Origin of the sequence: Streptomyces sp. R41 (genome assembly GCF_041053055.1) — a bacterium.
Taxonomy (GTDB): domain Bacteria; phylum Actinomycetota; class Actinomycetes; order Streptomycetales; family Streptomycetaceae; genus Streptomyces.
Map to the genome: position 1 here is coordinate 9006976 of NZ_CP163443.1, position 230686 is coordinate 9237661.

At 70.3% G+C, this 230686-nt stretch carries 199 protein-coding genes, 3 tRNA genes, 10 pseudogenes and 1 riboswitch (1 of these 213 cut by a window edge); of the genes and pseudogenes, 137 read left to right on the forward strand and 75 right to left on the reverse strand.

Annotated features, from left to right (window positions below; translation table 11 throughout):
- The first annotated feature begins 387 nt into the window (after positions 1 to 387).
- Both AB5J53_RS40895 and AB5J53_RS40900 read left to right on the forward strand, forming a co-directional pair.
- Positions 388 to 2439 carry a phosphocholine-specific phospholipase C gene (locus AB5J53_RS40895; protein WP_369250644.1) on the forward strand — a complete coding sequence of 684 codons (2052 nt, stop codon included), beginning with the start codon at positions 388 to 390 and terminating at the stop codon, positions 2437 to 2439.
- A 52-nt stretch (positions 2440 to 2491) separates the two neighbouring features.
- Entirely contained in the window at positions 2492 to 3346 is an 855-nt protein-coding gene (locus tag AB5J53_RS40900) for a phospholipid scramblase-related protein (protein WP_369250645.1), read from the forward strand.
- Between the two features lie 91 nt (positions 3347 to 3437).
- On the opposite strand, the gene AB5J53_RS40905 is transcribed toward AB5J53_RS40900, so the two are convergent.
- Together AB5J53_RS40905 and AB5J53_RS40910 are read right to left on the reverse strand one after the other, a co-directional pair.
- On the reverse strand, positions 3438 to 4406 hold the full coding sequence (locus AB5J53_RS40905; RefSeq protein ID WP_369250646.1) for a hypothetical protein: 969 nt from the start codon (positions 4404 to 4406) through the stop codon (positions 3438 to 3440).
- Positions 4403 to 5287 carry a phosphatase PAP2 family protein gene (locus AB5J53_RS40910; RefSeq protein WP_369250647.1) on the reverse strand — a complete coding sequence of 295 codons (885 nt, stop codon included), beginning with the start codon at positions 5285 to 5287 and terminating at the stop codon, positions 4403 to 4405. The genes AB5J53_RS40905 and AB5J53_RS40910 overlap by 4 nt, the downstream gene beginning before the upstream one ends.
- Positions 5288 to 5518: 231 nt before the next feature.
- On the opposite strand from AB5J53_RS40910, the gene AB5J53_RS40915 reads away from it, so the two are divergent.
- Positions 5519 to 6133, forward strand: coding sequence for a TetR/AcrR family transcriptional regulator C-terminal ligand-binding domain-containing protein (locus AB5J53_RS40915; RefSeq protein WP_369250648.1), 615 nt, complete (start codon positions 5519 to 5521; stop codon positions 6131 to 6133).
- 181 nt (positions 6134 to 6314) lie between these two features.
- Here the strand turns inward: AB5J53_RS40915 and AB5J53_RS40920 are convergent, their stop codons facing one another.
- From AB5J53_RS40920 to AB5J53_RS40930, 3 genes are all read right to left on the reverse strand, one after another.
- On the reverse strand, positions 6315 to 7325 hold the full coding sequence (locus AB5J53_RS40920) for a DUF2510 domain-containing protein (RefSeq protein WP_369250649.1): 1011 nt from the start codon (positions 7323 to 7325) through the stop codon (positions 6315 to 6317).
- An 81-nt stretch (positions 7326 to 7406) separates the two neighbouring features.
- Positions 7407 to 8561 carry an anhydro-N-acetylmuramic acid kinase gene (locus AB5J53_RS40925; protein ID WP_369250650.1) on the reverse strand — a complete coding sequence of 385 codons (1155 nt, stop codon included), beginning with the start codon at positions 8559 to 8561 and terminating at the stop codon, positions 7407 to 7409.
- A gap of 4 nt (positions 8562 to 8565) precedes the next feature.
- Positions 8566 to 9858 carry an MFS transporter gene (locus tag AB5J53_RS40930; RefSeq protein ID WP_369250651.1) on the reverse strand — a complete coding sequence of 431 codons (1293 nt, stop codon included), beginning with the start codon at positions 9856 to 9858 and terminating at the stop codon, positions 8566 to 8568.
- Positions 9859 to 10116: 258 nt separating this feature from the next.
- On the opposite strand from AB5J53_RS40930, the gene AB5J53_RS40935 reads away from it, so the two are divergent.
- Positions 10117 to 12786: an AAA family ATPase gene (locus AB5J53_RS40935; protein ID WP_369250652.1), complete on the forward strand. Its 2670-nt coding sequence runs from the start codon at positions 10117 to 10119 to the stop codon at positions 12784 to 12786.
- 55 nt (positions 12787 to 12841) lie between these two features.
- On the opposite strand, the gene AB5J53_RS40940 is transcribed toward AB5J53_RS40935, so the two are convergent.
- The 8 genes from AB5J53_RS40940 to AB5J53_RS40975 all read right to left on the reverse strand — a co-directional run bounded on the left by AB5J53_RS40940 (position 12842) and on the right by AB5J53_RS40975 (position 20125).
- Complete coding sequence (locus tag AB5J53_RS40940; protein ID WP_369250653.1) at positions 12842 to 13636, reverse strand: SDR family NAD(P)-dependent oxidoreductase; 795 nt, start codon at positions 13634 to 13636, stop codon at positions 12842 to 12844.
- A 64-nt stretch (positions 13637 to 13700) separates the two neighbouring features.
- Positions 13701 to 14828, reverse strand: coding sequence for a 3-oxoadipate enol-lactonase (pcaD, locus tag AB5J53_RS40945; protein WP_369250654.1), 1128 nt, complete (start codon positions 14826 to 14828; stop codon positions 13701 to 13703).
- On the reverse strand, positions 14825 to 16156 hold the full coding sequence (gene pcaB, locus AB5J53_RS40950) for a 3-carboxy-cis,cis-muconate cycloisomerase (RefSeq protein WP_369250655.1): 1332 nt from the start codon (positions 16154 to 16156) through the stop codon (positions 14825 to 14827). Before pcaB ends, pcaD begins: the two co-directional genes overlap by 4 nt.
- On the reverse strand, positions 16153 to 16716 hold the full coding sequence (pcaG, locus tag AB5J53_RS40955) for a protocatechuate 3,4-dioxygenase subunit alpha (protein WP_369250656.1): 564 nt from the start codon (positions 16714 to 16716) through the stop codon (positions 16153 to 16155). The genes pcaB and pcaG overlap by 4 nt, the downstream gene beginning before the upstream one ends.
- A 2-nt stretch (positions 16717 to 16718) precedes the next feature.
- Positions 16719 to 17489: a protocatechuate 3,4-dioxygenase subunit beta gene (pcaH, locus tag AB5J53_RS40960; RefSeq protein WP_369250657.1), complete on the reverse strand. Its 771-nt coding sequence runs from the start codon at positions 17487 to 17489 to the stop codon at positions 16719 to 16721.
- 10 nt (positions 17490 to 17499) lie between these two features.
- Entirely contained in the window at positions 17500 to 18702 is a 1203-nt protein-coding gene (locus AB5J53_RS40965; protein ID WP_369250658.1) for an acetyl-CoA C-acyltransferase, read from the reverse strand.
- A complete protein-coding gene (locus tag AB5J53_RS40970) occupies positions 18699 to 19343 on the reverse strand; it encodes a CoA transferase subunit B (protein ID WP_369250659.1) in 645 nt (214 codons plus the stop codon). The genes AB5J53_RS40965 and AB5J53_RS40970 overlap by 4 nt, the downstream gene beginning before the upstream one ends.
- Positions 19343 to 20125, reverse strand: coding sequence for a CoA transferase subunit A (locus AB5J53_RS40975; RefSeq protein ID WP_369250660.1), 783 nt, complete (start codon positions 20123 to 20125; stop codon positions 19343 to 19345). Before AB5J53_RS40975 ends, AB5J53_RS40970 begins: the two co-directional genes overlap by 1 nt.
- A gap of 214 nt (positions 20126 to 20339) precedes the next feature.
- Here AB5J53_RS40975 and AB5J53_RS40980 point away from each other — a divergent pair, with 214 nt between their 5' ends.
- On the forward strand, positions 20340 to 20807 hold the full coding sequence (locus AB5J53_RS40980; RefSeq protein ID WP_369250661.1) for a MarR family winged helix-turn-helix transcriptional regulator: 468 nt from the start codon (positions 20340 to 20342) through the stop codon (positions 20805 to 20807).
- On the opposite strand, the gene AB5J53_RS40985 is transcribed toward AB5J53_RS40980, so the two are convergent.
- The gene (locus tag AB5J53_RS40985) at positions 20804 to 22129 is read right to left on the reverse strand and encodes an MFS transporter (protein WP_369250662.1); all 1326 of its coding nucleotides are present in this window, start codon (positions 22127 to 22129) and stop codon (positions 20804 to 20806) included. The two genes, AB5J53_RS40980 and AB5J53_RS40985, sit on opposite strands and share 4 nt — an antisense overlap.
- 237 nt (positions 22130 to 22366) lie before the next feature.
- On the opposite strand from AB5J53_RS40985, the gene AB5J53_RS40990 reads away from it, so the two are divergent.
- Both AB5J53_RS40990 and AB5J53_RS40995 read left to right on the forward strand, forming a co-directional pair.
- On the forward strand, positions 22367 to 23125 hold the full coding sequence (locus AB5J53_RS40990) for an IclR family transcriptional regulator (RefSeq protein ID WP_369250663.1): 759 nt from the start codon (positions 22367 to 22369) through the stop codon (positions 23123 to 23125).
- Between the two features lie 336 nt (positions 23126 to 23461).
- Positions 23462 to 23794: a hypothetical protein gene (locus AB5J53_RS40995; RefSeq protein WP_369250664.1), complete on the forward strand. Its 333-nt coding sequence runs from the start codon at positions 23462 to 23464 to the stop codon at positions 23792 to 23794.
- Positions 23795 to 24020: 226 nt separating this feature from the next.
- Here the strand turns inward: AB5J53_RS40995 and AB5J53_RS41000 are convergent, their stop codons facing one another.
- Together AB5J53_RS41000 and AB5J53_RS41005 are read right to left on the reverse strand one after the other, a co-directional pair.
- Positions 24021 to 25010: a DUF3048 domain-containing protein gene (locus AB5J53_RS41000; protein WP_369250665.1), complete on the reverse strand. Its 990-nt coding sequence runs from the start codon at positions 25008 to 25010 to the stop codon at positions 24021 to 24023.
- A 179-nt stretch (positions 25011 to 25189) separates the two neighbouring features.
- The gene (locus tag AB5J53_RS41005; protein WP_369250666.1) at positions 25190 to 26260 is read right to left on the reverse strand and encodes an ATP-dependent DNA ligase; all 1071 of its coding nucleotides are present in this window, start codon (positions 26258 to 26260) and stop codon (positions 25190 to 25192) included.
- A 74-nt stretch (positions 26261 to 26334) separates the two neighbouring features.
- Between AB5J53_RS41005 and ligD the strand changes: the two genes are divergently transcribed.
- The gene (gene ligD, locus AB5J53_RS41010; RefSeq protein ID WP_369250667.1) at positions 26335 to 27351 is read left to right on the forward strand and encodes a non-homologous end-joining DNA ligase; all 1017 of its coding nucleotides are present in this window, start codon (positions 26335 to 26337) and stop codon (positions 27349 to 27351) included.
- A 150-nt stretch (positions 27352 to 27501) separates the two neighbouring features.
- Here the strand turns inward: ligD and AB5J53_RS41015 are convergent, their stop codons facing one another.
- Both AB5J53_RS41015 and AB5J53_RS41020 read right to left on the reverse strand, forming a co-directional pair.
- Positions 27502 to 29712, reverse strand: coding sequence for a family 16 glycoside hydrolase (locus AB5J53_RS41015; protein ID WP_369250668.1), 2211 nt, complete (start codon positions 29710 to 29712; stop codon positions 27502 to 27504).
- Positions 29712 to 32231: a ThuA domain-containing protein gene (locus tag AB5J53_RS41020; RefSeq protein ID WP_369250669.1), complete on the reverse strand. Its 2520-nt coding sequence runs from the start codon at positions 32229 to 32231 to the stop codon at positions 29712 to 29714. Before AB5J53_RS41020 ends, AB5J53_RS41015 begins: the two co-directional genes overlap by 1 nt.
- Positions 32232 to 32417: 186 nt before the next feature.
- Here AB5J53_RS41020 and AB5J53_RS41025 point away from each other — a divergent pair, with 186 nt between their 5' ends.
- Positions 32418 to 33371 carry a multicopper oxidase domain-containing protein gene (locus AB5J53_RS41025; RefSeq protein ID WP_369250670.1) on the forward strand — a complete coding sequence of 318 codons (954 nt, stop codon included), beginning with the start codon at positions 32418 to 32420 and terminating at the stop codon, positions 33369 to 33371.
- Here AB5J53_RS41025 and AB5J53_RS41030 read toward each other — a convergent pair.
- Positions 33368 to 34090 (reverse strand): hypothetical protein, encoded by a 723-nt coding sequence (locus AB5J53_RS41030; protein WP_369250671.1) that lies wholly within the window; start codon positions 34088 to 34090, stop codon positions 33368 to 33370. The two genes, AB5J53_RS41025 and AB5J53_RS41030, sit on opposite strands and share 4 nt — an antisense overlap.
- A gap of 308 nt (positions 34091 to 34398) precedes the next feature.
- On the opposite strand from AB5J53_RS41030, the gene AB5J53_RS41035 reads away from it, so the two are divergent.
- Positions 34399 to 35445 (forward strand): LacI family DNA-binding transcriptional regulator, encoded by a 1047-nt coding sequence (locus AB5J53_RS41035; protein WP_369250672.1) that lies wholly within the window; start codon positions 34399 to 34401, stop codon positions 35443 to 35445.
- Between the two features lie 164 nt (positions 35446 to 35609).
- Here the strand turns inward: AB5J53_RS41035 and AB5J53_RS41040 are convergent, their stop codons facing one another.
- Positions 35610 to 36401: a VOC family protein gene (locus AB5J53_RS41040; RefSeq protein WP_369250673.1), complete on the reverse strand. Its 792-nt coding sequence runs from the start codon at positions 36399 to 36401 to the stop codon at positions 35610 to 35612.
- 232 nt (positions 36402 to 36633) lie between these two features.
- On the opposite strand from AB5J53_RS41040, the gene AB5J53_RS41045 reads away from it, so the two are divergent.
- The 6 genes from AB5J53_RS41045 to AB5J53_RS41070 all read left to right on the forward strand — a co-directional run bounded on the left by AB5J53_RS41045 (position 36634) and on the right by AB5J53_RS41070 (position 39899).
- The gene (locus tag AB5J53_RS41045; RefSeq protein ID WP_369252779.1) at positions 36634 to 36921 is read left to right on the forward strand and encodes a WhiB family transcriptional regulator; all 288 of its coding nucleotides are present in this window, start codon (positions 36634 to 36636) and stop codon (positions 36919 to 36921) included.
- Between the two features lie 108 nt (positions 36922 to 37029).
- Positions 37030 to 37569, forward strand: a complete 540-nt coding sequence (locus AB5J53_RS41050; protein ID WP_369250674.1) for a hypothetical protein — start codon at positions 37030 to 37032, stop codon at positions 37567 to 37569.
- Between the two features lie 79 nt (positions 37570 to 37648).
- A tRNA-Ala gene (locus tag AB5J53_RS41055) sits at positions 37649 to 37720 on the forward strand.
- 10 nt (positions 37721 to 37730) lie between these two features.
- Positions 37731 to 37802, forward strand: a tRNA-Glu gene (locus AB5J53_RS41060).
- Between the two features lie 28 nt (positions 37803 to 37830).
- A complete protein-coding gene (locus AB5J53_RS41065; protein WP_369250675.1) occupies positions 37831 to 39174 on the forward strand; it encodes an SDR family NAD(P)-dependent oxidoreductase in 1344 nt (447 codons plus the stop codon).
- Positions 39175 to 39254: 80 nt separating this feature from the next.
- A complete protein-coding gene (locus tag AB5J53_RS41070) occupies positions 39255 to 39899 on the forward strand; it encodes a hypothetical protein (RefSeq protein WP_369250676.1) in 645 nt (214 codons plus the stop codon).
- Here the strand turns inward: AB5J53_RS41070 and AB5J53_RS41075 are convergent.
- Positions 39896 to 40273, reverse strand: a complete 378-nt coding sequence (locus AB5J53_RS41075; protein WP_369250677.1) for a hypothetical protein — start codon at positions 40271 to 40273, stop codon at positions 39896 to 39898. The genes AB5J53_RS41070 and AB5J53_RS41075 overlap by 4 nt on opposite strands.
- A 302-nt stretch (positions 40274 to 40575) precedes the next feature.
- Here AB5J53_RS41075 and AB5J53_RS41080 point away from each other — a divergent pair, with 302 nt between their 5' ends.
- Positions 40576 to 43941, forward strand: a complete 3366-nt coding sequence (locus AB5J53_RS41080; RefSeq protein WP_369250678.1) for a hypothetical protein — start codon at positions 40576 to 40578, stop codon at positions 43939 to 43941.
- Between the two features lie 99 nt (positions 43942 to 44040).
- On the opposite strand, the gene AB5J53_RS41085 is transcribed toward AB5J53_RS41080, so the two are convergent.
- The 3 genes from AB5J53_RS41085 to AB5J53_RS41095 form a co-directional block, all read right to left on the reverse strand.
- On the reverse strand, positions 44041 to 45018 hold the full coding sequence (locus tag AB5J53_RS41085; protein ID WP_369250679.1) for an acyl-ACP desaturase: 978 nt from the start codon (positions 45016 to 45018) through the stop codon (positions 44041 to 44043).
- 218 nt (positions 45019 to 45236) lie between these two features.
- Positions 45237 to 46013, reverse strand: a complete 777-nt coding sequence (gene ddaH, locus AB5J53_RS41090; protein WP_369250680.1) for a dimethylargininase — start codon at positions 46011 to 46013, stop codon at positions 45237 to 45239.
- A gap of 128 nt (positions 46014 to 46141) precedes the next feature.
- Positions 46142 to 47776 (reverse strand): ABC-F family ATP-binding cassette domain-containing protein, encoded by a 1635-nt coding sequence (locus tag AB5J53_RS41095; protein ID WP_369250681.1) that lies wholly within the window; start codon positions 47774 to 47776, stop codon positions 46142 to 46144.
- Positions 47777 to 48107: 331 nt separating this feature from the next.
- On the opposite strand from AB5J53_RS41095, the gene AB5J53_RS41100 reads away from it, so the two are divergent.
- Both AB5J53_RS41100 and AB5J53_RS41105 read left to right on the forward strand, forming a co-directional pair.
- Positions 48108 to 48788 carry a GPP34 family phosphoprotein gene (locus tag AB5J53_RS41100; protein WP_369250682.1) on the forward strand — a complete coding sequence of 227 codons (681 nt, stop codon included), beginning with the start codon at positions 48108 to 48110 and terminating at the stop codon, positions 48786 to 48788.
- Between the two features lie 353 nt (positions 48789 to 49141).
- Positions 49142 to 50002 (forward strand): isocitrate lyase/phosphoenolpyruvate mutase family protein, encoded by an 861-nt coding sequence (locus AB5J53_RS41105; protein ID WP_369250683.1) that lies wholly within the window; start codon positions 49142 to 49144, stop codon positions 50000 to 50002.
- Positions 50003 to 50017: 15 nt separating this feature from the next.
- On the opposite strand, the gene AB5J53_RS41110 is transcribed toward AB5J53_RS41105, so the two are convergent.
- Positions 50018 to 50434, reverse strand: coding sequence for an SsgA family sporulation/cell division regulator (locus AB5J53_RS41110; RefSeq protein WP_369252781.1), 417 nt, complete (start codon positions 50432 to 50434; stop codon positions 50018 to 50020).
- A 316-nt stretch (positions 50435 to 50750) separates the two neighbouring features.
- On the opposite strand from AB5J53_RS41110, the gene AB5J53_RS41115 reads away from it, so the two are divergent.
- Positions 50751 to 51800, forward strand: a complete 1050-nt coding sequence (locus tag AB5J53_RS41115; RefSeq protein WP_369252783.1) for a WD40/YVTN/BNR-like repeat-containing protein — start codon at positions 50751 to 50753, stop codon at positions 51798 to 51800.
- Between the two features lie 75 nt (positions 51801 to 51875).
- Positions 51876 to 52202: a plasmid stabilization protein gene (locus AB5J53_RS41120; protein WP_369250684.1), complete on the forward strand. Its 327-nt coding sequence runs from the start codon at positions 51876 to 51878 to the stop codon at positions 52200 to 52202.
- A 16-nt stretch (positions 52203 to 52218) separates the two neighbouring features.
- Here the strand turns inward: AB5J53_RS41120 and AB5J53_RS41125 are convergent, their stop codons facing one another.
- Positions 52219 to 52515: a YciI family protein gene (locus tag AB5J53_RS41125; protein ID WP_369250685.1), complete on the reverse strand. Its 297-nt coding sequence runs from the start codon at positions 52513 to 52515 to the stop codon at positions 52219 to 52221.
- Positions 52516 to 52575: 60 nt separating this feature from the next.
- Here AB5J53_RS41125 and AB5J53_RS41130 point away from each other — a divergent pair, with 60 nt between their 5' ends.
- Together AB5J53_RS41130 and mmpA are read left to right on the forward strand one after the other, a co-directional pair.
- Positions 52576 to 53277 carry an endonuclease V gene (locus AB5J53_RS41130; RefSeq protein WP_369250686.1) on the forward strand — a complete coding sequence of 234 codons (702 nt, stop codon included), beginning with the start codon at positions 52576 to 52578 and terminating at the stop codon, positions 53275 to 53277.
- A 96-nt stretch (positions 53278 to 53373) separates the two neighbouring features.
- Positions 53374 to 53520: a morphogenic membrane protein MmpA gene (mmpA, locus tag AB5J53_RS41135; protein ID WP_369250687.1), complete on the forward strand. Its 147-nt coding sequence runs from the start codon at positions 53374 to 53376 to the stop codon at positions 53518 to 53520.
- A 52-nt stretch (positions 53521 to 53572) separates the two neighbouring features.
- Here mmpA and AB5J53_RS41140 read toward each other — a convergent pair whose 3' ends face one another.
- Complete coding sequence (locus AB5J53_RS41140) at positions 53573 to 54745, reverse strand: trans-acting enoyl reductase family protein (RefSeq protein ID WP_369250688.1); 1173 nt, start codon at positions 54743 to 54745, stop codon at positions 53573 to 53575.
- Positions 54746 to 54848: 103 nt separating this feature from the next.
- On the opposite strand from AB5J53_RS41140, the gene AB5J53_RS41145 reads away from it, so the two are divergent.
- The 8 genes from AB5J53_RS41145 (at position 54849) to AB5J53_RS41180 (ending at position 64772) form a co-directional block, all read left to right on the forward strand.
- Positions 54849 to 55229 carry an MmcQ/YjbR family DNA-binding protein gene (locus tag AB5J53_RS41145; RefSeq protein WP_369250689.1) on the forward strand — a complete coding sequence of 127 codons (381 nt, stop codon included), beginning with the start codon at positions 54849 to 54851 and terminating at the stop codon, positions 55227 to 55229.
- 142 nt (positions 55230 to 55371) lie between these two features.
- Positions 55372 to 56526 (forward strand): CaiB/BaiF CoA transferase family protein, encoded by a 1155-nt coding sequence (locus AB5J53_RS41150; RefSeq protein WP_369250690.1) that lies wholly within the window; start codon positions 55372 to 55374, stop codon positions 56524 to 56526.
- Entirely contained in the window at positions 56526 to 57539 is a 1014-nt protein-coding gene (locus AB5J53_RS41155; RefSeq protein ID WP_369250691.1) for an LLM class F420-dependent oxidoreductase, read from the forward strand. Before AB5J53_RS41150 ends, AB5J53_RS41155 begins: the two co-directional genes overlap by 1 nt.
- 41 nt (positions 57540 to 57580) lie before the next feature.
- Positions 57581 to 58723: an acyl-CoA dehydrogenase family protein gene (locus AB5J53_RS41160; RefSeq protein ID WP_369250692.1), complete on the forward strand. Its 1143-nt coding sequence runs from the start codon at positions 57581 to 57583 to the stop codon at positions 58721 to 58723.
- A 48-nt stretch (positions 58724 to 58771) separates the two neighbouring features.
- Positions 58772 to 59986 (forward strand): acetyl-CoA C-acetyltransferase, encoded by a 1215-nt coding sequence (locus AB5J53_RS41165; protein ID WP_369250693.1) that lies wholly within the window; start codon positions 58772 to 58774, stop codon positions 59984 to 59986.
- A 39-nt stretch (positions 59987 to 60025) separates the two neighbouring features.
- Entirely contained in the window at positions 60026 to 62224 is a 2199-nt protein-coding gene (locus AB5J53_RS41170) for a 3-hydroxyacyl-CoA dehydrogenase NAD-binding domain-containing protein (RefSeq protein ID WP_369250694.1), read from the forward strand.
- 117 nt (positions 62225 to 62341) lie between these two features.
- Positions 62342 to 63973 carry a thiamine pyrophosphate-binding protein gene (locus AB5J53_RS41175; RefSeq protein ID WP_369250695.1) on the forward strand — a complete coding sequence of 544 codons (1632 nt, stop codon included), beginning with the start codon at positions 62342 to 62344 and terminating at the stop codon, positions 63971 to 63973.
- Between the two features lie 58 nt (positions 63974 to 64031).
- Positions 64032 to 64772, forward strand: a complete 741-nt coding sequence (locus AB5J53_RS41180) for an IclR family transcriptional regulator (protein ID WP_369250696.1) — start codon at positions 64032 to 64034, stop codon at positions 64770 to 64772.
- Between the two features lie 211 nt (positions 64773 to 64983).
- Here AB5J53_RS41180 and AB5J53_RS41185 read toward each other — a convergent pair whose 3' ends face one another.
- The 6 genes and pseudogenes from AB5J53_RS41185 to AB5J53_RS41210 all read right to left on the reverse strand — a co-directional run bounded on the left by AB5J53_RS41185 (position 64984) and on the right by AB5J53_RS41210 (position 68655).
- On the reverse strand, positions 64984 to 65874 hold the full coding sequence (locus AB5J53_RS41185) for an ATP-binding cassette domain-containing protein (protein WP_369252785.1): 891 nt from the start codon (positions 65872 to 65874) through the stop codon (positions 64984 to 64986).
- Positions 65875 to 65988: 114 nt separating this feature from the next.
- A pseudogene (locus tag AB5J53_RS41190) lies at positions 65989 to 66501 on the reverse strand (ATP-binding cassette domain-containing protein); the annotation flags it as partial.
- A gap of 1 nt (position 66502) precedes the next feature.
- The gene (locus AB5J53_RS41195) at positions 66503 to 67324 is read right to left on the reverse strand and encodes a sugar ABC transporter substrate-binding protein (RefSeq protein WP_369250697.1); all 822 of its coding nucleotides are present in this window, start codon (positions 67322 to 67324) and stop codon (positions 66503 to 66505) included.
- Positions 67325 to 67570, reverse strand: a complete 246-nt coding sequence (locus tag AB5J53_RS41200; RefSeq protein WP_369250698.1) for a hypothetical protein — start codon at positions 67568 to 67570, stop codon at positions 67325 to 67327.
- Between the two features lie 57 nt (positions 67571 to 67627).
- Entirely contained in the window at positions 67628 to 67768 is a 141-nt protein-coding gene (locus AB5J53_RS41205; protein ID WP_369250699.1) for a hypothetical protein, read from the reverse strand.
- Positions 67765 to 68655, reverse strand: coding sequence for an ABC transporter permease (locus tag AB5J53_RS41210; protein ID WP_369250700.1), 891 nt, complete (start codon positions 68653 to 68655; stop codon positions 67765 to 67767). The genes AB5J53_RS41205 and AB5J53_RS41210 overlap by 4 nt, the downstream gene beginning before the upstream one ends.
- A 135-nt stretch (positions 68656 to 68790) precedes the next feature.
- Here AB5J53_RS41210 and AB5J53_RS41215 point away from each other — a divergent pair, with 135 nt between their 5' ends.
- The gene (locus AB5J53_RS41215; RefSeq protein WP_369250701.1) at positions 68791 to 69516 is read left to right on the forward strand and encodes an SDR family NAD(P)-dependent oxidoreductase; all 726 of its coding nucleotides are present in this window, start codon (positions 68791 to 68793) and stop codon (positions 69514 to 69516) included.
- A gap of 69 nt (positions 69517 to 69585) precedes the next feature.
- The gene (locus AB5J53_RS41220) at positions 69586 to 70326 is read left to right on the forward strand and encodes a hypothetical protein (RefSeq protein WP_369250702.1); all 741 of its coding nucleotides are present in this window, start codon (positions 69586 to 69588) and stop codon (positions 70324 to 70326) included.
- 15 nt (positions 70327 to 70341) lie between these two features.
- Here the strand turns inward: AB5J53_RS41220 and AB5J53_RS41225 are convergent, their stop codons facing one another.
- Complete coding sequence (locus AB5J53_RS41225; RefSeq protein ID WP_369250703.1) at positions 70342 to 71040, reverse strand: MerR family transcriptional regulator; 699 nt, start codon at positions 71038 to 71040, stop codon at positions 70342 to 70344.
- Positions 71041 to 71176: 136 nt separating this feature from the next.
- Between AB5J53_RS41225 and AB5J53_RS41230 the strand changes: the two genes are divergently transcribed.
- From AB5J53_RS41230 to AB5J53_RS41245, 4 genes are all read left to right on the forward strand, one after another.
- Positions 71177 to 72943 carry a long-chain fatty acid--CoA ligase gene (locus tag AB5J53_RS41230; protein ID WP_369250704.1) on the forward strand — a complete coding sequence of 589 codons (1767 nt, stop codon included), beginning with the start codon at positions 71177 to 71179 and terminating at the stop codon, positions 72941 to 72943.
- Between the two features lie 235 nt (positions 72944 to 73178).
- Positions 73179 to 74645, forward strand: coding sequence for an amino acid permease (locus tag AB5J53_RS41235; RefSeq protein ID WP_369250705.1), 1467 nt, complete (start codon positions 73179 to 73181; stop codon positions 74643 to 74645).
- 43 nt (positions 74646 to 74688) lie between these two features.
- Positions 74689 to 75177 (forward strand): macro domain-containing protein, encoded by a 489-nt coding sequence (locus AB5J53_RS41240; protein ID WP_369250706.1) that lies wholly within the window; start codon positions 74689 to 74691, stop codon positions 75175 to 75177.
- Positions 75174 to 76094 (forward strand): PfkB family carbohydrate kinase, encoded by a 921-nt coding sequence (locus tag AB5J53_RS41245; RefSeq protein ID WP_369250707.1) that lies wholly within the window; start codon positions 75174 to 75176, stop codon positions 76092 to 76094. Before AB5J53_RS41240 ends, AB5J53_RS41245 begins: the two co-directional genes overlap by 4 nt.
- A gap of 214 nt (positions 76095 to 76308) precedes the next feature.
- On the opposite strand, the gene AB5J53_RS41250 is transcribed toward AB5J53_RS41245, so the two are convergent.
- The gene (locus AB5J53_RS41250; RefSeq protein ID WP_369250708.1) at positions 76309 to 77799 is read right to left on the reverse strand and encodes a M1 family metallopeptidase; all 1491 of its coding nucleotides are present in this window, start codon (positions 77797 to 77799) and stop codon (positions 76309 to 76311) included.
- A gap of 227 nt (positions 77800 to 78026) precedes the next feature.
- Between AB5J53_RS41250 and AB5J53_RS41255 the strand changes: the two genes are divergently transcribed.
- The gene (locus AB5J53_RS41255) at positions 78027 to 79988 is read left to right on the forward strand and encodes a Xaa-Pro dipeptidyl-peptidase (RefSeq protein WP_369250709.1); all 1962 of its coding nucleotides are present in this window, start codon (positions 78027 to 78029) and stop codon (positions 79986 to 79988) included.
- Positions 79988 to 81268 carry a M14 family metallocarboxypeptidase gene (locus tag AB5J53_RS41260; RefSeq protein WP_369252787.1) on the forward strand — a complete coding sequence of 427 codons (1281 nt, stop codon included), beginning with the start codon at positions 79988 to 79990 and terminating at the stop codon, positions 81266 to 81268. The genes AB5J53_RS41255 and AB5J53_RS41260 overlap by 1 nt, the downstream gene beginning before the upstream one ends.
- A 49-nt stretch (positions 81269 to 81317) precedes the next feature.
- Here the strand turns inward: AB5J53_RS41260 and AB5J53_RS41265 are convergent, their stop codons facing one another.
- A complete protein-coding gene (locus AB5J53_RS41265; RefSeq protein WP_369250710.1) occupies positions 81318 to 82283 on the reverse strand; it encodes an FAD-dependent oxidoreductase in 966 nt (321 codons plus the stop codon).
- A gap of 66 nt (positions 82284 to 82349) precedes the next feature.
- On the opposite strand from AB5J53_RS41265, the gene AB5J53_RS41270 reads away from it, so the two are divergent.
- Together AB5J53_RS41270 and AB5J53_RS41275 are read left to right on the forward strand one after the other, a co-directional pair.
- A complete protein-coding gene (locus AB5J53_RS41270; protein WP_369250711.1) occupies positions 82350 to 83372 on the forward strand; it encodes an oxidoreductase in 1023 nt (340 codons plus the stop codon).
- Positions 83373 to 83475: 103 nt separating this feature from the next.
- A complete protein-coding gene (locus AB5J53_RS41275) occupies positions 83476 to 85122 on the forward strand; it encodes an ABC-F family ATP-binding cassette domain-containing protein (RefSeq protein ID WP_369250712.1) in 1647 nt (548 codons plus the stop codon).
- A gap of 226 nt (positions 85123 to 85348) precedes the next feature.
- Here AB5J53_RS41275 and AB5J53_RS41280 read toward each other — a convergent pair whose 3' ends face one another.
- Both AB5J53_RS41280 and AB5J53_RS41285 read right to left on the reverse strand, forming a co-directional pair.
- Positions 85349 to 87736: a Tex family protein gene (locus AB5J53_RS41280; protein ID WP_369250713.1), complete on the reverse strand. Its 2388-nt coding sequence runs from the start codon at positions 87734 to 87736 to the stop codon at positions 85349 to 85351.
- 88 nt (positions 87737 to 87824) lie between these two features.
- A complete protein-coding gene (locus AB5J53_RS41285) occupies positions 87825 to 88691 on the reverse strand; it encodes a hypothetical protein (protein ID WP_369250714.1) in 867 nt (288 codons plus the stop codon).
- Between the two features lie 112 nt (positions 88692 to 88803).
- Here AB5J53_RS41285 and AB5J53_RS41290 point away from each other — a divergent pair, with 112 nt between their 5' ends.
- Both AB5J53_RS41290 and AB5J53_RS41295 read left to right on the forward strand, forming a co-directional pair.
- Entirely contained in the window at positions 88804 to 89757 is a 954-nt protein-coding gene (locus tag AB5J53_RS41290; protein ID WP_369250715.1) for a GlxA family transcriptional regulator, read from the forward strand.
- A gap of 21 nt (positions 89758 to 89778) precedes the next feature.
- The gene (locus AB5J53_RS41295; protein ID WP_369250716.1) at positions 89779 to 90414 is read left to right on the forward strand and encodes a DJ-1/PfpI family protein; all 636 of its coding nucleotides are present in this window, start codon (positions 89779 to 89781) and stop codon (positions 90412 to 90414) included.
- Here AB5J53_RS41295 and AB5J53_RS41300 read toward each other — a convergent pair.
- Entirely contained in the window at positions 90407 to 91150 is a 744-nt protein-coding gene (locus tag AB5J53_RS41300; protein WP_369250717.1) for an enoyl-CoA hydratase/isomerase family protein, read from the reverse strand. The two genes, AB5J53_RS41295 and AB5J53_RS41300, sit on opposite strands and share 8 nt — an antisense overlap.
- 64 nt (positions 91151 to 91214) lie before the next feature.
- Between AB5J53_RS41300 and AB5J53_RS41305 the strand changes: the two are divergent.
- Together AB5J53_RS41305 and AB5J53_RS41310 are read left to right on the forward strand one after the other, a co-directional pair.
- Positions 91215 to 91822: pseudogene (locus tag AB5J53_RS41305) on the forward strand (HdeD family acid-resistance protein).
- 209 nt (positions 91823 to 92031) lie between these two features.
- Positions 92032 to 92538, forward strand: a complete 507-nt coding sequence (locus AB5J53_RS41310) for an ATP-binding protein (RefSeq protein ID WP_369252789.1) — start codon at positions 92032 to 92034, stop codon at positions 92536 to 92538.
- Positions 92539 to 92549: 11 nt separating this feature from the next.
- Here the strand turns inward: AB5J53_RS41310 and idi are convergent, their stop codons facing one another.
- From idi to galE, 4 genes are all read right to left on the reverse strand, one after another.
- Complete coding sequence (idi, locus tag AB5J53_RS41315; protein WP_369250718.1) at positions 92550 to 93143, reverse strand: isopentenyl-diphosphate Delta-isomerase; 594 nt, start codon at positions 93141 to 93143, stop codon at positions 92550 to 92552.
- 123 nt (positions 93144 to 93266) lie between these two features.
- On the reverse strand, positions 93267 to 93797 hold the full coding sequence (locus tag AB5J53_RS41320) for a GNAT family N-acetyltransferase (RefSeq protein WP_369250719.1): 531 nt from the start codon (positions 93795 to 93797) through the stop codon (positions 93267 to 93269).
- A 205-nt stretch (positions 93798 to 94002) separates the two neighbouring features.
- The gene (locus AB5J53_RS41325; RefSeq protein ID WP_369250720.1) at positions 94003 to 94941 is read right to left on the reverse strand and encodes a cation diffusion facilitator family transporter; all 939 of its coding nucleotides are present in this window, start codon (positions 94939 to 94941) and stop codon (positions 94003 to 94005) included.
- 134 nt (positions 94942 to 95075) lie between these two features.
- The gene (gene galE / locus AB5J53_RS41330) at positions 95076 to 96056 is read right to left on the reverse strand and encodes a UDP-glucose 4-epimerase GalE (protein WP_369250721.1); all 981 of its coding nucleotides are present in this window, start codon (positions 96054 to 96056) and stop codon (positions 95076 to 95078) included.
- Positions 96057 to 96405: 349 nt separating this feature from the next.
- Here galE and AB5J53_RS41335 point away from each other — a divergent pair, with 349 nt between their 5' ends.
- From AB5J53_RS41335 to AB5J53_RS41430, 20 genes are all read left to right on the forward strand, one after another.
- Entirely contained in the window at positions 96406 to 98202 is a 1797-nt protein-coding gene (locus AB5J53_RS41335; RefSeq protein WP_369252791.1) for a DUF5941 domain-containing protein, read from the forward strand.
- Positions 98199 to 98951, forward strand: coding sequence for a sugar phosphate nucleotidyltransferase (locus AB5J53_RS41340; RefSeq protein WP_369250722.1), 753 nt, complete (start codon positions 98199 to 98201; stop codon positions 98949 to 98951). Before AB5J53_RS41335 ends, AB5J53_RS41340 begins: the two co-directional genes overlap by 4 nt.
- Positions 98939 to 100000 (forward strand): iron-containing alcohol dehydrogenase family protein, encoded by a 1062-nt coding sequence (locus AB5J53_RS41345; RefSeq protein WP_369250723.1) that lies wholly within the window; start codon positions 98939 to 98941, stop codon positions 99998 to 100000. Before AB5J53_RS41340 ends, AB5J53_RS41345 begins: the two co-directional genes overlap by 13 nt.
- On the forward strand, positions 99978 to 100757 hold the full coding sequence (locus AB5J53_RS41350) for a CDP-alcohol phosphatidyltransferase family protein (RefSeq protein WP_369250724.1): 780 nt from the start codon (positions 99978 to 99980) through the stop codon (positions 100755 to 100757). The genes AB5J53_RS41345 and AB5J53_RS41350 overlap by 23 nt, the downstream gene beginning before the upstream one ends.
- A complete protein-coding gene (locus AB5J53_RS41355) occupies positions 100754 to 101638 on the forward strand; it encodes a glycosyltransferase family 2 protein (protein WP_369250725.1) in 885 nt (294 codons plus the stop codon). The genes AB5J53_RS41350 and AB5J53_RS41355 overlap by 4 nt, the downstream gene beginning before the upstream one ends.
- A gap of 100 nt (positions 101639 to 101738) precedes the next feature.
- The gene (locus AB5J53_RS41360; RefSeq protein ID WP_369250726.1) at positions 101739 to 102668 is read left to right on the forward strand and encodes an ABC transporter permease; all 930 of its coding nucleotides are present in this window, start codon (positions 101739 to 101741) and stop codon (positions 102666 to 102668) included.
- Positions 102661 to 103437, forward strand: coding sequence for an ABC transporter ATP-binding protein (locus tag AB5J53_RS41365; protein WP_369250727.1), 777 nt, complete (start codon positions 102661 to 102663; stop codon positions 103435 to 103437). Before AB5J53_RS41360 ends, AB5J53_RS41365 begins: the two co-directional genes overlap by 8 nt.
- 358 nt (positions 103438 to 103795) lie before the next feature.
- Positions 103796 to 104698, forward strand: a complete 903-nt coding sequence (hpnC, locus tag AB5J53_RS41370) for a squalene synthase HpnC (RefSeq protein WP_369250728.1) — start codon at positions 103796 to 103798, stop codon at positions 104696 to 104698.
- A complete protein-coding gene (gene hpnD / locus AB5J53_RS41375) occupies positions 104695 to 105645 on the forward strand; it encodes a presqualene diphosphate synthase HpnD (protein ID WP_369250729.1) in 951 nt (316 codons plus the stop codon). Before hpnC ends, hpnD begins: the two co-directional genes overlap by 4 nt.
- Positions 105645 to 105785 (forward strand): DUF6380 family protein, encoded by a 141-nt coding sequence (locus tag AB5J53_RS41380; RefSeq protein ID WP_369250730.1) that lies wholly within the window; start codon positions 105645 to 105647, stop codon positions 105783 to 105785. The genes hpnD and AB5J53_RS41380 overlap by 1 nt, the downstream gene beginning before the upstream one ends.
- The gene (gene hpnE / locus AB5J53_RS41385) at positions 105782 to 107188 is read left to right on the forward strand and encodes a hydroxysqualene dehydroxylase HpnE (RefSeq protein ID WP_369250731.1); all 1407 of its coding nucleotides are present in this window, start codon (positions 105782 to 105784) and stop codon (positions 107186 to 107188) included. Before AB5J53_RS41380 ends, hpnE begins: the two co-directional genes overlap by 4 nt.
- Positions 107185 to 108315: a polyprenyl synthetase family protein gene (locus tag AB5J53_RS41390; protein WP_369250732.1), complete on the forward strand. Its 1131-nt coding sequence runs from the start codon at positions 107185 to 107187 to the stop codon at positions 108313 to 108315. The genes hpnE and AB5J53_RS41390 overlap by 4 nt, the downstream gene beginning before the upstream one ends.
- Before the next feature lie 111 nt (positions 108316 to 108426).
- Positions 108427 to 110430: a squalene--hopene cyclase gene (gene shc / locus AB5J53_RS41395; protein ID WP_369250733.1), complete on the forward strand. Its 2004-nt coding sequence runs from the start codon at positions 108427 to 108429 to the stop codon at positions 110428 to 110430.
- Positions 110430 to 111071, forward strand: a complete 642-nt coding sequence (locus AB5J53_RS41400; RefSeq protein ID WP_369250734.1) for a 1-hydroxy-2-methyl-2-butenyl 4-diphosphate reductase — start codon at positions 110430 to 110432, stop codon at positions 111069 to 111071. Before shc ends, AB5J53_RS41400 begins: the two co-directional genes overlap by 1 nt.
- A 5-nt stretch (positions 111072 to 111076) precedes the next feature.
- A complete protein-coding gene (hpnH, locus tag AB5J53_RS41405) occupies positions 111077 to 112099 on the forward strand; it encodes an adenosyl-hopene transferase HpnH (protein WP_369250735.1) in 1023 nt (340 codons plus the stop codon).
- A 4-nt stretch (positions 112100 to 112103) separates the two neighbouring features.
- Positions 112104 to 113261: a flavodoxin-dependent (E)-4-hydroxy-3-methylbut-2-enyl-diphosphate synthase gene (gene ispG / locus AB5J53_RS41410; protein ID WP_369250736.1), complete on the forward strand. Its 1158-nt coding sequence runs from the start codon at positions 112104 to 112106 to the stop codon at positions 113259 to 113261.
- Positions 113262 to 113289: 28 nt separating this feature from the next.
- Positions 113290 to 115224: a 1-deoxy-D-xylulose-5-phosphate synthase gene (gene dxs / locus AB5J53_RS41415; protein ID WP_369250737.1), complete on the forward strand. Its 1935-nt coding sequence runs from the start codon at positions 113290 to 113292 to the stop codon at positions 115222 to 115224.
- A complete protein-coding gene (locus AB5J53_RS41420; protein WP_369250738.1) occupies positions 115221 to 116621 on the forward strand; it encodes an aspartate aminotransferase family protein in 1401 nt (466 codons plus the stop codon). The genes dxs and AB5J53_RS41420 overlap by 4 nt, the downstream gene beginning before the upstream one ends.
- A gap of 206 nt (positions 116622 to 116827) precedes the next feature.
- Positions 116828 to 117472: a helix-turn-helix domain-containing protein gene (locus AB5J53_RS41425; protein WP_369250739.1), complete on the forward strand. Its 645-nt coding sequence runs from the start codon at positions 116828 to 116830 to the stop codon at positions 117470 to 117472.
- A 32-nt stretch (positions 117473 to 117504) separates the two neighbouring features.
- Positions 117505 to 117621 (forward strand): DUF6126 family protein, encoded by a 117-nt coding sequence (locus AB5J53_RS41430; protein WP_369252793.1) that lies wholly within the window; start codon positions 117505 to 117507, stop codon positions 117619 to 117621.
- 14 nt (positions 117622 to 117635) lie between these two features.
- Here the strand turns inward: AB5J53_RS41430 and AB5J53_RS41435 are convergent, their stop codons facing one another.
- A complete protein-coding gene (locus AB5J53_RS41435; RefSeq protein WP_369250740.1) occupies positions 117636 to 118433 on the reverse strand; it encodes a tyrosine-protein phosphatase in 798 nt (265 codons plus the stop codon).
- Positions 118434 to 118628: 195 nt separating this feature from the next.
- On the opposite strand from AB5J53_RS41435, the gene AB5J53_RS41440 reads away from it, so the two are divergent.
- The 6 genes from AB5J53_RS41440 (at position 118629) to AB5J53_RS41465 (ending at position 126819) form a co-directional block, all read left to right on the forward strand.
- Positions 118629 to 120698, forward strand: coding sequence for an alpha-galactosidase (locus AB5J53_RS41440; protein ID WP_369250741.1), 2070 nt, complete (start codon positions 118629 to 118631; stop codon positions 120696 to 120698).
- 283 nt (positions 120699 to 120981) lie between these two features.
- Positions 120982 to 121157: riboswitch (cyclic di-AMP (ydaO/yuaA leader) on the forward strand.
- Between the two features lie 4 nt (positions 121158 to 121161).
- Positions 121162 to 122064: a peptidoglycan DD-metalloendopeptidase family protein gene (locus AB5J53_RS41445; RefSeq protein ID WP_369250742.1), complete on the forward strand. Its 903-nt coding sequence runs from the start codon at positions 121162 to 121164 to the stop codon at positions 122062 to 122064.
- A gap of 317 nt (positions 122065 to 122381) precedes the next feature.
- A complete protein-coding gene (locus AB5J53_RS41450) occupies positions 122382 to 124265 on the forward strand; it encodes a hypothetical protein (RefSeq protein WP_369250743.1) in 1884 nt (627 codons plus the stop codon).
- Positions 124262 to 124978: a DUF6250 domain-containing protein gene (locus AB5J53_RS41455; RefSeq protein ID WP_369250744.1), complete on the forward strand. Its 717-nt coding sequence runs from the start codon at positions 124262 to 124264 to the stop codon at positions 124976 to 124978. Before AB5J53_RS41450 ends, AB5J53_RS41455 begins: the two co-directional genes overlap by 4 nt.
- A gap of 145 nt (positions 124979 to 125123) precedes the next feature.
- Complete coding sequence (locus AB5J53_RS41460; RefSeq protein ID WP_369252795.1) at positions 125124 to 125909, forward strand: SGNH/GDSL hydrolase family protein; 786 nt, start codon at positions 125124 to 125126, stop codon at positions 125907 to 125909.
- Positions 125910 to 126072: 163 nt separating this feature from the next.
- Positions 126073 to 126819 (forward strand): SIMPL domain-containing protein, encoded by a 747-nt coding sequence (locus tag AB5J53_RS41465; protein WP_369250745.1) that lies wholly within the window; start codon positions 126073 to 126075, stop codon positions 126817 to 126819.
- Positions 126820 to 126905: 86 nt separating this feature from the next.
- Here AB5J53_RS41465 and AB5J53_RS41470 read toward each other — a convergent pair whose 3' ends face one another.
- Positions 126906 to 127526: a TetR/AcrR family transcriptional regulator gene (locus AB5J53_RS41470; protein ID WP_369250746.1), complete on the reverse strand. Its 621-nt coding sequence runs from the start codon at positions 127524 to 127526 to the stop codon at positions 126906 to 126908.
- A 203-nt stretch (positions 127527 to 127729) separates the two neighbouring features.
- Here AB5J53_RS41470 and AB5J53_RS41475 point away from each other — a divergent pair, with 203 nt between their 5' ends.
- Positions 127730 to 129283: an APC family permease gene (locus tag AB5J53_RS41475; RefSeq protein ID WP_369250747.1), complete on the forward strand. Its 1554-nt coding sequence runs from the start codon at positions 127730 to 127732 to the stop codon at positions 129281 to 129283.
- A 19-nt stretch (positions 129284 to 129302) separates the two neighbouring features.
- On the opposite strand, the gene AB5J53_RS41480 is transcribed toward AB5J53_RS41475, so the two are convergent.
- The 5 genes from AB5J53_RS41480 to AB5J53_RS41500 all read right to left on the reverse strand — a co-directional run bounded on the left by AB5J53_RS41480 (position 129303) and on the right by AB5J53_RS41500 (position 135861).
- Positions 129303 to 129722: a hypothetical protein gene (locus tag AB5J53_RS41480; protein ID WP_369250748.1), complete on the reverse strand. Its 420-nt coding sequence runs from the start codon at positions 129720 to 129722 to the stop codon at positions 129303 to 129305.
- A 121-nt stretch (positions 129723 to 129843) separates the two neighbouring features.
- Positions 129844 to 131937: an acetate--CoA ligase family protein gene (locus AB5J53_RS41485; RefSeq protein WP_369250749.1), complete on the reverse strand. Its 2094-nt coding sequence runs from the start codon at positions 131935 to 131937 to the stop codon at positions 129844 to 129846.
- Positions 131934 to 133112 carry a Glu/Leu/Phe/Val dehydrogenase dimerization domain-containing protein gene (locus AB5J53_RS41490; RefSeq protein ID WP_369250750.1) on the reverse strand — a complete coding sequence of 393 codons (1179 nt, stop codon included), beginning with the start codon at positions 133110 to 133112 and terminating at the stop codon, positions 131934 to 131936. Before AB5J53_RS41490 ends, AB5J53_RS41485 begins: the two co-directional genes overlap by 4 nt.
- On the reverse strand, positions 133109 to 134704 hold the full coding sequence (locus tag AB5J53_RS41495) for a 5-guanidino-2-oxopentanoate decarboxylase (protein WP_369250751.1): 1596 nt from the start codon (positions 134702 to 134704) through the stop codon (positions 133109 to 133111). The genes AB5J53_RS41490 and AB5J53_RS41495 overlap by 4 nt, the downstream gene beginning before the upstream one ends.
- Positions 134704 to 135861 carry an acyl-CoA dehydrogenase family protein gene (locus AB5J53_RS41500; protein WP_369250752.1) on the reverse strand — a complete coding sequence of 386 codons (1158 nt, stop codon included), beginning with the start codon at positions 135859 to 135861 and terminating at the stop codon, positions 134704 to 134706. The genes AB5J53_RS41495 and AB5J53_RS41500 overlap by 1 nt, the downstream gene beginning before the upstream one ends.
- Positions 135862 to 136057: 196 nt before the next feature.
- On the opposite strand from AB5J53_RS41500, the gene AB5J53_RS41505 reads away from it, so the two are divergent.
- The 9 genes and pseudogenes from AB5J53_RS41505 to AB5J53_RS41545 all read left to right on the forward strand — a co-directional run.
- Positions 136058 to 136450 carry a hypothetical protein gene (locus tag AB5J53_RS41505; RefSeq protein ID WP_369250753.1) on the forward strand — a complete coding sequence of 131 codons (393 nt, stop codon included), beginning with the start codon at positions 136058 to 136060 and terminating at the stop codon, positions 136448 to 136450.
- Positions 136451 to 136521: 71 nt separating this feature from the next.
- On the forward strand, positions 136522 to 137739 hold the full coding sequence (locus AB5J53_RS41510; RefSeq protein WP_369250754.1) for an MBL fold metallo-hydrolase: 1218 nt from the start codon (positions 136522 to 136524) through the stop codon (positions 137737 to 137739).
- Positions 137740 to 138086: 347 nt separating this feature from the next.
- A pseudogene (locus AB5J53_RS41515) lies at positions 138087 to 139811 on the forward strand (ATP-binding protein); the annotation flags it as partial.
- A 590-nt stretch (positions 139812 to 140401) separates the two neighbouring features.
- A complete protein-coding gene (locus AB5J53_RS41520; RefSeq protein ID WP_369250755.1) occupies positions 140402 to 140836 on the forward strand; it encodes a roadblock/LC7 domain-containing protein in 435 nt (144 codons plus the stop codon).
- A gap of 2 nt (positions 140837 to 140838) precedes the next feature.
- Positions 140839 to 141210 carry a DUF742 domain-containing protein gene (locus AB5J53_RS41525; RefSeq protein WP_369250756.1) on the forward strand — a complete coding sequence of 124 codons (372 nt, stop codon included), beginning with the start codon at positions 140839 to 140841 and terminating at the stop codon, positions 141208 to 141210.
- Positions 141188 to 141787: an ATP/GTP-binding protein gene (locus tag AB5J53_RS41530; RefSeq protein ID WP_369250757.1), complete on the forward strand. Its 600-nt coding sequence runs from the start codon at positions 141188 to 141190 to the stop codon at positions 141785 to 141787. Before AB5J53_RS41525 ends, AB5J53_RS41530 begins: the two co-directional genes overlap by 23 nt.
- A 61-nt stretch (positions 141788 to 141848) precedes the next feature.
- A complete protein-coding gene (locus AB5J53_RS41535; protein ID WP_369250758.1) occupies positions 141849 to 142442 on the forward strand; it encodes a GAF domain-containing protein in 594 nt (197 codons plus the stop codon).
- 97 nt (positions 142443 to 142539) lie between these two features.
- Positions 142540 to 143139 (forward strand): annotated as a pseudogene (locus AB5J53_RS41540) (Gfo/Idh/MocA family protein); the annotation flags it as partial.
- An 81-nt stretch (positions 143140 to 143220) separates the two neighbouring features.
- Positions 143221 to 143451 (forward strand): annotated as a pseudogene (locus tag AB5J53_RS41545) (gfo/Idh/MocA family oxidoreductase); the annotation flags it as partial.
- Positions 143452 to 143455: 4 nt separating this feature from the next.
- Here AB5J53_RS41545 and AB5J53_RS41550 read toward each other — a convergent pair.
- Both AB5J53_RS41550 and AB5J53_RS41555 read right to left on the reverse strand, forming a co-directional pair.
- Positions 143456 to 144652, reverse strand: coding sequence for an IS200/IS605 family accessory protein TnpB-related protein (locus AB5J53_RS41550; protein ID WP_369250759.1), 1197 nt, complete (start codon positions 144650 to 144652; stop codon positions 143456 to 143458).
- Complete coding sequence (locus AB5J53_RS41555; protein WP_369250760.1) at positions 144640 to 145074, reverse strand: hypothetical protein; 435 nt, start codon at positions 145072 to 145074, stop codon at positions 144640 to 144642. The genes AB5J53_RS41550 and AB5J53_RS41555 overlap by 13 nt, the downstream gene beginning before the upstream one ends.
- Before the next feature lie 196 nt (positions 145075 to 145270).
- Between AB5J53_RS41555 and AB5J53_RS41560 the strand changes: the two are divergent.
- The 8 genes and pseudogenes from AB5J53_RS41560 to AB5J53_RS41595 all read left to right on the forward strand — a co-directional run.
- A pseudogene (locus AB5J53_RS41560) lies at positions 145271 to 145647 on the forward strand (gfo/Idh/MocA family oxidoreductase); the annotation flags it as partial.
- Positions 145648 to 145818: 171 nt separating this feature from the next.
- Positions 145819 to 146847 (forward strand): L-threonine 3-dehydrogenase, encoded by a 1029-nt coding sequence (gene tdh, locus AB5J53_RS41565; RefSeq protein WP_369250761.1) that lies wholly within the window; start codon positions 145819 to 145821, stop codon positions 146845 to 146847.
- A 90-nt stretch (positions 146848 to 146937) separates the two neighbouring features.
- The gene (locus AB5J53_RS41570) at positions 146938 to 148131 is read left to right on the forward strand and encodes a glycine C-acetyltransferase (protein ID WP_369250762.1); all 1194 of its coding nucleotides are present in this window, start codon (positions 146938 to 146940) and stop codon (positions 148129 to 148131) included.
- A 57-nt stretch (positions 148132 to 148188) separates the two neighbouring features.
- Positions 148189 to 149094: a LysR family transcriptional regulator gene (locus AB5J53_RS41575; RefSeq protein ID WP_369250763.1), complete on the forward strand. Its 906-nt coding sequence runs from the start codon at positions 148189 to 148191 to the stop codon at positions 149092 to 149094.
- A gap of 51 nt (positions 149095 to 149145) precedes the next feature.
- The gene (locus tag AB5J53_RS41580; protein WP_369250764.1) at positions 149146 to 149718 is read left to right on the forward strand and encodes a helix-turn-helix domain-containing protein; all 573 of its coding nucleotides are present in this window, start codon (positions 149146 to 149148) and stop codon (positions 149716 to 149718) included.
- Positions 149715 to 150257, forward strand: coding sequence for an N-acetyltransferase family protein (locus AB5J53_RS41585; protein ID WP_369250765.1), 543 nt, complete (start codon positions 149715 to 149717; stop codon positions 150255 to 150257). The genes AB5J53_RS41580 and AB5J53_RS41585 overlap by 4 nt, the downstream gene beginning before the upstream one ends.
- Positions 150258 to 150359: 102 nt before the next feature.
- The gene (locus AB5J53_RS41590; RefSeq protein ID WP_369250766.1) at positions 150360 to 150719 is read left to right on the forward strand and encodes an MmcQ/YjbR family DNA-binding protein; all 360 of its coding nucleotides are present in this window, start codon (positions 150360 to 150362) and stop codon (positions 150717 to 150719) included.
- A gap of 305 nt (positions 150720 to 151024) precedes the next feature.
- Positions 151025 to 152305 (forward strand): MFS transporter, encoded by a 1281-nt coding sequence (locus tag AB5J53_RS41595; protein ID WP_369252797.1) that lies wholly within the window; start codon positions 151025 to 151027, stop codon positions 152303 to 152305.
- A 39-nt stretch (positions 152306 to 152344) separates the two neighbouring features.
- Here AB5J53_RS41595 and AB5J53_RS41600 read toward each other — a convergent pair whose 3' ends face one another.
- Positions 152345 to 153256: a transketolase family protein gene (locus tag AB5J53_RS41600; RefSeq protein WP_369250767.1), complete on the reverse strand. Its 912-nt coding sequence runs from the start codon at positions 153254 to 153256 to the stop codon at positions 152345 to 152347.
- A 115-nt stretch (positions 153257 to 153371) separates the two neighbouring features.
- A complete protein-coding gene (locus AB5J53_RS41605; protein WP_369250768.1) occupies positions 153372 to 154073 on the reverse strand; it encodes a transketolase in 702 nt (233 codons plus the stop codon).
- Positions 154074 to 154225: 152 nt separating this feature from the next.
- On the opposite strand from AB5J53_RS41605, the gene AB5J53_RS41610 reads away from it, so the two are divergent.
- The 3 genes from AB5J53_RS41610 (at position 154226) to AB5J53_RS41620 (ending at position 156271) form a co-directional block, all read left to right on the forward strand.
- Positions 154226 to 154299 (forward strand) — tRNA-Pro (locus AB5J53_RS41610).
- Positions 154300 to 155181: 882 nt separating this feature from the next.
- A complete protein-coding gene (locus AB5J53_RS41615; protein ID WP_369250769.1) occupies positions 155182 to 155652 on the forward strand; it encodes a hypothetical protein in 471 nt (156 codons plus the stop codon).
- Positions 155653 to 156136: 484 nt separating this feature from the next.
- Positions 156137 to 156271 (forward strand): hypothetical protein, encoded by a 135-nt coding sequence (locus AB5J53_RS41620; RefSeq protein ID WP_369250770.1) that lies wholly within the window; start codon positions 156137 to 156139, stop codon positions 156269 to 156271.
- Positions 156272 to 156344: 73 nt separating this feature from the next.
- Here AB5J53_RS41620 and cutA read toward each other — a convergent pair whose 3' ends face one another.
- Entirely contained in the window at positions 156345 to 156650 is a 306-nt protein-coding gene (gene cutA, locus AB5J53_RS41625) for a divalent-cation tolerance protein CutA (RefSeq protein WP_369250771.1), read from the reverse strand.
- A 556-nt stretch (positions 156651 to 157206) separates the two neighbouring features.
- Here cutA and AB5J53_RS41630 point away from each other — a divergent pair.
- From AB5J53_RS41630 to AB5J53_RS41640, 3 genes are read left to right on the forward strand one after another with little or no spacing between them, the layout of a single operon-like run.
- Complete coding sequence (locus AB5J53_RS41630) at positions 157207 to 157548, forward strand: ArsR/SmtB family transcription factor (RefSeq protein ID WP_369250772.1); 342 nt, start codon at positions 157207 to 157209, stop codon at positions 157546 to 157548.
- A 3-nt stretch (positions 157549 to 157551) separates the two neighbouring features.
- The gene (locus AB5J53_RS41635) at positions 157552 to 158058 is read left to right on the forward strand and encodes an SRPBCC family protein (RefSeq protein WP_369250773.1); all 507 of its coding nucleotides are present in this window, start codon (positions 157552 to 157554) and stop codon (positions 158056 to 158058) included.
- On the forward strand, positions 158058 to 158726 hold the full coding sequence (locus AB5J53_RS41640; protein ID WP_369250774.1) for a dihydrofolate reductase family protein: 669 nt from the start codon (positions 158058 to 158060) through the stop codon (positions 158724 to 158726). The genes AB5J53_RS41635 and AB5J53_RS41640 overlap by 1 nt, the downstream gene beginning before the upstream one ends.
- Before the next feature lie 92 nt (positions 158727 to 158818).
- Here AB5J53_RS41640 and AB5J53_RS41645 read toward each other — a convergent pair.
- Positions 158819 to 158926 (reverse strand): annotated as a pseudogene (locus AB5J53_RS41645) (DUF4440 domain-containing protein); the annotation flags it as partial.
- A gap of 979 nt (positions 158927 to 159905) precedes the next feature.
- Here AB5J53_RS41645 and lat point away from each other — a divergent pair.
- The 3 genes from lat to AB5J53_RS41660 are packed head-to-tail and all read left to right on the forward strand — an operon-like array spanning position 159906 to position 165082.
- On the forward strand, positions 159906 to 161246 hold the full coding sequence (lat, locus tag AB5J53_RS41650) for an L-lysine 6-transaminase (protein ID WP_369250775.1): 1341 nt from the start codon (positions 159906 to 159908) through the stop codon (positions 161244 to 161246).
- 30 nt (positions 161247 to 161276) lie between these two features.
- A complete protein-coding gene (locus AB5J53_RS41655) occupies positions 161277 to 162830 on the forward strand; it encodes an aldehyde dehydrogenase family protein (protein WP_369250776.1) in 1554 nt (517 codons plus the stop codon).
- Positions 162827 to 165082 carry a transketolase C-terminal domain-containing protein gene (locus tag AB5J53_RS41660; protein ID WP_369250777.1) on the forward strand — a complete coding sequence of 752 codons (2256 nt, stop codon included), beginning with the start codon at positions 162827 to 162829 and terminating at the stop codon, positions 165080 to 165082. The genes AB5J53_RS41655 and AB5J53_RS41660 overlap by 4 nt, the downstream gene beginning before the upstream one ends.
- 166 nt (positions 165083 to 165248) lie before the next feature.
- On the opposite strand, the pseudogene AB5J53_RS41665 reads toward AB5J53_RS41660, so the two are convergent.
- A pseudogene (locus AB5J53_RS41665) lies at positions 165249 to 165340 on the reverse strand (DUF4916 domain-containing protein); the annotation flags it as partial.
- Positions 165341 to 165626: 286 nt separating this feature from the next.
- The gene (locus AB5J53_RS41670) at positions 165627 to 167450 is read right to left on the reverse strand and encodes an RICIN domain-containing protein (RefSeq protein WP_369250778.1); all 1824 of its coding nucleotides are present in this window, start codon (positions 167448 to 167450) and stop codon (positions 165627 to 165629) included.
- A 318-nt stretch (positions 167451 to 167768) separates the two neighbouring features.
- Between AB5J53_RS41670 and AB5J53_RS41675 the strand changes: the two genes are divergently transcribed.
- From AB5J53_RS41675 to AB5J53_RS41695, 5 genes are all read left to right on the forward strand, one after another.
- Complete coding sequence (locus AB5J53_RS41675) at positions 167769 to 168809, forward strand: LacI family DNA-binding transcriptional regulator (protein ID WP_369250779.1); 1041 nt, start codon at positions 167769 to 167771, stop codon at positions 168807 to 168809.
- 132 nt (positions 168810 to 168941) lie between these two features.
- Positions 168942 to 170183, forward strand: coding sequence for an extracellular solute-binding protein (locus AB5J53_RS41680; RefSeq protein WP_369250780.1), 1242 nt, complete (start codon positions 168942 to 168944; stop codon positions 170181 to 170183).
- Positions 170184 to 170193: 10 nt separating this feature from the next.
- A complete protein-coding gene (locus AB5J53_RS41685) occupies positions 170194 to 171156 on the forward strand; it encodes a carbohydrate ABC transporter permease (RefSeq protein ID WP_369250781.1) in 963 nt (320 codons plus the stop codon).
- Positions 171157 to 171173: 17 nt separating this feature from the next.
- The gene (locus AB5J53_RS41690) at positions 171174 to 172025 is read left to right on the forward strand and encodes a carbohydrate ABC transporter permease (protein ID WP_369250782.1); all 852 of its coding nucleotides are present in this window, start codon (positions 171174 to 171176) and stop codon (positions 172023 to 172025) included.
- 66 nt (positions 172026 to 172091) lie between these two features.
- Positions 172092 to 173861, forward strand: coding sequence for an amylo-alpha-1,6-glucosidase (locus tag AB5J53_RS41695; RefSeq protein ID WP_369250783.1), 1770 nt, complete (start codon positions 172092 to 172094; stop codon positions 173859 to 173861).
- A gap of 96 nt (positions 173862 to 173957) precedes the next feature.
- Here the strand turns inward: AB5J53_RS41695 and AB5J53_RS41700 are convergent, their stop codons facing one another.
- The gene (locus AB5J53_RS41700) at positions 173958 to 174527 is read right to left on the reverse strand and encodes a DinB family protein (protein ID WP_369250784.1); all 570 of its coding nucleotides are present in this window, start codon (positions 174525 to 174527) and stop codon (positions 173958 to 173960) included.
- A gap of 165 nt (positions 174528 to 174692) precedes the next feature.
- Here AB5J53_RS41700 and AB5J53_RS41705 point away from each other — a divergent pair, with 165 nt between their 5' ends.
- The 3 genes from AB5J53_RS41705 (at position 174693) to AB5J53_RS41715 (ending at position 177452) form a co-directional block, all read left to right on the forward strand.
- Complete coding sequence (locus AB5J53_RS41705; RefSeq protein ID WP_369250785.1) at positions 174693 to 175526, forward strand: alpha/beta fold hydrolase; 834 nt, start codon at positions 174693 to 174695, stop codon at positions 175524 to 175526.
- A gap of 199 nt (positions 175527 to 175725) precedes the next feature.
- Positions 175726 to 176811: an S-(hydroxymethyl)mycothiol dehydrogenase gene (locus tag AB5J53_RS41710; protein WP_369250786.1), complete on the forward strand. Its 1086-nt coding sequence runs from the start codon at positions 175726 to 175728 to the stop codon at positions 176809 to 176811.
- Between the two features lie 8 nt (positions 176812 to 176819).
- Positions 176820 to 177452 (forward strand): MBL fold metallo-hydrolase, encoded by a 633-nt coding sequence (locus tag AB5J53_RS41715; protein WP_369252799.1) that lies wholly within the window; start codon positions 176820 to 176822, stop codon positions 177450 to 177452.
- Positions 177453 to 177489: 37 nt separating this feature from the next.
- Here the strand turns inward: AB5J53_RS41715 and AB5J53_RS41720 are convergent, their stop codons facing one another.
- Positions 177490 to 178866, reverse strand: coding sequence for an L-serine ammonia-lyase (locus AB5J53_RS41720; RefSeq protein WP_369250787.1), 1377 nt, complete (start codon positions 178864 to 178866; stop codon positions 177490 to 177492).
- A gap of 169 nt (positions 178867 to 179035) precedes the next feature.
- Here AB5J53_RS41720 and AB5J53_RS41725 point away from each other — a divergent pair, with 169 nt between their 5' ends.
- The 3 genes from AB5J53_RS41725 (at position 179036) to AB5J53_RS41735 (ending at position 181825) form a co-directional block, all read left to right on the forward strand.
- A complete protein-coding gene (locus AB5J53_RS41725; RefSeq protein ID WP_369250788.1) occupies positions 179036 to 179398 on the forward strand; it encodes a bifunctional 3-phenylpropionate/cinnamic acid dioxygenase ferredoxin subunit in 363 nt (120 codons plus the stop codon).
- Positions 179395 to 180564, forward strand: a complete 1170-nt coding sequence (locus AB5J53_RS41730) for an NAD(P)/FAD-dependent oxidoreductase (RefSeq protein ID WP_369250789.1) — start codon at positions 179395 to 179397, stop codon at positions 180562 to 180564. The genes AB5J53_RS41725 and AB5J53_RS41730 overlap by 4 nt, the downstream gene beginning before the upstream one ends.
- 130 nt (positions 180565 to 180694) lie before the next feature.
- Positions 180695 to 181825 carry an aromatic ring-hydroxylating dioxygenase subunit alpha gene (locus AB5J53_RS41735; protein WP_369250790.1) on the forward strand — a complete coding sequence of 377 codons (1131 nt, stop codon included), beginning with the start codon at positions 180695 to 180697 and terminating at the stop codon, positions 181823 to 181825.
- A 63-nt stretch (positions 181826 to 181888) separates the two neighbouring features.
- Here the strand turns inward: AB5J53_RS41735 and AB5J53_RS41740 are convergent, their stop codons facing one another.
- Complete coding sequence (locus AB5J53_RS41740) at positions 181889 to 182635, reverse strand: IclR family transcriptional regulator (RefSeq protein ID WP_369252801.1); 747 nt, start codon at positions 182633 to 182635, stop codon at positions 181889 to 181891.
- Positions 182636 to 182837: 202 nt separating this feature from the next.
- Between AB5J53_RS41740 and betA the strand changes: the two genes are divergently transcribed.
- On the forward strand, positions 182838 to 184505 hold the full coding sequence (betA, locus tag AB5J53_RS41745) for a choline dehydrogenase (RefSeq protein ID WP_369250791.1): 1668 nt from the start codon (positions 182838 to 182840) through the stop codon (positions 184503 to 184505).
- A 3-nt stretch (positions 184506 to 184508) separates the two neighbouring features.
- Positions 184509 to 185345, forward strand: coding sequence for a 5,10-methylenetetrahydrofolate reductase (locus AB5J53_RS41750; protein WP_369250792.1), 837 nt, complete (start codon positions 184509 to 184511; stop codon positions 185343 to 185345).
- A gap of 223 nt (positions 185346 to 185568) precedes the next feature.
- Here the strand turns inward: AB5J53_RS41750 and purU are convergent, their stop codons facing one another.
- The gene (purU, locus tag AB5J53_RS41755; RefSeq protein ID WP_369250793.1) at positions 185569 to 186441 is read right to left on the reverse strand and encodes a formyltetrahydrofolate deformylase; all 873 of its coding nucleotides are present in this window, start codon (positions 186439 to 186441) and stop codon (positions 185569 to 185571) included.
- A gap of 219 nt (positions 186442 to 186660) precedes the next feature.
- Between purU and AB5J53_RS41760 the strand changes: the two genes are divergently transcribed.
- The 11 genes from AB5J53_RS41760 to AB5J53_RS41810 all read left to right on the forward strand — a co-directional run bounded on the left by AB5J53_RS41760 (position 186661) and on the right by AB5J53_RS41810 (position 204618).
- The gene (locus AB5J53_RS41760) at positions 186661 to 188130 is read left to right on the forward strand and encodes an aldehyde dehydrogenase family protein (protein ID WP_369250794.1); all 1470 of its coding nucleotides are present in this window, start codon (positions 186661 to 186663) and stop codon (positions 188128 to 188130) included.
- A 20-nt stretch (positions 188131 to 188150) separates the two neighbouring features.
- A complete protein-coding gene (locus tag AB5J53_RS41765) occupies positions 188151 to 189239 on the forward strand; it encodes a glycine betaine/L-proline ABC transporter ATP-binding protein (protein ID WP_369250795.1) in 1089 nt (362 codons plus the stop codon).
- Positions 189239 to 191248, forward strand: a complete 2010-nt coding sequence (locus AB5J53_RS41770; protein ID WP_369250796.1) for an ABC transporter permease — start codon at positions 189239 to 189241, stop codon at positions 191246 to 191248. The genes AB5J53_RS41765 and AB5J53_RS41770 overlap by 1 nt, the downstream gene beginning before the upstream one ends.
- Positions 191249 to 191260: 12 nt before the next feature.
- On the forward strand, positions 191261 to 192229 hold the full coding sequence (locus AB5J53_RS41775; RefSeq protein WP_369250797.1) for an ABC transporter substrate-binding protein: 969 nt from the start codon (positions 191261 to 191263) through the stop codon (positions 192227 to 192229).
- 249 nt (positions 192230 to 192478) lie between these two features.
- Positions 192479 to 194917 (forward strand): FAD-dependent oxidoreductase, encoded by a 2439-nt coding sequence (locus AB5J53_RS41780; protein WP_369250798.1) that lies wholly within the window; start codon positions 192479 to 192481, stop codon positions 194915 to 194917.
- A 22-nt stretch (positions 194918 to 194939) separates the two neighbouring features.
- Entirely contained in the window at positions 194940 to 195800 is an 861-nt protein-coding gene (locus AB5J53_RS41785; protein WP_369250799.1) for a bifunctional methylenetetrahydrofolate dehydrogenase/methenyltetrahydrofolate cyclohydrolase, read from the forward strand.
- Complete coding sequence (gene glyA, locus AB5J53_RS41790) at positions 195797 to 197089, forward strand: serine hydroxymethyltransferase (RefSeq protein WP_369250800.1); 1293 nt, start codon at positions 195797 to 195799, stop codon at positions 197087 to 197089. Before AB5J53_RS41785 ends, glyA begins: the two co-directional genes overlap by 4 nt.
- On the forward strand, positions 197086 to 198318 hold the full coding sequence (locus AB5J53_RS41795; protein WP_369250801.1) for a sarcosine oxidase subunit beta family protein: 1233 nt from the start codon (positions 197086 to 197088) through the stop codon (positions 198316 to 198318). Before glyA ends, AB5J53_RS41795 begins: the two co-directional genes overlap by 4 nt.
- Before the next feature lie 12 nt (positions 198319 to 198330).
- Positions 198331 to 201555 carry a sarcosine oxidase subunit alpha family protein gene (locus tag AB5J53_RS41800; protein WP_369250802.1) on the forward strand — a complete coding sequence of 1075 codons (3225 nt, stop codon included), beginning with the start codon at positions 198331 to 198333 and terminating at the stop codon, positions 201553 to 201555.
- Positions 201548 to 202150, forward strand: coding sequence for a sarcosine oxidase subunit gamma (locus tag AB5J53_RS41805; protein ID WP_369250803.1), 603 nt, complete (start codon positions 201548 to 201550; stop codon positions 202148 to 202150). Before AB5J53_RS41800 ends, AB5J53_RS41805 begins: the two co-directional genes overlap by 8 nt.
- A 653-nt stretch (positions 202151 to 202803) precedes the next feature.
- Entirely contained in the window at positions 202804 to 204618 is a 1815-nt protein-coding gene (locus AB5J53_RS41810) for an ABC transporter ATP-binding protein (RefSeq protein WP_369250804.1), read from the forward strand.
- Positions 204619 to 204811: 193 nt separating this feature from the next.
- Here the strand turns inward: AB5J53_RS41810 and AB5J53_RS41815 are convergent, their stop codons facing one another.
- Positions 204812 to 205714, reverse strand: a complete 903-nt coding sequence (locus AB5J53_RS41815; protein WP_369250805.1) for a LysR family transcriptional regulator — start codon at positions 205712 to 205714, stop codon at positions 204812 to 204814.
- Positions 205715 to 205850: 136 nt separating this feature from the next.
- Between AB5J53_RS41815 and AB5J53_RS41820 the strand changes: the two genes are divergently transcribed.
- Complete coding sequence (locus tag AB5J53_RS41820) at positions 205851 to 207308, forward strand: MFS transporter (RefSeq protein ID WP_369250806.1); 1458 nt, start codon at positions 205851 to 205853, stop codon at positions 207306 to 207308.
- 84 nt (positions 207309 to 207392) lie between these two features.
- Here the strand turns inward: AB5J53_RS41820 and AB5J53_RS41825 are convergent, their stop codons facing one another.
- Positions 207393 to 208268 carry a LysR family transcriptional regulator gene (locus tag AB5J53_RS41825; RefSeq protein WP_369250807.1) on the reverse strand — a complete coding sequence of 292 codons (876 nt, stop codon included), beginning with the start codon at positions 208266 to 208268 and terminating at the stop codon, positions 207393 to 207395.
- A gap of 158 nt (positions 208269 to 208426) precedes the next feature.
- Here AB5J53_RS41825 and AB5J53_RS41830 point away from each other — a divergent pair, with 158 nt between their 5' ends.
- Positions 208427 to 209689 carry an MFS transporter gene (locus tag AB5J53_RS41830; RefSeq protein WP_369250808.1) on the forward strand — a complete coding sequence of 421 codons (1263 nt, stop codon included), beginning with the start codon at positions 208427 to 208429 and terminating at the stop codon, positions 209687 to 209689.
- A gap of 33 nt (positions 209690 to 209722) precedes the next feature.
- On the opposite strand, the pseudogene AB5J53_RS41835 reads toward AB5J53_RS41830, so the two are convergent.
- The 3 genes and pseudogenes from AB5J53_RS41835 to AB5J53_RS41845 form a co-directional block, all read right to left on the reverse strand.
- Positions 209723 to 209839 (reverse strand): annotated as a pseudogene (locus tag AB5J53_RS41835) (aldo/keto reductase); the annotation flags it as partial.
- A 79-nt stretch (positions 209840 to 209918) separates the two neighbouring features.
- Positions 209919 to 211196 (reverse strand): hypothetical protein, encoded by a 1278-nt coding sequence (locus tag AB5J53_RS41840; RefSeq protein ID WP_369250809.1) that lies wholly within the window; start codon positions 211194 to 211196, stop codon positions 209919 to 209921.
- A gap of 185 nt (positions 211197 to 211381) precedes the next feature.
- Positions 211382 to 212536, reverse strand: coding sequence for an ABC transporter substrate-binding protein (locus tag AB5J53_RS41845; protein ID WP_369250810.1), 1155 nt, complete (start codon positions 212534 to 212536; stop codon positions 211382 to 211384).
- Positions 212537 to 212643: 107 nt separating this feature from the next.
- Here AB5J53_RS41845 and AB5J53_RS41850 point away from each other — a divergent pair, with 107 nt between their 5' ends.
- The 11 genes and pseudogenes from AB5J53_RS41850 to AB5J53_RS41900 all read left to right on the forward strand — a co-directional run bounded on the left by AB5J53_RS41850 (position 212644) and on the right by AB5J53_RS41900 (position 221977).
- On the forward strand, positions 212644 to 213150 hold the full coding sequence (locus AB5J53_RS41850; RefSeq protein WP_369250811.1) for a MarR family winged helix-turn-helix transcriptional regulator: 507 nt from the start codon (positions 212644 to 212646) through the stop codon (positions 213148 to 213150).
- Between the two features lie 151 nt (positions 213151 to 213301).
- A pseudogene (locus tag AB5J53_RS41855) lies at positions 213302 to 213400 on the forward strand (LysR family transcriptional regulator); the annotation flags it as partial.
- Positions 213401 to 213821: 421 nt separating this feature from the next.
- Positions 213822 to 214400 (forward strand): RNA polymerase sigma factor, encoded by a 579-nt coding sequence (locus AB5J53_RS41860; protein ID WP_369250812.1) that lies wholly within the window; start codon positions 213822 to 213824, stop codon positions 214398 to 214400.
- Between the two features lie 171 nt (positions 214401 to 214571).
- Positions 214572 to 215189: a hypothetical protein gene (locus AB5J53_RS41865; protein WP_369250813.1), complete on the forward strand. Its 618-nt coding sequence runs from the start codon at positions 214572 to 214574 to the stop codon at positions 215187 to 215189.
- Between the two features lie 103 nt (positions 215190 to 215292).
- Complete coding sequence (locus AB5J53_RS41870; protein ID WP_369250814.1) at positions 215293 to 216864, forward strand: ABC1 kinase family protein; 1572 nt, start codon at positions 215293 to 215295, stop codon at positions 216862 to 216864.
- A gap of 50 nt (positions 216865 to 216914) precedes the next feature.
- Positions 216915 to 217796 carry an SAM-dependent methyltransferase gene (locus tag AB5J53_RS41875; RefSeq protein ID WP_369250815.1) on the forward strand — a complete coding sequence of 294 codons (882 nt, stop codon included), beginning with the start codon at positions 216915 to 216917 and terminating at the stop codon, positions 217794 to 217796.
- Positions 217797 to 217798: 2 nt separating this feature from the next.
- A complete protein-coding gene (locus tag AB5J53_RS41880) occupies positions 217799 to 218266 on the forward strand; it encodes a hypothetical protein (RefSeq protein ID WP_369250816.1) in 468 nt (155 codons plus the stop codon).
- The gene (locus AB5J53_RS41885) at positions 218263 to 219267 is read left to right on the forward strand and encodes a bifunctional lysylphosphatidylglycerol flippase/synthetase MprF (RefSeq protein ID WP_369250817.1); all 1005 of its coding nucleotides are present in this window, start codon (positions 218263 to 218265) and stop codon (positions 219265 to 219267) included. Before AB5J53_RS41880 ends, AB5J53_RS41885 begins: the two co-directional genes overlap by 4 nt.
- 45 nt (positions 219268 to 219312) lie before the next feature.
- Positions 219313 to 220272 (forward strand): VlmB-like protein, encoded by a 960-nt coding sequence (locus AB5J53_RS41890; RefSeq protein ID WP_369250818.1) that lies wholly within the window; start codon positions 219313 to 219315, stop codon positions 220270 to 220272.
- Positions 220273 to 220313: 41 nt separating this feature from the next.
- A complete protein-coding gene (locus AB5J53_RS41895; RefSeq protein WP_369250819.1) occupies positions 220314 to 221366 on the forward strand; it encodes an acyl-CoA desaturase in 1053 nt (350 codons plus the stop codon).
- An 83-nt stretch (positions 221367 to 221449) separates the two neighbouring features.
- Complete coding sequence (locus tag AB5J53_RS41900) at positions 221450 to 221977, forward strand: hypothetical protein (RefSeq protein ID WP_369250820.1); 528 nt, start codon at positions 221450 to 221452, stop codon at positions 221975 to 221977.
- A 141-nt stretch (positions 221978 to 222118) separates the two neighbouring features.
- Here AB5J53_RS41900 and AB5J53_RS41905 read toward each other — a convergent pair whose 3' ends face one another.
- The 8 genes from AB5J53_RS41905 to AB5J53_RS41940 form a co-directional block, all read right to left on the reverse strand.
- A complete protein-coding gene (locus AB5J53_RS41905) occupies positions 222119 to 222985 on the reverse strand; it encodes an esterase/lipase family protein (protein WP_369250821.1) in 867 nt (288 codons plus the stop codon).
- Between the two features lie 104 nt (positions 222986 to 223089).
- Positions 223090 to 223647, reverse strand: coding sequence for a flavin reductase family protein (locus AB5J53_RS41910; protein WP_369250822.1), 558 nt, complete (start codon positions 223645 to 223647; stop codon positions 223090 to 223092).
- Positions 223640 to 224122, reverse strand: coding sequence for a type II toxin-antitoxin system RatA family toxin (locus tag AB5J53_RS41915; protein ID WP_369250823.1), 483 nt, complete (start codon positions 224120 to 224122; stop codon positions 223640 to 223642). Before AB5J53_RS41915 ends, AB5J53_RS41910 begins: the two co-directional genes overlap by 8 nt.
- 71 nt (positions 224123 to 224193) lie before the next feature.
- A complete protein-coding gene (locus AB5J53_RS41920) occupies positions 224194 to 225474 on the reverse strand; it encodes an aspartate aminotransferase family protein (protein ID WP_369250824.1) in 1281 nt (426 codons plus the stop codon).
- The gene (locus tag AB5J53_RS41925) at positions 225471 to 226610 is read right to left on the reverse strand and encodes an SDR family oxidoreductase (RefSeq protein WP_369250825.1); all 1140 of its coding nucleotides are present in this window, start codon (positions 226608 to 226610) and stop codon (positions 225471 to 225473) included. Before AB5J53_RS41925 ends, AB5J53_RS41920 begins: the two co-directional genes overlap by 4 nt.
- 431 nt (positions 226611 to 227041) lie before the next feature.
- Positions 227042 to 228175 (reverse strand): acyl-CoA dehydrogenase, encoded by a 1134-nt coding sequence (locus tag AB5J53_RS41930; RefSeq protein WP_369250826.1) that lies wholly within the window; start codon positions 228173 to 228175, stop codon positions 227042 to 227044.
- Between the two features lie 137 nt (positions 228176 to 228312).
- Positions 228313 to 228444 carry a hypothetical protein gene (locus AB5J53_RS41935; RefSeq protein ID WP_369250827.1) on the reverse strand — a complete coding sequence of 44 codons (132 nt, stop codon included), beginning with the start codon at positions 228442 to 228444 and terminating at the stop codon, positions 228313 to 228315.
- Positions 228445 to 228560: 116 nt separating this feature from the next.
- Positions 228561 to 229112: a YceI family protein gene (locus tag AB5J53_RS41940; protein ID WP_369250828.1), complete on the reverse strand. Its 552-nt coding sequence runs from the start codon at positions 229110 to 229112 to the stop codon at positions 228561 to 228563.
- Positions 229113 to 229336: 224 nt separating this feature from the next.
- On the opposite strand from AB5J53_RS41940, the gene AB5J53_RS41945 reads away from it, so the two are divergent.
- Positions 229337 to 229870, forward strand: coding sequence for a MarR family winged helix-turn-helix transcriptional regulator (locus AB5J53_RS41945; RefSeq protein ID WP_369250829.1), 534 nt, complete (start codon positions 229337 to 229339; stop codon positions 229868 to 229870).
- Positions 229871 to 230334: 464 nt separating this feature from the next.
- Positions 230335 to 230686 carry the 5' end (the start) of a helix-turn-helix domain-containing protein gene (locus AB5J53_RS41950; RefSeq protein WP_369250830.1) on the forward strand. 353 nt of this gene lie beyond the right edge of the window, so 352 of the gene's 705 nt are visible here — the first part of the coding sequence; it begins with the start codon at positions 230335 to 230337; the stop codon falls past the right edge of the window.

Consider the following 230686-nt stretch of genomic DNA (forward strand, 5'->3'; position numbering starts at 1 on the left):
CGCCAGAGTCGACACCCGTGATCCACACCGTCCGACTCTGGCCCCACGAAGGCCAGTTGCTGCTGCCTCTGACTGCCTCTGAGCGATCCGGGTCGAACGGGGTCGAATCAGAGTGTTTTCCTCTGACTGCCTCCGATCGCCTCCGCAATGGGCCCGGCAAGGCGGCTTCCGTCAGGCGGAAGTGTGCGTCGGTGCGGGATCCGCGTTCCTCGAAGCGGCCCTCGGCTGACGATCCGTCCAAAACCGTTCGCCTCACGTACCGCCGACTTTCACATGGGGGCCACAGGACCCTTCCCTGACGTTTGGTGCTCTTGGAACACTCCAACCGCGCACGTTCCATCACCAATCCGGCCGACCGGGCCCGTCAGGACAAGAGGTCACTCACCCATGCCTCAAGTGAATCGGCGCCGTTTCCTCCAACTCGCCGGCGGCACCGCGGCGTTCACCGCGCTGTCCAGCAGCATTCAGCGGGCCGCGGCGCTGCCCGCGCACCATCGTTCCGGCACGATCGACGACGTAGAGCACATCGTCGTCCTGATGCAGGAAAACCGTTCCTTCGACCACTACTTCGGCTCGCTGAGAGGTGTCAGGGGCTTCGGCGACCCGCGTCCGGCCACGACGTCGGGCAGCAAGTCGGTCTGGTACCAGTCGGACGGCACCAAGGACGTGCTTCCGTTCCGGCCCGAGGCGGACAATCTGGGCCTGCAGTTCATCCAGGACCTCCCGCACGGGTGGAGCGACGGACACACCGCCTTCAACAAGGGCAAGTACGACAAATGGGTGCCCGCCAAGTCGTCGACGACGATGGCGTACCTGACGCGCGAGGACATCCCGTTCCACTACGCGCTCGCCGACGCGTTCACCATCTGCGACGCGTACCACTGCTCGTTCATCGGCTCCACCGACCCGAACCGCTACTACATGTGGACGGGTTACACGGGGAACGACGGCAAGGGCGGCGGCCCGGTTCTCGGCAACGACGAGGCCGGGTACGACTGGACCACGTACCCCGAGCGCCTCGAAGCGGCCGGGGTCTCCTGGAAGATCTACCAGGACGTCGGCGACGGCCTGGACGCGAACGGCTCCTGGGGCTGGATCTCGGACGCCTACCGCGGCAACTACGGCGACAACTCGCTGCTGTACTTCAACCAGTACCGCAACGCCAAGCCCGGCGACCCGCTCTACGACAAGGCCCGCACCGGCACCGACGCCCGTAAGGGCGAGGGCTTCTTCGACCAGTTGAAGGCCGACGTCCAGGGCAAGAAGCTGCCCAAGATCTCCTGGGTCGTCGCGCCCGAGGCGTTCACCGAGCACCCCAACTGGCCCGCCAACTACGGTGCTTGGTACATCTCCCAGGTCCTCGACGCGCTCACCTCCGACCCTGAGGTCTGGAGCAAGACTGCCCTGTTCATCACGTACGACGAGAACGACGGCTTCTTCGACCACCTCGTGCCGCCGTTCCCGCCGCAGTCCGCCGCGCAGGGCAAGTCCACGGTCGACGTCGGCCCGGACCTCTACCAGGGCGACGCGAGCCGCACCGCCGGACCCTACGGACTCGGCCAGCGCGTACCGATGCTCGTCGTCTCGCCGTGGAGCAAGGGCGGGTTCGTCTGCTCCGAGACGCTCGACCACACCTCGATCATCCGGTTCATGGAGCGCCGCTTCGGCGTGCACGAGCCCAACATCTCGCCCTGGCGGCGCGCGATCAGCGGCGACCTCACCGCCGCGTTCGACTTCGCCCGCAAGGACGTGAAGCCGGTCGCGCTGCCGGACACCGACGGCTACCAGCCGCCGGACCACGACCGCCACCCCGACTACGTGCCCACCCCGCCCGCGAACCCCGTCCTGCCCAAGCAGGAGCGCGGCTCGCGCCCGGCCCGCCCGCTGAAGTACGCGCCCCTCGTGGACGGTTCGGCGGACCCGGCGGCCGGCAAGTTCACGCTCACCTTCGGCTCGGGCGCCAAGGCGGGCGCCGCCTTCCTCGTCACCTCCGGGAACCGCACCGACGGCCCCTGGACGTACACCACCGAGGCGGGCAAGACCGTCTCGGACACCTGGAACTCGGCGTACTCCAGCGGCTCGTACGACCTCACCGTGCACGGACCGAACGGCTTCCTGCGCACCTTCAAGGGCCCCGGCAAGACGGCGGGACCCGAGGTCACCGCGCGCCACGTCGGCGGCAACGTGGAGCTGACCTTCACCAACAAGGGCTCGGGCACGGCCACTCTCAAGCTCACCAACGGCTATGGCGGAGGGTCGCAGTCGTTCAAGGTGCGGGCGGGCGCGACCGTGAAGCACACGGTGGATCTGCGGGCGAGCAAGCGCTGGTACGACCTGACCGTCGTCTCCGACGCGGACGCGGGCTTCTTGCGCCGGTTCGCCGGACATGTCGAGAACGGTCTGCCGGGTGTGAGCGATCCGGCGATCGTCACCGGCTGATGGTTACCCAAGCGCCGGTTGCCTTCCGGCCATCTCGCGGTAGTGTGCCCCGGTGACCACGCATTCGAACACTCCTGCAGGTTGGTACCCGGATCCGCACGGGGCGCCCCAGACATTGCGTTACTGGGACGGCTCGCAATGGACCGAGCACACGAATGCGGACCAGCAGGCCCAGGCGGCGCAGCAGGTACCGCAGCAGGCCCAGCAGCCCCAACAGGCGTACGCCCAGCCCGCTCCGGGTCCTGACCCGCGTGTGCAGAAGCAGGTGCAGCAGCAGGCCGGAGTCGCGCCCAGCGGCGCCGGCGGCGGCAGCCTGTTCACCGAGCCGGTCCTGGTGGTGAACCAGAAGGCCAAGCTGATCGAGGTGACCAACGAGTACAAGGTCATGGATCAGAACGGCAACCAGATCGGCGCGGTCACCGAGGTCGGGCAGAACGCGTTCAAGAAGGTCCTGCGCTTCGTCTCCAGCCTCGACCAGTTCATGACCCACAAGCTGGAGATCCGTGACGCGTACGGCCAGCCGCAGCTGCTGCTGACCCGCCCCGCGAAGTTCCTCAAGTCGCGGGTGATCGTGTCGCGTCCGGACGGCTCGCCGGTCGGCGAGATCGTGCAGCAGAACATGATCGGCAAGATCAACTTCGCGATGAACGTCAACGGCCAGCAGGTCGGCGCGATCAAGGCGGAGAACTGGCGCGCGTGGAACTTCGCGATCGTCGACCACGCGGACAACGAGGTCGCCCGGATCACCAAGACCTGGGAAGGCCTCGCCAAGACGATGTTCACCACTGCGGACAACTACGTCCTGCAGATCCACTTCCAGCTCCCCGAGCCCCTGTTGAGCCTCGTCGTGGCCACGGCTCTGACCGTCGACACGGCGCTCAAGCAGGACTCCCGAGGACTGGGCTGACATCGCCTTCGCCACTGGGCATTCGGCATGAGGAAGGGTGGTTGCGGATCTCCGCAACCGCCCTTCTGTCGTTGGCGCCGGAGAGTCGACGCTAGAGCGCGGTCAGATGGCCCGAGTTGGGCTGCTTGGGCACCAACGAGGGTTCGTACGCGGCCGAACCGGGCTCCAGTGCCAGCACCGCGGCGACGGGGTGGTCGTCGTCCACCAAGTCCTCCACCGAGTCGGCCGCCAGGGGCACGGGCTCCGGGGCCGACCGCGACAGCGTCACCACGCCCCACGCCGCCACACCCGCTCCCGCGAGCGCCAGCAGTACGCCCGCCGCGCCGCCCTGAAGGCGTTCGCCGAGCAGGCAGAGGCCGATCACCGCGGCGGCCACCGGGTTGGCGAGCGTCACGACGGCGAGCGGGGCGCCGAGACCGCCCTGGTAGGCGGTCTGCGACAGGAGGAGCCCGCCCGCCGCGAAGGCCGCCACGAGCAGCGCCACCACGACCACTTGGGCGCTCAGCAGCGAGTCCGAGCGGTCCGTCGCGGCCACCGTCACGGTCTGTGTGAGTGCCGAGGCGACACCCGAGGCGAACCCGGAGGCGGTCGCGTGCCGCAGCCCCGGCCGGGCTCCGGGTCGGGACAGGCCGCCGATCAGCACGGCGGTCGTACCGGCGACGGCCAGCGCCTGAGGCACGCTCAGCACGTCGTCGGGCGCCGGCCCGGACGCCGTGACCAGCAGCGCGGCGAGGCCGAGCAGCGTGAGCGCCGTACCGCGCCACTCGACCGCGCTGACCCGCCGTCCGGCCACCCGCGCCCCCAGCGGCACCGCGGCCACCAGGGTGAGCGCGCCGAGCGGCTGCACCAGCGTGAGCGTGCCGTACTTGAGCGCGGCGACATGCAGCAGCGCGGCGGACGCGTTGAGCACGACCGACCACCACCAGGCCCCGCTGGCCAGCAGCCGCAGCGTGCCCGCGCCGGCGGACCGGGACGCGAGCCGCTCCTGGGCGACGGCCGCCGCGGCGTATGCGACGGCCGAGAACAGTGACAGGACGACGGCGGCGAGAGTCGCGCTCATCGTCCCGCCCCCACGAGCTCCGGCACTTGCTGTCCGGGGCCGTCCGCGCGTTCCTGGATCCGTCCGGCGGTCGTCGCCGTCCGCTGCGGCAGGTGGATCACGGCGAGCGCGATGCCGAGCAGCGCGGCCGCGACGATCGCGTCGAACCAGTAGTGGTTCGCCGTGCCGACGATGACCAGCAAGGTGAGCAGCGGATGCAGCAGCCACAGCCAGCGCCAGCGGGACCGAGTGGCCGCGATCAGGCCGATCGCCACCATCAGTGCCCAGCCGAAGTGCAGTGACGGCATCGCCGCGAACTGGTTCGCCATCGAGTCGGTCGCAGGGTGCGCCCCGTACACCGTGGGCCCGTACACCTGCCCGGTGTCCACGAGCCCCGTCTCGCCGAGCAGCCGCGGCGGCGCGAGCGGGAAGGTGAGGTGTCCCACCAGGGCGGCGGCGGTGACCATGGCGAGCACTCGGCGGGCCCAGACGTAGTGGGCCGGGTGCCGCAGGTACAGCCAGACCAGGAAGGCCGCGGTGGCCGGGAAGTGCACGGTCGCGTAGTAGGTGTTCGCGAGGTGCACGAGGGTGTCGCTGTGCAGCAGTGCGGACTGCACGGCGCCCTCGCCTGGCAAGTGCACGGCCCGCTCCAGGTCCCAGACGCGGTGCGCGTTGCCGAACGCCTCGCCGGTGTGGCCGGTGGCCAGCTGCCGGCCGACCTTGTAGACGACGAAGAGCCCCACGACGAGCAGCAGCTCGCGAAGGAGCGGCGGGCGCGCCGCGGTGTCGTACGCGTGCGACGTGGAGGCGGCGCCATGGGGCGACGCCCGGCGTATGCCCGCGTCGGGCGGCTCCGGCTCTGAGGCGGACTCGGATTCTGCAGGCTCGGTTCGGGAATCCATCCCCCGGCCCCCTTGCTGACGGTCTTGCGTGGGGTGGTTCGCGGTGAGCCCAGGACAGGATCCACTCGACAGAAGAGTGGATCCTGTCCAAGGCTCATCGATACGGCAGTGTACCGATACGCCAGTGTACCGATACGGATGCGTACCGGTACACTGGCGTATCGATTAGACTGTGTGAAGCGGAACACCGTGGATCACCGAAGCGAGCCGGATTCAGCGAGGAGAAGAGCCATGACGTCGCAGGCTGCGGACGGACCGGAGACGGTCGTCGCCTCGCGCCGCTCCAAGATCACGCCCGAGCGTGAGCAGGAGTTCTACGACGCCGTGCTCGACCAGATCCGCGAATGCGGCTACGAGGCGCTCACCATGGAGGGCGTGGCCACCAGCACCCGCTGCAGCAAGTCCACGCTCTACCGGCAATGGAAGACGAAGCCCCAGTTCGTGGCCGCCGCGCTGCGCGCCAACCGCTGTCCGCGATTCACGGGGATCGACACCGGCTCGCTCGCCGGGGACCTGCGCGAGGCCGCGCGGGCCGCGGGCGACTGGTCGGGCCGCGACACCCAGCTGCTCCAGGCGCTCGGCCATGCCGTGATGCAGGACAGGGAGCTGCAGGAGGCGTTGCGCGACGCGCTCGTCGAGCCCGAGATCGCCGCGGTCAAGGAGATGATCGCCCGCGCGGTCGACCGGGGGGAGATCGCCGCCGACCACCCGGCGCTGGAGTTCATCCCGGCACAGCTGTTCGGCGTCGTGCGCGTACGCCCCGTTCTGGAAGGCAAGTACGCGGATTCGGACTATCTCTCACAGTTCGTGGAGGCGGTCGTGCTGCCGGCCCTTGGCCTGACCTGAGACTCAGGTCGCCGTCCGCGGGATGACCGGACGTCGGCCTGTATCGCGCCGCACCGTGGGGACGGGGGCGGCGCACCCCCCGGCCGGGTGGGGTTCCCCTTGAGCGGAGGGGCGCCCCACCCGGCCGAACACTTTCCAGCCGGAGCGGGGCGGGGGCGCGCCCGCACTTCCCCGGGGTCTCCTAGACGTTCTGCCCGTTGCCGCCGGCTCCGGACGCCACCTTGATGCCCTTGGTGATCGTGTCGATCACCGACTGCTCGGGCGCCTTGGAACTGACGTCGACACCGAAGCGGACGACGACGAGCGACTTCGAGTCGGCGGGGGACGGGAAGACGAGCGACTCGACATAGCCGTCGTCACCCTTGCTCGTCACGACCTTCCAGCGGACCAGATAGCCCTTCTCGCCGGCCACCGTGACCGCCTTGGAGGCGAGCTCCGTGTGCGAGGTGATCGTGCCGTAGCCCTTGCCGTACGACTCCTGGGCGTTCTTGGAGATGTCCTCCTTGGCCGCCGCCTCCGCGGTGGTGGCCTTGAGCCCCTGTGCCAGCGCGGGGGCCGAGTACGCCCCGCCCCGCTGGCAGTCCTGCGAGGTGGCGCCGGGGCACTTGTAGGTGTCCTTGGTGGCGATCGCGGCCCCGGCCGCGTTGGCCTGGGCGGTCCAGTCGTCGGGGATCGGGATGCTGATGCCGCTGACGGCGTCGACGGCATAGCCGTCCTCGGTCTGCGGCTGCGCGGACTGACCCGGTGCCGGGGTCTGACCGTCCGATCCGCCGGAGCCGCCGGGCAGGCCGCCGGGGCCGCCCGACTCGCCCTGGCCGCCACCGGGACCACCCGTGCCACCCTGTCCGCCCCCGGGGCCGCCCTGCCCACCGGGGCCCTGGGAGTTCGCGCTGTTGCCGCTGTTGCCGTCGTCCTTGGTCAGCGCGTACACACCGCCTCCGATGCCCGCGAGGACCGCGATCGCCGCGGCGACCGCTATGCCCATGCGCAGTCCGCGCCGCGGCGAACCCGGGGCAGGCGCCGGATACGGCCCGGCGGCCGGCGGGTGCGCCGGAGGACCCCATGCGGCGGCCGACCCGACGGGGCGGGTCTGGTCCGTCCATGCATTACCGTCCCACCAGCGCTCGGTGGCGGGAGCGTCATCTGTCTGCCCGGGGTCGGGATACCAGCCGGGGGGAGTCACCTGCGTCATGGTGCCCACCGTATGAGCCCTGGGTGAAAGGCGGATGAGAGGGTCCCGGCGGGAGTCACTTCAGGACCGCTCCGGGAGGCGTCATTTCAGGACCATCCGTACCGGCGCCCGGTTCGCCCGCGGCGGCAGTCGCAGCCCGTCCCTGCCCGGGGTGATCGACCCGAGCACGCTGGGATGCCGGGCCCCGGTGCTCGTCGGATCGGTGCCCGCGAGCCCGTGCAGCGTCAGAAAACCCAGCACGGCGAAGGCGTACGCCTCCTTGGCGGCCGACGGCAGCCCCAGTTCGTCGGAGGTGCGCAGCGCCACCCCGGGGAGCTCCTCGCCCAGCATCGCCATGAGTACGGGATTGCGGGTGCCGCCGCCGGAGGCGATCACTTCCGTGGCCCGCACCGCACGCACGGCGTCCGCGACGGTCCGGGCGGTGAGCCGGGTGAGGGTCGCGATGACGTCCTCGGCGGTGAGCGTCCCGAAACCCGCCAACGCGTCCCGCAGATAGCCGAGATGGAACAACTCCTTGCCGGTCGTCTTGGGCGCGGGCAGCGCGTAGTAGGGCTCCGCGAGCAGGCGCCGGAGCAGCGGCTCGTGGACCGTGCCGCGGGCGGCGAGGGCGCCGTCCACGTCGTAGTCGAGGCGCCCGCCGCTCAGCCCCCGCGCCGCCGCGTCGACGAGCGCGCATGCGGGCCCGGTGTCGAAGGCGGTGCCGTCCCGCGCGGTGAGGTTGGCGATGCCGCCGAGATTCAGCGCCACCGGCGTGCCCGGCCGGCCGCGCAGCCACAGCAGGTCGACCAGGCTCACCAGCGGTGCGCCCTGGCCGCCCGCGGCGATGTCACGCGGGCGGAAGTCGGCGACCACGGGCAGCCCGGTCGCCTCGGCGATCCAGGCGGGCTGCCCGAGCTGGAGGGTTCCGTGCACCTGTCCGTCCGCCGCCCAGTGGTAGACGGTCTGGCCGTGCGAGGCGACCAACTCACCTCCCCCGTCGCACAGTTCACGGTCGCCCCGGACGGCTGCCGCCGCGAAGGCCCGTCCGATGAGGGTGTCCAGGCGGCACACCTCGGCCAGGCTGGTGGGGGCCGGAGGCAGTGCCGCCGCGAGCGCGTCGCGCAGCCCGTCGTCGTACGCCTCGCTGACCAGCCCGAGCGGCCGCAGTACGAGGCTGTCGCCGTCCAGGGTCAGCTCGGCGGCCGCCGCGTCGATCGCGTCGTACGACGTGCCGGACATCAGGCCGATCACCCGCACCTGCTCAACTCCCTTTCTCCGTACGGAGCGTGGCCAGCGCGAGCACGCTCACCGCGCAGGTTGCCGCCGCGTAGTACGCGGGGATGTCCACGCTCCCCGTCCGTTTGATCGTCTCCGTGATGATGAGCCCCGCGCAGCCCGAGAACACCGCATTGGACAGGGCGTAGGCGAGTCCCAGACCGGTGTAGCGCACACTTGTCGGGAACATCTCGGAGAGCATCGCGGGACCGGGGCCCGCCATCAGCCCGACGACGGCACCCGCCACGAAGACGGCGACACCCTTCACGGCGTTCGAAGTCCCGGTGTTTTGAAGGAGGTTGAGCAGCGGGATCGCCAGCAGAGTGACCAGGACGGCCCCCGTGAGCATCACCGGGCGCCGCCCGATCCGGTCGCTGAGCCATCCCGCGGGGACGATCGTGGCCGCGAAGCCGAGATTGGCGAGGACCGTGGCGAGCAGCGCCTGCTGGAAGGTCGCGTTCAGGCTGCTCTGCAGGTACGAGGGGAGCACGACCAGGAAGGTGTAACCGGCCGCCGCCCAGCCCATGATGCGCCCGGCGCCGAGCGCGATCGCCCTGGCCACATCGGGGCCGGGCGGGCGCTCCAGCCGCCGCTGCCGCTCCCGCTCGAAGGACGGCGTCTCGTCCAGTCTCAGCCGCAGCCACAGCGCGCCGAGGCCGAGCGGCAGCGTCAGCAGGAACGGCAGCCTCCAGCCCCAGCCCTCGAGCTCGCCGGCGCTGAGCACCGTGGCCAGCAGCGCCGCGACGCCCGCACCGGCAAGGAGCCCGAGCGCGACAGTGAAGGATTGCCACGACCCGTACAGTCCGCGTCTGCCCGGCGGCGCGAACTCCGTCATCACCGAGACCGCGCCCCCGAACTCCCCGCCCGCGGACAGTCCCTGGAGCACCCGGAGGAACGTGAGCAGCCACGGGGCGAGGGCGCCGACCGTGGCGTAGGTGGGCAGCACGCCGATCAGGGTCGTCGCGGCCGTCATCAAGGCGATCACCAGGATCAGTACCGGACGCCGCCCGATCCGGTCGCCGAGCCGTCCGAACAGCGCGGCGCCGACGGGGCGGAAGAAGAACGCCAGTGCGAAGGACGCGTACGTCTTGACCAGGGCCTCGACCTCGCTGCCGCCCTCCGGTGTGAAGAAGCGGGCTGCGATGATCGTCGCGAAATAGCCGTAGACCCCGAACTCGTACCACTCGATGAAGTTGCCCACGGAGCCCGCGAACAGGGCTCTGCGGGAGTGCTCGGACCGGGCGGCGCGCAGGTCCGAGTCGTGCGCGGGGGCGCTCATGCCGGTTCCTCCCGGGCGTGCCGGGGCCGGGAAGGGACCGGCCCCGACGGAGACTGATGTTGGAAAATTAGCTTCAGTTCACGGGTTGTTGACTGTCAATAACTTTCACACGGGCTGGTCGACGCCCTGCCGCGTCGCCTCCAGGACATCGCTGTCACTCGTCTCGGCAACACCTGCCCGGACCGATCCCCACTGCGGCTCCCAGGCGGCTAGGCTCGTTACCAGTACGTCGTTTGGGCGACCTGGGGAGGTAGCGGGATGACGGAGGCACGGCCCGGAGTGGTCGCCTCGGCTTCCCTGTGGGAGCGCGACGAGGAAGTCGCCACACTCGAGGAGGCGATCGCCGCGCTGCGCGCGGATTCCGCCTCCTCGGGAAGCCTGCTGGTGTTCAGCGGCGAGGCGGGCCTCGGCAAGACCGCGCTCCTCGCCGAGGCACGCCGGATCGCGGAGAGCAGTGGCTGTGCGGTGTGGTCGGCACGCGGCGGCGAGACCGTCACGTCCGTCCCCTTCAATGTCGTACGGCAGCTGCTGCAGCCGGCCCTCGTCTCGCTGATGCCGGAGGAGGCGCGCGAGTACCTCGGCGACTGGTACGACATCGCGGGACCCGCCCTCGGCATAACGGAACCGGGCGAGCGTCAGCCCGACCCGCAGGGTGTGTGCGACGGCCTGGTCGCGGCGGTGCGGCGGCTCGCCAAGCGCGAGTGGCCGCTCGTGCTGCTCATCGACGACGCGCACTGGGCCGACCAGGAGACGCTGCGCTGGCTCGCCGCGTTCGCCGAGCGGCTCGACGACCTGTCCGTCCTCGTCGTGGTCGCCCGCCGCCCCGGCGGGGTCAGCGGCGAGAGCGCCCGGCTGCTCGACGTGGTCGCCGCCGCGGCCCGACCGGTCGCCACCCTGAGCGCGCTGACACCGGCCGCGGCCGAAGGGCTGACCCGCGCCACGCTCGGGGAGCACGCCGACGCGCCGTTCTGCCGCGAGGTATGGGCGGTCACCGGCGGCAACCCGTACGAGACGGTCGAACTGCTCGCCAAGGTGCAGGACAGCGAGCTGGAGCCGGCCGAGGGCTCGGCCGCCGAACTGCGCGACCTGAACCGCTCGGCCCGCGGCCGCGGACTCGTCGCCCGCCGCGAAGGACTCGGCATCGACGCCACCCGGTTCGCCTGGGCGGCCGCGATCCTCGGCACCGGGATCTCCCTCGACCTCGCCGCCCAACTCGCCGGAATGCAGAGCGACGAGGCCCTGCGCTGCGCCGAACTGCTCGGCGCCGCCCGCATCCTGACCGGTGCCGAGCCGGCGAACGGTCAAGTGGCGGAGAGCGAGCTGGAGTTCGTGCACCCGCTCATCGCGACCGCGGTCTACCGCTCGATCCCGGACGCCCTGCGCACCGCGATGCACGGCCAGGCCGCCTGGGCGGTCACCGAGTCCGGGCGCGGCGCGGCCGCTGCGTCCCGCCACCTTCTCGAAGTCCACCCGGACGACGACCCCGAACTCGTCGAGCAGATGCGCGAGGCCGCCCGGGAACACCTCGCCGTCGGCGCGCCCGACGCGGCCAGGCGCTGCCTGGAGCGCGCCCTGGCCGAGCCCCCGCTTCCCGACGTCCACGCGCGCGTGCTCTACGAACTGGGCTGCGCCACGCTCCTGACCGCGCCCTCCACGACCATCGGCCATCTGCGCGCCGCGCTCGAAAGGCCCGGCCTCGAGGACGCCATGCGCGTGGACGCCGTCTTCCGGCTCTCCCAGGCGCTGCTCCACAACGACCAGCTGGACGAGGCCGTCCGCACGGTCGACGAGGAGGTCGCCCGGCTCGAACCGGGCCCCGCCCGGATGCGGCTGCAGGCCGTGCACTACATGTGGGAGGGCATCCACGCGGGCGAGGAGCGCGCCTCGGGACACTCCCTCGGTCTCGCCGAACTCGTCGGGACCTGCACCGGGCGGGACAACTCCGAGCGCGCGCTGCTCATACTGCGCGGCTTCGACGCGATGACGCGCGGGGAGAACGCCGAAGAGGTCGTGGAACTCTGCGACCGCGCCCTCGTCAACGGCCGCCTCGCCCCCGGACTCGGCTGGACCGACACCGAGTGGGGCGTCGAACTGCTCCTGATGCTCGGCAGCGCGTACGCCTACGCCGATCGGCTCGACCGGGCCGAGAGCCTGTTCAGTGAGGCCCTGCACGCCTATGTGAAGGCCGGCTGGAGCGGCGGCCACCTCTCCCTGGCCAACGCCTATCTCGGCCTCGCGCACCGCAGGCGGGGCCGCCTCGCCGACGCGGAGCACTACCAGCGCGAATCGCTCCGACTTGCCGAGCGGGTCGGCCGCGGGCTGCCCCTGTACTGGTCCGCGACCTGCGGACTCATCGACACACTGCTCGCCCGCGGCCATGTCCAGGAGGCCGCGGAGATCGCCGAACGCTACGGCTTCGCACCGCCGTACCCGTCCACCATCGTGCTCCCGGACACCCGCTCCGTGCGCGGCCGACTGCTGCTCGCCGCGGGCCGCACCAAGGACGGCATCAACGAACTGGAGGCAGCCGAGAAGGCCGCAGCCGCGCGAGGTCACCACAACACGGTGCTCGCCCCCTGGGCGGTCGACCTCGCCCGGGCCCTCGCCACGGAGGACCCGGCGCGCGCCGCCGCCCTGGCCTCCGACGCCCGCCGCCAGGCCGAGCGCTTCGGCACCGACACGGCCATCGGCGAGGCGCTTCGCTGCGCCGCGGCCCTCGAATCGGGCCAGCGCGCGGTACGCCTGGCCGGCCAGGCGGTCACCTTCCTGGAAGCCTCGCCCTGCCAGTACGAACACGCTGCGGCCCGCGTCGAGTACGGCATCGCCGCCCGCTCGGTGTCGGAGCTCAACAAGGGGCTGACGCTGGCGCGTTCGTGCGGGGCGGACGGGCTGGTGGCGAAGGCGGGGGAGGCGCTGGCGAGCCTTTGATCCGGCAGCCGGGCCTCGGTCCGGCAGCCGGATTTCAGTACGGCGGCCCGGGCCCTCAGGCGCCGAGCAGCTGATCCGTCACCGCTGCGAGGCGCTTCCACACGTCCCGGTCGTACGTCTCCACGTGCGCCCGGGACGGGCTCGTGCCGTCGAAGTACCCGCCGGTTCCCAACTCCCGTGTGGCCAGGGCGAGTACACCCGCCGCGCCGTCGGCGACGGTGGACCAGGGGACGACCCCGGCCTCGCGGACCATCGCCGTGTCCATGTACGTCGCGGGGTGCAGGACGTTCACCGCGACACCGCTTTCGGCCAACTCCTCGGCCAGCGCGAAGGTGTGCGCCGCGAGGGCGAACTTGCTGCGGCAGTACGCCGATACGCCGCTGTAGCCCCGGGTGAGTTCCGGGTCGTCGAAGTCCAGGGGTTCCTGGCCGACCGAGCCGACGTTGACGACGCGGGAGGGGGCGCTCGCGCGGAGCGTTGGCAGGAGCGCGCGAGTGAGGGCGACCGGCGCGAGATAGTTCACCGCGAGCCGCAGCTCGTGACCGTCGGAGCTCACCTCACGGCCGGTGCCGCGCGGGCCGGCGCCGACCCCCGCGTTGTTGATCAGCACGTCGAGACGGGGGTGTGCGGCGGCGACCTCCTCGACCAGCCGCCGCACCTGCGCGAGCGAGGCCAGATCGGCGACGTACCCGTAGGCCTCGCCGCCCTCGGCCCGCAGCTCCGCGACGAGCGCCTCGGTCCGCTCGCGGTCGCGCCCGTGCGCGAGGACGACGGATCCGGAGCGGACCAGCTCGAAGGCGACGTACCGGCCGAGTCCGGAGGTGGCACCGGTGATCAGAACAGTGGACATGCCTCCACCCTAGGCATGGTGTGGAGGCATGCACGAGGTGCCGTTGAAGCTACGACCAGCAGGGTCACCCACCGCTCTTGTCTTCCTCCGCCAGTACCCGTTGCGCCACCGCGAACGCGGAGTTCGCCGCCGGAACACCGCAGTACACGGCCGTCTGCAGCAGCACCGCGCCGATCTCCTCGGGCGTGAGGCCGTTGCGCCGGGCCGCGCGGACGTGCATGGCCAGCTCGTCGTAGTGGCCCTGCGCCACCAGCGCGGTCAGCGTGATCATGCTGCGCTCACGGCGCGCCAGCGTGGGATCCGTCCAGATCTCGCCCCACGCATAGCGCGAGATGAAGTCCTGGAAACGGGCGGTGAAGGGCGTCTGCCGTGCCTGCGCGCGGTCCACGTGCTCGTCGCCGAGGACCTGACGGCGCACCTCCATGCCTCGCTGCGCGTACCCGTCGAAGTGTCCGCGCAGCGCGGCGAGCACAGCCTCCGGGCGCTCCGCGGGCGCCAGATGCGAGGCGCCCGCGATCTCGGTGAGCGAGGCGCCCGGCACCGCGTCCGCGATCTCCCGCAGATGCGCGGGCGGCGTCGCCGGATCCTCGCGGCCCGCGATGAGCAGGGTCGGCACGGTGATCGACGACAGCCGCTCCCGGATGTCGAAGGCGGCGAGCGCGTCACAGCAGGCGGCGTACGCTTCCGGCTCCGCGGTGCGATGGTCCTCCACCAGCTCGGGCACGGTGAAGCCGGGCGTGAACCAGCGGGCGTTCGCGGTTGCCGCGAGCGCGGCGAGGCCCTCGCGGCGCACGGTCTCCGCCCGCTCCTCCCACGGCTTGGAGCCGTTGAAGTGCGCGGACGAGCAGATGACGGCGAGGCTTTCCAGACGCTCCGGGTGGTGCGCGGCCAGATGCAGACCGACCGCGCCACCGAGCGAGACACCCGCGTACGCGAACCGGTCGATGCCGAGCGAGTCGGCGAGGGCGAGCACCAGCCCCGCGAGGTCGGCGACGCTCGCGCCGGGCCCGATCAGGTCCGCGGCCGAACCACCGTGACCCGGCAGATCCCAGCGGACCACCCGGTGGGTGACGGACAGCTCGGGCGCGACCTTGTCCCACAGGGCGTACGACGTGCCGAGCGAGGGCCCGAGGAGCAGCGGGGGAGCGGTGGTGGGACCCTCGGCGCGGTGGTTGAGCAGTCTGTCGGTCAACGTCGCTCCAGAGCACGGTCGGTGAGGGCTCCGGCGGAGCCCGTGTAGCGGGTGGGGTCGGTGAGGTCCGCGAGGTCGAGCTCCTTGAGCTCCGGCTCCTCGCCGAGCACGTCCACGAGGGGCCGGTTCTCGGCGACGGCGCGCTGCGCGGCCCGCGTCAGCAGCTCCTTGGCGCGGGCCCGCCCGAGCACGGGAGCGAGCTCGACGGCCAGCCGCTCGGAGACGATCAACCCGTGGGTCAGATCGAGGTGTTCACGCATGGTGTCCGCGTTCACCCGGAGCCCCTCCGCCAGTTCGGCGGCATCGCGCGAGGCCCCGCCGACCAGCCGGAGCAGATCCCGCAGGGGCTCCCACTCGGCGTGCCAGGCCCCTGCCGGGCGCTCGTCCTCGGCCGGCATCGCCCCGTAGAGCGTCGCCGCGAGCTGTGGCGCCCGGCGGGCCGCGGCGGCGACGAGGGTGGCCCGGACAGGGTTGGTCTTGTGCGGCATCGCGGACGATCCGCCGCCGGAGCCCTCGGCGACCTCGGCGATCTCGGTGCGGGCGAGGGTGAGCACGTCGACGGCGATCTTGCCCAGGGCTCCGGCGGTGAACGCCAGTGCTCCGGCCAGATCGGCGATCGGCGTACGGAGGGTGTGCCAGGGCAGCACGGGTTCGGCGAGGCCGAGTTCCTGGGCGTACGCCGCAACGAGGGCCCGAGTGTCCTCGGCACCGAACGCGGTGAAGGCGGCCAACGTCCCGGCGGCACCGCCCAGTTGGGCGGGAAGCCGGACGCCCGCGAGGCGGTCCCGGGCGTCCAGCACCAGCGATCGCCACCCCGCGGCCTTCAGCCCGAAGGTGGTCGGCACGGCGTGCTGGGTCAGGGTCCGGCCGGACATCGCCGTGTCGCGGTGGTCCGCGGCGAGCCGGGCCAGCGCCTGCTCCGTGCGGCCGAGGTCGTCCAGGACGAGGTCCAGCGTGCGTGCGGCGACCAGCATGGTCGCCGAGTCCATGATGTCCTGGCTCGTCGCGCCGCGGTGGACGTAGGGGCCGTACTCCTTGCCGACGGCGGCCGTCAGGTCCGCGACCAGCGGGATCACGGGATTGCCGCCGCTTCGCGCGCGCAGCGCGATCGCCGCGACGTCGAAGCCGGGGGCGTCGGCCGCCGAGGACACCGCCGATGCCGCCTCCGACGGGGCCAGCCCGAGTGATGCCTGGGCGCGGGTCAGCGCGGCCTCCGCGTCGAGCAGCGCCCGCAGATACGCGGTGCCGCTCGTCGCGGACGCGGCCGGGGAGCCCGCCCACCCGGGGGAGAGCAGGGCGTCGGAATCGGCAGGGCCGACAGCTGTCACTGGAACTCCAGGAAGACCGTTTCGCCTTCGCCCTGAAGGCGGATGTCGAAACGGTACGTGCGGTTCGTCCCCTCGGCCGCGATCAGCGTGGCGCGCCGGTCGGCCGGGAGCGAGTCGAGCAGCGGGTCGGCGCCGTCGGCGAGGTAGGCGCGGGTGAAGAGGTGGTGCACCAGACCGCGCGCGAACACGCACACGCTGATGTACGGCAGCCCGGCGTTTCCCGGCGGCAGCGTGCGCAGCGCGTAGTGCCCGTCGGCGTCCGTGGCGACCCGACCGAAGCCCGTGAAGTCGACGCCGTTGCGGCCCAGGAAGCCGCCCGTCGACGGGTCGCGGCGCATCGAGCCGGGAGCGCCCTTCAGGGAGCCGTCGGGCGCCGCCTGCCAGAAGTCCAGCAGGGCGTCGGGGATCGGTGTGCCCGCGCCGTCGAACACGTACCCGTGCAGGGTGATGGTCTCGGGGTGGCCCGGGGGCGCGACGTCCGCGCCCCCGGGGAAGGGGAGCGCGTGGCCGTAGAAGGGGCCGATGGTGTGGGACGGGGTGGGGAGCAACTGCTCGGTCATGTTCAGCGGCCTTCTTCGATCCAGGTGGCGGAGGGACCGTCGAGGACGATGTCCCACTCGTAGCCCATCGAGAACTCGGGCTGGGAGAGGTCGTGGTTGTAGGCGGCGACAAGCCGGTTGCGGGCCGCCTCGTCCGTCACGGACTGCAGGATCGGGTCGTACCGGAACAGCGGGTCGCTGGGGAAGTACATCTGCGTCACGAGCCGCTGGGTGAACGCGGTGCCGAAGACCGAGAAGTGGATGTGCGCGGGCCGCCACGCGTTGGTGTGGTTGCCCCACGGGTACGGGCCCGGCTTGATGGTGGTGAACGTGTACCGGCCCTGATCGTCCGTCAGGGTGCGTCCCACACCGGTGAAGTTGGGGTCGAGCGGCGCCGGGTGCTGCTCGCGCAGATGGGCGTAGCGGCCGGCGGCGTTGGCCTGCCAGATCTCGACGAGCTGGCCGCGTACGGGACGGCCGGCGCGGTCGAGCAGCCGGCCCGAGACGGTCATGCGCTCGCCGATCGGTTCGCCCCGGTGCCGGCGGGTCAGGTCGTTGTCGATCTCGGTGATGTCGGTGACGCCGAAGACCGGACCCGACAGCTCGACCGTCTCCGGGTCGCCGCCGTTCACGGCGACCAGTGGCTGCTTGGGGTGGCGCAGGATGGAGCTGCGGTACGGGGGGTAGTCGCGCGAGGGGTGGTGCTGGACCGGGGCGCCGCCGGCGACCGCCTTGTCGTACGCGTCCTGGAGATCCTTGATCTCGACGTCGATGTCCGACTGAGTGAGAGCCATGGTCGACTTCCTATCGTTCGAGGACGAGGGCGAGGCCCTGGCCCACACCGATGCAGAGGGTGGCGACACCAACTCCTGAGCCCTGACGGGCGAGTTGGTGGGCGACGGTTCCGGCGAGCCGGGCGCCGGACGCGCCGAGGGGGTGACCGAGGGCGATGGCGCCGCCCTGCGGGTTGAGGATCTGCGGGTCGAACTCGGGCCATTCGGCGAGGCAGCCGAGGACCTGCGCGGCGAAGGCCTCGTTCAGTTCCAGCGTCGACAGATCGTCAAATCGCTTGCCCGACTTGGCGAGTGCGCGGTTCACGGCCTCGACGGGGGCGAGTCCGAAGTACTGCGGGTCGATCGCGGAGACGCCGGTCGCGCTGATACGGGCGAGGGGCTCCCGGCCGGTGGCCTTCAGTCCCTCCTCGTCGACGAGGAGCAGGGCGGCCGCACCGTCGTTCAGGGGCGAGGCGTTGCCCGCCGTCACCGTGCCGTTCTCGGTGCGGAAGGACGGCTTCAGTCTGGCCATGGCCTCCAGGGATGCCTCGGCGCGTACGCACTCGTCGGCGCCGAAGACGACCGGGTCGCCCTTGCGCTGCGGCAGGGAGACGGGGGCGATCTCGCCGTCGAACAGGCCGTCCGCCTGTGCCTGGGCCGCCTTGCGGTGGCTGGCGAGGGCGAATTCGTCCTGCTGCTCACGCGTGATCTTGTGCTTCTCGGCGATGAGTTCGGCCGACTCGCCCAATGGGATGGTCCACTGTGGGTCCATCTTCGGGTTGACCATGCGCCAGCCGAGCGTGGTGGAGTACAGCTCGGCGTGTCCGGCCGGGAAGGGCCGGTCGCTCTTCGGCAGCACGTAGGGGGCGCGGGTCATCGACTCGACGCCGCCGGCCAGGGCGATGGAGGCGTCGCCGAGCGCGATGGCCCGCGCGGCCTGGATGACGGCTTCGAGCCCGGAGGCGCACAGCCGGTTGACGGTCACGCCCGGGACCGAGGTGGGCAGTCCGGCGAGCAGGGCGGCCATGCGGCCGACGTTGCGGTTCTCCTCGCCGGCGCCGTTGGCGTTGCCGAAGTACACGTCCTCGATCCGGGACGGGTCCAGGTCCGGGGTACGGGCGAGGAGTTCACGGATGGCATGGGCGGCGAGGTCGTCCGGGCGGACGGCGGCCAGCGACCCGTTGTACTTGCCGATGGGGGTGCGGACCGCATCGACGATGTAGACGTCCTTCATGAGGTCTCCTCGGGAACGCGGATCTTCGCGGCCGTCTTCGCCACGATCTCCTCGACGGTGACGCCCGGCGCGGTCTCGACGAGCACCAGCCCCTCGGCGGTGACGTCGAGGACGCCGAGATCGGTGATGATCCGGTTCACACACGCCTTGCCCGTGAGCGGCAGCGCGCACTCCTCGAGGATCTTCGCCGAGCCGTCCTTGGCCGTGTGCGTCATCACGACGATGACCGTGCGGGCGCCGTGGACCAGGTCCATCGCTCCGCCGATCCCGGTGATCATCTTGCCGGGGATCGCCCAGTTGGCGAGGTCGCCACCCGCGGACACCTGCATCGCGCCGAGCACGGCCACGTCGATGTGCCCGCCGCGGATCATCCCGAAGGACAGTGACGAGTCGAAGTACGAAGCCCCCGGCAGGACGGTGACGGTCTCCTTGCCCGCGTTGATGAGATCCGGGTCGACCTGGTCCTCGGTGGGATAGGGGCCGGTGCCCAGGATGCCGTTCTCGGACTCCAGGATCACCTCCACGCCCGGCGGGAGGTAGTTGGGGATCAGCGTCGGCAGGCCGATGCCGAGGTTCACATACTGGCCGTCCTCGAGCTCGCGCGCGGCGCGGGCGGCCATCTCTTGCCTGCTCCAGGCCATTACTCGCTCACCGTTCCATCCGCCGCGGGCGCCGACACCGTCCGCTGCTCGATCATCTTGGCCCTCGCCTGCTCCGGGGTGAGCGCGACGACGCGCTGCACGAAGATGCCCGGCAGATGCACCGCGTCCGGGTCGATCTCGCCCGGCTCCACCAGCTCCTCCACCTCGGCTATCGTCACCCGGCCGGCCATCGCGGCCAGCGGGTTGAAATTCCGGGTGGACTTGTTGAAGACCAGGTTGCCGTGCCGGTCGCCCTTGGCGGCCCGTACGAGGGCGAAGTCGGTGCGGATGCCGTGCTCCAGCACGTATTCGGTGCCGTCGAACTCGCGCACCTCCTTCGGCGGGGAGGCCAGCGCGACGCCGCCCTGGCCGTCGTAACGCCACGGCAGTCCGCCGTCCGCGACCTGAGTACCCACTCCGGCCGGGGTGTAGAACGCGGGGATCCCGGCGCCGCCCGCGCGCAGCCGCTCGGCGAGCGTGCCCTGCGGGATCATCTCCACCTCCAGCTCACCGGCCAGGTACTGCCGTGCGAACTCCTTGTTCGCCCCGATGTACGAGCCGGTGACGCGGGCGATCCGCCCGGCCGCGAGCAGGATCGCGAGGCCGGACTCCATGGCCCCGCAGTTGTTGGAGACCACACCGAGGCCGGATACGCCACGCTCGTACAGCGCCTCGATCAGCACGTTCGGCACCCCACTCAGGCCGAATCCACCGACCGCGAGTGTCGCGCCGTCCGGCACATCGGCCACTGCCTCAAGGGCCGTGGCGACCACCTTGTCCATCCGTGAAGCCCCATCTCTCCCGAGCGTTCAGCATCTCAATTAATCAGGGCACTGATTATTTCTTCGAGGTTTCAAACACGCTGCCATCCGATCCCTGGCCCGTCAAGACCCTCGATGAATCCGCAGGTGAGAGTCTCGGCATAGGGCGAGACGGGTCCCGCAGCGCCCGGGTATTGTTCAGTACACCAACGAATCGTTGAGTTGAGGAGCGCATATGGCCGCGGTGGATCTCTCCACCCACCCCGGGCACCTGGCCCGGCGACTGCAGCAGGCGCACTACCTGCTGTGGAACACCATGGTCTCCGAGGAGATCACCTCGCCGCAGTTCGCGGTCCTGAACGCGCTCGTCGCGGAGCCGGGCCTGGACCAGCGAACAGTGGGGGAGCGGGTGGGGCTCGACAGGTCAACCATCGCTGAGGTCATCAGCCGGCTCGGCCGCCGCGGTCTGCTCGACAAGGTGCGCGACCCGCAGGACGGCCGCCGCTTCCTGCTGCGCCTCACGGACGAGGGCACGCGTACGCACCGCAAGCTGACCGTCCGCACCGCGCGGATGAACCAGGTCTTCCTGGCCCCGCTCTCCACCGAGGAGCAGGCGATGTTCTTCGACCTCATCCAGCGGGTCTCGGACGCCGCGGAGGGGCTCCGCAACCCGGCGGAGCCCCTGGCGTCCTCGAAGGCCTAGGCCTCCAGGCGCTCGACTCTGTCCATGAGGAAGGCGTACGCCAGGAATCCGGCCACCGAGAGCGCGGCGACGTAGACCAGGCCGCCCGCCATCGAGCCCGTACGGTCGATGATCACGCCGATGACGACCGGGGCGAGCGCGCCGCCGAGATTGGCCGCGAAGCTGAACGTGCCGCCCGCCAGGCCCATCAGGCGGACCGGCGCGATGTCGGACAGCGCCGCCCAGCCGAGCTGCATGAAGCCCTGTGCGAAGAACGCCGCCGACATGAAGAAGATGACCAGAGGTACGGAGTCGGTGAAGTTGGCGGCGACGATGATCGGAGCCAGGCACAGCCCCGTCATCACGGGCAGCTTGCGCGCCCACGTCCGTGACATGCCGCTGCGCAGCAGCCGGTCCGAGCCCCAGCCCGCGAGCACCACGCCCACCATGGCGGAGATGTAGGGCAGCGAACCCCAGAAGCCCGCCTTGATGGTGTCCATGTGCTTCTCGTCGACGAGATAGCTGGGGAACCAGGTCAGGAAGAAGAACAGCACCGAGGTGTTGGCGAACTGCGCGACGAACAGCCCCCACATCCGGCGGCTTCCCACCAGGATCGCCAGCCCCTGCCAGGTGGTCTCGGTTCGCCCGGCGGCCTGCTCGTCCGGGGTGCCCTCGCCGTCCTGGCGGATGTGCGCGAGTTCCTCGGCGCTCACCCGCGGGCTCTGCTCCGGGGTGTCGTGGACCCGCTTGAACCAGACGGCCGAGAAGAGCAGACCGGCGATGCCCGTCGCCAGGAAGATCGACGGCCAGCCGAAGTACACGACCAGCAGGGACAGCAGCGGAACCGCGACCGCGAGGCCGACGTACTCGCCGGCCGTGTACCAGGCGGTGGCCCGGCCGCGCTCCTTGCTCGGGAACCAGTTGCTGACCAGCCGGTTGTTGGCCGGGAACGCGGGTGTCTCGAAGAGACCGAGGCCGACTCGCAGCCCGATCACCACACCGAAGGAGCGCGCGAAGAAGAACGCGACGGTGCACAGGGACCAGCCGACCATCGCGTAGCCGAACGCCAGCTTCGGCCCGATCCTGTCGACCAGCCGGCCGCCGGGCACCTGGAGTGCCGCGTACACCCACGAGAAGGCCGACAGGATCAGGCCCGCCTCGGTGGCGGACAGCTTGAACTCGTCGGTGATGTGGGGGAGGGCGACCGCCATGTTCGTGCGGTCGAGGTAGTTGATCGCGGTGATCATGAACAGCGAGACCAGCAGACCGTACCGGGCCTTGCCGCGCGCCGGGCGGGCCGTCTGATCCGCCGGAGCGGACGGGGACGTGACGGCAGTGCTCATGGCTGCTCCTTTGCGGCCGTTCCAGTATGGGTCATGGCTCAGGTCCACTGTGCGGACCGACTGGTCCGAGCCGTGGTGACGATACGACGTGCACTGAGGATCAACAAGGGGTGATGGCGGGGTTTCGGGGATCAGGTGTGGGTCCGCTCAGCGGACCTCCACGGAGTACCGTGCGGGTGCAGAGTTGCCAGATACGTCTGGGGGACCGCACCGCGGTCCGTTGTCGAGGAGGAACAGATGGCAGCCGAGTCCGAACCGGCAGGCATGCGGACCGTCCAGCGGGCGATCGACATCCTCGGGCTCTTCGACGAGAGCCGCCCCGCCATGTCCCTCCGCGAGATCGTCACCGCCTCCGGGCTGCCCAAGACGACGGTCCTGCGGATCCTGGGGACGCTTCGGATGAACGGCCTGCTGTGGGTCGACGAACACGGCCGCTACATCGCGGGCCCCGCCCTGCTGCGCTGGTCCCGTCTCGCCGAACAGGCCTGGCGGCTGCCGCCCGCGGCCGGTGTGATTCTGCGCGACCTCGCCGCCGAGCACAAGGAGACGGTGCACCTGTATGTACGCCGTGACATCCACCGCGTCTGCATCGCCCAGGAGGAAGGGCCCCAGACGCTCCGGCACGTTGTCCGCGTCGGAGACGAACTCCCCTTGTGGGCGGGCGGCGTCGCCAAGGCCCTGCTGGTGGACGCGCCGGACGCGCTGCTGCGCAAGGTCGCGGAGGCCTCACCGTACGGAATCGCCCACCTGGACACCCTGAACTCCTGGATCGCTCAGGCACGCGAACACGGGTACGCCGTGAGCCACGGGGAGCGCGAGGAAGGGCTGTCCGCGGTGGCCGTGCCGGTGCGGGGGAGAGGCGGGGGCGTGGTGGCGGCACTGTCCTTCGGCGGTCCGAGCACGCGGTTCACGCAGGAGCGCGTGGCGCGATTTGCCGAGGGGCTGACGGTGGCGGCGGGGGAGCTGGGGAGGGCGGGGCTGCCGTTCGAGGGGTGAGGTTTTCGAGGGGGTGCCGGCCCCATGGGGCGCCGCAGGGATGCCATACGGCCGCAGTGCGGTCGCTGTGAGGCCGGCTGGTCGGCCGGGGTGAGCGGCTCGTGCGCAGGGTGCTCGCGCTCGTGCCCCGCGAGTCGTACGTGCCCCCGCGAGTCGTTCGTGGCGCGCGAGTCGTTCGTGCCCCGCGAGCCGTTCGAGCCCCGCAAGTCGGGATTGTCCTGAGTGCCGCCACTGGTCCGCTGGACGGACCACGCGTACCATTCAATGGAACGGTGGCTAGACTGAGGCTCCCGCATCGCCCCGCATGCGGCACCCCGGGAAGGAAGGCGGCCCACCGTGAGCCAGACCCTCATCACCCGTGCCCCGCACACCCCCGCGGACTGGTGGGTCACCGCCGACCAGGCGCGGCACACGGCGCAGGACGGCCTCGCCGACGCCGCGACCGCCCCCGATCTGCTGCGCACGCTCGCCGAACTCGACCGCGCCCGCCGTGCGTCGGCGGCCGCCGTCGGCGCGGCGGTCGAGGCGCTGCTCACCGCGGGCGCTCGCTGGGAGGACATTGCGGCCGCCGTGGGGCTCGACTCGGTCGACGACGCACGGCATGCGCTCACCGCCGCGCGCCAGGAGGCGGAAGCAGCGATCGAGCGGCGCTTGGGGCGGCGGTCCTAGCCCCCATCCGGTCGACTCCTGTGCGGACAGCTTCGGTTGCGTCGGGTCCTGTTGGGGCGAGGCCCATCCGGTCGGGGCCGGTCGGCCGGCTCCCGTCGGGTCGATTCCCGTTCGTTCGTGTCCGGTCCGCCGGCTCCCGTCGGGTCGATTCCCGTTCGGTCGTGTCCGGTCGGCCGCATCTCGTGAGGCCGGCTCCCGTTCGGTCGGGCCCGATCGGCCGCACCGGTCACGCCTTCGCGAAGACCACCCACACCTGGCCCTGCGCGAAGTTCATCGGCGCACCGCCCGTCGTCGTGAACTCCGTGCCGTCCGTCGCGCTGGGGCGCGCCCAGTTCGCGTCGAAGACACGGCCGTCGCGCAGCACCTTCGCCTTCCCCGAGCCCACCGTCTCCGTGTACGGCGTGTTGTTGCCCAGGACGTCGTGGAACTGGGACGCGCGCACCTTCACGTACTGCACGACCACCGTGGCCGGAGCCACCTTCTTGCCCTCGGTCGTCACGGTGGGCGTCCCGTCCATGTCCACCAGCCAGCGCTGTCGGCTGTCGGACCAGGTGAAGGTGAAGCGTGCAGCAGGGAAGCGCACGGTGCGTGAGGTCTCCGGGCTGCCGCCCGCGGGCGCCTTGCCGAAGTGGAACCCGGTGGTGAGGGCGGCGCTGCCCGGCGCGGATCCGACCAGCCGCTGCGGACGCAGATAGAGATTGTGCGGCGCGGGCTTGTCCGTGCCCCGGTAGTAGGCGCCAGACACGCTTTCCGGCGGCTGCGCGTGCAGCGGGGCCTTGTCGATCAGCGGCAGCAGCTTGTGCTGCGCCCCCGAGAAGGCGAGCGTCGGCTCGTCGAACTGGCGCAACAGCTCCAGGTCCGACTCGCGGGCACTGCGCACGGGCCCGACGACCTTCGGGAACCGGCTCGCGTAGACCGCCATCAGCCGACTGAGACCCCCCTCGACCTGCTCCGCGTACACGACGTCGGCCGCGTCCAGACCCGTCTGGGGGCGAGCCGCCCGCACATTGTCGATCTTCACGGCGAGCACCGAACCGCTCTTCGCCGTGCCGTCGTTGCCTGTGCCGTCGTTGCCTGCCGTGGGCCCCTGTGTCCGGCCGCGCCCGTCATCGGTCGCGCCGCCCCCCGCGGTGCAGCCGGTCATCAGAGAGCCCGTCACTGCGGCCAGCAGCGCCGCCGTCATCGCGCCGCGCCGCATCCGCGCCAGCTGTCGCATACCCACCGTGCGCCCCCGTTCTGTGACACTGATTGTGCGCTTAAAGATTCATCGGTGGCCATACCCGTTCGATTCTGATTACGTGCGCTGCCGAACCCGATCAGGCGAGAGGTCTCTTCGCGTGAGTCTCTGCGCGTGACTGTGTGCGTGGGGGTGAACGGCGGGCCGACCGGCGGCGGTCAGTCCTGCGGTCCGAAGATCTCCGCGAGGTCGTATCCCACCGGCTCCTCCAACTGGCTGTACGTGCAGCTCTCGGCCGTCCGGTCGGGGCGCCAGCGGCGGAAGCGGGCCGTGTGGCGGAACCGCACGCCGTTCTCCATGTGGTCGTAGGCCACCTCGGCCACCCGCTCGGGCCGCACGGGCACCCAGGAGAGGTCCTTCTTCGACGACCATCTGCTGGGCGCCCCCGGCAACCGCGCCGTCTCGTGCGCCGCCTCGTCCGCCCAGGCCGCCCACGGGTGTTCCTCGACATCCTCCAACCGCAGCGGCTCCAGCTCCTCCACCAGCTCAGCGCGCCGCTTCATCGGGAACGCGGCGCTCACGCCGACGTGCTGGAGGGTGCCCTCGTCGTCGTACAGACCCAGCAGCAGAGAGCCGACGATCGGTCCGCTCTTGTGGAAGCGGTAACCGGCGACGACGACGTCCGCCGTCCGTTCGTGCTTGATCTTGAACATGGCGCGCTCGTCCTGCAGATAGGGCACGGTGAGCGGTTTGGCGATCACCCCGTCGAGGCCCGCGCCCTCGTACTGCTCGAACCACCGCTGCGCCACCTCGCGGTCCGTGGTCGCCGGCGCCACATGGACCGGCGCCGTCACTCCGGACAGTGCCATCACCAGCAGCGCGCGCCGGTCGCCCAGTGGGACGTCGAGCAGTGACTCGTCGGCGAGCGCCAGCAGATCGAAGGCCACGAAGGAGGCGGGGGTCTTCTCGGCCAGCATCCGCACCCGTGAGTCCGCCGGATGGATCCGCTCCGTGAGCGCGTCGAAGTCGAGCCGTCCTTCCCGCGCGATCACGATCTCGCCGTCCATCACACAACGCTCCGGCAGCCGTTCCCGCAGCGCTTCGACGAGTTCGGGAAAGTACCTGGTCAGCGGTTTCCCGGTGCGACTGCCGATCTCGACCTCACCGCCGTCGCGGAACACGATCGCCCGGAAGCCGTCCCACTTCGCCTCGTAGTGCATGTCAGGCGGGATCCTGGCCACGGACTTGGCGAGCATCGGCTTCACAGGTGGCATCACCGGCAGGTCCATGTTCCGATTCTGCGCGGTGATACGGCCGTCCGCCCGGTGTGCGAGGTGTGCGCGCGGCGCCTACCGTGGCTCGCATGGGCGATGCGGTGGAACTCGAGGCAGCCGGGAGGACCGTACGTCTGTCCAGCCCGGGCAAGGTCTTCTTCCCGGAGCGCGGCTTCACGAAGCTGGACCTCGCCCAGTACTACCTCGCCGTCGGCGACGGCATCCTGCGCGCCCTCCGTAACCGCCCCACCACCCTGGAGCGGTACCCGGACGGCGTGAGCGGCGAGTCCTTCTTCCAGAAGCGGGCCCCCAAGAACATGCCCGACTGGATCCCGACCGCCCACATCACCTTCCCCAGCGGCCGCAGCGCGGACGAGATGTGCCCGACCGAGCCCGCCGCCGTCCTGTGGGCCGCCCAGTTCGGCACGCTCACCTTCCACCCGTGGCCGGTCCGCCGTGACGACGTCGACCGCCCCGACGAACTCCGCATCGACCTCGACCCGCAGCCCGGTACGGACTACGCCGACGCGGTGCGCGCCGCCCACGAACTGCGGGAGGTGCTGCACGAATACGGTGATCTGCGCGGCTGGCCCAAGACCTCCGGCGGCCGGGGCCTGCATGTCTTCGTGCCGATCCAGCCGCGCTGGACCTTCACACAGGTGCGCCGGGCCGCCATCGCCGTCGGGCGTGAACTGGAGCGCCGTATGCCCGACCAGGTCACCACCGCCTGGTGGAAGGAGGAAAGGGGCGAGAAGATCTTCGTGGACTACAACCAGACCGCCCGAGACCGCACCATCGCCTCCGCCTATTCGGTACGGCCCCGCCCGCACGCCCCCGTCTCCGCGCCCCTGCGCTGGGACGAGGTGGACGACGCCCAGCCCCGCGACTTCGACCTGGGGACCATGCCGCGGCGCTTCGCCGAACTGGGCGATGTGCACGCAGACATGGACGACCACGCCTTCTCCCTGGAGTCCCTGCTGGAACTCGCCAGCCGCGACGAGCACGACCACGGCCTGGGTGATCTGCCCTACCCGCCCGAGTACCCGAAGATGCCGGGCGAGCCGAAGCGGGTGCAGCCGAGCCGCGCCAAGCACGAGGACAGCTAGCCCCCATCTCGACCAGGCAGACCGTCGTGGCGGCGTGGCGTGCGGCAGCCACCGGTCACAGCATGCCGCACGCCACTGACAGCGGCTCGGACGGGACGGACGTCCCCCGACCCCTCACAACTCCCTCCTACAGCTTCTTCCTTCGGCGCCTTACAGCTCCTTGATCCGGATGTCCCGGTACGAGATCACGTCCGTCGTGCTGTGCACCTGGAGTCCGACGTAGCCGGAGGCGAACCGCCGTCCGTCCGTGCCCGGGTCGTCCGAGCGCGGCGGAGAGAAGTCCTGGCCGCCGATATTGTCGAACTCGTTGATCAGCACGCCGTTGCGGTAGACCGAGTAGTGCTGGTCGACCACACGGATCTCGTAGTCGTTCCACGTGCCCTTCTGGGTGACGCCCGCACCGGCAAGGCCCACACGGTCGAAGCCGTAGATCGAGCCCGTCTTGTACATGTCGCCGTCGGGCCGGTCGAGCACCTGCACCTCGTGCCCGTACTTGATGGCGACCCACTCCGGCCGTGTCTCCTCCGGGTGGTCATGGACCCACGGGAACCGCACGAACACACCGGAGTTGGCGTTCCCTGTCCCGGGAGCGTCGTCACGCCACTGGAGCTTCAGCGAGAAGTCGCCGTACTTGCGCTCGGGGAACCACAGCATGCCGAGCCCGCCCTGCGTGGTGCCGGACGTGATCGACCCGTCGGTGTTCAGTCCGAACGAACCGCCACCCACGTGCTCCCACCGCGCGAAGGACTCCTGCGAGCCGTCGAAGATCTTGCGGTAGCCGTCGGTCTGGCCCGGCTTGCCGATGCCGGACTGCTTGGCCGCCTTGTTGATCCTGTTGTACTCGCGCTGGTCGATGACACCTTCCTCGAGAAGCCTGTCCAGGACGGTCTTGACGTGCTTGAGGAACAGCGCCTGGGAGGTCCACTCCTTCTCGTCCTCGATCAACTCATTGATACGGCAACGGTTGTTGGTGACCCGGTTCGGTACACCCGAGTCGACCGTCCCCACGATCACCGTCAACCGCTCGTCGTACTCGGCGCAGTTGGGCGCAGGCACGCCGCCGCCCGACGCGACCGTGAAGCTCACGGCGCGCGGCTGCGACATGTTGCCCGCCTTGTCGCTCGCCCGGTACGCCACCGTGTGGGCGCCGACGCGGTCGACCAACACCGGGGCGGAGTACGCCAGATAGGGTCCGCCGTCCAGGGAGTACTCGATCGCGGCGACCCCCGAGCCACCCTCGTCCGTCGCGCTCACGGTCACCTTGGCACTGTTCACATACGCGCCGTCGGAGTTCTTCGTCCCGTCGACGCTCACCCCGGTCACCGGCGGGGTCGTCTCGGAGACCGGCGGCGCCACCACCGTGAAGTCGACGCTCTTCTCGGCTGCCGTGTTGCCCGCCTTGTCACTCGCGCGGTAGCGCACTTGGTGGGCGCCGAGCGCGTGCACCATCACGGGAGCCGTGTAGGGCTGCCAGCCGCCGGCATCGACCGCGTACTCGATCGTGTTGACTCCGGAACCGGTGTCGGAGGCAGAGACGGTGACGGTAGCCATGTCGATGTACGCACCGTCGGCATTCCGCTCGCCGCTCACCGTGGCCGAGGTCTCGGGCGCGGTCGTGTCGTCCGTCGGCGGCGCGACCACCGTGAGGTCGACGCTCTTCTCGGCAGCGGTGTTGCCCGCCTTGTCGAACGCGCGATAGCGGACCTTGTGGGTGCCGACCTGGTCGACCACGATGGGCGTGGTGTACGGCTGCCAGGCACCGGCGTCCTCGAGCGCGTACTCGATCCGGTCGACACCGGAACCCGCGTCCGTCGCGGCGACCGTGACCGTCGCCGAACCGACGTACGCGCCCTGCGAGTCCTGTGCGCCGCTCACCGAGGCCGATGTCTCGGGCGCCGTCGTGTCCGAGCCGCCGCCCTCCGTGACCACGAGGATGCCCTGCATCCGTTCATGGCCCGGCATCGTGCAGTAGAAGCGGTAGCGGCCCGGGGTGAGCGTGACTTCGGCCGTGTGCCTGCCGCTCTGGTCGTCGTTCGGGTTGGCCAGGATGTTCAGCGGGACGTCGTTGTTGTACTCCGGGTCGGAGACGTCGAACGTCAACGTGTGAGGCATTCCGGTGGTGTTGCCGGTCGCCGCGCTGTTCTCGAACACGATCGTCGTCGGGCCGGCGACCGCGGTCTGCGGCACGGAGGCGTACTGGGTGATGTCGTCCCCGGCGGTCCAGGTGAGCACCTGAGCGGCCGCTTCCCTCGGGGACTCGGCGATCGGGGACTCGGTCCGCCCGAACGCGGAGGTCGACGTCAGGCCCAGCACCATCAACAGGGACGCCAGCAAGGCCGTCCACCAACGTCTTTGGGACATCACTCCACCCTCCTGGCCAGTTGATCGGCGGTCGGCGTCGGGCCGCCACCCGTGTAAGTGACCTTCCACAGTGCCGACTTGGAGTCCGAGGTGAAGAAGCCGCGCCCGTAGTCGAGGACATACAGCGCGCCGTCCGGTCCGAACTTCCAGTCCATGAGGTTCTTGATGCCGTCGTTGCCGATGGGCACGATCTTCTTCAGCGACTCGGAGTGGATCGGCAGGCCGCCGTCACCGGCCGTCTTCGGGTCGGTGAGGACGGCGTTGCGTGGCTGGTCGGAGTCGTAGAAGTCGCCGACGAACCACTTGCCGTCCCAATAGGCGGGCCATTTCGCGGAGTTGAGGATCGAGGCGTCGTACCGGTAGACCGGCCCGTTCATCGCCGCTTGGCCGCCGCCCTTCAGCCACGGCAGCAGATAGGTGGCCTCCTCCTGCTTGTACGAGGGGATGCCGTTCGCGTCGCGGGGATAGTCCGGTGCGCCGCCCTGGGGCGAGTACCAGATGTTGTTGCCGGTGACCGGCGGGAGGTTGACGAGGCCGTCGTTGTTCGGGGACTCGTTCTTGGGGTGGTCGCAGTCGTACCAGCCGAGCGGCTTGGTCGGGTCGGGCAGATTGCGGTCCCGGTAGGGCTGCTTGTTGCCCATGCAGTACGGCCAACCCCGGTTGCTCGCCTTGGTGATGACGGCGAAGGTGTCGTACTTGGCGGGGCCCCATGTGGTCGACGGCTCGCTCGCGTCCGGGCCGACCCACCCGGCGTACAGGGTGTCGGTCTTCTTGTCGACGGAGATCCGGGCGGGGTTCCTGACGCCCATGACATAGATCTCGCCGCGGGTCTTGCCGCCACCCTCGGCGGTCTCTTCACCAGTGAAGAGATTCCCCTCCGGCAGCGTGTACGTGCCGTCGGGTTCCGGGTGGATGCGCAGGATCTTGCCGTTGAGGTTGTTGGTGTTGCCCGCGGTGCGGCGCGCGTCCGCGAACGACACGCCCTTGTAGTTGGGTTCGGGGTTGTTGCCCGAGTAACCGTCGCTGAAGCGACTGGAGTTGTTGTCACCGGTCGCGATGTAGAGATTGCCCTTGGAATCCCAGGCCATCCCGCCGCCCGCGTGGCAGCAACTGTGGATCTGCACCGGCCACTTGAGGAGCACCTTCTCGCTGCTCAGGTCCAGCTTGTTGGTGGCGAGATCGAGTGTGAAGCGGGAGACGCGGCGCTCGGCCATCTGCGTGTCGCGGTTGATCTGCGAGTGTGGTGTGTAGTGCAGATACACCCAGCCGTTCTGCTCGAACTTCGGATCGATCTCGATGCCGAGCAGGCCCTCCTCGACCTTGATCAGCTCGTCGCCGCCGCCCTTGTTGCCGAACACGGTGAGCGCGCCGGCCAGGGTGACCTTGCTGGTCCTGGGGTCGTAGACGTGGATCTCGCCCTTGCCCTTGCCGACGTCCGGGTTGTTCCAGTCGGTGATGACGGGCTGGGAGGAGTCCGCGCCGCCGCGGCCGATGTAGAGCACCCGTCCGTCGGGTGCGGTCACCAGCCCGTGCGGCTCGCCGATCTGATCGTTCTGGCCCGGCTGATTGGGCTGTGTCAGGCGCTCCGCCTTGTAATTGGCGTTGATCGCCGCCTTGCAGTCGGCCTGCACGAGCCGGGTCGTCCAGAGCAGGGCGCCGCGCAGATGCGTACGGAAGTCGCTCTCGTCGTACGACGAAGCAGTGCCGCCCATTCCGGTGTAGAAGGAGCGGCCGCCGTCGTAGTCGCGGCACCAACTCACGGGATGGTCCCAGCCGTTCTTGCTCGCACCCGGCTGATACGTCGACTCGCGCACCCTGGCCACGGTGTGCACCTCGCCCGACGGGTTCTTCACCCAGTTGAGCCACTGGTCGGGGCGCTTCCACTGGACCGGGAGGTCCTTGGTGGCGGGGTGCTGCCGGTCGCCTACCTCAACGGTCGCTCGCTGTACGTTCGTCGGGCTCGTGCTCGCCGGACGGGCACCGATGAGTCCGGTGAACCAGTCCGAATACGGTTCGGCTCGGGCTGCGTCATGGACGCCGACGAAACCGCCGCCCGCTTTCATGTACGCCTCCAGGCCGGCCTCCTGCTCCGGGTCGAGGACGTCCCCGCCACCGGTGAGGAAGACGACGGCGTTGAACCGGCCCAGCTTCGTCTCGTTCGTGAAGACCGAGGCGTCGTCCGTCGTCTCGACCTTGAAGCGCTGCGCGGCCGGACCGGACAGTCCGATCTTCTCGATGGCCTCGATCCCGGCGTTCACGACCGGCGACTCGTCCCCGGCCGCCGCCGAGCCGTAGAAGATCAGCACCCGTACATTGGCCCCGCCCGGTGGCGACTTGACGGACATCGTTGTCAACGCCGGATCCGGAGCCGGGCCCGCACTCGCGGACGGTGCCGAGAGCACCCCGGCGGTGACGGCTCCGGCGGCCAGGGCGGCGGCCCAGGCGCGGCGCCGGCTTCTGCGTCTTCTCGCGCTCAACCCTCGTAATTCTGACGGTGTTTGATGCGATGTGAACCGCATGTGGTCATCCACTCCTCGTCGGTCACAGCAACAGCGCCAAGGAAGCTAGACCTCTTTTCGCGGCTCGCCAATAGGTATGACCGCGATGGAACAAACTTTGTCCTGAGTGTGGATAAACGAGAGCCGGGCCGCTACCGTCTCACCGGTTCATCTCCGTAAATTCCGTACCAGGGTGGGGAGTTCGGCATGGACAGACGCGGCTTCAATCGGCGGATGCTGCTGGGCGGGGCGGCGGTCGCGACGGGCGCGACATCGTTGTCGGCGGCTCCGCCGTCCGCGAGCGCCGACGATCCGGTACGGACCGCTCCGGCCGGTGGCGAGGTCCGGCACATCAAGCTGTACGCCGAGAAGCTCGCCGACGGGCAGATGGGCTACGGCTTCGAAAAGGGCAAGGCGTCGATTCCCGGCCCATTGATCGAGCTCAACGAGGGCGACACGCTGCACATCGAGTTCGAGAACACGATGGACGTGACGGCGAGCCTGCACGTCCATGGGCTCGACTACGAAATCTCCAGCGACGGAACGAAGTTGAACAAGAGCGACGTCGAGCCGGGCGGCACCCGCACCTACACCTGGCGCACCCACGCGCCCGGCCGCCGCAAGGACGGCACCTGGCGTGCGGGAAGTGCGGGCTACTGGCACTACCACGACCACGTCGTCGGCACCGAACACGGAACCGGCGGCATCCGCAAAGGCCTCTACGGCCCGGTGATCGTCCGCCGCAAGGGCGACATCCTCCCCGACCGAACCTTCACCATCGTCTTCAACGACATGACGATCAACAACAAGCCAGCCCACTCGGGCCCCGACTTCGAGGCCACGGTGGGCGATCGCGTCGAGATCGCGATGATCACGCACGGCGAGTATTACCACACCTTCCACCTGCACGGTCACCGCTGGGCCGACAACCGCACGGGGATGATGACCGGCCCCGACGACCCGAGCCAGGTCATCGACAACAAGATCGTCGGACCCGCGGACTCCTTCGGCTTCCAGGTGATCGCGGGAGAGGGCGTCGGGGCCGGAGCGTGGATGTACCACTGCCACGTCCAGAGCCATTCCGACATGGGGATGGTGGGGTTGTTCCTGGTGAAGAAGACGGACGGGACAATTCCGGGGTATGAGCCGCACGAGCACTAGCGGGCGGTGATGTCGAGGACCTCCCAGTCCGTGAAGGGCTCTTCCTGCATGTAGATGCGTGGTCCGCGGCAGACGAGTCGACGGCGTCCGAGGCCGGTGCCGTCGGGGTGGACGAGGCGGCTCTGCGTGACCGCGGTGACTCCGGTGTCCGTGAGTTCGCCGATGACGACCCGGTCGTGGTCGTTCTCGTAGCCGCCGAAAAGGGCTACTCGACGGTCGTGGACCGCCAGTCCCTTGGCGCCCCGGACCTCGTTCGCGTGGGGTTTCACACCCCAGTCCGGGCGAATCTCCAGCACGGAGAAGTGGGTGTAGGCGCAGGCCCAGGCGGAACGGCCGCTGACGTTGAGCGCGTAGCAGTCGCTGATCTCGCCCGCGCCGTCCACCGGGTGGTACGTCCACAGGGGGTCGCCGGTGTGGCTCCAACGGCGTAGCCCGGGCCAGCTGAGCTCGTCGTCGCCGTACACGCCCTCGTCGAAGTAGCCCACCCACAGGTCGCCGGCCTCATCGGTCAGCAGGTGCTCGATTCCGTCTCCCACGCGAAACGTCCACGAGAGGCGTCCGAGGGCGTCGAAGACCTGTACGTGCTCCTCTCGGGCCCGGCTGCGTGCGTCCGCGACGACGAATCCGCCGTCCGGAAGGGCGTCGAACGTGGGGAATGCCGCCTGCACCGCGCTGAGATGCGTCTCGTACGGGCGGCCGTCCTCGACCGTGACGACCACGGCGTCGTACGGCTTCTCGCGGCGCGGCTCGGGGGGGACGCTCGGTCAGCAGCCAGTGCGCGCGCCCGAAGACGTCGACCGTGCTCTGCACGACGTGCAGGTCCCGATAGGCGCGGGGGAGGCGGGCGAACGCGGCCAGCCGGATCGCGGGGCGGTCAGGCGTCATGGGCCTTTCTCATGGTCATGCCGTGATCTTCGTCCGGCCCGACTCGTCGGCGCAAGCCGATTTCGGTGATCCGGGAGCGCTCTCACGGAGCGCGCGGCGGCGCGGCTATCCTGATCCGCAACCGCCGAGGAGGTGCCCAGAGGTGACCGGGACAGCGTCGCGCCCCACGTTGGAGGCCGTGGCCGCGCGGGCCGGGGTCTCCCGGGCCACCGTGTCGCGTGTGGTGAACGGCGGTGACGGGGTGCGCGAACCGCTCGTCGAGCGGGTGCGGCGGGCCGTCGAAGAGCTCGGGTATGTGCCGAACCAGGCCGCGCGCAGCCTTGTCACCCGGCGCCACGACGCGGTGGCCGTCGTGATCGCCGAACCGGAGACCAGGGTCTTCGCCGACCCCTTCTTCGCTCTTCAACTCCGCGGTATCAGCAAGGAGTTGACGGCACATGACTCGCAGCTCGTGCTGCTGCTGACGGAGGGCCGGGACGACCACGTTCGCGTCGGCCGCTATCTCGCCGGCGGCCATGTCGACGGCGCGCTCGTCTTCTCGCTGCACCTCGACGACCCCTTGCCCGGACTGATCCATGGCGCGGGCGTCCCGACCGTGTTCGGCGGCCGGCCCGGCTGGGGCGACGGGCCCCGCAACGCGGTGCCCACGGTGTACGTCGACTGCGACAACCGGGGCGGCGCCCGCGAAGCCGTACGTCACCTCGTCGGACTCGGCCGCACACGCATCGCCCACATCACCGGTGCCCTCGACCAGACGTCCGCGGTCGACCGGCTCGACGGGTTCCGGGACGTCATGGTCGACGTCGATCCCGTGCTCATCGCCGAGGGGGACTTCACGCCCGCGGGCGGCGAGCGTGCGATGCGGGAGCTGCTGGAGCGCCGCCCGGACGTGGACGCGGTGTTCGCCGCGAACGATCTGTCGGCCGCGGGAGCCCTGCGTGTCCTGCGCGAGCGGGGACGACGGGTGCCCGACGACGTCGCCGTGATCGGCTTCGACGACATGCTGCCGGTCGCCGAACAGACGGACCCGCCCTTGACGACGGTCCGGCAGGACATAGAGGAAATGGGCCGGTTGATGGCCCGGCTGCTACTGCGCCGCCTCGACCGCGGGACCGATGAGGACAACCCGGTGGGCGCACCCTCGAGTGTGGTGTTGCCGACGACGCTCGTACGTCGGACTTCCGCCTAGGTCTCACGGCGCTGGTGCTGGGCGGCGGCGGAGCCATACGAACGTGTGCCCCGTGACCGGGGGGGCCGCGGAGGAGTCGGCCCACGTCGGCGCCTTGCCGTTCATAGGAGTTGACGATGCATCAGTGGGGCCCCGATGCGTCCGGGACCCCACTGATCCGGGCCTCAGCTCTGCTGCGGGGCGCTCTTGATCACCGCGAAGCGTGCCCCGTACGGGTCGGCGAGCTTCGCCATGCGGCCCACGCCCTCCAGGTCCGTCGCGGGCATGCGGACCTTGCCGCCCAACTCCTGGGCCTTGCTGACCACCGCGTCCGTGTCGGTGACCTCGATGTACGGCAGCCAGTACGCGCCGGACTCGGCCTCGGTCGGGTCGTCGGCCAGCGGGACGACGCCGCCGAACATGGCCTCCTCTTCGGTCCCCGCCGGATTGATACAGGTGTAGGTGCCGCCCGGGAAGGGCACGGCCGAGGTCTCCCAGCCGAACACGGAGTTGTAGAACGCGGCGGCAGCGGCGATGTCCTGGGTGTACAGCTCCACCCAGCACAGCGAGCCCGGGTCACTGGCCACGTCCAGGCCCTTGGTGCGGCCCGGCTGCCAGATGCCGAAGGGCACGCCCGCCTCGTCGGCGAGGATCGCCATGTGGCCCTCGCCCATCACGTCCATGGGCTGCATGAGGACGGCGCCCTTGGCCTGCTCGGCCGCCTTGGCGGTGGCCTCCGCGTCGGGGCTTTGGAAGTACACGGTCCAGGAGGGCGGGCCCTGCTCCGGGGTGGTCTGCATGCCGCCGGCCACGGTCTTTCCGTCGAGCTGGAAGAAGCCGTAACCGCCGGCGTCGGGCCCCGCGGACTGGAACTGCCAGCCGAAGAGGCCTCCGTAGAAGGAGATGGCGCCGTCGATGTCGGAGGTGCCGACATCCAGCCAGTTCGGGGCGCCGGTGACAAAACGGGTCGTGAGCATCATTGCCCTCCTTTGAGGGGTCCCGTTGCCTGCACTGCCGAGTCTTGCACCGCCCACTGACAATCGCTGCCGCAGCGCGCGGGCGGGCCGGGGAGACGGCAGAGCTCACCCTGGGTCACCGGGCGAGTTTTTCTTGTTGTCGCGCTTCCCGCGCGCCGCCGTGTGCTTCCCCGTCCGGCGGGGCCATCATCAGACGCTGCCGGAGGCCTCGGAACGTGCCGTTGATCGCGCGTTGATCGAACGTTTTTCGCCGCCAGGCACGATCATGCCCATGCACTTGGAAACGATCACTGCGGCCGACATCGCCTGGCAGCAGCAGGCGCTGTGCGCGCAGACGGGGGCCGACTTCTTCTTTCCCGAACCGGGCAGTTCGGTGCGGGAAGCGAAGCGCATCTGCGGTATGTGTGAGATGCGTTCCGCGTGCCTGGAGTACGCGCTGAACAACGACGAACGCTTCGGGGTCTGGGGCGGCCTCTCCGAGAAGGAGCGCCTCTGTCTCCGTCGAACGGAGCAGAACTGACCGGGTAGCTCCTCCGGCACGGATGCAGGTGGACAGACCCACTTCGGGGCACCTACATTGCACCTCCTCAAGCCGACCGGATTCGGCCACGGCGATGGAGGAGTACTGGTGGGCAGGGGTTCAGGCGGTGTGGTGTGCGCCGCGCTCGGAGCGAACGCGGCCCTCGCCGTGGCACATCTGGTGGCACAGGTGCGTTTGTACAACGTGCTGGGACACATGCGGCACGGCGAGCCCGTCCTGCGTGCCGAGATGTGGGTGGGCAACCTCTCGGGCATCCAGATGGCCGCCTGCGCGGGGGCGGGGCTTCTCTTCTTGGGGTGGTTCGTCGAGGCGCGGAATCACATCGCTCTCGAATTGCGCGGGTCGGGCCGCCCGCAGGAGACCGCTCGCCATCAATCCCGGCTGTGGGCCATCGCATGGGCGGTCTGCTTCGTGGCGTGGACAGTCGTCGGCCTCTGGGCCCAGAACCTCCACCGGCGGGCCGAGCAGGCGGAGGCCGCGACGCACGCACTGCGCGCAGGCATGTTCACGGACGTTCTCGGCGTTCTCGCTGCCCTCGCCGCCATCGCCTTCGTCTGGCGGCTGCGCCGGTCGCAGTTCCCGAGGGGGCGCGCGGGATCTCCCGCCGGTCCCGTCGTGCCCGTCTGACGTCGGGGCGGCCACCGGGCGGCGGTCGTAAATCGATGCGGACGCCTGGCGGGTGGGCCGTTAAGGTCCGGGGGCGCATCCGGGCGTAGCGCAGAGGCAGGCGCACCTGCATGGCATGCAGGAAACGCCGGTTCGAATCCGGCCGCCGGGACCGGCGCATCGGTCCTGTAGAGCAGAGGCAGACTCGCCGCCCTCTCAAGGCGGATACGCCGGTTCGAATCCGGCCGGGACCACGGCAGCGCATACGTGGGGCGGGGACACATGGGTGACGGTGGGGGGATCACGGAGGACGAGCTGGCGGGCTTCCACCGTACGGTCGGAAAGCTGCGGGCTCTGCCCGTCGAGGACCCGGTGCGGTTGCGTGCCGAGCGGGTAGCCGCTTCCTTCGCGCGCGACGGGCGGTTGCGCAGGCGGAAGGCGCGCGGCGCCGAGCTGTCCGCCGCCGACGCGGCCGCGATGGCGGCGACCGCGACCGGGGCGCTCGACCGGCGGGAGGACGCGCCGCTGGCCCACCCCGGTGCGGCCGGTGCGGGGGGCGTTTTCGTCAAGCCGCGCACCTGCTATGTCTGCAAGACGTCCTATCGACAGGTCGACTCCTTCTACCACCGGCTGTGCCCGGACTGCGCCGCCGACAACACCGCACGGCGGGGGCTCAGCACCGACCTGAGCGGCCGCCGTGCGCTGCTCACCGGGGGCAGGGTCAAGATCGGCTTCCAGCTGGCCCTGATGATGCTCCGCGACGGCGCCGAACTCCTGGTCACCAGCCGTTTTCCGCACGACACCGTGCGCCGCTTCCGCGCCGAACCGGGGAGCGAGAAGTGGCTGGACCGGCTGACGGTGCTCGCCGTGGACCTGCGCGATCCACGGCAGGTCCTCGGGCTGTGCGAACAGTTGCGGCAGGAGGGCGAGCCGCTCGACATCCTGGTGAACAACGCGGCGCAGACGGTGCGGAGGCCCCCGGAGTCGTACGCGTTGCTCGCCGCGGGGGAGTACGCCGAACTGCCCGAGGGAGCCCGGCAGGCGCCGGGGTTCACGCCGATGCGGGCACTGGAGGGAGGCCCCTCGGCGCTGCCCGTGGTGCTGCGCGAGGCCGACGAGGCCGGGCTTCTGCCCGACCCCTCCCCGGACAACTCCTGGTCGGCGCGGCTCGGCGAACTCGACCCGGCCGAGGTGCTGGAGACACAGCTGGTCAACGCGCTCGCTCCAGCGCTCCTCTGCGACCGGCTGCTGCCGCTGCTGCTCGCCTCACCGCAGCCGCGCCGCTATGTCGTCAACGTGACCGCCGTCGAGGGCCGGTTCGCGGTCCGCAACAAGATGGCCGGCCATCCGCACACCAACATGGCCAAGGCCGCCCTCAATATGCTCACACGCACCAGCGCCGCCGAACTGGCGGAGCGGGGCGTGCACATGTGCGCCGTCGACACGGGGTGGATCACCGACGAGAACCCCGCTCCGAAGAAGGGACGCATAGCGGGCGCCGGGTTTCGCACGCCGCTCGACATCGTGGACGGGGCGGCCCGGGTGTACGACCCGATCGTGCGGGGTGAGGCGGGCGAGCCCCTGTCCGGGGTGTTCCTCAAGGACTACCAGGCGGCGGAGTGGTGAGCGGGTCCCGGACCGAGCCCGAGTCCTGTTCCGATTGCGATTCTGGGTACGAGTCCGAGTCCGCGCCGGAGTTCGCGGGCGTGCCATCCGTCGTGCCTCGTCCGGTGGCCGAACTGGCGCCGCTGCTCGGCTGGTTGCGCGGTGGCCGTCCGGCAGGGGAGCGGCTGGACTTCACGGCGGGTACGGCGCTGCCCGACGGCCGGCTCGACCTGTGCAAGCAGGGGATCGGGGCGGAAGGTGCCGCGCTGGTCGCCGAGGTGCTGTCCGAAAGGTTCGAAGGGCCGTCTCCCGTACGTCACTTGCTGCTCGGCACCGACGGGCTCGGCGACGACGGCGCAGCCGCCGTGGCCGCGGGCGCGAACGTAGAGACGCTCTACCTCGGCTGCAACGGCATCGCCGCGGGAGGCGCCTGCCGCATCGCCGACAACCTGCGCGCCTCGCCGCGCGTCGTCACCGGCGTTTGGCTCAAGCGCAACCCGCTCGGCAGCGGGGGAGGGCAGGCCGCGGCCGAACTCATCGAGGCGGCCCGATCGCTGCGCACGCTCGACCTCGTGCAGACCGGCCTCGACGGGGCGGGCACGGCCGTCCTGGCCGACGCCCTCCTCGCCGCGGCGGACACCGGTCGCCGCGTCGAGCGGCTGTTCATCGGCGGAAACCCCCTGGGCGCGGACGGTGCGGTGCCCCTGGCCGCCCTGATCGTCGCGGGCGCGATCGACGAACTCTAGGTGTCGGCGGCGCAGTTGGGCGACGAGGGCGCGCTCCGTCTCGCCGGCGCCCTGGGACGGGCGCCGTACGGGCGGCTCGTCCGGCTCTCCGTCGCAAGCAACGGCGTCGGGCCGACAGCCGCCGCCCGACTGGTGAAGGCCGCGACCTCGGCCGGAGTCACCCTCCTCGACCTGGGGAGGGTGCGCGCGGCCGCCGTCCTCGGCGCGGCCGACAACCTGAATATCTCCGTCCAGAACCGCTGCTGCTCGTACGTGGCGCCCACGAGATACGTCGCCCGCAGCTTCGGCGGCAGCAGGGGAACCAGCCGGGCCACCACCTTCCGGTGTTTCTTCCACTGGGACAGCTCGGCGTTGGCGAGGATCTGGTGCACCACGTCGCTGTCATCGGCGCCTTCGTCGGAGTGCTTGTACGGCCCATCAGGTCCGGCAGCTCCTGCTCGGCGCCCGCATGCCCGCGACGGGCCGCGAGCAGCGCGTTGAGCAGCGCAGAGGAGGAGACCTTGTCGAAGTTCTCCTGGTCGGCGGGCACGTCGGACATGAGATGGACGCACAGCCGAACTCGATCGCGCGTCGCGACGTGCTGTTGTCATGCGTAGGCGCAAGATGCCTGGGCGGCCCGGCGGTCCGCACCGGGAAATCAGTACGCCGCACGGCTTCCAGCAGGCACAATCCCCGCATGACCCGCACCCCGCAGCAGGACGCCGACAGTCTGCTGAACGCCCTCGACCCGCTTGCGTACCCGCAGCGCATGCGCGAACTCGCCCTGCGGGTACCGGAAATGGTCCCGCTGCGGCCGGTGCTGGAGGAGCTCGAAGCCCGTGGCCCCTACGAGGGAGGGATCGCTGTCGTCGCGGCGTCCGTAGGCCGGGACGTCGAGTGGATCGCGGACCGCCTCGCCGCCCCGGACGCCTTCGTGCGCGGACACGCCCTGCGCGTCGCCGGGAGTCTGCATGTGCCCGACTCCGCCTACGAGGCGGCGCTCGACGACGCCCCGGAGGCGATCCGCAGAGAGCTGCTGTGCGCGATCGTCGCCGCACGGCGCACCGCGCTCGCCGACCGGCTGGTGGACGGACTGCGGCGCGACTGGGGCGACGCGGAGGCGGCGCGGCTGCTGCCCGGGTGCACGGCGGAGACGGTCGGCAGGCTGCTTCCCGAACTCTTCCACGCGGTCACCGGCTGGAGGGCCCTCGCCAAGCGGCATCCCGGAACCCTTCTCGACGTCGCCGAAAGGGAGTTGACCGCGCTGCCCGAGGCGTTGCGCGCCACCTGGTGGGCCCGGTACACGCCGGGCTTGGCCGCCACCGTCGGAGCGGAGCCACTGCGCGTGCTCGACCTGCTCGAACGCTTCGGGCCCGCCACACTTCCGTACCAACTGCACGAACGCCTCGGAGAGTTCGCGGCGGCCGACGCGAGCCGGCTGCTGAGGCTGCTGCTCCGTAGCGGATTCGCCGCGCGCCGCAGCCGGGCCCTGGGACCCGCCGTGCTGCGCAGGCTTGCCCGCTCCGGTGCGCCCGAACTCACCGCGTTCGGCAGGGCCTTGGCCGAGTGGGGCGATCTCGCGCCGCTCGTGAAGGCCCTGCCGCCCGCGCGACGCCACGCCTTCTACCAGGCCGCGCAGGAAGGCCGCGGAGCGGGTCACGTCACCATCGACGCCGTGATCCTCGAAGTGCTGCCCCGCAGTTGCGTCGCCGAGGAGGCCCGGCGGATGGCCGCCGTCGCACGCGAAAGCGGTGCCCTGCCGAACTCTCTGCTGCTCGCCGACTCCTTCCTGCCCGTTGCCGAAGTACGCGAACGGCTCGTCGAGGCCACCCGCCGCCCGGCCGCCGAAGACCGCGCCGAAGCCTGGCCGTTGCTCATCCGCAACGCCGCCCGCTCCGGCGACCGCGCGGCCGTCACATCGGTACTGGAGGAGATGGGGCGGCTGCGCAACGAACAGGACCCGGTGCGCTCGGCCGCGCTGTACGCCCTGTCCCGGCTGCGGCCCGCGCTGTTCACCGAGGACGCCGAGCCGCACCTCGACCGCATCGCGGTGGACGCCGTCGAGGCCCGCGACTCCTCGCCCGCCACCCGGCAGCACCTCAGCCGCCTCGCCGTCTCCGTGCTGCGCGAGCACGCGGCAGGCGGGGGACGGGAGTTGGTGAACTGGGCGCTGCGCACCCTCGTCCGTATCTCCGGCAACACCGGCGGCGCCGACCTCGGCCGGCTGGACGCGAGGCTGCGCCGCGGCCAGGAGCACCAGGTGTACGAGGCTCTGCGCCCCTGGATCGAGGCGGGCGCGGAGAAGGCCGACTACAGCCTCGCCTTCGCGCTCGCCCGCGCGGTGGGACGCCGCGCGGCAGGCATGCCCGAGCTGCAGGAACTGCTGTGGCAGGCCATCCGTTACGGCAACGACGTGACCGTGCGCGCCGCCGTCGAGCTGTGGCTGGAGGCGCCCGCGACACGGGACGAGCGGGTGGCACGCATCCTCGCGCTGGAACCGTCCACGGGGGCGCTGTGGCCCGTCCGCCAGGTCGTCACCCGGCGCCGCACCGATCTGCTCGACCTGCTGCTCGCCGAGGCTCCTCCGTACGGGCGCTTTCTGACCAAGGGCACCCCCTGGACCGTACCGGCGGACCGTGACGTACGGCGTTGGGTGCCACGCCAACAGCTCGCGGTGGCACGGCAGTTGACGACGGAGGCCGAGGACGCCGGACTGCCGCTCTATCAGCGGGCCGCGGCCGTCGCACAGAGTGCGCGAGTCCCGGGCAGGGGCGCCGATCTCGTACGTCGCTGGACGGACTCCCCGGACGTGGTGCTCGCCGAGGCGGCCCTCGCCGCGCTCGCCCGCACCGACCGGCCCGCCGACGCACTGCCCGAGCTGCTGGCACACGCGGGCGGCGAGCGGGCGCGGGTCGCCGTGTACGCGGCCACGCAGGCGTCCCGGTACGCGGCGCCGTCACGCCTTGCCGAGCAGCTGCGCGCGGTGCTGTTCGCGCCGCGCGCCAAGGTGACCAGCCGCAAGGAGGCCGCCCGGCTCGCCGCCGTACGGCTCCCGATGCCACGGGCGGCGGCGCTGCTGACCGAGGCGTACGCGGCGCCGGGCGCCCACCTCGACGTCCGCGCCGCCTGCGTGGCCTTCGCGGGCGGCCTGCTCGCCCAGGAACCGGTCTGGGACCTGCTGCGCGACGCCGCCGGCGCCGAGCCGGTGCTGCGCACCGCTGTCCTGCGGGTGTCCCCCCTCGACCTGCCCGAGCCCGACCGCGAGCGGTACGCCCAGCTGGTGCGCGAGGTGTCCTCCACCGACGACCCGGAGACCGCGACCCTCGCCTTCGACGCCCTGGCCCGCTGGGCGCCCTGGTCACCGCAGGCCCCGACGGTCCTCGCCGACGCCGTCACCGACCTGACGGCACGCACGAGCTGGCGCGCCGCGGCCAACGGTCTGGTGACCGCGGCGGCGGGCTCGCCACGGGGTGGCCTGGGGCTCGAGCAGGCGCTGAGGACGTTGGCCGAGGCGGAGACCGCCGCCACGGCGGAAGACGTCAGCCATGCCGATGCCGACGAGCGGCGCGACCGGCCCGCCCGGCAGCGCGTCGACTACCTTGTCGCGCGCCTCGCCCAGCAGGCCAGGACGGTCCCGGCACCCATCCGCCCCGCGGCCCTCGCCGCCGGTGAGCTGCTGGCCGGGTACGACGCCTTCGTCCCGCAGGCGGCCGCCATCACGGCGTTCCACCTGGACCTGGACGAGGAGCCGGCGCGGCTGGAGCGGTTGGCCGCCCTCACCGACGGCCGCCCGGCGCTCGCCGCCCGGACGGCCGGGGAACTCGGCGAGCGGCTGCGGCGGCAGGCGCATGAGGGGGATCCCGAGGTACTGCTCGACGCGGTACGGCGCCTCACCGCCCACGGCGGGCACGGCGAGGGGCTGCTCGCGGCGGCCGTCACCGGGGCGATCGGCAGCCGTACGGGCTGGGCCGCGCCCTGGCGGGAGCGGCTGAGAGCACTACGCCGCCACCCGGTGGCCGACGTGCGGGACGCGGCGCTGGACCAGGTGACGGCGTACGAGTAGCGGGTCCTCGTGAGGGCCCGGGTGACGGCGTGCGGGGAGGGGCTCCGCGAGGGGCCCCGGTCAGCGGCGTACCAGTGCCGCTGCCTCGACCGGAGGTCGTCAGCCGGCGGCGCGTGCCGCCATGCGGGCCTTGCGGGCCGCGAGCTTCTCGTCGAACTTCGAGGCCTCCGCGTCCAGGCCGCGCATGAAGAGGCCGAGCTCTTCCTGGGCCTGCAGGCCCTCGGGGCCGAAGCCGTCCATCTCCAGGACCTTGAGGTGGCGCAGCACCGGCTGGAGCACGTCGTCGTGGTGGATGCGCATGTTGTAGACCTCGCCGATGGCCATCTGCGCGGCGGCGCGCTCGAAGCCGGGCATGCCGTGACCGGGCATCCGGAAGTTGACCACGACGTCGCGCACGGCCTGCATGGTCAGGTCGGGGGCCAGCTCGAATGAGGCCTTCAGGAGGTTGCGGTAGAAGACCATGTGCAGGTTCTCGTCGGTCGCGATGCGCGCCAGCATGCGGTCGCAGACCGGGTCGCCCGACTGGTGACCGGTGTTGCGGTGCGAGATGCGGGTCGCGAGCTCCTGGAAGGCGACGTACGCGACCGAGTGCAGCATCGAGTGGCGGTTGTCCGACTCGAAGCCCTCGCTCATGTGCGCCATGCGGAACGCCTCGAGCTTGTCGGGGTCGACGGCGCGGGAGGCGAGCAGGTAGTCGCGCATCACGATGCCGTGCCGGCCCTCCTCCGCGGTCCAGCGGTGCACCCAGGTGCCCCAGGCGCCGTCACGGCCGAAGAGCGTGGCGATCTCGTGGTGGTAGCTCGGCAGGTTGTCCTCGGTGAGGAGGTTGACGACCAGCGCGATCCGGCCGATCTCGGTGACCTTGGACTGCTCCTTGTCCCAGGCCTCGCCGTCCTCGAAGAAGCCGGGGAAGTTGCGGGCGTCGCTGAACGGCACGTACTCGTGCGGCATCCAGTCCTTGGCCACCTTCAGGTGGCGGTTGAGCTCCGTCTCGACCACTTCTTCCAGCGCATACAGCAGTCGAGCGTCGGTCCAGGCGGCGGACGGGCTGCCGAGGTGGGGAGAAGTGATCGTCACGGGTGCTCCAGGGGGGACGGGGACGTGTAAAACGAGCGGGGACGTAACTTACGGCATCGTAGGCTACGTCTCCGTAGGTTACGACACCGTAGGTTAAGTTCCCTGTAAAGACTGCTGATCAGTAGGGGTCCCGGGGGAGATCGCACGCTCCCGGGCGCACGCCGGAAGCGCCCCGGATCCCCAGGTCCCAGAGCCGAACGAACACCGCGATCACCCGATCAGACGTACAACTCCCGGAGCCGGACCGAGAGGCATGTCACACAGCCTTCGAGTTTCTCGAACTCGCTGATGTCCACGAGAACCGGTTCGTGGCCGAGGTCCGCGAGCAGCTCCGCCGTCTTCGGGGCGCTCGCGGCCATCAGGAGCTTTCCGCCGCCCAGGAGCACGACGTGCGCCCCGGACTCCTCCGGTACCGGCAGGAAGCGCGGGAACAGCGACGGCGTGTCCACCAGCGGCTCGTGCCCGATGACCGTGCCGTCGGGCAGCGCGGTCACCGCGGACTTCAGGTGCAGCACCTTGCTCACCGGTACGGCGACGACCCGCGCCCCGAGCGGCTCGAAGGCCGCCCGCAACTGCTGGACCCCGGCCGCGTTGGTGCGCCCGCCACGGCCCACGTACACCGTGTCGCCGACCTTCAGGATGTCGCCGCCGTCGAGGGTGCCCGGCTCCCAGATCCAGTTCACCGAGCAGCCGAGGCGGGCCACGGCCTCCTCTACCCCGGCGGTCTCGCCGCGCCGGGACTCCGCGCCGGGGCGGGAGATCAGCGCCACATTGCGGAAGACGACCACGGTGTCCTCGACGAACACCGAGTCCGGGCAGTCGTCGGCCGGGTCCACCTCGACGGTCTCCCAGCCGTGCGTGCGCAGTGCCTCCGCGTACGCCTCCCACTGCTCGACCGCCAGGTCGACGTCCACCTTCGCGCGCTCGATGTGCGTCACCAGCCCCTCGGCGAGGCGGGGACTGGGCCGGCGGATGAGGGCTTTCTGGCTGGGCACGGGTGGATCTCCGAATCGGCAGGGGGTGTCGGCGCACATCATGCAGCGCGGGTCGCGCGCGCAAAAGCCCCCGGCCTGACGTCGGGTAACACCTGCACCTCGACGCTAGGCGGCTCCCGGGCCCGGCACTAGGCGGAATACCCCACAGTTTCCGGAGCGATTTCTTTCAGTTCTCCTCCTTCCAGGATGAGCCAGCGCGTGATCGCGAGGGACTCCAGGAACGGCAGGTCGTGGCTGGCGACGATCAGTGCTCCCTCGTAGGACTCCAGGGCCGTCGTCAGCTGCCGGACGCTCGCCATGTCGAGGTTGTTCGTCGGCTCGTCGAGCATCAGCAGCTGCGGCGCGGGCTCGGCCAGCATCAGCGCGGCGAGTGCCGCCCGGAAGCGTTCGCCGCCGGAGAGCGTCGCGGCGCGCTGGTCGGCCTTCGCGCCCTTGAACAGGAAGCGGGCCAGGCGCGCCCTGATCCGGTTGTTGGTCGCGGCCGGCGCGAACCGGGCCACGTTCTCGGCGACGGTCAGCTCGTCGTCGAGGACATCGAGCCGCTGCGGCAGGAAGCGCAGCGGCACATGGGCCCGCGCGTCGCCGGACACCGCGTCCAGCTCCCCGGCGATCGTGCGCAGCAGCGTGGTCTTGCCCGCGCCATTGCGCCCGATCAGCGCGATCCGTTCGGGCCCGCGCAGGTCGAATACGCCGTCCACGCGGGCGCCGTACCGCAACTCCAGGTTCTCGAGCGTGAGGACATTGCGGCCCGGCGGCACGGCCGTGTACGGCAGGTCGACACGGATCTCGTCGTCGTCCCGTACGGCCTCCACCGCGCCGTCGAGTCGCTCCTTCGCCTCGGCGAGCCTATCCTCGTGCATGATGCGGTGCTTGCCCGCCGACTCCTGGGCCGCGCGTTTGCGCGCCCCCATGACGATCTTCGGCTCGCGCTTCTGCTCGAACATTTTCTGGCCGTAGCGCTTGCGGCGGGCCAACTTGACCTGTGCGTCGACCAGTTCGCGCTTCTGCTTCTTCAGGTCGGCCTCGGCGACGCGCACCATGCGCTCCGCCGCCTCCTGCTCGCCGGCGAGCGCCTCCTCGTACGCGGAGAAGGTGCCGCCGTACCAGGTGACCTCTCCGGAGCGCAGATCGGCGATCTGGTCCACCAGATCGAGGAGTTCGCGGTCGTGGCTGACCACGATCATGACTCCGGACCAGGCCTCGACGGCCGCGTACAGGCGCCGCCGCGCGAACAGGTCGAGGTTGTTGGTGGGTTCGTCCAGCAGGAGTACGTCGGGTCGGCGCAGCAGGAGCGCGGCAAGGCGCAGCAGCACCGACTCGCCGCCCGAGACCTCACCGATGGTGCGGTCCAACTCGATGTGCCCGAGGCCGAGTTCGCCGAGCGTGGCGAGTGCCCGCTCCTCTACGTCCCAGTCGTCGCCGACGACGTCGAAGTGCTCCTCTGACACGTCACCCGCCTCGATGGCTTGCAGCGCGGCCCGGGTGGCGGCGATGCCGATCGCCTCGTCGACCCGCAGACCGGTGTCGAGTGCGACGTTCTGCGGCAGATAGCCGACCTCGCCGGCGACCCGGACCGTGCCGTCGGCCGGGGTGAGCTCCCCGGCGATCAGCTTCAGCAGGGTTGATTTTCCTGATCCGTTGACGCCGACGAGGCCGGTCCTGCCGGGGCCGAAGGCGGCCTGGAGGTCGTCGAAGACGGCGGTGCCGTCGGGCCAGGCGAAGGAGAGGGAGGCACAGGTGATGGAGGTGGGGAAGGTAGACATCAGGGCCTCGCGGTTGCTGGATGCGGTCGGGGGTACGCGTTCGGGACACCGCGAGGCGACGACGATCCATTTCCGAGGTCAGCCGGTTCGAAGGGCAGCCAGTTCGGAGGCATGAAGAAGGCCCTGCGCCGGAGGACGGCTCGTACGCCGAGGTCGCACGCTGCGCACACGGAGGCCAGGAGGAGCTGGCTGCGTGTGACGCGGTGTCTCAGACCTCAGACGAGCAACGTCCTTCTCCAATCGACGGCAACAGGACCGCTATGCACCGTAGGGGCGGCTCTGGAGGCTGTCAAAGGATTAACGTGACCCCCGACGACCCGAAGGAGATCCCGTGCCGAACGGCTCGCTCTCGCTGCCCGCCCGGCTCTACCTCCTGGCCTGGGACACCAGCAGGCTCAAGGTCACCGGCGCCACCCATCTCCACCACCTGGTGCGCGCCGGCGCCCTCACCGAGCTGGCGCAGCGCGGACTGCTCATCGACGAGAACGGCATCGTCACCCCTATCGACGCCGACTCCCGCACGGGCGACGCCGTCCTCGACGGGCTTTTGGAACTCGTCGCGGAGTCCCGGCCGCGGAAGTGGAAGGCATGGGTGACGCTGCGGGCGCGCGTCACCCTGGACGCCGTACGCGCGCAGCTGGCGGCCGAGGGCTACCTCAGGGCGGAAAAGAAGCGCGTCCTCGGCCTCTTCCCCTCCGTGGAGTACGAGCTGGAGCGGGTACCCGCCGTGGACGCACTGCGCACGGACGCCCGACAGGTGCTCGAAGGCCCGCTCCCCGTCGCCGAGGTCTCCGATCGCGACGCGGCCCTCGTCGCCCTCGCCGCCGCGGCCGAACTCCGCACCCTCGCGCCGGCCAAGGATCGCAAGCTCTACAAGAACCGCCTCGAAGACCTGACCGACCGCAGCGGCGCGGCGGCGCCGGCCCTGAAGAAGGTCATCCAGGAGCTGCGCACGGCGGTGATCGTGGCGACGACGGCTGCGTCGGCCACGGGGGCGGCTGCGGGGGGTTGAGGGGGGCACGGCAAGTGGCCGCGTGCCGACGGCGTCGGGGTGTACTCGTGGGCACGCACGCGCCTGCGAGTCCTTGCCACCGGGCGCATCCGCGCTCGCGCTCCCGGTGCGCGAGCCAACGCCGACGCCACCGCAAGGCGCCCTCACGCCGGCGTCACCGCAAGGCGCCCTCACGCCCGCGCTTCTGGTGCGGGCGCACCACCACCGCGGGCGCTTCTGCCCGCACGAGCTTCCCGCGCACTCTCCCGGCAACTCAACCTGGCCAAATCTCGCCCATCCCCCCCTTCCGCCGCCCCACGTACACGTCGTTTTCCTGCCAGCCCCCAACCCCGCCCCATGCTTGGCTCATCCCCATGACGAACCCCAATTCCCTCCGCACGGACCCGAGTTCCCTGCGTGAAACCGCCCTCGCCTTTCGTGCGCTGCACGTGCCCGGTCGGCCTCTCGTCCTGCCGAATGTGTGGGACGCGGTGAGTGCCCGGATCGTCGAGGGGGCGGGCGCGGGGGCGGTGGCGACGACCAGTGCGGGGCTCGCTTGGGGGTTGGGGGTGGCGGACGGGGACCGGCTGGACAGGGACGGGGCTCTCGGCGCGGTCGGGCGGATCGCCGCGGTGGTCCGGGTGCCGGTGAGCGCGGACATCGAGAGTGGCTATGCGCGGGACGCCCAAGGCGTCGCGGACACGATCCGCGCGGTGCTCGCGGCGGGTGCCGTGGGCGTGAACATCGAGGACGCTCTCTACGACGCCGCGGGTGGTGCTCGGCTGCGCCCGATCGCCGAGCAGGCGGAGCGCATCGCGGCGGCCCGCGCGGCCGCCGACGCGGCCGGGGTAGCGCTGTACGTCAACGCCCGCATCGACACCTGTCTGCGGGGCGCCGGCAAGATCGGGGAAACCCTGGAGCGGGCCGCCGCCTTCCTCGCCGCCGGAGCCGACGGTGTCTTCGTACCCGGAGCCGTCGATCCGGTGACCGTCAAGACACTCGTCGAGGGCGTCGAAGGCCCGCTGAACGTGATGGTGGGCCCCGGCGCGCCGTCCGTCGCCGAGCTGGCCGCCCTCGGAGTCGCCCGGATCAGCGCGGGTTCGGGCATCGCGCAGGCCGCGCACGCCGTGGTCCGCCGGGCCGCGCGGGAGCTGCTGGACGCGGGGACCTACGACTCGCTGACCGACGGGCTCGACTACGCCGAGCTCAACACCCTGATGGGCAGGAGCGGCTGAGGGCTGGAACCCCACTCAGCAGGTGCCCCGCATGAGCTCCGCCAGGTCGTGGTCCAGGTCCACCTGCAGGTGTTCGAGCCCCACGGGCACCAATTCCGTCGTGCGCTGCAGGAACCGCCGCACCTCGCCCGAGCGCACATGCACCACCGCGGTGCCCTCGGGAGCGTGGAACTCCACAACGGTGCGGTCGTAGCCGTACGGCCGCACCCGTACATCGCCCCAGCCCACCGACTCCTCGAGCCCCGAGGTGAGGAGCTCGCGCGCGAAGGTCCAGCAGACCTCCACGCCCTCCAGCGTGGCCGGAGCGGGGAAGGTCATACGGACCGCGAAGGGATCGCTCCGGTCGTAGTGGAGCGTTGCGGGAATGCTCGGCATCCGCGGCGCGGCGGCGACGAGGCGGGCCTCTACGGGCTGCTCGATGACGGTGGACAACGCCTTGCTCCCTTGTGACGGCTGGACGAACTCCGGGCGGATGAGGCCGGTCAATTGAAGAGACGAAGAAATGAGCCAATGAGTGCACCTGAAACCCGAGTGACCTCTGTCACCGCGTTCATGCACTGTGGTGATCCACGCGGTGATCGGTGACCCACGCGGTGATCCATCTCTCGTCCCGTCGTCTTCGGACAACCGAAAGGACACTCGGTCGGGGTCCCGGGGTTCCCGGAGAACGCCATCTGGACGGCACCGGGGGAGTGGGCTAGCTTCGCCCGCCATGAGGGGCTTGGGGAAGACGAGACGTACGAGTCGGATGGTCACCGTGGGACTGTGCGCGGCCGCACTTGCCGCCACGCTGACGGCACCCGCGCAGGCGCACGAGGCGGCGAAGGCGCCGCACTGGGAACTCAGGAACAGCGGTACGGACGTGCGGTTCCGCGGCCTGTCGGCTGTCAGCCGGGACACGGCCTGGGTGGCCGGCTCCAAGGGCACCGTGCTGCGCACCACCGACGGCGGCGCGAACTGGCGGAACGTGTCCCCGCCCGGTGGCGCGGACCTGGAGTTCCGCGACATCGAGGCGTTCGACGCACGGCGTGCCGTGGTCCTCGCCATCGGCGAGGGCGAGGCCTCCCGTGTCTTGCGCACGGACGACGGGGGCGCGACCTGGACGGAGTCCTTCCGCAACACCGACGCGAAGGCCTTCTACGACTGCCTCACCTTCTTCGACCGGCGCCACGGCCTGGCGATGAGCGACCCGGTGGACGGCAGGTTCCGCATCCTGTCGACCGGTGACGGCGGCCGCTCCTGGAAGGTGCTGCCCAGCGACGGGATGCCCGCGGCGCAGGACGGCGAGGCGGGCTTCGCGGCGAGCGGGCAGTGCCTGGTGACCTCGGGGCCGCGTGATGTGTGGCTGGCCACCGGCGGGGGTGCACGCGCGCGCGTGCTGCATTCCTCGGACCGGGGACTGAACTGGACGGCAACCGACACGCCGATCCCGGCCGGCGACCCGGCGCGCGGCGTCTTCGCCCTCGCCTTCCGCGACCGCACCCACGGCCTCGCGGTCGGCGGCGACTACCGCGCCGACCAGGCCTCACCCCGGGCCGCCGCACTCAGCGCCGACGGTGGCCGCACCTGGACGCCCGCCACGCAGCCCCCGTCCGCCTACCGCTCGGGAGTGACCTGGCTCCCGCACAGCCGCACCGCAGCGCTCGCGGTCGGCCCCACCGGCACCGATCTCACGACGGACGGCGGCCGCACCTGGCGCACCGTGGACACCGGCTCGTACGACACCGTGGACTGCACCCCCGACCTGGGCTGCTGGGCCTCCGGTGAGAAGGGACGGGTGGCCCGCCTGGAGCGCTGACCCGTGCGGTGTCCGCCCCGAAGCGGGGTACTCGGGTCGCGCAAGGCAGTGACCGCGAAAAGGAAGTGATCAGCCATGCCACGCGGTTCGAGCCCCAAACGGGAACGCCAGTACGAGCACATCAAGGAGAGCGCACGCGACCGGGGAGAGAGCGAGCAGCGCGCCGAGGAGATCGCCGCGCGGACGGTGAACAAGGAGCGCGCCCGGTCTGGTGAGTCGAAGACCGCCAGCCGTACGTCCGTCGAGGACATGTCGTCCGGCAAGCGCGGCGGTCAGCGCTCGCACAAGGGCGCCCAGGGGCCCACGTATGACCAGCTGTACGAGGAGGCCAAGCGGCGGAACATCCACGGCCGCTCGGACATGAACAAGAGCGAGCTGAAGCGCGCCCTCGGCGGCAAGTGAAGCGCGGAGGTCCGGTTCAGCCGAGCGTCTCCCGGTACCGCTCCAGGGTGGGCGCCGTCTTGGTCGCCACGAACTCGGTGACGCGGTACAGGCACACGCCCGAGGTGACGAACGGGTCGCCCGCGGTGATCTCCTCGATCCGCGCCCGGTCCTCCGCGACGGCGAGAATCACACCGCCGTCGCGGGGGTTCTTGGGCCCGGACGCCAGGAAGACCCCCGCGGCGTACTGCTTGTCGAGCCACGTGACATGCGCTTCCAGAGCGGCGTCGACCGCTTCGAGCGGCGCGGTGTAGGTCAGCTCCAGTACGAACATGATCGCGATCCTATCCCTGTCCGACCGGCTCGTTCCGTAGCCGCCTAGGCTCTTCTCACCATGACGACCGTAAGGATTCCCGCGGGCTGGCCCGCCTCCGAAGAGCAAGCCCGTGCCGTGCAGGACGAGTTGCGGGAGCGGGTGGTGCTCGACGAGCCGGGGCCGCCGCCCGGCACCGGCCGGGTGACGGGGGTCGACGTCGCCTACGACGACGAGCGGGACATCGTCGTGGCCGCCGCCGTCGTACTCGACGCGGTCACCCTCGACGTCGTCGCCGAGGCCACCGCCGTCGGCCAGGTTTCCTTCCCGTACGTTCCCGGGCTGCTCGCCTTCCGTGAGATCCCGACCGTCCTGGCCGCGCTCGATGCCCTGCCCTGCGCGCCCGGCCTCGTCGTCTGCGACGGCTACGGCCTGGCCCACCCGCGCCGCTTCGGCCTGGCCAGCCACCTCGGTGTGCTCACCGGGCTCCCCACGATCGGGGTCGCCAAGAACCCCTTCACCTTCTCGTACGAGGAGCCGGGCGCCCGGCGCGGCAGCGCGTCCCCGCTCCTCGCGGACAGTCCCACGGGCACCGAGGAGGTCGGCCGCGCGCTGCGCACGCGGGACGGCGTGAAGCCCGTGTTCGTGTCGGTCGGCCACCGGGTGAACCTCGACAACGCGTGCGCGCACACACTCGCACTCACTCCGAAGTACCGCCTCCCGGAGTCCACCCGCCGCGCGGACTCCCTCTGCAGGCGGGCTCTCCAGGAGGCAACTCCGTGAGGCGCCCCGCCCGTTGACTGAGTACGCCTTCTGAGTACGCGTTCTGAGTACCTGTACGGATGTGGCGGCACCCTCATGATCGGCAGGCTGTGCAGCATGACGACGCACCGTGCCCCGAAGCCCGCCGCCAACCCCGCCCAGCCCGTCGAACGCGCGGTGATGGCCGCGCTGGTCCTCGCCGTGATCGCCGGACTCGCCTGGATAGGCGGGATGATCTACACGGTCACGGGATGGTCGTCCTGAAGCCCGACCATCCCGAGCAGTCCGACCATCCCGAGCAGCCAGACCACGTCGACTAGCGGGTGGCCGCGACGCGGAAGACGATCCCGGCCTTGCGGAGACGTTCCATCAGCGCGTCGCCCATCGCCACCGCCGTCGTGACCTGCCCGGAGGTCTTCGGCAGGTCGTCGAAGGCGAGGGACAGCGCCGACTCCGCGAGCATCTTGGCGGTCTCGTCGTAGCCCGGGTCACCGCCCGCGACCTCGGTGAAGACGCGCCGTCCGCCGCCCTCTCCGACGAACCGCACCGAGAACCAGCTCTTCGCGCGTCGTGAGGCGCTCGGCCCGTCCCCGGGCTTGAGCCGGTCGGACAACCAGCGGCGCGCGGCCGGCAGTTGGGCCGCCGCGAAAATAGCGCCCACTGTCGCGACCCCGCCCACGGCGAACGGCAGCCGTTCGACGGCCGCGTAGTGGCGGTAGCGGAAGTCGGGCCCGTACCGCTCCAGCGCACGCGCGGACCGCTCCACCACCTGAGCGTCGATCGTGGGCAGCGGCAGCGCCCACGCACCGACCTCCTTGGCGAACCGCGGAGCGCTCAGCGGCGCCTCCGCGCGCCGCGTCATCAGCCGCGGCTCATGGCGTTTGCGGTCCCGCGCCGCGGCGAGCATGTGCCGCCCGCGCGCGAACTGGTTGAGCGCCGAGGCGAAGGTGCCGCCCGAGAACATCGCCTGGGTGCGGACGAATCCGTCGACCCTGAGCGGTACGCCCTCGGGAAGCTGTCGCACGGTGAAGTACGCGCCCAGGTCGTGCGGGATGGAGTCGAAGCCGCAGGCGTGCACCAGCCGCGCCCCCGTCTCCCGCGCGCGTGCGTCGTGCCGGACGTACATCAGGTCCACGAACTCGGGCTCACCGGTGAGGTCGACGTAGTCGGTGCCGGCGTCCGCGCAGGCGGCCACCAGCTCCTCGCCGTAGGTGACGTACGGCCCGACCGTCGTGGCCACCACCCGTGCGTGCCGGGCGAGTTCGTGCAGCGACTCCGGATCGGCGACATCCGCCTGGAGTACACCGGGGGCGCCGGCCAACCGCTCCCGCAGCCGCTCCAGCTTCTGTGCGCTGCGCCCCGCGATCGCCCAGCGCAGCCCCTGGGGCGCATGCGCGGCGAGGTACTCCGCGGTGAGTTCCCCGACGAACCCCGTGGCTCCGAAAAGCACGATGTCGTACGCGCGATCCGTCCCGTTCAGCCTGCTCATGACACCTCTCAGCCGTTGCGCGAAGCGCCGTTATCGGTGGCTGAGGCTAGCGTGAGGTACGAGCAGCCGAACGACGAGGTCGGACGAAGAGGTCGGAGGAGCCGTGGCCGTGCCGAAGAACGCCCTGAAAAAGTGGGAGAAGGTGCGCGAGTTCGCCCTCGGCCTGCCCGGCGCCGCGGAGGAGTTCCCCTGGGGCGAGTCCGTCGCGAAGGTCAACAAGAAGGTGTTCGTCTTCCTCGGAGTCGACGACGGCCGATATCCGCTGGGCGTCACCCTGAAGCTCAAGGACGAGTCCGCGCACGCCCATGCCCTCACCGCACCCGGCGCCGAGCCCGCCGGCTACGGCCTCGGCAAGGCCGGCTGGGTGCGCATACCCCTGGACGGGCGAGGTGCTCCGGCCGCGGAGCTGCTGTGCGACTGGGTCGAGGAGAGCTATCGGGCGATCGCGCCGAAGAAGCTGATCGGCGAGCTGGACGAGCGCTGACACGCCCTGTTTAGGCCCTCTTCATCCCGATCCGCACCCGGGAATTTAACTAAGCGCTTGCTCGTCAAGGGCTTGCCCGATGTGGAACACGTTCTTAACATCGCTGATGTCACATCAGTAGTGTCACAGTGCTGGGGGCTTGATGGCAGTGGCAGGAACGCCAGGGCACGGCCCGCTCGCCGGGGTGCGCGTCGTCGAGCTGGCGGGCATCGGCCCGGGCCCGTTCGCCGCCATGCTCCTCGGCGACCTCGGCGCGGACGTCGTCCGCGTGGACCGGCCCGGCGGCGCCGGGCTCGCGATCAACCCTGAGTTCGACATCACCAACCGCAACAAGCGGTCCGTGATCATCGACCTCAAGACCCAGGACGGCCAGGACCGCGTCCTCGACCTGGTCGAGCGCGCCGACGTCCTCATCGAGGGCTACCGCCCCGGCGTCGCCGAGCGCCTCGGCGTGGGCCCCGAGATCTGCCACGCCCGCAACCCGAAGCTCGTCTACGGGCGGATGACCGGCTGGGGCCAGGAAGGTCCGCTCGCCCAGCGCGCCGGGCACGACATCGCGTACATCGCCCTCACCGGCACCCTCGGCATGATCGGCAGGCCGGACGAGCCGCCCACGGTTCCAGCGAACCTCGTCGGCGACTACGCGGGCGGCTCGCTCTACCTCGTCGTCGGGATCCTCGCCGCGCTCCACCACGCGCGCGCGACCGGCGCGGGACAGGTCGTGGACGCGGCCATCGTCGACGGCGCCGCGCACCTCGCCGCGATGATCCACGGCATGCTCGCCGCCGGCGGCTGGCAGGACCGGCGCGGCGCCAACCTCCTGGACGGCGGCTGCCCCTACTACGGGACGTACGAGACGGCCGACGGCCAGTACATGGCGGTGGGCGCCCTGGAGCAGCAGTTCTACGACGAGTTCGTGGAACTCCTCGGCATCGGGGAACTGGCCTCCGCACGCAAGGACCTGGCCCGCTGGGCGGAACTGCGCGAGACGGTCGCCGCCCGCTTCAAGACCCGTACGAGAGACGAGTGGACCGCGGTCTTCGAGGGCTCCGACGCGTGCGTGGCACCGGTCCTGTCGCTGCGCGAGGCGCCCGCCCACCCGCATCTCGCCGCCCGCGGCACCTTCGTCGACCATGGCGGCATCACCCAGCCGGCCCCCGCGCCCCGCTTCTCCCTCTCTCGCACCGCCATCCGTAGTGGTCCCGCCCAACCGGGCGCGGACACCGCGGACGTGGCCCGCGACTGGGGCGTACCCGGCCTGATGAAAGACGGCGACCCGATGAAGGACGGCGATTGATGGAGCTCTCCCTCCCGCTCGAGTACGCGGGCGACCCCCGGCAGGCGGCCGACGAGGTCGCCGCGCTGGAGTCCGCGGGCCTGGACGCCGTCTGGGTCGCCGAGGCCTACGGCTTCGACTCGCCCACGATCATGGGCTATCTGGCCGCCCGCACCGAGCGGATGAAGATCGGCGCCGCGATCCTCAACGTCTACTCGCGCACCCCCGCGCTGATCGCTCAGACGGCCGCCGGGCTCGACGCGATCTCCGCAGGACGGGCCATCATCGGACTCGGCGCCTCCGGCCCGCAGGTCGTCGAGGGCTGGCACGGGAAGGCGTACGACAAGCCGCTCGGCCGGACACGCGAAGCCATCGAGCTGACGCGCCGCATCCTGCGCCGCGAGGTCATCGACCACCACGGCATCACCGACATGCCCCGCCCCGGCGGCCTCGGCAAGCCCCTGAAGATCCTCACCAAGCCCGTACGCCCCGAAGTACCCCTGTACGTCGCCTCGCTGGGCCCCGCCAACGTCCGCATGACCGCCGAGGTCGCCGACGGCTGGCTGCCCACCCTGTTCCTCCCGGAGAAGGCCCACCAGGTGTGGGGCACCGCGCTGGCGGAGGGCGCCGCACGCCGGGACCCGGCCCTCGGTCCGCTGCGGACCGTCGCGGGCGGGCTGCTCGCCATCGGCGAGGACGCGGCGGCCGTACGGGACCTCGCGCGTCCCAAAATCGCCCTCTACGTAGGAGGCATGGGCGCGCCCGGCAAGAACTTCTACAACGATCTCGCGGTGGCGTACGGCTACGAGAAGGAAGCCCGGCTCATCCAGGAGCTGTACCTCTCCGGGCGGAAGAAGGAGGCCGAGGCCGCCGTGCCGGACGAGTTCTGCGAGCTCATGTCGCTGTGCGGACCCGAGGCTTACGTCCGTGAGCGTGTCGAGGCCTTCCGGGAGGCCGGAGTGACGATGCTCAACGTCATTCCCGTCGGGCCGGAACCGGCAAGGCTCGTCGAAACCGTCAAGAGCTGGCTCTAGGAAGGCGTTTCCCGCATGAAGTCCAGGAGGGCGTTTCCCGCATGAAGCGGCAGATCTTCACCGCCGAGCACGACGCGTTCCGCGAGACCGTGCGCACCTTCCTCGCCAAGGAGGTGCTGCCCCACTACGAACAGTGGGAGAAGGACGGCATCGTCTCGCGCGACGCCTGGCGGGCGGCCGGGAAGCAGGGGCTGCTCGGTCTCGCCGTTCCCGAGGAGTACGGAGGCGGCGGCAACGCCGACTTCCGCTACAGCGCCGTACTCGCCGAGGAGTTCACGCGCGCGGGGGCCGCGGGGCTCGCCCTCGGGCTGCACAACGACATCATCGGGCCGTATCTGACGGACCTGGCCACCGAGGAGCAGAAGCGGCGCTGGCTGCCCGGATTCTGCGACGGTTCGCTGATCACGGCGATCGCCATGACCGAGCCCGGCGCCGGATCCGACCTCCAGGGCATCAAGACGCACGCCGAGGACAAGGGCGACCACTGGCTGCTCAACGGCTCCAAGACCTTCATCTCCAACGGCATCCTGGCCGACCTGGTGATCGTGGTCGCGAAGACGACACCCGAAGGCGGTGCGCACGGGCTGTCGCTGCTCGTCGTCGAGCGCGGCATGGAGGGCTTCGAGCGCGGCCGCAACCTCGACAAGATCGGCCAGAAGTCCCAGGACACGGCCGAGCTGTTCTTCAACGACGTACGCGTCCCCAAGGAGAACCTGCTCGGCGAGCCGAACGGCGCCTTCGTCCATCTGATGACGAACCTCGCGCAGGAGCGCATGGGCATCGCCGTCGCCGGCATCGCGGCCGCCGAGTACCTGCTGGAGATCACCACCGCATACGTCAAGGAGCGTGAGGCCTTCGGGCGGCCGCTCTCCAAGCTCCAGCACATCCGCTTCGAGATAGCCGAGATGGCCACCGAGTGCGCCGTCACCCGGACGTTCCTCGACCGCTGCATCGTCGATCACTCGAACGGGGAACTGGACGCGGTGCACGCCTCGATGGCCAAGTGGTGGGCCACCGAACTGCAGAAGCGGGTCGCGGACCGCTGCCTCCAACTGCACGGCGGCTACGGGTACATGGCGGAGTACCGCGTCGCCAGGGCCTTCACCGACGGACGTATCCAGACCATTTACGGCGGGACCACCGAGATCATGAAGGAGATCATCGGCCGTTCCCTGCTCGGCTGACCCTCACAGCCCAGCTCAGCCCTCCCGGCTCTCTTGAAAGGCTTACCAGTGAGCACCGAAGCGTACGTGTACGACGCGATCCGCACCCCACGCGGCCGCGGCAAGGCGAACGGCGCCCTGCACGGCACCAAGCCCATCGACCTGGTCGTCGGGCTCATCCACGAGGTCCAGCGCCGCTTCCCGGGTCTCGACCCGGCCGCGATCGACGACATCGTCCTCGGTGTCGTGGGCCCGGTCGGCGACCAGGGCTCCGACATCGCCCGCATCGCCGCGGTCGCCGCCGGACTGCCCGACACGGTCGCCGGCGTCCAGGAAAACCGCTTCTGTGCCTCCGGTCTGGAAGCGGTCAACATGGCGGCGATGAAGGTCCGCTCCGGCTGGGAGGACCTCGTCCTCGCGGGCGGCGTCGAGTCGATGTCGCGGGTGCCGATGGCCTCGGACGGCGGCGCCTGGTTCGCCGACCCGATGACCAACATGGCCACCAACTTCGTGCCGCAGGGCATCGGCGCCGACCTCATCGCCACCATCGAGGGCTTCTCGCGGCGGGATGTCGACGAGTACGCGGCCCTGTCCCAGGAGCGGGCTGCCGCCGCCTGGAAGGACGGACGCTTCGAGAAGTCCGTCGTCCCCGTCAGGGACCGCAGCGGGCTCGTCGTCCTCGACCACGACGAGCACATGCGCCCCGGCACCACCGCCGACTCGCTCGCCAAGCTGAAGCCGTCGTTCGCCGACATCGGCGAGCTGGGCGGATTCGACGCCGTGGCGCTGCAGAAGTACCACTGGGTCGAGGAGATCGACCACGTCCACCACGCGGGCAACTCCTCCGGAATCGTCGACGGCGCCTCCCTCGTCGCCATCGGCTCGAAGGAGGTCGGCGAGCGCTACGGCCTCACCCCCCGCGCGCGGATCGTCTCCGCTGCCGTCTCCGGTTCCGAGCCCACCATCATGCTCACCGGACCCGCGCCCGCGAGCCGCAAGGCGCTCGCCAAGGCCGGACTGACCATCGACGACATCGACCTCGTCGAGATCAACGAGGCCTTCGCCGCGGTCGTGCTGCGGTTCGCGAAGGACATGGGCCTGTCCCTGGACAAGGTCAACGTCAACGGCGGCGCGATCGCGCTGGGCCACCCGCTCGGCGCGACCGGCGCGATGATCCTCGGCACCCTCGTCGACGAACTGGAGCGCCAGGACAAGCGCTACGGCCTCGCCACGCTGTGCGTGGGCGGCGGCATGGGCATCGCCACGATCGTCGAGCGCGTCTGACCTCTCCCAACGGATACACGGATCAACGGAGCACCCCTGATGAGCACTGAGTCCACCACCATCCGCTGGGAACAGGACGAGACCGGCGTCGTCACCCTCGTCCTCGACGACCCCAACCAGTCCGCCAACACCATGAACCAGGCCTTCAAGGACTCGATCGCGGCGATCGCCGAGCGCGCCGAGGCCGAGAAGGACTCCATCCGCGGCATCATCTACACCTCCGCCAAGAAGACCTTCTTCGCGGGCGGCGACCTCAAGGACATGATCCAGGCCGGGCCGGAGAACGCCCAGCAGGCCTTCGACACCGGTACGGCCATCAAGTCCTCCCTGCGCCGCATCGAGACCCTGGGCAAGCCGGTCGTCGCCGCCATCAACGGCGCGGCGCTCGGCGGCGGATACGAGATCGCCCTCGCCTCCCACCACCGCATCGCCCTCGACGCGCCGGGCTCCAAGATCGGCCTGCCCGAGGTGACCCTCGGTCTGCTGCCCGCCGGCGGCGGCGTCACCCGCACCGTCCGCCTCATGGGCATCACGGACGCCCTCCTGAAGGTGCTGCTCCAGGGAACCCAGTACTCCCCGAAGCGGGCCCTGGAGAGCGGCCTCGTGCACGACTTGGCGGCGACCCCCGAGGAGATGCTCGCCAAGGCGCGCGCCTTCATCGACGCCAACCCCGAGTCGCAGCAGCCCTGGGACAAGCCGGGCTACAAGATCCCGGGCGGTACGCCGTCGAACCCGAAGTTCGCCGCCAACCTGCCCGCTTTCCCGGCCAACCTGAAGAAGCAGCTGAACGGCGCCCCGTACCCGGCACCGCGCAACATCATGGCGGCCGCCGTCGAGGGCTCGCAGGTCGACTTCGAGACCGCGCTGACCATCGAGGCGCGCTACTTCACCGAGCTGGTCACCGGCCAGACCGCGAAGAACATGATCCAGGCGTTCTTCTTCGACCTCCAGGCGGTCAACTCCGGTGCCAACCGGCCCAAGGGCATCGAGCCGCGCCAGGTCCGCAAGGTCGCCGTCCTCGGCGCCGGGATGATGGGCGCGGGCATCGCCTACTCGTGCGCCCGTGCGGGCATCGACGTCGTCCTCAAGGACGTGTCCGCCGAGGCGGCGGCCAAGGGCAAGGCCTACTCCGAGAAGCTCTGCGCGAAGGCCGTCTCCCGGGGCCGTACCAGCCAGGACAAGGCCGACGCCCTCCTTGCGCGCATCACGCCCACCGCGGACCCGAACGAGCTGGCCGGCTGCGACGCCGTGATCGAGGCCGTCTTCGAGGACACGGCGCTCAAGCACAAGGTGTTCCAGGAGATCCAGAACATCGTCGAGCCGGACGCACTGCTGTGCTCCAACACCTCGACCCTGCCGATCACCGTGCTCGCCGAGGGCGTGGACCGGCAGGACGACTTCATCGGGCTGCATTTCTTCTCGCCCGTCGACAAGATGCCGCTCGTCGAGATCATCAAGGGCGAGCGCACCGGCGACGAGGCACTGGCGCGCGCCTTCGACCTCGTACGGCAGATCAAGAAGACCCCGATCGTCGTCAACGACTCGCGCGGCTTCTTCACCTCCCGCGTCATCGGGCACTTCATCAACGAGGGCGTCGCGATGGTCGGTGAGGGCATCGAGCCCGCGTCCGTCGAGCAGGCCGCCGCCCAGGCCGGCTACCCGGCCAAGGTCCTCTCCCTGATGGACGAGCTCACGCTCACCCTGCCGCGCAAGATCCGCAAGGAGTCGAAGCAGGCCGTCGAGGAGGCGGGCGGCACCTGGCAGACGCACCCGGCCGAGGCGGTCATCGACCGCATGGTCGAGGAGTTCGGCCGCAGCGGGCGCAGCGGCGGCGCGGGCTTCTACGAGTACGGGGAGGACGGCAAGCGCGGCAAGCTGTGGCCGGGGCTGCGTGAGCACTTCACCAAGCCGGGCTACGAGATCCCGTTCAAGGACATGCAGGAGCGCATGCTCTTCTCCGAGGCGCTGGACACCGTCCGGCTCCTGGAGGAAGGAGTGCTGACCTCGGTCGCCGACGCCAACATCGGGTCCATCTTCGGCATCGGCTTCCCGGGCTGGACCGGCGGCGTGCTCCAGTACATCAACGGGTACGACGGCGGCGGGTCAGGTGCGGGCGCCGGGCTGCCCGGATTCGTGGCACGCGCGCGTGAACTCGCCGAGCGCTACGGGGAGCGGTTCACGCCGCCCGCGCTGCTCGTCGAGAAGGCGGAGAAGGGCGAGCGGTTCAGCGACAAGTAGCGCGAAGAGTTCGGCGACACGTGACGTATCGCTGAGTGGTATGCGGGGCTTGCTCCTCGGGGGCGGGCACCGGACGCTGACCCGCGAACCGGTACTCGCCCCCACCGAGGAGCTCCCATGGGTCGCCGCCCCGCCCTCGCCCTGCTGGACATTCTGCGCGGCGAGGGCGTGGACCGCGTCTTCGGCAACCCCGGCACCACCGAACTGCCCTTGCTGGCCGCCCTCGCGGAAACCAAGGACGCGCCCGAGTACGTCCTCGGCATCCACGAGGGCGCGGTCGTCTCCATGGCCGACGGATACGCCCGCGCCACCGGGCGGCCCGCCTTTGTCAGCCTGCACATCGCGGCCGGGCTCGCCAACGGACTCATCGGCCTGCTCAACGCCCGCCGCTCACGCACCCCGCTGGTGGTGATCGCGGGCCAGCAGGACCGCCGCCACCTCCAGCAGGACCCCATGCTGTCGGGCGACCTCATCGGGCTAGCCCGCCCGGCGGTCAAGGCGGCCGTCGACGTCCAGCACGCCCGTGACCTGCCGCTCGCCGTGCGCCGGGCCTTCGCCCTGGCCGTACGGCCGCCCGCGGGACCGGTGTTCCTCTCCGTGCCGATGGACCTGCTCACCGAGGACACCGAGGTCGACGTCCCGGCCCGTACGCCGACACCCCTTACAGGGCCGGCCGTTGGCCTGGAGCGCGCCGCCGTGCTGCTGGGCGCCGCCACCCGCCCCGTGATCGTCGCGGGAGACGGCGTGGGCCGCGACGACGCCGTCCCGGCGCTCGTGCGCGCGGCCGAGACCTGCGGCGCGCCCGTTCACCACCAGCCGATGGCCGACTGCCTGAACTTCCCGACCACGCACCCCCTGTACGCGGGCATGCTGCCTCCGCGCCACGACGCGATCCGCGACGCGCTCACGCCGTACGACACCGTGCTCATCGCGGGCGCGCACGCGTTCACCCCGCACCACTACAGCCCCGGTCCCGCGCTGCCACCCGGCCTCACCGTCGTGCAACTCGACTCCGACCCCGCCGAGATCGGCCGCAACTTCCCCGCCGACAGCGGACTCGTCGGCGCGCTCGCCCCCTCCCTCGACCGGCTCGCCGAGCTGCTGCGCGAACACGTGCCCGCGCACACCGCGAAGGCCCGAGTGCTGCGCGCCGGCGAGCGACATACCGCCGAGCGGAACCGCACGGAGGCCGCCGCCCGGGCCGCCTACTCCCCGGCGCCGCTCGCGCCCTGGGCCGCCGCGCACGCCGTGGCGCGCGGACTGCCGCCGGACGCCGCGGTCGTCGAAGAGGCCATCACGGTCGGCCTGTTGCTGCGCCGGCTCGTGCGCCTCGACCGTCCCGGCAGCTATACGCACACCGTCGGCGGCGGCCTCGGCTGGGGGATCGGGGCCGCCGTCGGCCGGGCGCTCGCCGAACCCGGGCGACCGGTTGTCGCCGTCCTCGGCGACGGCTGCGCACTCTTCGGCCTCCAGGGACTGTGGAGCGCGGCGCGCTCTGCGGTACCCGTGCTGTTCGTGGTGATGAGCAACGGCGTCTACCGCACACTTCAGGACACGTACCAGGCGATGGGAGACCACGGCCCTTGTCCCGGAACGGAGTTGGGCACACTCGACTTCACGCAGGCGGCGCGCTTCTTCGGCGTCGACGCGGTCCGGGCGGCGAGCGCCGATCACCTACGCGAACTCGTATCGGGGGCAGGGGAGTTGACCGGTCCCCTCCTCGTCGACGTACCACTTGGGCAGCGATGACCGACTCACAGTGACTCGCACCTTGTCAACCGACCCCGGGCGCCCCGACCATCGGTCCATGACGGACGGTCCGGCGCCCAAGTCGGTGCTCGCGCGCGGGGCGGCGCTGCTGCGTGCCTGCGGGGATTCCGAGGGCGCCCTGAGCCTCGCCGAGCTGGCGCTGCGCACCGGGCTGCCCAAACCGAGCGCGCACCGCCTGATCGGCGAGCTGGTCCGGCTCGGGCTGGTCGAGCGCACTCCCGATGGGCTCTACCGCATCGGGCTCGCCCTCTTCGTGCTCGGTCAGTCGGCGCCGTCCGCCCGGGAGTTGCGGGACGCCGCGCTGCCCTACCTGGGGGATCTCCACGAGGAGACCCACGAGAACGTGCACCTCGCCGTGCCCGACGGCCCCGACACCCTCTTCCTCGAGAAAGTCACCGGCCGCCGTGCCACCCCGATCGTCTCGCGCGCCGGAGGCCGGCTGCCCGCGCACTGCACGGCCACCGGCAAGATCTTTCTGGCCCACGATCCGCGTCCGCCGCACGGCGGACTGCCCCGGCTCACCCCGCGCACCCTCGTCCTGCCGGGGCAGCTCGCCCGTGACCTCGCCGCGACGCGCGCTCGCGGGTACGGCGTGAACCTGGAGGAGGCCGAGATCGGGGTCTCCGCGGTGGCGGCGCCCGTCTACGAACGGGGCCGGGGGCCGCGGCCGATCGCGGCGATCTCGGTCACCGGTGGTACGCGCCGCCTGGACATGGACCGGATCGGAGCGCGGGTGTGTGCGGCGGCCCGTGCCCTGACCCGCACGCTGTCGGCGTGACGGAGAGTCTTTCGCCCCCGCCGCCCCTGCCCATTCCCGTCCCTGGGGCTCCGCCCCAGACCCCGTTCGCGCGGTTCCCCGCGCCCCTGAAAAGGGGCGCGGGGAACCGCGCAATCTTTTAGCGGGGGGTCTGGGGGCGGCAGCCCCCAGGGGACGGGAATGGGCAGGGGCGGCGGGGGCGAACACCGCCTGGGCTGTCACCCCGACCCCGTCACCCCGACCCCGTCACCCCCGACTGCACCGCCACCGCCAGCGCATGCTCCGTAAGCCTCTCCCCACGCACCTCACCCACGACCCGCCCCCGCACGAAGACCAGCACCCGGTCACACACCTCGGTCAGCTCCGCCAGATCGGTGGAGGCGATCAGCACCGCCGCCCCGCCCGCCGCCAACTCACCCACAATGCGATGCATCTCGGCGCGCACCCCCACGTCGACACCTCGGGTCGGATCGTCGAGGACGACGATGCGGGGGTCCGTGGCGAGCCACTTCGCGAAGACGACCTTCTGCTGATTGCCACCGGAGAGGCGGGCCACCACGTCGTACGGACCGCCGCGCAGCCGGAGCCGGTCAGTCAAGTCGCCGGTGTGGCGGACGAGTTCGGCACGCGAGGGCAGCATGCCGCCGCGCCCCAGCGCCAGCCAGCTCACCGCGGTCGCGTTCTCCCACACCATCCGCTCGGCCATCAGCCCGCACCGTTTGCGATCACTGGGCACGAACGCGACCCCCGCGCGCACCGCGGCCCGAAGCGAGTGCGGCAGCCCCCGGCCGCCCACGTCGACCCGCCCCGCAGAGATCGCCGTACGCCCGCACACCACCTCCAACGCGGCGAGATGGCCCGCCCCCTGCAGTCCAGCCACCCCCACCACCTCGCCCGAGCGCACCGTGAAGGTGACATCGGCGAGCCGCCCCGGGACGCTGACCTCGGACAGCACCACCGGCGGTGGCCCGTCGGCGACGGCGCGCGTACGGCGTACGGGCTGGGGAGGCCGGCCACCCAGCATCGCCGTCACGAGCTCATTCACGTCCACGTCCTCCCGTCGCGCCCCGGCCAGCGCCACCCGTCCGTCCCGCAGCACGGTCACGCGCTGCGCGAAGCGCATCACCTCCTCCAGGAAGTGGGTGACGTACAGGACCGCGATGCCCCTCCCGGTGAGGGTGAGCAGCACTCGTTCGAGGCGGTCCACGGCGGCGGCCGACAGCGCGGAGGTCGGTTCGTCGAGCACAAGGATCTCGGGGCGCCGCAGCAGCGCCCGGGCGATCTCGGTCAACTGCTGGTCGGCCAGGGAGAGTTCGCCGAGAATCGTGCTGGGGTCGACGTCGAGTCCGAGCTCGGCGAGGACCGGGCGGGCGGCGCGGTCCGTGGCGCCCCGGTCGAGCAGGCCGAAGCGGCGATGGGGGTGCCCCCTGGTCGAGCGAAGACGAGAGCTTGAGGGAGGGCCGTAGGGGTAGAGGTTCTCGCGGACGGTGAGATCGGGAAAGAGGCTCAACTCCTGGGAGACGACGGCGATTCCACCGGCCGGCGCCTCCCGCGCGAGCAGCACCTACCCGTCGTCGGGCGCCACCGCGCCCGACAGGATCCGTACGAGCGTCGACTTGCCCGCCCCGTTCTCGCCGACCAGGGCGTGGACTTCGCCGCCGCGCAGGCTGATGCCCGCTCCGTCCAGGGCCTTTACCCCGCCGTACGACTTGACGAGGTCCCGCGCCACGAGCATGTCGCCGTCATTCATCTCAGCGCGCGTCCTTCAGGGGCTTGAGCTGGGCCTGCTGGTCGCCGAGCAGCTTGTCGATGGTCGGCTTGTACCAGTCGTACGCCGCCTTCGCGGACTTCTGCCGCGTGATGATCTCGTCGATGTTGGACTTGTCGACGACTCCGCCGGGGGACAGGAACCAGCCCTTCGGCAGCTTGCCGTCGTTGTCGCGCACGGCCTCGATCAGCATCGCCGTGGACAGATAGCCCTTGAGGAAGTGCTGCGGGTCGATGGTGACGAAGTTCGAGCCGTCCTTGACCGCGTCGAGGGTCTTGGGGTCGACATCGAAACCGGCCGTGAGCCAGGTGCCCTTCTCGGCCTTCTTGATCTTGGCGAGGTTGTAGCTGTCGGCGTCGCCGACCCCGAGGAAGGCCAGCGCCTTGGGGTGTGCGTTCACCTGTGCCGACCAGGAGCTGTAGTTCTGTCCGGGATCGCTGTACGTCTGGAAGGGGCCAAGGACCTTGACGTTCGGGGCCTCCTTCTTGAACGTGTCGGCGATGCCCTTGGCCCGGTTGTCCAGCACCGGAGTCCCGGGGTTGGGCACGCCGATGACGATCTGCCCCTTCGGATCGCTGCCCAGCCGCTTCAGCGCCTCCTTCGCCATCAGCTCGCCGAGCGCGTAATTGTCGTTGCCCACATAGAAGTCGACCTTGCTGCCGTCGGTCGGCGAGGTGTCGAGGGCGACGATCGGGATGCCCTGGTCGACGGCGCGGGCGGCCGGCCGGGTGAAGATCGGCGGGTCGAGGTTCTCCAGGACGATGCCGTCCTTGGCGCGGGCGGTGAGGTTCTGGAACAGCTGCACCTAGGCGGGCCCGTCCGTGTTGGGGGGCCCGACCGCCTTGAAGTTCACGTTGCCCTCGTGGCTCGCCGCGCTTTCCGCGCCGAGGACCATCTCGTGGGCGAAGTTCAGGCTGATGTTGGCCACGGCGATGCCCATATTGAGCTTGCCGTTCTTGCCGCCGGAGCCGTTGCCGCTGCCGCAGCCGGCCGCGGCGAGGAGGGCCAGCGCGGCGGGCACGGCCAGCAGCGTACGCAATCGGGGGTGCATCACGGCCTCCAAACAGGCTCCGAACGGGATCTGAACAGGCACAGGACCGAGGGGACTTCAACGGCGTCGGCGTCCCGTACGGCGCAGTGCGCTGTCCGCCGCGACCGCGACGAGGATCACCCCGCCCGTCGCGAACGACGTCCAGTTGATGGGTACTTCGAAGAAGACGAGCCCGGAGGCGACCACGGAGAGGATCATCGCGCCGGCCACCGCCCCGACCACCGAGCCCGCCCCCCGGCGAGCGGAGTGCCGCCGATGATGCACGCGGCGATGGCCTGCAACTCGTAGCCCTGACCGAGCGTCGGGTCACCGGCCCCGTAGAAGGCGAGCGCGAGCGCGGCCGCGCAGGCCGTGGTCAGCCCGGACAGGGCGAGTGCCTGGATGCGGGTGCGGACGACGGGGATGCCGCTGAACTCGGCGGCGTCGGGGTTGGACCCGATCGCCCGCACCCGCGCCCCGAACGGTGTCCGGGTCAGCACGACCGCCAGCACCACGACCACGGCGAGCAGCACCCACAGCGCGAACGGAACCCCCGCCGCGTCACCGCCCGCCAGCGTGAAGAACGAGTCGTCGAGCGGCAGATCGGTGATCTGCTTGCCGTCGGCGAGGGCGAGACCGACGCCCCGGTAGAGCATCAGCGTGCCCAGCGTCACGATGAACGACGGCAGCGCGAGCAGCGTCGTCACCAGTGCGTTGAAGACCCCGAGAACGGTCCCGGTGACCAGGACCACCGGGACCGCCAGCCAGGGCGCCGTCCCCTCCCGCACCAGCAGCGCCCCGACGACCAGACACATCGCGTACGTGCCGCCCACCGAGAGATCGACCTCGCGCATCGCGAGCGCGAAGACCATCCCGCACGCCATCAGGGAGATGTAGACGGAGTTGTGGGCGGTGGTGAGCAGATTGTCGCTGTCGAGGAAGTCCGGGTACGGGATGCCGATTCCGGCGATCAGCAGCCCGAGCACGACGAGCACGCCCAGCTCGTCACGGACCAGCCGCCGGGGCAGCGCCCCGAACTGCCGTCGTCCGCCGCCCTCTTCGCGGGCGCGCTCGGCGTCGTCCACGGCACGCTCGGTCTCTGTCATGGGACACGGCTCCCGTACGGCTGGCGCTGGCGGTCGCCCGCAGCGTGGGCTCCGCGAACGCCCGCGGCAACACGGCCGTTCCGGCGAGTGGAATGCGCCCTTGCCGAGCGCCTGACGGGTCCTCACACTCGGCGCATGGAGACACGTACCGCCCTGGTGACCGGAGCGGCACAGGGCCTCGGGCAGGAGTTCGCCGTCGCGCTGGCAGGGCGCGGATACCGGGTCGCGGGGTTGGATCTCGTACCGCAGCCGGAGACGGCCAAGCGGGTGCTGGACTACCTGGAGTTGATCGCCGACGTCACCGACGAGCAACAGATCGAGTCGGCGGTGGAGCGTGTCATCGACAGGTTCGGGACGCTGCACGTGCTCGTCAACAACGCGGGTGTCTACCCTGAGTCGGCCTTCGAGGACACCACGCCCGAGGAGTGGCGACGGATCATGCGCGTCAACCTGGAGGCCCCGTTCCTGGTGACGCGCGCCGCGTTGCCGCATATGAAGGCGGCGGGCTGGGGCCGGATCGTGAACATCACGTCGGCGGCCGTCCTCACCGCGCCGCCCACGATGGTCGCGTACGTCTCCTCGAAGGCGGGGCTGATCGGCTTCACGCGCGCGCTGGCCTCCGCCCTGGGGCCCTACGACATCACCGTCAACGCGATCGCGCCGAGCATGGTGCGCACGGCCACCGCCGAGCGGACCGTCGGCGCGGCCGGCGGCTTCGAGCACGTCCGCGCCCAGCAGGACGTCCCCAGGACCCAGGAGCCGCCCGATCTCGTCTCCACCCTCCTGTACGTGGTCGACGAGGGCAGCGGCTTCCTGACCGGCCAGACCCTCAATGTGGCAGGCGGGTCCGCCTACTTGTGAGGGTTTTCTGTGCGTCCACCGGCGACGCAACCGGATCCGCCTCGTCCACGTCCTAGGCTGCCGTAGATCATGATCACGCCAACGGAGGGGCCGTACGTGCGGTGCACCACCAAGCGAGTGCTGCGAGGAGCCGGAGTCGGCGTTCTCGTCCTGTCGCTCGCGCTCACGGGATGCCAGGGCAAGAAGCACAAGAAGAAGAGCCGGGGGTACTCGTCCACCTCCCGCAGCCGCACCAACGGCGGTTCGACGGGAGGCGGGTCGCTGACCGGAGCCCGGCAGGCGCAGTCCGTGCTGCCGCCCGCGGACAGCATGCCCACCGCCCTGCGCACGGTCACCGAGGCGCTCTCCAGCCGCGCCAAGGCCCCCACGAGCTGCAAGGAGCCGTCCTCGAAATGCAGGAACGCCGTGGCGCACGGCGACGTCGGCTACAGCGGTTCCGGCGCCGGTGAGGGCGCCCGCTTCGAGGTCATCGTGTACAGCAACGCGAAGGCCGCATCGAAGGCGTTCAACGCCTGGGACAGCTACGCCCGCAACCGCACCAGCAAGCTCCAGGTGCTCAACACCCGGACGTACGACGCCGGAAGCGTCACCTTCCAGAACAAGTCCGTCTCCAAGGAGCACACCCAGGAGACGGTGATCCTCCAGGGGAAGTACATCGGCACCCTGGAGCACCGCGCCGACACCAACTCGGCGCGGTCGGGGGCCTCCGGCACCCTGACCGGTCTCGCCCAGATGTACGCCGAGCGGCTGCGGCAGCTCGCGGCAGGCGACACACCCACCGCGTCGGCGGCGGGGCTGAAGGTCTCGTAGAGCGGGGGGAGTGGCTCAGGACTCCTTGAGCCACTCCCGCAGTTCCTCCTTGAGCGAGCGCTGGAACGTGGTCAGCAGCGCCTGCACCACCAGCGGCTGCATGTGCGCCGACAGCGACTTCACCGCCGCCACCGACTCCCGCTCGCCCACCGCCTCCCGCAGCAGTGTGGACAGCTCGTGGGCGGCCGCACGCGAGTGCTCCAGAAGGACCGTGCGCGCCGCGAGGATCGACTCCTGCGCGAGCGGTACGTCGAGCAGTTGTACGCCGAGCCGCAGCAGCCCCGGGTCCACGCGGAAGGAGTCCGCGGTCCGCTCGATGACGCTCATCGCGGTGAGCCGGTCCAGGTCCCCGTCGTCCAGGGAGCGCCCTGCCCGCCGCTCCAGCTCCTCGCGCGTCACGTCCTCCGCCGCGTCGGGCGCCCAGGAGGCCACCACGGCACGGTGGATGGCGAGGTCGTGAGCGCTCAGGCCGGGCGGCAGCTGCGTCAGATAGCGCTCGATCGCGGCGAGCGTCATGCCCTGGTGCTGCAGCTCCTCGATGAGTGCGAGCCGGGCCAAGTGCTCCTGGCTGTAGTGGCCCACGCGCCGGGGACCGATCACGGGCGGCGGCAACAGCCCCTTGGTGCTGTAGAAGCGGACCGTACGGACCGTGACGCCCGCCCGCGCGGCCAGCTCGTCGACCGTGAGCGTCGGCTCTTCGGTGTCCGTCGTCATGGCAGGTCCTTGTCTCTCCGGGCTGTGCAGCGATCAGGAGCAGCGGTCGATCCGGTGCAACAGTATTGCTGTCTCACCAGTGTTGTGAAAGCGTCCGGAGCCCGGTGCACCGAGCCGACGGCGCCAGGAGGCGGTCATGACCACGATCCTGCGACTCCCCGGGGAACCCGCCGAACTCACGCTCCCCGCCCTGCTGCTGCGCAATGCCGAGGACCATGGAGATCTGCCGGCGCTGTCCTGGCGCACGGAGGACGGCTGGGCCACGCTCACCTGGAGCGAGGTGCGCCGTGAGGCCGCCGTCCTCGCCGCCGGATACGCGGACCTCGGCGTCGAGCGCGGCGAGCACGTCCTCATGATGATGAGCAACCGCCCCGAGCACTGGCTGAGCGACCTGGCGCTGACACACCTCGGCGCCGTGCCGGTCACCGTCTACGGCACCGCGGCCCCCGAACAGGTCGCGCACATCGCCCGGCACAGCCGCGCCCGCCTCGCGATCATCGAGGGGGTGCGTGAACTGGCGCGTTGGGAGCCGCTGCTGGAGGACTCCGGCACGCCACTGGAGCGACTGGTCGTCGCCGAGGCGGCGGAGGCGGGGCCCCATCGGACGTACGACTCCCTCAAGGGGCGGGCGAGCGCCGACGAGGGGCGGGAGACCGCCGACAAAGGCTGGTCCGAGACGCGCTCCACCGACCCCCTCACCGTCGTCTACACCTCGGGCACCACCGGCGACCCCAAGGGCGTACGCATCACCCACCGCAAGGTCGTCCTCAACGCGCTCGCGCTCGACCGCCTCGTCGAACTCCCCGACCATGTCGAGCACCTCTGCTATCTCCCCTTCGCGCACATCGCCGAGCGCATGCTCGGGATCTATCTGCCGGTGTTCCGCGCCTCGCATGTGTACCTGTGCGCGGAACCCACTCAGGTGGCCGCGATCGCGCGAGAACTGCACCCCGCGCAGTTCTTCGGGGTCCCGCGCGTGTGGGAGAAGCTCGCCTCCGCCGTACGGGCCGCGCTGGCCGGGCTTCCCGAGGAGCGGCGCCGGGCCGTGGAGGCCGCCAGGGAGACGGCACGCGCGCGCGTGGCCCGTCTCGAACGGGGCGAGGAGCCGTCCGCCGAGCTGGAACAGGCGTACCGCGCGGCGAAGGAACAGGTGCTCGACCCGATCCTCGCCCTTGCCGGATTCGACCGACTGACGTGGACGGCGAGCGCCTCGGCTCCGATGCCGCCGGACGTCGTGGACTTCTGGGCGGGCTTCGGCTTCGCGATCATGGACGCGTGGGGGCTGACGGAGACGATCGGGGTCGCCACCACCAACAGTCCCACCGCCTTCCGGCTCGGTTCGGTGGGCAAGCCCCTGGACGGCCTGGAACTCCGCCTCGCCGAGGACGGCGAGATCTTCGTACGGGGTGCGACCGTCTTCGACGGCTATCTGTGCGCGGACGGCTCGGTCGAGGACGCCCGTGACGCCGACGGCTGGTTCGCCACCGGTGACATCGGGCGGATCGACCAGGACGGCTTCCTCTGGCTCACCGACCGCAAGAAGGAAATGATCGTGACCTCGACGGGCAAGAACGTCTCGCCCGCGCTCGTCGAGAACGCGCTCAAGGAGCATCCCTTCGTGGACCAGGCCTATGTGCACGGCGACGGGCGTTCCTACCTGGTGGCCCTGCTTGTCCCGGACCCGTCGGCGGCGACCGACCCGGCAGCGCTGCAGGACGGCATCGCCCGCGCCGTGGAGCAGGCGAACGCGCGCCTCAGCCGCACCGAGCAGATCAAGCGCTACCGGGTGCTCGACCGCGAGTGGAGCCCGGAGACCGGCGAGCTCACGCCCTCGCTCAAGCTGCGCCGCAGGGCGATCCGGGAGCGCTACGGGCACGTGATCGAGGAGCTTTACACCCCTTGAATCAAAGGAGCTGTACGCCTCTGACCGGTGGCGTTACACCTCACGATCAGCCCCTGTACACCCCTTGATCACCATGTGAGATGTGCCGCTATGTGACGTGCGCCATCGCATACGGGGTGATCTCTGGGGGAAGGTGCCGCCTTGGTCTGTGCCGCGTCAGGGGCGGCACGGGCCGAGGAACATCCGGACACCCGCGCACCCAGTGCGTCGGGCGCACCAGAGAGTGGATCCACCCGTGAGCAAGGACGCCGTGGACACGGCCAAGGCCGCATCCCCCACCCACGCGACCCAGACGCCCGCGGACGCGGGCGACGCCGGTTACAGCAAGGACCTCAAGGCCCGTCACGTCAACATGATCGCGATCGGCGGCGCGATCGGCACCGGACTCTTCCTCGGAGCCGGCGGCCGCCTCCACAACGCTGGCCCCGCACTCGCGATCGCCTACCTCGTCTGCGGAATCTTCGCCTTCTTCGTCGTACGGGCCCTCGGCGAGCTGGTCCTCTACCGGCCCTCCTCGGGGTCCTTCGTGTCGTACGCGCGCGAGTTCCTCGGCGAGAAGGGCGCGTACGTCGCCGGGTGGATGTACTTCCTCAACTGGTCGACGACCGGAATCGCGGACATCACGGCGATCGCGCTCTACACGCACTACTGGAGCCTCTTCACCGACATCCCGCAGTGGACGCTGGCCCTGATCGCCCTCGCGGTGGTCCTGGCCGTGAACCTGATCTCGGTGAAGATCTTCGGCGAGATGGAGTTCTGGTTCGCGATCATCAAGGTCGCCACCCTCGTCGCCTTCATGCTGATCGGCATCTTCCTGCTGGCCACGCAGCACGAGGTCGGCGGGACCACGCCCGGCCTGAGCGTCATCACGGACCACGGCGGCATCCTCCCGCACGGCATGATGCCGGTCGTCCTGGTCATGCAGGGCGTGATCTTCGCGTACGCCGCCCTGGAGCTGGTCGGTGTCGCCGCGGGCGAGACCGCCGAGCCGGAGAAGGTCGTCCCGCGCGCGGTGAACTCGATCATGTGGCGCGTGGGTCTGTTCTACGTCGGCTCGGTCGTCCTGCTCGCCCTGCTGCTGCCCGGCTCGGTCTACTCGGCAGACCAGAGCCCCTTCGTCACGGTCCTCTCCAAGATCGGCGTCCCGGCGGCCGGTGACGTCATGAACCTGGTCGTTCTGACGGCCGCCATGTCGTCGCTGAACTCCGGTCTGTACTCCACCGGCCGCATCCTGCGCTCCATGGCCATGGCGGGCTCGGCCCCCAAGTTCACCGCGAGGATGAACCGCAGCCAGGTCCCGTACGGCGGCATCCTGCTCACCTGCGCGGTGTGCGTGCTCGGCGTCGGCCTCAACTACCTCATGCCGAGCCAGGCCTTCGAGATCGTCCTGAACGTGGCCTCCCTCGGCATCATCAGCACCTGGGTGATCATCATGATCTGCCATCTGGTGTTCGTCCGCCGCGCCAAGGAGGGGGTGGTGACGCGTCCGTCGTTCCGCCTCCCGGGCAGCCCGGTCACCGAGATCGTCACCATCGCCTTCCTGCTCGCCGTGCTCGGCCTGATGTGGAACGACCCCGAGGTCGGCCGGAAGACGCTGCTGCTCATCCCGGTGATCGCGGCCCTGCTGGTCGGCGGCTGGTTCGCGCTGCGCCGCCGGATCTCGAAGGCCGAGGACCAGGAGCTGAGCGAGCTCACGAAGTAGCAGGTCACGGGCCACTGTCAGTGGCAGCGCCTACGGTGGCGGCATGTCGGAGATCACGTATGTCCGGGGTGACGCCACCGTTCCGTCGGTCAAGGGCGTCAAGGTGATCGCCCATGTCTGCAACGACATCGGGGGATGGGGGAAGGGCTTCGTCCTCGCGCTCTCGCGCCGCTGGCCGGAGCCGGAGAAGGCCTACCGCGCCTGGCACCGGGACCGCGCGCACAACGACTTCGGCCTGGGCGCGGCCCAGTTCGTCCAGGTCGACCGGTACGTGTGGGTGGCGAACCTGGTGGGGCAGCGTGGCATACGCACGGGCAGCAAGGGCGTTCCCGTGCGCTACGACGCGATCGACACGGCCCTCGGCCGCCTCGCAGACAAAGCGCTGGAACTGGGTGCCTCCGTCCATATGCCCCGGATAGGCTGCGGTCTGGCCGGCGGCACGTGGTCCCGCGTCGAACCGCTGATCGCCGAGCGGCTCGTGCGGCGGGGGGTCGCGGTAGCGGTCTACGACTATGGGGAGGGCCAGAGTTGAGCCGTGACACCGACGTCCTCGTGCTCGGCGGGGCGGGCGTGGACACCATCGTGTACGTGCCGGAGCTACCGCTGCCGTACGCCGACAGCTACATGATCGAGCCCGGGATCCGCACCCGCGCCGGACAGACCGGCGACTTCGTCGCTCTGGCCCTGACCGCCCTCGGTCTGCGGACCCACCACATCGACATGCTCGGCGACGACCCCGAGGGCGACCTGGTCCGCGCCCTGCACCGGGAGAAGGGCATCGCGCTCACCGCCGTCCCGCAGGCCGCCGGTACCAAGCGGGCGGTCAACCTCGTCAGCCCCGACGGCAGACGGCTGTCCCTCTACGACACGAGCCGCGCACACGCCGACGACCGGCTGCCGGAGCCGGTGGTCCGGAAGCTGGCCGAGTCGAGCCGCCACGCCCACGTGTCCATCACCCACCCGTGCGCCTTCGCCCTGCCCGTGCTGCGCGAGGCCGGGGTGACCCTCTCGACCGACCTGCACAACTGGGACGGCGAGAACGCGTATCACGAGCCGTTCGCTCTCGCGGCGGACGTCGTCTTCGTGTCCGCTGCCGCCCTGACCGACCCGGAGCGGACCGTGCGCGGCATCGTCGAGCGCGGCCGGGCCGAGGTGGTCGTCGCCACGGCCGGGGCCGACGGCGCGTTCCTGCTGGCCGACGGCGCGCTGACCCACATACCGGCCGTCACGCCTCCCGCGCCGGTGGTGGACTCCAACGGCGCGGGCGACGCCTTCGCCGCGGCCTTCCTCTTCGGGTGGCTGAACGGCGAGCCGCCAGGACGCTGCGCCCAGTACGGCGCGGTGGCCGGGGCGTACGCGTGCACGGTGCCGTCCACGGAGGCCGCCGCCCTGTCCCGCGACGAACTCCTGACCAGGGCGGCCGCCTCAGAGCCGACGACGTCGAAGTAGCCCGCCTGTTCCGGTGGTTACTTCGGCGGCCCGCGCTGCCGTCGGCCGTACGTGCTCATGGCCGCCGCCGCACCGATCACCCAGGCAGCGGACAGGCCCAGGACGAAGGCCCACGACCCGAACCCCGCGTCATGCGTGAAAGGAGTAGGTCTCGGGTGTCCCTGCCGTACGGCCCGGGGCAACTGCCCCGAGTCGCACGGCGTTTGCCCGCGGCTCAGCCCTCGTGGAGGTCGTTCGTCGCCGCGATCTTCTTCCACGACTTCGGCTGCACGGCAGCCGCCGAGGCCTTCGCGATCGACGCGGTCCGCGCCGCCGGAGCGGCCGGCTTCGTCGGCTGGAGCAGCCACGTGTCGAAGAGCGAGGCGAGCGGCTTGCCGGACACCTGCTCGGCGTACTTCTGGAAGTCGCCGACCGACGCGTTCCCGTACGCGTGATCCTTCGGCCAGCCCTTGAGGATGGCGAAGAACGCGTCGTCCCCGACCTCGTTGCGCAGCGCCTGGACCGCCAGGGCGCCCCGGTCGTAGACCGCGATGTCGAACTGGTTGTCCGGGCCGGGGTCACCGGGCTTGACCGTCCAGAAGGCGTCGTCGGCCGGATGCGACGCGTACACGTAGTCCGCGAGCTCCTGCGTCGTGCCCTCGTCCTCGTGCTCCGACCACAGCCACTGCGCGTAGCGCGCGAAGCCCTCGTTGATCCAGATGTCCTTCCAGCCCTTCAGCGACACATCGTCGCCGTACCACTGATGCGCCAACTCGTGGACAACGACGGAGGTGTTGGAGCCGTTCGCGAACTGCTTGGGGCTGTAGTACACGCGGGTCTGCGTCTCCAGCGCGTACCCGGTGGTGGTGTTCGGGACGTAGCCGCCGACCGAGTTGAAGGGGTACGGGCCGAAGTACCCGGTCAGCCAGTCGACGATCTCCCCGGTCCGCTCGACGCTCGCCCGCGCGGCCCCGTCGTTGTCGCCGAGGTCCTTGCTGTACGCATTGATGACCGGGACGCCACCCTCCGACGTGCCGGTACTGATGTCGAACTTTCCGACCGCGAGCGTCGTGAGATAGGTGGCCTGCGGCTTGTTGGACCGCCAGTTGTAGCGCGTCCAGCCGAGCTTCGAACTGGTCGACTGGAGTGTGCCGTTGGAAATCGCCTGGGTACCGTCGGGGACGGCAACCGACACGTCGTACGTGGCCTTGTCGAGCGGGTGGTCGTTGCTCGGGTACCACCACCACGCCGCCTCGGGCTCGTCCGCCGCGACCGCCCCGTCCGGAGTGCGGTGCCAGGTCGAGAAGCCGTACGCGCTCTTCGTGGACGGCACTCCGCTGTAGCGGACGACGACCGTGATCGGCGTGCCCTTGGGCAGCGGTTTCGCCGGGGTGATCTCCAGCTCGTGCTGACCCGAGGTCGCGAAGGACGCCTTCGCGCCGTTGACCCGCACCTCGCTCACATCGAGCAGGAAGTCCAGATCGAACCGCGACAGATCCTGCGTGGTGGTGGCCAGGAGGGTCGCCGTGCCCTCCAACTCGTCCGTCTGCGGCTGGTACTTGAGCCGCAGATCGTAGTGCGAGACGTCGTATCCGCCGTTGCCGTAGGCCGGGTAGTAGGGGTCGCCGATGCCCGGCGCCCCGGGAGAGTAACTGGCCGCCGATGCCGGGATCGCCAGCAGGAGGGAGGCCGCGAGCGCGCCCGGGGCGATGAGTCTGCGGTGCACGTCAAGCTCCAAGTCGTAGGGGCATGAGGTCTGTTCGGAGCCTATTCAGTCCCTGCGGTCCCGGTCATGTCCATGGCCGCCCCTGTCACACGATCGCCATTCGGCCGACATGAGCGATTCCGCCCCACGGACCTTTCACCTCCGACCACGGCCCGTGCGTCCCGCATGCCTTTTGGACCGTCACCGGCCCCCTTTTGCACGGGAGTTGACCGGGGTACGTTCCGCGCATGCCGATATCAGCGCGCCGCATGCGCTTCACGACCTGGAGATCGCTCGCGACGGCGGCCACGGCCGCCCTGATGGCCGCCTTCCTCGTCCCCACCGCTGCACACAGCGCCCCACGGGAGAGCACCCCGGTCTATTCGTACGAGAACGCGATCCGTGAATCCGTCTGGGTGGACACCGGCCTCGACGGCGACAGCGACGGAAAGACCGACCGCGTGGCCGTCGACATCGTCCGCCCCCGCGAACTCGCCCAGCAGGGCCGCAAGATACCCGTGATCATGGACGCCAGCCCGTACTACTCCTGTTGCGGACGCGGCAACGAGAGCCAGAAGAAGACGTACGACGCGGGCGGCAACGTCGTCCAGATGCCGCTGTTCTACGACAACTACTTCGTGCCGCGCGGCTACGCCTTCGTCGGCGTCGACCTGGCCGGCACCAACCGGTCCGACGGCTGTGTGGACGTCGGCGGGCGCTCCGACATCCAGTCCGCGAAGGCGGTCGTCGACTGGCTCAACGGCCGGGCCAAGGGGTACACCTCCCGGGCCGGCACCGCCACGGCCACGGCTACCTGGACCAACGGCAAGACGGGCATGATCGGCAAGAGCTGGGACGGCACCATCGCCAACGGCGTGGCCGCCACCGGCGTCAAGGGCCTCAAGACCATCGTGCCGATCAGCGCCATCTCCTCCTGGTACGACTACTACTTCGCCAAGGGTGCCCCGCTCTACGACTCGGGCCCCGACTGGCTCTCCGACTACGTCGACAGCCCCGACGCCCGCACCAAGTGCGCCGCCGTCCAGCAGAAGCTGGTCGACGAGGCGCCGCGCACGGGTGACTGGACCTCGCTGTGGACCGAGCGCGACTACGTGAAGGACGCGAGCAAGGTCAAGGCAAGCGTGTTCCTGATTCACGGCATGCAGGACCTCAACGTCCGCACCAAGCACTTCGGCCAGTGGTGGAGCGCCCTGGCCAAGAATGGCGTCGAGCGCAAGATCTGGCTCTCCCAGACCGGCCACGTCGACCCCTTCGACTTCCGCCGCGCCACCTGGGTCGACACCCTGCACCACTGGTTCGACCACGAACTCCTCGGCTACGACAACGGCATCGACGACGAGCCCATGGCCGACATCGAGCGCCACCCCGACCAGTGGGTCACCTCCAGCGTCTGGCCGCCCCGCGCCACCGAGACGACGACCCTCCGCCCCGGCACGGGCACCCAGGCGGGCGTCGGCACCCTCGGCCTGCGTACGAACTCCGGAACCGAGACCTTCACCGACAACCCGGCGCTGAGCGAGACCGACTGGGCCGCGCACATCGACCAACCGACCCCCGACAAGGCGGGCTTCGTCAGCAAGCCGCTCACGCACGACCTCCGACTGTCCGGCTCGTCCAAGGTGACCGTCACCGCCACCCCGACGACCTCGACAGCCCATCTCTCCGCCGTACTCGTCGACCTCGGCCCGGACACCATCCGCGACTACAACGCGGCCGGGGAGGGCATCACGACGCTCACCGACCGCACCTGCTGGGGCGCGAGCACGACCGGCGACAGCCCCTGCTTCAAGGTGACGCAGGCGAACAAGGCCGACGTCGACTACACGGTCTTCAGCCGTGGCTGGGCCGACCTCGGCAACTACGCCTCCGACCTCAAGGGCGTCCCGCTCACCCCGGGCAAGGCGTACACCATCACGCTCGACCTGGCGGCCTCCGACCACGTCGTCCCCAAGGGCCACCGGCTCGCGCTGATCGTTGCGGGCACCGACAAGGACCTCATCGACCCTCCGTCCACCACCCCGACCCTGACGCTCGACCTGTCCCGTACGTCGGCCCGGGTCCCGCTGGTCGGCGGCGCCGACGCCTTCACCAGGGCGACGTCCGGTTCCGCCGCGACGCGGAGCACGGCCGTCCTCGACGGCGTACAGGAGCCGCGCGCCGCCCACCGTGTCCCGGGAGAGACCCGTTGATCCACTTACGCATCCGCGCCCTGGCCGTGGCGGTCACCGCCACGGCCCTGGCCGCGCCCCTGCTGACGGCACCGGCGTACGCGACGGAAACCCCGCCGCGTACCGGATTCGAGCAGACCGACGGCGCACGCTGGACCAGCCAACCGGAGGAGCAGGACTTCCTGGCCGCTGTCGACAAGGCGAGCGGCCGGGTGTCCCTGTCCAGGATCGGCACCACCGAGCAGGGCCGCCCGCTCCAGCTCGTCCGGATCGGCGCCCATCGCCCGGCCACCACCGTGCTCCTCGTGTGCAGCCAGCACGGTGACGAGCCGTCCGGGCGCGAGGCCTGCCTCACCACGATCCGCGACCTGGCGTACGCGAAGGACCAGAGCACCCGGCGATTCCTGCAGAGCACCAGCGTGCTCGTCGTCCCCACCGCCAACCCCGACGGCCGCGCCGCCGACACCCGCGAGAACAGTGACGGTGTCGACATCAACCGCGACCACCTCGCCCTCAAGACGGCCGAGGCCCGCGCGATGGCGGCCGTCCTGCGCGACCACCGGCCCGACGTCGTCTACGACCTGCACGAGTACGGGGCCACGCCCAAGTACTACGACAAGGACCTCTTCGACCTCTGGCCGCGCAACCTCAACACGGACGCGGCCGTGCACGACGAGGCGGTGACCCTGTCGCGGGACTATGTACGGCCCGCCGCCCGGGAGGGCGGGTACTCGACGGGCACGTACGGCATCTGGACCGACCCCGTGACCGGCGACCCGATCAAACAGACCGCCGGTGACGGCCAGGAGCGCATCCTGCGGAACATGTCGGGCGTAAAACACTCTGTCGGCCTGCTCATCGAGAGCCGCGTCGACCCGGTCACGGATGCCGAGCGGGCCGATGCCTCCTTGAACAACCGGCGTCGGGTGCACTCCCAACTGGCGGCGCTCGGCGGCCTGTTCGGCTTCGCGGGCGAGCGCGGCGCACGCGTCGCCGCGGCCACCGGGGCGGCCCGGCTCGCGGGTTACCGGGACACCGGCCCGGTCTACCTCGGCGGCGCCGACAACGACCCGGCCGAACCCGCCGAGGTGATCCAGGATCCGCCCTGCGGCTACCGGCTCACGGCGGACCAGTACGCGGACGTGCGCGACGAACTCGCCCTGCACGGCGTGCGCGTACGACCGGACGGCGGCGGCGTCCTCGTACCGCTGCGGCAGTCCCTGCGCGCCCTCGTCCCGTTGCTCCTCGACGGGCGTGCGCCGTACCACCTCACGGCCGGGGAGCCGGAGACGGCCTGCTGAGGACGATCCCCAGGTCCCCAGGTCCCCAGGTCCCCAGGTCCGCAGGTCCTCAGGCGGAGGCGGTCGGGTGCACGAGCCCGGCCGCCTTTCGCGCGCACCCCCACGCCACCGTGACGCCCGCGCCGCCATGACCGTAGTTGTGCACCACCACCCGCCCGTCCGGCAGCACCTCGCGCTCCAGCCGGACCGAGTCGCGCACCGGCCGCAGGCCCACCTGGTGGTCGAGCACGCGCGCCCCGGCGATCTCGGGACGCAGCGCCGTGCACCGTTCGACGATCTCCCGCGCCACGACCGGGTCGGGCGTCAGCGACCAGTCGTCCTCGTCGGTCGTGCCGCCCAGGACCAGCCGGTCCGGCTGCGGAAAGACGTATGTGGTCGTCCCGGCGTCCGCGTCCGTCGACACCAGCCAGGTGCGGATACCCGGGTTCTCCACGATCACCAGCTGCCCGCGCACGGGCCGTACCGCCGGATCGGGTACGAGCTCGCGGGCGCCGAGGCCCGTGCAGTTGACGACGACCGGTGCCTCGGCCTCCGCGAGGTCCGCCACCGTGCGCGCCTCGATCGTCCCTCCCGCCCCCAGGAACCGCTCGCGGAGCCACCGCAGATGCACCGGCATGTCGAGCAGCGGCAACCGCGCCCACAGCGCCGTGCCCGCGTACTCCTCCGCCGTCGCCGCCCGCAGTCCCGGCACCCGGGTGGCGACCCACGAGACCTGCTCGTCCAGCCGCGACTCGCCCAGTACGCCCTCGACCATGCGTACGCCCGTCTCCTCGGACCGCAGCGCCAACTCTTCGTACACGGAGAGTGATTGGATGGCCCACACGCGGGCGAGAGTCTTCGGCTCGATGCGATACGGCCACCACAGCGCGCCCGCAACCGCCGAGGTGGTCCGCTCGGCGGGCTCTCGCGCCCAGACCCGTACCCGTGTGCCGCCCTCGGCCAGGACAACGGCCGTCGTCAGGCCGATGACACCACTGCCGACCACGATCACTTCACCGCTGCGAGCGTTCTTCACGCGGGGACGTTAACGGAATCTGTCATGCCGTGCTCACATCACTCTCAGTCTGGGGATACTCACAGTATGTCTGCCGAGTACGCGACCTTCGGCCTGGCACCGGCGATGCGTGCCGGTGGAGTCCTCGCCAACGGTGACTACCAAGTGCACCGGGATTTCGTGGACTTCATCGTCGACGGTCGCCCGCTGCTGTTCCAGCTCTCCGACCTCGACGCGGTGTCCCCGCTCGCCTCCGATGTGCCGCCCGCGATCTTCACCGCCCAGGTGCGCGGCCTCCTCCTGGAGGCCGATGCCCCGCTCGACGGCGGCCGGTATGTCATCTACGGCTGCCCCGAGTGCGCAAGCCTCGAATGCGGTGCCGTCACCGCCGTCATCGAGAAGGCCGGCGACGACTATGTGTGGCGCGACTTCGCCTGGCAGACCGACGAACGGGCCGACCTGGAGCTCAATGGCTACCACGGCATAGGGCCCTTCCGCTTCCACGGCGCCGAGTACCGCAGCGCGCTGAACTCCCTCCTCGACGGCGACTCGGGACCGCGCCGCCGCGTCCTCCTGATCGGCGCCCGCGTCGCGCTGCTCGCCAAGCTCGCCGCCGCCCTGCGCACCATCGGCATCGGCGCCGACATCACCCGCGACGCCACGGACGTCCCGGCCGACGAACTCCGTACGTACGGCGCGGTGGTCTTCGGCCGGGCCGTCGGCGAGGGCGAGCGTGCGGCCGTGCGGCAGTCCTTCCAGCGGGCGGGCGTCGAGGTCGCGTACGTCGAGGGCCTCGCCCCGATCATTCCGCTCCTGGTCGCCCAGATCGAGCACGCCCTGGACCGCAGCCCGCAGGAGCTGCGCCGTCTCACGCGCCTGGTCGCCGCGGACGGCGAGGCGGGCATCGAGGTCACCTCCACATGCCGCGTCCAGTTGACCGCGTACCGCCTTGACCGCCTCTCCCGCACCCACGCGCACGAGGTCTTCGACGGGATCCTGGAGACGGGCCGGCACCGGGTCGCGCTGGATGCCAGGGCGGTGAAGGGGGAATCGTTCATCGTGGCGCGGACGTCGGGGAGTGTGCTGGTGGAGGCGATGGCCCATGGGTAGGCGGGCCGCTGAAAACGGAGAGGCGGGCCGGTGAAACGGCCGGACCGGCCGCTGAAAACCGTGGCGCGGGTCACGAGGCCTGGCCGTTAGGATCGGCCTCCTGATGACTGCCACTCTCGTCGCCAAGAACCTCGCCGCCGGACACGGCGACCGCTCGCTCTTCTCCGGGCTCGACCTCGTCGTCGCGCCCGGCGATGTGATCGGGCTCGTCGGTGCCAACGGCGCGGGCAAGTCCACGCTGCTGCGCCTGCTCGCCGGTCTCCTCACGCCGGAGGAGGGGGAGCTGCGGCTGTCCCCGCCGTCCGCGACCGTCGGGCATCTGCCGCAGGAGCCGGAGCGGCGGGAGGGCGAGACCGTACGGGAGTTCCTCGCGCGCCGCACGGGCGTCGCCGAGGCCCAGCGGGTGATGGACGAGGCGACACAGGCGCTCGTCGACGGAGCGCCCGGCGCGGACGACGCGTACGCCACCAGCCTGGAGCGGTGGCTCGACCTCGGCGGCGCCGACCTCGACGAGCGCGCCGAGGAGGTCGCCGACTCCCTGGGGCTCCGCGTCGACCTGGACCAGCCGATGACGTCCCTGTCCGGCGGCCAGGCTGCCCGCGCCGGACTCGCTTCCCTCCTCCTCTCCCGCTACGACGTGTTTCTGCTCGACGAGCCGACGAACGACCTGGACCTGGACGGTCTGGAACGCCTCGAACGCTTCGTGAGCGGCCTGCGCGCCGGGACCGTCGTCGTCAGCCACGACCGCGAGTTCCTGACCCGGACGGTCACCAAGGTGCTCGAACTGGACCTCGTACAGCAGCGGATCACGCTGTACGGCGGTGGATACGAGGCCTATCTGGAGGAGCGGGACGTGGCCCGCCGGCACGCCCGCGACGACTACGAGGAGTACGCCGACAAGCGGTCCGCGCTCGAGGGCCGGGCCCAGATGCAGCGCTCCTGGATGGACAAGGGCGTCAAGAACGCCCGGCGCAAAGCGGGCAACGACAACGACAAGATCGGCCGCAAGTTCCGCAGCGAGGCCAGCGAGAAGCAGGCCGCGAAGGCCCGGCAGACCCAGCGCATGATCGAACGCCTCGACGTCGTCGAGGAGCCGCGCAAGGAGTGGGAGCTGCGCATGGAGATCGCGGCGGCCCCGCGGTCCGGCGCGGTCGTCGCCGCGCTGCGGGACGCGGAGGTGCGGCGTGGCGAGTACACCTTCGGCCCGGCCACACTGCAGATCGACTGGGCGGACCGGGTCGCGGTCACCGGCGCGAACGGCGCGGGCAAGTCGACGCTGCTCGGCGCCCTGCTGGGCCGAGTCCCGCTGGACGCGGGCCACGCCACGCTCGGCTCGGGCGTGATCGTCGGCGAGGTCGACCAGGCCCGCAAGCTGTTCCTCGGCTCCGAGTCCTTGCTGGACGCGTTCTGCGCGGCGGTCCCGGACACGGAACCGGCCGAGGTCCGCACACTGCTGGCCAAGTTCGGCCTGAAGTCGCACCACGTCCTGCGCCAGGCGGCGACCCTCTCCCCGGGCGAACGCACCCGCTCGGCACTGGCCCTGTTGCAGGGCCGAGGCGTCAACCTCCTCGTCCTCGACGAGCCGACCAACCACCTCGACCTCCCCGCCATCGAGCAGCTGGAATCGGCCCTGGACTCCTACGAGGGCACGCTCCTGTTGGTCACCCACGACCGCCGCATGCTCGACGCGGTCCACACGACCCGCCGCCTGGAGGTGGCGGACGGCAAGGTGACGGAACTGCCGTCGTAGGGGCACTGCTCAGCCGCGCGCAGCCGTGCCGCCGGGGCGGCAGCCCACCCGCAGCGACACGTGAGTGCCGGGTGCAACTGTCGTAGCTGTGGGCATGCGTGCCGCTAGGGGCGGCATGGGTGGGCCAGAGCGGCACCCCGTATGCGCCGGGCTGCGCACCCGCCCCCGAGCTCAGCCCCCGCGCCGGGGCCCTGTCACCAAGGCCCCGGCACCGATAGCCGAAGGATCAGCCCCGACCCCGCTTGGGGTCCACCAACCCCGCCCGCCGCAACGCATCCGCCATCGCACTGTTCGCAGGCGGCGGCGCCTGCCGAGACCCACCGCCCCCGGCACCGCCCGCACGCCCCTGCCGCGGCTGCTGACCCCGCTGCTGCGGCGGCCGCCCCCCACGCTGAGGCCGCCCGCCCCCCTCGGGAGCCGGTGCCGCCGCCTCGTCGTCCAACCGCAGCGTCAGCGAAATCCGCTTCCGCGGAATGTCGATGTCCAGCACCTTCACCTTGACGATGTCCCCGGGCTTCACCACGTCCCGCGGGTCCTTGACGAAGGTCTTGGACATCGCGGAGACATGCACAAGCCCGTCCTGGTGGACGCCGACATCCACAAAGGCTCCGAAGGCGGCCACATTCGTGACGACCCCCTCCAGCACCATCCCGGACGCCAGGTCGGAGATCTTCTCCACACCCTCCTTGAAGGTGGCCGTCTTGAAGGCGGGCCGCGGGTCGCGCCCGGGCTTCTCCAGCTCCTTCAGGATGTCCGTGACGGTCGGCAGACCGAACGTCTCGTCGACGAAGTCGTCCGGCCGCAGCGAGCGCAGCACCCCCGTGTTGCCGATCAGCGACGCGACCTCGCTCCCCGCCGTCTTCACCATCCGCCGCACCACGGGGTACGCCTCGGGGTGCACGCTGGACGCGTCCAGCGGATCGTCCCCGCCCCGGATCCGCAGGAAGCCCGCACACTGCTCGTATGCCTTCGGACCGAGCCGGGCCACGCCCTTGAGGGCCGTACGTGACCGGAAGGGCCCGTTCGCATCCCGATGCGCCACGATGTTCTCCGCGAGCCCGGAGGTGATCCCGGAGACCCGCGCCAGCAGCGGCGCCGACGCCGTGTTCACGTCCACGCCCACGCCGTTCACACAGTCCTCGACGACCGCGTCGAGCGACCGGGACAGCTTCACCTCGGACAGGTCGTGCTGGTACTGCCCGACCCCGATGGACTTCGGGTCGATCTTCACCAGCTCGGCGAGCGGGTCCTGGAGCCGGCGCGCGATGGACACGGCGCCGCGCAGCGACACGTCCATGTCGGGCAGTTCCTGCGAGGCGAACGCGGACGCCGAGTACACGGATGCCCCCGCCTCGGAGACCATCACCTTGGTGAGCTTCAACTCGGGGTGCTTGGCGATGAGCTCACCGGCGAGCTTGTCCGTCTCACGGGACGCCGTGCCGTTGCCGATCGCGATCAGCTCGACCGCGTGCTCCTTGGCGAGCCGCGCGACCTTGGCGATGGCCTCGTCCCACTTGTTGGCCGGGACGTGCGGGTAGATGACGTCCGTCGCGACGACCTTGCCGGTCGCGTCGACCACGGCGACCTTCACACCGGTACGGAACCCGGGGTCGAGGCCAAGCGTCGCGCGCGTGCCCGCGGGGGCGGCGAGCAGCAGGTCGCGCAGGTTGGCCGCGAAGACGTTCACCGCCTCGTCCTCGGCGGCCGTCCGCAGCCGCAGCCGCAGGTCGATGCCGAGGTGCACGAGAATCCGGGTCCGCCAGGCCCAACGGACGGTGTCCGTGAGCCACTTGTCGGCGGGGCGGCCGCGGTCGGCGATCTGGAAGCGGTGGGCGACGATCCCCTCGTACGAGGAGGGACCGGGCTGCTCGGACGGCTCCTCGGGCTCCAGGACGAGGTCGAGGACCTCCTCCTTCTCGCCGCGCAGCATGGCGAGGATGCGGTGCGAGGGCAGCTCCTTGAAGGGCTCGGCGAAGTCGAAGTAGTCGGCGAACTTGGCGCCCGCCTCCTCCTTGCCGTCCCGCACCTTGGCGGCGAGCCGCCCGCGCACCCACATGCGCTCACGCAGCTCGCCGATCAGGTCGGCGTCCTCCGAGAACCGCTCGGTGAGGATCGACCGGGCCCCGTCAAGGGCGGCCTGCGGATCGGCGACTCCCTTGTCGGCGTCGACGAAGGCCGCCGCCGCGGCGAGCGGGTCGATCGACGGGTCGCCGAGCAGGCCCTCGGCCAGCGGCTCCAGGCCCGCCTCGCGCGCGATCTGCGCCTTCGTGCGCCGCTTCGGCTTGAACGGCAGATAGATGTCCTCAAGACGCGCCTTCGTCTCGGCGCCCCTGATCTGCGCCTCGACCTCGGCGGTGAGCTTGCCCTGCTCGCGCACCGAGTCGAGGATCGCGGCGCGCCGCTCCTCCAGCTCCCGCAGATAGCGCAGCCGCTCCTCGAGGGTGCGCAGCTGCGCATCGTCGAGCATCTCGGTCGCTTCCTTGCGGTAGCGGGCGATGAAGGGCACCGTCGAACCGCCGTCGAGCAAGTCGACGGCGGCCTTGACCTGCCGCTCCCGTACGCCGAGCTCCTCGGCGATCCTGCCTTCGATGGACCCTACGAGGGGTGTCGTCACGATCCCGTACCGCCTTCTCCACTGAGGTTGCGCGGCAATTGTGGCAGGTGACACCGACAACGGGGGATCAGGGCACCGATCGGCGGTGTCAGCCCTTGCCGGTCATGCCCTCGGGGAAGGCGCCGGCCGCGAGCGCCGTCATGAGAAGGCCCTTGGCCAGTTCGGTGAGCCGTTCGACGCCCGCGGCGCCCAGATGCTCGTACGGGGCGCGGTCCAGCCGGTCCGTCCGCGCCTCGATCTCGCTGCGCAGGGCCACACCTGCCTCCGTCAACTCGCCCTCGGCGTCGAGCAGTCCGCGTTCCCGCAGCCGCCCGGCCGCCGCCTCCCAGTCCGTCCGGGACCAGCCGCGCGTGCCCAGCGCCCACTTCGGGGACATGCCCTTGCCGGTCGCGGTGTGACTCACCAGGGCCTCCACCGGGTCGAGTTCCGCGTCGAGCAGCACCGCGAGGTGGCCGTCGCCGCGGTGCTCGCGCAGCAGGGTGGCCGCGTGCCAGAGCGCGAGGTGCGGCGCGTCGGGCACCGGCAGGTCGGCGTGGGCTGCGTACAGCGGGCGCGCGGTCCTGGTGCAGGCCTCGGCCGCGCGCAGCGCGAGTTCCGCCGCCTCGGCCACCTCCTTGGAGGCGATGAGGTCCTCGCCGAGCAGTCGGCGCAGTGTCGCGTCGACGGCACGCGCGCGTGCCGCGAGTACGGTCTCCGGAGAGGCCGCCCGCCATACCTCGGGCACGTGCTTCGCCACCAGCTCGTGGCGGAAGTTGTAGAACGTCGCGGTCACCGTGCCTGGGCCCACCGCGCCCATGGCCGCGGCCCGGACGGCGATGTACGCGCCCCTGCTGTCCTCGATCCCGACCGCGGCGAGCTCCCGCCCCAGATCGGGCGAGAAGTAGTGCGTCGAGTGCAGCGGGTTGAGGACGTTGTGGCAGCGCCGCCCGGCGCGCTCCGGCAGTGGAGTGGTCATGCCCGGCACATTACCGACTGGTCGGTACGCCGGGAACGGTGGAGTCGGTGATGGCAGGAAAGGCGGGGTACTCGTCATTGCGGCCATCACCCCGGCCGCCAAGAATCAAGGCATGCGAACCGTCCTGGTCGTCCTCTTCGACGCCGTGCAGAGCCTCGACGTCACGGGTCCCGTGGAGGTCTTCGCGGGCGCCGAGAACTACCGCGACGGCTCGTACCGCATCCGCACCGCCTCCCTGGACGGCACGCCGGTGCGCACCTCCAGCGGCCTCACCCTCGTCCCGGACCACTCGCTCGCCGACGCGCCCACCGCGCACACCCTTCTCGTCCCGGGCGGCGCCGGCACCCGCCGCCCCGACCCCCGCCTGACCCACTGGCTGCGCGAGAACGGCCCGCGCGCCGAACGCCTGGTCTCCGTCTGCACCGGCGCCCTCCTGCTCGCCGGAGCGGGCCTCCTGGACGGCCGCCGCGCCACGACCCACTGGGCCTACTGCGACAAGCTCGCCCGCGACCACCCGGCGATCCAGGTCGACCCTGATCCCATCTACGTCCGAGACGGCCAGGTGTCCACCTCGGCGGGCGTCACCTCCGGCATCGACCTGGCCCTCGCGCTCGTCGAGGAGGACCTGGGGCGCGAGGCCGCCCTCACCATCGCCCGTCACCTGGTCGTCTTCCTCAGGCGCCCAGGCAACCAGGCCCAGTTCAGCGCCCAGCTGGCCGCCCAGACCGCGCAGCGCGAACCGCTGCGCGAGGTCCAGCAATGGATCACCGAGCACCCCGACGACGACCTGAGCGTCGATTCGCTCGCGGCCCGTGCCCGCCTCTCGCCCCGCCACTTCGCCCGCGCCTTCCGGACCGAGACCGGCATGACGCCCGGCCGGTACGTCGAGCGGGTCCGCCTCGAACACGCACGGCGCCTCCTGGAGGACACGGCCGACGGCATCGAGGAGATCTCCCGCGCGTCCGGCTACGGCACGCCCGAGGGGATGCGGCGCGCCTTCGTGAAGACCCTCGGCTCGGCACCGGCGGAGTACCGCCGCCGTTTCCGGCCGGCCATCAACCACTGAATCCCACTGGAAGGGATCTCCATGCAGATCGCCATCGTCCTCTACGAGCGCTTCACCGCCCTCGACGCCATCGGCCCGTACCAGATGCTCGGCGGCATCCCGGATGCGGAGGTGGTCCTCGTCGCCGAACGGCAGGGACCGGTCCGGGACGACCGGAACAGCCTCTCCCTGGTCGCCGACCGATCCTTCGCGGAAGTCCCGAGCCCCGACGTCCTCGTAGTTCCCGGCGGGCCGGACCTGAGCGCCGAACTGCGCAACGACGTCGTGCTCGACTGGCTGCGTACCGCCGATGCCACGACCACCTGGACGACGTCCGTGTGCACGGGCTCACTGCTGCTGGCCGCCGCGGGCCTGCTCAAGGGCCGCCGCGCCACCTCGCACTGGCTGGCGCTGGAGGAACTGAAGCGGCTGGGGGCGGAGGCGACCGGCGAGCGCGTCGTGACCGACGGCAAATACGTCACCGCGGCCGGAGTGTCGTCGGGCATCGACATGGGGCTCACCCTTGTCGGCAGGATCGCCGGTGACCGGGTCGCCCAGTCCGTCCAACTGCTGACCGAGTACGACCCGCAGCCGCCCTACGACGCGGGGTCCCCGGAGAAGGCCCCGGCCGATCTGGTCGAGCAGTGGCGCGCCGGGAACGGCCTCAGCCTCACGTAGTCCATGTGAAGCGCGGCTGCCTGCGCTCCAGAAACGCGGCGACCCCCTCCGCGGTGTCGCCGCTGCCCCGCGCCCGCTCCGCCCAGTACGCGTCCCGGTCCGTGCGCCCGTTCGCGAACTCCTTGGCCGCCGCCTGCGTCAGCAGCGAGCGCGCGGTCAGTACGCGCGTGAATTCCGCGACGCGCTTGTCGAGCTCGCCCGCGGGCAGTACCTCGTCGACCAGACCCGTGCGCTGTGCCCGCTCCGTGTCGATCAACTCGCCCGAGAACAGCAGGTACTTGGCGGTGGCGGGCCCCACCAGCGACACCAACCGCCGCGTGGAGGACGCCGGGTAGACGATCCCCAGCTTCGCCGGAGTCACCCCGAACAGCGACCCCTCCTCCGCGAACCGCAGATCGCAGGCGGCCGCGAGCTGGCACCCGCCGCCCACGCAGTACCCGCGGATCGCGGCCAGCGTCGGCTTCGGGAACGCGGCGAGCGCTTCCTCGGCGAGTGCGGCGAGGCCCTGCGCCTCGTCCGGGGAGCCCCGCAGCGTCGAGATGTCGGCCCCGGCGCAGAATGTCTCACCCTCGCCGGTGAGCACCAGCGCGTGTACATCGGCGTCGGCGGTCAACTCGTCGAGCAGGGACGGCAGCGCCCGCCACATGTCCGCCGTCATGGCGTTGCGCTTGGCCGGGTAGCGGATGACGACGGTGGCGACCCCGTCGCCGACACGGTGCGACAGCTGCGGTTCCATACGCCGGATGCTAGCGGCATCCGCCGAACGTACGATCAAGGAGGGCAGGCGCGAGGAGGCGCTGATGGCCACATCGCGGAAGGCCCGGCCCAGGAGCGAAACCGCGAAGCTCACCCGCAGTTTCGGCCGGCTCGCGGCGCTCGGCGTGATCCTCGTGCTCGCGGGGCTCGTCGGGCTCGTCTACACCGCGGCCGCCACTTTGACGTCGATGATCCTCTTCGGCTGGCTCCTGCTGATCGGCGGCGCGGTCGGACTGGTGCACGCGATCCAGGCGCGCGGCACCAACTTCTTCTGGCTCGGCCTCGCGGTCGCCGCCCTGAACCTCGCGGCCGGCGCGGTCGTCATCCGCCGACCGGACGCGGCCGCCGAGGCACTGACCATGTTCGCCGCGCTACTGTTCCTGACCGGCGGGGTGTTCCGCCTGGCCGGCAGCATCGTCGTGCGCGGCCCCCAGTTCGGCTGGACCTCGTCCAGGGCGCCTTCGACCTGCTGCTCGGCATCCTGGTCCTCGCTTCCTGGCCGAGCAGCAGCAAGTACGTCATCGGCGCCTTCTTCTCGCTCGCGCTGCTCTTCGACGGCCTGGGCCTGATCGCGGCGGGACACGGCGGGCGGCGCGTCGTGGGCATGGTCTCGGAGCGCCTCGCGGACGACGGGAGGACGGGGAACGAATAGGGCGAGCCCGGCCCCAAACCCGTACAACCCGAATAGTTCCGAAGTCCGCACAACAGGGACAGGAGCAGTCTCACAACTGACCGTGTCATACGCCGACGATCAGAAGCTGTCGATAAGAGCTGACTTCTGTTCAGTCATACGGCACCGACCAGCGCGTTACCAACACTCGATGTGTGGTGACAATCGAGCGCAAGGGCGGCGACCGGACGATGGAGAACCTCGGGCGGGGGTCCGACCCGAGCCCTGAAGGCGGCGGACAGGTGGCTCCCGACCGGAGACCGCCGGGCCCGCTGCCGTACGAGGGGGTGTGGCGGTTCACCGCTCCCGCCATCGACGCCTCGGTGCCGCAGGCGCGGCACGCCGTCCGTGATCTGCTGTTCCGCCAGGGGGTGCCCGTCTCGGACGACCTGGTGCAGGGACTGCTCCTGATCGTCTCCGAACTGGTCACGAACGCGGTCCGGCACGCGGCGCTGCTGTCCCCGATGCTCGCCGTGGAGGTCGCGGTCGGCGCCGAGTGGGTGCGCGTCTCCGTGGAGGACAACCACCCCTACCGGCCGACCGCCCTCGAGGCCGACCACGGGCAGACCGGCGGCCGGGGGCTGCTGCTGGTGCGGGAGGTCACCAGGGAGTCGGGCGGAGTGTGCGACGTCGAGCACACCGCGAGCGGCGGCAAGGTGATCTGGGCCGCCCTGCCGCTCACTCCGAGCGTCGTGTAGCGGGACGGTCGTCACCAGCCGGCGGACGGGCCCGTCAGCTCCCTGATCGCCGGACGGGCCGCGTCCAGCACCGTCATGAACCACGACGAGAAGGTGTCCTTGGCGTGCCGCTCCGCCAGCTCGGCGGCGGTCACGAAGGCCGTCGAGCCGACCTCCTCCGGGTCGGGGCGCAGCGGCGACTGCACCATGCCGACGAAGAGGTGGTTGTACTCCTGCTCCACCAGGCCCGAGTCCGGGTCCGGGTGGTTGTAGCGGACCGTGCCCGCCTCGGCGAGCAGCGAGGGGGAGACCCCGAGCTCCTCGTACGTCCGCCGGGCCGCCGCGGCGAAGGGCGCCTCGCCCGGGTAGGGGTGGCCGCAGCAGGTGTTCGACCACACGCCGGGGGAGTGGTACTTGCCGAGCGCGCGCTGCTGCAGCAGCAGCCGGCCGCGCTCGTCGAAGAGGAACACGGAGAACGCGCGGTGCAACTGCCCGGGCGCCTGATGGGCGGCGAGCTTCTCTGCCGTGCCGATCGTGTTGCCGTCCTCGTCGACCAGCTCCAGCAAGATCGCTTCAACGGTGCCGTTCGACGAACTGTGCGTCGCGGTGGCAGGTGTGATCGGCATACCCATCCTTCGCATCGGTCTTCGAGCCCCAAGTCTGCCGTACGAAACCGGCACTCCCGGCACTTCGCGGCTCCCGCATGTCCCGCTCCGGAAGCCCGGAACGGGACATGCGGGCGACGTGCGTCAGACCCCGAAAGCGGCCGGATACCTGATCGTGCCCGGTGCCACCGACGAGGAATCGTCCAGGACAAGGGCCATCAGGTGTTCGGGCGGCACGTCGAATCCGGGCCGGATGCCGTACTCCGATGCGGGCACGAAACCGAACCTCGGGTAGTACCCGGGATGCCCGAGTACGAGGACGAGCCGCTCCCCACGCGCGCGTGCCGCCTCCAGCACCGCGCGTACGACGGCCGATCCGGCGCCCCGGCGCTGATGCTCCGGTCGTACGGCGACGGGGGCCAGCGCGGCAGCGTGGGCACCGTCGACATGGCAGCGGGTGATCAGCGCGTACGCCGCGATCGTGCCGTCCGGCGCCTCGGCGACGTACGACAGGCCCGGGAGCCACGCCCCCGGGTCGGCGCGCAGCGCGTCCACCAGATCGGCCTCCTCCGCCCTCCGGAAGGCGGTGGCGTTCACGGTGTGCACCTCGGCGTGGTCGGCGGAGGTTTCCCGGCGGGTGTGCCAGGCAGTGGTGTGTTCAGCGTTGTCGGTCAACGTGGAAACCCTTGGGTGAGGGGCCCGGCCGACGCGTGGTTGAGCTACGGGTCAGACTCGGGCCCGGGAAGAGGGGACGACTGTGTCGCTGCGCACAGCAGCGCCGAACGCGACAGTCATCAACCCACCTCCTCGAATCGCCGGCCACGCTAGCAGCGCGGGCGACGGTGGCGCCTCTCGATTAATGGCAGAGCTTCGCCTCGCGCTAATGGCAGAGCTTCGCCTCGTGCTCCGCGTGCCCGCTCGGCTCCAGTTGGAAGGTGCAGTGCTCGACATCGAAGTGGACGCCGAGGCAGCCCTGGAGCTCGTGGAGCATCTTCTCGTGGCCGATCGCGTTCAGGACGTCGGAGCTGACGACCACATGGACGGAGAGCACCGGCATGCCGGACGTGATCGTCCAGGCGTGCAGGTCGTGGATGTCCTCGACGCCCGGCAGGGCCAGGATGTGCGCCCGCACCTCCGCCATGTCCACGTTCTTGGGGGCGGCCTCCAGGAGCACGTTGAGCGTCTCCTGGAGAAGTTTCCAGGTGCGCGGGACGATCATGAGGCTGATCAGGATCGAGGCGATCGGGTCGGCGGCCTGCCAGCCCGTGGTCATGATCACCGTCGCGGCGATGATGACCGCCACCGAACCCAGTGCGTCCGCCACCACCTCCAGGAAGGCGCCGCGCACGTTCAGGCTGTCCTTCTGGCCGCGCATGAGCAGGATGAGCGAGATCGTGTTCGCGACCAGACCGATGAGGCCGAACACGATGGTCTGGCCGCCATGGGTGTCGACCGGGGTCACGAAGCGCTGGATCGCCTCGTAGAACACATAGCCGCCGACACCGAGCAGCAGCAGACAGTTGGCGAGCGCGGCGAGGATCTCGGCCCGCGCGTACCCGAAGGTGCGGGTCTCGCTCGGCGGGCGGGCCGCGAAATGGATCGCGAGCAGGGCCATGCCCAGGCCCAGCGCGTCCGTCGCCATGTGGGCCGCGTCCGCGATGAGCGCGAGCGAATCGGCGACGAGACCGCCGACGATCTCGACCACCATGACGGTGAGCGTGATCGACAGCGCGACGCGCAGCCTCCCGCGGTACGCCGCCGTCGCCGTACCGGTGGCCGGCGCGGCATGTGCATGCCCGTGGTCGTGCCCAGCCCCCATGGAAGCCGCCTCCTGTGTTCCGCTCGGGATCACAGTGAACTACGGGCGGCAGGTATCGGGCAACGCGGCACTGAACACCGTTGTCATATGCTCTGACCTGCGGAAACGATGCGCAGGTCAGAGCGTTGACAAGATCATTCGGCCGGTGTCCCGGGGTGGCGCAGCAGCCAGCCCGCCCACGCCGACTCGACCATCTCGCGCACGTCGCGCCGCGCGCTCCAGCCCAGTTCCTTCGCGGCCAGCGCGGCCGAGGCGACCGCCCGCGGGGCGTCACCGGGGCGGCGCGGCTCGACGACCGGCTCCCGGGTGTCCCCGCTGACCTCGCCGATGAGCGTGAGGAGTTCGCGGACCGAAACGCCTTCGCCGCGGCCGATGTTCACGGTCAGGTCGCCCGTCGCGCCGTCGGCCAGGCGCCGGGCCGCCGCGAGGTGCGCCTCGGCGAGGTCGGCGACGTGGATGTAGTCACGGACGCAGGTGCCGTCCGGCGTCGGATAGTCGTCCCCGAAGATCCGCGGGGCCTCGTCGCGCGTCAGGCGGTCGAAGACCATCGGGATCACGTTGAACACCCCGGTGTCGGCGAGCTCCGGCGCGGCCGCGCCCGCCACGTTGAAGTAGCGCAGGCACACGGTCGCGATGCCGTGCGCCCGGCCCGCCGCCCGCACCAGCCACTCCCCGGCGAGCTTCGTCTCGCCGTACGGGCTCATCGGGGCGCAGGGGGTGTCCTCCGTGATGAGGTCCACATCGGGGTTGCCGTAGACGGCCGCCGACGAGGAGAAGAGGAACCGCTCGACGCCCGCCCCGGCGGCCGCCTCCAGGAGCGTGGCGAGACCGCCCACGTTCTCCCGGTAGTAGCGCGTCGGCTCGGCGACGGACTCACCGACCTGCTTGCGCGCCGCGAGATGCACCACACCTGTCACCGCGTGCTCCGCGAAGACCCGCTTCAGCAGATCCCCGTCCAGCGACGAGCCCGGCACCAGCGGGATGCTCTCCGGAAGCCGGTTCGGCACCCCTGACGAGAGGTCGTCCAGGGCGACGACGCGCTCCCCGGCCTCCGCCATCGCCCGCGCCACGTGGGCCCCGATGTATCCGGCTCCGCCTGTGATCAGCCATGTCATGGACGCCCACCCTATGCCGGTCGTGCGCGGAGTCCGTCCTGCCCCGCTCAGGGCGGTCCTCCGAGGTCCGCCCTGCCCCGCTCCGGGCGGTGCGCCGGGTGGAGTGCGCCATGCCGAGAATGCGCCGGTCTGGGAGCGCGGTTTGTGGCGCGGGCCCCGGATCCCTGATGATGATCGCGGCGGAGGCCATGCAAAACCGGGTGGATCGGGCCATGAACAGGTGGTGAACGCCCGCTTCCATTCATCCGATAACCTCTGCCGACATGCCGCCCGGCCAAGCCCCGTCGTCGGGCCATCCCACCACGCACTTGACCGGCGCGGACGCGCCGGCACCCAGGGAGTGAGTTCGCTGTCGACCGCCATCCTCACCGGCCAGCCGGTTCCCGGATCGTCGCTTGAGGGCGATCTGCGGTCGCTCGGCTTCGACGTGCGGCTCGCCTCCGACGCCGGCGAGGCCGAGACTCTGCTGGCCGCCGTCCCCGCGGACCAGCGGGTCGCCGTCGTCGACGCCCGCTTCGTGGGCCACACGCACGCGCTGCGCCTCGGCCTCACGGACCCCCGGTTCGCGGCCTCCGCGCTGCCCGGTGCCATATCCGTGCAGCCCGAGGCCCGCCGGGCGCTGACCCGGGCCGTGGCCCGCGAGAGCTCCGCCTCCGGGGGCCTCGCCGTCGCCACGGACCATCTCGCCGAGCGCCTCACGGCTGCCCTCGACGCGGACGGCGTCGCCGTGCACCACCCCGAGCTCGGCACGCTCGTCGCCGCCGTCCCCAGTGACCCGCAGGAGCGCAACGAGGCCCGCCAGGCCGTGTCGGCCGTGGACGACGAGGCCGTACGACTGCGCAGCGCCGTGAAGGCCCGCGACGGCTTCTTCACCACCTACTGCATCAGCCCGTACTCGCGCTACATCGCCCGCTGGTGCGCGCGCCGCGGTCTCACCCCGAACCAGGTGACGACCGCCTCACTCCTCACCGCGCTCATCGCCGCGGGCTGCGCCGCCACCGGCACCCGCGTCGGCTTCGTCGGGGCGGGCCTCCTGCTCCTGTTCTCCTTCGTCCTGGACTGCACGGACGGCCAGCTCGCCCGCTACTCCCTGCAGTACTCGACACTCGGCGCCTGGCTCGACGCGACCTTCGACCGCGCCAAGGAGTACGCCTACTACGCGGGCCTCGCCCTCGGAGCGGCCCGCGGCGGCGACGACGTATGGGCGCTCGCCCTCGGCGCGATGATCCTGCAGACCTGCCGGCACGTCGTCGACTTCTCCTTCAACGAGGCGAACCACGACGCCACCGCCAACACCAGCCCCACCGCGGCTCTCTCGGACAAGCTCGACAGCGTCGGCTGGACGGTCTGGGTGCGCCGGATGATAGTGCTGCCCATCGGCGAGCGCTGGGCGATGATCGCCGTGCTGACGGCGCTGACCACCCCCCGCATCACCTTCTACGCGCTGCTCATCGGCTGCGCCTTCGCGGCGACGTACACGACGGCGGGGCGCGTACTGCGCTCGCTGACCCGCAAGGCACGGCGCACCGATCGCGCCGCCACCGCCCTCGCCGACCTCGCCGACTCCGGCCCGCTCGCCGAGTTCCTGACGCGCTTCACGCGCGGCGTGCTGAGCCGCGGTCCGGCGTACGTGGCCTTCGTCGCCGGAGCCCTCGTGGTGCTCGGCGCGGCGCTCGCCCCGTACGGCAGCTGGTGGCCCGTTCTGGGCGCCGTGATCTACGTACTTCTGTCCCCCGTGGCCCTCGCGCGGCCCCTCAAGGGCGCCCTCGACTGGCTCGTCCCGCCGTTCTTCCGCGCCGCCGAATACCTCACCGTTCTGGTACTGGCCGCCAAAGCCGACGTGAACGGAGCGCTTCCTGCGGCTTTCGGTCTGGTGGCCGCGGTCGCCTACCATCACTACGACACGGTGTACCGCATCCGCGGCAACGCCGGAGCCCCCCCGCACTGGCTGGTGCGGGCGATCGGCGGGCACGAAGGCAGGACGCTGCTGGTCACCGTCCTGGCCGCGCTGCTCACCGCCGCACAGTTCAAGGTCGCGCTCACGGTGCTCGCCGTGGCCGTCGCCCTGCTGGTGCTCATCGAGAGCATCCGCTTCTGGGTGTCCTCCGGGGCGCCCGCCGTACACGATGAAGGAGAACCCGCATGATCGGCCTCGTGCTGGCGGCCGGCGCCGGACGGCGTCTGCGCCCCTACACCGACAGCCTCCCCAAGGCTCTCGTACCGGTTGGTCCTGCGGGCATAGAGGACAGCATCACGGTCCTGGACCTCACCCTCGGCAACTTCGCCGAGATCGGTCTGACCGAGGTCGGCATCATCGTCGGCTACCGCAAGGAAGCCGTGTACGAGCGGCAGGCGGCCCTCGAGGAGAAGTACGGCCTCAAGCTCACCCTCATCGATAACGACAAGGCCGAGGAGTGGAACAACGCCTACTCCCTGTGGTGCGGCCGTGACGCCCTCAAGGACGGTGTGATCCTCGCCAACGGCGACACCGTGCACCCGGTCTCCGTCGAGCAGACGCTGCTCGCCGCCCGCGGCGACGGCAAGCGGATCATCCTCGCCCTCGACACGGTGAAGAAGCTCGCCGACGAGGAGATGAAGGTCGTCGTGGACCCCGACAAGGGCGTCCAGAAGATCACCAAGCTCATGGAGCCGTCCGAGGCCTCCGGCGAGTACATCGGTGTCACCCTCATCGAGGGCGAGGCCGCCGCCGAGCTGGCCGACGCCCTGAAGACGGTGTGGGAGACGGACCCGCAGCAGTTCTACGAGCACGGCTACCAGGAGCTCGTCAACCGCGGCTTCAAGATCGATGTCGCGCCGATCGGTGACGTCAAGTGGGTCGAGATCGACAACCACGACGACCTCGCCAAGGGACGTGAGATCGCGTGCCAGTACTGACGAGGCTCATCCCCTCGCCGGTCGTCGTCGACATCCGTCCGGGTGCCCTGGACGACCTGGCGAGTGTGCTCTCCGACCAGCGGATCTCGCACTCGGGCAAGCTCGCCGTCGCGGTCAGCAACGGCTCCGGCGCCAAGCTGCGCGAGCGGATCGCCCCGGCCCTGCCCGGCGCCACCTGGTACGAGGTCGGCGGCGGCACCCTCGACGACGCGATCCGGCTGGCCGGTGCCATCAAGTCCGGGCACTACGACGCGGTCGTGGGCCTGGGCGGCGGCAAGATCATCGACTGCGCGAAGTTCGCCGCGGCTCGTGTCGGCCTCCCGCTGGTCGCGGTGCCCACGAACCTCGCCCACGACGGCCTGTGCTCGCCCGTCGCGACCCTCGACAACGACGCGGGCCGCGGCTCGTACGGTGTGCCGAACCCGATCGCGGTCGTCATCGACCTCGATGTGATCCGCGAGGCCCCGGTGCGGTTCGTGCGCTCCGGCATCGGCGACGCCGTCTCCAACATCTCCGCGATCGCGGACTGGGAGCTGGCGAACCGCGTCAACGGCGAGAAGATCGACGGTCTCGCCGCGGCGATGGCCCGTCAGGCGGGCGAGGCGGTGCTGCGGCACCCGGGCGGGATCGGGGACAACGACTTCCTCCAGGTGCTGGCCGAGGCGCTCGTCCTCACCGGTGTGGCGATGTCGATCTCCGGCGACTCGCGCCCCGCGTCCGGCGCCTGCCACGAGATCAACCACGCCTTCGACCTCCTCTTCCCCAAGCGCGCGGCGAGCCACGGCGAGCAGTGCGGCCTGGGCGCGACCTTCGCGATGTACCTGCGGGGCGCCCACGAGGAGTCGGCGTACATGGCCGAGGTGCTGCACCGGCACGGGCTGCCGGTGCTGCCGGAGGAGATCGGCTTCACCGTGGACGAGTTCGTGCAGGTCGTGGAGTTCGCTCCGCAGACCCGGCCCGGCCGCTACACGATCCTCGAACACCTCGACCTGAAAACCGACCAGATCAAGGACATCTACTCCGACTATGCCAAGGCCATCGGTAGCTGAACTCCGCCCCGTCGTTCACCCCGCAGGGGTGAAGGACCGGCGCAGCGGTGAGCACTGGGCGGGACGCCTGTACATGCGAGAGATCTCGCTGCGCTGCGACCGCTACCTGGTGAACACCAGGATCACGCCCAACCAGCTCACGTACCTGATGACCCTCTTCGGTGTGCTCGCGGCCCCGGCCCTGCTGGTGCCCGGGATCGCGGGCGCCGTGCTCGGCGTGCTGATGGTCCAGCTCTATCTGCTGCTCGACTGCGTCGACGGCGAGATCGCGCGTTGGAAGCAGCAGTTCTCGCTCGGCGGGGTCTACCTGGACCGGGTCGGCGCCTATCTGACCGACGCCGCGGTGCTCGTCGGCTTCGGCCTGCGCGCCGCCGATCCTTGGGGCTCCGGGCGGATCGACTGGCTCTGGGCCTTCCTCGGCACCCTGGCCGCCCTCGGCGCGATCCTGATCAAGGCCGAGACCGATCTCGTCGGCGTCGCCCGTCACCAGGGCGGGCTGCCGCCGGTCAAGGAGGCGGCGTCCGAGCCGCGCTCGTCCGGCATGGCGCTCGCCCGCAGGGCCGCCGCGGCGCTGAAGTTCCACCGGCTGGTGCTCGGCATCGAGGCGTCCCTGCTGATCCTGGTCCTGGCGGTCCTGGACCAGGTGCGCGGCGACCTGTTCTTCTCCCGGCTCGGCGTCGCGGTGCTCGCCGGCATCGCGCTCCTGCAGACCGTGCTGCATCTCGTGTCCATCCTCGCCTCGAGCAGGCTGAAGTGAGCGCCCCGATGAAGGTCGGCGCGGTCATCATCACCATGGGCAACCGCCCCGACGAGCTCCGAGCCCTGCTGGACTCCGTCGCCAAGCAGGACGGCGACCGGGTCGAGGTGGTCGTGGTCGGCAACGGCTCGCCCGTCCCGGACGTCCCCGAAGGCACACGCACCGTCGAACTGCCCGAGAACCTCGGCATACCCGGCGGCCGCAACGTCGGCATCGAGGCCTTCGGCCCCGGCGGCACCGAAGTCGACATCCTGCTCTTCCTGGACGACGACGGCCTGCTCGCGCACCACGACACCGCCGAGCTGTGCCGCCAGGCCTTCGCCGCCGACCCGGAGCTCGGCATCATCAGCTTCCGGATCGCCGACCCCGAGACCGGCGAGACCCAGCGCCGCCACGTCCCGCGGCTGCGCGCCTCGGACCCGATGCGCAACTCACGCGTCACCACCTTCCTCGGCGGCGCCAACGCGGTCCGTACGAAGGTCCTCGCCGAAGTCGGCGGGCTTCCGGACGAATTCTTCTACGCCCACGAGGAAACCGACCTGGCATGGCGGGCCCTCGACGCGGGCTGGATGATCGACTACCGGTCCGACATGGTGCTGTACCACCCGACGACCGCGCCCTCGCGGCACGCGGTCTACCACCGCATGGTGGCCCGCAACCGCGTCTGGCTCGCGCGCCGGAACCTTCCGGCGCCGCTCGTCCCCGTCTACCTCGGCGTCTGGATGCTCCTGACGCTGCTGCGCCGCCCCTCGGGAGCGGCCCTCAGGGCGTGGTTCGGCGGCTTCAAGGAAGGCTGGACCAGTCCATGCGGCCCCCGGCGCCCCATGAAGTGGCGTACGGTGTGGCGGCTGACTCGACTGGGCCGACCTCCTGTCATCTGACAAGCTCATTTCTGAGAGCATTCGTGGCCGTACCCCGGTCCCTGGCTCATGCCTACGCCCGACCAGGCTGTGCGCATCTTGAAGACGAAAGTTTCCACTTGTGAGTGAGACAACGCATGACGGCGGAGTCGCGGTGAGCGACCGACCGTCGCCCGATGACGGGCTCTCCGCGGCCGAGATGGCCTCCAAGTACGGGCTCGCGGTCAGCGGCGCCCGGCCTGGACTCGTCGAGTACGTGCGTCAGCTCTGGGGGCGGCGCCACTTCATCCTCGCCTTCTCGCAGGCGAAGCTCACCGCCCAGTACAGCCAGGCCAAGCTGGGTCAGCTGTGGCAGGTGGCGACCCCGCTGCTGAACGCGGGCGTCTACTACCTGATCTTCGGCCTCATCCTGAAGGCCAACCGCGGTATGTCGCACGACGTGTACATCCCGTTCCTGGTGACGGGCGTCTTCGTCTTCACGTTCACGCAGAGCTCGATCATGGCCGGCGTCCGCGCGATCTCCGGCAACCTGGGGCTGGTGCGCGCGCTGCACTTCCCGCGCGCCTCGCTGCCCATCTCCTTCGCGCTCCAGCAGCTCCAGCAGCTGCTCTTCTCGATGATCGTGCTGTTCGTCGTGGCGATCGCCTTCGGCAGCTACCCGGGCCTGTCCTGGCTGCTGATCATCCCGGTGCTCGTCCTGCAGTTCCTCTTCAACACGGGCCTCGCCCTGATCGTGGCCAGGATGGGCGCCAAGACGCCGGACCTGGCCCAGCTGATGCCGTTCATCCTGCGTACGTGGATGTACGCGTCCGGTGTCATGTTCTCCATCAGCACCATGCTCGCCGGCCGACCGGAGTGGATCGCCCGCGCGCTGCAGGCGAACCCGGCCGCCGTCTACATGGACCTGATGCGCTACGCGCTCATCGACGGGTACGGATCGGCGAACCTGCCGCCGCACGTGTGGGCCATCGCGCTCTTCTGGGCCGTGGTCGTCGCCGTCGGCGGGTTCGTGTACTTCTGGAAGGCTGAAGAGAGGTACGGCCGTGGCTGAGCAGACGTCTCACGTCCCCACCGTCATCGCGGACGAGCTGCACATCGTCTATCGCGTCAACGGCGCCAAGACCGGCAAGGGCAGTGCCACCGCCGCCCTCAGCCGCATCCTCAAGCGCGGCGGCGAGGAGCGCGGGGTCCGCAAGGTGCACGCCGTCCGTGGTGTCTCCTTCACCGCGTACCGCGGCGAGGCCATCGGCCTGATCGGTTCGAACGGCTCCGGCAAGTCCACGCTCCTGCGGGCCATCGCCGGCCTGCTCCCCGCCGAGAAGGGCAAGGTCTACACCGACGGCCAGCCCTCGCTGCTCGGCGTGAACGCGGCCCTGATGAACGACCTGACGGGCGAGCGGAACGTCATATTGGGCGGGCTCGCGATGGGCATGTCCCGCGAGCAGATCAAGGAGCGCTACCAGGAGATCGTCGACTTCTCGGGCATCAACGAGAAGGGCGACTTCATCACCCTCCCCATGCGCACCTACTCGTCCGGCATGGCGGCCCGCCTCCGCTTCTCCATCGCGGCCGCCAAGGACCACGACGTCCTGATGATCGACGAGGCCCTCGCCACCGGCGACCGCAAGTTCCAAAAGCGCTCCGAGGAGCGCATCCGCGAGCTCCGTAAGTCCGCCGGCACCGTGTTTCTGGTCAGTCACAACAACAAGTCGATCCGCGACACCTGCGACCGCGTGCTCTGGCTGGAGCGCGGTGAGCTGCGCATGGACGGCCCGACCGAAGAGGTCCTCAAGGAGTACGAGAAGTTCACGGGCAAGTAGCCCATTTCGCCCAGGGCCCCGCCGGAACTCTTCGGCGGGGCCCTGCGTCTGCAAAGGAAACGCCAACTCCTGCTGGCCTTAGGAATCTTGACGCCAATCGGTGTGTTGTTGTGATGTGCAGGACACCCCGACGGAGCGTGCCGCGTTGTACAACGTAAGCTGTACCGGTGCTGATTCACGGCAAGTAGGGCGATAATGCGCGACACCCGGCACCGGCGCGCTGCGCGGACCTCCGGGCGGCGTGTCCGAAATGGGCACTATTGGGTCGGCAGTGTAGAACGGGAGATGTGACGGCAATGGCTACGGAAAGTCTCCAGCTCCGCGATGCGTGTGCCGTCTCCGCGCCGGGCGGCGAGCGGTGACCGAAGCCGGGACGGCGCGCACCGGCGATCCGGAGCGTGACACCCTCGACAAGGCTGCGGACGAGAATTTCCCCGTGGCGCCCTTCTTCCTGCCAAGGGCCTGGCGCGACGACCTGATGGCCGTCTACGGCTTCGCGCGTCTCGTCGACGACATCGGTGACGGCGACCTCGCCCCGGGCGGCGCGGACGCCCGCCTCCTCGGCGTGTCGCCCGCGGAGGCCGAGGACCGCCTCCTTCTCCTTGACGCCTTCGAAGCCGATCTTCACCGCGTGTTCGACTCGACCCCGCGCCACCCCTTGCTGTGCCGGCTCCAGCCCACGGTCCGTCGCGCCGGCCTCACCCCCGAGCCCTTCCTCGGCCTGATCGCGGCCAACCGCCAGGACCAACTCGTCAAGCGGTACGAGACCTACGACGACCTCGTCGCCTACTGCGAGCTGTCCGCCAACCCCGTCGGCCGCCTGGTCCTCTCCGTCACCGGCACCTCCACGCCCGAGCGTGTCCGCCTCTCCGACGCGGTGTGCACGGCGCTGCAGATCGTCGAACACCTCCAGGACGTCGCCGAGGACCTCGGCCGCGACCGTGTCTACCTGCCTGCCGAGGACATGAAGCGCTTCCACGTCCAGGAGGCGGATCTCGCCGCTGCCACAGCAGGCGCATCGGTACGAGCATTGGTTGCATACGAAGCAGAACGCGCCTTGAACCTCCTGAATGAAGGCACCCCCCTCGTGGGTAGCGTCCACGGCAGGCTGAAGCTGCTGCTCGCGGGGTTCATTGCGGGGGGAAGGGCGGCAATCCGTGCGATTGCCGCCGCCGAATACGACGTACTTCCCGGCCCGCCCAAGCCCGGCAAGCTCCAGTTGCTGCGCGAGGTGGGAGTGACTCTGCGAGGAGAGGGGTGATCCGGACCGTGGAGTCGGAACAACACGTGTCCGCACCGGTACTCGCCGCGTACAGCTACTGCGAGGCAGTCACCGGTCAGCAGGCCCGTAATTTCGCGTACGGCATCAGACTTCTGCCGACGCCCAAGCGCCGTGCGATGTCGGCGCTCTACGCGTTCTCGCGGCGTGTCGACGACATCGGCGACGGCGCGCTCGCATCGGACGTCAAGGCGGCCCGCCTCGAGGACACCCGGGCACTGCTCGCCCGGGTGCGCGACGGCTCCGTCGACGAGGACGACACCGACCCGGTCGCGGTCGCCCTCAGCCACACCGCCTCGCACTTCCCGGTGCCCCTCGCCGGCCTCGATGAACTCATCGACGGCGTCCTCATGGACGTACGCGGCGAGACGTACGAGACCTGGGACGACCTGAAGGTCTACTGCCGCTGTGTGGCCGGGGCGATCGGGCGGCTCTCGCTCGGCGTGTTCGGTACGGAACCGGGGGCGCGCGGCGCCGAGCGCGCGCCGGAGTACGCCGACACACTCGGGCTCGCGCTCCAACTCACCAACATCCTGCGGGACGTACGCGAGGACGCCGAGGGCGGGCGTACCTACCTGCCCGCCGACGACCTCGCCAAGTTCGGCTGCTCGGCCGGGTTCAACGGGCCGACTCCACCGGAGGGCTCCGACTTCGCGGGCCTCGTGCACTTCGAAGTGCGTCGGGCCCGCGCTCTTTTCGCCGAGGGCTACCGACTGCTGCCCATGCTGGACCGGCGCAGCGGCGCCTGTGTCGCGGCGATGGCAGGCATCTACCGCCGCCTCCTCGACCGCATCGAGCGCGAGCCGGAGGCCGTGCTGCGCGGTCGGGTCTCATTGCCCGGACGCGAGAAGGCGTATGTCGCGGTGCGCGGCCTCTCCGGCCTCGACGCCCGGCATGTGTCCCGCCGCACCGTCAGGAGGCGCACTTGATGGACAATTTGGGCCAAGGTGATTCCATCGACGAAAAGCGGCACGCAACCCTCCGGAGCCGCGTGGCGTCCCTGACTGCAACGACCTGCCGTGCACGGTTCAATCATCGCGGCGGGTCCCTGGGGGAGGGTGCACGATGAGCGAGGTCACGCAGCCCGCGGGCAGCTCTGGCGCGACCGCTGTGGTGGTCGGCGGCGGGCTCGCCGGGATCACCACAGCGCTGGCGCTGGCCGACGCCGGGGTGCGCGTGACCCTGCTCGAAGGGCGGCCGCGGCTCGGCGGTCTCGCGTTCTCCTTCCAGCGCGGCGATCTCACCGTGGACAACGGACAGCATGTGTATCTGCGCTGCTGCACCGCCTACCGCTGGTTCCTCGACCGCGTCGACGGAGCCTCGCTGGCGCCGCTGCAGGATCGTCTCGACGTGCCCGTTCTCGACGCCGAGGGCAAACCCGGGCGACGGCTCGGCAGAATCGGCCGCACCGCGCTGCCCGTACCACTGCATCTGGCGCGCAGCCTCGCGACGTATCAGCATCTGTCGCTCGCCGAGCGCGCCAAGGTCGGGCGTGCCGCGCTGGCGCTCAAGGGCCTGGATCTCGCCGATCCGGCGCTCGACGCGCAGAACTTCGGCAGCTGGCTCGCCGAGCACGGTCAGTCGCAGCGTGCCGTCGAAGCACTGTGGGACCTCGTGGGGGTCGCCACCCTCAACGCGGTGGCCTCGGATGCTTCGCTCGGGCTCGCCGCGATGGTGTTCAAGACCGGTCTGCTGTCCGACCCGGGCGCGGCCGACATCGGCTGGGCACGCGTCCCGCTGGGCGAACTGCACGACACTCTGACCCGCAAGGCGCTCGACTCCGCGGGCGTCCGTACCGAGGTCCGTACACGCGTCACCTCCATCTCCCCCAACGAGAACGGGCGTTGGAGCGTTCAGGTTCCCGGCGAGAGCATCGAAGCCGACGCGGTCGTCCTCGCCGTACCCCAGCGCGAGGCCCACGATCTGCTGCCCGAGGGTGCGCTCGACGCTCCTGAGCGGCTCCTCGAGATCGGCACCGCGCCGATCCTCAACGTCCATGTCGTCTACGACCGGAAGGTGCTCAGCAGGCCGTTCTTCGCCGCGCTGGGCTCCCCGGTGCAGTGGGTCTTCGACCGCACCGAGGCGTCCGGGCTGCGCGAGGGGCAGTACCTGGCCCTCTCGCAGTCGGCCGCCAAGGACGAGATCGACGAGCCCGTCTCCGTACTGCGCGAGCGCTATCTGCCGGAGCTGGAGCGGCTGCTGCCCGCCGCGCGCGGCGCGGCGGTGAAGGACTTCTTCGTGACCCGGGAGCGCACGGCGACGTTCGCCCCCACCCCCGGCGTCGGGCGGCTGCGGCCCGGCGCCCGCACCAAAGCCCCCGGCCTGTACCTGGCCGGATCGTGGACCGCCACCGGGTGGCCCGCGACCATGGAGAGTGCGGTCCGCAGTGGTGTCAGTGCGGCGGGCGCCGCGCTGGGCGCCCTGGGCCGGCCCCGCGATCACCTCTTCGAACTCTTCGAGGAGGCGGCATGACGCTCGATCAGAGCACGGCAGGCCCCCGCACCCCCGGTATCGCAACAAGAGGAGAGACTGTGCCCACTGTGCCCCCGGCCGAAACGGCTGCCGACGCGGTGGACGTGACCGCGCTCCTTGAGCGCGGCCGGACCCTGGCCACACCGGTGCTGAAGGCGGCCGTCGACCGCCTGGCGGCGCCCATGGACACCGTCGCCGCCTACCACTTCGGCTGGATCGACGCCGAGGGCAACCCCGCGGACGGCGACGGCGGCAAGGCCGTACGCCCCGCGCTCGCCGTCCTGTCCGCGCAGGCCGCCGGTGCCGCCCCCGAGGTGGGCGTGCCGGGTGCGGTCGCCGTTGAACTGGTGCACAACTTCTCACTGCTGCACGACGACCTGATGGACGGTGACGAACAGCGCCGCCACCGCGACACCGTCTGGAAGGTGCACGGGCCCGCTCAGGCCATCCTCGTCGGCGACGCCCTGTTCGCGCTGGCCAACGAGATCCTGCTGGAGCTCGGCACCGTCGAGGCGGGCCGTGCCACGCGCCGCCTCACCAGCGCGACCCGTGCCCTGATCGACGGTCAGGCCCAGGACATCTCCTACGAGCACCGCGACCGGGTCACCGTCGAGGAGTGCCTGGAGATGGAGGGCAACAAGACGGGCGCCCTGCTCGCCTGTGCCTGCTCCATCGGCGCGGTGCTCGGCGGCGCCGACGACTTCACCGCCGACACGCTGGAGAAGTACGGCTACCACCTCGGCCTGGCCTTCCAGGCCGTCGACGACCTCCTCGGCATCTGGGGCGACCCGGTGGCCACCGGAAAGCAGACCTGGAGCGATCTGCGCCAGCGCAAGAAGTCCCTGCCGGTCGTGGCCGCGCTCGCCGCGGGCGGGCCCGCCTCCGAGCGCCTCGGCGAACTGCTCGCCGAGGACGCCAAGGCCAGCGACTTCGAGAACTTCTCCGAGGAGGAGTTCGCCGCGCGGGCCGCGCTCATCGAGGAGGCGGGCGGCCGTGAGTGGACCGCCCAGGAGGCGCGTCGCCAGCACACCATCGCCATCGGGGCCCTGGACGCCGTCCGGATGCCCGACCAGGTGCGGGCCCAGTTCGTGGCGCTCGCCGACTTCGTCGTCGTACGGAAGAGATGATCACTATCGGTCGAATGAACCTCGCGTAGTCGCCGGCCGGTGCCGCGGGAGAGCGAAGCACCGGCCGACGGCGGACCCAGCAGAGACGTACCACTGCACGAAGGGGAAGCCATGACAGCGACGACCGACGGAAGCACCGGGGCCCTGCCGCCCCGCGCTGCCTCGGCCAGCGAAACACACATTGCGACGACTCCCGTGGCGGCCGGGACAGTCGAGACCCGAGACGCCGCCACGCGCGCGATACAGCGCGCCACGGACTTCCTGCTGTCGCGGCAGGACGCCGAGGGCTGGTGGAAGGGCGACCTCGAGACGAACGTCACGATGGACGCCGAGGACCTGCTCCTCCGTCAGTTCCTGGGCATCCGCGACGAGTCGACCACGCGCGCCGCCGGGCTGTTCATTCGTGGGGAACAGCGCGACGACGGCACCTGGGCGACCTTCTACGGCGGGCCCGGCGAACTCTCCACCACCATCGAGGCGTACGTCGCCCTGCGGATGGCCGGGGACGCCCCGGACGAGCCCCACATGGCGAAGGCGTCCGCGTGGATCCGTGAGCGCGGGGGCATCGCCTCGGCCCGTGTCTTCACCCGGATCTGGCTCGCTCTGTTCGGCTGGTGGAAGTGGGACGACCTGCCCGAACTCCCGCCGGAGCTCATCTACTTCCCCAAGTGGATGCCGCTCAACATCTACGACTTCGGGTGTTGGGCGCGGCAGACGATCGTGCCGCTCACCATCGTCTCGGCGAAGCGTCCGGTGCGGCCCGCGCCGTTCCCGCTCGACGAGCTGCACACCGACGCCGCTCATCCCAATCCGGTCAAGCCCCTGGCACCCGTGGCGAGTTGGGACGGCGCCTTCCAGCGCCTCGACAAGGCGCTGCACCAGTACCGCAAGGTCGCGCCGCGTCGGCTGCGCAGGGCCGCGATGAACTCGGCAGCGCGCTGGATCATCGAGCGGCAGGAGAACGACGGCTGCTGGGGAGGCATCCAGCCGCCCGCCGTGTACTCGGTCATCGCCCTGCATCTGCTCGGCTACGACCTCGAACACCCGGTGATGCGTGAGGGGTTGGCCTCGCTGGACCGTTTCGCCGTGTGGCGCGAGGACGGTGCCCGGATGATCGAGGCCTGCCAGTCGCCGGTGTGGGACACATGCCTCGCGACCATCGCGCTTGCCGACGCGGGCGTCCCCGCCGACCATCCGCAGCTCGTGAAGGCCGCGGACTGGATGCTCGGCGAGGAGATCGTCCGGCCCGGAGACTGGGCGGTCAAGCGGCCCGGGCTGCCCCCGGGCGGCTGGGCGTTCGAGTTCCACAACGACAACTACCCCGACATCGACGACACCGCCGAGGTGGCCCTGGCGCTGCGCCGCGTCAAGCACCACGACCCGGAGCGTGTCGAGAACGCCATCGGGCGCGGGGTGCGCTGGAACCTCGGCATGCAGTCCAAGGACGGCGGCTGGGGCGCCTTCGACGTCGACAACACCAGCGCGTTCCCGAACCGGCTTCCCTTCTGCGACTTCGGGGAGGTCATCGACCCGCCGTCCGCGGATGTCACCGCCCATGTGGTCGAGATGCTCGCGGTGGAGGGCCTCTCGCACGACCTGCGTACCCGCCGGGGCATCGAGTGGCTGCTCGCCCACCAGGAGCCGAACGGATCCTGGTTCGGGCGCTGGGGCGTCAACTACGTATACGGAACAGGGTCGGTGGTGCCCGCACTGGTCGCCGCCGGACTGCCCGCCTCGCACCCGGCGATCCGCCGGGCCGTGGCCTGGCTGGAGGCCGTCCAGAACGACGACGGGGGCTGGGGCGAGGACCTGCGCTCCTACCACGACGTCGCCGAGTGGAGCGGACGGGGCGCCTCGACCGCCTCGCAGACCGGCTGGGCCCTTCTCGCCCTGCTGGCCGCAGGGGAGCGCGACTCCAAGGCCGTGGAGCGCGGGGTCGAGTGGCTCGCGGAGACCCAGCTGGCGGACGGCTCCTGGGACGAGCCGTACTTCACGGGAACCGGCTTCCCGTGGGACTTCTCGATCAACTACCACCTCTACCGGCAGGTCTTCCCACTCACCGCGCTCGGCCGGTACGTGCACGGCGAGCCCTTCGCCGAGGCCCAGGGGGGTTGATGAGCAGCAAGCCCGACCCGTCCCCTTTGCTGATCGCCTGCGCGCTCGGCATCGAGCACCTCGCCCTGCGCAGCGGCGACCGCACCGGGGCCGACGGGCCCGTCACCGTGCTGCGTACGGGCATGGGGCCCAAGGCGGCCGAACGCTCGATCACCCGGGTGCTCGCCGACCCGGCGCTGCGCGAGGCCGCGGTCCTGGCCACGGGCTTCTGCGCGGGCCTCGCCCCGGGCATGCACCCCGGTGACCTGGTCGTCGCCGAGGAGACCCGGGACCCGCGCGGCAACACCCCCTGCGTAGGCGTCGATCTGCTCGTCAAGGAACTCGTGCGCGCCGTGCCCGGGCGCACGGTCCACACGGGACCCCTCACCGGCTCCGATCACGTCGTCCGCGGTCACGAACGGTCGGATCTGCTCGCGACCGGCGCAATCGCGGTCGACATGGAGTCGGCATCCACACTGCACGGCGCCGTGCGCACGGGCGCGCGCCCGGTTGCGGCCGTCCGAGTGGTCGTGGACGCTCCAGAACATGAACTCGTCCGTATCGGCACGGTGCGCGGTGGAATATCAGCTTTCCGTGTTCTTCGTGCCGTGCTTCCCGCTTTTTTTGAATGGCACCGTTCTTTGTTGCTCCCTCGGAGGTGAGCCAGATGGCCATGCCGCTTCGGCAGTCCATGAAGGTCGCTGCGTACCTGTTTGAACAGAAGCTCAAGAAGCGGGACAAGTTCGCGCTGCTGGTCGAGTTGGAACCGCTCTTCGCGTGCAACCTCAAGTGCGAGGGCTGCGGCAAGATCCAGCACCCGGCGGGAGTGCTCAAGCAGCGCATGCCCGTGGCCCAGGCCGTGGGAGCGGTACTTGAGTCCGGTGCGCCGATGGTGTCCATCGCCGGCGGCGAGCCGCTGATGCACCCGCAGATCGATGAGATCGTGCGGCAGTTGGTGGCCAAGAAGAAGTTCGTCTTCCTGTGCACCAACGCGCTGCTGATGCGCAAGAAGATGGACAAGTTCAAGCCCTCGCCCTACTTCGCGTGGGCCGTGCACATCGACGGGCTGCGCGAGCGGCACGACGAGTCGGTGGCCAAGGAGGGCACCTTCGACGAGGCGGTCGAAGCCATCAAGGAGGCCAAGCGGCGCGGCTTCCGCGTCACCACCAACTCGACCTTCTTCAACACCGACACCCCGCAGACCATCATCGAGGTCCTCAACTTCCTCAACGACGACCTGAAGGTGGACGAGATGATGCTCTCGCCCGCCTACGCCTACGAGAAGGCCCCCGACCAGGAGCACTTCCTCGGCGTACAGCAGACCCGTGAGCTGTTCAAGAAGGCCTTCGCGGGCGGCAACCGGCGCCGCTGGCGGCTCAACCAGAGCCCGCTCTTCCTGGACTTCCTGGAGGGCAAGGTCGACTTCCCGTGCACCGCCTGGGCGATCCCCAGCTACTCGCTCTTCGGCTGGCAGAAGCCCTGCTACCTGATGAGCGACGGGTACGTACAGACGTACAAGCAGCTCCTGGAAGAGACCGACTGGGACGCGTACGGCCGCGGCAAGGACGACCGGTGCGCCAACTGCATGGCGCACTGCGGCTACGAGCCGACCGCCGTCCTCGCCACCATGGGCTCCCTCAAGGAGTCGCTGCGCGCAGCCCGTGAGACCTTCACGGAAAGCCGCGGGTGACGTCATGACCGCCGTTTCCTTGGGCCTCCCCGAGGTGCCGGTCCGACCGATCGCGGAGCGCCGCATCTCGCGGCAGATCCAGGTCGGACCGGTGGCGGTCGGGGGCGGCGCACCCGTGTCGGTGCAGTCGATGACGACGACGCGTACGTCGGACATCGGCGCCACCTTGCAGCAGATCGCGGAACTCACCGCGTCCGGCTGCCAGATCGTCCGTGTCGCCTGCCCCACGCAGGACGACGCGGACGCCCTCGCCACCATCGCCCGCAAGTCGCAGATCCCGGTGATCGCGGACATCCACTTCCAGCCGAAGTACGTGTTCGCCGCGATCGAGGCGGGCTGTGCGGCGGTGCGGGTGAACCCCGGCAACATCAAGCAGTTCGACGACAAGGTGAAGGAGATCGCGCGGGCCGCGAAGGATCACGGCACGCCGATCCGGATCGGTGTCAACGCGGGCTCCCTCGACCGGCGGCTGCTGCACAAGTACGGGAAGGCGACGCCCGAGGCGCTCGTCGAATCGGCGCTGTGGGAGGCGTCGCTCTTCGAGGAGCACGGCTTCAGGGACATCAAGATCTCGGTGAAGCACAACGACCCGGTGGTGATGGTCAACGCCTACCGTCAGCTGGCGGCGCAGTGCGACTATCCGCTGCACCTCGGTGTGACGGAAGCCGGTCCGGCGTTCCAGGGGACCATCAAGTCGGCCGTCGCCTTCGGGGCGCTGCTCAGCGAGGGGATCGGGGACACCATCCGGGTGTCCTTGAGCGCCCCGCCCGCCGAGGAGGTCAAGGTCGGCATCCAGATCCTGGAGTCGCTCGGGCTGCGCCAGCGGCGTCTGGAGATCGTCTCGTGCCCGTCCTGCGGGCGCGCCCAGGTCGATGTGTACAAGCTGGCCGACGAGGTCACGGCCGGTCTGGAGGGGATGGAGGTCCCGTTGCGCGTCGCGGTCATGGGCTGCGTCGTCAACGGCCCCGGAGAGGCGCGGGAGGCGGACCTGGGGGTCGCCTCCGGCAACGGCAAGGGGCAGATCTTCGTCAAGGGCGAGGTCATCAAGACCGTACCCGAGTCGAAGATCGTCGAGACCCTCATCGACGAGGCGATGAAGATCGCCGAGCAGATGGAGAACGACGGCGTCGCGTCCGGAGAACCGGCCGTCATCGTGAGTTGATCAGCACGGACCGAGAGGGGGCCCGAGCGTGACGATTCTGGAGAACATCCGGGGACCACGCGACCTGAAGGCGCTGTCCGAGGCGGAACTCGGTGAACTGGCCGACGAGATACGGGAGTTCCTGGTGCACGCGGTCGCCAGGACCGGCGGTCACCTCGGGCCCAATCTGGGAGTGGTGGAACTCTCCATCGCGCTCCACCGGGCCTTCGAGTCACCCGTCGACCGCATCCTGTGGGACACCGGCCACCAGAGCTACGTACACAAGCTGCTGACGGGACGTCAGGACTTCTCCAAGCTGCGTGGCAAGGGCGGCCTGTCGGGCTACCCCTCGCGTGAGGAGTCCGAGCACGACATCATCGAGAACAGCCACGCCTCCACGGCGCTCGGCTGGGCGGACGGGCTCGCCAAGGCCCGTCAGGTGCAGGGCGAGAAGGGCCACGTCGTCGCGGTCATTGGCGACGGCGCCCTCACCGGCGGCATGGCGTGGGAGGCGCTGAACAACATCGCCGCCGCCAAGGACCGCCCGCTGATCATCGTCGTCAACGACAACGAACGCTCTTACGCGCCGACCATCGGCGGGCTTGCCAATCACCTCGCGACCCTGCGTACGACGGACAGTTACGAGAAGGTCCTCGCCTGGGGCAAGGACGTGCTGCTGCGCACACCCGTCGTCGGAAACACCATCTACGAATCGCTGCACGGAGCGAAGAAGGGCTTCAAGGACGCGTTCGCCCCGCAGGGCATGTTCGAGGACCTCGGGCTCAAGTACGTCGGGCCGATCGACGGGCACGACGTGGGGGCCGTCGAGTCGGCGCTGCGGCGCGCGAAACGCTTCCACGGGCCCGTGCTCATTCACTGTCTGACGGAGAAGGGCCGAGGCTACGAGCCCGCCCTCGCGCACGAGGAGGACCACTTCCACACGGTCGGTGTGATGGACCCGCTCACCTGCGAGCCCCTCGCGCCCTCCAACGGGCCTTCCTGGACCTCGGTGTTCGGGGACGAGATCGTGCGGATCGGCGAGGAGCGGGACGATGTCGTGGCGATCACGGCGGCCATGCTGCACCCTGTGGGACTCGGGAAGTTCGCCGAGAAGTTCCCCGACCGGGTGTGGGACGTCGGGATCGCCGAGCAGCACGCCACGGTCTCGGCCGCGGGGCTCGCCACCGGCGGCCTCCATCCCGTCGTCGCCGTCTACGCCACCTTCCTCAACCGTGCTTTCGACCAGCTCCTCATGGACGTCGCGCTGCACCGCTGCGGCGTGACCTTCGTCCTCGACCGGGCCGGGGTCACGGGAGTCGACGGGGCGTCGCACAACGGCATGTGGGACATGTCGATCCTCCAGGTCGTGCCGGGCCTCAGGATCGCCGCGCCGCGCGACGCCGACCAGCTGCGGGCCCAGCTGCGCGAGGCGGTCGCCGTCGACGACGCGCCGACGCTGATCCGCTTCCCGAAGGAGTCCGTGGGACCGGCGATTCCGGCCGTGGACCATGTGGGCGGGCTGGATGTCCTGCATCGCTCTTCGGGGACCCCGCAGGTCCTCCTGGTGGCCGTCGGTGTCATGGCGCCGGTCTGTCTGCAGGCGGCCGAGCTGCTCGAAGCCCGCGGCATCGGCTGCACGGTCGTCGACCCGCGCTGGGTCAAGCCCGTCGACCCGTCGCTGCCCGGCCTCGCCGCCGAGCACCGGCTCGTCGCCGTCGTCGAGGACAACAGCCGGGCGGCGGGCGTCGGCGCGGCGGTCGCGCTGGCACTCGGGGACGCCGAAGTCGACGTGCCCGTACGGCGGTTCGGCATCCCGGAGCAGTTCCTCGCACACGCCAAGCGCGGTGAAGTGCTGGCCGACATAGGTCTCACGCCCGTCGAGATCGCCGGGCGGATCAGCGCCGGCCTGGCCGTCAAGGATGAGCTGTCCAAGGTCGAGGACAAGCTGTCCATGGATGAGTTGTCCAAGGAGAAACAGGAATGAACGACCCTGCTCAGAAGCGGGAGTTCGACCTCGGCGCGCTGCTGGCCGAGCGCGGAGCCGAGCGCTACGAGCTGCACACCAAGTATCTGAACCACCAGCTCCCGCGCATGCTGCACACCATCGGCTTCGACAAGGTGTACGAGCGGGCCGAGGGTGCCCACTTCTGGGACGCGGACGGCAACGACTACCTGGACATGCTCGCCGGGTTCGGGGTGATGGGCCTGGGCCGCCATCACCCCGTCGTCCGCCAGGCGCTGCACGACGTCCTGGACGCCTCGCTCGCCGACCTCACCCGGTTCGACTGTCAGCCGCTGCCCGGGCTCCTCGCGGAGAAGCTGCTCGCCCACAGCCCGCACCTGGACCGGGTCTTCTTCGGCAACAGCGGCACGGAGGCGGTCGAGACCGCGTTGAAGTTCGCCCGGTACGCCACCGGGAAGCCGCGGATCCTGTACTGCTCCCACGCCTTCCACGGCCTGACCACCGGCTCGCTGTCCGTGAACGGCGAGGACGGCTTCCGCGACGGCTTCGCGCCGCTGCTGCCCGACACCCCTGTCCCGCTCGGGGATCTCGATGTCCTGGCACGGGAGCTGAAGAAGGGCGACGTCGCGGCGCTCATCGTCGAGCCCATCCAGGGCAAGGGCGTGCACGAGGCCCCGCCCGGATATCTGCGAGCCGCCCAGGAGCTGCTGCACAAGCACAAGGCGCTGCTCATCGCGGACGAGGTGCAGACCGGGCTCGGACGGACCGGCGACTTCTACGCCTACCAGCACGAGGAGGGCGTCGAGCCGGACCTGGTGTGCGTGGCGAAGGCGCTCTCCGGCGGTTATGTGCCGGTCGGTGCGACCCTCGGCAAGGACTGGATCTTCAAGAAGGTCTACTCGTCGATGGACCGGGTCCTCGTGCACTCGGCGAGTTTCGGCTCGAATGCGCAAGCCATGGCGGCCGGTCTCGCCGTGCTGTCGGTCATGGAGAACGAGCAGATCGTCGCCAACGCGCGTGCCACCGGCGAGCGGCTCACGTCCCGGCTGGCGGCACTGATCGACAAGTACGAGCTGCTGAGCGACGTACGCGGCCGGGGCCTGATGATCGGCATCGAGTTCGGGCGGCCCAAGTCGCTGAAGCTGCGCAGCCGCTGGACGATGCTGCAGGCCGCGCGCAAGGGCCTGTTCGCGCAGATGGTGGTCGTCCCGCTGCTGCAACGGCACCGCATCCTCACCCAGGTCTCCGGCGACCATCTGGAGGTGATCAAGCTGATCCCGCCGCTGATCATCGGCGAGCAGGACGTCGACCGCTTCGTCGAGGCCTTCACCGCGGTGATGGACGACGCGCACAGCGGAGGCGGGCTGATGTGGGACTTCGGAAAGACGCTGGTGAAGCAGGCGGTGGCGAACCGCTAGCCGCGATGTACGGGCGGGCTCGCGCCTTGGGCCCGCCCTCTTCCTGGCCGTGAGCGCGGTCTGGGCCCGTCTCTGCGATGTAGTGCGGTCTGGGCCCGTGTCTGCCGTGAGTGCGGTTCTGGGCCCGCCGCTCGTGCGACGGATCGGTCTTTTGCCTCATGGGCAAAGAATTTGCCCATGAGGCAAGGCTGCGGCTCAATGGAGGCATGAACCCTGTCGAGGGTACGAGCCCTTCCGAGCCGGGGGCGGCCGGCGAGCTTCCCGTCGTCGCACCCCAACTGCGCGAGCTGCGCCGCCGTGCCTCCCTGACCCTGGAGGCCGCGTCCCGCGCCGCCGGGCTCTCGCCCGCCCACCTCTCGCGATTGGAGACCGGGCAGCGCCAGCCCTCGCTGCCGATGCTGCTCGCGCTTGCCCGTATCTACGGTACGACCGTCTCAGAACTGCTCGGCGAGACGGTCGCCGAGCGTGACGCGATCGTGCGCGCCGCCGACATGGAGCCGACCGGGGCGGGCGGCTGGACGTACTGGCAGGCCGGCGCCCCGGCCCGGGGCATGCAGGCCCTGCGGGTGCACGTCCCGTACGGCTCCCAAGGCGACATCGTGCGTGTCCACTCCGGCGAGGAGTGGCTGTACGTCCTCCAGGGCCGGCTGCGACTGCGCCTCGGGGACACCGCGCATGTGCTCGCCCCGGGCGACAGCGCGCACTTCGACTCGCTCACCCCGCATCGCATCGCCGCCGCCGATCGCGCCGGAGCGGAGCTCCTGTTCGTCCACACCCTGCTGCAGAGCCCCACCGCCGCGCTGTGCCTCGGCCCGGTGACGGGGCACCCGACCTCGGGAGAGACGTCATGACCGAACCCACAGAACCCGGCAGGCCACGGTCCATGGAGGAGCGGTTCCCGCGCGCCCTGTGGATACGGCTGATCATCTACATCGCCGTAGGCCACGTCTTCGCGGCCTTCATCTACCTGCTGTTCACGCTGGGCGCGCAGAGCCACTAGGTTCCCCGCGGCGGTCAGTCCAGCAGGCGCTCGCGCAGGCGCACCCGCAGCTCGGGGGTGATGCGCAGCGCCTGCTCCAGGTAGGGGTCGACGCCGCCCCAGGTCTCCTCGATCGTCTCGAAGGCCGCCGTCAGGTATTCGGCGCGCGCGTCGAACAGCGGGCTGAGCAGCTCCATGACCTCCGGGGAGTACCCGGCGGCGGAGCTGCTGCTGCGGTGCACCTTGTAGCGGCGGTGCGCGGCGTTCGACTCCAGGTAGTCGGCAACGATCGCGTCGCGCTCGACGCCGAGGGCGAGGAGCGTCACGGCTATCGACAGGCCCGCGCGGTCCTTGCCCGCCGCGCAGTGCATCAGCGCGGGCACGCTGTCGTCGGCCAGCGCGTGCAGCACCTGGGAGTGCTCGGCCGTGCGCTGCTTGATGATCGTCCGGTACGAGTTGATCATGCGATTGGCGGCCTTGCCGTCCCCGAGGATCGAGCGGAGCTGGTCGATCTCGCCGTCGCGGACCATCTTCCAGAACTCGGCGCCGTCGGCAGGGTCGGTCAGCGGAAGATTCACGTTCCGCACACCCGGCAGCTCGACGTCCGGGCCCTCCAGCTTCTGGTCCGAGGCATTGCGGAAGTCGAAGATCGTGTGCAGGCCCAGGGAGGTGAGGAACGCGGCGTCCTCCTCGGTGGCGTGCGCCAGGTGGCCGCTGCGGAACAGCTGCCCCTGCTTCACGCGCCGGCCGTCCACGGTGGGCAGGCCGCCCACGTCCCGGAAGTTGCGCACGCCTGCCAGCTCGGGCTCGGTCGACGGGACCTGCTGCGTCACTGGGGCTCCTCCCATTCGGCCGTGGGCGCTGCTCGGCTTCGCTCGGCGGCGCTTGGCGCTTGTGTGCGGGTTGCGCTCTCGACGATACGACATGGGTTCCTGGGGCAATGAGTTGTCCACAGGCGTTGCCTCGGGGCACCGAGCCCATGATGATGTTGGCGTCTGATCGCACCTGTTCGAATCTGTGGGGGACTGATGATCGAAGTCGGCACGGACGCTCGTACCTGGCTTCTTTCGGGGCCGACAAGCAGCTACGCAGTGCGGCTCACCGAACGCGACGAGCTGCTGCACCTGCACTGGGGCCCACGGATCACGCTCGCGGACGCCGAGGCGCTCGCCGCGCTGCCCGCGCCGCAGTACTGGCCCTTCGAGTCCCCGCTCGACGGGCACGAGGAGTACCCGGTCGAAGGCGGCCCGCGCTTCGTACGCCCCGCCCTTTCCGTGCGCACCGACGAGCGGCGCGGTACCGAGTGGCGCTTCGAGGCCCACGAGGCGGACGCCGACGAGCTGCGGCTGCGTTTCTCGGACTCCGGGCTCGGCATCACGCTGCATTACCGGATGCGCGGCGATGTCGTCGAGCGCTGGGTGACGCTCGCCAACGAGGGCCCGGCCCTGGAGCTGCTGCGCGCCGACTCCGCGACCTGGACGCTGCCCGAGCGCGACGGCTGGCGGCTTTCCCAGCTGCACGGGCGATGGGCGGCCGAGTCCCGGCTCGTACGCTCCCCCCTCACCTACGGAGAGAAGGTCATCGGCAGCCGGCGGGGCCATACCGGGCACCAGCACCTGCCCTGGGTCGCGCTCGACAGCGAGGCGACCGAGGAGAGCGGTGAGGTGTACGGGTGCGCGCTCGGCTGGTCGGGCTCGTGGCGGATCTCCGTGGCCCAACTTCCCGACGCTCGCGTGCAGATCTCCGGTGGCGCGGGGTACGACGATTCCGGGCTGCTCAGTCTGGAGTCGGGGGAGTCGTTCACGACCCCGGTCTTCGCCGGACTGTGGAGCGACGGGGGCTTCGGCGGGGCGAGCCGGGCCTGGCACGCCTATCAGCGCGCGTACGTCATCCCGGACGCGGACCAGGACCGGCCGGTGCTGTTCAACTCCTGGGAGGCCACCACCTTCGACATCTCCGAGGAGCAGCAGGGGGTGCTCGCGCGCCGGGCCGCGGCGATGGGCATCGAGCTGTTCGTGGTCGACGACGGCTGGTTCGGGGCGCGCACCAGCGACCGGGCCGGGCTCGGCGACTGGACCCCCAACCCGGACCGTTTCCCGGCAGGGCTCAAGCCGCTCGGTGACTACGTGCACGCGCTGGGCATGCGGTTCGGGATCTGGGTCGAGCCGGAAATGGTCAATCCGGACAGCGAGCTCTATCGCGCGCATCCCGACTGGGTGCAGTTCCAGCCCGGGCGAACCAGGACGGAGTACCGCAATCAGCTCGTACTGAACCTCGCTCGCCCGGACGTTCAGGAGTACCTGTGGGAGCAGCTCGACGGCCTGCTCTCCAGCGCCCCGATCGACTATGTGAAGTGGGACTTCAACCGCTGCTTCACGGACGCGGGTTGGCCCGGCGAGCGCTACCCGCAGAAGCTGTGGGTCGAGCACGTCGAGGCCCTGTACGCCCTCCTCGACCGGCTGCGCGCGGCGCACCCCGGGGTCGCCTTCGAGTCCTGCTCGGGCGGTGGCGGCCGTATCGACCTCGGCATCATGGCGCGTACGGACCAGGTGTGGACGTCCGACAACACCGACCCGCTCGACCGGCTCGCCATCCAGCACGGCTTCAGTCAGATCCACCCGGCCCGGATCATGGCCGCCTGGGTCACGGACAGCCCGAACACGCAGCTCAACGGCAGGGTCAGTTCGCTGCGCTTCCGCTTCGTGAGCGCCATGGCAGGGGTGCTCGGCGTCGGCGGGGACCTGAGTGAGTGGAGCGAGGAGGAGCTCGACGAGGCGCGGGGATGGGTGGATCTCTACAAGGAGATCCGGCCCGTCGTGCAGCGCGGCGACCTCTACCGGCTGCGGCCCCCGGAGGGCGGGCTGAGCGCGGTGCAGTATGTCCACGGCGATGAGACCGTCGTCCTCGCCTGGCTTCAGGCCCAGCGCCACGGCGAGCCGGTCGCCCCGCTCCGGCTGCGCGGACTCGACCCGACAGAAGCGTATGAGTGCCGCGAAACGGGCGAAGTGCACCGGGGTGCGGTGCTGCTGCATCACGGGGTGCGGACGGGGCTGCGGGGGGACCTTGATGCGACGGTTATCCGACTGCGTCGCATGTGACTGTTCTGTCCGAATTAACGCCTTCATTCCAACTGGCCCTGGAATAAAGCATCGTGGGTCGAGGTGCGTGAGGAGCGTCATATTCGTGACGATGTGTTGCGGTCGCCTTTTCTCAACCCGCCCCAATTCCCGGGCGGTTTGAGAGCTTGGAAAGATCGTCGATCCACGGAGGGTGACCGGAATTCCGTGATGGATCAAGAAGGGCGTGCGCACAGAAAAGCCACATGCTTGTGGATGCGCTCTCATTTCGCTTACGTTCGGCCTCAATCCGGACGGACGCCCAATCCTGCCGCCGCCCGGAATCCGCACACTCACCCGCATATGGCAGGAGCGGGGGACCCACAGGTTCCATGCCTGTTCCGGTCTCCGGAACGGCTAGGGGTATAGCCGTGCAATTGCACGGCCGGGCATCTCCAGCCCGCACCCGACAGCTCACCTCGCAGGCGCCGGAGAGGAATTCGTCATGCCCGCGAAGGGTAAGCACCGCCGTCCCAAGTCTCAGCGTTTCACCCGCTCGATCGCCGTGGCCGGAACGGGCGGCGCCGCGCTCGCGCTGCCTCTGATGGGAGCCACCGGCGCCCACGCCGCGACCCCGACGGCCTCCGTCGCGCAGAATGTCGAGAAGACCGCGACCACCGCTCCCATTGCCACGAAGAAGGCGGCCGGGACCAAGATGTACGCGGTGAAGCCCGGCGACTACCTCTCGAAAATCGCCGGCGAGCAGAAGGTCACCGGCGGCTGGAAGAAGCTCTACTCCGACAACCGCTCGGTCATCGGCAGCGACCCGTCGCTGATCCACCCGGGGCTGAAGCTGACGATCGGCAAGAAGGCCGCCTCCGGCAGCGCCACCCCGTCGTCCGCCAAGACGACGACCTCGTCGGCCAAGGCCAAGGCCTCGGCCGAGAAGGCCACCAAGGCCACCAAGGCCACCAACGCCGCCTCCACCACCAGCAGTTCCGGCTACACCCTGCCGGTCGAGGGCGCCACCATCGGCACCAGCTACAAGGTGGCGGGCAGCATGTGGTCCAGCGGCTACCACACCGGCGTGGACTTCGTGGTCCCGACCGGCACCACGATCAAGGCCATCGCCGCGGGCACCGTGGTCTCGGCCGGCTGGGGCGGCGCCTACGGCAACCAGGTCGTCATCCAGCACGCCGACGGCCAGTACTCCCAGTACGCCCACATGTCCTCGCTCTCCGTCTCGGCGGGCCAGACCGTGACCGCGGGCCAGCAGATCGGCCTCTCCGGCGCGACCGGCAACGTCACCGGACCGCACCTGCACTTCGAGATCCGCACCACGCCGAACTACGGCTCGGACGTGGACCCGGTCGCGTACCTGCGCTCGCACGGTGTCGCCGTCGTCTGACACACCTCCTTGCCCGCCCTTGCCGGCGGGACTGCCTCCGAAGGCCGGACCCCACGATCCCCGGGGCCCGGCCTTCGGTGTTCCATGAGCGACCCCTCCGGCCCCTCATGTGCGCTCCATGATCGGAACATTGCGTTCCCGGTCGTTCATGATCGGCACATTGCGGTCGTATGGCAGGCGCGCACGAGGTATCGACATGCGTGCGGCGGTACCCCCACAGTGATCTCCGCAAGCGCTTTCTAAGCCTCCGAAGGTCCCCGCTTCTCGAGGTGGCCGTTCGGCTCGTCGCTCTCCTCGACCGCAAGGAGTACGGAAACGTGAGTTCTCGAAGACTTGGTGTGATCGCCGCCGCCGCGCTGCTGGCGGGCCTGGTCGCCGCCCCGTCGCACGGTGCCGAGGGGTTACCCCGCCGCGGCGTGGAGAGCCTGGACCGCGGCCTCGTCGCCGTCCCCTCCGCAAAAAAGGGCACCTTCCTCAGCTGGCGGTTGCTCGGCACGGAGTACGCGCGGTACGGGAACGCCATCGCCTTCAACGTGTACAAGGGCGGCCGGCGGCTCAACGACCAGCCGGTCACCAAGTCGACCACGTACCAGGACAACAGCCGCGGCACGGGGACGTACACGGTGCGTGCCGTCATCAACGGCCATGAGCGGAAGGCGAGTTCGGCGGCGCTCGACTTCGGCAAGGGCTATGCGGAGATTCCGCTCGCCACCGCTGACGGCTACACGGTGCAGCACGCCTGGCCCGGCGACCTCGACGGGGACGGGCGATACGAACTCGTTGTCAGCCGGCTCTCCGAGACCCGTGACAGGCCCGATCTGCTGGAGGCCTACACGCTGACCGGCGAGCGGCTGTGGCGCGTCGACCTCGGGCCCGGCTCGTACACCCAGGCCTCCGGAAACGGTGCCAATGACCCGGCGCCCGCGGCGATCAGCGGGTCGACGGCCATCGGCGGCTACCGCAATGACGACAACGTCACGGTGTACGACCTCGACGGTGACGGGAAGGCCGAGGTGCTGGTGCACACGGCCGACGGGACCACGTTCGCGGACGGATCGAAGGTGACGGCCGACTCGCCGGCGAACCAGTTCATTTCAGTGATCGACGGCGAGGCCGGCACCGAACGTACTCGGCAGCCCGTGCCCGACGACTTCGTGGCCGACGGCCCCTCGGGCGGGCACTTCGGGATCGCATACCTCGACGGTGAACACCCCAGCCTCGTCACGAAGTTGGTGACGCGGGTCGGCGCCAAGCGCGGAGCCTTCCGCATTCTCTTCCAGACCTGGGACTTCAACGGCAGCGATCTGGACCGGCGTTGGAAGTACGTCGTCCCGTCCGACAGCGGCGCCACCAGCTTCCATCAGATCCGGACCGTCGACGTCGACCAGGACGGCAAGGACGAGATCGCCGACGGCAACTACGTCGTGAACGGCGACGGCACTCTGCGGTACGTCGTCGACGGCGCCGGGCACGGCGACCGCTTCGACATCGCCGACCTCGACCCCGACCGGCCGGGTCTGGAGGGCTTCGCGATCCAGCAGTCCGAGCTGGGTGTCGTATCGAAGTTCCCCTGGTACTACTACGACGCCGACACCGGAGAGCGCCTGGTGACCGGCGAGCACCCGGCGAATCCGACGAGCGATGCCGACCTCGACGTCGGCCGGGGCAGCGCGGCCGACATCGACCCGTCCCACCCCGGCTACGAGTACTGGACCTCCACGGCCGACGTCACCCGGCCCGGCGCGGGCATCTTCAACGTCCAGGACGGCAAGGTCTCCACGACCACGCCCAGCGTCAACTTCCGCATCTGGTGGGACGGCGACAAGGGGGCGGAACTCCTCGACTACACGCACGTCGACAAGTGGGACCCGAAGACCGAGACCAGCACGAGGCTCTTCGACCCCTCGGGCGTCGTCTCGGGCGCCCGCAACGCGACCCCCTTCTACGGCGACGTCGTCGGCGACTGGCGCGAGGAGATCCTCGCCGAGACGAGCGACCACGGCGCGCTGCGCCTCTACACCACCACCGAACCGACGAAGACCCGCATCTACACGCTCGCCCAGAACCCCGAGTACCGCCTCGGCTGGACCGTCCGCGGCTATCTCCAGTCGACGTACACGGACTACTACCTGGGCACCGAGACCCGGCGGGTGCCGAAGCCCGCGATCACCACGACCCGCGGTACGGAAGGTGCGTCATGACGACCCGCAGAGCCTTGGGAGCCCTGGCCGCCGGTGCCGCCCTGTCGGCGCTGCTCCCGGCCACCGCCGCGAACGCCGCGCCGCGCCACCGCCACGGACGGCTGATCGCCGCCGACGACTTCCGGCACGGATTCGGCCAGTGGGCCACCGAACTGCAGGACGGCGGCACGGTCACCGCCTCGCGCGGCGTCCTGGACATCGACGTACCGAGCGGCGCGACGGTCTGGTTCAAGCGGAAACTCGAAGGGCCGTATGCCATCGAGTACACGGCCACACCCGTCTGCGAAGGCGGCGTCAACGACCGGGTCTCCGACCTGAACAACTTCTGGAACGCCGTCGACGTACGCTCCCCGGACGACCTGTTCGCCACGCCCCGGGGCGGCGCCCTCGCCGAGTACGACTACCTCACGACGTACTACGTGGGGTATGGCGCCAACACCAACACCACGACACGGCTGCGCCGGTACGTCGGTGAGGCGGGCGTCCGTCCGTTGATCTACGACTACACGGAGCCGCTGCTTGTCGCGAACGAGCCGAACCGCGTGCGGATCGTCTCGGACGGGTCCGTCGTGCAATGGTGGAACAACGGGCAGTTGGTCTTCGACTACACCGACCCGGAGCCCTACACAAGTGGGCACTTCGCGTTCCGTACCGTGTGGAGCCACTTCCGGATCAGCGACTTCCGTGTGTGGCGGCTCCCTCAACGCCCCTGATGAGGGGCTTATTCCGGAATTGGACAATACTTTAGGCGTGGCTTATCTCACCATCCGTCAACCCTTCCCTACGGTCGCGTAGCTCACATCCGAAGGTGAATCATGGGCCGACGTGGCAGACGATTCGAAGAGTGACAACAGATCAGTGATCGGGTCGTACGTGGCGGTGGGGGACAGCTTCACCGAAGGCGTCGGCGACCCCGGCCCCGACGGGGCCTTCGTCGGTTGGGCCGACCGGTTCGCGGTGCTTCTCGCCGACCGGCGGCCCGAGGGCGACTTCAGCTACACCAATCTCGCCGTACGCGGCAAACTGCTCGACCAGATCGTCGAGGACCAGCTCCGGCGCGCCAAGGAACTCGCACCGGACCTGGTCTCCTTCTGCGCGGGCGGCAACGACATCCTCCGGCCCGGCACCGACCCCGACGAGGTCGCGGAGCGCTTCGAGCGCGCGATCGCCGAACTCACCTCCGCCGTCGGCGCCGTCATGGTGACCACCGGCTTCGACACCCGTGGCGTGCCCGTGCTCAAGCATCTGCGCGGCAAGATCGCCACGTACAACGGACATGTGCGGGCCATCGCGGACCGCTACGGCTGCCCCGTACTCGACCTGTGGTCCCTCAAGACGATCCAGGACCGCCGCGCCTGGGACGGCGACCGCCTGCATCTGTCGCCCGAGGGGCACACCCGGGTCGCGCTCCGGGCCGGCCAGGTCCTCGGCCTCGACGTACCCGCCGATCCCGACCAGCCCTGGCCGCCGCTGCCACCGCGCGGCACGCTCGAGGTGCGGCGCGACGACATCCACTGGGCGCGCGAGTACCTGGTCCCGTGGATCGGGCGGCGGTTGCGCGGAGAGTCGTCCGGGGACCATGTGGCGGCCAAGGGGGCCCTTTCGCCCGACGACATCAAGATGCGGATCGAGAAGGTGGCTTGAGTCCGCCCTTCGTGTACGGCACGGGCCCGAGCGGGTCCGGCGTCCGGCTCGACCGGTGAGGTGAAAGCGCGGGAGTGGCGCGGGGCGGGGAGCGGTCGGCGGTGCTGGGATGACCGCGAACCGCCCCGACGTCCCGGAGGGCGGCGCCCGAAGGAGACTCCGCATGCCCGCCCTCCGCGCGTCCACCGCACTCGCCGTGACCCTCCTCGCCCTCACCCTTCCGCAGGCCGCGACAGCACCCGCCTTCGCACTGCCCGCCCGCCCTGGACTCAGCGCCCAGCCCAGCCCCTCGACCGTCACCGTCACCGGCGAGGGCAGCGCCACCGCCGCGCCGGACCTCGCGCTCATCAGCGCGGGCGTCGACGTCACCGCGAAGACGTCGAAGGAAGCGCTCGCCGCACAGAACGCGGCGTCGAACGCTCTGCTGGACGCCGTACGCGCGCAAGGCGTCGAGGAACGGGACATCCGTACCGAGAGCCTCTCGCTCTCCCCGGTCTACGAGGACCAGAACGGCGCCTCCACGCTGACGGGTTACGAGGCGGCGCAGTCGTTCTCGGTGAAGGTCCGCGACATGGGTACGACCGGTGCGGTGCTGCAGGCCATCACCGACGCGACCGGCAACGCGGGCCGCATCCGCTCCGTCGCCTTCGACATCGCCGACCCCGCCCCGCTGCACGCCCGCGCCCGCGAGGCCGCGCACGACGACGCCCACACGAAGGCATCCCAGTACGCCCGCCTCAGCGGCCACCGCCTCGGCCGACTCGTCTCGCTCACCGAGGTCGGCGGCAGCGACTCCCGCCCGGTGCCGGTGGCGGCGGCCGCCTTCGACCAGACAGGGACGGGCGTCCCGGTCGCCACCGGCGAGATCCGGGACACGATCACGGTTACGGCGGTGTATGAGCTGAACTGAGTCGGGACCCCGGGCCGCAGGGGCGAACCCCAAAGCGCCGGCGGCAGAGGCGAAACCCCGAAGGGGTGGTGGCGCAGGCGCACGTCTCAGCGCACCGCCGCCACCAAAGCCTCCCGCTCAAGCCCCAGTTCGCGTGCGAGCGCCTCGTCCACCCACTCGTGGGTCCGCGCCCGCGACACCGCTCCCGCGTACGCGGTCATCTGAACGGCCAGGCCGTCCAGCAGCGCCGTGAGCCGCAGGGCCGCCCCCGTGGGATCCGGGCAGTGGAACTCGCCCGCGGCCACGCCCTCCGCGATCACCTCGGTGATCGCGGCCTTCCACTGCTTGTCGAGATCGCGTGTGACCTCCCGCAGCGCGGGCTCGCGCAGCGCCGCCGCCCATCCCTCGATCCACAGTCGCCAGCCCTTGGCCTGCCCCGTCGGCGCGTACCAGCGCACCGCGGCCCGCAGCCGGCGCAGCGCCGTCGTACGGCGGCCGAGCAGCTTGCGCAGATGGGCGAGGTCGTCCTCGGCCGCGTACGTGAACGCGGCGGCGACCAGCTTCTCCTTCGTCGAGAAGTGGTACAGCACCAGCGCGTTGCTCACCCCGAGCGTCGAGGCCACGTCGGCGATCCGCACTGCCGCCACGCCCCGCGCCTCGATCTGCTCGACGGCGGCCCGCAGCAACTCCTCACGCCGCTCCGCCACGCTCAACCGCACTCTCGCCACGCCGCAACCCTACACAGCGGCTCCGACGCGGGCACGACAGGCGCTCGCGACCCCTTGACACTGCCGCGCGGCGGAGACCAAAGTACGGCCACTACTGACTGCTCATTCAGTCAGTAGTCGTGAGTTCAGGCGATGTGTGCCCCGTCCGTACGTCCGATGTGTGCCCAGTCCGTACGTCCCCGTACCGCCGCAGGAGTCCGCCAGTGAGCCAAGCACCGAGCACCCCGAAGCCCCGGCCCGAGCCCGATGCCCCCGACCTCTCCGAGGGCTGGAGCGAGCAGCGTTCCCGGCTGCGCAGGGATCTGCGCCGGCTCGATGTGCTGTTCTTCCTGATCTGCACCCTCGTCGGCCTCGACACGATCGGCTCGGTCGCGGCCCAAGGCCCGCAGGGGCTGACCTGGATGGCGATCCTCGCCCTGGTCTTCTTCCTGCCGTACGGCCTGCTGGTCGCCGAACTCGGCTCCGCCTTCCCGGTCCAGGGCGGCCCGTACGTCTGGACGCGGCTCGCCTTCGGACGGCTGACGGCCGGTGTGAACCAGCTCCTGTACTGGATCTCCAACCCGGTCTGGGTCGGCGGGAGTCTGTGCATCATCGCGCTGACGACCTGGGAGGAGTTCTTCACCCCGCTGCCGGGCGGGTGGAAGTACGCGGCCGGGCTGGCGTTCATCTGGGGCGGGGCGCTCGCGGTCGTCCAGTCGGTGCGGATCGGCAAGTGGGTGCCGATCGCCGGAGCCGTGGCCAGGATCGTGCTGCTCGGCTTCTTCCTCGTCTCGGTCGTCGTGTACGCGGCCCAGCACGGCATCCACGCACTGCCGGCCGGCGACTTCGCGCCCACGTACGCGGGCTTCGTCGCACTCGTCCCCGTCCTGATCTTCAACTACGTCGGCTTCGAACTGCCCAGCTCGGCGGCGGAGGAGATGAAGAACCCGCGGCGCGACATACCGCTGTCCATCCTGCGCTCGGGACTCGCCGCACTCGTGCTCTACGGCGGACCCATCCTCGGCATCCTCTTCGTGCTGCCGGGCGACCGGATCGGCAGCCTCGGCGGATTCATCGACGCCTGCAAGGCCGTGTTCACCGTCTACGGAGGATCGATCGCCTCGGACGGCACCGTCACGCTCACCGGGGCCGGAGCCGTCTTCGGCGGCATCGCGGCGGCCGGGCTCATCATCGGTCTGCTCACGTCGGGCGTCACCTGGGCCATGGGCGCCCACCGCGCCCAGGCGGTGGCCTGCGCGGACGGCGCGGGCCCGGCCTGGCTCGGGCACATCTCCGAGAAGCACGGCACCCCGGTCCGGGTGAACCTGCTCTCCGCCGTCCTCGCTTCCCTGCTCTTCGTGGTCGCCCTCAACCTCACCGGCGGAGACGGCGAGAAGTACTTCGCGGCGGGCCTCGGCCTGACCATCTGCACCACCTTCATCTCGTACGTCGTCACCTTCCCGAGCCTCGCGGTGCTGCGCCGGAAGTACCCGTCCGTGCCTCGGCCCTACTCCGTGCCGGGCGGTCGCTTCGGGGTCCGGCTCGTGAGCGCGCTGGCCACGGTGTTCGTCGCCTTCACCGTGGTGGTGCTGATCTGGCCCGGCTTCGGCGTCGGCTGGTTCGGCACGGCGGGCAGCGCCGCGGACTCCTTGCCGGAGTCCTTCGCCGGGCAGCGGCTGCAGTACACGCTCAGCCAAGTGGTGCCGCTGGCGCTGTTCGTGGGCATCGGGCTCGCCTTCTACGCGGCGGGCGGGCGAACCCGCCGCGAAAAGGGCTGACCGAGGCTGCACGCAGGCGTCAGTCGACGAACTGGTAGTCGACCTTGATGCGACCGTCCTCTCCGAGGACGAGGAACTCCAGGCCGCCGCCCGTTACTTGTTCCTCCCCCGTGTGGAAGGACTCCCAGCGGAATGTGATCACGTCACGCAACTGACGGGCGGCCTCCTGGATCCTGAAGACATACGTCCCCGGGGCCACGAACTCGTCATAGGCGCGCGTCACGCGCGCGTGCAGCTCGTCGTGGCCGCGGGCCTCCAGGACGGCGGTGGGGAAACCGAGGCCCATCGCCCGCTCGTGCATCTCCTGGGGAGGCCGCAGTACGTGCAGACCGTCCTCCGTCCACAAGTCCTGCACGGTCTTGCGGCGGATCTCGGGGTCGGGCTCGTTCCAGACGCCTATGTAGCGCTCGATCAGGTCCTGTGCGTCGATGGCGGGCATACTGCTCCTCGGGTGCGGGTCGGTACGCGAGCGGTGACGTCAGCTCGCTATGAGGTCTCTGACGTCACCGACTCTGCTTCCGCCTGGCCCGGGCCTCAATTCCCCGCAGGGAATGGCTGCCCTACAGCAGGACTGCGTGGGCGTCCAGGGCGACCGCGCCGCCGGGATGCACGAGCAGCGGATTGACCTCCAGCTCGGCGAGTTCGGGGTGCTCGGCGGCGGCTCGGGCCACCGCGCACAGGGCGGCCGCCGCGGCCTCCAGATGGACGGGCGGCGCGCCGCGCCAGCCGGTCAGCAGCGGTGCGTGCCGCAGCTCTGCGAGCAGGGCACGCGCGCGTGCCGTGGTCAACGGTGCCAGGGCGAGCGCCGTGTCGGCCAGCAGCTCCGCGGTGATCCCGCCGAGCCCCACCATCGCGACGGGACCGAAGGCCGTGTCCCGGCGCACGCCGACGATCAGCTCATGGGCGTACGGAGGCGCCGCCATGGCCTCCACGGCGAAGCGCTCCGCGCCGGTGGCCGCCCGCATCCGCCGGAACGCGGCGCGCAGCGCCCCCGCGTCCGAGAGGCCGAGGGCCACCCCGCCCGCCTCCGTCTTGTGGGCCAGACCCATCGCCTTGAGGACCAGCGGGTATCCGACGAGCTGCGCGGCGTCCACGGCCTCGTCGGCCGTCGTGACGAACCGGGCGGCGGGAAAGGTGAGTCCGTAGGTGGAGAGGAGATCACGGACGGTCTCGTACGAGCCGTCGGGTACGGGGGAGGAGGCTCTCCTCGTTGGCGCCGGGTCCATCGACGGGCGCGCGAGGCGTGCGATCCCGGCGAGTGCTGTCGCCGCCTGTTCGATGCGCTCGTACACGGGGATGCCACGGCGGCGCAGTACGGCGAGAGCGGGCGTGTCGCGGGCCATGGTGTGCACGAGGAGGGCGCGGCCCGACTCGGACGCGGCGTCCGCGAGTTCGTGAGCGACCTCGCACTCACGCGCGGACTGCGCCGGGTTGGCGCTCGCGTAGTCCCCGAAGTACCCGGTCAGTACGACGGCGTCGGCGTCACCTCCCACCAGCAGGGCGCGGGCCACGCGCGCGTAGCTGCCGAGATCGGCCTCGCCTGCGCCCGCGAGGTCGACCGGGTTGCGGCATCCGGCTCCGGGCGGCAGCACCGCCGCGACCTCGTCCGTCGTGCCCGCGGACAGTTCCGGCACGGCGAGTCCCCGCACGGCGAACGCGTCGGCGGCGAGCGCCCCTTGGCCGCCGCTGTCGCCGACGACGGCGACGCGAAACGTTTCTGCGCCCCTGTGTGAGGCGGCCCCCGACGCCTGCTGTGAAGCGGCCGTCGACACCGGCTGTGAAGCGGCCGTCGACAACAGACACACCGCCGTGTCCACCAGCTCACCCGCCGACTCCAGCAGCAACGAGCCCGCCTCCCGGCACACGGCGGCGACCGTGGCGTACGGACTGACCAGGGCGCCGGTGTGGGAGGCTGCGGCACCCGTGGAGGCGGGGCTTCGGCCGACCGTCAGCAGGAGGACGGGCTTGCCCGCCGCGTGGGCCGCGGCGAGGGCGCGGGCGAGGCGGCGGCCGTCGCGGAAGTCCTCGACGTAGGCGGCGATGACACGCGTCGGCTCATGGGCGACCAGGGACTCCAGGGCGTCGGCCGCGTCGATGTCGCGCTGGTTGCCCAGGGAGACGAAGCGCGAAAATCCCTGTCCCGCGCGCGCGAGGAGACGGCCGATCTCCAGGGCGAGGTTCCCGCTCTGCGAGACCAGACCGACGCCGCCCACCGGGAATTCGCCCCAGCTGAGCCGGAGCTGTGTGGTCGTGTCGACGAGGCCCATGCAGTTGGGGCCGAGCAGCCGGGCCCCGCCGTCGGTCACCAGCTCGGCGAGCCCGTGCTCGTCGGCGGAGTCACTGCCCGAGGTGATCACCGTGAAACAGCGGGCGCCCGCCGCGAGCCCTTCGGCGACGACAGGACGTACGAACGGGGCAGGCACCGCGACCACGACGTGCTCGGGTGCGTCGGGCAGGCCGGCCAGACCTGGCCGGAAGGGTATGCCGTCGAGGGCCCCGCCTCGCCGGTTCACCAGATGCACCGCCCGGCGGCCGCGCCCGGAAAGAGCGCCCTTCGCCAGCCAGTAGCCCCACTTCGCGGGGTTGTCGGAGGCGCCGACCACGGCCACCGAGCATGGGTCGAAGAGGGCGTTCAGTGGCGTTTCATCCGTCATCCGTACCACCCGAATCGGTCCGCGATCACCGGCAGCCGGTCGCTGACGATGGCATGTGCGGCGGCCCGCGCGGTCGTCCCGTCGGCCTCCGCGCGGGCCAGCATCTGGTCGATCAGGGCGCGCATGGAGCGCCGCGTGTACGCGAACGCCTCGTCCGCGTCGGCGCCGATGTCGCCGAACAGCGTCCACCACCACCAGGCGTTCGTCCCGGAGTTGACCACCACGTCCGGCAGCACGGTGACCCCGCGCCCGGCGAGCAGCTCCTCCGCCTCCGCCAGGACGGGCATGTTGGCCGCCTCGACGATCCAGCGGGCGGTGATCCGCCGCTGGTTCACTGCGTCGATCGCGTAGGAGACCGCCGCGGGCACCAGCACCTCCGCATCGGCGGACAGCCAGGCCTCGCCGGGGAGTTCGCGGTCGTCGGGGCGCAGCGCCGAGCGGTCGACCGTCCCGTACGCGTCGCGGGCGGCGAGCAGCGCGTCGACGTCGAGGCCCTGCGGGTTCGCGATGGTGCCCTTGATGTCGGCGACGGCCACGACCTTGAGCCCCGCGCGCGCGAGGAAGCGCGCCGTGGCCCCACCCATGGTGCCGAGGCCCTGCACGGAGACGCGCGTCCCCGTGTACGCCACCCCGGCCCGGTCCAGGGCGGCGAGCACCGACTCGGCGACTCCGCAGCCGCCGACCAGCTCGTCGAGGCCGATGCCGTCGACCTCGACCGCGAAGGCGTCCGCGAGCCGCCGCCGTGCCGTCGCCTCGTCGTCGAGCAGCGGGTACACGGCCTGGATGGACGAGACGAGCCCCGCCTCCTCGGCGGCGCGGTCGACCAGGTCCTGGGTGAGACCCAGGTCCTCACCCGTGGTCCAGAAGCTCTCGATGTACGGGCGCATGGCGCGCAGATAGCGCACCAGAAGGCCGTACGCCGCCGGGTCCTGGGGATCGCAGTCGATACCGCCCTTGGCGCCGCCCAGCGGGATGTAGCGGCCCTCCGGGTTGTAGTGCAGGGCCTCCTTCATGGTCATGCCGCGGGCGAGCCCCGCGACCTCCTCCAGCGTGCAGCCGGGCCGCATCCGCAGACCGCCGCTGGAGACGCCGCGCACGAGCCGGTCGACGACGAGGAAGCCCTGGCGGCCGGTGACATGGTCCGTCCAGGTGAGCGTCATCAGGGGGGCGGTCATGGGGTCTCCTCGGGGATGGCGATCAGAGTGGGGCCGGGGGTGCGCAGTGCCTCGGTGAGCGCGGCGGCCAGCTCGTCCGCTCCCCGCGCGCGCGTGCCCTGCCCTCCGTAGGCGCGGGCCAGGGCGGGCAGGTCGACCGGCGCGAGGTCGACCGCGGTGGGGCTGTCGCCCCGGGCGGCCATCTCGTCGCGGATCTCGCCGTAGCCGCCGTTGTCGAACACCACGACGGGCAGCGGGAGTCGGAGCTGTGCCGCGGTCGCCAGCTCCTGAACCGTGAACTGGAGGCCACCGTCCCCGCCGAGCGCCATCACCTGGCGATCCGGTCGCGCCACTTTGGCGCCGATCGCCGCGGGCAGCGCGTAGCCGAGCGTGCCGAAGCCGGTCGGGTGAAGATAGTGGCCCTCGGGGCCGAGCGGGAGATGCGGCAGCGCTCCGTAGTAGCAGCACTGGGAGCTGTCCGAGGTGATGACGGCGTCGTCGGACAGGACAGAACGGATCGCCCGGAGGTACGGGATCCAGCGGGCGTCGCGTTCGGCGGTCTCGGCGTCACGGGCGGCCCGCAGGTCGCTCACCGGTCCGACTACGTCCTCCACGCGCGCGTGCCCGCGTACTTCGGAAAGCAGTGCCTCCAGGGAGACGCGTGAGTCGCCGACGACAGCGACGTCCGCGGGCAGGCCCGTGTACATCTGGTCAGGGTCCAGGTCGACGCGGATCAGCGTGCCGTTCAGGGCGGGAGGCCGGGACCACAGATCGGACTCGGCGAGTTCGGTGCCGACGGCGAGTACGGCGTCGCGCTCGGCCAGCCACCGCTGGACGGACGGGCTGTGCAGCGAGACGCCGAGCGACAGCGGGTGCGTCTCGGGGACGATCCCCTTGCCGTTGGCCGTGGTGACGACGGGAGCGCCCAGCTCCTCCGCGAGAGCGAGACACGAGGCGGTCGTGCCGCGCGCCCCGCCCCCGAGCACGAGCGCCGGACGGTGCGCGCGGCTCAGGACTTCGGCGGCCTTCCGTACGGCTTCGATGTCGGGTGCCAGGGGCGCGACGCGCGGTGTGATGCGAACGGGACCGGTCTCCTCTACGGCCTCCAGCAGGTCGAGCGGGACCTCGATATGCACCGGCCGCGGTCGCCGTGTACGGAACAGCGTGAAGGCCCGGGCGACGGCGGCGTCGATCTCAGTGACCGAGGAGACCCGGTGACTGAACGCGGCCACGCCGCGCAGCGCCTCGGTCTGGCTGCGCATCTCGTGCAGCAGACCGGTCGCGAGCCGCGGGTGGCGCAGCGGCATCCCGGGCGAGACGACGAGCAACGGCACGCTGTCCGAGTACGCCTGCCCGACGGCGGCTGCCGCGTTCAGCAGCGCGGGCCCGGTCGTCGTGATCACCACTCCGGCGCGCTGCGTCACGCGCGCGTAGCCATCGGCGGCGTACCCGGCCCCCTGTTCGTGGCGCGGCAGGACATGCCGGATGCCGTACGCGGACAGATGACGGTAGATCTCCAGGTTGTGGGTTCCGGGGATGCCGAAGACCTGGGTCACGGCGTGTCCGCACAGGGCGCGGACGAGTGCCTCGCCACCGGTGACCGCGTCGCCCATCACAGGCTCCGCGAGATGACGAGCCGCATGATGTCCGAGGTGCCCTCTTCGATCTCCTCCAGCTTGGCGTCGCGCATCCACTGCTCGACCGGGAACTCCCTCGAGTAGCCCCAGCCGCCGAGCGTCTGAACGGCCGCCCAGGTGCAGTACGCGGCGGTCTCGGAGGCCGTCAGCTTGGCCATCGCCGCCTCCGCGGTCGCGTTCAGACCGGCGTCCAGGCGCTTCGCGGCCCGCCAGGTCATCAGCCGGGCCTGCTCCACGCGCGTCCGCATGTCGGCGAGGCGGAACGCCACCGCCTGGTGCTCGACGATCGGCTTGCCGAACTGCCGCCGCTCTCGGGCGTAGTCGCGCGCGTACTCGTACGCGGCCCGCGCCACGCCCGTCGCGGCGGCGCCCAGTACCGCGCGCGAGATGTCGAAGGTCCGCATCAGCCCGTGGAATCCTTCGCCCTCCGCTCCGAGCCGGTTCTCCTCGGGGACGTACGCGTTGTCGAAGAAGATCTCCCGGCAGACGATGGCGCGCTGCCCCATCTTGCGCATCGGCTCCCCGAAGGAGACGCCTTCGGTGCCCTTGCGCAACAGGAACGCGCTGACCCCGCCGGCGCGGCGGGTGGGGTCGGTCTTGGCGAACACGACGTACTGCTCGGCCTCGCCCGCGTTCGAGATCCACGACTTCTGCCCGTTCAGGCGGTAGCCGCCGGCGGTGCGGTGCGCGGTGGTGACGATCGACGCGGCGTCGGAGCCCGCGCCGGGCTCGGTGGTCGCCAGGGACGTCATCGGGGTGTCGGGGCCCGTGAGGGGGGTCAGCCACTCCCGCTTCTGCTCCTCGCCGCCGAGCTCCAGCACAGGGTCGGCGAAGAAGCCGTTCGAGCAGAGCAGGTTGCCGATGCCGAGGTCACCCACGCACAGCTCCTCCTGCACCAGGACTTGGGTGAACACGTCGGTGAAGCCGCCCCCGCCGAACTCCTCGGGCAGCATGAAGCCGGTGATGCCCACCTTGGCCGCCTTGCGCCACAGGTCCCACGGCGTCTCGACATCCGCCTCGTCGACGGCACGCGCGCGGGGACGGATCTCCTCCCGCGCGAACGCACGCGTCAGCTCCACGATGTCGTGCTGTTCCGCGCTGAGCGGGACCAGCTCGGTGGGGAGGTCGGACATGGTGCCTCCAGATGCGGACGGAACGGCGTGGCCGACGGGGCCACCGGACGGTTACTGAATCATGAGTCAGTATCGGAAGCGGCGTGGGTCTCTGTCAACGTACTGAACGGATCATCAGTAGCGACTGCGCGGCCCGCATCGCCTGCCGAGCTTCGCCACGGCCGGCTGTCCACGGCGGGTGCCGCAGGTCACACGGATGGTGACCGGGCTCGACGCGGACGGTGCCCGGTTCCGCGAACGGTGGGCGGAGTTCCTGCGCGCGGTGGGGGAGGCGGTGAAGAGGTCGCGCGGGAGCGGCAAGGTCCTGCTCGGTGAGGTGACCCCGCGTTGGCTCTCGCGCGACCCGGCGTGCGGCCTCGTCGTCGGAGAGCACCTTCGCGCCCGGCCGTTCGCGTACCACTTCACGGCCGGGCCGTTCGCGTACCACTCCACTCCCCACCCCGTCGTTCGTGTACCACTCCGTGCCCAGGTCGTTCGCGCACGACTTCACGCTGGGGTCGCCCGCGTCTCACTGCTCGACGCGGAAGAAGAACGTGTGCGGCGGAGTTGGAGGAGTAAAGACCATGGAGTCGCGGACATCGGGCTGTGACAGGGCCGACCCGGCGTTGTCAGAGGCGGCGACCATAATGGAAAACCTGACTTACTCCACCTGGAGGTACCGTGACCGGATTCCGTACCCTGAGCTCCGGGCTCCGCTCGCTGCGGCCCGCCGCCTTCGGCGCGGATCCGGCTGGTGAGCGCCTGGAGCGCATTCGCAGATCGCCGAACTTCGCGGACGGTGTCTTCAAGAACCCGGAGAGTGCCCGGATCCGCCCCGACGGCTCCATGCTCGAGTTCGCGAAGGTCTACTTCCGCAAGGAGGAGCGCGTCCACCGCGCCCCGGCCGGGACGGTGCCGGTGCACGCGACGACGCTCGCCGACCTGGCCAGGCCCGCGGCGACCGGGCTGCGGCTCACCTGGATGGGACACTCCAGCGTCCTCGCGGAGATCGACGGGCACCGGGTGCTCTTCGACCCGGTCTGGGGCGAGCGCTGCTCCCCGTTCAACTTTGCCGGGCCCAAGCGGCTGCATCCGGTGCCCCTGCCGCTGGCCGAGCTCGGCCCGGTCGACGTCGTCGTCATCTCGCACGACCACTACGACCACCTCGACCTGCCCACCATCAAGGCCCTGGCCGACACGGACACGGTGTTCGCGGTACCGCTCGGCGTCGGCGCCCACCTGGAGCACTGGGGCGTCTCGGCCGACCGGCTCCGCGAGCTGGACTGGGACGAGTCGACGAAGGTCGGCGGAATCTCCCTGACCGCCACCCCGGCGCGGCACTTCTGCGGCCGCGGTCTGCGCAACGCGCAGCACACCCTCTGGGCCTCCTGGGCCGTCGCGGGCGACGAGCACCGGATCTACCACAGCGGCGACACCGGCTATTTCGAGGGGTTCAAGGACATCGGCGCCGAGCACGGCCCGTTCGACGCCACGATGATCCAGATCGGCGCGTACAGCGAGTTCTGGCCCGACATCCACATGACGCCCGCGGAGGGCATGCGCGCCCACCTGGACCTCCAGGGCGGGCGGCCTTCCGGAGTCATGATGCCGATCCACTGGGCGACGTTCAATCTGGCGACCCATCCCTGGGCGGAGCCCGGCGAGGGGACGATGGCCGCGGCGCACGCGGCGGGTGCGCGCATCGCGCTGCCCCGCCCCGGCGAGCCCTTCGAGCCCACGGCCGAGACCGTCCCGTCCGAGCCCTGGTGGCGCGGCGTGGCCCTCCCGCCGGCGGGCGGCTGGCCCACCCTCGAGAAGACCGTCGCCGACACACCGGGTGACGTCGCCGACGGCTCGACGGAGGACACCGGAGAGCCGGAGACGGTGCCCGCGGGCTGATTTTCCGATCGACGGCGAGGGCCGGGGAGCGCACCGCTCCCCGGCCCTCGCCGTTTGTTTGCGACCACTTCTGACCAGCTCCGATCGGGTCGATGGTCTGTTGGAACGCGTGTCCGATGGAGTTATCGGTCTGTCGTACGACGCCTCATACCAGAGCGGGACGCTGTCCGTGGGACTTTGTCAACTGCCCACCGCACATGATGGGTTGGCGACTACTGTCAGTTGCCGTCGGGCGACGCGGGGCCGAATTTTTCGGCTCTCTCGACCGGCACCGCGATGGCGCACGCCCGAGTCGCGCAGACCCGCGGGAGCCCCCGCGCTCCCGACGCCACAGTACGAGGACGCAGATGTCTCACCTTCGCGCACCGGCCGCACGCGCAGACCGCCGTGAGGGCGGGCGGCACGGGCGGCCGGTCGCCCACACCGTCCCCTCGCTGCCCGAGAGCCACCTGCGGCCCCAGCTGCTGCGCCTGGCGATCCTGCCGCCGATCGCGGTGGCCCTCAGCGCGTGTGCGGCCGTACTGTTCACCGTCCGCTACACGGGCGCTCGGCCCGGCCTCATCCTGTGGGCCGTACTCGCCGGAGCCGTGGGCGTGGCCCTGGTCGGCATCCTGATCGCCGCCGTGGCCGCCGACCGCGCCGCCAAGTCCGTACGGGAGCGCCTGGGCGCCCTGCGCCGCACCAGCGCGCGGACGGAGGCCGACCTGCGCGTCCTTGTCGAAGGGCTGCGCCGGGGCGAGAGCCCGCCCGTGCGCAAGGCGCGGCGCCAACCCCCGGCGGACGCCGACGACTTCGAGCTGCTCGCCGCCGACCTCTCCCGCGCCCACGACGGTGCCGTCGCCGCCGTCGTGCAGGCCGCACAGCTCTCCAGCCAGGCGGGCAGCGAACAGAAGGTCGAGGTCTTCGTCAACCTGGCCCGGCGGTTGCAGTCCCTCGTGCACCGCGAGATCTCCATCCTCGACGAGCTGGAGAACGAGATCGAGGACCCGGACCTGCTCAAGGGCCTCTTCCACGTCGACCACCTCGCCACCCGCATCCGCCGCCACGCCGAGAACCTCGCCGTCCTCGGCGGCGCCGTCTCGCGCCGCCAGTGGAGCAACCCCGTCTCCATGACGGAGGTGCTGCGGTCCGCGATCGCCGAGGTCGAGCAGTACTCGAGGGTCAAGCTGGTGCCCCCGATCGACGGCACCCTGCGCGGGCACGCGGTCGCCGACGTCATCCACCTGCTGGCCGAACTCGTCGAGAACGCCACGGTGTTCTCGGCCCCGCACACCCAAGTGCTGCTGCGCGCCAACCTCGTCACCTCCGGGCTCGCCGTCGAGGTGGAGGACCGGGGCCTCGGCATGCCGCTCGGCGAGCAGAACAAGATGAACGCCCTGCTCGCCGACCCCGACCAGGTCAATGTCTCCAGCCTGCTGCAGGACGGGCGCATCGGTCTGTTCGTGGTCTCGCAGCTCGCCCGGCGGCACGGCATCCACGTCCGGCTGCAGACCAACATCTACGGCGGTGTCCAGGCCGTACTCGTCGTGCCGCAGGGGCTGTTGGGCACCACGCTGGGCGCTCTCGGGGACGTAGCCCAGGCACAGCCCCAGGAGACGTCCGGGGGGCGGCGCCCGCCCGCGAGACCGCAGGCCACGCAGGCGGCCACAGCGACCGCGTCGCCCGGAAGCCGGGCGATGCCCTCCGTGCCACGGCAGTCCCAGCGGGACCAGGCACCATCGCGTGCGGTGCCGGGAGCACCGGTCGCGGGCGCCGGGGGTCCAGCGCCGCTTCCCGTGCGCGGTACCCGCGGGGAGCGGCCCAACCCGGCGGAGGCGTTGCCCGGCATCCGCCCAGAAGACCGGCGTGTCGCGGCGGAGAACGCGGCCGTACCGCCCACACCGCGAGGTGGCGCCGTCCGCGGCACCATGGGCAAGCCCCAACTGCCCAGGCGACGCGCCCAGGAGCACATCGCGCCCCAACTGCGCGACGGGCCGGCACCCCGCCAGGACACGGAGTACGTCGCGGGCCACGACCCGGGTCTCATGGCGGCGTTCCAGCGCGGCATCGGACTTGCGGAGGCGGCCCAAGCGGAGACGGAGCGCATGCAGGCATCGCCCATGCAGGCTTCGTCGCCCAGGGAGCGGGCGCACCTGGACCTGGTGCGCACCGATGCGCTGCCGCCCTTGGAAGTGGTCAGAGTGGATGTGCCGCCTGTGGGCGCCGCCCACGCTGACGGCGCGCATATGGACAACGCCCACATGGAGCGACCGCACATGGAGCGACCGCACATGGAGCGACCGCACATGGAGCGACCGCACATGGAGCGACCGCACATGGATGTGCCACGCATGGATGTGCCGCACCTGGATGTGCCGCGCATGGACGGCGTGGCCCAGGTCGACGGGTCGTCGTCCCTCGGTGCCACCTCCCGTGGCGCGGACCCCATGGACGTAGCGCCGATGGACGGACCGCCCGCGGCCACGGCGCACATAGCCGAAGCACACACGGCGCACGCGCCGGCGCCGCACGAGGCGCAGGGGACGCGGGACACCGCGCCCGCGCCCGGACACGACCTCACTACCCGGCACGACGGGAGCACACCGGCCGGATGACCACCCCCCTCACCACCCCCACCCCCTCCGCTCCCGCAGACCTTCGTACCTCAAGGAGTCGATCCACCATGGCGAGCGATGCGCCGACCGGCCATGTATCCGATCTCGACTGGCTGATGAGCGGCCTCGTACAGCGCGTGCCGCACACCACAAGCGCGGTACTTCTGTCCTGCGACGGGCTCGTGAAGTCGGTCCACGGCCTCGACCCGGACAGCGCCGACCACATGGCGGCGCTGGCCTCCGGCCTCTACTCCCTCGGCCGCAGCGCGGGCGTCCGCTTCGGGGACGGCGGCGACGTACGGCAGGTCGTCGTCGAACTCGACTCGACCCTGCTGTTCGTGTCCACCGCGGGCTCAGGCACCTGTCTCGCCGTGCTCGCCGGACGCGAGGCCGACGCGGCGGTCCTCGGCTACGAGATGGCGATGCTCGTCAAGAGCGTCCGCCCATACCTGATGACCGCCCCCCGGCAGCCCGCCGTCGAACCCCCGGCGATGAGGCCTTGAGCGTGGCCGCGGCCGGCGACGGGCCTTGGCTCGACGACGCTGCCGGACGCCTGGTACGCCCCTACACGGTCAGCAACGGCCGGACCCGGCCCACGACAGCGCTCGATCTCCTGTCGCAGGTCATGGCCACCGGAGCCACGCCCCTCGGCTACCTCGGCCCCGAGCACACCCAGGCACTCGAACTGTGCCGGGCGCCCGTCTCGATCGCGGAGATCGCCGCCCACCTGAAGCTGCCCGCGGCGGTCACCAAGGTGCTGCTGTCCGACCTCGTCGACTGCGGGGCGCTCACCACGAAGCCACCGTCCTTCCACCACAACCCCACTGACCGGTCTCTTCTGGAGGCAGTGCTCGATGGACTACGACGACAGCTCTGACCCCTTCCCCACCGCACTGAAGATCCTGGTGGCGGGAGGGTTCGGGGTCGGCAAGACAACCTTCGTCGGCGCGGTGAGCGAGATCGCGCCGCTCAGCACGGAGGAGCTGCTCACCACGGTCAGCGCCGCGACCGACAGTCTCGACGGCATCGAGAACAAGGTCGAAACCACCGTGGCCATGGACTTCGGCCGCATAACCCTCGATCCGGAACATGTCCTCTATCTGTTCGGTACGCCCGGGCAGGAGCGGTTCTGGTTCATGTGGGACGAGCTCTCCGAAGGCGCACTGGGCGCGGTGATCCTCGCCGACACCCGCCGCCTGGAGGACTGCTTCGCGGCCGTGGACTTCTTCGAGCAGCGGGGCCTTGGATTCATCGTCGCGGTCAACGAGTTCGACGGCTCGTACCGCTACGACCCGGAGGAGGTGCGCGCGGCCATAGACCTCGACCCCGAGATCCCCGTCGTGCGCTGCGACGCCCGGATCTCCAGCTCAGGCGTGCAGACCCTGCTCACCCTGGTCCGCCATCTCATCGCGCACGCGCCCACACACGCGCCGAGCCACGGAGCCCACACATGACGCGCTCCTCACGTCACGCAGGCCCACGCATGACGCACACCCCAAGCCACGGAGCCCGTACATGAGTTATGACCCGCCGCGTCCGGCCGGTCGTCTGCTGCTGACCCCGGAGGACAAGGACGCTCCCGCCCGGGTGCGGCGGCTGCGCCGACTGGGGCTGGGGGAGCGCGCGGAACCGGCCTTCGACGCCTTCGCGGACCGGCTTGCCGAGGTCGCCGCGGTGCCGTACTCGATGGTCAACTTCATCGACGAGAACCGGCAGTTCTTCGCGGGCCTGCACACCCCGGTCGGCGGCGGCCCGGGCGTCCTGCCGCCCGGGGACGACACCGGGGACGGCGCCACGCCCGAGGTGGGCCGCTACATGGCACGCGACTACGGCTTCTGCCCCTACGTGGTGGTCCGGCGCAGGGCGCTGGTCCTGGAGGACGTCTGCGACTACCCGCGCTTCGCCGGGAACCCGGTTGTCGACGAGATCGGCGTCCGCTCCTACCTCGGCGCACCGCTGATCGACCACACGGGCATCGCCCTCGGCACGATCTGCGTCGTCGACGTCGAGCCGCGCCCATGGGGAGTGGCGGGCCTGGAGACCATCAAGTCGCTGGCGGCGGAGCTGGTCGAGCGGATCGAACGGCGGGAGGGAGGCGGGGGATTCTGAGGGAGCGCCGGGGGGCGTGCCCGAGCTCGACGCGATGTCGGTGCCGTGGAGGAACGCTGTGCCCGAGCCTCCTAGCCCCGGTCCGGAAAGGCACACCATGACCGACCTCCGTCTCGGTGCCCTCGGCTTCGGCCTGCGCGGTGCCCTCGCGCGCATCGCCCACCGTCCCGGCCGGGGCTCCCGCGTGACCGTCGTCGCCGAGCACGACCCCGTGCTACGCGACCGCGCGGCCGACCGCATCCCCGGGGTCCGAACCGTCGACGACCACCACAAGGTCATCGACGCCCCGGACGTCGATGCCGTGCTCGTCCTCACCCCGGACCACACCCACGCCGACATCGCGTGCGAGGCGCTGCGCGCCGGCAAACCCGTCTTCGTCGAGAAGCCCCTGGACATCACCATCGAGCGCTGCGACCGGATCCTGCGCACCGCCTTCGAGACGGGCACCCGGGTGTATGTGGGCCACAACATGCGCCACATGCCGGTGATCCGGCTGATGCGCGACATCATTCAGCGCGGCGACACAGGTACGGTCAAAACGGTGTGGGTGCGTCACTTCGTCGGCTACGGCGGAGACTGGTACTTCAAGGACTGGCATGCCGAACGGCAGTACACCACCAGTCTGTTGCTGCAGAAGGGCGCCCACGACATCGACGTACTGCACTGGTTGGCCGGTGGCTACACACAGCGGGTGCAGCCACCGTGGCGGCCAGCGAGGGTGAGTGCCACGCGCGCGTGCTGCTCATCGCGGGCAAGCCCGGCTCGGGCCGCACCGCGTGGCTACACCCACCGGGTGCAGGCGCTCGGGGGCCCCATGGTGTACGGGGACATCCCGCACCGGAGGGCGTCGGGAGAGCCCAAGACGGACGACTGGTAAACGAAGGCCAGCCGCTGGCCCCCGCACACCCAGCGGGCGCTGAATCCGGGCATCGACGTCGCGGACGTATCGCTGGTCAACATGCGCCTGGACAACAGGGTGTTGGCGGCCTGCCAGCAGTGTCACTTCACCGTTCCTAGGGGCTGAGTGGGAGCGGGTCCTGTTTCCAGGGCCGCTGGTGCTCAGCCGCGTGCTCCGAACGGTGTTGGGCACGCTGGTCGCCCGCGTTCGCTCCGCTGCCGGGCGGCACGGATCTCGTCCGTGGTCCGGGGATGCGGGGGCGGGGTCCCTCACGCCTGCGGGTCTCCGCTGCGGCCTGGGCGGTCCGATGCCCCGCACGATCTCTCTGGTCGTGTGGGGGCGGTGCCGTCCGTCGCCGGATCGGATGCCCGAGGGCGCGTCGCCCGATCGCGATGCTCGCCGCATCGTGCCGAGAAACTGTGCGGTTGGTGCTGGTGAGGGGCTGCTGCCAGTGCTGGGCGCCCCAGCGGGAGGTGTAGGCGGGGTCGACCGCGACGACCGCTACGTTCTGCTCGGCGGCCATCGCCACCAGGCGGGCCTTGAGTTTCGCGGTGGGGAAGCGGGAGATGAGGCGGCGGAAGCGTTTGTTGCGGCCGTGCTTCTCCCGGCACCGTCCGTCGGTGAAGTCGAGGTCTTCGATGGCGATTGCGGCTGCCCCGGTGGTGCGGGTGTGGTGCAGCAGCCTCGTGAGGGCGTGCCGGATCTGGGCATCTCGGTGCGTGGTGGACCCGGTCAGGTCGTAGAAGATGCGGCGGGGCTCGCCCACCGGGTTGCCGTGCACGTCGAGCCGCCAGGCGGCGAGGTGGTCGTCGTTCATGTCGACGGCGACCACACCCCCGGCGAGGGCCGCGTCCAGTGGCAGGACGGGGGCGGGGGTGCGCTGCCAGGAGGCGGTCACATACCAGCGGCCGCGCAGGACGTCGTGGTGGATGCGGTAGGCCACCGCCCGGTTCGCGGTGATCCGGTCCAGCCACTCCTCACCCCGGTGCGTGAAGGACACGGTCGCATCGAGCACATACCGGCCGTGCGGGGCGTTGGCCAGATGGGCCAGCGCGGCGGGCAGTCTGATCGAGAGCTGTCCGGTGTCGGTGATGCGGAGGGATTCGTTGCCGAGGCGTTTGCCGGACTCCCCGTCCGCGGCCAGGAACATCCGCGCCGCCCGCCACCGCTCGCGCCAGGCATCCTGGCTCAGCCCGGCCTCGCCGAGGTGGTGGCGCAGCCGGGCGAGTTGCTTCCCGCCGCGCACCACGTGCACCCGGCCGGCCGCCCAGTCCGCCTCCACCCCCGCCAGCCGGGACCTCAGCGCATGCATGCGCCGGGACTTGGCATGCCACTCCGACCGCGAACCGTACCCCGTGCCAGCCCCTCCCGCTTGTCCGCCTTCGCGCCCAGCGGGCGGGCCAGCCGCGCCTGGATCGACGTGACCTGCCCGCGCAGCCACGCCATCTCCGCCGCCTGCCCGCGCCGGGCCAGCGCCCACTGATCATGCATGGCCTTGGTGATACTGCCCGCCCACCTGGCCGAGGAGACCCCGGTCAGCTCCCGCTTACGGGCCGCCCACGCGGCGCCATCGTGCTCCAGTCCCTGCCGGGAACGCACCGCGAGATCACCCGCAGCCAGTCCACCCAGGAACACCCCCACCTCGACCAGCACCGCGGCATCCGTCTGCGAGACCCGCAACCGGGCCCGGATCGCCACCCCCGCAGGGCCGGGCACCACGAACGACGCGGCCACCTCCCGCAGCCCACACACCCCGTCACCCCCGCCCGGCGCCACACCATCCCCTCACCCAACGAACCCCACCCGCAAAGGTCACGCATTCGACGAACAAACTTCCGTTCCCTTCCGTAGCCCGTGCGTACTCAGGTCATGACATGCACTCATGCATGCCAGAACAGGCTCAACCACCGTCAACAGGCGTTAGTTCCCAACCCCCGACTACTGGAGCACCTACACCGTCATCGGAGACGCCGGCCGCCTGGAGAACGTCGGGGACGGGCCCGGGGGAGTGGTGAAGGTCTGGAACAGCCGCCGCTCGGGGCGGCGGGACCGGGCCGACGCCGAGTACCCGTGCCTGAAGTCGACGAGGACGCCGAGCACGGGGGCGCCGACCCGCTGCTGATCGACGAGTTCCTCCGGTTCGTCCGGGAGGGCGGGCGCACCGACACCTCCCCGGTCGCCGCGCGCATGGCGGTGGCCGCCGGATTCCGGGCCACGGAGTCGCTGCGGGACGGCGGCACTCCGCGCGACGTGCCGCCCCTCGACCCGGAACTGGTGGCCTACTTCGAGCGGGGGCAGACGCCCTGAGCGCGCAGTCGCTGAGACGGGCGTGAAGGAAAGCTGCGGCCGCGCTTAAGAAAACCTCGATGGACCAGGAGCACCGCCGTACGGCAGATTCCTACGGGAATTCACCCCTCTCCCCGGTACGGGCTCCTTCGGCGTGCCCTGCCCCGGGACCTCACCCACAGGAGCCGTCGCGTGAAGGCGCTGGTCAAGGAGAAGGCGGAGCCCGGGCTCTGGCTCACGGACGTTCCGGAGCCGCAGGCCGGCCCCGGCGACGTACTGATCAAGGTCCTCAGGACCGGGATCTGCGGCACCGACCTGCACATCCGCAACTGGGACGGCTGGGCGCAGCAGGCCATCAGCACGCCGCTCGTGCTCGGGCACGAGTTCGTCGGCGAGGTCATCGAGACCGGCCGCGACGTCCCCGACATCAAGGTCGGCGACCGCGTCAGCGGCGAGGGCCACCTGGTCTGCGGCAAGTGCCGCAACTGTCTGGCCGGGCGCCGCCACCTCTGCCGCGCCACGGTCGGCCTGGGCGTGGGCCGCGACGGCGCGTTCGCCGAGTACGTGGTCCTTCCCGCCGCCAATGTGTGGGTGCACCGGGTGCCCGTCGACCTCGATGTCGCCGCGATCTTCGACCCGTTCGGCAACGCCGTGCACACGGCGCTGTCCTTCCCGCTGGTCGGTGAGGACGTACTCATCACCGGGGCCGGACCGATCGGCCTGATGGCCGCGGCCGTGGCCCGTCACGCGGGTGCCCGCAACGTCGTCATCACCGACGTCAGCGAGGAGCGCCTGGAGCTGGCACGCAAGATCGGTGTGAGCCTCGCCCTCAATGTCGCGGGTTCGACGATCGCCGACGGTCAGCGCGAGCTGGGTCTGCGCGAGGGCTTCGACATTGGCCTGGAGATGTCTGGCCGCCCCGAAGCGATGCGCGACATGATCGCCAACATGACCCACGGCGGCCGGATCGCGATGCTCGGCCTGCCGTCCCAGGAGTTCCCGGTCGACTGGTCGCGGATCGTCACCTCCATGATCACGATCAAGGGCATCTACGGACGCGAGATGTTCGAGACCTGGTACGCCATGTCGGTTCTCCTCGAAGGCGGTCTCGACCTGGCTCCCGTGATCACCGGCCGCTACGGCTTCCGCGACTACGAGGCGGCCTTCGACGACGCGGCCGGCGGCCGCGGCGGCAAGGTCATCCTCGACTGGACCGCCTGAGACACCCCGGACCGTCCGGGACGCCCTGGACCGTCCGAGCGCCTGGACCGCCTGAGCCCCGGACTGCTTGAGAATTCTAAGGAACTGATGATGTTCGAATCCGTACGCGACGATCTGCGCACCACCCTCGACGAGATCCGCGCCGCCGGCCTGCACAAGCCCGAGCGCGTCATCGGCACCCCGCAGTCCGCGACCGTGAACGTCACCGCGGGTGGCCGCCCCGGCGAGGTCCTCAACTTCTGCGCGAACAACTACCTCGGCCTCGCCGACCACCCCGAGGTCGTCGCCGCCGCCCACGCGGCACTCGACCGCTGGGGCTACGGCATGGCCTCCGTGCGCTTCATCTGCGGTACGCAGGAGGTGCACAAGGAGCTGGAGGCGCGCCTTTCCGCGTTCCTCGGCCAGGAGGACACGATCCTCTACTCCTCCTGTTTCGACGCCAACGGCGGTGTCTTCGAGACCCTCCTCGGCGCCGAGGACGCGGTCATCTCCGACGCCCTCAACCACGCCTCGATCATCGACGGCATCCGGCTGTCCAAGGCCCGCCGCTTCCGGTACGCCAACCGCGACATGGCCGACCTGGAGGCTCAGCTCAAGGAGGCGTCCGGCGCCAGGCGCCGCCTGATCGTCACCGACGGCGTGTTCTCGATGGACGGCTATGTCGCGCCCCTGAAGGAGATCTGCGACCTCGCCGACCGCTACGACGCGATGGTCATGGTCGACGACTCGCACGCCGTCGGTTTCGTCGGCCCCGGCGGCCGCGGCACCCCGGAATTGCACGGCGTCATGGACCGCGTCGACATCATCACGGGCACCCTCGGCAAGGCGCTCGGCGGTGCCTCCGGCGGCTACGTCGCCGCCCGCGCCGAGATCGTCGCCCTGCTGCGCCAGCGCTCTCGTCCGTACCTCTTCTCGAACACGCTCGCCCCGGTGATCGCGGCGGCCTCCCTGAAGGTCCTCGACCTGCTGGAGTCGGCCGACGACCTGCGCGTTCGGCTCGCCGAGAACACGGCGCTGTTCCGCTCCAGGATGACCGCGGAGGGCTTCGACGTCCTTCCCGGCGACCACGCGATCGCCCCCGTCATGATCGGCGACGCGGCCGTCGCCGGGCGCATGGCGGAGCTGCTCCTGGACCGCGGTGTGTACGTGATCGGCTTCTCGTACCCCGTTGTTCCGCAGGGGCAGGCCCGTATCCGGGTCCAGCTGTCGGCGGGGCACTCGACGAAGGACGTGAACCGGGCCGTGGACGCGTTCGTGGCCGCCCGCGCGGAACTCGAGGGCTGAAGGAGCGGGCGGAACGCGAGGGCTCAAGGACCCGTGTGACCTGAGAGAATCGGTCGCATGATCGAAGCGCGGCGGCTCCACATCCTCCGTGCGGTGGCCGACCACCGCACGGTGACGGCGGCTGCCGCCGCGCTCTATCTCACGCCGTCGGCCGTCTCCCAGCAGCTGGCCGCTCTGGAACAGGAGACGGGACACCGGCTCGTCGAGCGCAGCGCCAAGGGCGTCCGGCTGACGCCCGCCGGCGAGATCCTGCTCAGCCACACCAACGCCGTCCTCGCCCAACTGGAGCGCGCCGAGGCTGAGTTGGCCGCGTACAGCTCGGGCTCCGCGGGCACGGTCACTGTCGCCTCGTTCGCGACCGGCATCGGCCTGGTCGTGGCCCCCGCGCTGGCCCGCCTCGCCTCCACGGCGCCCGGTATCCACATCCGCGTCCAGGACGCCGAGGGTGACGCCAGCCTGCCGATGGTGCTCGACCGACAGGTCGACATCGCGGTCGCCGTCGAATACCGGGGCGCCCCGGACGCGGACGACCCGCGCCTCACCCACGTGTCCCTGTACGCCGAGCCCTTCGACGCGGTCGTCCCGGTCACCCACCGGCTGGCGGACGCCGACGAAGTCCCGCTCGCCGAGCTCGCCAAGGACCCGTGGATCGGCCCGTACCCGGGCAACCCCTGCCATGACGTGGTCGTCCTGGCCTGCGAGAACGCCGGATTCCAGCCTCGCCTCGAACACTCCTCGGACGACTTCCGCGCCGTCGTCGCCCTCGCCTCGGCCGACGCGGGCGTGGCCTTGGTGCCCCGCTCGGCGCTGCGCGGCATGGACCTCACCGGGGTTCTCGTGCGCCCGGTCGACGGCGTCGCGCCCACCCGCCGGGTCTTCGCGGCCGTACGCCGCGGCGCGGAGGACCATCCACTGATCCGGCCGGTGCTGGAGGCGTTGGCGGAGGCCGCGACTGTGGACTGAGGGGTCCTCGTCCCGTAAGGTCTGTCTCATATCTGGGATAGCATCTCGAATATGGGAAACGATGTAGAGGACGCCGTCGACGTCCGGCTCGGTGCCCGGCTGGCCGAGCTGCGGGCCGAACGCGGCTGGTCCCTGGGGGAGTTGGCGGAGCGCAGTGGGGTCAGTCGTTCGACCCTGTCCCGCGCCGAGCGCGCGGAGATCAGCCCCACCGCCTCGCTCCTGAACCGCCTGTGCGGTGTGTACGGGCGGACCATGTCGCAATTGCTCAGTGAGGTCGAGGGTGAATCCGCGCTGTTGGTGCGGGCGGCCGACCAGGTGATCTGGGAGGACAAGGCCTCCGGTTTCGTACGACGGTCGGTGTCGCCGTCGCACACGGGGATGCGCGGCGAGCTCGTCGAGGGACGGCTCGCGGCCGGCGCCGACATCGCGTACGACCGCCCCCCTGTCCCTGGTCTGGAACAGCACATCTGGGTCCTCGACGGGACGCTCGCCGTGACGGCGCAGGACATCCAGCACCACCTCGACGCCGGCGACTGCCTCCGGCTGCGGGTATGGGGCCCGACGCGTTTCCGATGCCCAGGCCCCGAGGACGCGCGGTACGCGCTGGTGGTGGTGCGGCCGTGACCACCCTCTCCCGGCTGGACGCAGCCCAACTCCGCTCCTCGGCGGACGAGTTGGCGGATCTGCTGGTCGACACCGTGGAGGGCGGTGCTTCGATCGGCTTCCTCGCCCCGCTCGACCGCGCGGCGGCCGTCGCCTGGTGGGAGGGGCGCGCGGCCGAGGTGTCGGTCGGCCGTCTCGCCGTGTGGGTGGTCCGCAGCGAGGACCGGCTGCTCGGCACCGTCAGCCTCGCGTTCCCGGACAAGCCCAACAGCCGCCACCGCGCCGAACTCGTGAAGCTGATGGTGCACCGGGACGGCCGCGGACAAGGTCTCGGCCGTACGCTCCTGACGACCGCCGAGTCCGGGGCGATCGCGGCGGGAGTGACCCTCCTGCACCTGGACACCGAGACCGACAGCCCCGCCGAGTCCCTCTACCGCTCCGCGGGCTGGACCGAGCTCGGAGCGATACCGGACTATGCGGCGACGCCGTCGGGCGAGTTGCGCCCGACGACGATCTTCTACAAACGCGTGGGAGCGGAAGCGGTCGTTCTCGGCACGTGAGGGGCTGCGCCCTGCGGACCTCCGGGCCGGGCGCCGTGGCCTGCGCCTTTCGATCCGGTCCTCGACGAGTCGATGTCAGTGCCATTGGCTACGGTGCGTCTCATGCCGGATGCCGAAGACGTACGCCGTATCGCCCTCTCCCTGCCGGACACGACGGAGAAGATCGCCTGGAGCATGCCCACGTTCCGGGTCGCGGGCAAGATGTTCGCCACGCTGCCCGAGGAGGAGACCTCCATCGCCGTGCGCTGCCCGAAGGAGGAGCGCGACGAACTCGTCCTCGCCGAGCCCCGGAAGTTCTGGATCGCCGACCACGAGGCGACCTTCGCCTGGGTCCGCGTCCGCCTCGCGGCCCTGGAGGACGACGACGAACTCCGCGACATCCTCGCCGACTCCTGGCGCCAGGCGGCCCCGCCCCGACTGCTCGATTCCTACCCGGAGTTGGGCCTCCCGTCCGCCGACTGAAATCCTTGAACCGTTGTCAGTGCCCCGTGCCATGATCCGGTGACAGGAGTGGAGAGCGGGACGCTCGGCTCCTCGGGGACAGTTGTGGGGATCGCCAGAGGGTGGCAAGGGAGGGGTGCGAGCGGATGGCCGGGACGTCATCGGGCGAGAAGCCGCCGCGTGCGTCGGAGACAGCGCGCGGAGCTTCCGGGACTCGACGCGGAGCTTCTGAGCGGCGACTCGAAACCTCCGAGGCGCGGCCCGAAGCCCTTGCGGCGCTGCCCGAGGCTTCTGACGCGCCGCCCGAAGGCCCCGGCCGTGATGACATCGTTGCCGCACACGGGCCCCGCCGGGCCGTCTGGTCACGCGACTTCGCGTTGTTCTTCGTCGCACGGGCCCTCGCGCGGCTCGGCGACACCATCCTGCCGGTGGCGCTCGCCGCGGGACTGCTGCAGTACGGGTACGGGGTGGGCGCGGTCGGCCTGGCGATGGCCGCGTCGGCCGCTTCCTTCGCAGGGCTGGTGATCTTCGGCGGGGTCATCGCCGACCGGTTCAGCACGCGCAAGTTGATGATCGGCGCCGACCTGGTGCGGCTGGTCACCCAGTCCCTCTGTGCCGCGCTCTTCTTCACCGGCCATGTGGTCCTCTGGCAGATCTGCGCGATCGGCGCCGTCAATGGCGTGGCGGGTGCGGTCTTCCAGCCCGGCGTGGCCAGCACGGTGCCGCGCCTGGCCGCCGACGTACAGGGGGCCAACGGAGCGATACGGATCGCCGAATCCGCCGCCCAGCTCGCGGGCCCCGCACTGGCAGGCCTGCTGGTCGCGTTCTCCTCGGCCGGAGGAGTCTTCGCGGCCCACGCGGCGACCTACGCGCTCAGCGCCCTGTGCCTGCTGCTGCTCCGACTGCCGTCGGCCGCACCCGGAAGCCACCCTCATGGAGGCAGCTTCAAGGCCGATCTCGCCGTGGGCTGGCGGGAGTTCAGGTCCCGGACCTGGCTGTGGAGCGTCATCGTCATCTGGTGCGTGTACATGATCTCCATCTGGGGCCCGACCGTCCCCCTGGTGGCGACGGAAGTGGTTCAGCAGCACGGCCCGCGCGCCTACGGCCTGATCAACTCGGCCCTCGGCGCCGGCACCGTCATCGGCGGACTGATCGCGCTGCGGCTCCGCCCCCGCCGCATGCTGCGTGCCGGCTCGTTCGCCCTCTTCGCGTTCGCCTGCTTCCCGGCGTCCGTCGGGGCGGGGCTCGGCGTGGCGGCCATGTCGGCCGGAGCGGTGATAGCGGGCGCGGGCATGTCGCTCTGGGGCGTGATGTGGGCGACCAGCGTGCAGACGCAGGTCGCGCCCGACGTCCTCAACCGCATCCACGCGTACGACGTCGCCGGCTCCCTGGCGATGATGCCCGTCGGGCAGGCACTGGCGGGCCCGGCCGCCTCGCTCCTCGGCGCGGACCATGTCCTCCTCATCGCGGGCGTCATGACCCTCGTCGTCTCGACGGCCCTGCTCTTGGTGCCGGCGATACGCAACCTTGTCCGCGTCGACGCCCCCGCGCCCCGTCCGCGTACGACTGGGGCGATACCCGAACCGGCGGGGCCGGAGAGCCGCTGAGCCGGTTCCGTGGGGACGCGTGCTCCACGGCTCCGGCGGTTACACCCGGACCCGCGCTCCCAGGAATCCGTCGATCCGCTCCCGCAGCGACCTCGCGTCGAGGCCATGTGCGGCCACGTGCTCGTCGATGTTTCCGTAGCGGCGCAGCTCACGGCGGTCCACGCCGAGACCGAGGACGCGGTGCGGCACGTCGGCGAGCGCGTCGTTCGCGGCGGCAGTGGAGGTGCCGGCCAGGTACGGCTCGACGAGGACGACATCGGTGCCCGCCGACTCGGTGGCCCGGCGCAGCGCCGCCGTGTCGAAGGGGCGCACCGTGGTCGCGTACAGCACGGCGACGTCGAGCCCCTCCGTGGCGGCCAGCACCGCGTCGAGCATCGGCCCGACGGCGACGACCACTCCGGCGCGCCCTTCGCGGACGGTGAGGAAGCGTGCTCCGTCGACCGCGAGCCCCTGCGCGTTGGACTGGACGGACAGCCGCACGTACACCTTGTCGTCACCTGCGGCGACGGCGTGGCGCAGCAGCGTCTCGGCCTCGTCCGGGTGGCCCGGGACGTGCACGGTCCAGTCGTCCAGTGTGTCGAGCAGCGCGACATCGCCGGGTGCCATGTGCGTGAAGCCACCCGCGGGCCAGTCGAAGGACGCCGCCGCGCTCACGAGCACCGCGCCCGCGTTCTGGTGCCCGAGGTCCAGCTTGACCTGCTCGAAGGGCCGCTCGACGAGGAAGCTGGCGAAGGTGTGCACCACGGGTCGCAGTCCGGTCAGCGCGAGGCCCGCGCCCGCGCCGATCAGGAGCTGTTCGCGAATACCGACGTTGATCACCCGATCCGGATGTTTGCGCCGGGCGTCCGCGAAGCCGTCCTTGCCGATCTCGGCGAGGACGACCGCGACCCGCGGATCCTCGTCGAGCAGTCGAGAGACAACAGGGGCGAATCGGTCACGCATGGTGTCCATGGGATGTCGTCCTTCCAGGGCGTACGGGGTGAGGGCTGTCGTGTCCGACGAGGTGAGGTGGTGCGCGATGTCGCACGGATGACGGGCGGCACCGGGGCAGCGGCGCGGGCGCGGCTCAGACGGACTTCGGCTCGACCTGCGCGACGACCACGCGTGGGCGGCCCGGGTGAGGGGCGGTGAAGGCGGCGTGGAGGGCCTCGTGGTCACGGCCGTCCACGGTCGCGGCGGACCAGCCGGCCGCCTCGAACCGGGCGGCGATCCCGCCGGGCCGGGCGTGGCTGGCGGAGGAGTTGTCGATCACGACGGTGTGCAGCCGCTCCAGACCCGCAGGCCCGGCGTACGCGATCGCCTCGTGGTTGCTGCCCTCGTCCAGCTCCGCGTCGCCGATCAGCACCCAGACGCGCGGCTCGTCGAGCCCCTGCGCCCGCAGCCCGAGCGCCGTGCCGACGGCGATCGGCAGTCCGTGCCCGAGTGACCCGCTGCCGATCTCGGCACCCGGCACCAGCACCCGGTCCGGATGGTGCCCGAGCGGTGAGTCGTACGACCCGAAACCGGGCAGCCATTCGACAGGGACGAATCCCTTCGCCGCGAGCACCGCGTAGTACGCCATCGGCCCGTGCCCCTTCGACAGCAGGAAGCGGTCCCGCTCCGGATCGCCCATCCGCTCGGGCCCGACCCGCAGCACGCGGTCGTACAGCACCCACAGCGCGTCCAGGGTGGACGTCGCCGCCGGCCCGTGCTTCTCGTCACCGGTCATCAGCCCCATCAGCCGGGGCAGGTCCGCGAACTCGTAGCTCTGCTTCGCCGTGATCGTCATGCCGACGATGGTGCAACCTCAACCAAACTTCAGGTCAACCCCGCCCTGCGTCTCCCGTCCGCCCCGCATAAACGAGTGCGCGACCACCGGCACGAGTGCGGTATTGTTTCCGTGCACGTTCGGCCAGGGGAAACCCCAGGTCAGGCGGGCATCGGGACGTGGCGCAGCTTGGTAGCGCACTTGACTGGGGGTCAAGGGGTCGCAGGTTCAAATCCTGTCGTCCCGACGGTGTTCACCAGCGGGTTTGCCGGAAACGGCAGGCCCGCTGGTTGCGTTCGTGTGACACGTGATGGCGGCGTGATGACAACCCGCAGCGGCCCGCGACGGAGCTCAGGTCGCCCGTTCCACTGAGCCCGGGTTGGTCTGGTTGTGGTGCTCGCGGCGGCGTAAGGCGGCAGGTGGCCGTAGAGATTGACGGTGGTGGACGGCGTCGAGTGCCGCAGCGTCTTGGAGGCCACAGCCAGGGGCACACGTGAGCTGATCATGATGGTGGCAGCGGTGTGGCGCAGGCCGATCTCCTCAGAGCGCCGGCGCAGCTCGGACAGGACCTCCTGAGGGCGCAGCAGAGCAACCGTCCGGCTGACAGAACACCAGGCCCTCCAGAGAGTGCCCGCGGTCTGAACAGGAATCCGGCCGCACCTATTCATTGGTCGGCGGAGTCGCAACGGCCCAAGCCAAGTCGTCCACCCTGGCCCCCTCGATGCGAACTACGGGCCGGGCGGTTGTCGAGGTCTGCTCGGCTGATGAGTCGGTCGCTGGTAGCTGGTGACATTCAGTTGCGGTCGTGGTGGCTGCCGTACGGCGTTGCCCTGTTGCTGGTCCCTGCCCCAACACGCTTGCGGGCACCGGCTTCTGCGTCACGTCGCGGTCTCGCGGCTCAACTGCCGTGGGCTACCGGACATTCCACCGCGAGTGCCGTCCTAGTTATGCGAAGAGATCGACGTCGACTATGGGCCGATCGAGTTTAGATTTCGCGTTTGTCATTAATTTGTCTTGTATATCCGATATCGCCGATAGAGAGTGACGTGGCCATCAAGGCGTGCGCCTTGGTAGCGCGGGCCAGAGCAGGTCTCCCACAACATGTTCCCTGTATGGAAGGAAGATTCGCGTGCGCATTCGTACCACTCTCGCGACGGCCGCGGCGACCCTGGCGATCGCCGTGGCCCCGGCCTTCGCCGTCAGCCCGCACTTCATCAACGCCTCGGCAACGGGACCGAACGCCGCAGGTCAGCTCACCGTCAGCTTCAAGGAGGCCGGGCTCGGCAACAACCAGAACATTACCTACCGGGCCGACGCGCAGGCATCGGCCACCTACCAATGCTTCAACAAAGGCGGCCACAACCCCTCGGCCGGGAACAAGACAACCGTCCTCGAGAACGTCTCGGCCACGGGTACGTTCAACTCCGGGAAGAACGGATCCGTCACCGCTTCGCTCACGATCGACCCGCCGGGCCCTGGCACCTTCACCTGCCCCCCTGGCCAGAAGCTGGTGGGGCCGACCGACGTGAGCTACACGGACGTGTCCATCACCGACACCCGCAACGGCATTACAGAGTCCATCCCGGGAACGTTCTCCTGACGCGACTTACCGCGCCTGGACCGTGGTCCCCGTGATCCAGGTGATCGGCCGTCATTTCGCGCAACGATCCATCGGGGGCCCGTAAGCTTGCCGCGACTCGGGCAGTCTGTGGACCTACCCACAAGAGCCCGAAGCGGGCCCCCGATCTCCAAGGCTCGCCCCAAGGCGGCTGCGCAACTGGCTGTTCTCTATGCGATCGCGTGGTCGGTTTGCTTCGAACGGGGTGCTGGTTCGGGTGGGTTGGCCGGTGCGTAGGCATGAAGACGGAGGGCCTCTTGGTAGCTCGCGGTTGCCGAAGCCAACGAGTGGCAAGAGGCCCTGGTGTAAACGCTGAGCGTCAGATTTAGACGTCCGGAACTCACCGCTACAGCGGACACCGCAGTCACCGCCTCGGAAATGACCTCCAGGACGGAGGCGTCGTGGTCCTCGGTGATCTCGCTTCGGTCCTACTGCGTGGAGGTGACGTCTCGACCAAGGCGTCTACGTGTCACGCCAGTTCACGGCAGCGGCACAAGCCAAGCCCAACACGATGGGCAAGGTGCGGGCAGCGGCCATCGCAGCGTCGCTCCGCGACAGCGAGCAGGAACTCGGCCGCCATCTGCGGCAGTTCGTATCCTGAGTCCCCACGCGCGGTACGTGGGCAAGCTCAGGACGCGAACGCCGTCGTGCGGCCGGCCCGTCGCTCCGCAGACCTATGCCGTCTCCTCGACAACCGAGGACAGGTACGCCTCCGACCCGCCGGTCACGGGCAGCGTGATCCACTGGGGGACGTCGTACGGGTGCTTCTCGTGCAGCCACGCCTCCAGTGCCGGGAGGCGGTCCGTCGTAGTCATGTACGAGATCCGCCACTCCTGCGCGGTCTCGACCTCCCCCTTCCAGCAGTAGAAGGCGGTGATCGGCGCATCGATGTGAACGCCCGCTGCCGGCTTGCTCCCGACCGCGCTCCGGGCCAGCGCCTTCGCCTGATCCTCGTCGTCACTGGTCGTCTGCGCAATCACAAAATCGTGGGCCGTGCCAGCTCGGGTACCGCGACTCTACCCAGCCGTCAAGGGCACACGTCACGCTGCTGAAACAGCTCCATCCGTTGCCCGTGCCGGACTCTCCGCTCGACGGACCCGACCCGTTCTTACTGGCGCGCGCTGCTTGTTTCGACTTCTTACTCCGCAACTGTGGGAGGACTTAGTGGTCGACTACGGCGCCGGTCTGTGCCGAGTTCAGCGTGCTGCATGCGGTCTGCTGCGGTACGACATGGTTCTGTTCCAGGCCATGAGCGATCAACTGCGGGACCTCAGGTCCCGCTTCGGGGTCTGTACCTGCGCCGCTGCGAGCCCGACCGGGCGGTGCCGTGGTACGCCTCCGACCCGGTGCTGGCCGGTCCGCCGAGCGTGCCTGAACTTTGTGCCACCGCCAGGCCGGCATCACGGTCGGCTGGGCGAGCTCCGCACTCACGGGCGGCGGTTGCACACGCTCAGCTGGTCAAAATCGTCATCCGACAAGACTCGCCCGATTCCCAACCGGCTTGACGTATTCCGATATGGGAATATGATGGCTGCCATGGCACGAGCAGCGACGACGTCGGACGCGTTCAACGCGATCGCCGAGCCGCAGCGCCGGGACATCCTGGCGCTGCTGCGGGCGGGTGAGCGGCCGGTGACCGAGTTGGCCCAGGAGCTGGGGATGAGCCAGCCGGGGGCGTCCAAGCACCTGCGGGTGCTCCGGGAGGTGGGGCTGGTGCGGGTCCGCGGGGTGGGCAAGCAGCGCCTCTACGGCCTGGACGCCCGCGGGCTGCGGCCGGTCCACGAGTGGATCGGCGGATTCGAGCGGTTCTGGAACGAGAGTTTCGACCGGCTGGACACCTACGTGCAGGACCTCAAGCAGACACGGCAGGAGGAATGACCGATGGCAGGGGCAAGGCAAGAACCGCGGGCGGAGCCGGCGACGGCCGACCGGGAGATCGTGATCTCCCGGGTCATCGACGCCCCGCGGGAGCTGGTGTTCGAGGCGTTCACCGAGGTCCGGCACCTGTCGCGGTGGTGGGGTCCGGAGGGGTTCACCACCACCACGCGGTCCTTCGAGTTCCGCGAGGGCGGGGAGTGGGACTTCGTGCTGCACGGGCCGGACGGGACCGACTACTCCGAGTGGATCCGCTGGCTGCGGATCGCCCCGCCGGAGCGGATCGCGCTGTTGCACGGTGAGTCCCGCGACGACCCGAACGCCTTCGAGTCGGTCCTGACCTTCGCGCCGGACGGCGCGGCGACCCGGATCGTGATGCGCACGGTGTTCCCCACCAAGGAATTGCGCGACGAGGCGGTCGAGAAGTACCACGCGATCGAGGGCGGCCAGCAGACCCTGAGCAGCCTGGCGGCCTACGTCACCGACCTCGCGCGGAAGGGGGCGGAGGGCTGATGGCCGGGAAGGTGTTCTTCAGCGTGTCGATGTCGCTGGACGGCTTCATCGCGCCCGAGTCCGTGGCCATTGAAGACGAACTTTTCGCGCCCGATAAGCAGGACGACCCGGACGTTCAGCGCTGGATGGCGCAGTGGATGGACCTGCATCAGTGGGTGTTCCCGCTGCGGTTCTTCCGGGAGAACCTGAAGCTGGGCGAGGGCGGCGAGGAGGGCCGCGACAACGACGTAGCACGGGAGACGTTCGAGCGCACCGGCGCGAGCGTCATGGGCAAGCGCATGTTCGACCTCGGCGAGCAGTCATGGCCGGAGGAGGCGCCCTTCCACACCCCGGTCTTCGTCGTGACGCACACCAAGCGTGACCCGTGGGAGCGGCCCGGCGGCACCACGTTCCACTTCGTCAACGACGGCATCGAGCACGCCCTCGACCAGGCCCGCGAGGCCGCCGGCGACCGCGACGTCCGCATCGCCGGCGGCGGCGCGACGATCCTGGAGCACCTGAACGCCGGCCTGGTCGACGAGTTCTCGATCGCGCTGTCACCGGTGCTTTTCGGCGCCGGCACCCGCCTGTTCGACGGCGTGGACGCGTCCAGGGTCGCGCTGGAGCCGGTCCGTTCGGAGCCGTCGTCGCGGGTGACGCACCTGACCTACGCCGTGCACCCACGGTAGCCGCGCCACCACTCCACCCCAGCGACCCGAGCACCCACGGTGCACACGCTTGAATCAGCAGCCCACCACGGCCAACTGCGTATAGCCGTCAAAGTTCCCTGGTGGAAGTACATCCGCCAGCCCGTCTCCGTCAGGCGCCACAACGAGCTCCGCCATGCCCGGCGGCCTTGGTTGTCGGCGAAGTACGTCAGATGGACGACACAACTCCCATAGTTGACAGAGGATTCCGTCAGTGCCTCACTGTGGCCGCTGTCCGTGGAGGGCCTCGTGGGCCACGAGGCGCCGGGTGATCGAGCGGAGGGGAGAGGACTCCGCCCGCCGGGTTGTCGCAGCAGCCCCTTAGGAGTTGGGGGCAGCCTGATCCGGGGGACGCCGGGGAGGGTGGGAGCAGCCAGCCGCGCTCTCGGGGCTGATGCCTTCGCGCAGCCCGCTGTGCGCGGCCTCGTCGTGGAAGAACCCTCAGCGAATTGGGTGCGCCCGCGTTCGTAGCGCTCGACGAAGTAGGTGTGGGCGGGATCATCCTGCCGTGAGGTCGCGGACCGCACCACCGTGCGCGCAACCTGATCCGGGGCGAAGCCAAACCGACGCTCCCCTCCGGCGGTACCGAGGCGGCCGTGGTGACCGAACGCCGGGCCCCTGGTTCGATACCGTCACCTCACGGCTTTCGTCGGAGGCGTTCCGCCTCGATCTCGGCGCGCTCAGGTCCGAGGACCAGGAGGACGGAGAGTCCGTCGCCGACGATCCCATCGGGCCGGGGGAACCGGCTCGCGGTCGTCAACGCCGCGCGGCGACGGCCACCCGGTCCCGGAACCAGCGGTGGGCCGGGTCGTACGCGCGGCTTGCGTCTGCCGTCGGCGGACGACAGGTCGACGGCGAAGGCTCACGAGCCGTGCGGAGAACGGCCTTGAGCTTCGGACAGACCGCGCCGAACTGCCGACCGTCGGGCCGACGGCAACCGCATCCGGCGCATCGGCCGGCGGACCATGGCGTACGAGGGCGGGTGATAGCACCCCGCCGTCACATGCCACGCCCCCACCGTTGAGCAGCCCGCGACCCCTTTTGACAGCGACCGGCAGACGAAACCTTGCGGCTGTTATCGCGTCATACCTAAAATAATTTCGCCGCTCCTCGTGCTTAGCGAAAGACCTTCTGTGTACAGCTATCGAGAGTAGGTGCTCCATGACGGTTGCTGCTGCGTCGACGGTCCACCCGGACGAGGTGCACGAGAGACTCGGCCGCTATGTACTGACCGACGGTTTCAAACTTGTGCTCGACCCACTCGCCAGTCAGGGCTCGTGGATCGTCGACGCGCGCACCGGTGAGAAGTTCCTCGACCTCTACTCGTTCTTCGCGTCCGCTCCGCTGGGGCTCAACGCGCGGGGCATCGTGGACGATCCGGAGTTCATGGTCCTGCTTGCTCAGGTGGCGGCGAACAAGCCCGCCAACCCCGACATCTACACCACGCACTACGCCGAGTTCGTCGAGACGTTCGTCCGGGTGCTGGGTGATCCGGACCTGCCGAGATTGTTCTTCGTCGAGGGTGGGGCGCTCGCCGTCGAAAACGCGCTGAAGACGGCGTTCGACTGGAAGAGCCGCCGCAACGAGGCCGCAGGCCGCTCACCCGAGCTCGGCACCAAGGTGCTCCACCTTCGGCGGGCGTTCCACGGCCGCAGCGGTTACACCCTCTCGCTGACCAACACCGAGCCGAACAAGACGGCCCGCTTCCCGAAGTTCGACTGGCCGCGCATCGACGTACCCGCGGTGCGGTTCCCCCTCGAGCGCCACCTTGCCGAAGTCGAGGAGGCCGAGCGACGCGCCCTCGAGCAGGCGCGGCGAGCGTTTGAGGACAACCCGCACGACATCGCCTGCTTCATCGCCGAGCCGATCCAGGGCGAGGGGGGCGACAACCATATGCGTCCGGAGTTCCTGCAGGCGATGCAGGCGCTCTGTCACGAGCACGACGCGCTGTTCGTGCTCGACGAGGTGCAGACCGGGGTGGGGATCACGGGCACCACCTGGGCCTACCAGCAACTCGGCCTCGAGCCGGATATCGTCGCCTTCGCCAAGAAGGTCCAACTCGGCGGCATCATGGCCGGCCGCCGGGTCGACCAGGTACCCGACAACGTCTTCCGGGTCTCTGGGCGGATCAACTCCACCTGGGGAGGCGGGCTGGTCGACATGGTCCGGGCACGCCGCATCCTGGAGATCATCGAAAGGGACGACCTGGTGGCCAATGCCGCTGCCGTGGGATCGTGGTTCCTGGCCGAACTACGTGATCTGGAAGTCCGACACGCACCGGTGGCGTCCAACTCGCGGGGGCGCGGACTGATGAGCGCCATCGATCTGACCGACAGCGGCGTCCGCGACGAGGTGGTACGCCGGCTGCGAACCGAGGAACAGGTGATCGCGTTGCCGTGCGGTGAGCGTTCGGCGCGCTTCCGCCCTGCCCTGTCCATCACCCAGGGCGAGCTCGGGATCGCCCTGCGGGCCCTCGACCGGGTGCTCGCCGGTCTGCACTGACCCCCGTACCAGCCGACAAGGAGCAAAGTCATGGCCCGTTCCGTCGCCTCGATCGTTGCCGGCCAGTTGGTCGCCGGCGCTCCCGGCGGGACTCTTCAGCGCCCCAATCCCGGTCGTACCGCTGAGCTGGTCACCGAGATCTCGCTCGGGGACGCCTCGACGTTCGTCGAGGCCGCCAAGGCCGCGAAGGCGGCTCAGCGGTCCTGGGCGGACATCCCGGCGCCGGTGCGCGGATCCGCGATCGGAAAGATCGGCCGGCTCGTCGAAGCCAACAAGGACCGGCTCGCCCGCATCGTGACCGAAGAGATCGGCAAGCCGTTGGCAGAGGCGCTCGGCGAGGTCCAGGAGATCATTGACACCTGCGACTTCTTCCTGGGCGAGGGCCGCCGGCTGTACGGGCAGACGGTGCCCTCGGAGATGCCCGACAAGCAGCTGTTCACCTTTCGCAACCCCATGGGCACGGTTGCGGTGATCACCGCGGGCAACTTCCCGGTGGCCGTGCCGTCCTGGTACGTCGTGCCGGCGCTCGTGACCGGCAACACCGTGGTGTGGAAGCCCGCCGAGTACGCCGCCGCGAGCGCCAGGGCCCTCTTCGAACTGTTCGTGCACGGAGGCGGCCTGCCGGACGGCGTACTCAACCTCGTACTAGCCGACGGGGAGCAGACGTACGCCGGTTTGGAGGCCTCTCTCGAGGCCGGGCTGGTCGACAAGGTCGGCTTCACGGGGTCCACGCTCGTCGGCCGGAAGATCGGCGCCCTGTGCGGAAGCCACCTGCAGACCCCGTGCCTGGAGCTGGGCGGCAAGAACCCCCAGGTGGTCACCCCGAGCGCAAATCTCGACCTGGCGGTTGAGGGCGCGTTGTTCTCCGGATTCGGCACGGCAGGGCAGCGCTGCACCTCCCTCGGGACGCTCATCGTGCACGAGTCGGTGCACGAGGACTTCCTCGCCCGCTTCGACGCCGCGAGCCGCGCGGCCCGGATCGGCGACGCGTTCGAGGACGTCCTCTACGGCCCGATGCTCGACGAGCGGTTCGCGCAGCGCTACGAGACCTTCCTCGGATGGATCAAGGACCACCACCGAACGTACGGCTCCGACGGCATCGGTCGGATCACGGCCCACAACCCGCGCAAGGGCTTCGTCGGGGACCCTGAAGCGGGCATGTTCTACCACCCGGTGATCGTCGACGGGGTGCGCCGCGACGACGACCTGTTCCTCACCGAGACCTTCGGCCCCATCGTCGGAGTGACCACCTACCGGGACTTCGACGAGGCCCTCGATCTGGCCAACGCCCACGGTTACGGGCTGTCCGCCGCGATCTACACCACCGACCAGCACGAGGTGTGGACGTTTAGGCGCGGCATTTCCGCGGGCATGGTCAGCGTCAACAACACCACCTCCGGAGCCGAGGCGCACCTTCCGTTCGGCGGCAACGGCAAGTCGGGCAACGGCAGCCGCCAGTCGGGGCAGTGGGTGCTCGACCAGTTCACCCGCTGGCAGTCGATGAACTGGGACCACTCCGGCCGTCTGCAGAAAGCGCAGATGGACGTGGCCACGCTCGAGCCCGACATGTCTTTCCGCCTGTGAGCGGCGTCGAGGACCTGGACCGGCACTTCCGCGAGGCAGTAGCCGGTCTCCGCTCTCCCGCCCACGCTGCCGGCCCGGGGCCGGCGGGCGGTGCTACCGGATTCGGGGCGCCCGCCGGAAGCACGGACGCGGCGATCCAGTGGCACGACGGCGGACTGGACACCCGTACCGCGCTGGACCTGTTCGACGCCCAACTGGAGAGTCGGCACACCGACGCCGCCGCGCGGTGGATGCAGCAGCAGGGCCGTGGCTACTACACCATCGGATCGAGCGGGCACGAAGGCAACGCCGCACTCGCCCTCGCGTTGCGCCCCACCGACCCGGCGTTGCTGCACTACCGGTCCGGCGCCTTCTACTGCGCCCGCGCCCGCCAGGCCGGCGGCGTCGATGCGGTCAGGGACATGCTGCTGGGGGTGGCCGCCGGGGCCGACGAGCCGATCGCCGGTGGACGGCACAAGGTGTACGGGCGTCGCGAACTGGCCGTCATCCCGCAGACGTCGACCATCTCCTCCCACCTGCCCCGGGCAGTCGGGGTGGCGTGGAGCATCGCCCGCGCCAAGCGGCTCGGGACCGAGTGCGCCTGGCCCGGCGATGCCGTCGTCTGCTGTTCCTTCGGTGACGCCTCGGTCAACCACTCCACGGCGGCGGGCGCCATCAACAGCGCCTGCCACGCGGCCTACCAGGGCCTCCCGATGCCTGTGCTGTTCGTCTGCGAGGACAACGGCCTGGGGATCAGCGTGCCGACACCGCATGACTGGGTGCGGCGCGCCTACGGCAGCCGGCCTGGTCTCGCCTACTTCGCCGCGGACGGGTGTGATCCGTCAGCCGCCTTCGACACCGCGTGCGAGGCAGTGGCCCATGTACGGGGGCGCCGGCAACCCGCGTTCCTGCACCTGTCGATGGTGCGATTCCTCGGCCATGCGGGCTCGGACGCCGAAGCCGCCTACCGGGTGCCTTCCGAAGTCGCCGCGGATCTGCGACGCGACCCGCTGGTGGCCACTGCCCGGCTGCTCACGGCGGCAGGCGTCCTCACCCAGAAGCAGGTTCTCGACCGGTACGACGAGGTGGGCGGACGGGTGTTCGCCGTTGCCAAGGAGGCCCTCGAGAGTGAGCCCCTGACCACCCCCACGGAGATCGCCGCTCCCATCGCACCCCGCCATCCCGGCCTCGTGGCGGCTGCGGCACGCCGTACGAACGAACCACCCGCAGTGCCCGTGGGCGAACCCGTCACCGTCGCCCAGGCCATCACCCACACACTCGCCGACCTGCTCGGCAGCTACCCGGAGATGGTCGTCTTCGGCGAGGACGTCGGCCGCAAGGGCGGGGTCTACGGACTGACCCGGGGACTGCAGCGGCGTTTCGGTACCGCTCGGGTCTTCGACACCCTGCTCGACGAGCAGGCCATCCTCGGCCTCGGGCTGGGGGCGGGGCTGTCAGGGCTGCTGCCGGTGGCAGAGATCCAATACCTTGCGTACCTGCACAACGCCGAGGACCAACTGCGCGGTGAGGCCGCCACGCTTCAGTTCTTCTCCCAGGGCCAGTACCGCAACCCCCTTGTGGTCCGCATCGCCGGTTACGGCTATCAGCGCGGGTTCGGCGGTCACTTCCACAACGACAACGCGCTGGGCGTCCTGCGTGACATTCCCGGTCTGGTCATCGCGTCCCCATCCCGCCCTGACGACGCCGCCGCGATGCTTCGCACATGTGTCGCGGCCGGGAAGGTGGACGGAACGGTCAGCACCTTCCTCGAGCCGATCGCGCTCTACCACACGCGAGATCTCCACGCGGAGAGGGACAACGCCTGGCTCGCCGCGTACCCGTCACCTGCAGAGCACGTACCGATCGGCCAGGCACGCACCTACGGCACAGGCACGGACCTGACCCTCGTGACATTCGGCAACGGCCTGCGCATCTCGCTTCGAGCCGCACGCCGGCTGGAGCAGCAGGGCATCGCGTGCCGGGTCGTCGACCTGCGCTGGCTGGCACCTTTGCCGGTCGACGACCTGCTGCGGGAAGCTCGTGCGACGGGACGCGTCCTCGTGGTCGACGAGACCCGCCGTACGGGAGGCGTGTCAGAGGGAGTCGTCACCGCTCTGGTCGATGCCGAATTCACCGGCGCGGTCCGACGAGTCGCCGGCGTGGACAGCTTCATCCCGCTGGGAAAGGCAGCGCAGTTGGTGCTCGTGTCCGAGGCCGACGTCGAGCGCGCCGCGGGCGAGCTGCTCTCAGCAGGCCCGCATGCTCACCGGTGACGGCTGGTCAGGCCCCAGTGAGTCCCGGTGATCTCGAGGCGTCGCGGACGAGGTGCGGCGGCGCCTTCGCTCGAGGCTGGGGCGATCGGCCGGCCGCGGGCGAGAGCGGTGTCGTAGTGGAGCTGGTCAAGGCGGCTGGTGAGGTAGCGGACGCAGGCGAGGCCAGGCCCACGTGCGCGAGGGCCTGCTTCAGCAGCACTCCGGCATCTCGCTCTGCACGGCCGGGGAGGCGGCCTCCTGCGGGCCGAACCACACCAGACTTCGCCGCTGTCGTCCACGCGCACGGGGACGGCCCCGATGTACAGGATCGCCATCCGGGCCCTGACCATTTGCAGGGCTTGTCGTCCTCGCTCCTGAGGGTCAAGGGGTCGCAGGTTCAAATCCTGTCGTCCCGACGGTGCGAAGGATCTCGCAGGCGAGAGCCTGTGAGGGCCCTTTTCGTATGGGGTGGTTTCCGATCTTCGAGGCGCGCCCGTGTGGTCGGCAGTGCCGTCGGCGTCGTCCTCTGCTCCCCATTGTTGCCGGGGAGCAGAGGACCGGGGGCTCAGGCCTTGCCCTGAAGTCGCCAGATCTGGTTCTTCTTGGTGCCGAGGGCGCTCGCGGGGTCGCAGGTCCACTGGTGGATCAGGGCCCGCGGCTGGGTGGAGACGTCGGAGACGTCGACGCACTTGCCGCTGTGCACGGCCACGAGCTGGTAGTCGTGGCTGTTGCCGAGCGCGGTGACGGGGTTGAGGGTGAACATCTGGTTGGTCAGGCCGTTGCAGGTGTACTGGTCGACGGCGACGCCGTCGACCGTGGAAGCACCCGAGACGTCCAGGCACTTGCCGTTGAGCTCGTTGACGACGGTGAAGGTGTTCGTCCGGCCGGACACCGGCTTGAGGTCGAGCATCTGCTGGTAGCCGCCCTCGCAGTAGTACTGCTGGTACTGGGTGCCGTTGGCGGTGCTGAGATCGGTGTCGTCCAGGCACTGACCGCTGTTCTGGCTGACGGCGACCGTGGAGACGGTGGTGTTGGACGGCGGCAGCAGGGTGACGGTGTAGCCGTCCTTGGCGCTCGACCAGGGGATGGTCAGCGAGGCCGCGTTGTTGCCGACCGTCAGTGTGGTGTCGGAGATGGTCTCCGGGCCGGTCACCGCGGCTCCGTTGTTGTACGGGACGCGCTGGACCACCGCACGGACCTTGCCGCTCGCCACCACCGAAGTCGTGTTCAGACCGGTGAGGTTGACGGTGACCGTGCCGGTGTTGCCGCTGCTGCCGAGCAACACCTTGGCGTTCTTCGCGGCGTTGTCCTTGGTGGCCAGGCCGTCGGTGCCGGCGCCCGGGACCAGGTTGACGATGTTGCCGGTCTGCGAGCCGTAGTAGCGGTACATGAACCACTCACCGAGCGGCAGATACTGGCCGGCGCTGTTCTTGGTGAGCAGGTTGGCCTCGTAGTCGTGCAGGTTCGTACCCGAGGCCCAGTTGCCGCGCAGGCCGTCGGCGCCGGCCCGCTCCAGGCGGCCGATGAACCAGGCGCCGCCGCCCGGGGACTGCATGGACAGCGTGGCGTACTCGTTGATCTGGTACGGGCGGGTGTTGGTCAGGCCCGCTGCGGCGAGGGTGGAGTTGGCGCGCCCGACGTCGGTGACCGGGTCGCCCGGCTCGTCGTGCCAACTCCAGATGTCCGGGGCGACGTTGTTGGCCTTGACGTAGGAAAGGAAGGTCGTCCACCAGGTGTTGGAGGAATTCGGCTGGCTCGCGGTGCTGGGGCCGACGATCAGCTGGTTCGGGAACGCGGCCCGTACCTTGGCGTAGAACCGCGACCACATCTGCAGGTACTGGCTCTGCGAAGCGCCCCAGAAGTTGCTGCCGTCGGGCTCGTTCCACAGGTCCCACTGGACGGTCATGTTGTTGGCTTTGACGTCGTTGATCAGCTGCGTGACGAAGGCGTCGAACTGCGTCCAGTCACCGTTGTCGCCGGGCCAGCCCTGGCTGGTGGTGCCGTCGGCACCCCACAGGTCATGCGGGAGCAGGACGAACGTGCCGCCGAGGGCGGCGGTCCGCTTGTACTGGGCGAGGGTGGACTTCCAGCGGGTCTGGTAGTCGGCGAGGCTGGTGGCGTAGCCGCCGCTGTTGAGCTGGGCGCCGCCGGCCCGCATGAAGTGCCACTTGATGTCCTTGAAGAAGTGGTCCTGGGGCAGCGAGCCGTCCGGGGCCATCCCGTAGATCGTGCCGGAGGCGTGGTACGTCGGGGCGCCTCCGGCGGTGGCGAAATCCACGGTGACGCTCGTGTCGGCGGCGTGCGAGGCGGTGGCGGGCAGCAGGCTCGCCGCCAGGGCTGCCAGCAGGACGGCGGTTCTGGACAGAGGGCGTGGTGAACGCAGGGGCATGAGCGGCTCTCCCAGGTGGTCGGGGGCGTGGCGAACCGGTTCGACACCTCTTGCTTCGCGTCGGCCTCGGTCTGGTGCGGCTGCGACGCGATGCAGATCGTGGTCTCGTATGGCTCAGTCGAACCGGTTCGCCGGAAGCTAGCACCGCCGGAATCGGACCAGCAATACCTCCGACGTGGATCGAGTGGCATCTTCCGGCAGCATCCAGGAAATGTGCGGCGAGGCATTGACACCCGCATCGAGTCGCTCCTACCTTCCCTTCACGCGAACCGGTTCGACAACCGGCTCGCACTCGAACCGGTTCGACGAAGGAGTCGCGTGAACATCGGTGAGATCGCCCGGCGGGCCGGTGTCTCCCGGAGCACCGTCTCGTACGCGCTCAGCGGCAAGCGTCCGGTGTCGGACGACACCCGGCAGAAGATCCAGCGGGTCATCGACGAACTGGGCTACCGGCCCAACGCCAGCGCCCGCGCTCTGGCCAACGGCCGAACCAGCACCCTCGGCCTGGTCTTCCCGCCGGCCGGCTCCCACTACACCGGCATGCAGCTCGACTTCATCGGCAGCGTGGTGGAGGCCGCGGCGACCTACGACTACGACGTGCTGCTCTCCCCGAGCGGCGTGGACAGCGACCGTTCGTTCCAGCGTCTGCTGGCCGAGCGGCGGGTCGACGGCGCGATCCTCATGGAGATCAGGCTCCAGGACGACCGCATCGACCACCTCGTCGCCGAGAACTTCCCCGCCGTCTGCATCGGCCGGACCGCGCAGCCGGACGGCGACTGGTGGGTGGGCCTCGACCACACCGCGCTGGCGGCCGCCTGTGTCCACCATCTCGCCGACCTCGGCCACCGCAGGATCGCCTTCGTGAACCGGCCCGAGCGCATGCTGCGGGCCGGGTACGAGTCGGCGCACCGAGGACTCGAGGGCTTCACCAAGGCCGCGGCCGAGCGCGGGCTCACCGTACGGACGTACTGCTGCGGCGACGACGCTCCTTCCGGTGAAGCCTGTGTGGAGCGGATCCTGCTCGACGATCCAGCCATCACGGCGCTGGTCACGCTCAACGAGGCCGCGCTGGGCGGCATTTACCGCGGTCTGGCCTCAGCAGGCCGCCATGTGCCGCGCGACTTCTCGGTCACCGGTGTCGTGGCCGGAAGGTGGGCGGAGACGGTGACCCCGCAGCTCACCGCGGCGGACGTACCGGCGGAGCAGATGGGGCGCCTCGCCGTCGAGCTCCTCGTCGAGCGCTTGGACCATCCCGACGCGGCGCCGCGCCACCACCTGCTCGCCCCGCCCATCTCCCTGCGCGCGAGCACCGGCCCCGCCCACACCAACCCGGATGCCGGGCCCGGCTCTAACGCCTGACCCTCCACTCACTTCCCCCCACGTCCACAGCTCCGCTTCTTCACCGGCCGTGCTCGGCCGGCTGCTTCCCGACCGCATCCTCGGCATGCCTGTCTTCGGCATGCCCTTGCCGAAAACACGAAGGAACGCGCCATGAACGGATCCACCGGAAGGCGGCTCACCGCCGCGGCCCTGACCGTCGTCGCCCTCGCCACAGGCACCACCGCATGCTCGTCGGGCGGAAGTTCGTCCGCTGAGGGGGAGGACAGCGGCACGTACACCGTCTGGGACCCCTACCCGCAGTTCGCCAAGAACTCGGCCTGGGTGAAGCTGCTCGACGGCTGCGGCACCAAGGCCGGCGTGAAGATCAAGCGGACCGGGTTCGACACCAGCGACCTGGCGAACAAGGCGCTGCTGGCGGCCCAGCAGGACAACTCCCCGGACGTGCTCATCGTCGACAACCCCGTGGTGTCGACCCTGGCCGAGGCCGGAGTCCTCACCACGACGGCCGACAGCAAGGTGGACACCTCGAAGGTCGACCCCAACCTGCTGGCGGCCGGTCAGTCCGGCGGGAAAACGTACGGAACGCCGATCGGCGCCAACACCCTTGCCCTCTACTACAACAAGAAGGTCCTCAAGGCCGCGGGCGTCGACAGCGCCTCGGTCAAGGACTGGCCGTCCCTGACCGCCGCACTTGAGAAGGTCAAGAAGGCGGGCAAGAAGGGCATCACCTTCTCCGCGATCGGCACGGAAGAGGGCAGCTTCCAGTTCCTGCCCTGGTTCTGGGGCGCGGGCGCGAAGCTGACCCAACTCGACTCCGCCCAGGGCGAGTCGGCCCTGTCCCTGTGGAACGGCTGGCTGAAGAAGGGCTACGCCCCCAACTCGGTGCTCAACAACACCCAGACCACCAGCTGGCAGGAGTTCGCCACCGGCGACTACGCCTTCGCCGAGAACGGAACCTGGCAGCTCGCAGGCGCCGAGAAGGCCGGCTTCGACTACGGCGTGCTCCCGATACCCGGCGCTTCCGGTGGCAACGCCGCGGCCCCGACCGGCGGCGAGTTCGTCACCGTCCCCGTCCAGGGCGACACCGGCCGCTACGCCACCACACGCAAGCTGGTCTCCTGCCTGACCAGCACCGACAACCTCTATGCCACCGACACCACCCTCTCCTACGTGGCCCCCACCAGCGCGGTCCAGGACAAGCAGATGGCGTCCGACGCCAAGTTGAAGCCGTGGATCGAGGCGGTCAAGGCCGCCAAGGGACGCACCAGCGACGACCTCGGCACCAAGTACCCCAAGATCTCGGAGCAGCTGTGGAAGGCGGTCCAGACGGCCCTCAGCGGGGCCAAGTCCCCCAAGGACGCGCTCACTTCGGCGCAGGCGGCGGTCAAGTGACGTGGGCCCGGTGAAGCAGACGACACACCCACCGGACCGTCGGCCCGTGCTCGACCGGAACGGGGCGGCCCCCGCCGCCCCGTCCCCGGCCCGCACCGCGCCGCGCCGCCGTCCCGCCCCCCAGCAATGGGCCGCCTGGGCCTTCCTCGCCCCGGTCACTCTCTACCTCGGCCTCTTCTACGCCTATCCGCTCTACCGCAACCTCGACCTGAGCCTGCGCAACTACACCGTCCGCTCCTTCGTCCAGGGCGACGCGCCCTTCACCGGCCTCGCCAACTACCGCACCGTCCTCGACGATCCGACCTTCGGCCCGGCACTGACCCACACCGTGGTGTTCACCGCCGTGTGCCTGTTCTTCCAGTACGCCATCGGCCTGGCACTCGCGGTCTTCTTCAACCAGCACTTCCGGCTCTCCGCGACCCTGCGCGCCCTGTTCCTCGTACCATGGCTGCTGCCGCTGATCGTGTCGGCCTCCACCTGGTCATGGATGCTCAACAGCGACTCCGGCATCGTCAACGCCGCCCTGCACGTCGTCGGCATCGGCCCGGTGAACTGGCTGACCTCGCCGTCGTGGTCACTGACCTCGGTGATCATCGCCAACGTCTGGATCGGCATTCCGTTCAACCTGGTCGTGCTCTACAGCGGTCTGCAGGCGATCCCCGACAGCCTCTACGAGGCGGCCGCCCTCGACGGCGCGAACGCCTGGCGGCGCTTCTGGCACATCACCTTCCCGCTGCTGCGCCCGGTCTCAGCCATCACCCTGCTGCTGGGCCTGGTCTACACGCTCAAGGTCTTCGACATCGTCTGGATCATGACCAAGGGCGGCCCGGCCGACGCGTCCACCACCTTCGCCACCTGGTCCTACCGGCTCGGCTTCGGCAACCTCCTGCCCGCCTTCGGTCCCGGAGCGGCCGTCGGCAACCTGCTCGTCGTCGCCGCCCTGGTCTTCGGCCTGGTGTATCTCAGGGTCTAGCGAAAGCAGTACGCCTCATGACGACCATCGCGACAGCAATCCGCTCACGCCGGGCCCGCAGGACCACCTGGTGGAAGACCGCCACGGGCCTCCTCCTCGCCGCGATCATGCTCTTCCCGGTCTACTGGATGCTCAACGTGTCCTTCACCCGCGACCAGGACATGCGCAAGAGCCCGCCCGACCTGTTCCCCGTGCACGGCACGCTGGAGGGCTACCGGGCCGTCATCGACCAGCAGTTGCCCTACCTCGGCACCAGCCTCGTCATCGGCATGGGCACCGTCGTACTGACGGTGGCGCTGGCCGCACCCGCCGGCTACGCACTGGCCAAACTCCGCCCACGCGGCGGCGGCGTGCTCAGCTTCCTCTTCCTGGTCGCCCAGATGATCCCCGGCATCATCATGGCGATGGGCTTCTACGCCATCTACCTCAGCCTCGGCCTGCTCCAGTCGGTGCCCGGCCTGATCGTCGCGGACTCCACCCTGGCCGTCCCCTTCGCCGTTCTGATCTTCACCGCGTTCATGTCCGGCATCCCGGACGAACTGCTCCAGGCCGCGAAGACCGACGGCGCCGGACCATTGCGCACCTTCTGGTCGATCGTGCTGCCCATGAGCCGCAACGCCGCCGTCACGGTGTCCCTGTTCGCGTTCCTGTGGTCCTGGTCCGACTTCGTCTTCGCCAGCACCCTTGCGGGCGGCGGCGCGCACGAACCGATCACGCTCGGCATCTACCACTACATCGGCAACAACAACCAGGAGTGGAACGCCATCATGGCCACCGCCGTCGTGGCCTCGCTGCCCGCGACGGTGATCCTCGTCCTCGCCCAGCGCTACGTCGCCGCCGGCGTGAGTGCCGGAGCCGTGAAGGACTGATCCGAAGGACTGCCTCTCTCCCGGCAGACCGCCGGCCACCCATGCTGAAGAAACGAGTAACTCTGCATGACCGCTGCCCGACCCGGCCCGGCTTTCTCCCTGCGAGACATTCCGTTTAGCACCCACGGATCCTGGTTCGGCATCTCCCCGGTGCTGGCGGAGAAGACATACGCCGAAGACCTCCATCTCGTCTCCCACCAGAACGGGATGCACGCCGTCCTGTGCCTTGTCCCCCTCGATCCCACGACGGGTGAACGGGCGGAGGCCCGTGTCACGGCGACACCGAGTCTCCTCAGCTGGACCCACGAGGGCGGGCGGATCGACCTCGCCTATGAGTCGCCGGACACCGTACGTCTGCGCGGTGACGGGCCGGGCGTGCGCATCACCGCCGCGGCGCAGATCCTGACGCCCTTCACGGGTACGTACTTCTTTCGCGACCCGGTGGACGGGGCGCACGTGTTCACCTCGTACGAGACCGGGCGCCGCTACCGGGTCACCGTACTGTCCGGCCGAGTGGGCGACACTTCCGGCAGTCAGGCCCTGGGCAGTGCCGACCGCGGTCTCACGATCAGCGCGGAGGCCGGCGGCACCTGGGAGGCCGCCATCGAGGAACTCGACAGCGCACGCCGTCCCTACACCGCCCGGACGACGTTCGGCGAAGTCGTGACCGCGGCGGAGCGGGCCTTCGTCGCCTTCGTCGATGCGGTGGCCCCCTGGCGCTCCTCCCGTACTCCGGCCGCCGAACTCGCCGCGTACGTCCTGTGGTCGGCGACGGTCGGCCCGGCAGGCCTCGTCACCCGGCCCGCGGTACTGATGTCCAAGCACTGGATGGACAAGGTTTGGAGCTGGGACCACTGCTTCAACGCCCTCGCTCTGGCACCCGGAGCTCCCGCGCTGGCCCGGGACCAGTTCTCGCTGCCGTTCGACCACCAGGACGAGAGCGGGGCCCTGCCCGACTCGGTGACCCACTCGGAGGTCCTCCACAACTTCGTCAAACCCCCCATCCACGGCTGGGCCCTGGGCCACCTGCGCCGAAGGCTCCCCGAGCCCCTCGGAGGCGAGGAACTCGCCGAGATCTACGACAGGTTGAGGCGCTGGACGGATTTCTGGCTCACCGCGCGCCGGGCGCCCGGTGCCGCCCTGCCGCACTACCAGCACGGCAACGACAGCGGCTGGGACAACGCCACGCCATTCGACCCCGAACGCGTGGTCGTCACCGCCGACCTCGCCGCGTTCCTCACCCTCCAGTTGCACGAACTGGCCGCCCTGGCAGCGGAGCTCCGTCTCGCCGACGACGCGCGGCAGTGGACGCGCATCGCCGAGGAGACCCAGGCCGCCCTGCTCGACGAACTCTGGACGGGGGAGCGGTTCGTCGCCCGGGGCGCCGAAAGCGGCGACACCTGGAGCAGTTCAAGTCTGCTCGACCTGATGCCGATCGCCCTGGGCGAGCACCTGCCCGAGCACGTCGCCAAGTCCATGGCCGCCCGGATCGAGGCGCACCTGACCCCGTACGGGCTGGCCACCGAACTCCCCACGTCACCGCACTACCGCCCCGACGGCTACTGGCGCGGCCCGATCTGGGCGCCCGCCACGGTCCTCGTCGAGGACGGCCTGCGCCGCAGTGGCCACCACCGGCTCGCCGACGAGATCAGCGCCCGCTTCCGGGCGCTGTGCGAAAGCCACGGCTTCGCGGAGAACTTCGACGCCCTCGCCGGCACGGGCCTGCGCGACCGCGCCTACACCTGGACAGCCGGCAGCTACCTCCTCCTCGCCGAAGCCCATGAACTGCGTCACGCCCTCGAGGGAGCCGATGCCCCGAACGAGTCGAGGCCCTGACGGCTGGAGATGCTTGTGTGGAGCGTCCGAGCCGAATCGTCGTTCAGCGGCGATCCTGGACGCGCCTCCGGCGGCGGATTCAACCCCCGGCCCTCGTCACTGGCCCACCCTTCCGTCGACGCACTCGCGCAACAGGTCGGCGTGCCCGCAGTGACGGGCATACTCCTCGATCCTGTGCACCATCAGCTCCCGAACCGCGATCCCGTTCTTCCCCACACGCTCGCTCAGATCCGGGTGCTCGGCCAGCGCGGCGTCCAGCGCGGCTTGCTCGCGCTCCAGATCGGCGTACGCGGCGTCGACCTCGGCCTGCTCGGCGACAGCTCCGTCGAAGTCCGCGTCACGCCTGCCGTACAGCTTCGGCAGAGGATCACCGTCGCTGATCCAGTTGCGCCAGTCCCGTTCCACTTCGGCGAGGTGCCGAACCAGGCCGAGCAGCGACATCGTCGACGGTGGAACCGACCGACGGGCCAGTTGCTCCGCGTCCAGGCCCTCGCACTTCATCCGCAGGGTCATGCGGTAGCCCGTCAGGAAGTCCAGCAGCGTGGCAAGTTCGCCGTCCGGACTGACACCGTCACTGTGGCGGGGGTCGTCGTCCGGGTCAGCCCACATGTCGGGGTAGATGGTTGCCCGGCTCCATCGTGCGGGTTGGTCACTCATGCGTTCCATGTTCGTCCGTGAGGGCCCAAGCTCGCCAGTGAGTTTGGGCCCGGGCGAAGGGTGTGTGCGGTCGGCCGGGCACGACCCTGCCGATCTTTCAAACATGTGGCGCCCGGAACCACCCTGGTTTGATCACACCGTCGAGCCGAAGCGCGACCGAGAGGAACAACCCCCGTGAGTGAATGGCAGCTGCACCAGACATTCCGCAGCACCTCCGGCGACGTCCGCTGGGACAGCCTCGGACACCCCGGCCAGGATCCGGTCGTCCTCCTCCACGGGACGCCCTTCTCCTCCTATGTCTGGCGTGCCGTCGCCCGCGCACTCGCTCGCCGTCACCAGGTGTTCGTGTGGGACATGCCCGGTTACGGAGCATCGGAGAAGTACGCCGGGCAGGACGTCTCCCTGGCCGCCCAGGGCAGGGTCTTCACCGAACTCCTGGCGCACTGGGGCCTGAACGAACCACTGGTGGTCGCCCATGACTTCGGCGGCGCCGTCTCCTTGCGGGCGCATCTGCTGCACGGCGCTGCCTACCGTGCGCTCGCTCTGGTCGACCCCGTCGCACTGGCGCCATGGGGGTCCGCGTTCTTCCGGCTCGTCGGCGAGCACTCCGAGGTCTTCGAGCAGTTGCCACCCCCACTGCACCACGCCTTGGTGCGCGAGTACGTGAGGTCGGCCAGCAGCCCGGGCCTCCACCCGGCAGTACTCGACCGGCTCGTCCGGCCCTGGCTCGGCGATCTCGGCCAGCCGGCCTTCTATCGGCAGATCGCTCAGGCCGACCAGCTCTACACGGATGAGGTTCAGGACCGGTACGGCGAGATCGGCATCCCGACGCTGGTGTGCTGGGGACAGGACGACACCTGGATTCCGATGGCGAAAGGACAGGAGCTCGTCGCTCGCATCCCGGGCGCGCGACTCGAGCCGATCGCCGGCGCGGGCCACCTCGTCCAGGAAGACGCACCCGCCGAGCTCACAGCCGCTCTCATCGCCTTCCTCCAGCACTCCCGCTGAAGGGTTCTGTCGCGGCGCTCGCCATACGACGGCGTAACCGCACGCCCACGGTGAGGAGATCCGCCCTGTCCAGTCGGCGTTCTGCACGCCCGATCCTTGACCCCTGCTCGCCGCTCCACGATGCTGTGTTGCGGCACATGAGATGTGTGCCGTAATGAGCAACATTCCAACCAGGTCTCGTACCAGCCGAGGAGTGGCCATGACTCACCAGGTCCGTGCTGTCGTCGCGCGGGGCAAGGGCGCCCCCGTCAGCCTGGAAACGATCATCGTGCCTGACCCCGGCCCGGGCGAGGCGCTGGTGAAGATCGAGGCGTGCGGGGTCTGTCACACCGATCTGCACTATCGCGAGGGCGGCATCAGCGACGACTTTCCGTTCCTGCTGGGCCACGAGGCCGCGGGTGTCGTGGAGTCGGTGGGGGAGGGCGTCACCGATGTGGCGCCCGGGGACTTCGTCATCCTCAACTGGCGTGCCGTGTGCGGTCAGTGCCGGGCATGTCTGCGCGGACGGCCGTGGTACTGCTTCAACACTCACAACGCGAAGCAGAAGATGACCTTGACCGACGGCACCGAGCTGTCTCCGGCTCTGGGTATCGGCGCGTTCGCGGAGAAGACGCTGGTGGCGGCGGGGCAGTGCACGAAGGTGGACCGGGCCGCGTCGGCCGCCGTCGCCGGGCTGCTGGGGTGCGGAGTGATGGCGGGCATCGGCGCGGCCATCAACACCGGCAATGTCGGACGCGGAGACAGTGTGGCGGTCATCGGCTGCGGCGGTGTGGGGGACGCGGCGATCGCCGGCGCCCGGCTCGCCGGGGCGGCCAAGATCATCGCTGTCGACATCGACGAGCGCAAGCTCGAGACCGCGAAGAAGATCGGAGCGACCCACACCGTCAACTCCAAGCAGGGCGATCCCGTGGCGGCCGTACGCGAGCTGACCGGCGGCTTCGGCGCCGATGTGGTGATCGAGGCGGTCGGCCGCCCGGAGACGTACAAGCAGGCCTTCTACGCCCGTGACCTGGCGGGCACGGTCGTCCTCGTCGGCGTACCGACCCCGGAGATGAAGCTCGAACTGCCGCTGCTGGACGTCTTCGGCCGGGGCGGCGCGCTGAAGTCCTCCTGGTACGGCGACTGCATGCCCTCCCGCGACTTCCCGATGCTCATCGACCTGTATCTGCAGGGCCGACTGGATCTCGACGCGTTCGTGACGGAGACCATCGCGCTGGACGAGGTCGAGAAGGCCTTCGAGCGGATGCACGGTGGCGATGTGCTGCGCTCGGTGGTGGTCTTCTGATGGCCGGCATGGCCGGTGCCCGCGTTGAGCACCTCGTGACCTCGGGGACGTTCTCCCTGGACGGTGGCACCTGGGACGTCGACAACAACGTCTGGATCGTCGGTGACGACACCGAGGCCGTCGTCATCGACGCCGCACACGACGCCGAGGCGATCGTCGATGCCCTCGGCGGACGCACGCTGCGGGCCATCGTGTGCACCCACGCCCACAACGACCACATCGACGCGGCCCCCGAACTCGCCGCCCGTACCGGTGCTCCGATCCTGCTCCACGGCGACGACCTGCCGCTGTGGAAGCAGACCCACCCGGAGAGGTCACCCGACGGTGAACTGGCCGACGGGCAGGTCGTCACGGTGGCGGATGTCGAGCTGACCGTGCTGCACACCCCCGGTCATGCCCCCGGCGCGGTGTGCCTGTACGCGCCGGGCCTGAAGGCGCTCTTCAGTGGTGACACGCTGTTCGCGGGCGGCCCAGGGGCGACGGGAAGGTCGTACAGCCACTTCCCGACCATCATCGACTCGATCCGCGACCGGCTACTGAGCCTGCCGGGCGACACCGTCGTACACACCGGCCACGGGGACACGACCACCGTCGCCGCCGAGGCCCCGCATCTTCAGGAGTGGATCGACCGCGGATTCTGACCACCGGCGGCGGCCTCGTCAAAACGCTCGAAGCGTCTCAGCACTCGATGACGTTGACCGCGAGGCCGCCGCGCGAGGTCTCCTTGTACTTCACCTTCATGTCGGCACCGGTCTCGCGCATCGTCTTGATGACCTTGTCGAGCGAGACCACATGGGTGCCGTCGCCGCGCAGCGCCATCCGCGCCGCATTGATCGCCTTGACGGAGGCGAGGGCGTTCCGTTCGATGCAGGGGATCTGGACCAGGCCTCCGACCGGGTCGCAGGTCAGCCCGAGATTGTGCTCCATGCCGATCTCCGCCGCGTTCTCGACCTGCTCCGGCGTGCCGCCGAGCGCCTCGGCGAGACCGGCGGCGGCCATGGAGCAGGCGGAGCCGACCTCGCCCTGGCAGCCGACCTCGGCTCCGGAGATCGAGGCGTTCTCCTTGAACAGTGCCCCCACCGCGCCGGCGGCGAGCAGAAAGCGGACGACCCCGTCCTCGTCGGCCCCAGGAACAAAGCGCGTGTAGTAGTGGAGCACCGCGGGCACGATCCCGGCGGCACCGTTGGTGGGCGCGGTGACCACGCGGCCGCCGGAGGCGTTCTCCTCGTTGACGGCCAGCGCGAAGAGATTGACCCAGTCCATGATGTGCAGGGGATCCACATCCTGGGAGTCCTCGGCGAGGCTGCGCAGCAGCTGCGGGGCACGGCGCGGCACCCTCAGCCGCCCGGGCAGGGTGGTCTCGGTCCGTGAACAGCCGCGCTCCACGCACTCCTGCATGACCGTCCAGATCCGCAGCAGGCCGGCGCGAACCTCGCTTTCGCTCCGCCGGGCCAGCTCGCCCGCGAGCATCACCCCGCTGATCGGCAGTCCGGTCTCGTAGGCGCGCAGCAGCAGTTCGGATGCCGAGCCGAAGGGGAGCGGTACCGGCGTGTCGTCGGGCTTGACGCGGTCGGTGCCCGTCGCGTTCTCGTCGACGACGAAGCCCCCGCCCACCGAGTAGTACGTGCGCGCCCTCAGCTCGCGGTCATCGCGGTCCCGGGCCGTGAACAGCATGCCGTTGGGGTGGAACGGCAGCGTGCGGCGACGGTGCAGCACCAGGTGCTCGCGCTCGCGGAACTCCACCTCCCGGCGGCCCAGCAGCCGCAGCCGGCCGGCCTCGTGGATCCGGCGCACCCGGTCGTCCGCGGTGTCGGTGTCGACGGTTTCCGGGTCCTCGCCTTCGAGGCCGAGGAGTACTGCCTTGCCGCTGCCGTGGCCGTGACCCGTGGCGCCGAGCGATCCGAAGAGTTCTGCCCGGACCGAGGTGGTGCGGGGGAGGAGACCGTCTGCGTGCAGCCCGGTGACGAAGAGGCGGGCGGCCTTCATGGGCCCCACGGTGTGGGAGCTCGACGGCCCGATACCCACCTTGAACAGGTCGAAGACGCTGATCGCCACCCCGGGCCCCTTCCTGCGATGTGTTGTCTATGACGCAAAGCGTTGCGTAAAAAGCAACATTGAACAAGGGGGTGGCACGTCCTCTGGATGCCTTGACAAGGGTTTGGGGCCGCCCTCAAACTGGCGTTGCGCTTACCGCAATCCGTTTCGCTATACGCACCGAGGTGTCATGATGATTCCCGCGTGCCTTCTCGTGGATCTGCCGCGAGGCGAGGCCTACCGGCTCGACATGGATCCGCCGGTTTCGGTGTTCCACACCGACGACGGCGAGGTCTTCGCCATCGACGACACCTGCACCCACCAGGACGCGTCGCTCGCCGACGGCTGGCTGGAGGGCTGCGAGGTGGAATGCCCGCTGCACGCATCGAAGTTCGACCTCCGGACCGGAGTCGTCGATGCTCCGCCGGCCAAGCGCCCGGTGCGCACCCACGAGGTCTTCATCGAGGACGGCATGATCTACGTCCGGCCGTCCACGGAAGCCCCCAACCTGCCGCCCTGCGTCGCGTCCCGACTCGCCGGGGGACCCGCGTGAGGACGGTGGCCGTGGTGGGTGCCTCGCTGGCCGGTCTGTCGGCGGCGCGCTCGTTGCGCAAGCAGGGGTACGACGGACGGCTCGTCATCATCGGCGACGAACCGCATCGCCCGTACGACAGGCCGCCGCTGTCCAAGGAGTTCCTGGCCGGTGACATCGGCGAAGCCGATCTCGCGCTGGAGTCGGACGACGAGGACCTGCGGGCCGAGTGGATGCTCGGCGCCCGCGCCACCGGACTCGACGCCGACGGCACGGACCGTGTCGTGCGGCTCGCCGACGGCCGAGAGGTCCGGGCCGAGGGCATCGTCATCGCGACCGGTGCGGTCGCGCGGAGCCTGCCGGGCACGGACAGGCTGGCCGGGGTGCACACTCTGCGCACCCTGGACGACGCCCGCGCCCTGCGGGACGAACTGGCCCTGGGCGGACGGCTGGTGGTGATCGGCGGCGGATTCATCGGCGCCGAGGTCGCCTCCACCGCGTACGCCCTCGGACTCGATGTGACGGTTGTCGAGGCGGCGCCGACGCCGCTGGCCGGATCGCTCGGCGAGACGATGGGCGGCATCGTCTCCGCCCTCCACGCGGACCACGGCGTACGGCTGTTGTGCGGCGTGGGGGTCAAGGGACTGAGTGGGGAGACCCGGGTCGACGCCGTCCTGCTCGAGGACGGTCGCAGTGTTCCTGCCGACATCGTCGTCGTCGGTGTGGGCGCGCGCCCGTGCGTCGAGTGGCTGGACGGATCCGGCGTTGTTCTCGACAACGGCGTCAAGTGCGGCGCGGACGGCCGCACCAGCCTCGCCGGTGTGGTGGCGGTCGGTGACTGTGCCTCCTGGTACGACCCGCACGCGGGGGTCCATCGCCGCGTCGAGCACTGGACCGGTGCGCGGGAGCGGCCCGACGCGGCCGTGGCCACGCTGTTGTCCTGGGGTGCGGCGGAACCGGGTGTGCCCCGTCCGCCGTACTTCTGGTCGGACCAGTACGGCGTGAAGATCCAGTTCGCCGGTCATTCGGCCGGTGCCGACACGGTGACGGTCGAGGAAGGCGCCCCGGGCGACCGCAGTTTTCTGGCCGTCTACCGGCGCGGCGGGCATCCGGTCGCCGTGCTCGCGATGAACCAGCCCCGGCTGTTCATGCGCTGGCGCAAGCAGCTCACCGCCGCGACATCTTGACACCACCCATGCGGCATCTCATGCTGCGGTTGCGTATAGCACGTAGCGTTGCTCCATACAAAACACCGTCCGGAGTCGCTCGTCCCGGCGCGTGAATGACCGATCCACGACGTTCTCCGAGGAGTGCACTGTGACCTCGACCAGCCTGCCGGACAGTCTGATCGCCACCCTCCCCGGCTCCTCCTACACGGATCCGGGGATCTTCGCCCAGGAGCAGGAGCGCATCTTCGAAACGATGTGGTTCTGCGCCGTGCGCTCCTCGGATCTGGCCAGGCCCGGCGCCTTCCGGACCGTCGAGGTGGGCCGCGAGAGCATCCTGATCACGCGCGCACGGGACAACTCCATACGCGCCTTCTTCAACGTCTGCAGGCACCGCGGCGCCAAGCTCTGCACGGAGGAGACCGGCGAGGTCAAGCGTGCCTTCCAGTGCCCCTATCACGCCTGGACTTACGACCTGACGGGCAAACTCGTCGCGGCGCCCAACCTCACCAAGATGCCCGACGTCAGCCGCACGGAGTACGGCCTGGCGAGCGTGGCGACCCATGAATGGCTCGGCTACGTGTGGGTGTGCCTCGCGGAGAACCCGCCTCCCTTCGAGGAGGTCGTGCAGGACGTCGTCGCACGCCTCGGCGACACCGAGTCGATCGAGCACTACGACATGGAGAACCTCGAGATCGGCAAACGGATCGTCTATGACGTCAAGGCGAACTGGAAACTGATCGTCGAGAACTTCATGGAGTGCTATCACTGCGCGACGATCCACCCCGAACTCACCGAAGTGCTCCCGGAGTTCGCCGACGGATACGCCGCCCAGTACTACGTGGGGCACGGAGCGGAGTTCGGCGCCGAGGTCAAGGGCTTCACCGTCGACGGCTCCGAGGGCCTGGACCGCATTCCGGGGGTCTCCGAGGAGCAGGACCGTCGCTACTACGCGATCACCGTCAGGCCGCAGGTGTTCATCAACCTCGTCCCCGACCATGTGATCTTCCATCGGATGTACCCGGTCGCGGCGGACCGCACGATCGTCGAGTGCGACTGGCTCTACCTCAAGCACGTCGTCGAGAGCGGCAAGGACGTCAGCCGATCGGTGGAGCTCTTCGACCGCGTCAACCGGCAGGACTTCGACGCGTGCGAGCGCTGCCAGCCCGCGATGAGCTCCCGGCTGTACGCCAAGGGCGGCGTACTGGTGCCCAGCGAGCACCACATCGGCGAGTTCCACGACTGGGTCCAGGAGCGTCTTGGGACAGGGCAGTCGCAGTAGTGGCGGTTCTCGACAGGTCGACGCCGGCGGCCGAAGGGGCCGTCGGCGGCGGCACCTGGGTGCTCAGCCCAGGTAGCCCATCCGATAGCTGATCTCCTCCGCGCCCTTGACCAGCACCGGAGCGAGCTCGTGCATGCGCTCCTCGGTGAACCGGTACGAGGGTCCTGAGGCGCTGAGTGCCGCGATGACCACTCCGTCCCGGTCGCGAACCGGCGCGGCCATGGCGTGGAGCCCGACCTCCAGCTCCTCCACGGTCCGGGCGTAGCCACGCTCCCGGGCCTCGGCGAGATTCTTCTCGAGCTTCGTCTTCGAGGTCAGGGTGTGCGGGGTCACCTTCTTCAGGCCGGCTTCGGCCAGCAGCGCGGCGCGCTCCTTGGCGGGCATATGGGCCAGCAGGATCTTGCCGCTGGAGGTGGCGTGCAACGGGGTCAGCTGGCCGACCCAGTTGTGCGCGGTGACGGCCCCCGGACCGCGCACCTGGTAGAGGTTGATCGCGTAGTGCTCCTGCATCACAGCGATGTTGACGGTCTCGCCGATCTCCTCGGCGAGGCGCTCGCAGACCGGGCGGCCCTGCTGGGTGATGTCGATGCGTCCCGTGACCGCGCCGGCCAGGCGTACGATGCCGAAGCCGAGGCGGTACTTGCCGCGCTCGCCCGCCTGCTCCACCAGACCGCGCGCCTCCAGGGCGCCGAGCAGCCGGAACGCGGTCGACTTGTGAACATCGATCTCGGCGGCCACCTCGCTGACGCCGGCCTCGCCGCGCTGGGCCAGGATTTCCAGCACGCTGATGGCGCGGTCGACGGACTGCACCCCGCCGGACTGCGAACCTGTCGTTTCAGTATCTGGACTGTAGTTGCTCACAGCGAAACTATACGCGCAGTAAACAACAGCGGCGCAAGTAACAGCGTCGAAACGTAGACCTTGCAAGTTGCGTGGCTCGCAACCTAGTGCGTATAGCGATACTCGTATTAGCATGCCACGCGTATCTACGGCGCGAGCGAGACGAGGCACCATGGCTCCCCTGCAATACGACTTCGTCATCGTCGGCGGTGGATCGGCCGGCAGCGCACTGGCGAACAGACTCTCCGCGGACCCGGGCAATCAGGTGCTGGTCCTGGAGGCCGGCCGGCCCGATTACCCGTGGGATGTCTTCATCCACATGCCCGCGGCGCTGACCTACCCGATCGGCAGCCGGTTCTACGACTGGAAGTACGAGTCCGAACCCGAGCCCCACATGGGCGACCGGCGCGTCTACCACGCGCGCGGCAAGGTGCTGGGCGGTTCCAGCAGCATCAACGGCATGATCTTCCAGCGCGGCAACCCCATGGACTACGAGCGCTGGGCCGCCGATGCCGGCATGGAGTCCTGGGACTACGCGCACTGTCTGCCGTACTTCAAGCGGATGGAGAACTGTCTCGCGGCCGACCCCGACGACGAGTTCCGCGGCCACGACGGCCCTCTCGTACTCGAACGCGGCCCCGCCTCCAACCCGCTGTTCACCGCCTTCCTCAAGGCCGTCCAGGAGGCGGGTTACCCCCGCACCGACGACGTCAACGGCTACCAGCAGGAGGGCTTCGCCCCCTTCGACCGCAACGTCCACCGAGGACGCCGCCTGTCGGCCTCCAAGGCGTACCTCAAGCCCGCGAGGAAGCGGCCCAACCTCACCATCACCACCCGCGCCCTGGTCACCCGCGTCCTCTTTGAGGGCAAGCGTGCCGTCGGTGTCGAATATCGGCGTCGCGGCAAGGTCCAGCAGGTGCGCGCCCGCGAGGTCATCCTCTGCGGCGGCGCGATCAACTCCCCGCAGCTGCTGCAGCTCTCCGGCGTCGGCAACGCCGAGGAACTGAGCGCGCTCGGCATCGACGTGGTCCACGACCTCCCGGGCGTCGGCGAGAACATGCAGGACCATCTGGAGGTGTACATCCAGTACGCCTGCAAGCAGCCCGTCTCCATGCAGCCGTACATGGCGAAGTGGCGCGCGCCCTTCATCGGCCTGCAGTGGCTCTTCCGCAAGGGACCCGCCTCGACCAACCACTTCGAGGCCGGCGGCTTCGCCCGCAGCAACGAGGACGTGGACTACCCCAACCTGATGTTCCACTTCCTGCCGATCGCGGTCCGCTACGACGGCTCCTCGCCGGCCGGCGGGCACGGCTACCAGGTGCACGTCGGGCCCATGTACTCCGACGCCATCGGCTCGGTGAAGATCAAGAGCAAGGACCCGAACGAGCACCCGGCGCTGCGCTTCAACTACCTGTCCACCGAACAGGACCGCCGCGAGTGGGTCGAGTCGATCCGCGTCGCCCGCAAGCTCCTCAACCAGCCCGCCCTGGCCCCGTACAACGACGGGGAGATCTCGCCCGGCCCGTCCGTCGAGAGCGACGACGAGATCCTCGCCTGGGTCGCGAAGGAGGGCGAGACCGCCCTGCACCCCTCGTGCACCTGCAAGATGGGCACCGACGAGATGTCCGTCGTCGACCCCGGCAACATGCGGGTGCACGGCGTGGAGGGACTGCGCGTCGTCGACGCTTCGGTGATGCCCTACGTCACCAACGGCAACATCTACGCGCCGGTGATGATGATCGCGGAGAAGGCGGCCGACCTCATCCTCGGCAAGGAGCCGCTGCCCGCATCCAAGGCCGCGTACTACCGGTACCGCGACGCCCAGAAGCAGGCCGGGTAGACCTTGGGCGGCGACCACTTCCGGGCGCTGCTGTCGAGCGTCCGCTACGAGGTGCTGCCCGCGAAGTCGACCGAGGACAAGGTCCTCGCCCATGTGCCGCGCGACGTCGTCGTCACCGTGACGGCGTCGCCGGTCAAGGGCCTGGAGCCGACGCTCGACCTCGCCACCCGGCTCGCGGCGCACGGCTGTCGCGTCGTCCCGCATGTGCCCGCGCGGCTGCTGCGGGACGACGCGCACCTGAAGGATGTCGTCGACCGGCTCGGGGAGGCGGGCATCGACGACGTGTTCGTCCCGGCGGGCGACGCCGATCCGCCGGCCGGGGCCTACGACGGGGCACTACCCGTGCTGCGCAGGCTGAGCGAGCTGGGCAGCCCCTTCGCGCGGGTCGGTATCACCGGTTATCCCGAGAGCCACCCGCTCATCCACGACGACCTCACCATCCAGGCGATGTGGGACAAGCGCGCGCACGCCACGTACATCGTGAGCAACCTCTGCTTCGACCCGCGTGTGCTGGGTGACTGGGTCGGCCGGATACGCCGTCGCGACGTCACCCTGCCCGTCCATGTGGGCGTCGCGGGGCCGGTGCAGCGGGCGAAGCTGCTGTCCATGGCGGCGAAGATCGGCGTGGGGGAGTCGACCCGCTTTCTCACCAAGCACGCCTCCTGGTTCCTGCGCTTCGCGGCACCCGGCGGCTACTCGCCCGACCGGCTGCTCGCACGCAGCGCCGAGGCGCTCACCGCGCCCTCGGCGGGGGTGGCGGGCCTGCACCTGTTCACCTTCAACCAGATCGCGGAGACCGAACGGTGGCGCCGCGCTGTGCTTGAGCGATTGGGTGGCTGAGCGGGGCCTCCTCGGTGCCCGGGGGTGCAGCGGGCCTTGCTGGGGGCTGCGCGCCCAGGCCCCCCTCGTCGCCTTGACGGCTCGTCCTCACATGCCGGACGGGCTGTTTGTGCCGGCCTGCGTCCCAAGAGCCGGCTTCAGAGGCCGTATACAGAGCGTCATCAGAGGCCGTATACAGAGAGGGGCGGGCCGGATTCCGGCCCGCCCCTCTCTCGTGCTCGGCTCAGCGGAATACAACCGTGCGGTTGCCGTCCACCATGACGCGGCTCTCGGTGTGCCACTTCACCGCATGCGCGAGCACCTGCGCCTCCACGTCCCGCCCGACCGTGACCAGCTCCTCGGAGTCGAGCGAGTGGTCCACCCGGACCACGTCCTGCTCGATGATCTGCCCCTCGTCCAGGTCAGGTGTCACATAGTGCGCCGTCGCGCCGACGAGCTTCACTCCGCGTTCGTACGCCTGCTGGTAGGGGCGGGCGCCCTTGAAGCTGGGCAGGAACGAGTGGTGGATGTTGATGGCGTGACCCTCCAGCTGCTTGCACAGGTCGTCGGAGAGGATCTGCATGTAGCGAGCCAGCACCACCAGGTCGATGTCCAGCTCGCGTACGAGCTCCAGCAGGCGCGCCTCGGCGTCTGCCTTGGTGTCCTTGGTCACCGGGATGTGGTGGAAGGGGACGCCGTAGGTCTGCGCCAGTCCCTCGAAGTCCCGGTGATTGGAGACGATCGCGGGGATCTCGATGTTGAGAGCGCCGGTGCGCCGGCGGAAGAGCAGATCGTTGAGGCAGTGGCCGAACTTGGACACCATGATCAGCGTCCTGGTCGGGGTCGAGGCGTCCCGGAGGGTCCAGGAGATCCGGTAGGCCTCGGCGACGGGACCGAATCGGTAACGCAGATTTTTCAGATCGGCGTTTGGATCGGAAACGTCGAAGTGGACCCTCATGAAGAAACGGCCCTCGAGTCGATCATCGAACTGCTGGCTCTCCAGGATGTTGCCGGAGTTCCTGACGAGAAAGCCGCTCACGGCGTGGACCAGTCCGGCGCTGTCCGGACACGAGAGAGTGAGGACGTACTCACGGCCAGGTTGCGGTCGAGGGGACATGTGCAGCCTCCGTCGGTGCGTATTGCACAACATGGTGAGCGATACGCAACATGGTTGAGCTCGATGCGGCCTGCGGTCAAGAGTGGCCGGGCAACTGCCGTCATGGCGAAATCGTCATCCGCCAACCCCTTGACGTATGTCTGCACATTCGCCAGGGTGTTCCACCACAAGCAATACGGTGCACGATGCGCAACGAAATTCGCTCGAAGGGCTCCACGCGTGGCAGACCTGTATGTGGACGGAGAATGGCGCGATCCGGTGGCCGGAGGTCGCCGGGAAATCCGCTGTCCCGCTGACGGCACGCTCTCCGCGACCGTGTCCGAAGGGACGCGCGGCGACACCGAGGCCGCGATAGCCGCGGCCCGCCGGGCCTTCGACGAAGGAGCCTGGCCGCGCACCCCCGAGCGAGAGCGCGGTGCGCTGCTGCTGCGCACCGCCGACCTCATCGAGCGCGACGCCAAGGAGTTCGCCCGCGCCGAATCGCTGGACACCGGCAAGCGGCTGGTGGAGAGCGAGTACGACATCGCCGACGTCGTCTCCTGCTTCCGCTACTACGGCGGGATCGGGGGCACCGATGCCGGGCGGGTGATCGACACCGGCCGCGACGACGCCGTCAGCCGCGTCGTCCACGAACCGGTCGGCGTGTGCGGGCTCATCACCCCCTGGAACTACCCGCTGCTGCAGGCCAGTTGGAAGGTCGCTCCCGCCCTCCTCGCGGGCAACACGATCGTCCTCAAGCCCAGTGAGCTCACTCCCTCCACCTCGATTCTGCTGATGCGAGCACTCGAGGAGGCCGGGCTCCCGGCCGGCGCCGCCAATCTCGTCCTGGGCACCGGGCCGGAGGTGGGCGCACCGCTCTCCGAGGACCCGGCCGTCGACATGGTCTCCTTCACCGGGGGCCTGGAGACCGGTAAACGCATCATGGCCACCGCCGCCTCGACCGTGAAGAAGGTGGCGCTGGAGCTCGGCGGCAAAAACCCCAACGTCATCTTCGCCGACGCCGATTTCGAGACGGCCGTGGACTTCGCCCTCACGGCCGTCTTTCTGCACTCGGGGCAGGTCTGCTCGGCCGGCGCCCGTCTGATCGTCGAGGACTCCCTCCATGACGCCTTCGTCGACGAGGTCGTCCGCCGTGCCCGGCAGATCCGCCTCGGCGGCCCCTTCGACCCCGAGGCCGAGACCGGAGCGCTGATCTCCGCACAGCACCTGGAGAAGGTCGAGGCGTACGTCGCGGCGGGCCTCGCCGAGGGCGCCGTACTGCGCTGCGGCGGCGAACGCCCCGGTGACCCCGCACTGGCCAACGGCCACTACTACCCGCCCACCGTGCTCGACGAATGCCGGCAGGACATGCGTGTGGTGCACGAGGAGTCCTTCGGCCCCGTGCTCACCGTCGAGCGCTTTCGCGACGAGGACGACGCCGTACGCATCGCCAACGACACCGAGTACGGACTCGCCGGAGCCGTCTGGACGCAGGACGCCGGCAAGGCCCAGCGGGTCGCCCGGCGGCTGCGCCACGGCACGGTGTGGATCAACGACTACCACCCCTATGTGCCGCAGGCGGAATGGGGTGGCTTCGGGCACTCGGGCGTGGGCCGGGAGCTGGGACCGACCGGCCTGGACGAGTACCGAGAGCCCAAGCACATCTGGCAGAACATCCAACCCCGGCCGCAGCACTGGTTCCGCGGCTGAACGCCGAAAAGAGGTCGATCGTGACCCCAGCACAGACCGAGGTGCCGCAGCGGCGCGGCACGCCCCAGGACTCGGCCCCCACCCCGGTCATATCCGTGCGCAAGCTGTGGAAGGTGTTCGGGCCGAAGGCAGACCAGGTACCGGACTCCGAGGAGCTGTGCGGGCTCACCCGCCGCGAGCTGATGGACCGCACCGGATGCACCGCCGCCGTGCGCGACGTGAACTTCGAGGTCTCGCCCGGCGAGGTCTTCGTCGTCATGGGCCTGTCCGGCTCCGGCAAGTCCACTCTGGTGCGATGTCTGACCCGGCTGATCGAACCCACCGCGGGTGAGATCGTCTTCGAGGGCGAGGACATCCGCGACGCGGACGACAAGCGCCTGCGCGAACTGCGGCGCCGCAAGTTCTCCATGGTCTTCCAGCACTTCGGGCTGCTGCCCCATCGCCGGGTCGTCGACAACGTGTCCTTCGGCCTGGAGATCCGCGGCATGAGCAAGGCCGAGCGCACCAAGCGAGCCCTGGAGGTCGTCGAACTGGTCGGCCTCTCCGGGTATGAGAACTCCTACCCCGACCAGCTCTCCGGCGGTATGCAGCAGCGCGTCGGCCTCGCCCGGGCGCTGGCCGGCGATCCGGATGTACTCCTCTTCGACGAACCGTTCTCGGCGCTCGACCCGCTGATCCGCCGTGACATGCAGAACGAGGTCATCCGTCTGCACCACGAGGTCGGCAAGACGATGGTGTTCATCACCCACGACCTCTCCGAGGCGCTCAAGCTGGGCGACCGCATCCTCATCATGCGCGACGGCAAGATGGTCCAGTGCGGTACCGGGGACGAACTGGTCGGCGCCCCCGCCGACGACTACGTACGCGAGTTCGTCAAGGACGTGCCGCGCGGCGACGTACTCACGCTGCGGTGGATCATGCGCCCGCCGGAGGACGGCGACGCCCTGGACGGCCCCGAGCTGGGCCCGGACGTCGTGGTGCGGGAGGCCACCCGGGCGGTGCTGGCGGCCGAGAAGCCGGTCAAGGTCGTCGAGAACGGCAAGCTCCTCGGCATCGTCGGTGACGAGGAGATCCTCGCCGTGGTCGCCGGGCAGGAAGGCGACATGTGATGACCGTCGCCCTGGAGAAGCCGGAGAACGCGGACAAGGCGGAGCAAGCGTCGAAGACCGCGGCCGTCGCGGGCGTGCGCAGGATCAGCCGCCGCATGCTGGTGGGCGCGATCCTGCTCGCCTGGCTGGTGCTCTTCGCCGTGCTGCGCGGCAAGCAGACCCTGACGCTGGCGGCGGCGGACCTCACCGATCTGCACCGCTGGTTCAACGACGTCAACGACTCGATCGGCGCGGACCGCAACTCCAACCCGCTCTTCCTGTATTTCTTCAACGAGATCCGCCTGGTCATCGACAACCTGGTGACCTTCATCCAGTCGCTGATCTCCCAGCCCTCCGACGGCCGTCCGCTGCCGCAGATCGGCTGGCTCGGCGTCGTCGGGATCGCCGGCTATCTCTCCTGGGCCGTGGGCAACTGGCGGGTCGCACTGCTGGCCGTGGCCGGCTTCACCTTCTTCGGGCTGCAGGGTCTGTGGCAGGAGAGCATGGACACGCTGGCGCTGACCCTCTCCGCGGTCTTCGTCGCGCTGCTGATCGGGATTCCGCTGGGCGTGTGGGCCGGCCTTTCCGACCGGTTCAACCGGATCATGACGCCCTTCCTGGACTTCATGCAGACGATGCCGACCTTCGTCTACCTGGCCCCGCTGACCCTGTTCTTCCTCATCGGCCCGGCCTCCGCCACGATCGCCACGCTGATCTACGCGGCACCGCCGGCGATCCGTATCACCGCGCACGCCATCCGTTCCGTACCGCAGACCACCGTTGAAGCGGCCGACTCGCTGGGCTCGACGCGACGGCAGACGTTGCTGAAGGTTCTGCTGCCGATGTCCAAGCGGACCGTGGTGATGGGCGTCAACCAGACCATCATGGCCGCCCTGGCCATGGTGACCATCGCGGCCCTGATCGACGCACCCGGCCTCGGAAAGACCGTTGTCCAGGCCCTGCAGTCGCTGGACGTCGGCACGGCATTCAACGCCGGTCTGGCCATCGTCGTCATGGCCATCGTGCTGGACCGGGTCACGACCGCGGCGAGCGTACGGGCGGAGGCGGCCCGGCGCTCGGGGAACCGCTTCCTCAAGTGGCGGCGGCCTCTGCTGGTGGGAGGCGCAGTGGTAGCGGCGGTGCTGGTGTATCTGTCGCACACGTACGTATGGGCGGCCGAGTTCCCCGGCGAGGGCAGCACCGGCAGCACGATCGCGAGCGCCGCGGACGATGTGACCACCTGGGCACAGGACAACCTGTCGGGCGTCACGAACGCCTTCCGTGACGCCATCACCAACGGCCTGCTCAATCCGTTCCAGACGCTGCTGACCGACTCCCCGTGGTGGCTCGTCGGCGCGGCCCTGGTCGGACTCGGCGCGGTGCTCGGCGGATGGCACGCCGGAGTCACCACGGCCGTGTGCGTGGGCCTGCTGGTCGGCACTGGCGTGTGGTCGGACAGCATGACCACGCTGGCGTCGACCGCTGTGGCGACGGTGCTGGTGATGGTGCTCGGCGTCGTCTTCGGAGTGTGGATGGGGCGCAGCCCGCTCGTGGACCGGCTGCTGCGGCCCACCCTGGACGCTGCGCAGGTCATGCCGCCGTTCGTCTATCTCGTGCCGTTCCTCGCGCTGTTCGGCGCGACACGCTTCACAGCGATCGTCGCCGCCGTCGTCTACGCGGTCCCGGTCGCCATCAAGATCATCGCGGACGGAGTGCGGGCCGTGCCCGAGACCACCGTCGAAGCGGCCACGGCGGCCGGGTGCAGCAGCTGGCAGATCATCACCAAGGTTCAACTGCCGATGTCACGCAGTGCCCTGACGCTCGCGACCAACCAGGGCCTGATCTACGTGCTGTCGATGGTTGTTGTGGGCGGCCTGGTAGGAGCGGGCGCCCTCGGCTACGACGTCGTGGCCGGATTCTCGCAGGGAGAGCTGTACGGCAAGGGGCTGGCGGCGGGGCTCGCCATCGTACTGCTCGGAGTCATGTTCGACCGGATCACTCAGGCAGCGGCGCGGCGTACGAGCGCATAAGGAGCACGGACCATGGCAACGCAAGCAAAACAGTGGAGAGTCGGCGCGGCCGGCATAGCGGTCCTCGGCCTCACCCTCACCGCGTGTGGCGGTGCGAAGGTCGGTGACAGCTCCGCCGGCTCGGACAGCTCGGGCAAGTGCGGCACGTTCAACCTCGCGGTCAACCCGTGGGTGGGCTACGAGGCCGATGCGGCGGTCGTCGCCTATGTCGCGGAGCACAAGCTCGGCTGCAAGGTCACCAAGAAGGACCTGAAGGAAGAGATCGCCTGGCAGGGCTTCGGGACGGGCGAGGTCGACGCGGTCCTGGAGAACTGGGGCCACGACGACCTGAAGAAGAAGTACATCACCGGGCAGAAGACCGCCGTCGATGCCGGCCAGACCGGCAACAAAGGCATCATCGGCTGGTACGTGCCGCCGTGGCTGGCGAAGGCGCACCCGGACATCACCGACTGGAAGAACCTGGACAAGTACGCGTCCAAGTTCAAGACCTCCGAGTCGGGCGGCAAGGGCCAGCTGCTCGACGGCGACCCGTCGTACGTCACCAACGACGAGGCGCTGGTGAAGAACCTGAAGCTGGACTTCAAGGTGGTGTACGCGGGCAGCGAGACCGCGCTCATCCAGGCCTACCGAAAGGCCGAGAAGAACAAGGAATGGGTGATCGGCTACTTCTACGAGCCGCAGTGGTTCCTGTCCGAGGTGCCGCTGGTGAAGGTCAATCTGCCCACGTACAAGACGGGCTGTGACGCCGACGCGGCGAAGGTGGCCTGCGACTATCCCGTGTACAACCTCGACAAGATCGTCAGCGCCAAGTTCGCCAAGTCGGGCAGCCCGGCCTACGACCTGGTGAAGAAGTTCAACTGGACGAACGACGACCAGAACGTCGTGGCCAAGTACATCGCCGTGGACAAGATGTCGGCCGACGCGGCGGCGAAGAAGTGGGTCGAGGCCAACACCGACAAGGTCGACGCCTGGATCAAGTAGGGAGCGACGCGGCACCGTCGCCGGCCTCGGGCCGGCGGCGCAGTGTTGCGGCACGAGCGACTCGGAAATCCGCCGGAGGGGCCCGGCAGGCTGCGCTGACAGCCTGCCGGGCCTCGTCGCGTTTCGGGCTGTTTTCCGACGTCACGGACCCCTTGACACCCGCTCCTCGCGACGGGCACATTGAGTTGCGCAACCTGAAGCATGTTGCGCAGACAGCAACTGGATTGCTTTCTAGCCGGAGGTGCGGCGATGGCGGGACCCCGAGTGGTCATCATCGGAGCGGGCGTCGTGGGAGCGGCGCTCGCGGACGAGATCTCCGCGCGAGGCTGGACCGAAGTGACCGTGGTCGACCAGGGCCCGCTGCCCGCCACCGGGGGATCGTCGTCGCACGCTCCCGGTCTGGTCTTCCAGACGAATTCCTCCAAGACGATGACCGAGCTGGCCCGCTACACCGTCGAGAAGTTCTGCTCCCTCGACGTCGACGGGCAGCCCTGCTTCCTGCAGGTCGGCGGCCTCGAAGTGGCCACCACCCCCGAGCGCCTCGCGGAACTGCACCGCCGCCACGGCTGGATCACCGCCTGGGGCATCGAGGCCCGCCTGCTGAGCGCCGACGAGTGCGTCGAGCAGCACCCGCTGGTGAACCGGGACAAGGTCCTCGGCGGCCTCCTGGTGCCGACGGACGGCCTCGCCAAGGCCGTCCTCGCCGTCGAGGCGCAGATCCGCCGGGCGACCGAGCGCGGCGTGCGCTTCCTTGCCCGCCACGAAGTCCTCGACGTCCAGCAGAGCGAGGGCCGGGTGACCGGCGTCCTCACCGACCAGGGCGAGATCCCCGCCGACATCGTCGTGTGCTGCGCCGGCATCTGGGGCCCGAAGATCGCCCGCATGGTCGGCATGAACCTCCCGCTCACCCCGCTCGGCCACCAACTGGCCTGGACCGGCCCGATACCGGCCCTCGCGGGCCAGGCCGAGGAGGCGGTGCGCCCGATCCTGCGCCACCAGGACGCCGACCTCTACTACCGCGACCGCTTCGACACCCTGGGCATCGGCTATTACGGCCACCGCCCGATGCCCGTCTCCGCCGACGACATCCTCTCCGTGGACGAGGCCGACGAGATGCCGTCGGTGCTCAAGTTCACCGAGGACGACTTCGCGGACGCCTGGACCGAGACCCGGTCCCTGCTCCCCGCGACGAGGGAGGCCAAGGTCGAGGAGGGCATCAACGGCCTGTTCTCCTTCACCACCGACGGTCTGCCGCTTCTCGGTGAATCCCCGGACGTCAAGGGCTTCTGGGTCGCCGAGGCCGTCTGGGTCACCCACTCCGCCGGCGTGGGCCGGGCCGTGGCCGAGTGGCTGGTCGACGGTTACTGCTCGTCCTTCGACCTGCACGAGTGCGACGTCAACCGCTTCGAGCCGCACCAGCTCGCCCCGGAGTACGTCCTGGCCCGCGCCTGCCAGAACTTCGTCGAGGTCTACGACATCCTGCACCCCCTCCAGCCGTCGGGGGACCCGCGCCCGATCCGCACGAGCCCCTTCCACGCCCGCCAGCAGGAGCTGGGCGCCGTCTTCCTGGAGGCGAACGGCTGGGAGCGTCCGCAGTGGTACGAGGCCAACGCGGGCCTGGTCGAAGGCCGTTCCATTCCCACCCCCAACGACTGGGCCGCGCGCTACTGGTCACCCATCGTCGGCGCCGAGGCACAGGCCACCCGCGAGACCGTCGCGATGTACGACATGACGGCCCTCAAGCGCCTGGAGGTGACCGGCCCCGGTGCCGCAGCCTTCCTGGAGCGCCTGGTCACCGGCAAGGTCGCCAAGTCCGTCGGCTCGGTGACGTACACCCTGCTCCTCGACCATGACGGCGGCATCCGCAGCGACATCACCGTCGCCCGGCTCGCCCGCGACCTCTTCCAGGTCGGCGCCAACGGCAACCTGGACCTCGACTGGTTCACCCGCCACCTCCCCGCCGACGGCACGGTCCAGGTCCGCGACATCACCCCCGGCACGTGCTGCATCGGCCTGTGGGGCCCGCTGGCGCGGAAGGTCCTGCAGCCCCTCACGGACGCGGACTTCTCCAACGACGGCCTGAAGTACTTCCGCGCCAAGCGCGCCCACATCGGCTCCGTCCCCGTCACCGCGATGCGCCTGTCGTACGTCGGTGAGCTCGGCTGGGAGCTGTACACCACCGCCGACCTGGGCCAGAAGCTGTGGGACACGCTGTGGCAGGCGGCCCAGCCGCTCGGCGGCGTCATCGCCGGCCGCGGCGCCTTCAACAGCCTCCGCCTGGAGAAGGGTTACCGCTCCTTCGGCACCGACATGACCTACGAGCACGACCCCTACGAGGCCGGAGTCGGCTTCGCCGTCAAGCTCGACAAGGACGACTTCATCGGCAAGGCGGCACTGGAGCGCCGCAAGGCCGACGTACGGCGCAGGCTCACCTGCCTCACCATCGACGACCCGCAGTCGGTCGTCCTGGGCAAGGAGCCGGTGTACGAGGGCGACCGCGCCGTCGGCTACGTCACCAGCGCGGCCTACGGCTACACGATCGGCAAGGGAATCGCCTACGCCTGGCTCCCCACCGACCTCACCACCCCCGGAACCACCGTGCACATCGGCTACTTCGACCGGCGCATCGAGGCGGTCGTAGCCGAGGAGCCCCTGTTCGACCCGACCATGTCCCGCCTCCGTGGCTAGCCCTGGGGAAGAGGTACCGCCGGTGAACGCACAGCTGCTCGACGGCAAGGCGACCGCAGCGGACATCCGCCGCGAACTCGCCGAGCGCGTGGCCAAGTTGACCGCCACCGGCGGTCGCCCGCCCGGGCTCGGCACGGTCCTGGTCGGTGACGACCCCGGCAGCCGCGCCTACGTCGGCGGCAAGCACCGCGACTGCGCGCAGATCGGCGTCGCCTCGATCCGCCGTGAACTGCCCGCCGACGCCACACAGGCGCAGGTCGAGGACGTGATCGACGAGCTCAACGCCGATCCGGCCTGCACCGGCTACATCGTCCAACTCCCGCTCCCTCGCCACCTCGACGCCAACGCCGTCCTGGAACGCATGGACCCGGCCAAGGACGCCGACGGCCTGCACCCCGTCAGCCTCGGCCGGCTCACCCTCGGCGTCGAGGCGCCGCTGCCCTGCACCCCGCGCGGCATCGTCGAACTGCTCCGCCGTCACGACGTGCCGCTCGCCGGAGCGCGGGTGTGCGTGATCGGACGGGGCATCACGGTCGGGCGGCCCATCGGACTGCTGCTCACGCGCAGGTCCGAGAACGCCACCGTGACCCTGTGCCACACCGGCACCAAGGGCCTGGCCTGGCACGTACGCGAGGCGGACATCGTCATCGCGGCCGCCGGCTCGCCCGGGCTGATCACCAAGGACATGCTGCGGCCCGGCGCGGCCGTCCTGGACGTCGGCATCACCCGTACCGACCACGGGCTGGTCGGCGACGTGCACCCGGAGGCCGCCCAGGTCGCCGGATGGCTCGCGCCGATGCCCGGGGGCGTAGGACCCATGACGCGGGCCATGCTGCTCGCCAATGTCGTCGAGGCCGCCGAGAGGAACGCGAACGCCGTATGAACGCGCTGAACACCCCCCTGGCGGAGCTGGACCCCGAGGTCCACGCCGCCCTCCGCGCCGAGCTGCACCGTCAGCAGTCCACCCTCGAAATGATCGCCTCCGAGAACTTCGCGCCCACCGCCGTGCTGGAGGCACAGGGCTCGGTCCTCACCAACAAGTACGCCGAGGGCTACCCAGGCCGCCGCTACTACGGCGGCTGCGAGCACGTCGACGTCACCGAGCGGCTCGCCATCGAGCGCATCAAGTCCCTTTTCGGCGCGGGCTTCGCCAACGTCCAGCCGCACTCGGGCGCCCAGGCGAACACCGCCGTCTTCTTCGCCCTGCTCCAGCCCGGCGACACCATCCTCGGCCTCGACCTCGCGCACGGCGGGCACCTCACCCACGGCATGCGCATCAACTACAGCGGCAAGATGCTGAACGTCGTGCCGTACCACGTGGCCGAGGCGGACAACCTCGTCGACATGGACGAGGTCGAGCGGCTCGCCAAGGAACACCGCCCCAAGATGATCATCGCGGGCTGGTCGGCGTACCCGAGGCAACTGGACTTCGCGGCCTTCCGCCGCATCGCCGACGAGGTGGGCGCCCTCCTCATGGTCGACATGGCGCACTTCGCGGGCCTGGTCGCCGCCGGGCTCCACCCCAACCCCGTACCGCACGCCCACGTCACCACCACGACGACGCACAAGACGCTCGGCGGTCCACGCGGCGGAGTCATCCTCACCAACGAGGCCGATCTCGCCAAGAAGATCAACTCGGCGGTGTTCCCCGGCATGCAGGGCGGACCCCTGGAGCACGTCATCGCCGCGAAGGCGGTGTCGTTCAAGGTCGCCGCGTCACCCGAGTTCGCCGAGCGCCAGGCCCGGACGCTGGCCGGTTCCCGCATCCTCGCCGAACGCCTCACCCGCGCCGACGCGGCTGCTGCTGGGGTGAAGGTCCTCACCGGCGGTACGGACGTCCACCTCGTCCTGGTCGACCTGCGTGATTCCGAACTCGACGGCAGGCAGGCCGAAGATCTGCTCCACGAGATCGGCATCACCGTCAACCGCAACGCCGTGCCCTTCGACCCGCGCCCGCCCATGGTCACCTCCGGACTGCGCATCGGCACGCCCGCGCTGGCCACCCGAGGCTTCACCGAAGAGGACTTCGCCGAGGTCGCCGACGTGATCGCGCTGGCGCTCCAGCCAGCCCCCGACATCGCGGCCCTCCGCGCCCGCACCGAGGCGCTGGCCGCCAAGCACCCGCTCTACCCGCACCTTTCACAAGCAGAAGAAGCCGGAGAAGTCCGATGAGCCCCCGCACCCCAGGCGCCGAGCTCCCCGAACACCCCGACTGGCTGTGGCGCACACCCGAGCCCAAGCGGTCGTACGACGTGGTGATCGTGGGCGGCGGCGGACACGGCCTCGCCACCGCCCACTATCTGGCGAAGAACCACGGCATCACCAACGTCGCCGTGCTGGAGAAGGGCTGGCTCGCGGGCGGCAACATGGCCCGCAACACCACCATCATCCGTTCCAACTACCTGTGGGACGAAAGCGCGGGCATCTACGAGCACGCGCTCAAGCTGTGGGAGGGACTGGAGGAGGAGCTCGACTACCCGATCCTCTTCTCCCAGCGCGGTGTGCTGAACCTCGCCCACAGCCTCCAGGACGTCCGCGACAGCGTGCGCCGCGTCGAGGCGAACCGGCTCAACGGCGTGGACGCCGAATGGCTCGATGAGCGGCAGGTCAAGGACGTCTGCCCGATCGTCAACATCTCGCCCGACGTGCGCTACCCGGTCATGGGCGGCACCTACCAGCCGCGCGCCGGCATCGCCAAGCACGACCACGTCGCCTGGGGCCTGGCCCGCTCCGCCGACGCCGCCGGCATCGACATCATCCAGAACTGCGAGGTCACCGGCCTCGACATCGTCGGCGGCCGGGTCGTCGCAGTGCAGACCACCCGCGGCCCGATCGCAGCGGAGAAGGTGGCGCTCTGCTCGGCCGGCCACACCTCGGTCCTTGCCGCCATGGCCGGCATCGAACTGCCCCTGCAGAGCCACCCGTTGCAGGCGCTCGTCTCCGAACTGCTGGAGCCGGTGCACCCGACGGTCGTCATGTCCAACGCGGTCCATGTGTACGTCAGCCAGGCCCACAAGGGCGAACTGGTGATGGGCGCGGGCATCGACTCGTACAACTCCTACACCCAGCGCGGCGCCTTCCACATCATCGAAGAGCAGATGTCTGCGGCGTTGGAGCTCTTCCCGGTCTTCGCCCGCGCCCATGTGCTGCGCACCTGGGGCGGCATCGTCGACGTCAGCCCGGACGCCTCACCCATCGTCGGACTCAGCCCGGTCGACAACCTCTACCTCAACTGCGGCTGGGGCACCGGCGGGTTCAAGGCCACCCCCGGCGTCGGCTGGGTCTACGCCCACACCATCGCCCACGACACCCCTCACCACCTCAACGCCCCCTTCTCGCTCGACCGTTTCACCACCGGCGCGCTCGTCGACGAGCATGGCGCGGCCGCGGTGGCCCACTAGGGAGCCGAACCCATGCTGCTCATCCCATGCCCGTGGTGCGGGCCCCGTGACGAAGCCGAGTTCCACTACGGCGGCCAGGCACACGTGCCCTATCCCCACGACCCCGCGGCCCTGACCGACGAGGAGTGGGCGCGCTACCTCTTCTTCCGCGACAACCCCAAGGGCCCCTTCGCCGAACGCTGGAGCCACGCGGCCGGCTGCCGCCGCTGGTTCAACGCGGTACGCGACACGGCGACGAACGAGATCCTGGCCGTGTACCGGTCGGGAGAGCCGCGGCCCGCTGATCCGGCCCGTCCGGCCGGGGAGGGTGGGCACAACCCACCCACCGGTCCACACCCGACGACGGACCCGGCGGGGTCCCGGGCGGCAGCCCCGGTTTCGGGAAGGGGCGGGCGCGGGGAAGAAACAACTCCCGTCGCCACCCAGCCGTTCCGGCTGCCCACCGGCGGCCGCGTCCACCGCGACGAGCGGCTCCGCTTCGTCTTCGACGGAACGCCGTACGAGGGCGTCCGCGGCGACACCCTCGCCTCCGCCCTCCTCGCCAACGGCGTCATCCAGGCCGGCACGAGCATCAAGCTCGGCCGCCCGCGTGGCATCTTCTCGGCCGGCGTCGAGGAGCCCAACGCCGTCATCCAGATCGAGGAACCTTTCCCCGAGCCGATGCTGCCCGCGACGACCGTGGAGCTGTACGACGGCCTCGTGGCGAGCAGCCTGCCCGGCCAGGGACGGCTCGCCACCGAACCGGACCCGGCCCGCTACGACGCCGTCCACGCGCACTGCGACCTGCTCGTCGTCGGCGCCGGACCGGCCGGTCTCGCCGCCGCGGCAGCCGCCGCCCGCAGCGGCGCACGTGTCATCCTCGCCGACGACCAACCCGAGTTGGGCGGCAGTCTGCCGGGCACGGGCGAACTCCTCGACTGGGTGGACGAAGCCGGCGCGCTGCTCGAAGCGGCGCCCGAGGTGCGCGTGTTGCGCCGCACCACGGTCTTCGGCCACTACGACGACAACCACCTCCTCGCCGTCGAACGCCGCACCAACCACCTCGGCGCACAGGCTCCCGAGCATGTCTCCCGAGAGCGCGTCTGGCGCATCCGCGCCCGTCGCGTCGTTCTCGCGACCGGCGCGCACGAGCGCTCGCTGGCCTTCGCGGACAACGACCGCCCCGGTGTGATGCTCGCGGCCTCGGCCCGCGGCTACGTCAACCGCCACGGCGTCCTGCCCGGCCGCCAGGCCGTCGTCTTCACCACCAACGACAGTGCCTACGCCGCCGCGCTCGACCTTGCCGGGGCCGGCGTGGGCATTGCCGCGATCGTCGACACCCGGTCCGAGCCGGGGGAGTGGGTGCGTCGTGCCCGGGAGGCCGGGATCGAGGTGCTGACCGGGCACGCCGTCATCGGCACGGAGGGCAGCGCGCGTCTCACCGCGGTGACCGTCGCCCCGTACGGGGAGTCCGCAGGGACCCGGGAGTTCGCCGTCGACCTGCTGCTGGTCTCCGGCGGCTGGAACCCCGTCGCGCACCTGTTCAGCCAGGCGGGCGGAAAGCTGCGCTACGACGACACGCTCGGCTCCTTCGTCCCCGACACCTGCCGTCAGGCCGTCGAGGTCGCGGGAAGCGCCAACGGCGTCCTCGACCTGGCCGGAGTTCTCGCGCAGGGCGCGGCTGCCGGCGCCCGAGCGATCGAGGCCGAGGGCTACACCGCCCAGGCGCCCCGCCTTCCCGACGTGGCCGCCGAGCCGCAGTCTCCACCCATGCGGGTCTTCCTCGTCCCCGGCGCCACCGACGCACCCCGCTTCGTCGACCTCCAGCGCGATGTCACCGTCGACGACCTGGCCCGCGCGACCGGCGCCGGTCTGCGCTCGGTCGAGCACACCAAGCGCTACACCACGGCAGGCACCGCCAACGACCAGGGCAAGACCTCCGGAGTGCTCGCCGGCGGCATCGTCGCCGAACTCCTCGGGGTGGACGTCTCGGCCCTCGGCACGACCACGTTCCGGCCGCCCTACACGCCGGTCTCCTTCGCCACGCTCGCCGGCCGCGACCGGGGAGCGCTGCACGACCCGATCCGTACGACTCCCCTGCACGACTGGCACGTCATGCAGGGCGCCCTGTTCGAGAACGTCGGCCAGTGGAAGCGGCCCTGGTACTACCCGCGGGACGGCGAGGACATGGAAACCGCCGTGCTGCGCGAGTGCGCGGCAGCCCGTGAGGGCGTCGCCTTCATGGACGCCTCCACCCTCGGCAAGATCGATGTTCAGGGCCCGGACGCCGCTGTCTTCCTCGACCGGCTCTACACCAACATGATGAGCAACCTGAAGGTCCGCATGATCCGCTACGGCGTCATGTGCCACCTGGACGGCATGGTCTTCGACGACGGCACCGTCATCCGCCTCGCACCGGACCGCTTCCTGGTCACCACCACGACAGGCAACGCGGCCGCCGTCCTGGACTGGATGGAGGAATGGCTACAGACGGAGTGGCCCGAACTGCGCGTCCACTGCGCCTCCGTCACCGAGCAGTGGGCCACCGTCGCCCTGGTCGGCCCCCGTTCCCGCGAGGTGCTGGGCGCGCTCGCGCCGGAGCTGGCGGTGGACAACGACAGCTTCCCGTTCATGGCGTGGCGGGAGACGACCGTGGCGGGCATCGAGGCCAGGGTGTGCCGAATCAGCTTCTCCGGCGAACTGGCCTACGAGATCAACGTGTCACCGTGGGAAGCCCTCGCCCTCTGGCAGGCGCTGTACGAGGCCGGTGCCCCGTTCGGCATCACCCCGTACGGCACCGAGACCATGCACGTCCTGCGGGCGGAGAAGGGCTACCCGATCATCGGTCAGGACACCGACGGCACCGTCACTCCCCACGACCTCGGCATGAGCTGGGCGGTGTCGAAGAAGAAGCCCGACTTCATCGGCAAGCGCTCCTACGCCCGCGCCGACGCCGTTCGCCCCGACCGCAAGCACCTGGTCGGCCTGCTCCCCGACGACCCCGGCACCTTCCTCCCCGAGGGGACGCAACTGGTGGCAGACAGCGTGCTGCCCGCCCCGCCCGTGCCGATGCTCGGCCATGTCACCTCCAGTTACCGCAGCGCGGCACTCGGTCGGACCTTCGCCCTCGCCCTGATCAAGGGCGGCCGGGAGCGCATCGGTGAGCGGCTCTACGCCCCTGTGGGGGACCGACTGGTTCCGGTGACCGTCGCAAGCCCCGTCCTCTACGACCCCGAGGGAGCCCGCCGCGATGGCTGACACCGCCCTTTCCGTCCCGCGCCGCAGTCCCCTGGCGGGCGCCGCCGACCGTCTGGCCGCCGCGACCCGCGCCTCCGGAGGCGCGGTCCGGCTGGCCGAACTCCCCTTCCTGGCCCAGGTCACCGTCCGGCTCGACGCCAAGGGAGCGGCAGCGGACGCCGTCGGGCTCGCGCTCGGCCTCCAACTGCCCCTCGAACCCAACACCGTCGTACGTGCCGGGGAGTTGACCGCCCTGTGGTTCGGCCCCGACGAATGGCTCCTGGTGGGCCCGCCCGGCAGCCAGCGCGACTTGGAGAGCCGGATCCGGTCGGCCACCGGCGACGAGCCCGTGTCCGTCACGGACGTCTCCGCCCAGCGCACCACCCTCCTCGTCACGGGATCCCGCGCCCGCGACCTCCTGGCACACGGCTGCCCGCTGGATCTGCACCCTCGTGCCTTCGGCGCCGGGCGCTGCGCCCAGACCACCCTGGCCCGCACACACATTGTGCTGGTCGCCCGGGACGAACCCAGGGCTGGATTCTGGGTGCTCGTCCGTTCGTCCTTTGCGGGCTACCTCACGGACTGGCTGCTCGACGCGGCAGCGGAATACGTCTGAACGAGCTCAACGGGGCAGGGCGTGAACTCCGTATGGTTACAGACGCCTTTACCTCGCCGAGCGACGGTGCGAAGGGTCTTCGCAGGCGAGAGCCGCCTGTGGGGGCCCTTTCGCGTGGGTCAGATTCGGGTCTTCGAGGTTGAGCGTGCCGCTTGTCGGCGCCTTTACCCGGAGGCCGACGACGTGATCGCTTGCACGTGGTGAGGCGGGTCCCCTGATACCGCGGTCGCCCAGGCTGCGACGGACGGAGTGGTAACGCGCTGGTCCGGCCACCTCGCGTCAAACGAGTTCGTCTCCGCCCAGGAACTCCACGCGCTGATGGCGGGCTCCGGCAGCACGGTCGGGCCGACCACCGTCCAGCGCACCCTGCGGGAACTCGACCGCGTGACACGCGTGTACGGCATGTCGGTGGCTGAGAAAAACGCTTGGACTCCGCGGGCGCGGTCGCGGGACACTGCGACTTCTGACCTGCTCGTACCCGCTCGGTGGCGTCGCCGCGAGGCCGGCGGAGGCTCCGTCGTCGTCCCCCGCCCGCCGCAGGACGACCCGAGCAAGGGCACTCACTCGAACCGAAGCTCCGCACGGACATTGAGCCGACGGCACCTCCCCACGGAAGCACGTGGTGAGCTGCCGCACGACAACACGGGGTTGGGATGGAATCGCCTGAATCGCGCGAGGCCCGGCCGGGCAAGGGCTCGGTGCTCCTCGCACTTCGTTATTACGGACGGGAGTTAGCCCGCGTCCGGCGGCTGACGGTGCCCGCGATGCTGCTGCCGGCGCTGGGCAACATCTGCATCAACTACGTCGCGCCGCTGGTGGTAGCGAAGCTCGTCGGCCGCATCGCCGACGACGCCGGTATCGCCATCGGCTCGACGCTGCCGTACGTCCTCGCCTTCGGCGGCATCCTGTTGCTCGCGGAGGTGCTGTGGCGCATCGGCCTGCACCTCATGAACCGCCTTGACGCCCTCGGCATCGAGCACCTGTACGTGATCGGCATGGACGAGCTGTTCGCCAAGGACGCCGCGTTCTTCCACGACAACTTCGCCGGGTCGCTGACCAAGCGGGTGCTGAGCTTCGCGTCCCGCTTCGAGGAGTTCGTCGACACGCTGACGTTCAACGTCCTGGGCAGCCTCGTGCCACTGGTGTTCGGGTCGGTGGTGCTGTGGCGCTACGAACCGCTGCTCGTCGTCGGGCTGTTGGCGATGATCGCGCTGACGGCGCTGTGCGTGGTGCCGCTCATCCGTCGCCGCCAGGCGCTCGTCGACCAGCGCGAGGAGGCGATCGCCCGGGTCTCGGGCCACGTCGCCGACAGCCTGATGAACATGGACACGGTCCGGGCGTTCGCCGCCGAGGAACGCGAGGCCGCCGAGCACCGGTCCCGCGTCGCGGCGTCGCGGCGGCTCATGTTGAGGTCGTGGGACTACGGCAACCTGCGCATCGACACGCTGGTCGCGCCGATGTCCGTACTGACCAACGCGCTGGGCCTGCTGCTCGCGGTCGCGCTCGGCGGGGGTACGCACGGTGTGGAGGCGGTCGTGGTCGCCTTCACGTACTACAGCAACGCGACGCGGATCATGTTCGAGTTCAACCAGATCTACCGCCGCCTGGAGAGCTCGATGACGGAGGCCGCGCAGTTCACCGAACTGCTGCTGAAGCCGCCGACCGTGCTCGACCCGGCGTCGCCGGAGCCGCTGCGGTCAAGGGGCGCCGACGTCCGCTTCGAGCAGGTCACCTTCGCCCACGCGGGCGCGCAGCCGCTCTTCGAGGGACTCGACCTGGTTGTGCCCAGCGGGACGAAGATCGGTCTCGTCGGCCGGTCCGGCGGGGGCAAGACCACGCTCAGCCGGCTGCTGCTGCGGATGACGGACATCGACGCCGGCCGGATCCTGATCGGGGGTCAGGACATCAGCAGGCTGCGCCAGGCCGACCTGCGCAGCCTGATCGCCTACGTGCCGCAGGACCCGGCGATGTTCCACCGCACGCTGCGGGACAACATCGCGTTCGCCCGGCCGGACGCCACCGACGCCGAGATCCGCCGCGCGGCCGAGGCGGCGCACGTCACGGAGTTCGCCGACGCGCTGCCGGACGGCTTCGACACCATGGTGGGCGAGCGCGGCGTCAAGCTGTCCGGCGGACAGCGCCAACGGGTCGCGCTCGCCAGGGCGATCCTGCGCGACGCGCCGATCCTGCTGCTCGACGAGGCGACCAGCGCCCTGGACTCCGAGAGCGAGATCCTCGTCCAGGAGGCGCTGTGGCGGCTCATGGAGGGGCGGACGGCGCTCGTGGTGGCCCACCGGCTGAGCACGGTCGCCACCATGGACCAGCTCGTCGTCCTCGACCGCGGGCGGATCATCGAGCAGGGCACGCACCAGGAGCTGCTCGCGTCGGACGGCGCCTACGCGAAGCTGTGGCAGCACCAGTCGGGCGGCTTCCTCGACGACACCCCCGCGCGGGCCGACCTGCACTGAAGGCGAGCCGGGGCGGGGACCCTGCGCGTGGATGACCGAATCCGGTATGGAGGGCATCGCCGCGGTGTGAAGTAGGCGGCCGCCGCGGCCCGGCGCCCCGGACGGTCGTTGTCCGGGGCGCCACACCCCGTCGATCTGGACGGTCGTCGGCCCCGCCCGGCGGCGACCCCAACCGGGTGGCCTCGCCGAGCCGTCAATCCTGCCCGTCGAAGCGACACACACCGAGTACGCGGTCGCGCAGCCACCGGTGAGCTGGGTCCGCGTCGAGTCGGACGTGCCACAGCAGGGACACCGTCACCTCGGGAGCGCGGAAGGGCAACTCGAAGGAGCACATCCCTCGCCGCAGGTCCGCGGTGTGCCGCTCCGGAACCGTGGCGACCAGGTCCGAGGCCTTCGCCAGGGCCAACGCGGCGCTGAAGCCGTCGACGACCGTCACGACTTCCCGCCGGCGGCCCGTCGAGTCAAGAGCCTCGTCCACCAGTCCCTCCGTCAGACCGCGCCGCGAGACGTGCACATGTCGTGAGGAGACGTACCGGGCCGTCGTCACCTTCCCGGTGCTCAGCGGGTGCTCGCTCCGCACCACCCCGACGAACCGGTCGGTGAACATGGGCTCGCTCAGCACGTCCGGAGGCAGAGGCTGCTCGACGACGCCCGTCTCCAGATCGACAAGGCCGTCGCGCAAGGGACCGACGTCCTTCTTGGTCTTCTGCAGGAACCGCAGTCGCACGCCGGGTGCCTCGCTGCCGACCTCGGCGACCAACGCGGGTCCGAATCTCTCCACGAACCCATCGCTGCCGCGCAACGCGAAAGTCCGCTCCAGCGTCGCCAGGTCCAGCTTCTCGGCCGGCCGCAATACCTCTTCGGCCTCCCGGACCAAGCCACGCACACGGTCGCGCAGCTCCAGAGCGCGGGGCGTGGGCACAAGCCCTCGGCCGGCCCGCACCAGCAGCGGGTCACCCGTGGCTCGCCGCAATCGCGCGAGCGCGCGACTCATCGCCGACGGACTGAGCGCAAGCCGTTCTCCCGCCCGCGTGACGCTGCCCTCCTCGAGCAGGACGTCCAGCGTGACCAGCAAATTCAAATCGGGCCTGGACATGCGCACACGATCTCACGGATCGATCCAGACATGGCGTCGTGTGCACAAGTAGCTTTCCATCTTTGCGTCTTCCGCCAGGCCAAAACGAGACCTACGTTCATTGCGATCCCGTCGACTCCAGGAAGAGACCAGCGCTGTGAGATCAGCAACCCCTCCGGGCACCGAGACTGAGCAGACATCGGCTGCGCGCCGTCCACCACTGGCTTGGGCGCTCAGCGCCCTGTCGCTGTCCATGCTGCTGCCCTCACTGAGCATCAGCATCGCCAACGTCGGCCTGCCGAACATGGCTGCGGCCTTCGACGCCGGCTTCCATGAGGTCCAGTGGGTCGTCATCGCCTACCTCCTGGCCATCACGACACTGATCGTCGGAGCCGGCCGACTCGGTGACCTCGCCGGCCGACGTCGCCTCCTGCTGAGCGGCATCGCCGTGTTCACCCTCGCGACACTGCTGTGCGGTCTCGCGCCGAGCCTTCCCCTCCTGGTCGCCGCCCGGGCGCTCCAAGGGGCCGGCGCCGCGTGCATGATGGCGCTGACCATGGCCTTCGTCGGCGAGACGGTGCCCAAGGACCGTACCGGCAGGGTCATGGGACTGCTCGGAACGATGTCGGCAGTCGGTACGGCCCTGGGACCCACCCTCGGTGGAGCCCTGATCGCGCTCTTCGGCTGGCGTGCGATCTTCCTCGCCGGTGTGCCGCTCGGCCTTGTCGCGCTCGCGCTCACCTTCCGGGTGCTGCCCGATGCCGCACCGGCAACGAGCTCTCCACGCAGCCGGTTCGACACCGTGGGCGCGGCGCTGCTGGCGGTCACTCTGGGCGCCTACGCGCTGGCGATGACGATCGAAGGGAACTCGTTCGGTCCGCTCGCCATCGGACTGCTCATCGCCTCGGGGGCGGGCCTCGCCCTGTTCGTCTTCACCGAGAGCCGGGTCTCGTCCCCGCTGCTCACCCTCTCGATGCTCCGCGATCCCGTCCTCGCCGCCGGCCTGACGACGAGCGCCCTGGTCTCCACCGTCATGATGACCACCCTCGTCGTGGGACCCTTCCACCTGGCCCGGGCACTCGACCTCGACCCGGCGCTTGTCGGTCTGGTGATGTCGGCAGGTCCCGCCGTGTCCGCCCTCACCGGCGTCCCGGCCGGCCGAGCCACCGATCGCTTCGGAGCCGAGGCCATGGTGATCGTAGGGCTCAGCGGCATCTTTGGCGGCGCCGTGGTGCTCTCCTTGATGCCCCCGGCGGCCGGCGTCATCGGATACGTCCTGCCCCTGGTCGCCGTCACGGCGAGCTACGCGCTGTTTCAGGCAGCCAACAACACCGCGGTCATGAAGGATGTCTCCCCGCGCCGGCGTGGCCTGGTGTCGGGCATGCTGAACCTCGCCCGAAACCTGGGCCTCATGACCGGCGCATCGGTCATGGGCGCGGTCTTCGCCTTCGCGGCCGGCACGAGCGACGTGACCACAGCCGCGTCCGCGGCGATAGTTCGCGGCACGCACTGGACCTTCGCCGTCGCCGCCCTCCTCGTGGCCTTCGGGCTGGCCGTGGTCCTGGGACTTCGGCTGCGCTCACGGCTCTCGCCCGGAGACCCCGTCGGCACCTAGAGGTCTCGTCGCCGCGTTCGCGATGACCGGGTCCCAGGACGCCTGGACCGATCCGCTCCGAGTACCGTCAGCGGTTCCGCGCGGTCACGTGATGTGCCGCAGCAGCGCGGCGACTGCCGGGGGTGCCTCGCCCCGGGGCCGTACGACCATGACATTCCAGTGCGGTGCGTGGCGTTCGAGCCGGCGTACGGTCAGGTCGGGGAAGCGCCCGGCGATCGACTCGGGCATGATGCAGACGCCCAGATCGTGGCGGACGAGTTCGGCCGCCGCGACGATGTCGTTGACCTCGAAGATCGTGTCGCGCTCGACGAGAGCGGCACGGAAGGCCCGGTCCACCGCGGCCCGGACCGCCCAGCCGGGGGCGAAGTCCACCAGAGGAAGCCGGGCCACCTCGGCGAGTGCGACCTTTCCGTCGGCGTCGGCTCCCGTTCGGGTCAGTTCCCGCTCGGGAGAGACCACCAGCACCATTTCCTCCCTGGCGAGCAGGCGGGTGACCAGCCCCCGCTGCTGCCGACGGTCGAGGGCGACCACCGCCAGGTCCACCGTCCCGTCGCGCAGCGCCTGCCGGATGTCGACCACGGCTGCCTGCCGGAGCCGGACCACCACGCCGGGATGTTCGGCTCGCAGTGCGGCCAGGGCGTGGTGGAGGCCGGCCCAGACGCCTTGCATCGTGCCGACCGTCACCGTCCCCCGCAGCTGCCCCTGCACGGCGTCCACCGCCGACCGCGCCTGATCCGCGGCGCGCAGGGCCGCGCGCGCGGCCGGTACGAACGCTTCGCCGGCCGGTGTCAGTGCCACCCGATGGGTGGTGCGGTCGAACAGCCGCGTGCCCAGCTCTCCCTCCAAGGCGCGCACCGTGCCCGACACGGCGGACTGGACGACGTGGAGCCGCTGCGCCGCCGCCGTGAAGCCGCCCTCTTCGGCGACGGCGACGACGACTTCCATCTGCCGCAGGTCCATGAGCACCGCTCCCGGTCGCCGGGGTCATCCCATGGAAATCTCTCATGGAGATAACAGTCTTCATCGATTATCGCGTGAAGTGCGGAAGCCGGGCTACTCGGCTCGCGTTGTGCCGGTCACGAAGCCGAATGTGGAATGGGTCGAAGGAGAGGTCGCTCATGACCGTGTTCACCCGCACGACAGACCGGGCGCCGGGCACGCAGGCCCGGACGGCAGGGACCCTCGGAAGCGTTCCACGGCGTCGCTCGCACGCCCGTCACCATGTGGGTTTCTGGCTGGTCGCCGCGACCTTCACCCTGACCATGGCCTTCTCCACCGTGCCCACCCCGCTCTATCCGCTGTACCAGCGTGCCGACGGGTTCGGACCGTTTGTCGTCACGATCGTCTTCGCGACCTATGCCGTCGGCGTGCTGGCGGCACTCTTCCTGGCCGGACATCTGTCGGACTGGTTCGGGCGCAGAACCGTGTTGCTCCCCGCGATCGCGCTCAGCATCGCGTCCGCTCTGGTCTTCGCGAGCTGGTCCTCCGTGCCTGTCCTGCTCGTGGCCCGTCTGCTGTCGGGACTGAGCGTGGGACTGCTGACGGCGACGGCCACCGCGTACCTGGACGACCTCCACCGGCACGCCCGGCCCGGCGCCTCGTCCGTGCGCGCCAATGTGGTGGCCACGGCTGCCAACCTCGGCGGGCTGGGACTCGGCCCACTGGTCTCCGGGCTCCTCGCCGAACACACCTCGGCCCCCCTGCACACCCCCTACCTGCTCTTCCTCGGCCTGTTCGTCCTCGGAGCGGTGGCCGTGGTCCTGACTCCGGAAACCGTGGAACGGCCCGATCCGCGGCCGCGTTACCGCCCCCAGCGCATCAGCGTTCCCGACCGGGCCCGTCCCGCGTTCTTCGCCGCGGCCGGCGCCGCTCTGATCGCCTTCGCGGTCTTCGGCCTGTTCACCTCATTGACTCCGGTCGTCCTCAGGGACCTGCACGTCGCTTCCCCCACGGTCACCGGACTCGCGGCCTTCCTCGTCTTCGGCTCGGCCGCGTCTGCACAGATCCTGCTGGCTCGCCTGGGCACCCGTACCCAACTGCTCCTGGGGCTGGGGCTCCTCGCGGTCGGCATGGCCGCGCTGACCGCCGCCGTCTGGACGGCGGACCTCCCGCTGTTCCTCGTCGGTGGCGCGGTCTCCGGGGCGGCCGCCGGTACGGCCTTCAAGGGCAGTGTCAGTACGGTGCTGTCGCTGGCCGTGCCCGAGCGGCGCGGAGAGACACTCACCGGGCTGTTCCTCGCCGCCTATCTGGGCCTGTCGCTCCCGGTACTGGGGCTGGGCCTGGCCGTGCAGACGGTACCGGTCCGCGACGCCGTGCTGGTCTTCGCGTTCCTGGTCGCCGTCCCGGCGGTCCTTCTGGCGCGCCGGTTCGCCCGTCGATGAGCGGTTCAGGACCTCGTACGAGGGAAGGTGTCCGCCCAGTACGCGCTCGGAAGCGCCGAAACCGTACGCCTGGGCGGTGTCGAGGGAGTTGATGCCGAGCTCGCGGGCCTCCCGGATGGCACTGATGGCCCGGTCCTCGTCGTACGTCCTCCACTGCCCACTCGGGGCGCCCGCTGCGGCGGCGCCGACGGCGCGTGTGGGGCGCGGCGCCGCCGGACCGGTTCGGTCGTTACCGCTGGGCGCGGCGGCGGCGGACCACCAGGACGGCGCCCGTGCCGGCGACGACGGCCGCGGCCGCCGCGCCCGCGACGGGCAGTGCGGAAGCGGAACCGGTGTTCGCCAGGTCGCCACCGGTGGAGGCGGAGCCCGAGGAACCGGTCGCGGTGGAGGAGCCGCCCGTGGAACCCGAACCGCCGGTGGACCCGGTGCTGGAACCTCCGGTGGACGAGGCGCCGGAGCCTCCGGTGGATGACGTCGAGCCGCCACCGCTCGAGCCGCTGCCACCCGTCGACCCGCCGCCGGTGACGTCGAGCAGGATGTCGGCCGTGTCGTTCGCCTTGTTCTTGTCGAACGGCCGAGGCTCTCCGGCGAGCGCCACCGAACCCTTGGCCCCCGGTACCACCTTGTCGATCTTCAGGGTGAAGGTGTAGGTCTCCCCGCCCTCTTCGTCGACCCAGGACTGGCTGGTGCCGCAGTCGTAGCTTCCGGATCCCGTGCTGTGGCAGAACCCGTGGGCCTTGGTGACCGTCGTACCGGCGGGCATCTTGACCAGAACCCGGGTCGCCGGGGTGCCCGCGTCCCTCAGCACCCAGCCCGGCCCGGCGTTGGTGAACTTCACCTCCAGGGAAACCATGTCCCCTACGCGGCCCTTCACCCGTGCTCCGGACACCTGGAAGTCGGCCGTGTTCGTCGCGGTCACCGCCACATCGGCCGCGTCCCAGTCGGGGTGCTGGGCGGAGCCGGTGCCGGTCGGGGTGGCGTCGGGCCGCTCGACCAGCTTCACCGCGGGCGCGGTCCCGCGCACGGGCTGCGAGGCGCCGTCCCCGGGGGCGTTGTCGTAGGTGGCGACCGCCACCCGAAGCCTGTCGTACAGCGCGCGGTCGAGAACGTTCAGCGTCAGCGACTTCTCAGGTGCGTAGACGACGCCGGGTTCCACCGTCTGATCGAATTCGCAGACCGCGGCGGAGGAGCTCGGAGCCTCGTCGAAGGAGGAGACCTCGTAGCGAAGGCAGTTGGAGGGCAGTTCCGCTTGGCTCAGCCCGCGGGTGACGGAGTACGACAGCCAGATCTTGTCGACGGCCTCGGTGCCCTTGTTCGTGAACGTGACCGGCACCTCGACGCTGCTGTCCGGCTTCACGCCGTCGATCGGGGCGATCTCTCCCAGAGCCAGTCCGGGGCCCGGGTCGTCGGCGACGGCGGGCGCGGCACCCAGCGCGATCAGCGCGACGGCTCCGATCGCGCCGGCGGTCTTGCGGAGCATGGGGAAACCGGGAGCGGTTTGGGGCATGGGGGTCCCTCTGGGTGAAGCGTCGGCGACGGATGGACGAACTGCGGGGGAACGCCAGTTCCCGCCCATCAGACACACGCCGCCACCGAAGGGTTGTACCGCGGCGGATCATCGAACCCGAAGCACCCGCGGAAGTCTGCGGCCCGGATCCGGCAGGATCCGGGCCGCAGACTTCTGATCGTTCCTCAGAAGGAGCCGGGGGTGCGGCCGAGGGTGTCCGTGGGGTCGGCGGGGTCGGCGCCCTTGACCTGGCCGACGTAGAGCTCGAGTTGGGAGCGGAAGCGCTCGACGGCGGCGCGGTTCGACATGAACTTCACGAACGCGTCGGGGTCGGTGTTCTTGTACGAGGCGAGCGGCTTCAGACCGGCCGGGGGCGCGATGTCCTCGCGGACGGACCAGGTCCAGGTGGCAATGGCGTTCTTCTGCGTGGCCTGCGAGTTCAGCCAGCTCAGGAAGAGCTTGGCCCCCGCCTTGTGCGGGGCCTTCTTGAAGATGGCGCCGCGCTGGGCCCAGGAGTTGAAGCGCTCGGTGCTGGAGAAGACCTGGGTGCCGTCCGGGCGGGCGTCACCGCCGACGGCGATCGAGGCGAGGTAGTCGCCGCTCGCCACGCCGGCCGACGAGCCGGGCACGCCACGGATCAGCTTCGGGTTCTGCCGGACGAGCTTGGCCAGGTAGTTCCAGCCGTACTTGTCCACGATCTGCTTGTAGCCGAACAGTACGGCGTCGTCGTCGTTCGGGTAGGTCAGGATCAGCTTGTTCTTGTAGGCGGGCTCGAGCAGGTCCGTGCCCTTGAAGTCGCCGGGGTTCGCCGGGAGTTGCCTGGTGTTGACGATGTAGGAGAAGGCGCCGTAGAAGACGCCGGTGTAGTAGCCGTCCTTGTCCTTGGCGTTGGCGTACACGTCGTTCCAGCCGACCGGCTTGTACTTGAGCAGGTCGCCGTGCTTCTTCCAGCGGTCGAAGTCCTGGGCGGTCTGCAGGATCGCGGCGTCTGCGGTCAGGTGGCCGGTGGCGAGCTGGTTGTCGATGCGGGCGTCGTGGTACTTGCTCAGGTCGGTGACCAGGTGGAGCTTCACGTCCGGGAACTGCTTCGTGAAGGCGTCGGCCAGCGAGTCCCACTGGCCGGGCGCGTCGCCGCCGATGTAGACGGTGACCTTGCCGCCCTCCGCCTTGGCCGCCTGGTAGAGCGCCTGCAGCTGGTCCTGCTCTCTCGCGGCGGCCGGCTGGGCGGCCTGCGCGATGGCGGTCGCGGAGACCGCGGTCAGGGCCAGGCCGGTGGCGATGGCCACACCCAGCCTCTTCTTCTTGGTGAGCTTCATTGCGATGTGCTGCCTTTCGTGCATCGAGCTTTCGTGCATCGAGCCGATGTTTGAGACTTCAAACATCGCGACGAAAGGGATGGTACATGGCATGTTTGAAACTTCAAACGGAGCCCCGGTAGAGTGTGAGCATGCCCACGACGCCGCGCTGGCTCAACGCCGAGGAACGACGGGCCTGGCTGGCCTACGTCGACTTCTCCACCCTGCTCGCCGACTATCTGAACCGGCAGCTGCGGCGCGATGCCGGCATGACACACGCCGACTACACGCTGCTGGCCCACCTCTCATCGGCGCCCGATCGCGCCATGGGAATGTCCGAGCTCGCCCGGCGTCTGAAGATCACCCGCAGCCGGCTCACCCATGCCGTGAACCGGCTGAGCGAGGCCGGTCTGGTGGACCGACGGGAGGATCCCGCCGATGGCCGAGGCCAGCTCGCCGTCCTGACCGGCGAGGGGTACGCCCTGCTGGAGCAAGCGGCTCCCGGGCACGTGGAAGCCGTGCGCCGCGCGCTCTTCGACGCCCTCACTCCTGAACAGGTGAGTCAACTCGCAGAGATCGGCGAAGCCATCGGCGCGGCGCTGCAACGCGTGGAGACAGCCGAGACCGACCCGGCGGTGCTGCCCTGGCGGCGCCGCTAGGCGTCCCGGCGCTAGGCGTCCCGGCGCTTGGCGGATTCAGCGGGTGGCGGCGCGGCCCAGGCCGTCCAGCCAGTCCTGGTGGCCGTTGAGCATCGGGTTGGGCTTCTGGCGGGCCAGTTCCGCGGCCGGCAGGCCGATCTGGGTCTCCTGGGTGAGGACCCTTTTCCTGGTGCAGCGGCCCGGCGCCGAGAGCAACCCGGACGTCGCTCGGGTCCGCGACAGTCTCGTCCGGGCCGCCCGCGCCTGGTAGCGCCGTCCTGCGCGAAGTGGCACTCTCCCGCAACTCCGTGTTCGCGGGCCGCGACGGCGTTCGCGGGCCATGACCTGACCGTCGGTGTTTCCGGCCGGACCCTCGGAATTTCCGGTCCTACCCGCGGAATTTGGCTCATTCAATCCGGGTATGGCTGATTCGAGGTTCTTTTGAGGGCCTTATCGGGCGCGTTTCCCCATGACGTGACGTTTCAGCAGCGGCCGGGTTCCCCTACGGCTCGCGCGAGTTGTATAGCACGGCATACGGCGTGCCGGAACGCTATCCTCCGTTTTCCATGCGGATGAGTGGAAGCCATTCGGTGCGGTTTGTTGGTCAGTGGGCTCGGAAAAGAAACCTCGCGACGGGTTGGGGATAGGCCGTGCGGATATTTCGACTTCGCACCAGAAATCGTTTCGGGGCCATGGATCACAGGAATTTGGAAGACCACTTAGGTGAGTTCGGTATCGTCGATCGAGCAATTCACGAATCCCAGGAAGAGGTGCGGCGGGAGCTGTCCTGGGATGTGATCGCCAGTCATCGGGAGCGTCTGATGCGGCTGGTCCGCCGGCGGCTTCCGAATGCCCAGGACGCGGAGGACTGCGTACAGGAAGCGATGCTGAGGGCGGCCGCCCACGGCAATCTGGACCGCGAGCGGATTGGTCCCTTTCTGACCACGGTGGCCCTGCGCCTGTGCGTCGACCACTACCGCGAACTGGAGCGCAGACGAAGGCTGTTGCGCCGCGCGGCGGACGTGGGCACCGCCGAGACGCCGGACGAGGGGGTGTGTGATCAGGACTTCGGGCGCTGGCTGCTCGGTCAGGTCCACCTGCTGCGCGGCCGCGAGCGCCAGGTCGTGCTCGCCCGCGCCCATGGAATCTCCACGCTGGAATTCGCGCGCATGCACCAGATCTCGGTGAAGGCGGCCGAAGGCGCGTTCACCCGGGGGCGGGCGCGGTTGCGACTCGTCTGCGCGAAAGCTTTGGACGGCGCCGCGGCATAACGGATCGCCGTCACTCCACAACGATTTTCTGTCGCGGCGCAACGGTACTCCGTCGTGGCACAAAAGATTTCCGTCCTCTTCCCGCGGTCGATCGATGTCGGCGCGGGTGTCAAAACGGCTCCCGAATTCCGGGAGTTCAGGTGAGCAGACGAGAGGGAAAGGGCATCTTCCGTGGCCAAAAACAATACCCAGGACACCATCAAGGATTTCATCGGCGATATTGCCGACAGCACCAAGAAGGCGTTCGACGAGATTCTCGACCGCAAAGGCGACGACAGTAATTCCGTGGACTGGCTCAATCCGGTGAACCCGTATCAGGCACTGAGCGGACTGCCGGGCGATGTCCTGCGGACGGTCAGCGCGCTGTCGGCCCTCGGCGGCGTGGCCAATCCCGTGGCAGCGCTCGCGAACGCCGCCAACGCCGCGGCCGGAGTCGGCGCGGCGAATCCACTCGCCGCGCTCACGGGCGCCGCCCCCAACCCGCTCGCGGCGATCACCGGTGGCGGGGCGAATCCCCTCGCCGCCCTCAGCGGCGCCGCCGGTGCGGCGAACCCCCTCGCCGCGGGCGGAGCCAATCCGCTGGCCGCGCTCGGACAGGTGGCGGGCGGCGCGACATCGGCCGTGTCGGGGGCGGCGGACATGGCCGAGGGACTGGCCGCGCTGCCGCGGCAGATCGCCCAGCTCTCCGAGCTCGTCGCGTCCCTGGTCGGTGTGCTGGAGAACGTCCAGCAGGTCACCGGTGCCGTGACCGGCGCCGGCCGTGCGCCCGCGGCGAGGAAGGGAGGCTGAGCGGCCGGCTCGCCGACCGCCACCGGGCGCGTACCGCCTCACCCCCGTGAGTGAGCGCGCCGCATGACCGACGGATCTCGTCAGGCACAGGAGGTTGTGACACATGAGTGCCCTGCTCGGCAGTCGGCTCCGGCTGGTTGTGAAGGTACTGGGAAGCCTCGTCGCCGACGAGGTCGGCCGGATGACGCGGGAGCGCCGACGGACCGGGCGCGGCCCGCTGTCCCCGGCGGAAGCCGAGGCCTCCGCCGGGGACGGGGGCGCCGCCGGGGAAGGCGCGCGCCGGGCCAAGGCGGTGCGGCACGCCCTGGAGAGCCTCGGCCCCTTCTATGTGAAGCTCGGTCAGATCCTCTCCACCCGGCCCGACATGGTGCCCGCCTCCATGATCAGTGAGCTGCAGAACCTCCACGACCAGGTCGACGTCCAGCCGTTCTCCCTCTTCGAACCCGTACTCCAGCAGGAGTTGGGCCCGGACTGGAAGCTGCGCTTCGACGACATCGAGACGACCCGCCCGCTGGGGGCGGCGTCCCTGGCCCAGGTGTACCGGGTGACCCTGCCCGGCGGACGGCCCGCGGTGGTGAAGGTGCAACGGCCCGGCATCCGCGACACGGTCCACGCGGACATGGCCCTGATGCGCAAGGCGTCCAGGATCGTGGCCCGTACCGCCCCCCGCTTCAACGAGGTCATCGACGTGGAGGCGATGCTCGGCTCCATCTTCGACGCGATGGAACCCGAGCTGGACTTCACCGGCGAGGCCCGCAACATGGACGAGGCCCGCGAGAACATCCGGCGCTATCCGACGCTCGACGTGCCCCGGGTCATCCACGCCACCCCCAAGGTGCTCGTCCAGTCGCTGGCGCCGGGTGCTTCCGTACGGCACCTCGACCGCGACCGGTTCAGCGACCGGGAGCGCACGGAGATCGGCAAGGATCTGCTGCGCTTCATGTACCGGGGGTACTTCGTCGATCGGATGTTCCACGCCGACCCCCACGCGGGCAATGTCTTCGCGCTGCCCGGCGGTCCGGCCACGCTGATCGACTGGGGCATGGTCGGCCGGCTCGACCGCCGTACGAGTCTGCAGTTGCTGCCGCTCCTCATGGCCATCGCCCAGAACGACGGTCACGGACTGGCGCGGGCGTGGGCGGACATGGGCCGGGTCACCCCCTGGTCGAACCTGCCCGCGTTCGCCGCCGACATGGCGGCGCTGGTTCCCAAGGTCGCCACCGCCTCCCTCGAAGACATCAACTTCGGGGTCTCCCTGACCACGGTCCTGGAGAAGGCGACCAGGCGGGGCATCGGCTCGGCGCCCGCCATCTCCCTGCTGGGCAAGTCCTTCGCGAACCTGGAGGGTTCGGTGCGCTGCCTCGCGCCGGACATCGCCCTCGCGGAGGTCTTCAAGGCGGAGGCGCGCGGGATCATCGTGGCGCTGATCCGGGAGTACTTCTCCCTGGACCAGGTCGCCCGCAACACGATGGACCTGCTGGCCGCGGCCGCGTTCGCTCCAGAACAGTGGCGCGGGCTCCTCTCCGATGCCGCCAACCGCCAGCTCGCGCTCCAGGTCCACGAGCCGTACACGCCCGCGTCCATGGGCGGGCAGCGGCCCTGGTCGCCGTCGCGCGGCCTGCTGGCGCTGGGTGCCGCGGCCCTGCTGTACGACCGCCGCCGGGCGCCCCGCTGACCATCACACCTGACGTTCCCTCAATAACCGTACGCACAAAGGAATCACCCATGCCCATGACGCACCATGACACTCCGCGCGACGCGGGAACCGGCTCCTTGCTGGACGGAGTCTCGCAGACGGCCCTGTGGACCGTACGCATGCGGGCCCAGGAATCCGCCCGGGCGGACGCGCTTTTCGACGATCCGCTGGCCGCAGAGTTCCTGGACGCCGCCGGCGCGGTCGGTGCCCCGCCCGGATCCGGTGTCCTGCAAAGGGTGCTGCCCGACTGGCTGGCCGTCCGCACCCGCTTCTTCGACGACCACCTGCTCGCCGCGGCGCACGCGGGCTGCCGTCAAGTCGTCCTGCTGGGAGCCGGGTTGGACACCCGGGCCCACCGGCTCGACTGGCCGGACGGAACCCATGTCTTCGAGGTCGATCTGCCCGCCGTACAGGCCTTCAAGGAGCGGGTCCTCGCGGGCCGGAGCCCGGACACGGCTCGCCGTACGACGGTCGCGGCCGACCTGCTGGGCGACTGGAGGGGAGCGGCCCTCGCCGCGGGCTTCGACCCCACCCTGCCCACCGCCTGGCTGTGCGAGGGGCTGCTCTTCTACCTCCAGCCGGAGGCGGTGGAGAGCCTGATCGGCACGGTCGGTGAACTCTCCGCGCCGGGCAGCACCCTCGGCGCCGAGTGCCTGAACGCCGACACCGCCGATTCCCCCTTCGTCAAACCGTGGCTGGAGGCCCTGTCCGGCTCGGGAACACCGTGGGTCTGGCACCTCGCGGACGCGGAGCACTGGTGGGGCGGGCACGGCTGGCAGGCGCAGATCGCGGACCTGCTGGCGCTGCCGTACGCGGTCGAGCGGTTCGCCCCGCATCTGGCGGCGCTCCCAGGGGTCGAGACGGACAGCATGATCCTGGTGACGGCGACGGTCCCGGCCGGCGGGCGGTGACCGTGGACGGGCACAATCTCTGCCAGACCCCCACCACCTATCGGCTCCTGCGCCTCGAGTATCTGCTCGGGCTCCTGGCCGCCGCCGGGTTCTTCCTCGCGCACCTCGCCGAAGTGCGCTGGTGGGTCGCCGTCGTCCTCTTCGCGTACGTGGACGTCATCGGCTACCTGCCGGGGGCGATCGCCTATCACCGCAGCCCCGACAAGCAGGTCGCGCGCCTCTATTACGTGCTCTACAACACCATGCACAGCCTCAGCGTCCAGGGCGCGGTCCTCGGGGCCTGGGTTCTGGCGTACGGCTGGGAGTGGGCGTTGCTGGTCCTGCCGGTCCATCTGTTCGGGGACCGGGCCCTGTTCGGCAACTTCGCAAAGTCCTTCACCGTGTCCTTCGAGCCGGTTCCGCACCCGTCCGTCCAGTCCGCGCTGCGGGACTTCGCGACCGTGCCCTGGCACGAGGCGGCGGCCCGGTGAACCCTCCGCAGGTGCTCGCGGACACGGAGGCGTACGAGATGCTGCGCCGCCACGGCAGCCACAGCAGCGCGTTCCTCGCGCTGAACAGCGGCAACCGTCGCTTTCACGCGGAGGGTGTCGACGGCTTCGTCCCGTACCGGGAGGGCGGACGCCGGTATCTGTTCCAGCTGGGCGGGCCCGTCTGCGCGGCTCGGGATCAGGAGCGGCTGCTGACGGCACTGCTCGACCGGGCCGGAAGCGAAGGGCGGCGGGTCGTCGCCGTGCAACTCTCCCGCGCCGGGGCCGAGTTGCACGCCGGGTACGGCTTCGCCGTCAACCAGTTCGGCGCCTCCTTCAGTATCGCGCTCGACGGATACGGCCTGGGCGGCCAGCGCATGGTCAAGGTGCGCAACATGGTCAACCGGGCCCGCAGAGAAGGAGTCACCGTCGCCGAAGTGCCCGCGGGGGAGCAGGACGGCGCCGCTCTCGACGCGGTGGACGCGGCGTGGCTGCGGGCGAAGGGCCGGCACGTCAAGGAACTCGAGTTCCTCATCGGCGAACGCGGCGGACCGGGCGCACCGCACCGGCGCCTGTTCACCGCCGTTCATGAGGGGCGGACCGTCGGTTACGTGTCCTACTCGCCCGTGTTCGGCGAGCGGTCCGGCCGGCTGTACGACCTGACGCGGCGGCTGCCGGACGCCCCGCCCGGCACGGTGGAGCTGATGTTCGCCACCGCGCTGCGCCAGTTCCAGGACGAGGGGTGCGACTGGCTGCACCTCGGGTTCACCCCGTTCGTGCAGCTCGGGGCGGACACCGCCGCGCCCGGCCCGACCAGCGGCCTCCTGCACCGCTGTGTGCGGCTGCTGGCGGCGAAGGGGCAGGCGATCTACCCGGCGGCCGCCCAGGAGTCCTTCAAGCTCAAGTGGCGCCCGCAGGTCATCGAACCGGAGTACCTGGCGTTCCAGGGCGGCGTGCGCCCCCCCGCCGTATGGCAGCTGATGCGCCTCACGAAGTCGGTCTGAAATCACCGGCGATCCATGAGCAGTATCTGAGTCAGAAAGGCCGAAATGACCACATCCATCGCGAAGTTCCCGGCGGAAGCCGACCGGCACCGCGCCCCGAGCCTGCTGGAAGGCGCGCTGCACACCGAGCTGACACCAGAGGGCTGCGACCTCGGCTACTGGTTTCGCGCGGTGCCGGAGGGCACCCTCGGAGGCGACCCGATGGGCCGGTCCGCGGACGTGTCCGTCCCGGCGCACATGATGGCGGACGGGCCGCTGCGCCAGGCCGTCATGCAGGAGCTCGCCTTCCGCTCGATGGCGGAGGAGAAGGCGGCTCGCGCCCTCTCCTTCCTGGTCGCCTACGCCCCCGACCTCGCCGGCATGGACTTCTACACCTCCCAACTGATGGACGAGGCCCGCCATGCCTACGCCTTCCGCGGTCACCTCCTCGAACTGGGCGTGCCCGCATACCAGTTGGAAGCCACCATGGAGGACCTCGCCGGGGCCGACCGGGACGCGATCCTGGCACCGCTGGAGGCGTTCGGACGGTCGGTCCTGGAGAAGGACCGGGACTACATCGGCGGCGTCATCACCCTGACCGTCCTGGTCGAAGGAGTGCTCGCGCCCACCGCCGAGCTGAGCGAGCGCAAGTGGCGGCCCTTCGATCCGCCGGCCGCCGAGATCGAGCGGGCCGCGGGCATCGATGAGATCCGGCATCTGTCCGTCGGCAGCACGATCGTGCGGCGCTATCTGCAGTGCCATCCGCAGGAGTTGCGGCGCATTCGCGAACTCGTCGCACAAGGGATGGAGTTGTGGAGCCGACTGCCTGTCCAGGAGCTGACGTTCCGTCGGGAGCAGCTCTATCAGCGGGGCTTGGAACAGCACCGCCACATCGCCGGCGACTACGAGCTGTGGCCGGGCCGCCGTCTGGTCGACACCACCGCCGAGGAACGGATGCTGGCCGCCGCCGAATGGGCGTGCGCCACACAGGAATCGCGGCTCGCCGACATGGGCCTCACTTCGTGACCGCACAGCACGTCCGGAAGGAAAGGGTCGGTGGCACTCCGATGACCGACAGCCCGGCAGTCGACTCCTCACCGTATGAACCAGGCGCGCTCGACGAGGACTTCCGCGAACTGACCCGGCGCGTCCAGGAAGCCGGACTCATGCGCCCCCGCAAGGGCCAGTACGTCACCGGGATCGCGGTGGTCTGGCTGATGAACGCGGTGGGCTGGGCGGTGCTCGCCCTCTCCGACGGCGTCTGGTGGAATGTGATCCTGGCAGCGGTGTGGCTCGCCGTCTGGCACGAGCAGCTGGCCTTCCTGGTGCACGACGCCGGACACCGTCAGATCACCCGGTCCCGGAAGTTCATCCAGGCGCTCGGCCTCATCCACGGGAACCTGATGCTCGGGGTGTGCTTCGGCTGGTGGGTGCAGCACCACAACCGGCACCACAACCATCCCAACCACCTGGAACTCGACCCGGACATCCTGCGCCGGGTGGCGATCTTCGCGCCCGAACAGGCCCAGGACCGCAAGGGATTCGCCCGCTTCCTGGCCGCCAACCAGCGGTACCTGTTCTTCCCGCTGCTCGGCCTGGAGGCCGTGGTCCTGCGCATCGCCGGCGTCATCGCCCTGCGCCGACGCGCCATCCGCCGGCCCCTCCTGGAGGGCGGCCTGATGGTCCTGCACGCGGTGCTCTTCTTCGGCGCCCTCTTCCTGCTGCTGCCCTGGCCGGCCGCGCTGCTGTTCCTGGCGTTCCACCAGGTCCTCCTCGGCTATCTTCTCGGCCTCGCCTTCGCCGTCAACCACAAGGGCCTGCCGACCCGCGTGGGCAAGGAGTGGAGCTGGCTGGAACGCCAGGTCCTCACCTCGCGCACCCTGCCCACCGGCTATCTCGGTGACTTCCTCTACGGCGGCCTCAACTACCAGATCGAGCACCACCTCTTCCCCGGGATGCCGCGCTCCGCTCTGCGGCGCGCCTACCCCGTGGTGAAGGCGTTCTGCGCGGAGCGGGAGATCCCGTACGTCGAGACGGGGGTCCTGGAGTCGTACCGCGACCTCGCGAACCACCTCGGTTCCGCGAGCGAAGTTCTCCGTGGCAACACGGCCACGGCCTGAAGGAGAAGGGGCTGGACGCAGTGACGTTCTCAACGACAGTGAAGAGGACTCTCCACCTGACACGCCTCGGGAGGAAAGGAGCGGTGCTGGCCGCCGTCCTCATGGCGGGCACGGCCCTGGCCGCTCCCGTCGCCCAGGCCGCCCCGGACCCGGTTCCCGACCTCGTGTGCCGCCTCGACGCCGAGGTGAACTTCAGTCCGCCGCTCGGCGTACTGGTCCGGGAGGCCGACGTGAGCGGGCACATCGGGTACCGGGACTGCAGGTCGCCCAACGGGGCGGCGCCGGAACTGACCGACATCGTCTTCGACGTCGCCGGAACGGGCAGATTCGGCGGGCTGCCGGTGCCGACATTCTCGGTGGAGGGCAACGGCGTGGGCATGTGGAACACCGGCGAGGTCGGCGGGCTCTACTTCAAGGGTGACCTCAAGGAGGGCAGCCCTGTCCCGGACCGCACCGTGACGGAAGGACCGCTCGCCGGCGACGGGATCAACGGGCTGCAGATCCCCAAGCCCCGCTTCGACAAGATCAACCCGGAGGGCGTCGCGGGCTTCGACGTCTTCGGCCAGGTGTGCTTCTGGAACGGCGAGAAGGGCCGGTGCACGGCGTACTGAGCCGATGACACGAACGGGGGGTGGTGCGGGCCGATCGGGCCCGCACCACCCCCTTCGCCGTACGAGTCGTGCGAGCTGTGCGAGCCATACGAGCCGTGCGACTCGCACTCGTCGTACGTGTCGTACGTGTCGGACGGGCCCTCAGTCGGCCAGCGCCTTCAGCGTCTCCCGCAGCACCACCGGGTCGTACGGCATGGCCAAGTGCGTCGCGCGGTTCCCCGGGGCGAGGGTCTGGAGACAGAGGTTCGTGACCATGTGCTCCGGCCGGGTGGGCCGCAGCTGCTGCGACTCGGGCGGCTGGACCAGCTCGTCGCGAGTCGACCAGATGACGGTATAGCCGACCCCGTCGACGGTGTCGCCCGGTGTCACCAGTTCGCTCACGAACTCCGAGTCGTGCAGCAGCTGGGTGAACGCGGGGCTCACCCGGAACAGCACCTGGTCCTCCACGACCCCCTGCACACCCGGGACTTGACGGACCAGCGCCGTCAGCCCCGCCACGTCGACCCCATGACTGCTCGGCGCGATTCCCACGACGCGCCGCACCTTTCCGGCCCCGCCGAGGAACTTGAGGTAGTAGTGCGGCAGTATCCCGCCCTGCGAGTGGCCGACGAGGTCCACCTTCGCCGCCTCGGTGTCCGCCAGCACCCGGTCGACGAAGTCCGCGAGCTCCCGGGCCGAATTCCGGATGTCGCCGAGTCCGTACAGCCGTGGCAGGGTCGGCAACTCCCCGTAGTTCAGCCGGAAGACCCGGTGGCCCGCGGCTCTGAGCGCGGGCGCCGCCTTGCGCCAGACGGACTCGCGGTCGCCCAGCGTGCCGTGCGCGAGCACCACCGGGTACGGGCGCTGCTCGCTCGGCGGCCGGCCCCAGTCGTCATCGGCGGCGGGGTCGAGGGCGGAGCCGATCCGGTGGCCGACGGACTGGGCGTTGCCGGACAACCGCTCGGGCGTCCGGGCCAGTTCGGTCGCGGCGCTGTCGGAGTTGATGCCGGGGATGCGGGGCAGGGACATACGGCCTCCTCGGGCTCGGGAATCGGGACGTGAGAGTTGGGTGCGCGAGACGCCCGACCGGGGAGACCCGGCCGGGCGTGAGGGCTGGACGCATGAATCAGCAGTCAGTCGTCGGCAGGCAGCTCTCGGAACCCGGTCAGCGTGTGGAACCCGCGGTCGTGCCACAGCAGCGGCCTCCCGCCGTTCACCTCCACCGCCATCACGCGCCCGACGACCACGTGGTGATCGCCGTACGGACGTACGTCCTCGACCAGGCACACCGACCACGCCAGCGCGTCGGCGAGCACCGGCAGACCGAGCACCTGCCGTACGTGGCTGCCGGCGAAGCGGCGTCCCGGCGGCACGGAGGGATCGGCGAAGAGGTCGGCGACCGGCCTCTGATGTGCCGTCAGCAGGCTTACAGCGAAGGCGCCTTGGGCTCGCAGAGCGTTCAGGGTGCGTGAACTGCCGCGCAGACAGGCGAGGACGAGCGGCGGCCTGGCCGACAGGGACGTCAGCGCGGAGACAGTCATCCCGGTGGGGCGGCCGGTGCCGTCCAGGGCCGTGACGACGGTGACTCCGGCCGTGAGCTTGGCGTAGAGACCGAGGCAGCGGACGGTGTCGGGACCGGGCTCGTCCCGCAGGGTGTCCCATCCCGCGGTGGCCGGAGCCAGGTCAGCCATGCGCGGAGGCCGCGGTGTCGGCGAGTGCGGCCGGCGCGGGTGTGACCCGGCCGAGCAGTCCGCGCAGGATCCGCTCGATGTTGGTGCGCAGGGTCGAGTCGGCCACCGGATCGAGGAGTTCCGCCAAGGTGGGGATGCCCAGGTCGAACACGGCGTCGAAGGTCACGGCCGTACCGTCCTCGCCGGACGCGCACCGCCAGGTGCCCTCGAAGAGTTCGAAGTCGCCGGTGAGCTGGGTGAATCCGATGGTCCGGGTCTCCGGGAAGAACGCGTCGCGCTCCGACCAGCGCATCAGGCCGTTTCGGAAACGGACGGTCCAGTCCGACACCACCGTGCCGTCGTCATGGGGTGGATGGACCGCGACCTCGCGGACGGTTTCGGTGACTTCGGGATAGCGGCGGAAGTCCCGGATCCGCTGGTACGCGGTCTCGGGGTCGACGTCGTGAGCGGTCAGTCGTACGGTCACATGACGCATGGGGGTTCCCTTTCCGCAGATGGTCTTACTGGTCACTGATGGCAGTGCTCCGGTGCCCGGCGCTCCGGAGGTCAGCCGACGCGCGCCGCGACGACGCGCAGCCCCTCGGCCAGAGCGGTGAGAAACAGCCGTACCTCCTCGTCGCCGACGATCGCGGGCGGTGTCAGCCGCAGCACCCGCGTGGCGTTGAGGGAGTGGTTCACGAGGACACCGCGCCCGACCAGTTCCAGGATCAGCTCACCGACGGCCCGCTCCTCGGCGAGCTCCAGGCCGATCAGCAGTCCCCGTCCCCGTACGTCGTGCACCAGGCCGCCGGCGTAGGGGGAGCAGGCGGCCCGGACGCCGGTGAGCAGCCGGTCGCCCAGAACCTCGGCGCGGCTGATGATGTCCTCCCGGTCCAGTGCCTCGACCGCGGCCCACGCGGCGGCACAGGCGATCGGTGAGGCGGCGAACGTCGAGGTGTGCAGGTAGGGGTCGCGGGAGAACGGGCGGTACGCCGCCTCGGTGGCGACCATGGCCGCGACCGGGACCACACCGCCGCTGAGGCCCTTGCCGACGAGGAGCACATCCGGGGCCACGTGCTCGGCGCCCTCGGCGTCCATGCCCCACCACGAGCCCAGCCGCCCGAGGCCCGTCTGGATCTCGTCGACGATGAGGAAGGCCCCGGACGTCCGGCACAGCTCGCCCACCTCCGCCAGATATCCGGGCGGTGGAATGCGTACGCCTCCCTCTCCCTGCACCGGCTCGACGATCACGCAGGCACGTCGGCCGAGTTCGGCGAGGGTGGCGGCCATCGCGTCCGTATCCCCGTACGGCACCGCCGTGCTGTCCGGCAGAAGGGGCTGGAAGGGCTCTTGGTACTTCGGGTTGGCGGTGGCGGTGAGCGCGCCCAGGGTCTTGCCGTGGTAGCCGCCGGTCGTGCTGACGAGAGCGGTGTGGCCGTGCGCCCGGGCCAGCTTGAGACCGGCTTCGGTGGCCTCCGCCCCGGAGTTGACGAAGTGGACGCGGTCGAGACCGGCCGGAGTCCGCGCCGCCAGGGCCTGCGCCGCGCGGGCCGCGACCGGCTCCAGGAAGACTCGCCCGGCCAGCGGATGCGAGTCCACCTGATGGTGCACGGCCGTCGTCACGGAGGGGTGCCGGTGCCCCAGGATGAAGACGCCGTACCCGCCGAAGTCGAGATAGCGGCGGCCGTCCTCGGTGAACACCCACGCACCGTCGGACCCCGTCTCCAGCATGCCTCCGAGCACCGATCCGAGGACGGCACGGCCGGAGGACAGGTGCTCGCGATAGAGCCGGGCGATGTGCGCGCGGTCCACGGCGCCGTGGGCGACGGCGGTCACCGCGGCCGTCACGACGCCAGCTCCCTGGTCTCCGCGTTCTGCGACGCCTTCTGTGGCGGCTGCTGCGCCCGGCGCTGGGCGCGCATGCCGCCGCGCCCCGTGGACCACGCGGTCAGGTTGCGGACCAGCGCCTGCCGGAGGGACTCCTTGGAGAGGGCGGAGCCGCAGTGCGGCGAGCCCAGGGACGACTCGAAGGGCAGCGCCCGCTGGAAGACCAGCAGCAGTTCCGCGTAGGTGTGGAAGCGCCGACGCAAGGACTCCGGGAACGTGGGGCCCTCGATCAGCGGCAGCAGCAGACGGTGCACCGACTCCAGCGGAATGAGCCGGGGCGGATGAGGCCTCGGCCCGTACCGTTCCGCGAACTCCAGGCAGGTGTCGACCACGTCGCGCTGCAACAGCGCCTGCGCGCCGGCCGTCAGCCAGTACTCGCCCGCGGTGACCCCACCACGCAGCAGATCGCCCACCGCACGGGCGACGACATCCTGCGGCACCATGTCGATCCGAGCCTCGGGCGCGCCCGGCAGCACCGGCACCTGGCCCTTGACGATGGCGCCCAGCGCCCGTGTCAGCCCCTGCATTCCGGCGATACGGCCGGTGACGGAGTCGCCCATCACCACCGACGGACGCAGGATCACTCCCGGCACCGGCGCCTCGCGGACGACCCGCTCGGCCGCGGTCTTGGAGGCGAGATAGGCAGCGGCTCCGGGGAAGCGCTCCTGCTCCTCCGGGGCCAGCGGATTGGCGACGAAGGCGGTGCTCATGTGGTAGAAACGCGCGCCGGCGCGGGCGGCGAGGTCGAGCATCGCGAGGGTTCCGTCGAGGTTGGCGCGCCGGATCGAATCCGGCTCGGCCTTCCAGTTGGTGGCGGCGGCGGAGTGCACGACCAGATCCACTTCGCCGGCGAGCCGCTCGAAGTCCGCCGGTGTCAGACCGAGTCCGGGCTCCAGCAGATCCGCGCGAATCTCACGGACCCGACGGTCGTTCACCGGAGTGCGATGGCGCAGGCAGACGATCCGGAAGTCCTGCGCCAACTCGTCGATCAGGGCTCTGCCGAGCACTCCGGCACCGCCGGTGAGCAGCACCGTGGGACGTTCCACGACCGGTGGCGGACTGGGCGGAGCGCTGGGCCGGGGCCGGGACTGAGGCATGTTCGTGTTCCCCCTCGGTCGGGTGAGCGGATGGTGCCGGTCATGCGATGACTCGTGTCAGTCGGTTGTCGGACGGGGACTTGGGGCGTATGGGGTGGGGTGCGGGCCGACTTGGGGCGTACGGAGCTGAAGTGCGGGGCGACTTGGGGCGTACGGCGTTGAGGTGCGAGCCGATTCGGGGCGTACGGCGTTGAGGTGCGAGGCGGTCCGGGGCGTACGGCATTGCGGTGCGAGGCGGTCCGGGGCGTACGGTCGCCAGTGTGCGCGCCGACTCCGGCCGGGCCGCGTGTCAAAGTCCGCGGGTCAGATCCGTGTCGCTCAGGTCAGGTCCGTGCCTGCCGGATTCAAGTCCGTGCCGGCCGGAGCCGAGCCGTCAGGCGATACCACCCGACGACAGGGGCGAAGTCGACGTCGGCTGAGGTGGGTTGCTCTCAGGCGATCGTCAGCGGCTCGTCCGCGAGATACGCGGACAGTGGGCCGGTCATCCGTGACCGCGACGGCGGATGCAGGGCGAGCCCGTTGGCGCAGGCGGCGAGGTAGCCGACCTCGTCGGACGTCATGAAGTTGAGCCCGCCGAGGAGCTCGACCGCCCGGGGGACGATCCGGGCGAGGGCGTCCTGCACGGTGTAGCGCGCGTACAGCGAGTCGGCGAGTGCGGACTCGTCGGGAATGCCCTCGTCGACGCGTCGGGCCAGGCCCTCGGCGGCCGCCATCGCCCCTTCGATCTCCACGAGCAGCCGGACCCGCTCGGCATCGGGCACCCGGTCGTTGAGCAGCACTCGCTCCACCAGCGCGCTCGCGGCGCCGAGATAGCTGCCCGTCATCAGCAGTTCGAACCAGACCAGACCCGCGGTCTGCACCGCGTCCAGGCGGGCTCCGGCCGGCGACGCGGTCCGCACCAGGAGTTCCTTCGGCACCAGTACGTTGTCCAGGGTGACCTGGTCGCTCTCGGCGCCCGCGAGAAAGGTGCTCGACCAGAAGCCACTGACGCTCAGCCCCTCGCTCTCGGCGGGGACGAGCGCCACGGCCAGCTCCTGGCCCTCCCCGTCCTCGCAGGGCACCATCACGCTGGCGGTGAGCAGATCCATGGAACGGGCCAGGCTGCACGGCCGTTTCACGCCGGTGATCCGCACCCCCTCGGGCGTCACCGTGGCGGACATCGACGGCGACAGAATGCCGGTGCCGCTGCGCCCTTCTGCGAAGCCGGACGCCATGAGCCGGTTGTCGGACGCGACGCCCTCGATGAGCATCCACTCCAGTCCCTCGCCGGAGTCGCTCAGTCCGACCAGGGTGGCCATCGAGAAGTGGTGCATGGTCGTCGCCACCGCGAGCGAGGGCGAGCGGCTGCCCAGCGCGCGCTGCACCCGTAGCGCCTCGAGTGCCGTGGCGCCTCTGCCTTGAAAGGCGGCCGGGGCAAGCAGCCCGGGTCCGCCGTTCTCCCGGAACAACCGGATTCCCGGACTCTTCGGACCTTCCAGTGTCATCAGCGGCAGGGCCCGCAGACTCTCGTCGAGGCCGGGCAGCAGTTTGCCGAGGGCCGCGCGCTCACGCTCCAGGAATCTCATGTCGTCGCCTGCTCCTTGGTGCTCAGGTGTCGTCGGCAGCGTCGTTTCTGTTTACGCGCGAACCGCGAAGACCCCTCGGGCCGAGTGATGTTGGAGCCATGCGGTGGGGGAGCAGTCCCGGGTGGGCCCGGGTGGGGTCAGCGACCGTGGCGCCGAGTCGAGTCGCGTACGACGATGTGGGTGCCGAGCACCTGGTGTCGGCTCCCCGGGAAGTCCTCGCGGTGCAGCGCCGACCTGACGGCCGTGCGGGCCAGTTCCAGGCCCGGCACCCGGCTGAGAAGCTCACCCTGGTGGAGCGCTCCGGGGCGGCGACCGCGGGAGCACGGCCGGGACCGGGCGCGGCGGGACGACCCGCGGCGGGGCGGCCGCCCGGTCGTGCCACGGGTCAGGAGGACCGGCGGGTGAAGCGCGCGGTGATCGTGACGAACGTCAGCGGCTTCAGCATGCTGGCCTGGTTCCAGGTCATACCGAACTCCTTGCGGTCCACCGGGATTTCGGCGGTGAGGGTGACCGCGTCCGCCGAGACCTCGGACGCCTCCGCCGTGAAGGACAGCGCGCGGCTCACGCCGATCACCGTCAGGTCACCGGTGACCCGGGCGGTCCCGTTGCCGACCGGGGTCACATCGGTGGCGGTGAAGACGAGCGAGGGGTGCTTGTCGACGTCGAAGAAGTCCGCGGAGCGCAGGTGGGTGTCGCGCTTGGCGTTCTTGGTGTCCACGGAGGCGGCGTCGATCGTGACGCTGCCGTGCGCGCTGCCCCCGGCGAGCACTTCGCCGTCGCCGCTGACCTCGGTGAAGACGCCCTTGACGTTGACCAGGCCCCAGAACGTCTTGTGCTGGATACGGACGGTGGTGCCCGCCGGGTCGAGGGTCCAACGACCGGCGGCGACATCCGCGAGCGAGCCGGAGTGGGGGGAGTTCGAGGTGGTGTCGGACATGGCCGTTCATGCCTTTCGTGAGCGGTCAGGGGGAGCCGGACGTGATCCGGGCGCTGGAGCGGGCGGTCGGCGGTGCGCTTGAAGAATCAATACACCGCTAGCTATTACATTGGCAGCTATTAGGTAGCTCGCGAGATAATAGCTGTGCGGGGTATCCTCGGCAAGGGGCCAGGACTCGGTATCGAGTGGGCCAGGACGTGGGAACGGACGACGGGAGCCAGCGTATGGGGGAGCCCCAGCGGACAGTGGAGCGGGTCGAGTGCCCCGGTGTGGCGGACCAGTGCCCGAGCGCGGAGGAGACCGACCTGCTGCAGCGCTGGAACGCGCTGGCGACGGGATTCCGGGAGCTCACCGACGAACTCCTCGCCGAGGCGCAGCGTGAGGTCGGCCTGCCGGCCTCGTCACTCGAAGTGCTCTGCTTCCTGGTCGCCTCGCCGGATCAGGCCGCCCCGATGCGGCTGCTCTCCCAGACGCTCGGCTTCTCCACCGCGGGGACGACCGGAGTGGTCGACCGGCTGGCCGACGCGGGGCTCGTCGAGCGCCGCCCGTCGAGTTCGGACCGCAGGGTGACGTACACGGTGCTGACCCCGCTCGGCCGGGAGACCGCGACGACCGCGGCCAAGGTGTTCGCCGACGCGGTGCGACGCCGCGTCGTGGAACCCCTGGGCGAGGAGGGCTTCGCGTCCTTCGCCCGCGCCTTCGCCACCCTGGGCATCGTGGACGACGAGCCCTGTGCAGGTCCCGCGGAGTCCAGCTGACGCCGGTGCCTGTACGCGGCCGCGCACCTCGGCACGGCCCTGCACCGGCCTGTCGGCTTCGAGCCGGCGCCGATCCGTGCCGGCACCCTTCGACCTGTTGATCAGCGCGACGCCGAGCACCGTGACCGCACCGCCGACGAGCGCGACGGGACGCGGTGCTTGGTCGCCGGCGGCAGCCGGGCCACCGCGTACCCCCAGCGTCGTCCTGGCGCCCCGGCCGGCTCTCCCGGAAGGTCTCGACGGCGTCCGGCTGCACCCGCTCGCACAGCCGGTGAGCCGTACCGTCTTCACCGTGAGCCGGTCGGACACCGCTCGCCGCCCCGACATCCGACAGCTGGTCGAGCTGCTCCGAGAGGCTGCCACCGCACGTGCGGTATAAGGTCCTTGCCCCGTTCCTGGGACCGGCCGGCCCGTGCTCCTGTTCAATGGGGCTGGACAGTATCGGCCCGTGAGAGGAGCCGCCCGTGTCTCCTGAGCCCGTGCCGCCCGTCGGCGGGCGCATTCGGCAGGCGCGCCTCGAGCGGGGGATGAGCCTGCGTGGCCTCGCGCGGGAGATCGGGGTCTCCGCGAGCCTCATCTCGCAGATCGAGACGGGCAAGAGCCAGCCGTCGGTGAGCACGCTGTACGCGATCACGACGGCGCTCGCCATCTCGGTCGAGTCGCTCTTCGACGCGCAGGACACGGGTGTTGAGGCCCCGCTCGCGGTGGGGTCCTTCCCGCCCGTCTCCGTCCCACCCGGCGCCGCGCCGCGCGGCTCCGCCACCGGCTCCGTACCGTCCGGCACCGTGCTGCACGCCCTCGCCGCCTTCGCCGCGG

Coding starts and splice junctions, on each gene's coding strand:
- AB5J53_RS41830 (WP_369250808.1), top strand. CDS start 208,427: ATGACCGTGTTCACCCGCACGACAGACCGGGCGCCGGGCACGCAGGCC.
- AB5J53_RS41160 (WP_369250692.1), top strand. CDS start 57,581: ATGAAGCGGCAGATCTTCACCGCCGAGCACGACGCGTTCCGCGAGACC.
- AB5J53_RS41810 (WP_369250804.1), top strand. CDS start 202,804: ATGGAATCGCCTGAATCGCGCGAGGCCCGGCCGGGCAAGGGCTCGGTG.
- AB5J53_RS41780 (WP_369250798.1), top strand. CDS start 192,479: ATGGCGGGACCCCGAGTGGTCATCATCGGAGCGGGCGTCGTGGGAGCG.
- AB5J53_RS41630 (WP_369250772.1), top strand. CDS start 157,207: ATGGCACGAGCAGCGACGACGTCGGACGCGTTCAACGCGATCGCCGAG.
- AB5J53_RS40985 (WP_369250662.1), bottom strand. CDS start 22,129: ATGAGCACTGCCGTCACGTCCCCGTCCGCTCCGGCGGATCAGACGGCC.
- AB5J53_RS41095 (WP_369250681.1), bottom strand. CDS start 47,776: ATGTCTACCTTCCCCACCTCCATCACCTGTGCCTCCCTCTCCTTCGCC.
- AB5J53_RS41400 (WP_369250734.1), top strand. CDS start 110,430: ATGAGCAGCAAGCCCGACCCGTCCCCTTTGCTGATCGCCTGCGCGCTC.
- AB5J53_RS41640 (WP_369250774.1), top strand. CDS start 158,058: ATGGCCGGGAAGGTGTTCTTCAGCGTGTCGATGTCGCTGGACGGCTTC.
- lat (WP_369250775.1), top strand. CDS start 159,906: ATGACGGTTGCTGCTGCGTCGACGGTCCACCCGGACGAGGTGCACGAG.
- AB5J53_RS41505 (WP_369250753.1), top strand. CDS start 136,058: ATGGTGACCGGGCTCGACGCGGACGGTGCCCGGTTCCGCGAACGGTGG.
- AB5J53_RS41895 (WP_369250819.1), top strand. CDS start 220,314: ATGACCGACAGCCCGGCAGTCGACTCCTCACCGTATGAACCAGGCGCG.
- AB5J53_RS41310 (WP_369252789.1), top strand. CDS start 92,032: ATGGAGAACCTCGGGCGGGGGTCCGACCCGAGCCCTGAAGGCGGCGGA.
- AB5J53_RS41230 (WP_369250704.1), top strand. CDS start 71,177: ATGACCACGATCCTGCGACTCCCCGGGGAACCCGCCGAACTCACGCTC.
- AB5J53_RS41635 (WP_369250773.1), top strand. CDS start 157,552: ATGGCAGGGGCAAGGCAAGAACCGCGGGCGGAGCCGGCGACGGCCGAC.
- AB5J53_RS41020 (WP_369250669.1), bottom strand. CDS start 32,231: ATGCGGTTCACATCGCATCAAACACCGTCAGAATTACGAGGGTTGAGC.
- AB5J53_RS41185 (WP_369252785.1), bottom strand. CDS start 65,874: ATGCGCTTCGCGCAGCGCGTGACCGTGCTGCGGGACGGACGGGTGGCG.
- AB5J53_RS41725 (WP_369250788.1), top strand. CDS start 179,036: ATGATGATTCCCGCGTGCCTTCTCGTGGATCTGCCGCGAGGCGAGGCC.
- galE (WP_369250721.1), bottom strand. CDS start 96,056: ATGACATGGCTGATCACAGGCGGAGCCGGATACATCGGGGCCCACGTG.
- ligD (WP_369250667.1), top strand. CDS start 26,335: ATGGGCGATGCGGTGGAACTCGAGGCAGCCGGGAGGACCGTACGTCTG.
- AB5J53_RS41115 (WP_369252783.1), top strand. CDS start 50,751: ATGGTCACCGTGGGACTGTGCGCGGCCGCACTTGCCGCCACGCTGACG.
- AB5J53_RS41590 (WP_369250766.1), top strand. CDS start 150,360: ATGCCGGATGCCGAAGACGTACGCCGTATCGCCCTCTCCCTGCCGGAC.
- AB5J53_RS41925 (WP_369250825.1), bottom strand. CDS start 226,610: ATGCCTCAGTCCCGGCCCCGGCCCAGCGCTCCGCCCAGTCCGCCACCG.
- AB5J53_RS41530 (WP_369250757.1), top strand. CDS start 141,188: ATGGACTACGACGACAGCTCTGACCCCTTCCCCACCGCACTGAAGATC.
- AB5J53_RS41290 (WP_369250715.1), top strand. CDS start 88,804: ATGCGAACCGTCCTGGTCGTCCTCTTCGACGCCGTGCAGAGCCTCGAC.
- idi (WP_369250718.1), bottom strand. CDS start 93,143: ATGCCGATCACACCTGCCACCGCGACGCACAGTTCGTCGAACGGCACC.
- AB5J53_RS41915 (WP_369250823.1), bottom strand. CDS start 224,122: ATGCGTCATGTGACCGTACGACTGACCGCTCACGACGTCGACCCCGAG.
- AB5J53_RS41430 (WP_369252793.1), top strand. CDS start 117,505: ATGGAGGAGCGGTTCCCGCGCGCCCTGTGGATACGGCTGATCATCTAC.
- AB5J53_RS41850 (WP_369250811.1), top strand. CDS start 212,644: ATGCCCACGACGCCGCGCTGGCTCAACGCCGAGGAACGACGGGCCTGG.
- AB5J53_RS41225 (WP_369250703.1), bottom strand. CDS start 71,040: ATGACGACGGACACCGAAGAGCCGACGCTCACGGTCGACGAGCTGGCC.
- AB5J53_RS41875 (WP_369250815.1), top strand. CDS start 216,915: ATGCCCATGACGCACCATGACACTCCGCGCGACGCGGGAACCGGCTCC.
- AB5J53_RS41930 (WP_369250826.1), bottom strand. CDS start 228,175: ATGAGATTCCTGGAGCGTGAGCGCGCGGCCCTCGGCAAACTGCTGCCC.
- AB5J53_RS41390 (WP_369250732.1), top strand. CDS start 107,185: ATGACGCTCGATCAGAGCACGGCAGGCCCCCGCACCCCCGGTATCGCA.
- AB5J53_RS41860 (WP_369250812.1), top strand. CDS start 213,822: ATGGATCACAGGAATTTGGAAGACCACTTAGGTGAGTTCGGTATCGTC.
- AB5J53_RS41005 (WP_369250666.1), bottom strand. CDS start 26,260: ATGGACCTGCCGGTGATGCCACCTGTGAAGCCGATGCTCGCCAAGTCC.
- AB5J53_RS41120 (WP_369250684.1), top strand. CDS start 51,876: ATGCCACGCGGTTCGAGCCCCAAACGGGAACGCCAGTACGAGCACATC.
- AB5J53_RS41025 (WP_369250670.1), top strand. CDS start 32,418: ATGGACAGACGCGGCTTCAATCGGCGGATGCTGCTGGGCGGGGCGGCG.
- AB5J53_RS41550 (WP_369250759.1), bottom strand. CDS start 144,652: ATGCATGCGCTGAGGTCCCGGCTGGCGGGGGTGGAGGCGGACTGGGCG.
- AB5J53_RS41575 (WP_369250763.1), top strand. CDS start 148,189: ATGATCGAAGCGCGGCGGCTCCACATCCTCCGTGCGGTGGCCGACCAC.
- pcaG (WP_369250656.1), bottom strand. CDS start 16,716: ATGACCGAGCAGTTGCTCCCCACCCCGTCCCACACCATCGGCCCCTTC.
- AB5J53_RS41270 (WP_369250711.1), top strand. CDS start 82,350: ATGTCTGCCGAGTACGCGACCTTCGGCCTGGCACCGGCGATGCGTGCC.
- AB5J53_RS41000 (WP_369250665.1), bottom strand. CDS start 25,010: ATGCGACAGCTGGCGCGGATGCGGCGCGGCGCGATGACGGCGGCGCTG.
- AB5J53_RS41870 (WP_369250814.1), top strand. CDS start 215,293: ATGAGTGCCCTGCTCGGCAGTCGGCTCCGGCTGGTTGTGAAGGTACTG.
- hpnE (WP_369250731.1), top strand. CDS start 105,782: ATGAGCGAGGTCACGCAGCCCGCGGGCAGCTCTGGCGCGACCGCTGTG.
- AB5J53_RS40970 (WP_369250659.1), bottom strand. CDS start 19,343: ATGGCCTGGAGCAGGCAAGAGATGGCCGCCCGCGCCGCGCGCGAGCTC.
- AB5J53_RS41600 (WP_369250767.1), bottom strand. CDS start 153,256: ATGGACACCATGCGTGACCGATTCGCCCCTGTTGTCTCTCGACTGCTC.
- AB5J53_RS40930 (WP_369250651.1), bottom strand. CDS start 9,858: ATGAGCGCCCCCGCGCACGACTCGGACCTGCGCGCCGCCCGGTCCGAG.
- AB5J53_RS41240 (WP_369250706.1), top strand. CDS start 74,689: ATGTCGGAGATCACGTATGTCCGGGGTGACGCCACCGTTCCGTCGGTC.
- AB5J53_RS41300 (WP_369250717.1), bottom strand. CDS start 91,150: ATGGAACCGCAGCTGTCGCACCGTGTCGGCGACGGGGTCGCCACCGTC.
- AB5J53_RS41205 (WP_369250699.1), bottom strand. CDS start 67,768: ATGATCCTCTCCGTGGTCGCCTCCGGGCTCGTCTTCTTCGAAGTACCC.
- glyA (WP_369250800.1), top strand. CDS start 195,797: ATGAACGCGCTGAACACCCCCCTGGCGGAGCTGGACCCCGAGGTCCAC.
- AB5J53_RS41570 (WP_369250762.1), top strand. CDS start 146,938: ATGTTCGAATCCGTACGCGACGATCTGCGCACCACCCTCGACGAGATC.
- AB5J53_RS41490 (WP_369250750.1), bottom strand. CDS start 133,112: ATGACCGCCCCCCTGATGACGCTCACCTGGACGGACCATGTCACCGGC.
- AB5J53_RS40915 (WP_369250648.1), top strand. CDS start 5,519: ATGACGTCGCAGGCTGCGGACGGACCGGAGACGGTCGTCGCCTCGCGC.
- AB5J53_RS41200 (WP_369250698.1), bottom strand. CDS start 67,570: ATGCACCCCCGATTGCGTACGCTGCTGGCCGTGCCCGCCGCGCTGGCC.
- AB5J53_RS41210 (WP_369250700.1), bottom strand. CDS start 68,655: ATGACAGAGACCGAGCGTGCCGTGGACGACGCCGAGCGCGCCCGCGAA.
- AB5J53_RS41890 (WP_369250818.1), top strand. CDS start 219,313: ATGACCACATCCATCGCGAAGTTCCCGGCGGAAGCCGACCGGCACCGC.
- AB5J53_RS41770 (WP_369250796.1), top strand. CDS start 189,239: ATGACCGTCGCCCTGGAGAAGCCGGAGAACGCGGACAAGGCGGAGCAA.
- AB5J53_RS41715 (WP_369252799.1), top strand. CDS start 176,820: ATGGCCGGTGCCCGCGTTGAGCACCTCGTGACCTCGGGGACGTTCTCC.
- AB5J53_RS41815 (WP_369250805.1), bottom strand. CDS start 205,714: ATGTCCAGGCCCGATTTGAATTTGCTGGTCACGCTGGACGTCCTGCTC.
- AB5J53_RS41220 (WP_369250702.1), top strand. CDS start 69,586: ATGATCACGCCAACGGAGGGGCCGTACGTGCGGTGCACCACCAAGCGA.
- AB5J53_RS40895 (WP_369250644.1), top strand. CDS start 388: ATGCCTCAAGTGAATCGGCGCCGTTTCCTCCAACTCGCCGGCGGCACC.
- AB5J53_RS41380 (WP_369250730.1), top strand. CDS start 105,645: ATGGACAATTTGGGCCAAGGTGATTCCATCGACGAAAAGCGGCACGCA.
- AB5J53_RS41445 (WP_369250742.1), top strand. CDS start 121,162: ATGCCCGCGAAGGGTAAGCACCGCCGTCCCAAGTCTCAGCGTTTCACC.
- AB5J53_RS41350 (WP_369250724.1), top strand. CDS start 99,978: ATGCCAAGGCCATCGGTAGCTGAACTCCGCCCCGTCGTTCACCCCGCA.
- AB5J53_RS41800 (WP_369250802.1), top strand. CDS start 198,331: ATGCTGCTCATCCCATGCCCGTGGTGCGGGCCCCGTGACGAAGCCGAG.
- AB5J53_RS41840 (WP_369250809.1), bottom strand. CDS start 211,196: ATGCCCCAAACCGCTCCCGGTTTCCCCATGCTCCGCAAGACCGCCGGC.
- shc (WP_369250733.1), top strand. CDS start 108,427: ATGACAGCGACGACCGACGGAAGCACCGGGGCCCTGCCGCCCCGCGCT.
- AB5J53_RS41710 (WP_369250786.1), top strand. CDS start 175,726: ATGACTCACCAGGTCCGTGCTGTCGTCGCGCGGGGCAAGGGCGCCCCC.
- AB5J53_RS40990 (WP_369250663.1), top strand. CDS start 22,367: ATGGCAGCCGAGTCCGAACCGGCAGGCATGCGGACCGTCCAGCGGGCG.
- AB5J53_RS40905 (WP_369250646.1), bottom strand. CDS start 4,406: ATGAGCGCGACTCTCGCCGCCGTCGTCCTGTCACTGTTCTCGGCCGTC.
- AB5J53_RS41080 (WP_369250678.1), top strand. CDS start 40,576: ATGACCCGCACCCCGCAGCAGGACGCCGACAGTCTGCTGAACGCCCTC.
- purU (WP_369250793.1), bottom strand. CDS start 186,441: ATGTCCCCTCGACCGCAACCTGGCCGTGAGTACGTCCTCACTCTCTCG.
- AB5J53_RS41440 (WP_369250741.1), top strand. CDS start 118,629: ATGATCGAAGTCGGCACGGACGCTCGTACCTGGCTTCTTTCGGGGCCG.
- AB5J53_RS41425 (WP_369250739.1), top strand. CDS start 116,828: ATGAACCCTGTCGAGGGTACGAGCCCTTCCGAGCCGGGGGCGGCCGGC.
- pcaH (WP_369250657.1), bottom strand. CDS start 17,489: ATGGCTCTCACTCAGTCGGACATCGACGTCGAGATCAAGGATCTCCAG.
- AB5J53_RS41325 (WP_369250720.1), bottom strand. CDS start 94,941: ATGGGGGCTGGGCACGACCACGGGCATGCACATGCCGCGCCGGCCACC.
- AB5J53_RS40920 (WP_369250649.1), bottom strand. CDS start 7,325: ATGACGCAGGTGACTCCCCCCGGCTGGTATCCCGACCCCGGGCAGACA.
- AB5J53_RS41285 (WP_369250714.1), bottom strand. CDS start 88,691: ATGACCACTCCACTGCCGGAGCGCGCCGGGCGGCGCTGCCACAACGTC.
- AB5J53_RS41295 (WP_369250716.1), top strand. CDS start 89,779: ATGCAGATCGCCATCGTCCTCTACGAGCGCTTCACCGCCCTCGACGCC.
- AB5J53_RS41775 (WP_369250797.1), top strand. CDS start 191,261: ATGGCAACGCAAGCAAAACAGTGGAGAGTCGGCGCGGCCGGCATAGCG.
- AB5J53_RS41695 (WP_369250783.1), top strand. CDS start 172,092: ATGACCGCTGCCCGACCCGGCCCGGCTTTCTCCCTGCGAGACATTCCG.
- AB5J53_RS40910 (WP_369250647.1), bottom strand. CDS start 5,287: ATGGATTCCCGAACCGAGCCTGCAGAATCCGAGTCCGCCTCAGAGCCG.
- AB5J53_RS41420 (WP_369250738.1), top strand. CDS start 115,221: ATGAACGACCCTGCTCAGAAGCGGGAGTTCGACCTCGGCGCGCTGCTG.
- betA (WP_369250791.1), top strand. CDS start 182,838: ATGGCTCCCCTGCAATACGACTTCGTCATCGTCGGCGGTGGATCGGCC.
- AB5J53_RS41215 (WP_369250701.1), top strand. CDS start 68,791: ATGGAGACACGTACCGCCCTGGTGACCGGAGCGGCACAGGGCCTCGGG.
- AB5J53_RS41905 (WP_369250821.1), bottom strand. CDS start 222,985: ATGTCCCTGCCCCGCATCCCCGGCATCAACTCCGACAGCGCCGCGACC.
- AB5J53_RS41670 (WP_369250778.1), bottom strand. CDS start 167,450: ATGCCCCTGCGTTCACCACGCCCTCTGTCCAGAACCGCCGTCCTGCTG.
- AB5J53_RS41945 (WP_369250829.1), top strand. CDS start 229,337: ATGGGGGAGCCCCAGCGGACAGTGGAGCGGGTCGAGTGCCCCGGTGTG.
- AB5J53_RS41690 (WP_369250782.1), top strand. CDS start 171,174: ATGACGACCATCGCGACAGCAATCCGCTCACGCCGGGCCCGCAGGACC.
- AB5J53_RS41845 (WP_369250810.1), bottom strand. CDS start 212,536: ATGCACGAAAGGCAGCACATCGCAATGAAGCTCACCAAGAAGAAGAGG.
- AB5J53_RS40965 (WP_369250658.1), bottom strand. CDS start 18,702: ATGAAGGACGTCTACATCGTCGATGCGGTCCGCACCCCCATCGGCAAG.
- AB5J53_RS40940 (WP_369250653.1), bottom strand. CDS start 13,636: ATGTCCACTGTTCTGATCACCGGTGCCACCTCCGGACTCGGCCGGTAC.
- AB5J53_RS41825 (WP_369250807.1), bottom strand. CDS start 208,268: ATGGACCTGCGGCAGATGGAAGTCGTCGTCGCCGTCGCCGAAGAGGGC.
- AB5J53_RS41175 (WP_369250695.1), top strand. CDS start 62,342: ATGGGTCGCCGCCCCGCCCTCGCCCTGCTGGACATTCTGCGCGGCGAG.
- AB5J53_RS41455 (WP_369250744.1), top strand. CDS start 124,262: ATGACGACCCGCAGAGCCTTGGGAGCCCTGGCCGCCGGTGCCGCCCTG.
- ispG (WP_369250736.1), top strand. CDS start 112,104: ATGACCGCCGTTTCCTTGGGCCTCCCCGAGGTGCCGGTCCGACCGATC.
- AB5J53_RS41605 (WP_369250768.1), bottom strand. CDS start 154,073: ATGACGATCACGGCGAAGCAGAGCTACGAGTTCGCGGACCTGCCCCGG.
- AB5J53_RS41535 (WP_369250758.1), top strand. CDS start 141,849: ATGAGTTATGACCCGCCGCGTCCGGCCGGTCGTCTGCTGCTGACCCCG.
- AB5J53_RS41655 (WP_369250776.1), top strand. CDS start 161,277: ATGGCCCGTTCCGTCGCCTCGATCGTTGCCGGCCAGTTGGTCGCCGGC.
- AB5J53_RS41495 (WP_369250751.1), bottom strand. CDS start 134,704: ATGGGCGACGCGGTCACCGGTGGCGAGGCACTCGTCCGCGCCCTGTGC.
- AB5J53_RS41910 (WP_369250822.1), bottom strand. CDS start 223,647: ATGGCTGACCTGGCTCCGGCCACCGCGGGATGGGACACCCTGCGGGAC.
- AB5J53_RS41795 (WP_369250801.1), top strand. CDS start 197,086: ATGAGCCCCCGCACCCCAGGCGCCGAGCTCCCCGAACACCCCGACTGG.
- AB5J53_RS41580 (WP_369250764.1), top strand. CDS start 149,146: ATGGGAAACGATGTAGAGGACGCCGTCGACGTCCGGCTCGGTGCCCGG.
- AB5J53_RS41940 (WP_369250828.1), bottom strand. CDS start 229,112: ATGTCCGACACCACCTCGAACTCCCCCCACTCCGGCTCGCTCGCGGAT.
- AB5J53_RS41480 (WP_369250748.1), bottom strand. CDS start 129,722: ATGCCCGCCATCGACGCACAGGACCTGATCGAGCGCTACATAGGCGTC.
- AB5J53_RS41015 (WP_369250668.1), bottom strand. CDS start 29,712: ATGTCCCAAAGACGTTGGTGGACGGCCTTGCTGGCGTCCCTGTTGATG.
- AB5J53_RS41255 (WP_369250709.1), top strand. CDS start 78,027: ATGCCGATATCAGCGCGCCGCATGCGCTTCACGACCTGGAGATCGCTC.
- AB5J53_RS41180 (WP_369250696.1), top strand. CDS start 64,032: ATGACGGACGGTCCGGCGCCCAAGTCGGTGCTCGCGCGCGGGGCGGCG.
- AB5J53_RS41340 (WP_369250722.1), top strand. CDS start 98,199: ATGATCGGCCTCGTGCTGGCGGCCGGCGCCGGACGGCGTCTGCGCCCC.
- AB5J53_RS41155 (WP_369250691.1), top strand. CDS start 56,526: ATGGAGCTCTCCCTCCCGCTCGAGTACGCGGGCGACCCCCGGCAGGCG.
- AB5J53_RS40935 (WP_369250652.1), top strand. CDS start 10,117: ATGACGGAGGCACGGCCCGGAGTGGTCGCCTCGGCTTCCCTGTGGGAG.
- AB5J53_RS40980 (WP_369250661.1), top strand. CDS start 20,340: ATGGCCGCGGTGGATCTCTCCACCCACCCCGGGCACCTGGCCCGGCGA.
- AB5J53_RS41275 (WP_369250712.1), top strand. CDS start 83,476: ATGACTGCCACTCTCGTCGCCAAGAACCTCGCCGCCGGACACGGCGAC.
- AB5J53_RS41065 (WP_369250675.1), top strand. CDS start 37,831: ATGGGTGACGGTGGGGGGATCACGGAGGACGAGCTGGCGGGCTTCCAC.
- AB5J53_RS41805 (WP_369250803.1), top strand. CDS start 201,548: ATGGCTGACACCGCCCTTTCCGTCCCGCGCCGCAGTCCCCTGGCGGGC.
- AB5J53_RS41040 (WP_369250673.1), bottom strand. CDS start 36,401: ATGCTCACGACCCGTTTTGTCACCGGCGCCCCGAACTGGCTGGATGTC.
- AB5J53_RS41105 (WP_369250683.1), top strand. CDS start 49,142: ATGACGAACCCCAATTCCCTCCGCACGGACCCGAGTTCCCTGCGTGAA.
- AB5J53_RS41500 (WP_369250752.1), bottom strand. CDS start 135,861: ATGTCCGACCTCCCCACCGAGCTGGTCCCGCTCAGCGCGGAACAGCAC.
- AB5J53_RS41170 (WP_369250694.1), top strand. CDS start 60,026: ATGAGCACTGAGTCCACCACCATCCGCTGGGAACAGGACGAGACCGGC.
- hpnH (WP_369250735.1), top strand. CDS start 111,077: ATGGCCATGCCGCTTCGGCAGTCCATGAAGGTCGCTGCGTACCTGTTT.
- AB5J53_RS41130 (WP_369250686.1), top strand. CDS start 52,576: ATGACGACCGTAAGGATTCCCGCGGGCTGGCCCGCCTCCGAAGAGCAA.
- AB5J53_RS41125 (WP_369250685.1), bottom strand. CDS start 52,515: ATGTTCGTACTGGAGCTGACCTACACCGCGCCGCTCGAAGCGGTCGAC.
- AB5J53_RS41465 (WP_369250745.1), top strand. CDS start 126,073: ATGCCCGCCCTCCGCGCGTCCACCGCACTCGCCGTGACCCTCCTCGCC.
- AB5J53_RS41140 (WP_369250688.1), bottom strand. CDS start 54,745: ATGAGCAGGCTGAACGGGACGGATCGCGCGTACGACATCGTGCTTTTC.
- AB5J53_RS41680 (WP_369250780.1), top strand. CDS start 168,942: ATGAACGGATCCACCGGAAGGCGGCTCACCGCCGCGGCCCTGACCGTC.
- mmpA (WP_369250687.1), top strand. CDS start 53,374: ATGACGACGCACCGTGCCCCGAAGCCCGCCGCCAACCCCGCCCAGCCC.
- AB5J53_RS40975 (WP_369250660.1), bottom strand. CDS start 20,125: ATGGACAAGGTGGTCGCCACGGCCCTTGAGGCAGTGGCCGATGTGCCG.
- AB5J53_RS41520 (WP_369250755.1), top strand. CDS start 140,402: ATGGCGAGCGATGCGCCGACCGGCCATGTATCCGATCTCGACTGGCTG.
- AB5J53_RS41150 (WP_369250690.1), top strand. CDS start 55,372: ATGGCAGTGGCAGGAACGCCAGGGCACGGCCCGCTCGCCGGGGTGCGC.
- AB5J53_RS41700 (WP_369250784.1), bottom strand. CDS start 174,527: ATGGAACGCATGAGTGACCAACCCGCACGATGGAGCCGGGCAACCATC.
- AB5J53_RS41485 (WP_369250749.1), bottom strand. CDS start 131,937: ATGACGGATGAAACGCCACTGAACGCCCTCTTCGACCCATGCTCGGTG.